General features: G+C 53.0%; 208 protein-coding genes, 5 tRNA genes, 3 rRNA genes and 1 pseudogene (1 of these 217 running past the window's edge). 84 read left to right on the forward strand and 133 right to left on the reverse strand.

The window, feature by feature from the left end:
- Positions 1-859 carry the end of a DUF3616 domain-containing protein gene (locus tag LVJ83_RS11315; protein WP_244784710.1) on the forward strand. The gene continues 1,079 nt to the left of window position 1, outside the view, so 859 of the gene's 1,938 nt are visible here — the last part of the coding sequence; its start codon lies off the left edge, out of view; it ends in the stop codon at positions 857-859.
- 215 nt (positions 860-1,074) lie between these two features.
- Here LVJ83_RS11315 and LVJ83_RS11320 read toward each other — a convergent pair whose 3' ends face one another.
- Entirely contained in the window at positions 1,075-2,133 is a 1,059-nt protein-coding gene (locus tag LVJ83_RS11320; protein WP_244784712.1) for an NADH:flavin oxidoreductase/NADH oxidase, read from the reverse strand.
- Between LVJ83_RS11320 and LVJ83_RS11325 the strand changes: the two genes are divergently transcribed.
- Together LVJ83_RS11325 and LVJ83_RS11330 are read left to right on the forward strand one after the other, a co-directional pair.
- Positions 2,132-2,431: a hypothetical protein gene (locus tag LVJ83_RS11325; protein ID WP_244784714.1), complete on the forward strand. Its 300-nt coding sequence runs from the start codon at positions 2,132-2,134 to the stop codon at positions 2,429-2,431. The two genes, LVJ83_RS11320 and LVJ83_RS11325, sit on opposite strands and share 2 nt — an antisense overlap.
- Positions 2,428-2,901 (forward strand): YchJ family protein, encoded by a 474-nt coding sequence (locus LVJ83_RS11330; RefSeq protein WP_244784716.1) that lies wholly within the window; start codon positions 2,428-2,430, stop codon positions 2,899-2,901. The genes LVJ83_RS11325 and LVJ83_RS11330 overlap by 4 nt, the downstream gene beginning before the upstream one ends.
- A 358-nt stretch (positions 2,902-3,259) precedes the next feature.
- On the opposite strand, the gene LVJ83_RS11335 is transcribed toward LVJ83_RS11330, so the two are convergent.
- Positions 3,260-4,048 carry an inositol monophosphatase family protein gene (locus tag LVJ83_RS11335; RefSeq protein WP_244784718.1) on the reverse strand — a complete coding sequence of 263 codons (789 nt, stop codon included), beginning with the start codon at positions 4,046-4,048 and terminating at the stop codon, positions 3,260-3,262.
- A 78-nt stretch (positions 4,049-4,126) separates the two neighbouring features.
- On the opposite strand from LVJ83_RS11335, the gene LVJ83_RS11340 reads away from it, so the two are divergent.
- The gene (locus LVJ83_RS11340) at positions 4,127-4,852 is read left to right on the forward strand and encodes a 16S rRNA (uracil(1498)-N(3))-methyltransferase (protein WP_244784720.1); all 726 of its coding nucleotides are present in this window, start codon (positions 4,127-4,129) and stop codon (positions 4,850-4,852) included.
- An 87-nt stretch (positions 4,853-4,939) separates the two neighbouring features.
- Here LVJ83_RS11340 and LVJ83_RS11345 read toward each other — a convergent pair whose 3' ends face one another.
- The 8 genes from LVJ83_RS11345 to LVJ83_RS11380 form a co-directional block, all read right to left on the reverse strand.
- On the reverse strand, positions 4,940-5,857 hold the full coding sequence (locus tag LVJ83_RS11345) for an IS3 family transposase (RefSeq protein ID WP_244787768.1): 918 nt from the start codon (positions 5,855-5,857) through the stop codon (positions 4,940-4,942).
- On the reverse strand, positions 5,746-6,096 hold the full coding sequence (locus LVJ83_RS11350; protein WP_244784454.1) for a helix-turn-helix domain-containing protein: 351 nt from the start codon (positions 6,094-6,096) through the stop codon (positions 5,746-5,748). The genes LVJ83_RS11345 and LVJ83_RS11350 overlap by 112 nt, the downstream gene beginning before the upstream one ends.
- A gap of 464 nt (positions 6,097-6,560) precedes the next feature.
- A complete protein-coding gene (locus tag LVJ83_RS11355) occupies positions 6,561-7,736 on the reverse strand; it encodes an MFS transporter (RefSeq protein WP_244784722.1) in 1,176 nt (391 codons plus the stop codon).
- 481 nt (positions 7,737-8,217) lie between these two features.
- Complete coding sequence (locus LVJ83_RS11360; protein WP_244784723.1) at positions 8,218-8,976, reverse strand: peptidyl-prolyl cis-trans isomerase; 759 nt, start codon at positions 8,974-8,976, stop codon at positions 8,218-8,220.
- A gap of 18 nt (positions 8,977-8,994) precedes the next feature.
- Entirely contained in the window at positions 8,995-9,873 is an 879-nt protein-coding gene (locus LVJ83_RS11365) for a peptidylprolyl isomerase (RefSeq protein ID WP_244787769.1), read from the reverse strand.
- 29 nt (positions 9,874-9,902) lie between these two features.
- Positions 9,903-10,172 carry a BolA family protein gene (locus LVJ83_RS11370; RefSeq protein WP_244784725.1) on the reverse strand — a complete coding sequence of 90 codons (270 nt, stop codon included), beginning with the start codon at positions 10,170-10,172 and terminating at the stop codon, positions 9,903-9,905.
- A complete protein-coding gene (locus LVJ83_RS11375) occupies positions 10,172-10,462 on the reverse strand; it encodes a YciI family protein (RefSeq protein ID WP_244784727.1) in 291 nt (96 codons plus the stop codon). The genes LVJ83_RS11370 and LVJ83_RS11375 overlap by 1 nt, the downstream gene beginning before the upstream one ends.
- Positions 10,463-10,466: 4 nt before the next feature.
- Entirely contained in the window at positions 10,467-11,000 is a 534-nt protein-coding gene (locus tag LVJ83_RS11380; RefSeq protein ID WP_244784729.1) for a septation protein A, read from the reverse strand.
- A 296-nt stretch (positions 11,001-11,296) separates the two neighbouring features.
- On the opposite strand from LVJ83_RS11380, the gene LVJ83_RS11385 reads away from it, so the two are divergent.
- From LVJ83_RS11385 to truA, 3 genes are all read left to right on the forward strand, one after another.
- Entirely contained in the window at positions 11,297-13,348 is a 2,052-nt protein-coding gene (locus tag LVJ83_RS11385; RefSeq protein ID WP_244784731.1) for a FimV/HubP family polar landmark protein, read from the forward strand.
- Between the two features lie 362 nt (positions 13,349-13,710).
- A complete protein-coding gene (locus LVJ83_RS11390; RefSeq protein WP_244784733.1) occupies positions 13,711-13,917 on the forward strand; it encodes a hypothetical protein in 207 nt (68 codons plus the stop codon).
- A 26-nt stretch (positions 13,918-13,943) separates the two neighbouring features.
- On the forward strand, positions 13,944-14,786 hold the full coding sequence (truA, locus tag LVJ83_RS11395) for a tRNA pseudouridine(38-40) synthase TruA (RefSeq protein WP_244784735.1): 843 nt from the start codon (positions 13,944-13,946) through the stop codon (positions 14,784-14,786).
- 21 nt (positions 14,787-14,807) lie between these two features.
- On the opposite strand, the gene LVJ83_RS11400 is transcribed toward truA, so the two are convergent.
- Positions 14,808-15,191, reverse strand: coding sequence for an MAPEG family protein (locus tag LVJ83_RS11400; RefSeq protein WP_244784737.1), 384 nt, complete (start codon positions 15,189-15,191; stop codon positions 14,808-14,810).
- A gap of 386 nt (positions 15,192-15,577) precedes the next feature.
- On the opposite strand from LVJ83_RS11400, the gene LVJ83_RS11405 reads away from it, so the two are divergent.
- Together LVJ83_RS11405 and LVJ83_RS11410 are read left to right on the forward strand one after the other, a co-directional pair.
- On the forward strand, positions 15,578-15,958 hold the full coding sequence (locus LVJ83_RS11405) for a rhodanese-like domain-containing protein (protein ID WP_244784739.1): 381 nt from the start codon (positions 15,578-15,580) through the stop codon (positions 15,956-15,958).
- A gap of 72 nt (positions 15,959-16,030) precedes the next feature.
- Positions 16,031-16,516 carry a DUF302 domain-containing protein gene (locus LVJ83_RS11410; protein ID WP_425316005.1) on the forward strand — a complete coding sequence of 162 codons (486 nt, stop codon included), beginning with the start codon at positions 16,031-16,033 and terminating at the stop codon, positions 16,514-16,516.
- A 391-nt stretch (positions 16,517-16,907) separates the two neighbouring features.
- Here the strand turns inward: LVJ83_RS11410 and ettA are convergent, their stop codons facing one another.
- From ettA to murI, 4 genes are all read right to left on the reverse strand, one after another.
- A complete protein-coding gene (gene ettA, locus LVJ83_RS11415; protein WP_244787771.1) occupies positions 16,908-18,584 on the reverse strand; it encodes an energy-dependent translational throttle protein EttA in 1,677 nt (558 codons plus the stop codon).
- A 361-nt stretch (positions 18,585-18,945) separates the two neighbouring features.
- The gene (locus LVJ83_RS11420; RefSeq protein WP_244784741.1) at positions 18,946-19,272 is read right to left on the reverse strand and encodes a hypothetical protein; all 327 of its coding nucleotides are present in this window, start codon (positions 19,270-19,272) and stop codon (positions 18,946-18,948) included.
- 497 nt (positions 19,273-19,769) lie between these two features.
- Entirely contained in the window at positions 19,770-19,997 is a 228-nt protein-coding gene (locus LVJ83_RS11425; protein WP_244784743.1) for a hypothetical protein, read from the reverse strand.
- 262 nt (positions 19,998-20,259) lie between these two features.
- On the reverse strand, positions 20,260-21,069 hold the full coding sequence (gene murI / locus LVJ83_RS11430; RefSeq protein ID WP_244787772.1) for a glutamate racemase: 810 nt from the start codon (positions 21,067-21,069) through the stop codon (positions 20,260-20,262).
- Between the two features lie 264 nt (positions 21,070-21,333).
- On the opposite strand from murI, the gene tsaE reads away from it, so the two are divergent.
- The gene (gene tsaE / locus LVJ83_RS11435; protein WP_244784744.1) at positions 21,334-21,801 is read left to right on the forward strand and encodes a tRNA (adenosine(37)-N6)-threonylcarbamoyltransferase complex ATPase subunit type 1 TsaE; all 468 of its coding nucleotides are present in this window, start codon (positions 21,334-21,336) and stop codon (positions 21,799-21,801) included.
- The gene (locus tag LVJ83_RS11440; RefSeq protein WP_244784746.1) at positions 21,789-23,078 is read left to right on the forward strand and encodes an N-acetylmuramoyl-L-alanine amidase; all 1,290 of its coding nucleotides are present in this window, start codon (positions 21,789-21,791) and stop codon (positions 23,076-23,078) included. Before tsaE ends, LVJ83_RS11440 begins: the two co-directional genes overlap by 13 nt.
- Positions 23,079-23,287: 209 nt before the next feature.
- Here the strand turns inward: LVJ83_RS11440 and LVJ83_RS11445 are convergent, their stop codons facing one another.
- Together LVJ83_RS11445 and LVJ83_RS11450 are read right to left on the reverse strand one after the other, a co-directional pair.
- Entirely contained in the window at positions 23,288-24,712 is a 1,425-nt protein-coding gene (locus tag LVJ83_RS11445; protein WP_244784748.1) for a DEAD/DEAH box helicase, read from the reverse strand.
- Positions 24,713-25,203: 491 nt separating this feature from the next.
- Entirely contained in the window at positions 25,204-25,989 is a 786-nt protein-coding gene (locus LVJ83_RS11450) for a FadR/GntR family transcriptional regulator (protein ID WP_244784750.1), read from the reverse strand.
- Positions 25,990-26,440: 451 nt separating this feature from the next.
- Between LVJ83_RS11450 and LVJ83_RS11455 the strand changes: the two genes are divergently transcribed.
- Positions 26,441-28,204 (forward strand): L-lactate permease, encoded by a 1,764-nt coding sequence (locus tag LVJ83_RS11455; protein ID WP_244784752.1) that lies wholly within the window; start codon positions 26,441-26,443, stop codon positions 28,202-28,204.
- 76 nt (positions 28,205-28,280) lie between these two features.
- Here LVJ83_RS11455 and LVJ83_RS11460 read toward each other — a convergent pair whose 3' ends face one another.
- Positions 28,281-28,469: a hypothetical protein gene (locus LVJ83_RS11460; RefSeq protein WP_244784754.1), complete on the reverse strand. Its 189-nt coding sequence runs from the start codon at positions 28,467-28,469 to the stop codon at positions 28,281-28,283.
- Between LVJ83_RS11460 and LVJ83_RS11465 the strand changes: the two genes are divergently transcribed.
- A complete protein-coding gene (locus tag LVJ83_RS11465; protein WP_244784756.1) occupies positions 28,468-28,716 on the forward strand; it encodes a hypothetical protein in 249 nt (82 codons plus the stop codon). The two genes, LVJ83_RS11460 and LVJ83_RS11465, sit on opposite strands and share 2 nt — an antisense overlap.
- A gap of 118 nt (positions 28,717-28,834) precedes the next feature.
- Here LVJ83_RS11465 and LVJ83_RS11470 read toward each other — a convergent pair whose 3' ends face one another.
- The 8 genes from LVJ83_RS11470 to LVJ83_RS11505 form a co-directional block, all read right to left on the reverse strand.
- On the reverse strand, positions 28,835-29,629 hold the full coding sequence (locus LVJ83_RS11470) for a 2-keto-3-deoxygluconate permease (RefSeq protein ID WP_244784758.1): 795 nt from the start codon (positions 29,627-29,629) through the stop codon (positions 28,835-28,837).
- Between the two features lie 99 nt (positions 29,630-29,728).
- The gene (locus LVJ83_RS11475; RefSeq protein ID WP_244784759.1) at positions 29,729-30,019 is read right to left on the reverse strand and encodes a 2-keto-3-deoxygluconate permease; all 291 of its coding nucleotides are present in this window, start codon (positions 30,017-30,019) and stop codon (positions 29,729-29,731) included.
- Positions 30,020-30,297: 278 nt separating this feature from the next.
- Positions 30,298-31,776 (reverse strand): 4-hydroxy-3-polyprenylbenzoate decarboxylase, encoded by a 1,479-nt coding sequence (ubiD, locus tag LVJ83_RS11480; RefSeq protein ID WP_244784762.1) that lies wholly within the window; start codon positions 31,774-31,776, stop codon positions 30,298-30,300.
- Between the two features lie 164 nt (positions 31,777-31,940).
- A complete protein-coding gene (locus LVJ83_RS11485; RefSeq protein WP_244784763.1) occupies positions 31,941-32,465 on the reverse strand; it encodes a thioredoxin family protein in 525 nt (174 codons plus the stop codon).
- A gap of 91 nt (positions 32,466-32,556) precedes the next feature.
- The gene (locus tag LVJ83_RS11490) at positions 32,557-33,549 is read right to left on the reverse strand and encodes an ornithine carbamoyltransferase (RefSeq protein ID WP_244784765.1); all 993 of its coding nucleotides are present in this window, start codon (positions 33,547-33,549) and stop codon (positions 32,557-32,559) included.
- A gap of 108 nt (positions 33,550-33,657) precedes the next feature.
- A complete protein-coding gene (dapE, locus tag LVJ83_RS11495; protein WP_244784767.1) occupies positions 33,658-34,788 on the reverse strand; it encodes a succinyl-diaminopimelate desuccinylase in 1,131 nt (376 codons plus the stop codon).
- Positions 34,789-34,913: 125 nt separating this feature from the next.
- Complete coding sequence (gene alr / locus LVJ83_RS11500) at positions 34,914-35,972, reverse strand: alanine racemase (RefSeq protein ID WP_244784769.1); 1,059 nt, start codon at positions 35,970-35,972, stop codon at positions 34,914-34,916.
- A gap of 394 nt (positions 35,973-36,366) precedes the next feature.
- Positions 36,367-37,623, reverse strand: a complete 1,257-nt coding sequence (locus LVJ83_RS11505; RefSeq protein WP_244784771.1) for a D-amino acid dehydrogenase — start codon at positions 37,621-37,623, stop codon at positions 36,367-36,369.
- Positions 37,624-37,756: 133 nt separating this feature from the next.
- On the opposite strand from LVJ83_RS11505, the gene LVJ83_RS11510 reads away from it, so the two are divergent.
- Complete coding sequence (locus LVJ83_RS11510) at positions 37,757-38,221, forward strand: Lrp/AsnC ligand binding domain-containing protein (RefSeq protein WP_280515238.1); 465 nt, start codon at positions 37,757-37,759, stop codon at positions 38,219-38,221.
- 20 nt (positions 38,222-38,241) lie between these two features.
- A complete protein-coding gene (locus tag LVJ83_RS11515) occupies positions 38,242-38,586 on the forward strand; it encodes a hypothetical protein (RefSeq protein ID WP_244784775.1) in 345 nt (114 codons plus the stop codon).
- Between the two features lie 525 nt (positions 38,587-39,111).
- On the opposite strand, the gene LVJ83_RS11520 is transcribed toward LVJ83_RS11515, so the two are convergent.
- The 4 genes from LVJ83_RS11520 to trpA form a co-directional block, all read right to left on the reverse strand.
- Positions 39,112-40,440 (reverse strand): DUF3482 domain-containing protein, encoded by a 1,329-nt coding sequence (locus LVJ83_RS11520; protein WP_244784777.1) that lies wholly within the window; start codon positions 40,438-40,440, stop codon positions 39,112-39,114.
- 424 nt (positions 40,441-40,864) lie between these two features.
- Entirely contained in the window at positions 40,865-42,211 is a 1,347-nt protein-coding gene (locus tag LVJ83_RS11525) for a DUF2868 domain-containing protein (RefSeq protein WP_244784779.1), read from the reverse strand.
- A 235-nt stretch (positions 42,212-42,446) separates the two neighbouring features.
- On the reverse strand, positions 42,447-43,319 hold the full coding sequence (accD, locus tag LVJ83_RS11530; RefSeq protein ID WP_244784780.1) for an acetyl-CoA carboxylase, carboxyltransferase subunit beta: 873 nt from the start codon (positions 43,317-43,319) through the stop codon (positions 42,447-42,449).
- Between the two features lie 89 nt (positions 43,320-43,408).
- A complete protein-coding gene (trpA, locus tag LVJ83_RS11535; RefSeq protein ID WP_244784782.1) occupies positions 43,409-44,194 on the reverse strand; it encodes a tryptophan synthase subunit alpha in 786 nt (261 codons plus the stop codon).
- 358 nt (positions 44,195-44,552) lie between these two features.
- Here trpA and LVJ83_RS11540 point away from each other — a divergent pair, with 358 nt between their 5' ends.
- On the forward strand, positions 44,553-46,010 hold the full coding sequence (locus LVJ83_RS11540) for a phospholipase D-like domain-containing protein (RefSeq protein WP_244784784.1): 1,458 nt from the start codon (positions 44,553-44,555) through the stop codon (positions 46,008-46,010).
- A 194-nt stretch (positions 46,011-46,204) separates the two neighbouring features.
- Here LVJ83_RS11540 and dcd read toward each other — a convergent pair whose 3' ends face one another.
- The 4 genes from dcd to LVJ83_RS11560 all read right to left on the reverse strand — a co-directional run bounded on the left by dcd (position 46,205) and on the right by LVJ83_RS11560 (position 49,797).
- Positions 46,205-46,771: a dCTP deaminase gene (dcd, locus tag LVJ83_RS11545; protein ID WP_244784785.1), complete on the reverse strand. Its 567-nt coding sequence runs from the start codon at positions 46,769-46,771 to the stop codon at positions 46,205-46,207.
- 221 nt (positions 46,772-46,992) lie between these two features.
- Entirely contained in the window at positions 46,993-47,892 is a 900-nt protein-coding gene (locus LVJ83_RS11550) for a recombination-associated protein RdgC (RefSeq protein ID WP_244784787.1), read from the reverse strand.
- Positions 47,893-48,026: 134 nt separating this feature from the next.
- Entirely contained in the window at positions 48,027-48,302 is a 276-nt protein-coding gene (locus tag LVJ83_RS11555; RefSeq protein WP_244784789.1) for a hypothetical protein, read from the reverse strand.
- Positions 48,303-48,339: 37 nt separating this feature from the next.
- Positions 48,340-49,797 carry a DUF3360 family protein gene (locus LVJ83_RS11560; protein WP_244787773.1) on the reverse strand — a complete coding sequence of 486 codons (1,458 nt, stop codon included), beginning with the start codon at positions 49,795-49,797 and terminating at the stop codon, positions 48,340-48,342.
- 394 nt (positions 49,798-50,191) lie between these two features.
- Between LVJ83_RS11560 and LVJ83_RS11565 the strand changes: the two genes are divergently transcribed.
- Positions 50,192-50,267: transfer RNA gene (locus LVJ83_RS11565), tRNA-Glu, on the forward strand.
- An 81-nt stretch (positions 50,268-50,348) separates the two neighbouring features.
- Here LVJ83_RS11565 and LVJ83_RS11570 read toward each other — a convergent pair.
- The 9 genes from LVJ83_RS11570 to lptF all read right to left on the reverse strand — a co-directional run bounded on the left by LVJ83_RS11570 (position 50,349) and on the right by lptF (position 60,288).
- A complete protein-coding gene (locus LVJ83_RS11570) occupies positions 50,349-50,753 on the reverse strand; it encodes a type II toxin-antitoxin system HicB family antitoxin (protein ID WP_244784791.1) in 405 nt (134 codons plus the stop codon).
- 169 nt (positions 50,754-50,922) lie between these two features.
- Positions 50,923-51,138, reverse strand: a complete 216-nt coding sequence (locus tag LVJ83_RS11575) for a type II toxin-antitoxin system HicA family toxin (RefSeq protein WP_342345089.1) — start codon at positions 51,136-51,138, stop codon at positions 50,923-50,925.
- A 300-nt stretch (positions 51,139-51,438) separates the two neighbouring features.
- Positions 51,439-51,687, reverse strand: a complete 249-nt coding sequence (locus LVJ83_RS11580) for a DUF1289 domain-containing protein (protein WP_244784795.1) — start codon at positions 51,685-51,687, stop codon at positions 51,439-51,441.
- Between the two features lie 125 nt (positions 51,688-51,812).
- Positions 51,813-53,858 (reverse strand): choline BCCT transporter BetT, encoded by a 2,046-nt coding sequence (gene betT / locus LVJ83_RS11585; protein WP_244784797.1) that lies wholly within the window; start codon positions 53,856-53,858, stop codon positions 51,813-51,815.
- Between the two features lie 45 nt (positions 53,859-53,903).
- Complete coding sequence (gene betA / locus LVJ83_RS11590; RefSeq protein ID WP_244784799.1) at positions 53,904-55,589, reverse strand: choline dehydrogenase; 1,686 nt, start codon at positions 55,587-55,589, stop codon at positions 53,904-53,906.
- Positions 55,590-55,604: 15 nt separating this feature from the next.
- Positions 55,605-56,096, reverse strand: a complete 492-nt coding sequence (locus LVJ83_RS11595; RefSeq protein ID WP_244784801.1) for a GNAT family N-acetyltransferase — start codon at positions 56,094-56,096, stop codon at positions 55,605-55,607.
- A gap of 130 nt (positions 56,097-56,226) precedes the next feature.
- Positions 56,227-57,690, reverse strand: coding sequence for a betaine-aldehyde dehydrogenase (gene betB, locus LVJ83_RS11600; RefSeq protein WP_244784803.1), 1,464 nt, complete (start codon positions 57,688-57,690; stop codon positions 56,227-56,229).
- A 388-nt stretch (positions 57,691-58,078) separates the two neighbouring features.
- Positions 58,079-59,179: an LPS export ABC transporter permease LptG gene (lptG, locus tag LVJ83_RS11605; protein ID WP_244784805.1), complete on the reverse strand. Its 1,101-nt coding sequence runs from the start codon at positions 59,177-59,179 to the stop codon at positions 58,079-58,081.
- Complete coding sequence (gene lptF, locus LVJ83_RS11610) at positions 59,176-60,288, reverse strand: LPS export ABC transporter permease LptF (RefSeq protein ID WP_244784807.1); 1,113 nt, start codon at positions 60,286-60,288, stop codon at positions 59,176-59,178. Before lptF ends, lptG begins: the two co-directional genes overlap by 4 nt.
- Before the next feature lie 153 nt (positions 60,289-60,441).
- On the opposite strand from lptF, the gene LVJ83_RS11615 reads away from it, so the two are divergent.
- A complete protein-coding gene (locus tag LVJ83_RS11615; RefSeq protein ID WP_342345073.1) occupies positions 60,442-61,866 on the forward strand; it encodes a leucyl aminopeptidase in 1,425 nt (474 codons plus the stop codon).
- Positions 61,867-62,193: 327 nt separating this feature from the next.
- On the opposite strand, the gene LVJ83_RS11620 is transcribed toward LVJ83_RS11615, so the two are convergent.
- Entirely contained in the window at positions 62,194-62,601 is a 408-nt protein-coding gene (locus LVJ83_RS11620) for a hypothetical protein (RefSeq protein ID WP_244784811.1), read from the reverse strand.
- On the opposite strand from LVJ83_RS11620, the gene LVJ83_RS11625 reads away from it, so the two are divergent.
- Entirely contained in the window at positions 62,588-63,028 is a 441-nt protein-coding gene (locus tag LVJ83_RS11625) for a DNA polymerase III subunit chi (protein ID WP_244784813.1), read from the forward strand. The two genes, LVJ83_RS11620 and LVJ83_RS11625, sit on opposite strands and share 14 nt — an antisense overlap.
- Before the next feature lie 281 nt (positions 63,029-63,309).
- Here the strand turns inward: LVJ83_RS11625 and trhP are convergent, their stop codons facing one another.
- The 3 genes from trhP to LVJ83_RS11640 form a co-directional block, all read right to left on the reverse strand.
- Entirely contained in the window at positions 63,310-64,665 is a 1,356-nt protein-coding gene (gene trhP, locus LVJ83_RS11630) for a prephenate-dependent tRNA uridine(34) hydroxylase TrhP (RefSeq protein ID WP_244784815.1), read from the reverse strand.
- Between the two features lie 201 nt (positions 64,666-64,866).
- Positions 64,867-65,886: a TraB/GumN family protein gene (locus LVJ83_RS11635; RefSeq protein ID WP_244784817.1), complete on the reverse strand. Its 1,020-nt coding sequence runs from the start codon at positions 65,884-65,886 to the stop codon at positions 64,867-64,869.
- Between the two features lie 171 nt (positions 65,887-66,057).
- Positions 66,058-66,447: a hypothetical protein gene (locus LVJ83_RS11640; RefSeq protein WP_244784819.1), complete on the reverse strand. Its 390-nt coding sequence runs from the start codon at positions 66,445-66,447 to the stop codon at positions 66,058-66,060.
- 720 nt (positions 66,448-67,167) lie between these two features.
- Here LVJ83_RS11640 and LVJ83_RS11645 point away from each other — a divergent pair.
- Complete coding sequence (locus LVJ83_RS11645; protein WP_244784820.1) at positions 67,168-67,314, forward strand: hypothetical protein; 147 nt, start codon at positions 67,168-67,170, stop codon at positions 67,312-67,314.
- A 909-nt stretch (positions 67,315-68,223) separates the two neighbouring features.
- Here LVJ83_RS11645 and rpmA read toward each other — a convergent pair.
- Entirely contained in the window at positions 68,224-68,496 is a 273-nt protein-coding gene (gene rpmA, locus LVJ83_RS11650; protein ID WP_244784822.1) for a 50S ribosomal protein L27, read from the reverse strand.
- Positions 68,497-68,522: 26 nt separating this feature from the next.
- The gene (gene rplU / locus LVJ83_RS11655) at positions 68,523-68,831 is read right to left on the reverse strand and encodes a 50S ribosomal protein L21 (RefSeq protein WP_095503237.1); all 309 of its coding nucleotides are present in this window, start codon (positions 68,829-68,831) and stop codon (positions 68,523-68,525) included.
- A 406-nt stretch (positions 68,832-69,237) separates the two neighbouring features.
- Here rplU and LVJ83_RS11660 point away from each other — a divergent pair, with 406 nt between their 5' ends.
- From LVJ83_RS11660 to LVJ83_RS11670, 3 genes and pseudogenes are all read left to right on the forward strand, one after another.
- Positions 69,238-70,212, forward strand: a complete 975-nt coding sequence (locus LVJ83_RS11660) for a polyprenyl synthetase family protein (RefSeq protein ID WP_244787774.1) — start codon at positions 69,238-69,240, stop codon at positions 70,210-70,212.
- 53 nt (positions 70,213-70,265) lie between these two features.
- Positions 70,266-70,340 (forward strand) — tRNA-Arg (locus LVJ83_RS11665).
- A gap of 38 nt (positions 70,341-70,378) precedes the next feature.
- A pseudogene (locus LVJ83_RS11670) lies at positions 70,379-70,585 on the forward strand (IS30 family transposase); the annotation flags it as partial.
- A gap of 430 nt (positions 70,586-71,015) precedes the next feature.
- Here LVJ83_RS11670 and LVJ83_RS11675 read toward each other — a convergent pair.
- From LVJ83_RS11675 to LVJ83_RS11700, 6 genes are all read right to left on the reverse strand, one after another.
- Positions 71,016-71,306 carry a ComEA family DNA-binding protein gene (locus LVJ83_RS11675; RefSeq protein ID WP_244784473.1) on the reverse strand — a complete coding sequence of 97 codons (291 nt, stop codon included), beginning with the start codon at positions 71,304-71,306 and terminating at the stop codon, positions 71,016-71,018.
- Positions 71,307-71,552: 246 nt separating this feature from the next.
- Positions 71,553-71,665, reverse strand: a 5S ribosomal RNA gene (gene rrf / locus LVJ83_RS11680).
- A 187-nt stretch (positions 71,666-71,852) separates the two neighbouring features.
- Positions 71,853-74,746 (reverse strand): 23S ribosomal RNA (locus LVJ83_RS11685).
- A 457-nt stretch (positions 74,747-75,203) separates the two neighbouring features.
- Positions 75,204-75,279, reverse strand: a tRNA-Ala gene (locus LVJ83_RS11690).
- A 29-nt stretch (positions 75,280-75,308) separates the two neighbouring features.
- Positions 75,309-75,385: transfer RNA gene (locus LVJ83_RS11695), tRNA-Ile, on the reverse strand.
- Between the two features lie 82 nt (positions 75,386-75,467).
- Positions 75,468-77,008: ribosomal RNA gene (locus tag LVJ83_RS11700) — 16S ribosomal RNA — on the reverse strand.
- The 16S, 23S and 5S rRNA genes sit together here with 2 tRNA genes alongside, the layout of an rRNA operon.
- Before the next feature lie 489 nt (positions 77,009-77,497).
- On the opposite strand from LVJ83_RS11700, the gene thrB reads away from it, so the two are divergent.
- From thrB to LVJ83_RS11715, 3 genes are all read left to right on the forward strand, one after another.
- Complete coding sequence (gene thrB, locus LVJ83_RS11705; protein WP_244784824.1) at positions 77,498-78,448, forward strand: homoserine kinase; 951 nt, start codon at positions 77,498-77,500, stop codon at positions 78,446-78,448.
- Positions 78,449-78,650: 202 nt separating this feature from the next.
- Entirely contained in the window at positions 78,651-79,475 is an 825-nt protein-coding gene (gene serB / locus LVJ83_RS11710; protein ID WP_244784826.1) for a phosphoserine phosphatase SerB, read from the forward strand.
- A gap of 50 nt (positions 79,476-79,525) precedes the next feature.
- Positions 79,526-80,062: a glutathione peroxidase gene (locus tag LVJ83_RS11715; protein WP_244784828.1), complete on the forward strand. Its 537-nt coding sequence runs from the start codon at positions 79,526-79,528 to the stop codon at positions 80,060-80,062.
- Between the two features lie 193 nt (positions 80,063-80,255).
- Here the strand turns inward: LVJ83_RS11715 and LVJ83_RS11720 are convergent, their stop codons facing one another.
- The 4 genes from LVJ83_RS11720 to pgaA all read right to left on the reverse strand — a co-directional run bounded on the left by LVJ83_RS11720 (position 80,256) and on the right by pgaA (position 86,404).
- Positions 80,256-80,552: a hypothetical protein gene (locus LVJ83_RS11720; RefSeq protein ID WP_244784830.1), complete on the reverse strand. Its 297-nt coding sequence runs from the start codon at positions 80,550-80,552 to the stop codon at positions 80,256-80,258.
- Between the two features lie 36 nt (positions 80,553-80,588).
- Complete coding sequence (gene pgaC, locus LVJ83_RS11725; protein WP_244784832.1) at positions 80,589-81,821, reverse strand: poly-beta-1,6-N-acetyl-D-glucosamine synthase; 1,233 nt, start codon at positions 81,819-81,821, stop codon at positions 80,589-80,591.
- A gap of 187 nt (positions 81,822-82,008) precedes the next feature.
- Positions 82,009-83,964 carry a poly-beta-1,6-N-acetyl-D-glucosamine N-deacetylase PgaB gene (gene pgaB, locus LVJ83_RS11730; RefSeq protein ID WP_244784833.1) on the reverse strand — a complete coding sequence of 652 codons (1,956 nt, stop codon included), beginning with the start codon at positions 83,962-83,964 and terminating at the stop codon, positions 82,009-82,011.
- A 16-nt stretch (positions 83,965-83,980) separates the two neighbouring features.
- On the reverse strand, positions 83,981-86,404 hold the full coding sequence (gene pgaA / locus LVJ83_RS11735; RefSeq protein WP_244784835.1) for a poly-beta-1,6 N-acetyl-D-glucosamine export porin PgaA: 2,424 nt from the start codon (positions 86,402-86,404) through the stop codon (positions 83,981-83,983).
- Between the two features lie 475 nt (positions 86,405-86,879).
- Here pgaA and moaC point away from each other — a divergent pair, with 475 nt between their 5' ends.
- From moaC to dtd, 3 genes are all read left to right on the forward strand, one after another.
- Positions 86,880-87,377, forward strand: coding sequence for a cyclic pyranopterin monophosphate synthase MoaC (gene moaC / locus LVJ83_RS11740; RefSeq protein WP_244784837.1), 498 nt, complete (start codon positions 86,880-86,882; stop codon positions 87,375-87,377).
- Between the two features lies 1 nt (position 87,378).
- Positions 87,379-88,128, forward strand: coding sequence for a HesA/MoeB/ThiF family protein (locus tag LVJ83_RS11745; RefSeq protein ID WP_244784839.1), 750 nt, complete (start codon positions 87,379-87,381; stop codon positions 88,126-88,128).
- A gap of 68 nt (positions 88,129-88,196) precedes the next feature.
- The gene (gene dtd, locus LVJ83_RS11750) at positions 88,197-88,658 is read left to right on the forward strand and encodes a D-aminoacyl-tRNA deacylase (RefSeq protein WP_244784841.1); all 462 of its coding nucleotides are present in this window, start codon (positions 88,197-88,199) and stop codon (positions 88,656-88,658) included.
- An 833-nt stretch (positions 88,659-89,491) separates the two neighbouring features.
- On the opposite strand, the gene tsaD is transcribed toward dtd, so the two are convergent.
- Positions 89,492-90,562, reverse strand: coding sequence for a tRNA (adenosine(37)-N6)-threonylcarbamoyltransferase complex transferase subunit TsaD (gene tsaD / locus LVJ83_RS11755; RefSeq protein ID WP_244784843.1), 1,071 nt, complete (start codon positions 90,560-90,562; stop codon positions 89,492-89,494).
- 142 nt (positions 90,563-90,704) lie between these two features.
- Between tsaD and queC the strand changes: the two genes are divergently transcribed.
- The 3 genes from queC to LVJ83_RS11770 all read left to right on the forward strand — a co-directional run bounded on the left by queC (position 90,705) and on the right by LVJ83_RS11770 (position 92,533).
- Positions 90,705-91,361 (forward strand): 7-cyano-7-deazaguanine synthase QueC, encoded by a 657-nt coding sequence (gene queC, locus LVJ83_RS11760; RefSeq protein ID WP_244784845.1) that lies wholly within the window; start codon positions 90,705-90,707, stop codon positions 91,359-91,361.
- A 105-nt stretch (positions 91,362-91,466) separates the two neighbouring features.
- Positions 91,467-91,889, forward strand: coding sequence for a 6-carboxytetrahydropterin synthase QueD (gene queD, locus LVJ83_RS11765; RefSeq protein WP_244784847.1), 423 nt, complete (start codon positions 91,467-91,469; stop codon positions 91,887-91,889).
- Between the two features lie 11 nt (positions 91,890-91,900).
- On the forward strand, positions 91,901-92,533 hold the full coding sequence (locus LVJ83_RS11770; RefSeq protein WP_244784848.1) for a 7-carboxy-7-deazaguanine synthase QueE: 633 nt from the start codon (positions 91,901-91,903) through the stop codon (positions 92,531-92,533).
- Positions 92,534-93,367: 834 nt separating this feature from the next.
- Here LVJ83_RS11770 and metF read toward each other — a convergent pair.
- Entirely contained in the window at positions 93,368-94,207 is an 840-nt protein-coding gene (metF, locus tag LVJ83_RS11775) for a methylenetetrahydrofolate reductase [NAD(P)H] (RefSeq protein WP_244784850.1), read from the reverse strand.
- 682 nt (positions 94,208-94,889) lie between these two features.
- Here metF and ubiB point away from each other — a divergent pair.
- From ubiB to LVJ83_RS11790, 3 genes are all read left to right on the forward strand, one after another.
- On the forward strand, positions 94,890-96,401 hold the full coding sequence (gene ubiB, locus LVJ83_RS11780) for a ubiquinone biosynthesis regulatory protein kinase UbiB (RefSeq protein ID WP_244784852.1): 1,512 nt from the start codon (positions 94,890-94,892) through the stop codon (positions 96,399-96,401).
- 203 nt (positions 96,402-96,604) lie between these two features.
- On the forward strand, positions 96,605-97,909 hold the full coding sequence (locus tag LVJ83_RS11785) for an MFS transporter (RefSeq protein ID WP_244784854.1): 1,305 nt from the start codon (positions 96,605-96,607) through the stop codon (positions 97,907-97,909).
- Between the two features lie 258 nt (positions 97,910-98,167).
- A complete protein-coding gene (locus LVJ83_RS11790; protein WP_244784856.1) occupies positions 98,168-98,530 on the forward strand; it encodes a hypothetical protein in 363 nt (120 codons plus the stop codon).
- Positions 98,531-98,582: 52 nt separating this feature from the next.
- Here LVJ83_RS11790 and LVJ83_RS11795 read toward each other — a convergent pair whose 3' ends face one another.
- The 18 genes from LVJ83_RS11795 to LVJ83_RS11880 all read right to left on the reverse strand — a co-directional run bounded on the left by LVJ83_RS11795 (position 98,583) and on the right by LVJ83_RS11880 (position 116,558).
- Entirely contained in the window at positions 98,583-99,341 is a 759-nt protein-coding gene (locus tag LVJ83_RS11795; RefSeq protein ID WP_244784858.1) for a sialate O-acetylesterase, read from the reverse strand.
- A 339-nt stretch (positions 99,342-99,680) separates the two neighbouring features.
- Positions 99,681-101,528, reverse strand: coding sequence for a lytic transglycosylase domain-containing protein (locus LVJ83_RS11800; RefSeq protein ID WP_244784860.1), 1,848 nt, complete (start codon positions 101,526-101,528; stop codon positions 99,681-99,683).
- A gap of 262 nt (positions 101,529-101,790) precedes the next feature.
- Complete coding sequence (locus LVJ83_RS11805; protein WP_244784862.1) at positions 101,791-103,248, reverse strand: TrkH family potassium uptake protein; 1,458 nt, start codon at positions 103,246-103,248, stop codon at positions 101,791-101,793.
- 341 nt (positions 103,249-103,589) lie between these two features.
- Positions 103,590-104,345, reverse strand: coding sequence for a phosphate ABC transporter ATP-binding protein PstB (gene pstB, locus LVJ83_RS11810; protein WP_244784864.1), 756 nt, complete (start codon positions 104,343-104,345; stop codon positions 103,590-103,592).
- Positions 104,346-104,396: 51 nt separating this feature from the next.
- Positions 104,397-105,248: a phosphate ABC transporter permease PstA gene (gene pstA / locus LVJ83_RS11815; protein WP_244784866.1), complete on the reverse strand. Its 852-nt coding sequence runs from the start codon at positions 105,246-105,248 to the stop codon at positions 104,397-104,399.
- A gap of 17 nt (positions 105,249-105,265) precedes the next feature.
- Positions 105,266-106,222 (reverse strand): phosphate ABC transporter permease subunit PstC, encoded by a 957-nt coding sequence (pstC, locus tag LVJ83_RS11820; RefSeq protein ID WP_244784868.1) that lies wholly within the window; start codon positions 106,220-106,222, stop codon positions 105,266-105,268.
- A gap of 114 nt (positions 106,223-106,336) precedes the next feature.
- Entirely contained in the window at positions 106,337-107,446 is a 1,110-nt protein-coding gene (gene pstS, locus LVJ83_RS11825) for a phosphate ABC transporter substrate-binding protein PstS (RefSeq protein ID WP_244784869.1), read from the reverse strand.
- A gap of 340 nt (positions 107,447-107,786) precedes the next feature.
- Positions 107,787-108,488 carry a phosphate signaling complex protein PhoU gene (gene phoU, locus LVJ83_RS11830; RefSeq protein ID WP_244784870.1) on the reverse strand — a complete coding sequence of 234 codons (702 nt, stop codon included), beginning with the start codon at positions 108,486-108,488 and terminating at the stop codon, positions 107,787-107,789.
- A gap of 647 nt (positions 108,489-109,135) precedes the next feature.
- Complete coding sequence (fic, locus tag LVJ83_RS11835; protein ID WP_244784871.1) at positions 109,136-110,257, reverse strand: protein adenylyltransferase Fic; 1,122 nt, start codon at positions 110,255-110,257, stop codon at positions 109,136-109,138.
- A gap of 797 nt (positions 110,258-111,054) precedes the next feature.
- Positions 111,055-111,378 (reverse strand): protein kinase family protein, encoded by a 324-nt coding sequence (locus tag LVJ83_RS11840; protein ID WP_244784872.1) that lies wholly within the window; start codon positions 111,376-111,378, stop codon positions 111,055-111,057.
- Between the two features lie 4 nt (positions 111,379-111,382).
- Positions 111,383-111,664: a hypothetical protein gene (locus LVJ83_RS11845; RefSeq protein ID WP_244784873.1), complete on the reverse strand. Its 282-nt coding sequence runs from the start codon at positions 111,662-111,664 to the stop codon at positions 111,383-111,385.
- Between the two features lie 139 nt (positions 111,665-111,803).
- Positions 111,804-113,591, reverse strand: coding sequence for a DUF927 domain-containing protein (locus tag LVJ83_RS11850; protein ID WP_342345074.1), 1,788 nt, complete (start codon positions 113,589-113,591; stop codon positions 111,804-111,806).
- A gap of 388 nt (positions 113,592-113,979) precedes the next feature.
- Positions 113,980-115,101 carry a DUF7146 domain-containing protein gene (locus LVJ83_RS11855; protein ID WP_244784874.1) on the reverse strand — a complete coding sequence of 374 codons (1,122 nt, stop codon included), beginning with the start codon at positions 115,099-115,101 and terminating at the stop codon, positions 113,980-113,982.
- Positions 115,091-115,426, reverse strand: a complete 336-nt coding sequence (locus tag LVJ83_RS11860) for a hypothetical protein (protein WP_244784875.1) — start codon at positions 115,424-115,426, stop codon at positions 115,091-115,093. Before LVJ83_RS11860 ends, LVJ83_RS11855 begins: the two co-directional genes overlap by 11 nt.
- Entirely contained in the window at positions 115,423-115,602 is a 180-nt protein-coding gene (locus tag LVJ83_RS11865) for a hypothetical protein (protein WP_244784876.1), read from the reverse strand. The genes LVJ83_RS11860 and LVJ83_RS11865 overlap by 4 nt, the downstream gene beginning before the upstream one ends.
- A gap of 13 nt (positions 115,603-115,615) precedes the next feature.
- On the reverse strand, positions 115,616-115,972 hold the full coding sequence (locus LVJ83_RS11870; protein ID WP_244784877.1) for a hypothetical protein: 357 nt from the start codon (positions 115,970-115,972) through the stop codon (positions 115,616-115,618).
- A 164-nt stretch (positions 115,973-116,136) separates the two neighbouring features.
- Positions 116,137-116,346 carry a hypothetical protein gene (locus LVJ83_RS11875; protein ID WP_244784878.1) on the reverse strand — a complete coding sequence of 70 codons (210 nt, stop codon included), beginning with the start codon at positions 116,344-116,346 and terminating at the stop codon, positions 116,137-116,139.
- A gap of 2 nt (positions 116,347-116,348) precedes the next feature.
- Positions 116,349-116,558 carry a hypothetical protein gene (locus LVJ83_RS11880; protein WP_244784879.1) on the reverse strand — a complete coding sequence of 70 codons (210 nt, stop codon included), beginning with the start codon at positions 116,556-116,558 and terminating at the stop codon, positions 116,349-116,351.
- Positions 116,559-116,719: 161 nt separating this feature from the next.
- On the opposite strand from LVJ83_RS11880, the gene LVJ83_RS11885 reads away from it, so the two are divergent.
- Positions 116,720-116,878: a hypothetical protein gene (locus LVJ83_RS11885; protein WP_244784880.1), complete on the forward strand. Its 159-nt coding sequence runs from the start codon at positions 116,720-116,722 to the stop codon at positions 116,876-116,878.
- A gap of 211 nt (positions 116,879-117,089) precedes the next feature.
- Here LVJ83_RS11885 and LVJ83_RS11890 read toward each other — a convergent pair whose 3' ends face one another.
- The 9 genes from LVJ83_RS11890 to tpiA form a co-directional block, all read right to left on the reverse strand.
- Positions 117,090-117,782 carry a KilA-N domain-containing protein gene (locus tag LVJ83_RS11890; protein ID WP_244784881.1) on the reverse strand — a complete coding sequence of 231 codons (693 nt, stop codon included), beginning with the start codon at positions 117,780-117,782 and terminating at the stop codon, positions 117,090-117,092.
- Positions 117,779-118,096 (reverse strand): helix-turn-helix domain-containing protein, encoded by a 318-nt coding sequence (locus LVJ83_RS11895; protein WP_244784882.1) that lies wholly within the window; start codon positions 118,094-118,096, stop codon positions 117,779-117,781. The genes LVJ83_RS11890 and LVJ83_RS11895 overlap by 4 nt, the downstream gene beginning before the upstream one ends.
- An 11-nt stretch (positions 118,097-118,107) precedes the next feature.
- Positions 118,108-118,317, reverse strand: coding sequence for a helix-turn-helix transcriptional regulator (locus LVJ83_RS11900; RefSeq protein WP_244784883.1), 210 nt, complete (start codon positions 118,315-118,317; stop codon positions 118,108-118,110).
- Between the two features lie 113 nt (positions 118,318-118,430).
- The gene (locus LVJ83_RS11905) at positions 118,431-119,306 is read right to left on the reverse strand and encodes a hypothetical protein (RefSeq protein WP_244784884.1); all 876 of its coding nucleotides are present in this window, start codon (positions 119,304-119,306) and stop codon (positions 118,431-118,433) included.
- A gap of 150 nt (positions 119,307-119,456) precedes the next feature.
- Complete coding sequence (locus LVJ83_RS11910; RefSeq protein ID WP_244784885.1) at positions 119,457-119,630, reverse strand: type II toxin-antitoxin system prevent-host-death family antitoxin; 174 nt, start codon at positions 119,628-119,630, stop codon at positions 119,457-119,459.
- A gap of 222 nt (positions 119,631-119,852) precedes the next feature.
- Positions 119,853-121,073, reverse strand: coding sequence for a tyrosine-type recombinase/integrase (locus LVJ83_RS11915; protein ID WP_244784886.1), 1,221 nt, complete (start codon positions 121,071-121,073; stop codon positions 119,853-119,855).
- 220 nt (positions 121,074-121,293) lie between these two features.
- Positions 121,294-121,379: transfer RNA gene (locus LVJ83_RS11920), tRNA-Leu, on the reverse strand.
- A gap of 33 nt (positions 121,380-121,412) precedes the next feature.
- Positions 121,413-121,772: a preprotein translocase subunit SecG gene (gene secG, locus LVJ83_RS11925; protein WP_244784887.1), complete on the reverse strand. Its 360-nt coding sequence runs from the start codon at positions 121,770-121,772 to the stop codon at positions 121,413-121,415.
- 5 nt (positions 121,773-121,777) lie between these two features.
- On the reverse strand, positions 121,778-122,533 hold the full coding sequence (tpiA, locus tag LVJ83_RS11930) for a triose-phosphate isomerase (RefSeq protein WP_244784888.1): 756 nt from the start codon (positions 122,531-122,533) through the stop codon (positions 121,778-121,780).
- A gap of 337 nt (positions 122,534-122,870) precedes the next feature.
- On the opposite strand from tpiA, the gene LVJ83_RS11935 reads away from it, so the two are divergent.
- The 3 genes from LVJ83_RS11935 (at position 122,871) to LVJ83_RS11945 (ending at position 124,808) form a co-directional block, all read left to right on the forward strand.
- Positions 122,871-123,368 (forward strand): GAF domain-containing protein, encoded by a 498-nt coding sequence (locus LVJ83_RS11935; RefSeq protein WP_244784889.1) that lies wholly within the window; start codon positions 122,871-122,873, stop codon positions 123,366-123,368.
- 173 nt (positions 123,369-123,541) lie between these two features.
- Positions 123,542-124,198 carry a protein-L-isoaspartate O-methyltransferase family protein gene (locus LVJ83_RS11940; protein ID WP_244784890.1) on the forward strand — a complete coding sequence of 219 codons (657 nt, stop codon included), beginning with the start codon at positions 123,542-123,544 and terminating at the stop codon, positions 124,196-124,198.
- A 286-nt stretch (positions 124,199-124,484) separates the two neighbouring features.
- Complete coding sequence (locus LVJ83_RS11945; protein ID WP_244784891.1) at positions 124,485-124,808, forward strand: rhodanese-like domain-containing protein; 324 nt, start codon at positions 124,485-124,487, stop codon at positions 124,806-124,808.
- Positions 124,809-125,090: 282 nt separating this feature from the next.
- On the opposite strand, the gene LVJ83_RS11950 is transcribed toward LVJ83_RS11945, so the two are convergent.
- From LVJ83_RS11950 to LVJ83_RS11965, 4 genes are all read right to left on the reverse strand, one after another.
- A complete protein-coding gene (locus LVJ83_RS11950) occupies positions 125,091-125,783 on the reverse strand; it encodes an LrgB family protein (protein WP_244784892.1) in 693 nt (230 codons plus the stop codon).
- Positions 125,783-126,121: a CidA/LrgA family protein gene (locus LVJ83_RS11955; protein WP_244784893.1), complete on the reverse strand. Its 339-nt coding sequence runs from the start codon at positions 126,119-126,121 to the stop codon at positions 125,783-125,785. The genes LVJ83_RS11950 and LVJ83_RS11955 overlap by 1 nt, the downstream gene beginning before the upstream one ends.
- Before the next feature lie 377 nt (positions 126,122-126,498).
- Entirely contained in the window at positions 126,499-126,726 is a 228-nt protein-coding gene (locus LVJ83_RS11960; RefSeq protein WP_244784894.1) for a hypothetical protein, read from the reverse strand.
- 9 nt (positions 126,727-126,735) lie between these two features.
- The gene (locus tag LVJ83_RS11965; RefSeq protein ID WP_425316006.1) at positions 126,736-127,284 is read right to left on the reverse strand and encodes a C40 family peptidase; all 549 of its coding nucleotides are present in this window, start codon (positions 127,282-127,284) and stop codon (positions 126,736-126,738) included.
- Positions 127,285-127,446: 162 nt separating this feature from the next.
- Between LVJ83_RS11965 and LVJ83_RS11970 the strand changes: the two genes are divergently transcribed.
- The 3 genes from LVJ83_RS11970 (at position 127,447) to ppk1 (ending at position 131,809) form a co-directional block, all read left to right on the forward strand.
- Complete coding sequence (locus LVJ83_RS11970; RefSeq protein ID WP_244784895.1) at positions 127,447-129,099, forward strand: ABC1 kinase family protein; 1,653 nt, start codon at positions 127,447-127,449, stop codon at positions 129,097-129,099.
- 127 nt (positions 129,100-129,226) lie between these two features.
- Positions 129,227-129,511, forward strand: coding sequence for a hypothetical protein (locus LVJ83_RS11975; RefSeq protein ID WP_244784896.1), 285 nt, complete (start codon positions 129,227-129,229; stop codon positions 129,509-129,511).
- Between the two features lie 84 nt (positions 129,512-129,595).
- Positions 129,596-131,809 (forward strand): polyphosphate kinase 1, encoded by a 2,214-nt coding sequence (gene ppk1, locus LVJ83_RS11980; protein ID WP_280515214.1) that lies wholly within the window; start codon positions 129,596-129,598, stop codon positions 131,807-131,809.
- Positions 131,810-132,014: 205 nt separating this feature from the next.
- Here the strand turns inward: ppk1 and LVJ83_RS11985 are convergent, their stop codons facing one another.
- From LVJ83_RS11985 to dapD, 3 genes are all read right to left on the reverse strand, one after another.
- Positions 132,015-132,269, reverse strand: coding sequence for a hypothetical protein (locus LVJ83_RS11985; protein WP_244784897.1), 255 nt, complete (start codon positions 132,267-132,269; stop codon positions 132,015-132,017).
- A gap of 86 nt (positions 132,270-132,355) precedes the next feature.
- Positions 132,356-132,568, reverse strand: coding sequence for a cold-shock protein (locus LVJ83_RS11990; protein ID WP_244784898.1), 213 nt, complete (start codon positions 132,566-132,568; stop codon positions 132,356-132,358).
- Between the two features lie 282 nt (positions 132,569-132,850).
- A complete protein-coding gene (gene dapD, locus LVJ83_RS11995; protein WP_244784899.1) occupies positions 132,851-133,672 on the reverse strand; it encodes a 2,3,4,5-tetrahydropyridine-2,6-dicarboxylate N-succinyltransferase in 822 nt (273 codons plus the stop codon).
- 266 nt (positions 133,673-133,938) lie between these two features.
- Here dapD and garD point away from each other — a divergent pair, with 266 nt between their 5' ends.
- Positions 133,939-135,498, forward strand: coding sequence for a galactarate dehydratase (gene garD / locus LVJ83_RS12000; RefSeq protein ID WP_244784900.1), 1,560 nt, complete (start codon positions 133,939-133,941; stop codon positions 135,496-135,498).
- Positions 135,499-135,800: 302 nt separating this feature from the next.
- On the opposite strand, the gene aat is transcribed toward garD, so the two are convergent.
- The gene (gene aat, locus LVJ83_RS12005; RefSeq protein WP_244784901.1) at positions 135,801-136,541 is read right to left on the reverse strand and encodes a leucyl/phenylalanyl-tRNA--protein transferase; all 741 of its coding nucleotides are present in this window, start codon (positions 136,539-136,541) and stop codon (positions 135,801-135,803) included.
- A 74-nt stretch (positions 136,542-136,615) separates the two neighbouring features.
- The gene (gene fur / locus LVJ83_RS12010; RefSeq protein WP_244787778.1) at positions 136,616-137,116 is read right to left on the reverse strand and encodes a ferric iron uptake transcriptional regulator; all 501 of its coding nucleotides are present in this window, start codon (positions 137,114-137,116) and stop codon (positions 136,616-136,618) included.
- A gap of 75 nt (positions 137,117-137,191) precedes the next feature.
- On the opposite strand from fur, the gene LVJ83_RS12015 reads away from it, so the two are divergent.
- On the forward strand, positions 137,192-137,626 hold the full coding sequence (locus LVJ83_RS12015; protein ID WP_244784902.1) for an outer membrane protein assembly factor BamE: 435 nt from the start codon (positions 137,192-137,194) through the stop codon (positions 137,624-137,626).
- Between the two features lie 18 nt (positions 137,627-137,644).
- On the forward strand, positions 137,645-138,457 hold the full coding sequence (dapB, locus tag LVJ83_RS12020; RefSeq protein WP_244784903.1) for a 4-hydroxy-tetrahydrodipicolinate reductase: 813 nt from the start codon (positions 137,645-137,647) through the stop codon (positions 138,455-138,457).
- Positions 138,458-138,777: 320 nt separating this feature from the next.
- Here dapB and mtgA read toward each other — a convergent pair whose 3' ends face one another.
- Both mtgA and aroE read right to left on the reverse strand, forming a co-directional pair.
- Entirely contained in the window at positions 138,778-139,464 is a 687-nt protein-coding gene (mtgA, locus tag LVJ83_RS12025; RefSeq protein WP_244784904.1) for a monofunctional biosynthetic peptidoglycan transglycosylase, read from the reverse strand.
- Positions 139,457-140,275: a shikimate dehydrogenase gene (aroE, locus tag LVJ83_RS12030; RefSeq protein ID WP_244784905.1), complete on the reverse strand. Its 819-nt coding sequence runs from the start codon at positions 140,273-140,275 to the stop codon at positions 139,457-139,459. Before aroE ends, mtgA begins: the two co-directional genes overlap by 8 nt.
- Positions 140,276-140,715: 440 nt before the next feature.
- Here aroE and glnA point away from each other — a divergent pair, with 440 nt between their 5' ends.
- From glnA to LVJ83_RS12060, 6 genes are all read left to right on the forward strand, one after another.
- A complete protein-coding gene (glnA, locus tag LVJ83_RS12035) occupies positions 140,716-142,134 on the forward strand; it encodes a type I glutamate--ammonia ligase (RefSeq protein WP_244784906.1) in 1,419 nt (472 codons plus the stop codon).
- 57 nt (positions 142,135-142,191) lie between these two features.
- On the forward strand, positions 142,192-142,389 hold the full coding sequence (locus tag LVJ83_RS12040; RefSeq protein ID WP_244784907.1) for a hypothetical protein: 198 nt from the start codon (positions 142,192-142,194) through the stop codon (positions 142,387-142,389).
- Between the two features lie 241 nt (positions 142,390-142,630).
- Entirely contained in the window at positions 142,631-143,845 is a 1,215-nt protein-coding gene (gltS, locus tag LVJ83_RS12045; protein ID WP_244784908.1) for a sodium/glutamate symporter, read from the forward strand.
- 58 nt (positions 143,846-143,903) lie between these two features.
- Complete coding sequence (locus LVJ83_RS12050; protein WP_342345075.1) at positions 143,904-144,968, forward strand: lysozyme inhibitor LprI family protein; 1,065 nt, start codon at positions 143,904-143,906, stop codon at positions 144,966-144,968.
- Between the two features lie 245 nt (positions 144,969-145,213).
- A complete protein-coding gene (locus tag LVJ83_RS12055) occupies positions 145,214-146,062 on the forward strand; it encodes an RnfABCDGE type electron transport complex subunit B (protein WP_244784909.1) in 849 nt (282 codons plus the stop codon).
- Positions 146,063-146,502: 440 nt separating this feature from the next.
- Complete coding sequence (locus tag LVJ83_RS12060; RefSeq protein ID WP_244784910.1) at positions 146,503-146,925, forward strand: META domain-containing protein; 423 nt, start codon at positions 146,503-146,505, stop codon at positions 146,923-146,925.
- A gap of 191 nt (positions 146,926-147,116) precedes the next feature.
- Here LVJ83_RS12060 and LVJ83_RS12065 read toward each other — a convergent pair whose 3' ends face one another.
- The gene (locus LVJ83_RS12065) at positions 147,117-147,920 is read right to left on the reverse strand and encodes a carbon-nitrogen hydrolase family protein (RefSeq protein WP_244784911.1); all 804 of its coding nucleotides are present in this window, start codon (positions 147,918-147,920) and stop codon (positions 147,117-147,119) included.
- Positions 147,921-148,014: 94 nt separating this feature from the next.
- Here LVJ83_RS12065 and LVJ83_RS12070 point away from each other — a divergent pair, with 94 nt between their 5' ends.
- The 10 genes from LVJ83_RS12070 to LVJ83_RS12115 all read left to right on the forward strand — a co-directional run bounded on the left by LVJ83_RS12070 (position 148,015) and on the right by LVJ83_RS12115 (position 159,360).
- On the forward strand, positions 148,015-148,335 hold the full coding sequence (locus LVJ83_RS12070) for a porin (protein WP_244784912.1): 321 nt from the start codon (positions 148,015-148,017) through the stop codon (positions 148,333-148,335).
- A gap of 504 nt (positions 148,336-148,839) precedes the next feature.
- Positions 148,840-149,475, forward strand: a complete 636-nt coding sequence (locus LVJ83_RS12075) for a TnsA endonuclease N-terminal domain-containing protein (protein ID WP_244784913.1) — start codon at positions 148,840-148,842, stop codon at positions 149,473-149,475.
- Positions 149,465-150,982 carry a transposase family protein gene (locus LVJ83_RS12080; protein WP_244784914.1) on the forward strand — a complete coding sequence of 506 codons (1,518 nt, stop codon included), beginning with the start codon at positions 149,465-149,467 and terminating at the stop codon, positions 150,980-150,982. Before LVJ83_RS12075 ends, LVJ83_RS12080 begins: the two co-directional genes overlap by 11 nt.
- Before the next feature lie 35 nt (positions 150,983-151,017).
- The gene (locus LVJ83_RS12085) at positions 151,018-151,380 is read left to right on the forward strand and encodes a hypothetical protein (protein ID WP_244784915.1); all 363 of its coding nucleotides are present in this window, start codon (positions 151,018-151,020) and stop codon (positions 151,378-151,380) included.
- Positions 151,380-152,375, forward strand: coding sequence for a TniB family NTP-binding protein (locus LVJ83_RS12090; RefSeq protein WP_244784916.1), 996 nt, complete (start codon positions 151,380-151,382; stop codon positions 152,373-152,375). Before LVJ83_RS12085 ends, LVJ83_RS12090 begins: the two co-directional genes overlap by 1 nt.
- Before the next feature lie 28 nt (positions 152,376-152,403).
- Positions 152,404-152,961, forward strand: a complete 558-nt coding sequence (locus LVJ83_RS12095) for a hypothetical protein (protein ID WP_244784917.1) — start codon at positions 152,404-152,406, stop codon at positions 152,959-152,961.
- 38 nt (positions 152,962-152,999) lie between these two features.
- Positions 153,000-154,457, forward strand: a complete 1,458-nt coding sequence (locus LVJ83_RS12100; RefSeq protein ID WP_244784918.1) for a TniQ family protein — start codon at positions 153,000-153,002, stop codon at positions 154,455-154,457.
- A 158-nt stretch (positions 154,458-154,615) separates the two neighbouring features.
- Positions 154,616-155,872, forward strand: a complete 1,257-nt coding sequence (locus LVJ83_RS12105) for a DNA cytosine methyltransferase (protein ID WP_244784919.1) — start codon at positions 154,616-154,618, stop codon at positions 155,870-155,872.
- Positions 155,872-157,974 (forward strand): ATP-binding protein, encoded by a 2,103-nt coding sequence (locus LVJ83_RS12110; RefSeq protein ID WP_244784920.1) that lies wholly within the window; start codon positions 155,872-155,874, stop codon positions 157,972-157,974. The genes LVJ83_RS12105 and LVJ83_RS12110 overlap by 1 nt, the downstream gene beginning before the upstream one ends.
- Before the next feature lie 18 nt (positions 157,975-157,992).
- Positions 157,993-159,360 (forward strand): hypothetical protein, encoded by a 1,368-nt coding sequence (locus LVJ83_RS12115; protein ID WP_244784921.1) that lies wholly within the window; start codon positions 157,993-157,995, stop codon positions 159,358-159,360.
- Between the two features lie 353 nt (positions 159,361-159,713).
- Here LVJ83_RS12115 and LVJ83_RS12120 read toward each other — a convergent pair.
- From LVJ83_RS12120 to rfaQ, 8 genes are all read right to left on the reverse strand, one after another.
- Positions 159,714-160,789, reverse strand: a protein-coding gene (locus LVJ83_RS12120; RefSeq protein ID WP_101494812.1) for an IS3 family transposase whose coding sequence is annotated in 2 segments (ribosomal slippage) — positions 159,714-160,537 and positions 160,537-160,789 — 1,077 coding nt in all. Because the reading frame shifts where the segments join, the coding sequence is not laid out codon by codon here.
- 123 nt (positions 160,790-160,912) lie between these two features.
- Positions 160,913-161,686: an IS21-like element ISAba8 family helper ATPase IstB gene (gene istB, locus LVJ83_RS12125; protein WP_001053379.1), complete on the reverse strand. Its 774-nt coding sequence runs from the start codon at positions 161,684-161,686 to the stop codon at positions 160,913-160,915.
- A complete protein-coding gene (gene istA / locus LVJ83_RS12130; RefSeq protein ID WP_244784922.1) occupies positions 161,686-162,705 on the reverse strand; it encodes an IS21-like element ISAba8 family transposase in 1,020 nt (339 codons plus the stop codon). The genes istB and istA overlap by 1 nt, the downstream gene beginning before the upstream one ends.
- 526 nt (positions 162,706-163,231) lie before the next feature.
- A complete protein-coding gene (gene oppF, locus LVJ83_RS12135; RefSeq protein WP_244784923.1) occupies positions 163,232-164,182 on the reverse strand; it encodes a murein tripeptide/oligopeptide ABC transporter ATP binding protein OppF in 951 nt (316 codons plus the stop codon).
- Positions 164,179-165,156, reverse strand: a complete 978-nt coding sequence (locus tag LVJ83_RS12140; RefSeq protein WP_244784924.1) for an oligopeptide/dipeptide ABC transporter ATP-binding protein — start codon at positions 165,154-165,156, stop codon at positions 164,179-164,181. The genes oppF and LVJ83_RS12140 overlap by 4 nt, the downstream gene beginning before the upstream one ends.
- 41 nt (positions 165,157-165,197) lie before the next feature.
- Positions 165,198-166,106 (reverse strand): oligopeptide ABC transporter permease OppC, encoded by a 909-nt coding sequence (oppC, locus tag LVJ83_RS12145; RefSeq protein WP_244784925.1) that lies wholly within the window; start codon positions 166,104-166,106, stop codon positions 165,198-165,200.
- Positions 166,107-166,194: 88 nt separating this feature from the next.
- Complete coding sequence (oppB, locus tag LVJ83_RS12150; protein WP_244784926.1) at positions 166,195-167,115, reverse strand: oligopeptide ABC transporter permease OppB; 921 nt, start codon at positions 167,113-167,115, stop codon at positions 166,195-166,197.
- Positions 167,116-167,125: 10 nt separating this feature from the next.
- Complete coding sequence (rfaQ, locus tag LVJ83_RS12155; protein ID WP_244784927.1) at positions 167,126-168,208, reverse strand: putative lipopolysaccharide heptosyltransferase III; 1,083 nt, start codon at positions 168,206-168,208, stop codon at positions 167,126-167,128.
- Positions 168,209-168,439: 231 nt separating this feature from the next.
- Here rfaQ and glnE point away from each other — a divergent pair, with 231 nt between their 5' ends.
- Entirely contained in the window at positions 168,440-171,133 is a 2,694-nt protein-coding gene (gene glnE / locus LVJ83_RS12160) for a bifunctional [glutamate--ammonia ligase]-adenylyl-L-tyrosine phosphorylase/[glutamate--ammonia-ligase] adenylyltransferase (RefSeq protein ID WP_244784928.1), read from the forward strand.
- A 355-nt stretch (positions 171,134-171,488) separates the two neighbouring features.
- Here the strand turns inward: glnE and LVJ83_RS12165 are convergent, their stop codons facing one another.
- The 3 genes from LVJ83_RS12165 to LVJ83_RS12175 form a co-directional block, all read right to left on the reverse strand.
- Positions 171,489-171,965, reverse strand: a complete 477-nt coding sequence (locus LVJ83_RS12165; RefSeq protein ID WP_244784929.1) for a hypothetical protein — start codon at positions 171,963-171,965, stop codon at positions 171,489-171,491.
- On the reverse strand, positions 171,887-172,228 hold the full coding sequence (locus LVJ83_RS12170; protein WP_244784930.1) for a hypothetical protein: 342 nt from the start codon (positions 172,226-172,228) through the stop codon (positions 171,887-171,889). Before LVJ83_RS12170 ends, LVJ83_RS12165 begins: the two co-directional genes overlap by 79 nt.
- Before the next feature lie 169 nt (positions 172,229-172,397).
- Positions 172,398-172,856 carry a hypothetical protein gene (locus LVJ83_RS12175; protein ID WP_244784931.1) on the reverse strand — a complete coding sequence of 153 codons (459 nt, stop codon included), beginning with the start codon at positions 172,854-172,856 and terminating at the stop codon, positions 172,398-172,400.
- Positions 172,857-173,577: 721 nt separating this feature from the next.
- Here LVJ83_RS12175 and coaD point away from each other — a divergent pair.
- Positions 173,578-174,096, forward strand: a complete 519-nt coding sequence (gene coaD / locus LVJ83_RS12180; protein ID WP_244784932.1) for a pantetheine-phosphate adenylyltransferase — start codon at positions 173,578-173,580, stop codon at positions 174,094-174,096.
- A gap of 95 nt (positions 174,097-174,191) precedes the next feature.
- Here coaD and gluQRS read toward each other — a convergent pair whose 3' ends face one another.
- Complete coding sequence (gluQRS, locus tag LVJ83_RS12185) at positions 174,192-175,088, reverse strand: tRNA glutamyl-Q(34) synthetase GluQRS (protein WP_244784933.1); 897 nt, start codon at positions 175,086-175,088, stop codon at positions 174,192-174,194.
- 220 nt (positions 175,089-175,308) lie between these two features.
- On the opposite strand from gluQRS, the gene tsaB reads away from it, so the two are divergent.
- From tsaB to LVJ83_RS12200, 3 genes are read left to right on the forward strand one after another with little or no spacing between them, the layout of a single operon-like run.
- Positions 175,309-175,989: a tRNA (adenosine(37)-N6)-threonylcarbamoyltransferase complex dimerization subunit type 1 TsaB gene (gene tsaB, locus LVJ83_RS12190; RefSeq protein WP_244784934.1), complete on the forward strand. Its 681-nt coding sequence runs from the start codon at positions 175,309-175,311 to the stop codon at positions 175,987-175,989.
- On the forward strand, positions 175,989-176,435 hold the full coding sequence (gene rimI, locus LVJ83_RS12195; protein WP_244784935.1) for a ribosomal protein S18-alanine N-acetyltransferase: 447 nt from the start codon (positions 175,989-175,991) through the stop codon (positions 176,433-176,435). Before tsaB ends, rimI begins: the two co-directional genes overlap by 1 nt.
- Positions 176,429-177,283 (forward strand): uracil-DNA glycosylase family protein, encoded by an 855-nt coding sequence (locus LVJ83_RS12200; protein ID WP_244784936.1) that lies wholly within the window; start codon positions 176,429-176,431, stop codon positions 177,281-177,283. Before rimI ends, LVJ83_RS12200 begins: the two co-directional genes overlap by 7 nt.
- A gap of 173 nt (positions 177,284-177,456) precedes the next feature.
- On the opposite strand, the gene LVJ83_RS12205 is transcribed toward LVJ83_RS12200, so the two are convergent.
- From LVJ83_RS12205 to groES, 10 genes are all read right to left on the reverse strand, one after another.
- The gene (locus LVJ83_RS12205; RefSeq protein WP_244784937.1) at positions 177,457-177,933 is read right to left on the reverse strand and encodes a ClpXP protease specificity-enhancing factor; all 477 of its coding nucleotides are present in this window, start codon (positions 177,931-177,933) and stop codon (positions 177,457-177,459) included.
- Between the two features lie 220 nt (positions 177,934-178,153).
- Entirely contained in the window at positions 178,154-178,759 is a 606-nt protein-coding gene (locus LVJ83_RS12210; protein ID WP_244784938.1) for a glutathione S-transferase N-terminal domain-containing protein, read from the reverse strand.
- Positions 178,760-178,916: 157 nt separating this feature from the next.
- The gene (locus tag LVJ83_RS12215) at positions 178,917-179,165 is read right to left on the reverse strand and encodes a hypothetical protein (protein WP_244784939.1); all 249 of its coding nucleotides are present in this window, start codon (positions 179,163-179,165) and stop codon (positions 178,917-178,919) included.
- Between the two features lie 11 nt (positions 179,166-179,176).
- Positions 179,177-179,965: a cytochrome c1 gene (locus LVJ83_RS12220; RefSeq protein WP_244784940.1), complete on the reverse strand. Its 789-nt coding sequence runs from the start codon at positions 179,963-179,965 to the stop codon at positions 179,177-179,179.
- 14 nt (positions 179,966-179,979) lie between these two features.
- Complete coding sequence (locus LVJ83_RS12225) at positions 179,980-181,329, reverse strand: cytochrome b (RefSeq protein WP_244784941.1); 1,350 nt, start codon at positions 181,327-181,329, stop codon at positions 179,980-179,982.
- A gap of 11 nt (positions 181,330-181,340) precedes the next feature.
- Complete coding sequence (petA, locus tag LVJ83_RS12230; protein ID WP_244784942.1) at positions 181,341-181,925, reverse strand: ubiquinol-cytochrome c reductase iron-sulfur subunit; 585 nt, start codon at positions 181,923-181,925, stop codon at positions 181,341-181,343.
- A 121-nt stretch (positions 181,926-182,046) separates the two neighbouring features.
- Positions 182,047-182,796, reverse strand: coding sequence for a Nif3-like dinuclear metal center hexameric protein (locus tag LVJ83_RS12235; protein ID WP_244784943.1), 750 nt, complete (start codon positions 182,794-182,796; stop codon positions 182,047-182,049).
- An 864-nt stretch (positions 182,797-183,660) separates the two neighbouring features.
- The gene (locus LVJ83_RS12240) at positions 183,661-185,640 is read right to left on the reverse strand and encodes a PhoX family protein (protein WP_244784944.1); all 1,980 of its coding nucleotides are present in this window, start codon (positions 185,638-185,640) and stop codon (positions 183,661-183,663) included.
- Positions 185,641-185,886: 246 nt separating this feature from the next.
- On the reverse strand, positions 185,887-187,530 hold the full coding sequence (gene groL / locus LVJ83_RS12245; protein ID WP_244784945.1) for a chaperonin GroEL: 1,644 nt from the start codon (positions 187,528-187,530) through the stop codon (positions 185,887-185,889).
- Between the two features lie 72 nt (positions 187,531-187,602).
- Positions 187,603-187,890 carry a co-chaperone GroES gene (gene groES, locus LVJ83_RS12250; RefSeq protein WP_244784946.1) on the reverse strand — a complete coding sequence of 96 codons (288 nt, stop codon included), beginning with the start codon at positions 187,888-187,890 and terminating at the stop codon, positions 187,603-187,605.
- A 564-nt stretch (positions 187,891-188,454) separates the two neighbouring features.
- Between groES and LVJ83_RS12255 the strand changes: the two genes are divergently transcribed.
- From LVJ83_RS12255 to ubiM, 16 genes are all read left to right on the forward strand, one after another.
- Positions 188,455-189,459 (forward strand): tripartite tricarboxylate transporter substrate binding protein, encoded by a 1,005-nt coding sequence (locus LVJ83_RS12255; RefSeq protein ID WP_244784947.1) that lies wholly within the window; start codon positions 188,455-188,457, stop codon positions 189,457-189,459.
- A gap of 146 nt (positions 189,460-189,605) precedes the next feature.
- Positions 189,606-190,049, forward strand: a complete 444-nt coding sequence (locus tag LVJ83_RS12260) for a tripartite tricarboxylate transporter TctB family protein (protein ID WP_244784948.1) — start codon at positions 189,606-189,608, stop codon at positions 190,047-190,049.
- A gap of 15 nt (positions 190,050-190,064) precedes the next feature.
- Positions 190,065-191,564: a tripartite tricarboxylate transporter permease gene (locus tag LVJ83_RS12265; protein WP_244784949.1), complete on the forward strand. Its 1,500-nt coding sequence runs from the start codon at positions 190,065-190,067 to the stop codon at positions 191,562-191,564.
- A 185-nt stretch (positions 191,565-191,749) separates the two neighbouring features.
- Positions 191,750-192,790: an AbrB family transcriptional regulator gene (locus LVJ83_RS12270; protein WP_244784950.1), complete on the forward strand. Its 1,041-nt coding sequence runs from the start codon at positions 191,750-191,752 to the stop codon at positions 192,788-192,790.
- 382 nt (positions 192,791-193,172) lie between these two features.
- Entirely contained in the window at positions 193,173-195,341 is a 2,169-nt protein-coding gene (locus LVJ83_RS12275) for a FepA family TonB-dependent siderophore receptor (RefSeq protein ID WP_244784951.1), read from the forward strand.
- Between the two features lie 94 nt (positions 195,342-195,435).
- Positions 195,436-196,398, forward strand: coding sequence for an alpha/beta hydrolase (locus LVJ83_RS12280; protein WP_244784952.1), 963 nt, complete (start codon positions 195,436-195,438; stop codon positions 196,396-196,398).
- Between the two features lie 10 nt (positions 196,399-196,408).
- On the forward strand, positions 196,409-197,101 hold the full coding sequence (locus LVJ83_RS12285) for a hypothetical protein (protein ID WP_244784953.1): 693 nt from the start codon (positions 196,409-196,411) through the stop codon (positions 197,099-197,101).
- Positions 197,102-197,412: 311 nt separating this feature from the next.
- Positions 197,413-198,363: an alpha/beta hydrolase gene (locus LVJ83_RS12290; protein ID WP_244784954.1), complete on the forward strand. Its 951-nt coding sequence runs from the start codon at positions 197,413-197,415 to the stop codon at positions 198,361-198,363.
- A gap of 200 nt (positions 198,364-198,563) precedes the next feature.
- Positions 198,564-199,379, forward strand: coding sequence for a siderophore-interacting protein (locus LVJ83_RS12295; protein WP_244784955.1), 816 nt, complete (start codon positions 198,564-198,566; stop codon positions 199,377-199,379).
- A 768-nt stretch (positions 199,380-200,147) separates the two neighbouring features.
- On the forward strand, positions 200,148-201,125 hold the full coding sequence (locus tag LVJ83_RS12300) for a siderophore ABC transporter substrate-binding protein (protein ID WP_244784956.1): 978 nt from the start codon (positions 200,148-200,150) through the stop codon (positions 201,123-201,125).
- A 944-nt stretch (positions 201,126-202,069) separates the two neighbouring features.
- On the forward strand, positions 202,070-203,038 hold the full coding sequence (locus tag LVJ83_RS12305; protein ID WP_244784957.1) for an ABC transporter permease: 969 nt from the start codon (positions 202,070-202,072) through the stop codon (positions 203,036-203,038).
- Positions 203,028-203,990 (forward strand): iron chelate uptake ABC transporter family permease subunit, encoded by a 963-nt coding sequence (locus LVJ83_RS12310; RefSeq protein ID WP_244784958.1) that lies wholly within the window; start codon positions 203,028-203,030, stop codon positions 203,988-203,990. The genes LVJ83_RS12305 and LVJ83_RS12310 overlap by 11 nt, the downstream gene beginning before the upstream one ends.
- Positions 203,987-204,745: an iron ABC transporter ATP-binding protein gene (locus tag LVJ83_RS12315; protein ID WP_244784959.1), complete on the forward strand. Its 759-nt coding sequence runs from the start codon at positions 203,987-203,989 to the stop codon at positions 204,743-204,745. Before LVJ83_RS12310 ends, LVJ83_RS12315 begins: the two co-directional genes overlap by 4 nt.
- A gap of 316 nt (positions 204,746-205,061) precedes the next feature.
- Positions 205,062-207,764 (forward strand): phosphoenolpyruvate carboxylase, encoded by a 2,703-nt coding sequence (gene ppc / locus LVJ83_RS12320; protein WP_244784960.1) that lies wholly within the window; start codon positions 205,062-205,064, stop codon positions 207,762-207,764.
- A 344-nt stretch (positions 207,765-208,108) separates the two neighbouring features.
- Positions 208,109-209,257 (forward strand): 5-methyltetrahydropteroyltriglutamate--homocysteine S-methyltransferase, encoded by a 1,149-nt coding sequence (locus LVJ83_RS12325; protein WP_244784961.1) that lies wholly within the window; start codon positions 208,109-208,111, stop codon positions 209,255-209,257.
- 361 nt (positions 209,258-209,618) lie between these two features.
- Complete coding sequence (ubiM, locus tag LVJ83_RS12330) at positions 209,619-210,803, forward strand: 5-demethoxyubiquinol-8 5-hydroxylase UbiM (RefSeq protein ID WP_244784962.1); 1,185 nt, start codon at positions 209,619-209,621, stop codon at positions 210,801-210,803.
- 1,189 nt (positions 210,804-211,992) lie between these two features.
- Here the strand turns inward: ubiM and LVJ83_RS12335 are convergent.
- Both LVJ83_RS12335 and LVJ83_RS12340 read right to left on the reverse strand, forming a co-directional pair.
- Positions 211,993-213,594 (reverse strand): isocitrate lyase, encoded by a 1,602-nt coding sequence (locus tag LVJ83_RS12335; protein WP_244784963.1) that lies wholly within the window; start codon positions 213,592-213,594, stop codon positions 211,993-211,995.
- An 820-nt stretch (positions 213,595-214,414) separates the two neighbouring features.
- Positions 214,415-215,284 (reverse strand): lipid A biosynthesis lauroyl acyltransferase, encoded by an 870-nt coding sequence (locus LVJ83_RS12340; RefSeq protein ID WP_244784964.1) that lies wholly within the window; start codon positions 215,282-215,284, stop codon positions 214,415-214,417.
- A 208-nt stretch (positions 215,285-215,492) separates the two neighbouring features.
- Here LVJ83_RS12340 and LVJ83_RS12345 point away from each other — a divergent pair, with 208 nt between their 5' ends.
- Positions 215,493-215,699 carry a hypothetical protein gene (locus LVJ83_RS12345; RefSeq protein WP_244784965.1) on the forward strand — a complete coding sequence of 69 codons (207 nt, stop codon included), beginning with the start codon at positions 215,493-215,495 and terminating at the stop codon, positions 215,697-215,699.
- A gap of 54 nt (positions 215,700-215,753) precedes the next feature.
- On the forward strand, positions 215,754-215,939 hold the full coding sequence (locus LVJ83_RS12350; RefSeq protein WP_244784966.1) for an HAD family hydrolase: 186 nt from the start codon (positions 215,754-215,756) through the stop codon (positions 215,937-215,939).
- A gap of 233 nt (positions 215,940-216,172) precedes the next feature.
- On the opposite strand, the gene LVJ83_RS12355 is transcribed toward LVJ83_RS12350, so the two are convergent.
- From LVJ83_RS12355 to LVJ83_RS12395, 9 genes are all read right to left on the reverse strand, one after another.
- A complete protein-coding gene (locus LVJ83_RS12355) occupies positions 216,173-217,129 on the reverse strand; it encodes a hypothetical protein (protein WP_244784967.1) in 957 nt (318 codons plus the stop codon).
- A gap of 135 nt (positions 217,130-217,264) precedes the next feature.
- The gene (gene carB / locus LVJ83_RS12360) at positions 217,265-220,477 is read right to left on the reverse strand and encodes a carbamoyl-phosphate synthase large subunit (protein WP_244784968.1); all 3,213 of its coding nucleotides are present in this window, start codon (positions 220,475-220,477) and stop codon (positions 217,265-217,267) included.
- Between the two features lie 73 nt (positions 220,478-220,550).
- On the reverse strand, positions 220,551-222,008 hold the full coding sequence (locus LVJ83_RS12365; protein ID WP_244784969.1) for an alpha/beta hydrolase: 1,458 nt from the start codon (positions 222,006-222,008) through the stop codon (positions 220,551-220,553).
- 1,160 nt (positions 222,009-223,168) lie between these two features.
- Entirely contained in the window at positions 223,169-223,552 is a 384-nt protein-coding gene (locus LVJ83_RS12370; protein WP_244784970.1) for an endonuclease domain-containing protein, read from the reverse strand.
- 13 nt (positions 223,553-223,565) lie between these two features.
- Entirely contained in the window at positions 223,566-224,408 is an 843-nt protein-coding gene (locus LVJ83_RS12375; protein WP_244784971.1) for a PhzF family phenazine biosynthesis protein, read from the reverse strand.
- Between the two features lie 19 nt (positions 224,409-224,427).
- On the reverse strand, positions 224,428-225,084 hold the full coding sequence (gene leuE, locus LVJ83_RS12380; RefSeq protein ID WP_244784972.1) for a leucine efflux protein LeuE: 657 nt from the start codon (positions 225,082-225,084) through the stop codon (positions 224,428-224,430).
- Positions 225,084-225,656, reverse strand: coding sequence for a hypothetical protein (locus LVJ83_RS12385; protein WP_244784973.1), 573 nt, complete (start codon positions 225,654-225,656; stop codon positions 225,084-225,086). The genes leuE and LVJ83_RS12385 overlap by 1 nt, the downstream gene beginning before the upstream one ends.
- A gap of 72 nt (positions 225,657-225,728) precedes the next feature.
- Complete coding sequence (gene carA / locus LVJ83_RS12390; RefSeq protein WP_244784974.1) at positions 225,729-226,859, reverse strand: glutamine-hydrolyzing carbamoyl-phosphate synthase small subunit; 1,131 nt, start codon at positions 226,857-226,859, stop codon at positions 225,729-225,731.
- A 323-nt stretch (positions 226,860-227,182) separates the two neighbouring features.
- Complete coding sequence (locus tag LVJ83_RS12395; protein ID WP_244784975.1) at positions 227,183-229,744, reverse strand: pilus assembly protein; 2,562 nt, start codon at positions 229,742-229,744, stop codon at positions 227,183-227,185.
- Positions 229,745-230,686 lie beyond the last annotated feature (942 nt).

Consider the following 230,686-nt stretch of genomic DNA (forward strand, 5'->3'; position numbering starts at 1 on the left):
ACAACTGCCCGACGGCCGCCTGCTGGTGGTGGAAGACGAATCTTCGCGCGCCTTCAGCCTGATGAAATTTGCCGAAGACGGCACGCTGTATGAAGACGAAGCCCTCGATGTGCGCCTGATTCGCGGCTTCAAGCGCAAGCTCAGCGATTTGGAAGGCTTGGCAAAAGACAACCAAGGCTATGTTTACGCCATCACTTCCCACTCGCGCAACAAAAAAGGCGAGCGCCGCCCCGACCGCGAACATATGCTGCGCTTCAAAATCGAAGGCAACGATGTGCGCGATGTACGCTATTTTTCAGGCCTTACCGATGCACTCGACAATGATCCCCGCCTGCGCAAGCTGATCCGCTCGAAAATCGATGCCGAAGTCGACTTTGAAAAAATCAACATCGAAGGCCTGCTCTACGACCGCAAACAAAACCGCCTACTGTTGGGCTTTCGCGAGCCGATGATCAACGAGCTTTCAATGATTATCGTGGTCGACAACCCTAAAGCGATGTTTGAAGAAAACGCCCGCCCACGCTTCAGCGAGGTGATTTTCCTCAACCTCAGCGGCGGCGGCATCCGCGCCTTGAGCTACGACCCGGTGCTGGATACCTATATGATTGTCAATGAAATCACCGGCCATGAAGACAACACCTATTCTCAATTGTGGACTTGGAACGGTAATCCGCACAGCGAGCCCGAGCCGATTGCCCTGCCCGACATCATCAACCTCAACAATGTCGAATCGATTGATTCCATTACCATCAACGGCGAATCGCGGCTGATGATTATGAGCGACGAAGGCAATGAAAAGAAACAGCGCCCCGCCAAATACATGATGCTGGACTACGATCAATTGCAGAGCAAACCATAAAACAACAGGCCGTCTGAAAACCATTTCAGACGGCCTGTTTTGTTTGATAGCTGCTAGGGTGTCCTGATGTGTCGTTTATGAGGGACTTTTTGTTCCTGAAAATGCAGATGCCAGGCAAAAAACGCAGCAAGATTGGGCATCTTGCGAGGCTTTTTAACGCAGCAGATGCGTTTTCAGGAGCAAAAAGCACCCTTAAATCGAATGGTCAGAACACGCTAACGATAGCCGCGCTGATACTGCGTCGGCACAAAATGCATCTCGCCGCTGTCGGCCTGCGGCTGATCGTATTCAGCATTCAGCAGCCAATGCGGGTCGCGCAGCAAGCCGCGCCCCACCGCTACCAAATCCACCCCATTGCCCAACACATAATCGGCCACGGCCGGATTTTCCAGCATGCCCACCGCGATAACCGGCAAACCTGTGGCCTGTTTGACTTTTTCAGCCAAAAACACCTGATAACCGGCCTGAAACAATGGCGTATGGTCAGGATGGAGCACGCCGTCGCCACCGCCGCTCACATCAAACACATCAGCACCGGCTGCCGCAAACCGCTCGGCCACTGCCACGCCGTAATCGCTGTCGAAACCGCCGGCGCCGTATTCCTGTGCAGAAATCCGCACGATCAGCGGCATTTCAGACGGCATCACAGCCTTAACGGCTCGGATCACCTGTTCGCCGAACAACATGCGGTCTTGGCCGTATTCATCGCTGCGCCGGTTGGATTTGGGCGAAAAAAACTGATGAATCAGATAGCCGTGCGCCGCATGCAGCTCGATGGCATCGAAACCTGCCGCCACCGCCCTTTCTGCGGCCGTCTGAAACTGACCGACGAGCGCTTCGATATCGGCCTTGCTCAATTCTCGCGGCGTGGCATAAACGGCACCGGCCACATCCGACTCGCCGAAACTAATGGCCGAGGGCGCCACCACATCATCACATTCGCGCGCCTTACGCCCGGCATGGCCGATTTGAATGGCGATTTTCGCACCTTGCGCATGCACCGAATCCACAATGCGCCGAAATGCATCACGCTGCGCATCGTTCCACAAACCCAAACAGCGCGGCGTAATGCGCCCGTTAGGGGCAACATTGGTCATTTCCACAATAATCAGCCCGACACCGCCAACGGCGCGGCTCGTATAATGCACGAAATGCCAATCGTTGGGCAGGCCGTTATCGGCGCTGTATTGGCACATCGGGCTCATCACAATGCGGTTGCGCAAAGGCAGCGTTTTTAAGGTGTAGGGTTGGAAAATATGTCTGAATTTGGCCATGCGCTTTCTCCTTGCATCCTATTTGCGGGCATTTAGTCATCCGGCAAGCATACGCCCACATCAGGCAAAAGCCCGCAGCGCCGCCGCCGGTTTAACGGTAAAACTTCGCTGTAAATTGTACGAGTATATTCGTACTTTATCAAGCGCTTTGATGCCCAGTCGAAACAGCAGCCCGCCGGCAGCAAGGCCAAGCAACGCCGCCTGTTTTTCAAATGAATCGGGATTTGCCGAACGCAACATTGCCACCCTGCCCGCCGCCGATTTAAAATGGCTTTTTGCCCGCCGCCCGCTGCCATGACCCCGACCACTGCCTGCCCCTGCCAATCCGGCCATGCCTATGCCGACTGTTGCGCCCCTTTCCACAACGGCAGCAACCGCCCGCTAAGCGCCGAACAACTGATGCGTTCGCGCTATTGCGCTTATGTTTTGCACCATACCGACTACATCATTGCCACCACCGTGCCCGCCCAACAGGCTTTGCTGAATCGGGCAGCCATACGGCAGTGGAGCGAATCGGCCGAATGGCTGGGGCTGGAAATATTACCGCACCCGCCTGCTGCTTCCAAAAACCATGCGCTGGTTGAATTTGAAGCCCGTTTTGCCGATGCCGGCACAATACAGAGCCATCACGAACTGTCTGCCTTCGTGCACATCGGCGGGCGCTGGTATTTTATCGACCCCACCGTGCCGCTGCCCGGCATGAAACAGCTCTGTTTTTGCGGTTCGGGCAAAAAATTCAAAGCCTGCTGCGGGCAGTTTTTCAGATAATGCCCATGCAAAAGCCATATAAAATCAAAAAAGGCCGTCTGAATGGTGCGGTAGCCTACCCAGCCATTCAGACGGCCTCACAGATTTGACGTCTGCGCTGCAAAAACCACAGACAAAAAAAACCATCCACGCCAAGGGAGAAGCATGAATGGTCAATACATTGCGGGAAAACGTCTTACTCACTACTTCGATTACTTCAAGGGAAAAGCAATCTCTGTCAGCGGTTCCCATTCTAGCCGTCTGAATTTTAAATGCGGTTAAGCTATGCAAGCATTCTATCAATTCGTTTCAATGATTGTTGTGCGGTTTCAGACGGCCTTTACCTACACGGATCTGACATGAAACCATGCAGACGGGTTTATTGATTATCACGTATCCATTTCAACCAGCGTGCAAACAAATCAGGACGCAGCCCCGCCACCACCGAGCGCTTGAACACATGTTCGCCGCTCCAGAATTCATCGCCTTCCAGTGTTGCCAGACAACCGCCCGCCTCTTCGAAAATCAGCGCGCCGGCGGCATAATCCCACAGTTTCTGACCGCCGTGCACATACACATCATAACGCCCCGAAGCCAGATAACACCAATCCAGCGTGCTGCTGCCGAGGCTGCGGATGCTGCCGAAAGGCGCCAATGTATTCAAACGGCTGGAAAGTTTGCCCGAGCGCAGATATTTGATTTCCACCCCCGCAATCGCTTCGTGCAGCCCTTTTTCGACACTGCGCAGCGGCAGCCGGCGGCCGTTCATAAACGCACCTTGCCCGCGGGCAGCATAAAAACATTCGTTGCTCACCGGGTTGAACACCACCCCCATCTGCGCGCGCCCGTGCTGCACATAAGCCGCCGACAAGGCAAAATGCGGCAGCCCGTTGATAAAATTATTGGTGCCGTCGATGGGGTCGACCACCCACAAGCCCTCATCGCTGTGCTGCCACAATTCAACCTGCCGTTGCGGCGTCATTTCTTCGCCCAACATCGGGCAATCGATAATCTCATGCAAGCCCGCATCAAACGCCGCTTGTGAAGCCAAATCGGCTTCAGTCAGCAGCGAGCCGTCAAACTTTCGGCTGACGGCTACATCGAGAAAACGCGGCATCACTTCGGTTTGCGCCACTTCACGCACCAGCGCTTGGAGCTTGTTTAACACTTTTTATCCTTAAAACTTGCTATTTGGGCGGGGAAAAGCCAATATTACCATTTTCCGCCCCCGATATCCTAACCCGCCATGCCCCGTTTTTACGTTTCCACCGAATTGAGCCCCGGCCGCACCCTCGAATTACCCGAAAACGTGGTCCGCCATCTGCATGTGTTGCGCTTGAAAAACCATGAAGCCATTGTTTTGTTTAACGGCAACGGCCATGCCTACCCCGCCCGTTTGACGGTGCTGGAAAAACGCCGTGCCTGCGCGGAAATCACCGCCGAAGAAACGCCGGCTGTCGAATCACCGCTGCACATCACGCTGATACAGGCGGTTTCCAGCGGCGAGCGCATGGATTTCACGCTGCAAAAAAGCGTGGAATTGGGCGTAGCCGAAATCCGGCCGGTGTTGAGCGGGCGCAGCATCGTACGCCTGAGCGGCGATCGTGCCGACAAACGGGTGGCGCGTTGGCAGGAAATCGTGCTATCGGCCTGCGAACAAAGCGGCCGCAATATTGTGCCGCCGGTGTTGCCGTTGGTGTCTTACTGTGAGGCGCTGGCAGCTTTGCCCGCCGCCGACGTGCGTTTGCTGATGAGCCTCAATCAGGCGCAAAGCCTGAAAGATATAGCCGCCGAGCCGCAAGCCGTTACCTTTATGGTCGGCCCAGAAGGCGGTTGGACGGCGGAAGAAGAAGCGCAGGCATTTGCCGCAGGCTTTCAGGCGGTTACTCTCGGCTCGCGCGTATTGCGCACGGAAACCGCCTCGCTGGCGGCGATTGCAGCCATGCAAACGCTGTGGGGCGATTTTGTTTGAGTATTGCCGGAAATGTTAAAGGCCGTCTGAAAAGTTGAACTGCCCCCCAAATCTTGGACATTTTCAAACCGCTGAATCAATCACGCTTCAAGCGGCGGTTGCAAACTGAGTTCTGTATGCCACAGGGCTCAGTTTTTTCAAATTCAAACTCAATCGCTCATAGTTGTAGTAGCGGATATAGTCATGTATTTCCGCCTCCAATTCCTCTATCGAAGCAAAAGTCCGGTTGTAGAAACATTCCGTCTTCAATATTGCGAAAAAACTCTCCATCGGCGCATTATCCCAGCAATTGCCTTTGCGCGACATGCTTTGGGTGATGCCTGCCTCTGCCAATTGCTCACGATACGCATGGCAACGATACAATACGCCCTGGTCGGAGTGCAGCATCGGTTTGCGTGCGCCCAGCTGCGCTACTGCCTGTGACAGCATGGTCGTTACCATTTCGCTGTTCGGGCGGCGCGACAGGTGATAGCTGCGGATTTCGCGGTTATACAAATCGAGTATCGGCGACAGATACAGCTTTTGACCGTCGCATTTGAATTCGGTGACATCGGTCAGCCATTTCTCGTCGGGTGTCTTGGCTTTAAAGTTGCGCTTCAACAGATTCTCGGATGTTTCGCCCATCGCCGGCGGGTGGTATTTCCGCTTAGCTCTGACGAGGGCTTTCAAATTCATTTTTTTCATCAGCCGCGCTGCTTTCTTGGTGTTCCATGACAGTGCGGCGGCAATGCGCCTTTGTCCGTAACAGCCTTTGTGCTGCTGGTAAACGGCGTATACTGCTTCCATATCTGCCTGATCTTTGTCGGGCTTTTGGTTGCTTTTTCTGCTGAAGTAGAAGCTGCTGTGTGACAGTTCGGCAGATTCGCAAAGATATTTTAGCGGGTGTTCTGTTTTTAATGCTTCGATGATGCGGGCTTTTTCTCGGTTGGGTTTGCGCTCTTCATCAGCGCATCGAGCTTTTTTAGATAGGCGTTCTCCGCTCTGAGGTAGGCGACTTCTTCTAATAGCTCTGCCTGTGTTTTTTCGGCATCGGGCTTGTCGGTAATAAAGGGGTTTTTGCGTTGTTTGGACATGGTGCTTTGGGGGTGCTCCAGCGCGTGGATGCCTGCTCGTTCGTAGGCGGCAATCCATCGGCGTAAGTGGGTTCGGGATATTTGAAGCTCGTCTGCGGTGCGTTGTTGGCTTCTGAGTGCATAATAACGCATCACGGCCTGATGTTTGAAGTGTAGGCTGTATTTGGACATAAGAAAACTGTACCTTTCATGGGTTGGTGGGGGTGTCCAACTTTTGGGGTACAGTTCAAGTTTTCAGACGGCCTTTAACATTTAACATTTAACATTTAACATTTTTCCAATCATTCAAAATCTTTATCTGACAATCACTTTACCCACTTCCGCCCGCCGGTACAGCCGGACAAAGCGGGGTTTTTGCAGAAAAACAGTCCGGCGGTTCCGAAACGGTTCAAAGAAAACAGCTTTACACGCTGCAACAATAAAACCAATCCCGCAACAAGTCCGCCTCATCAGGCAAGCTTGGCGCCAAGCCAAACCGGCAAGCGCGGCCGTTTTGCTGAGACAGAGTTAAGAAAAGGAAGTTCTGCGAAGCTAAAAAGAGATAGCCGCGCAGCCATAAAGCAAAAATGTGATGCGGTTCGATGATTTCACTTTATGGGCAACTGCATTCGAAGCGGTAAGCGCTTCATCATATTTCAGACGGCCTTCGCTTTATCTAGGCGGTACGATACAAACCAAATGGCCAGCCCGCCCAACGCCAGAGCGCTGCCGACCAAACCGGTGGATGTCCAACCGAAGCCGGCTTTAATCGCCAGCCCGCCGAGAAACGGCCCCAGCGCATTGGCCGCGTTAAACGCACTGTTGTTGAGCGCCCCGGCCATCGTTTGCGCGGTGGGGGCGACATCCATCAACCGCACCTGCATCAGCGTACCGATGGCGCCGCCCATGCCGATCAGCGTCACCAGCAGCGAAATTGTCCAAAAATGGTGAGCCGCCAACGGAAACAGCGCCAACGTTACCGCACTCCACACCAGCAGCCCGGCAATACACGGCATCAGTTTTGTGCCCACGGCAAAGCGCGGAATAATCAGATTGCCCAACGTCATGCCCACACCGAACAAGGCCAACACCAGCGGCACCACTTTTTCCGACACCTGTGTCACTTCCATCAAGGTCGAAGCCATATAGGTGTAAATCGCAAACATGCCGCCAAAGCCGATAGCACCAGTGAGCAGCGTCAGCCACACCTGCTTGTTGGTCAGAGCCTTGAGCTCGCGCACCGCGCTGGAGTCGCCGCCCTGCATAGCACTTTTGGGCAGAAACAGCGCCACACAAACCGTCGTGGCGGCCGCCAGCAGCGCCACAATGGCAAAACAGGCACGCCAGCCGATAGCCTGCCCGATCCAACTGATAACGGGCACGCCGATGGTGCAGGCCACGGTCAAGCCCACCATCATCATGCCCACGGCCTGTGCACGTTTGGCGGGCGACACCAGCGAAGCAGCCACCAACGCGCCCACGCTGAAATACGCGCCGTGCGGCAGCCCGCTTAAAAAACGCCACAACAGCAACGAAGAATAATTTTCCGCCATCGCCGTGGCCACATGGCCGAGCGCAAACACCCCCATCAACACCAGCAGCAACGTGCGCCGAGACACCCGCGCCGCCAGCACCGCAATCGTGGGCGCCCCCACGACCACGCCGAGTGCGTAAGCGCTGATTAAATGGCCGGCAGTCGGCTCGCTGATACCGAGCCCCGCAGCAATATAGGGAATCAGGCTCATGGTGGCGAATTCGGTGGTGCCGATGGCAAAGCCGCCGAGCGCCAATGCAAACAGCAACAGGCGCGGATGGGGAATGGTGTGTGTCATGATTTTTCTACTGGAAATGTAAACGGGAAAACGGCTGCGCGGTGGCAGCCGTAAAATGAAGCCAGATATTATAACAAACTGAATTGCTTAAGAAAAGGCCGTCTGAAAACTACATCGGGTTTCATACCGCCGCCGTTTGATTTCATCATGATATGAAGCACGAAGGTTTCCTGACCATTCAGAATAATACCCATCCACAAAAGTCAGCTAACAAGGCGGCGAGCTGAAGACAGTGCAGTGAGCACGGGGTTGGGTTGGCTTGGTGATTCGGCACCTTAGCGAAACCGCTCCGCTTTGAGCACAGGCGAGCCAACACCGTTAGCTTATTTTTGTGAATGGGCATGAGCGGTGCACGCAGCAAAGATTGCCCGGTATATGCCGAAGTATTGGTGAGGAAGCCGAAGAGGGCGCAGAAATAGGCCGTCTGAAAGGTCGGCAGATTTGCCCGACCCTTCAGACGGCCTATGACACTCCAAAAAAATTATCGGATACCGTTATCTTGCAACAGCTGTTCAATCTGCGCCTGCGCTTTTTGCTGCTTGGCCTGCTGGGTGAGCTGGCGTTTGACGGCATCGAAAGGCGGCGCTTCGGGGTTGCGCTCGGCGGCCGCCAGCTTAAACAGATAAAATTTTCCGTTCAGCGGCAGCGGATCGCGGGTGATTTGACCGCGGGTCATTTGGCCGGCAATTTGCGCCAGCTCCGGCGGCAGCTGCTGCGGTGAAACAAAATCGGTAAACTGCTGCTCGGGATTGGGATAGCGCTTCATCAGCTCGTCAAACGTCATGCCTTTGAGCAGCAGCTCTTGAGCGGCACGGGCAGCCTCTGGGCTGTCGAACTGCACCTGTTGCAGTTTGATGACGCGGGTTTGCTGATCATAAGCGGCGCGCACATCGGCTTCACTAACTTCGGCATTGCGTTCGAGATAAGCCGCGTATTGCGAGGCATAAAACTGTGCTTCCAGATTTTTCAGCTGGTTTTGCACCTCGGGGTCTTTATCCAAACCGGCTTTTAAAGCGGCATTTTTCAGCACTTCAAAGCTTTGCAGTTGGGTGGTAACCTCTTTGCGGATGGCGGCACCGTCCGGCCTGTGCGCGGCATGCGGATCAGCATCAGCCTGTTGCAGCACTTGCGCTACCATGCTGTCGATGCGGCCGCGCTCGATTTCGGGCGCCTGTGCAGCCACCGCAAAACCGGCCGCAGCCAAAGCGCAGGCGGCGATCAGGGTTTTGTATTTCATCATCAGTATCCTTTGGGCAGCTTATTTGGCCGGCTTGATGTCTGCTTTTTGGTAGAGGGCTTGAACGGCAGCATCCACTCGGGCGGCCTGCAAGTCTTGCAGCAATGCGGGCTTGGCTTCTTCAAAAGAAGGCACTTTTACCGCACGCTTGTCGTTGATGTAAAGCACGGCAAAAAGGCCGTTGTTGTCTTGCAGCGGCGCAGGCGTGTAAGCGCCTTTTTTCAAGTCTTTTACCGCCGCATAAATGGCCGGCGCGCCCTGTTCCAAATCTTTCAAACGCACATAGTTGGCCGGAATGCCGCCGTTTTGTTTGGCTTGCGGGTCGATGGTGTATTGGGCAGCCACGGTTTTGAAGCTTTTTCTGGCTTTCAAATCGGCAATGGCTTTATCGGCATCGGCTTTGCTGCGGGTAACGATTTCACCCATCTGCACTTCCTGGCTGCCTTTATAAAAATTGCTGAATTCATTGTAAGCGCTGCGGGCATCGCTGTCGCTTACCGGGTTTTTGCGCAACACATCGGCCATATAGGCCTGATTGAGCAGTTCGCGCTCATAAGCCGCCCATTCTTGTTTAAACATCGGCTGCTTGTCGGCGCCTTGTTGTTTGGCCGCATCGCGGGCTTGCGCCAGCGCCTGTTTGTATTCGTTGCTCTGATCCAGTTTCAGACGCTTGGCTTCCTGGCCGACCAGTGTCAGGCCGACTTGGCGTTGGAGCAGGTTTTGGCGCAAAGCCGGGCTGTTTTGCAGCTGGCCGTTGCTTTGGCTTTGCAGCATTTTAACTTGGTCGTCAATGGTTTTGCTGTCGATTTTGGTGCCGTTTACGGTAACCAGCGTTTGCGCCAGCAGGCTGCCGGAAAGGGTCAGCAGCATCAGGGCGGAGGCGAGGCGGGTTTTTTGCATCATATTTTGTCTCTTCTATCGGTTTAAGGTCAGTTGAAATATTCGTCGGGGGTGGCGGCTTTGATGCTCAAGGCATGAATCAGGCCGTCTGAAAACAAATCGTGCAGCGGTTCTTTAACCATGCGCTGGCGGTTGATGCGGCTGACACCGTCAAACAAGGCGCTGACCACCAACACGGCATAGTGGCCGCCGCCACGGTTGCCGGCATGACCGGCATGCAGGTGGCTTTCATCATGAAATTCAAAAATTTGCGGATTAAGCGCCTGCAAGCGGCTTTCGATTTCCTGCTGCATGTTCATTATTTGAATACGGCTTTAAAGGGTTTGATTAAAATTTCATCGTATACGCCCGCATCAACATAAGGGTCTTGCTCGGCCCACGCTTGAGCATCATCCAGCGAGGCGAATTGCGCGATAATCAGGCTGCCCGACACACGCTCGGGGTTTTCGGGCAGCGGATTGGGGCCGGCGGTCAGCAGGCGGCCCTCGGCTTGGAGGGCTTCGAGCCGCGCCAAATGCGCCGGGCGGGCGGCCATACGGGCTTCGTGCACTTCATCGGCATCTGTGGCCAGCAGCATATAATATTCCATGAGTTCAGTTCTCCTGCGGTAAATGGCGGCTCAGATACATGCCTTGGCCGAGAAAGAAAATAATCATCAAGGCGGTTGAGCCGAAAAGTTTGTAGTTTACCCATTGGGCTTCGGTTAATGTATAGGCAACGGCCAGGTTCACAAGCCCCATCACCAGCAAAAACACCACCCAGGCGGCGGTCAGCTTGCGCCAAATGCCGTCATCGAGCGCAAGCTCTTTGCCCATCATGGCTTTGAGACCGTTTTTATTCATCAGATGGCTCACCGCCAGTGCCAGCGCGCCAAACCAAAACAGCAGCGTGGGCTTCCACATGATAAAGCGGGCATCGCGCAACACAATGGTCGCGCCGCCGAATACCACAATCAGAATCAGGCCCACCCACTGCATGGTGTCGAGTTTTTTATATTTAAACCAGCTGAAAGCCGCCTGCAATACGCCGATAACCACCGCCACAGCGGTGGCCCAGACGATATTTTTGGTCAGCGAATAGGTAACGAAAAACAAGATGACGGCGATTAAGTCGCTTAAGATTTTCATATAACTTCGAATGATATATTCAAGAATCAAAACAAATGATAATCATACAGCCACCTATGCTTTTTTGCACCCTTTATCTCTTCTGAAGGCCGTCTGAAAAATAAGCTTAACCCGATTTTTCAAAATGAATATCCTTTCAAGGCCGATGCAACGTGGCTATAAAGTTGCAGCACCGGGCGTGTTTTTACATAAATTAGCAAGATGGCTTGGCAGAGTAAGCCATTCGAATATATGATGTAGGCTGCACCAAACAGCACGGCAGCCCGACTGCATATCCATCACAGGGGACTCAAGTTTTGAAAAATAACCGTCGAATCAAATTGATTGCCGCATCCGCAGCCTTAATCACCTCTTTTTCGGCCATGGCCGGCTTGGGCGGGCTGACCGTTCAATCTAATCTGGGCGAGCCTTTTTCGGGCACCGTTACCGTTACCGGAGAAGAAGCCAGAATTCTGTTGAGCGGCGGGCAGGTAACGCTTTCCGACAACAACTTGCGCAGCAGTGTGAGAAAATCCGGCGACAATGCAGTCGTTACCATCCGCTCCGGCCGGGCTGTTCAAGACCCTGTGTTGATTTTCCAATTGGGCGTGGGCGCGCAGGCGCGGCAATACACCGCCATTATTGATCCGCCGGGCTATGCCGCCAACACCGGCAGCCGTGCCGCCACGCCGTCTGCCCAAACTACCGAACGCCAAGCTGCGCGTGAACGGGTGGCTGCCGCCGTGGCCCGAAACAGCTCATCCGCCCAACCTGCCCGCCAGGCCGCCCAAACACCCGAACGCCGTGCCACGCCCGCCGCCCGCACCGCTTCGCGCCCCGCAGCAGCCGGCAGCGGCCGGCACACCGTGCGGCAGGGTGAAACACTCACCGCCATCGCCGCCCGCGTGCGCCCGAGCGGATTGAGCACTTACCAAACCGTGCAGGCATTGGTGGCAGCCAACCCCGAGCTGTTTCGCGAGCACGATGCCGATAAAATCTGGCCGGGCAATGTCTTGCATATTCCCTCTGCCGCCGAACTGCGCCGGCTGGCTCAAGCAGGCTCTGCTGTTGAAACCGTTGAAACACCCGCCGCACCGCCTTCAGACGGCATCACATCCGCACCGGCTTCAACACCGGCCGCTCCGGTAGAAACACCGGTTGCCGAACCGGCCTCTGCCATCATGGCGCCCGCTTCCGCACCGATAACCACTGAAGCGCCTGAAACCGCCTCAGAGCCGGCCATACTGCCCTCACCGCAAGCAACCGAAGCAGAAACCACCGAATCCTCCACAACCACCGAACCGAGCAGCGGCTTGTGGCGCTGGCTGTTGCTGGGCGGGTTGGGTTTGATTGCCTTGTGGATTTTATCCAAACTGCTGGGCAAAAAGCAGAAAACCATTGTGTTGAACGATGACGAAGATCAAGCGGAACAAGCCGATGCGGCATTTGACGATATTTATAAAAACAATACGGCCATCCGCACCGAACAGCCGGTGGCACGCCCAAACACCACGCCGCTGACCCGCGCCGAAACCACTGCCGCGGCAACAGCAGCCAAAACAGCGCCGTCTGAAGACGAACTGGAAATCGAAGATGATTTCGATGATGATATTTTCTTCACCGAAGTCAGCGAAGCACCGGTTAAAAGCGATGAAAATTTCAGCCTCGACTTAAATGAGATTGAGCGCCAGCAAAGCGGCATCCTCACCGGAGCAGTTACCCGCGATGCGCAAACCGAGCAGCGCAAAGATGCCGATTGGGACAAAATCGAATCTACCGACAGCGTTTACGAACCTGAACCGCAAAACCCTTACCGCCATGCGGCAGCCGAAATTGAAGCCGACACAGATACAGCAGTGCCGACTGCGGCGCCGGCGATAACCGAAACACTCGAAGAAAACCTTGCCGCCGAGCAGGATTTTGTGCCCGCCGAATTTGCCCCGCTTGATTTTGAAGCACCGGCTGCCGGCGAACACATTGATGCCAAGCCCGTAACGGTTGCAACCGAGCCCGCACCTGATGAACCCAAACCCGAGCCGCAATGGCTGGATACGGTGGCACGCGAAGGCGGCATTGAGTTTCAAGACCATGAAGACCTGTCTGCCGATCAAGCACCGGCCAACAGCACGGAAATCATCGAATGGGCAGAGCTTGATGTGCCCGATTCAACCACACGTGACAGCTCCGGCTTTATTTCCGAATCGGTCGGCATGACCGCGCCGCTGGAAGCCAAATACGAATTGGCAAAAATGTATGTGGAAATCGGCGATCCGGAAGCAGCCAAAGAAACCTTGTTGGAATTGCTGGAAGAATCAGACGGCGCCATTTTGGCCAAAGCAGAAGCCATGTTGCGCGAGCTGGAAAATTAAGCGCCGGCCGCCATTTGCCACACAGCAAGATTTCGGCAACCCGGCTTGCTTATCGTGTGAAACAGCGCTTCCATGAAGCCGCAATGCCCGCAAGATAGCCAATCTTGCGGGCATTTTTAATGCAGTAGCCGAGATGCCGTATCAGTTTGCCGACGGTGCCGATTATCTTATTTTCATAAAATCAGCCTGTTTTCATCAATCCGCCTTGCCAGCTTACTTTCGTATATTGGCAGCAAAGCAGCGGGCGAAAGACAGCGCTGGCGATATGACAAGGCAAGACAACCAAGCAGAATGATTAAGTTGAACGGCTACAGGTATTATTTCGCGATATAATGCTGCTAGGGTGTCCTGAAGTGTCGTTTATGGAGGGATTTTTGTTCCTGAAAATGCAGATGCCAGGCAAAAAACGCAGCAAGATTGGACATCTTGCGAGGCTTTTTAACGCAGCAGATGCATTTCCAGGGGCAAAATACACCTATAAATCGAATGGTCAGGACACCCTAAACCATCACATTTACAGCAAGCGGCAGCAATGCTGTTTCCAGCGATTGACCCGCAATACGGAATAAAACAATGACTGATTGGCATACACATCATGATCAGGCCGTCTGAAACGATAGAACACCGGCATGATGCACAACGCTGGGCATTAACGCTGGCTTATGACGGCAGCCTTTTCTACGGCTGGCAAAAGCAGGCCGACGGCACGGCTACCGTTCAGACGGCCTTAGAACAAGCGCTCAGCCAGATTGCCGGAACACAAATCCATACCATTGCCGCCGGACGCACCGACACCGGCGTACATGCCACCGCGCAAGTGGTGCATTTCGACACCACCGCAATACGCCCGCAACAAGCCTGGGTGCGCGGCGTGAACGCACTTTTACCCGCGGGCGTGGCCGTGTGCAACGCGCAACCCGTCGACAGCCGTTTCCATGCCCGCTTTGATGCTTTCGGCCGCCGCTACCGCTATGTATTACAAGTCTCAGCGGTGCGCTCGCCTCTGTTGTACGGCAGAGCGGGCTGGATTCACACACCGCTAGACATAAACGCCATGCAGCAGGCCGCGGCTTTGCTGGAAGGCGAACACGATTTTTCCAGCTTCAGAGCCGCCGCCTGCCAGGCCAAATCACCGCAAAAAACCTTATACCGCGCACAACTCGGCGGCCGGCCCGAGTTAATCACGCTGGATCTGCACGGCAATGCTTTTTTACATCACATGGTGCGCAACATCATGGGGGCTTTGGTTTATGTGGGCAACGGCCGCTTGAGCGTGGCCGGTTTTGCCGATTTGATGGAAGCCCGAAGCCGTCTGAAAGCACCGCCCACATTCATGCCCGACGGCCTTTATCTCACCGGCGTGGATTACCCGCCGCATTGGGGTGTTGCCACGCCGCCGCCGCCCGAATGGCTGTGGTCGGGCGGCAGCGCCCTATAGCAGAATCAATAAAACAGATAATCAGCAAGCCAACCCAAACAAAGCCATGATACAAATCAACCCCATGCCCCACAATGCGGAACGGATAGCCGGCATATCTTTGATATAGCAATAACTGTAGGCAAGGCGGCTGAAAACAAAACACAAAGCCCAAAAATTGACGCCCGCCTGCCCGGCATTGCCGGTAGCGTGGGCAATGATGACGGCCGCGGCAAACGGCGGAAAAATTTCATAGCCGTTTTTCTGCGCAGCATCCGCCCGCTCCGCCCTACCTTGCGCATGTGCCAAAAAACCACGCGGATGATGATTGTCGTGCCATTGGAAACCGCCGGCTTTTTTGGCATAAGCAGCGCAAATCCAAGGAATAAACATCGCGGCAAACACACACCAATAAGCAATAGTCATACCCAAATCCCTTTCCATAAAATCGGCAAGCAAGCCGATATCAAACGAAACCAGCCGATATCCGGCCGGCCAATCAGCCCTTGCCGGCTCAAAACCACTCATTTCCACATGCGCCAGCATATCAGAATCAGATTGAATGCCCACAACAAAAATAATCCAACACCGTTGGCTCGCCTTATCCGGAGAGAGTCGGTTTCGTTAAGGCGCTAAAGTGCCAAACCAACCCCATATTCACTATACCGCCTTCATCCGCCTTGTCTGCTTACTTTGGTAAATCGTTATAATTTTTTGTTTTTATACAAAATACCGCCCTAAAGCCTTGCCTTCACACACCGACAACTGCTAGACTGCCTACATTACCAACCTGTTTAAGCAAAGGCAACGCTATGCGCACATTACTCCGCACCGCCCTGATCACCACCATCCTGGCTCTGCCTGTCGGCGTTCAGGCCGCAGATGCCGCTCCCGCCATGCAAACGGCCAGCGCCGCCGGCACGCAAAGTCAGCGGACGAAAGGCGTTTGGATAGACGTGCGCTCGCCCGAAGAATTTAAAGAAGGCCATCTGAATGGCGCCGTCAACATCCCCGGCGACCAAATTCCCGCCCGCATCCGTGCCGTCAGCCCCGACAAAAGCGCTCCGGTAAACCTCTATTGCCGCAGCGGCCGCCGCGCCGAAGCTGTGTTGCAGACACTCAAGCAAATGGGCTACACCAACGTCACCAACCACGGCGGTTATCAGGATTTAGTCAATAAAGGCATCCGCTGATTTTTCAGGCCGTCTGAAGCACCACATTGATGCTTTCAGACGGCTTTTGATTTTACCCAAGGAGAAAATAAAATGATGTCACGCTACCTGCTTCCGCTTGCACTCACCGCCGCCCTCGGCCTATCAGCCTGCGGCCACATCCATCATGACCGACCCCACCCGAAAGCGCACGCGCCCATGCAAACCCACACCGTTATCAGCAAATACAGCTTCAACGACACCGTATCCCGCCTTGAAAACGCCGTTCAATCGCGCGGCATGACCGTATTTGCCGTAATCGACCACCAAGCCGCCGCGCAAAAAGACGGCCTGAATATGCAGCCCGCCAAAGTGATTATTTTCGGCACACCCAAAGCCGGCACTTCGCTGATGGTGAAAGACCCCGCCTTCGCGCTGCAACTGCCGCTGAAAGTATTGGTAACCGAAACCAACGGCCAAACGCAAGTAGTCTTTAACGACACCCGTGCACTGATTCGCGGCAGTAAAATCGAATACAGCGAAGTAGAAAACACACTGGCCAATGCAGGAAAACTGATTCGCAAAGTGGTTACAGAATAAATACTTCAAATATAATCAAGGCCGTCTGAAAGACTTTCGGCGAGCTTGTCTAACCATTCAGACGGCCTTTTGCATATTGTTGTTTTTTTATTGCTTCGGTTATACCCGTCTACCAAAGCAAGCTAACTAGGCGAACCCGCGCCGTTGGGTGATTTTGCGAATGAATATGACACCGATATTCTGCATCATGCGGCCCAAGCCGAAGCAACACAACAAACCGGCAAACCACTTCTGCATCCGTTCCATCCGATTCCTGACACCATAAAAACACAGGCCGTCTGAAAACAATCTTTCAGACGGCCTTTTAACCATCGATACCCATTCACAAAAATTACCCAATAGCGCGGGTTCGCCTGACAAGCTGGCTTTTTTGAACGGCTATTCTATAAGCTTAACGCGTAACCGGCTTGTAGCGAATCCGTTTCGGCTGTGCGCCCTCTTCGCCCAAACGGCGTTTTTTATCGGCTTCGTATTCCTGATAGTTGCCGTCGAAAAATACCCATTTCGAGTCGCCTTCCGCCGCCAGAATGTGGGTAGCGATGCGGTCGAGAAACCAGCGGTCGTGCGAAATCACCATCACGCTGCCGGCGAATTCGAGCAAGGCATCTTCGAGTGCACGCAGCGTTTCCACGTCCAAATCGTTAGACGGTTCGTCCAACAGCAACACATTGCCGCCGGCGAGCAGGGTTTTGGCCAAATGCAAGCGGCCGCGTTCGCCGCCGGAAAGGTTGCCGGCGATTTTGCTCTGGTCGCTGCCCTTGAAATTGAAGCGGCCGAGATAAGCGCGCGCCGGGATTTCAAACTGCCCTACCTGCAAAATGTCGCGGCCTTCGGCAATATTGTCAAACACGGTTTTGTCGTTTTTCAAACCGTCGCGGCTTTGATCAATCAGCGACATTTTCACGGTTTGGCCGATGGCCACTTCACCGCTGTCGGGCTGCTCTTTACCGGCAATCATTTTAAACAGCGTCGATTTACCGGCGCCGTTGGGGCCGATGATGCCGACAATCGCACCGGGCGGCACTTTGAAGCTCAAGTCGTCAATCAGCAGCTTGTCGCCAAACGATTTGCTCACATTGGCAAACTCAATCACTTCATTGCCCAAACGCTCGGCCACGGGGATAAAGATTTCCTGCGTTTCGTTGCGCTTTTGGTATTCGTAGTTGCTCATTTCTTCAAAGCGCGCCAAACGGGCTTTCGATTTGGCCTGACGGCCTTTGGCGTTTTGGCGCACCCATTCCAGCTCCTGCTTCATGGCCTTGATGCGGGCGGCTTCAGATTTTGATTCCTGCGCCAAACGTTGCTCTTTCTGCTCCAGCCAGGAAGAATAATTGCCTTTCCACGGAATGCCGTGGCCGCGGTCGAGCTCCAAAATCCATTCGGCAGCGTTATCCAAAAAATAACGGTCATGCGTTACCGCCACCACGGTGCCGGGAAAGCGCACCAGAAATTGCTCCAGCCACTCCACCGATTCGGCGTCTAAGTGGTTGGTCGGCTCGTCGAGCAGCAGCATATCAGGCTTGCTCAACAGCAGTTTGCACAAGGCCACGCGGCGTTTTTCGCCGCCGGAAAGATGACCGATTTTGGCATCCCAATCGGGCAGGCGCAGCGCATCGGCGGCGATTTCCAGCTCGTGTTCCGCACCGCCGCCGGTGCTCGAACCGGCCGCAATAATGGCTTCCAATTTGCCTTGTTCTTCGGCCAGCGCATCAAAATCGGCATCGGCTTCGGCATAAAGGGCATACACTTCTTCCAGCCGTTTTTGCGCGGCGGCCACTTCGCCCAAACCGCTTTCCACTTCTTCGCGCACGGTTTTTTCAGGATCAAGTTGCGGCTCTTGCGGCAGATAGCCGATATTGATGCCGCTCATCGGCACGGCTTCGCCTTCAAATTCTTTGTCCACACCCGCCATAATGCGCAACACGGTGGATTTGCCGGCGCCGTTCAAGCCCAAAAGGCCGATTTTGGCACCGGGAAAAAAGGAGAGGGAAATGTCTTTAATAATGGTTTTTTGCGGCGGCACCACTTTGCTCACGCGCAGCATGGAATAAACGTATTGGCTCATAATTTTCTCGTTGGGGGTTGCGATAGCGTTTCAGACGGCCTCAGGAAACAAACGTGTTTGCAGGCCGTCTGAAAATCAAAAACAATCGCCTTATTCTAACCGAAGGCACTTGAATCACCAAACGAATCAGGCCGTCTGAAAAAACTATATTTTCAGACGGCCTGATAATCAACCGATTAGATTCGGCAGTTTTAATCCTAAAAATTCATTTCTTTTTTAAAATAATTCGATTGATTTAAACAATGCAGTTATTTAATTGCCGTCTCTATACATTACGCCATGCCGCCGTGGGCGGAACCTATGCTGCTGTTTTCGGTTTGCAGAGGCGGTTTGTTTTCAGACGGCAATTCTTGGTTTGCCGATATTATTGGGATGCCGCGGCCTGCTGCGCTTGTTTTTCCTGCTCGCGTTTTTGCTGTTCGCGCTTTTGCTGTTCGCGCACCAGCCGTTTGCTCTCGCGGGTGCGGCGGCTTTTTTCCAAATGATCGGCAATTTTCTTGTTGATGCTGCGGGCGCCGGCCAATTGCAATGGCGCCTCTCCGGCAGGCTGCAACGTCATGGATGAAGTGTGGCGTTCAAACGTTTGAGCCCAATCAGTCGGCGCCGGCCTCTCGGGTGCCATCGCTGCTGCCGGCCAAGCCGTTAATGCTGCCGATAATGCGAAAGAAATCAAAAAAATCCGACGGTTCATGACGGCCTCCTTATGCGTTGAATACATTCATGTGTGTATACACAGTTTGCCTTTCTGCCTGCCGTTTGTACAGATACCGGCTTGGAAATTTTGCCGCAATCTGATTTTTCTCAAATTTGTTTGTGGCGTAAATGCCATATTATAAAGATGGCACACGTTATCTAGGGTGTCCTGACAATTCATATATCATCATCTTTTTTGTGCTAAAAGCACATCTGCTGCGTTAAAAAGCCTCGCAAGATGGCCAATCTTACTGCGTTTTTTGCCTGACCTCTGCACGTTCAGAAACAAAAATCCCCAAACGACGTATCAAGACACCCAGGCCGTCTGAAAACCATTTCAGACGGCCTGAATCAGGATATTTTACAGCCGTTATCCGTGCGTCAATGCAGGCGGATTTTGGGTAAACATTCAGCCTGGCCGATTAGGTGGTTTTTATATCCATTCAAAAAAACCTGCCCGAAGGCAGGTTTTTCAGAGCAGTTAATTTATCAGCCTTATCGGGCGCTGCCGGCAGGGGCTTGCCCGGCGGGCACTTGCACGCCTGAAGCATCAGCAGGGGCGGAAGCATCGGCTGTCGGTGCGCTGGCAGCGGTGGTGGTTACGGGTTGGGTGCTGATTACTTGTTCTTCAATTTGGTCGACCGGCGCTTGGGAAGCGGGGGCTGCCATGGCGGCGGCAGACAACAGAGCGGCAGATACCAATACGGCAAATTTTTTCATCATTCAATCCTCTTCTTCAGGTTTAACAAAACATCGTTGTTTGCATGGTGCGTATTACAAATCAAAATCACAACAGCACAGCCAACATGTTACTTTGAGAAACCAGATGCCATAAAAAGTTCAAATTTATTTTTTCTGCCCCCATCCTCTGCTTTTCAGACGGCCTGTCGAAACCGCAACCGCAGGACGTCTGAACAACCCTTCACAAAATCAGTCTACCGATCCTCCGATCCTCACTTTTGTAAATGGGCATGAAAACCCGGCATCAGCCCAACGACACCATTTCAATCTGCTCCATACTGCGGCCGAGAAAGCGCTCGCCGATGGTGCGGAAACGCAACGGGATATCGCTGACATAAAAACGGTAATCGGGCGCAGGGTTAGCGGCATTGAGCAAATCGGCCGCCGCCAGCGCTTGTGCGGCGGCTTCTGCGGTGGTAATGGCAGAATCGACCAAGGCCAGCCCCGGCGCTTCTTGGCGCAGCAGCGGCTTGAGCAGCGGATAGTGGGTGCAGCCCAATACCAGTGTGTCGATATCATCGGCCAGCAGCGGTTTCAAATATTCGCGGGCGGTCAGGCGGGTCACTTCGTGGTCAAGCCAGCCTTCTTCCACCAGCGGCACCAGCAGCGGGCAGGCCTGCGACTGCACACGGGCATCAGGGCGGCGGCTGTGTATGGCGCGCGCATAAGCATTGCTGTTGACCGTGGTGCTGGTGGCGATGATGCCGATGTGGCCGTTGCGCGTGGTTTGCAATGCCGCTTCGGCGCCGGCGGTAATCACATCCAATACCGGCATATTGCCCGCCATCGCGCGCACTTTCTGCCCCGCAACGGCGGCAATGGTGTTGCAGGCAATCACCAGCGCTTTCACTTCGTTTTGCAGTAAAAAATCCACGATCTGGGCGGTAAAGGTTTCGATGGTGGCGCGTGATTTCACGCCGTAGGGCACGCGGGCGGTGTCGCCGAAATAAATAATGTTTTCCATCGGCAGCCGCTCCATCAGCGCGCGCACATTGGTCAGCCCGCCTACCCCCGAATCGAATACGCCGATAGGGCGCTGTTTGATATTGCTCATCATGGTTTGATTTTTTATCCGTATGATGTTGAACACAAGCCCCGAACAACGGGCGCAATGGTGTGATTGTACACCCTTTCAGACGGCCTGAAGCAGGATTGCAAAGCCGCTTCAGCTGGCCGCAACATAAGGGCTGCAAACGGTTTCATCGCAAATTTCAACCGCTTTACACGTTATTTTAATGTAATTTATCAATTCGTAAGGTTTGCAAAGCGTTTGAATTACCGCATAATTAAAGTTTGCAATTTTCCATCAAGGTCACACATGAGCCGCAGCGCGCCGATTTCCCGTTTTCTGCCCGACGAAGCCGCCACCTTGGCGCTGGGCGGCAGCTGGGCGGCCTCGCTGGCTGCACCGCTGGTGGTGTATCTGCACGGAGATTTGGGCGCCGGCAAAACCACGTTTACACGCGGCCTGCTGCGCGGGCTCGGGCATAACGGTGCGGTTAAAAGCCCCACGTATGCGCTGGTGGAATCTTATCCGCTGGCCGCTTTTACCTTGCATCATTTCGATCTCTACCGTTTCAGCAGCCCCGAAGAATGGCAAGATGCCGGTTTGGATGATTTATTCGGCCGCAGCGTCTGCCTGATCGAATGGCCGCAGCTGGGCGGAGAATTTGTGCCCGCCGCCGACATCACCGTGCAACTGGAAAACGCCGAAGCCGGCAGAATGTGCACCTTAACCGCCCACACTCCACAAGGCCAGAAAAGTTTAGAAGCATGGTTAAATTAACCCGTCGCCAAATCGTCCGTCATGCCGCCGTCGGCCTGTTGTTCACCATTACCCCTGTGGCCGCCCTCGCCAAAGCCGCGCAGCAATTCGTGGCCGTGCGCATCTGGCCGGCCAACGCCTATACCCGCATCACGCTCGAAGCCGCGCAGGCCATGAAATACAAGCATTTCACACTCGACAACCCGGCGCGGCTGGTGGTCGACATCGAAGGCGCCACACTCAACAATGTGCTGCAAACCATCGCCGCCAAGGTGCAGCGCAACGACCCCTATATCGCCAATATCCGTGTCGGCCAAAACACCGCCACCACCGTGCGTGTGGTCATCGATTTGAAACAGGCGATTAACCCGCAAGTGTTTACACTGGCGCCGGTGGCCAATTTCCGCAACCGCCTGGTTATCGACCTCTACCCTTCGGCCGCCACCGCGCTCGCTGCCGAAGCCGACGACCCGCTGATGGCGCTGCTCAACGACTATTCCAAAGGCAAAATCCGCAGCGACGGCACCAGCAACAACGGCGCCGTGCCGCCGGTCAAAGAGCGTGCGCCGGCGATTGTCGACACCCCCTCGCCCTCACGCCCGCTGCACCGCAAACCGATTATCGTGCTCGACCCCGGCCACGGCGGTGAAGACCCGGGCGCCATCGGCCCCAGCGGCCTGCGCGAAAAAAATGTGGTGCTGGCCATCGCCCGCGAAACCAAAAAGCGCCTCGATGCCATGGGCTACAAAACCTATATGACCCGCAACGAAGATGTGTTTATTCCGTTGGGCGTGCGCGTGGCCAAAGCCCGCTCGCTCAAGGCCGACCTGTTTATTTCGATTCATGCCGACTCATTCACCAGCCCCAGCGCGCGCGGCACCGGCGTTTATGCCCTCAGCACCCGCGGCGCCACCAGCGCGGCCGCCCGCTTTTTGGAGCAAACCCAAAACAATGCCGACTTAATCGGCGGCGTGCAGAAAGTCGGCAATAAAAATGTAGACAGCACCTTATTTGACATGACCCAAACCGCCACCATCAAAGACAGCCTGGTGCTCGGCCGCAATGTATTGAATGAATTGGGCAAACTCAACAAACTGCACAAAGGCCATGTCGACCAGGCCAACTTTGCCGTGTTGCGTGCGCCCGATATTCCGTCTATTTTGGTGGAAACGGCCTTTTTATCCAACCCCACCGAAGAAAAACTGCTGGCCAGCAGCTCGTTCCGGCAACGCAGCGCCGCCGCCATTGCCAACGGTGTGAAAGCCTATCTGAGCAAAGCCGTGTTGGCGCGCCGATAACTCCATCATACCCATTTATAAAAGTCAGCTAACAAGGCGGCTCGCCTTGCCGTACTACCTTGCACAGTCTTCGGCGCGCCGCCTTGTTAGCTGACTTTTATAAATGGGTATCATAGCCTTTCATATTCATCGAGGCCGTCTGAAAAGCATTCAGACGGCCTCGGTTTTGATGATGACAGCAACGGCTGCTTTATTTTAAATACACAGCATCAGGCGCCGAAATTCGGTTGCAGCAATGCGCATTTCTGGCGCTCTCTGCGGCTGCGGCGCGAACGGCCGGCGATTTTGCCGCATGCGGCCGAAGCATCGTTGCGCTCAGCCTGCCGTTCGCTGCGGGGCTCCCGGTTTTCACGGTTATCGCGGTTTTCATGTTCGGGGCGGCTTTCGCGGCGGCTGCGTTCACGGGATGCGGGGGCGGCGGATGCAGGCATGGGGGCGGCTTCGGTTGCCGCAACTTCCGGCACAACGCCGCCTTCTTGCAGCCACCAGCGCGGCTCGAAACCTTCGATGCGCTCTACTTCGATATCGCTGTCAATCAAGGTTTTGATCGATTCAAACATTTTCTGTTCGTATTCGTCCATCAGCGAAATGGCCACGCCGTCGGCTCCTGCGCGGCCGGTGCGGCCGATGCGGTGCACATAATCTTCGGGCTGGGTGGGCAGCTCATAGTTGATAACGAACGGCAGCTCGGCAATATCCAAACCGCGGGCGGCCACATCGGTGGCCACCAGCACCCGCAGCTTGCCTTCTTTGAAAGCGCTCAAGGTTTCCAAGCGGGTTTGTTGCGATTTGTCGCCGTGGATGGCCTGTGCGGAAATATTGCGGCGCTGCAAATCGCGGTTGACCTGGTCAACGCTTTGCTTGGTTTTGCAAAACACAATTACCTGATTCATGTTCAAATCCACAATCAGGCGCTCGAGCAAATTGCGTTTGCGGGCGGTGTCTACCGCAATCACATGCTGTTCGACATTGGCGTTGGCGGCATTTTGGGCAGCCACTTCCACTTGCTCGGGGTTTTTCATAAAATCTTGCGCCAGCTTGCGGATGGGCGGTGCAAACGTGGCTGAAAACAGCAGCGTTTGGCGCTGTTTGGGCAGCATTTGCATGATGCTGCGGATGTCGTCGATAAAGCCCATATCCAGCATGCGGTCGGCTTCATCGAGCACCACGATTTCCACTTTGCTGAAATTGATGTTTTTCTGCTTAACATGGTCGAGCAGGCGGCCGACCGTGGCGACTACGATTTCGCTGCCGGCGCGCAGGGCTTTGGTTTGCGTGTCCATATTGACGCCGCCGAACAATACGGTGTGGCGCAGTGGCAGGTTTTTGATGTATGCCTGCACGTTGTGGTCGATTTGATCGGCCAGCTCGCGCGTGGGCGTGAGCACCAGCATGCGCACGGGGTGCATGGCGGGCGAGGTGCTGGGGGTGGCATAGCGCTTCAGGCGCTCCAGGCTGGGCAGCATAAAGGCGGCGGTTTTGCCGGTGCCGGTTTGGGCGGCGGCAAGCAAGTCGTGGCCGGCCAGCGCTTTAGGGATGGCGGCAGCCTGAATCGGGGTGGGCGTTTCATAGCCTTGTTCGGTCAGCGCATCAACAATTTCACTGCCGAGGCCGAGGGATGCAAACGGGTTCATAAGTTGTGTTCTTTCTTTTCAGACGGCCTGTGCTGATGATTAGAGGCCGCCTGAAACAGGGCAAGGTTCGGGCAGCACGGATTATCGGCGGCTGCCTGCTGATAATAGAAAAGGATGGTTATTATGCCATAAATCGGCGGGCTTTTCAGAAGCGGTTTGCGATTTGGACAGCGGTTTTGCCGCCGTGAAGAGGCCGTCTGAAACCCATTCGCAAAAGCCAGCCGCCGAGGCGGCGAACCGACAATAATACAACCGGCACAGCAAGGCAGGGCGGCGCTCTAGGGTGTCCTGACAATTCAGAATTATTCAGATTTTTTGCGATAAAAGTGCAGATGCCAAGCAAAAAACGCAGCAAGATTGGGCATCTTGCGAGGCTTTTTAACGCAGCAGATGTGCTTTTAGCACAAAAAAGATGATGATATATGACACATCAGGGCACCCCAGGGTGTCCTGATGTGTTGATTTATGCATACAAATACCAACCAAATGCGCTACCAATCGCCGGTGCGCTGCAAATCGTGTTGCGCCAATGTATCGGCGTGTTCGCTGCGGCTTTGGTATTCGCGGTCTTGGCGCAGGCTTTCGGCCACATAGCTCAAATGCCCTTCGGCAATTTGCGCGGCCTCGCGCGGCTGTTTGCGCTCAATCGCTTCAAATAAGGCGCGGTGGTGTTTAATCAGCGTGGGGCGCGGATCTTCGATTTGTTCGGTGTGCATGATGTAGCTGCGTGTTTGCCGGTAAAGCAGATTCAACAGGCCGCCTGAAAGCTGGGCAAACAAGATATTGTGGGCGGCCTCGGCAATGGCCTGATGAAAGCTCACATCGGCTTCAGCCTGCTGCTCGCGACTGCCGCTCTGATAAGCCTGTTCGAATTTTTGCAGCCAGAACCCAATCCGTTTCAAATCGGCATCGGTGCGCCGCTCTGCCGCCAATGCCGCCATACAGCCCTCCATGCTGCGGCTGAAATCAAACACATCGGTTTCCCAAGCCGGATGGTTGCCGAGCAGACTTTGCCAGCCCAACAGAAAATCCTGCTGCGGCTTGGCCGAAACATAATAGCCGTCGCCTTGGCGCGCTTCAAGCATGTCGCGCGCCACCAGCATTTTCAGCGCCGATCGCACCGATGGGCGCGACACGCCGAATGCTTCTGCCAGTTTGCGCTCCGGCGGCAACTTGCTGCCGACGGGATATTCTCCCGACACAATGCGTTCTTCCAATACCGCCAAAATCTGCTCACTGAGCTTTTGGGGTTTGATTAAAGGCTGTTGGTTCGCCATGATTCCGTTCTCTGTTGCAGGCTGCCGCTTGTTGCTTTGGCGCCAATTTTCATGCGCCTCCATGCCGGCAGCCGTTTAAAAATACTTTTTAATTGGCTTTATCAATTTACCAATTTTTCAATCAGTTTTTTCCTCATCACATCGGAAACACTACATGCCACTACTTTTTATCAGCATTTCAAGTGTAAAAAACACATTTCCATCAAGATAAAAATTATTTTGAAAAATAGTTTTATTACTTTAATAATCAACATAATGAAGCAACCATCCGCCCGACGCCGCAGCGCCCGCAGCCTATTGCTGCCGTTTTACCTGCCGGCGGCCTATTGACCTTCAATGTAACCTTTTGTAAAGTATATCACAATTGTTTTAATTGGTTATACCAATTTACCAAAAAGCCGGCAATTTTGCCGGCACCGTTTTTCACACAACAACATTAATCGGAGAGACTATGAGTATTCTCAACACCTTACTGGCCCTGGCACCGATTATCACCGTGTTTTTTCTGCTGGTGATTTTAAAGCTCTCGGCCAAAGTTTCAATGGCGGCCGCCTATGTGGTCACCGCCCTGCTGGCGCTGCTGTTCTGGCAGGCCTCGCCTGCCGTTGTGGCGGCGGCTACCGTTAACGGCATTATCGTGTCGCTGACCATTCTTTATATTGTGTTCGGCGCCATTCTGATGTTAAACACGCTGAAAGAAAGCGGTGCGATTCACTCTATCCGCCAAGGCTTTATGGATATTTCGCCCGACCGCCGCGTGCAGATGATTATTGTGGCCTGGCTGTTCGGCTCGCTGGTGGAAGGCTCTTCCGGCTTCGGCACCCCGTCTGCGGTGGGTGCGCCGCTGCTGCTGGCTTTGGGCTTTCCTGCCATGGCTTCGGTGATGTCGGTGTTGATTATCCAATCTACCCCGGTATCGTTCGGCGCCGTCGGCACACCGCTGTTGGTGGGCGTGTGGTCGGGCATCAGCAATAAAGAAGACGTTACCGCCGCCATCGCGCCGCAAACCGTCGAACAATATCTGTTGCAAATCACCGGCAATGTCGGCTTGCTGCATGCTTTGGTCGGCTTTCTGATTCCGCTTATTTTGTGCGGCATGCTCACCCGCTTTTACGGCGAGAAACGCTCGTTTGCCGAAGGCCTGAAAGCTTGGAAATTTGCTATTTTTGCCGGTATTGCCTTTACCGTGCCTTATTACCTGGTTGCCCGTTTTATGGGGCCGGAGTTCCCTTCGCTGGTGGGCGGCTTTATCGGCCTGCTGCTGGTGGTGCCGGCCGCCAAACGCGGCTGGTTTGTGCCGAAAGAAACCTTCGACTTTCCCCCGCGCGAGCGTTGGGAAAGCCGCTGGGCAGGCATTTTCGACGGCAAACACATGGATGACGACGACACCCCTTCTTTTTCTGTGTTTCGCGCATTCTCGCCCTATATCATCGTGATCGGGCTGCTGATTCTGACCCGCGTTATCCAGCCCTTGAAGGCCTTCTTAACCGGCGACATGACCACCATCACGCTGGCCAACCTCTTCGGCACACCGATTACCAGCAAAGTGCAATTCGGCTATTCGCCCGGCACCATTCTGATTTTGGTGGCCATTGCCTGTATTTTCATCTTCAAGATGGACATCAACCGCTTCAAGCGCGGCTGGGGTGATGCCGGCAAAACCCTGATTTCGGCCGCGCCCGCCCTCTTTTTGGCGGTGCCGATGGTGCAGGTGTTCATCAACTCGCAATCGGGCGATATGAGCGCCGCCGGCGCCCTGCCTGCCATGCCGATGGTATTGGCGCAAAGTGCGGCACATTGGTTTAGCGGTGTTTGGCCGAACATCTCACCCGCCATCGGCGCGCTGGGCGCATTTATCGCCGGCTCCAACACCATCAGCAATATGATGTTTTCCTACTTCCAATTTTCCACGGCACAGCAAATCGGCCTCAACACCGATCTGTCTTCCTTTGTCGTGGCGCTGCAAGCCATCGGCGGTGCCGCAGGCAATATGATTTCGGTGCACAACGTTGTGGCTGCCGCCGCCGTGGTGGGGCTGCTCAACCGTGAAGGCGAAATCATCCGCCAAACGCTGATTCCGATGAGCTACTATATTTTGCAGGCAGGCTTTATCGGCCAGGCGCTGATTACCGGCAACATCATCTGGTGGGGCGTGGCCATTGCCTTCCCGCTGATCTTCTTCGGCATCATGTCGCTAACCGGCAAAAAAGCCTGAGCACCACACCCCGCAAAGCCCGCCCTCGAGCGGGCTTTTTTGATATTTCGGCCTGCCCGGGCAATAAAAATGAAACTTAATCCGCAGCGGCCACTCTATCACCCATGCGCAGCACCATGCCGTGCATGATATCTATTCCTGTTGCAACCTGCCCAAGCCTGATTTGGGGCGGCAGCTTGCAACTGAAATCGCTATCCGCCGCCATGCGGCAGCTTTTCAGGCTGTCTGAAGAGCCTTCAACCCAATGAAGAAAGGTTTTAAACATGAAAAAATTACTGGCTACCGCCGCATTCGCTCTGATTCTGTCTGCCTGCGCCAACAGCAGCAAACACGAACACAAACATCCGCAGCCGCAACAAGGCGCCAATCCGGCCGTAGAGCAAGCGCTGCAAGAATGCCAACAAGCCGTAGGCGCCAGCCAAGACCGCGCCGCCTTCGATGCCTGCATGAAAGAAAAAGGTTTCGAGCGCCCGGCTCAAGCCGCACCGGCCGCACCGGCTCCCGCCCAATAAGCTGCCCGGCACACAAACAAAACCGCCCGACAAGGGCGGTTTTGTTGTGATATCCACTTGGGTGTGCCAAGAAAACCGTGCATACAGATACAGCAGAATCACTTGGTTGCCGACACCCTCAATCCGGCAAATCCGAATGGCGGCCCTGTAAATAACGTTCTTCATATTCGGGGCTGATGCCGCGCCGAAGCTGCCAACGGTTTACATAAGCCACTAAAAACGGGCTGACAAAGGCGGTCACCACCACCGCTGTGGCAATCTGTGCAGTGGCCGCATCCTGAATGCTTAAAAAACGGGGGTCAACCATGGCAATGGCGGCGGGGGTGGCAATCGCATTGCCCGCCACCGCCGATTCGCAGGCACCGGCCAAGATATTGCGGGCAGGGCGCGGACGTTTGCGCAAGGTATACCATGCATACAAAAACAGCATTGCCGCGCCGCCGGACAATAATACCGTCATCAAGCCCAACACAATCCCTACTGCGCCCGATGTGAACAATACCGAAAGATTAATGCCGGCGCCGATGGCAAAAGCCGCAAATGGAATAATCAACTTTTCGCCCGGTGCTAAAAACACACGCACCAAACGGCTGCTGTTGCCTAAAATAAAGCCCAAAATAATCGGGAAAACCGCTGCCAGCAATGCGATTAAAGGCAAATCGGCCAGCCCCGCCGTGCCCAATGCCACCATGGTCAGAAACGGGCCGTCGTTTAACGACAATATCGAAATTGCGCCGCGATCGGTTTTATTGCCAAACTGGCCGGCCAATGCCACATACAGCGAACCGTTTGAATTAGACATGGCCGCAATAACCGCCAGCGGCAACAAACCCCACAATGTGCCTTGCGGCATCAAAAATGCTATGCCCAAGCCTATTGCCACCGCTACCAGATATTTTGCCAATAACAACACTAGGGTGTCCTGACCATTCAGAATTATTCAGATTTTTTGTGATAAAAGCACAGATGCAAGGCAAAAAACGCAGCAAGATTGGGTATCTTGCGAGGCTTTTTAACGCAGCAGATGTGCTTTTAGCGCAAAAAAGATGATGATATATGAATTGTCAGGACACCCTAAACCCTTTTCTACCGCAGGCAGCGCCGCCCTGAGCCGGATTTGCGATCCGATGCACATAAAAAACAAGCCGATCAACACCGGCACGCCGTTTTTAAACAGCGCCGTGGTAAAACTGCCGATATTGAGTATCTGCGGGGCAAAAGTATTGATCAGCGCCCCGGCAAACAACGGCAAAATCATCAAAGCCCCGGGAATTTTACCCAGTTTGTACAAAAAATGATCCACCCTACCCTCCTCATGATTGTTGTGATACCCATTCACAAAAGTAAGCTAACAAGGCGGCGAGCCGAAGACAGTACAGCTAGTACGGCAAGGCGAGCCAACGCCGTTAGGTTATTTTGTGAATGGGTATGATGCAAGTGTGACAAGCGTAGGCGGATACTTGGCTATCTGTCTAATATGGAATAAATATACATTGATACCCATCAGGTATAGATTTTTCAGGATAATCAATAAGAAAGGCCGTCTGAAAATCTTTCAGACGGCCTGAGGCAAACGGCAACCTACAATCCCAATTGCTGCCACAAGGTATCTACTTTAGCCGCGGTGGCTGCGTCGCGCTCAATCACCCTGCCCCATTCGCGGTCGGTTTCGCCCGGCCATTTATTGGTGGCATCTAAGCCCATTTTTCCACCCAAGCCGCTGACCGGGCTGGCAAAATCGAGATAATCAATCGGTGTGTTTTCCACCAGCACGGTATCGCGCACCGGATCCATGCGGGTGGTAATCGCCCAAATCACTTCTTTCCAATCGCGGCAATCCACATCATCATCCACCACCACGATAAACTTGGTATACATAAACTGGCGCAAAAAGCTCCAGCAGCCCATCATCACCCGCTTGGCATGGCCGGCATACTGTTTTTTGATGCTGACCACCGCCATACGGTATGAACAACCTTCCGGCGGCAAATAAAAATCAATGATTTCGGGAAACTGCTTTTGCAGCAGCGGCACAAACACCTCATTCAGCGCCACGCCGAGCACGGCCGGTTCATCTGGCGGTTTGCCGGTGTAGGTGCTGTGGTAAATCGGGTTTTCGCGCATGGTGATGCGTTCAACCGTAAACACCGGAAAATAATCCTGCTCGTTATAGTAGCCGGTGTGGTCGCCATAAGGGCCTTCCAGCGCGGTTTCATCGGGATGAATCACCCCTTCGAGCACAATTTCCGCCCGTGCCGGCACGTGCAGATCGTTGCCGATACATTTCACCAACTCGGTGCGCGAGCCGCGCAGCAAACCGGCAAACTGGTATTCGCTCAAGGTGTCCGGCACCGGTGTTACCGCGCCCAAAATCGTGGCCGGGTCGCAGCCCAGCACCACTGCCACCGGATAAGGCACGCCGGGATGGGCTTTTTTATGCGCCTGAAAATCCAACGCACCGCCGCGATGAGCCAGCCAACGCATAATCAGCTTGTTTTTGCCGATAAGCTGCTGCCGGTAAATGCCCAGATTCTGGCGTTTTTTGTGCGGCCCGCGCGTAACCGTCAAGCCCCAGGTAACCAAGGGCGCAACGTCTTCCGGCCAGCAATGCTGAATCGGCAGTTTTTCCAAATCCACCTCATCGCCTTCCCATACAATTTGCTGGCACGGTGCTTTTTTAACCACATGCGGCGCCATGCTCCAAATATCTTTCAGCAGCGGCAGCTTGGCAAATGCATCTTTCAGGCCTTTCGGCGGCTCCGGCTCTTTCAGATAAGCCAGCGTTTTGCCGATTTCGCGCAATTGGGCAATGCTGTCTGCCCCCATGCCCATCGCCACCCGCTCGGGCGTGCCGAACAGATTGGCCAGCACCGGATAATCATAGCGGCTGCCGTCGGCGCGTACCGGATGTTCAAACAGCAACGCCGGCCCTTCGGCGCGCAATACGCGGTCGGCAATTTCCGTCATTTCCAAATACGGCGACACCGGCAAAGTAATGCGCTTGAGCTTGCCTTCCTGCTCCAGCTTTTGAACAAAATCACGCAAATCGTTATATTTCATCAATATTCTTTCAAGGCCGTCTGAACGTTTTTCAGACGGCCTGAGTTAATCGGCAAAAGATTATTATATAGAGAAACAACTTCATTTTCATCATACCGTGCCAACCGGGCAATTGAAATGATGAAATCATCATGTATGCCGCCGGCTGATTTCGCAAACAGGCATCACAGGCGGTTTTGCGCCAGCCATTTTTCCAAATCTTCGGCGCTGATGCCGCCGTTGTCTTCAAAATCAAGTTTGTTGATTTGGCGGCCGCGGCTGTATTTGGCCAGCACAGGGGTGCCGCTGAGGCGGTATTGCTGTTTGAAGGCTGCCCATGCGGCTTTGTCTTGATGCAGACGATGCACGTTGACAAAATAAATTTTGTCTTGCAGTTTGCGGCTTTGGATATAGCGCTTAAACATCGGCTCAAAAGCGTTGCAGTCGCCGCAGCTCGGGCGGCCGATATAGGCATAAAAGCTATCGCCCGCAGCCACTTTGGCTTTGAAGTTGTCTACCGTGAGGCTGTTGAGCTCGAAATAAATATCGGAATAGGTGTTTTCTAGGCGCTTGGTGTTTTCGGCGGAAAGCCGCACGGCGGTCTCGGCTTCGGCAAGGCGGTCGCGCAGGGTAGTGGTGTTATCGCGAGCGCTGTTGCAGGCGCTCAGGGCAAACAGGCAGATGAGGGTTGCGACGGTGCGGATGTTCATGTTGTGGTTTCCTGTTGAAATGACAAAAGGCCGTCTGAAAATATAACACTTTCAGACGGCCTCAATATCGGCAACTGCCCGATGTTTTGATTTAAGCCAACAAAGCCACCAACACGGCTTTGATGGTGTGCATGCGGTTTTCGGCCTGGTCGAACACAATCGAGGCTTCGCTTTCAAACACGTCTTCAGTCACTTCTACGCCATCGAGGCCGAAGGTTTGGTAAATCCACTCGCCCACCGTGGTTTCGCGGTTGTGAAAGGCGGGCAGGCAGTGCATGAATTTGACTTGCGGGTTGCCGGATGCGGCCATCAGCGCCGGGGTAACGCGGAAGGGGCGGAGCAGGTCGATGCGCTCCTGCCAGGCGGCTTCGGGCTCGCCCATGCTGACCCAAACATCGGTATGGATATAATCGGCACCGGCAACGGCTTGCTGCGGATTGTCGGTCAGCAACACGCGTGCGCCGCTGGTTTGGGCCAATTCGCGGGCTTTGGCAACCAGGTTTTCAGACGGCCACAAATGCTTGGGGGCGCCGATGCGCACATCCATGCCCAGCAGCGCGCCGATCAGCAGCAGCGAGTTGCCCATATTGGAGCGGGCGTCGCCCACATAGGCATAGGCGATTTCATGCAGGGGTTTGTCGCTGTGCTCGCGCATGGTGAGCACATCGGCCAGCATTTGGGTGGGGTGGAATTCGTTGGTGAGGCCGTTAAATACGGGCACGCCGGCGTATTCGGCCAGCTCTTCGACGATTTGCTGGCCGAAGCCGCGGTATTCGATGCCGTCATACATGCGGCCGAGCACGCGGGCGGTGTCTTTGATGCTTTCTTTATGGCCGATCTGGCTGCCGGTCGGCTCGAGGTAGGTAACGCCTGCGCCCTGATCCATGGCGGCCACTTCAAATGCGCAGCGGGTGCGGGTGGAGGTTTTCTCAAAAATCAGCGCAATATTTTTGCCTTTGAGCTGCTGCACTTCGCGGCCGGTTTTTTTGGCGGCTTTCAATTCTGCCGACAAATCGAGCAGATAGTGGATTTCGGCAGGGGTGAAATCCAGGAGCTTTAAAAAATGGCGGTTTTTCAGGTTCATGATGTTTCTGCTTTCTTGCTTGATTGAATCTGTTTTCAGACGGCCTGCGGCTTTTTCAAAATATTTCTCTCGCTTGAAAATATTGGTTTCGTTATTTCGGCGCCGGCCTCACAATAATTGCCGCATCATCTCTTCATAAATTGCTGAAAGCTTGGGAATATCTTCGAGCAACACGTTTTCGTTAATCTGGTGGATGCTCGCATTGCTCGGCCCCAATTCTATCAGCTCGGCGGCCACGGCTTTGATGAAGCGGCCGTCGGAAGTGCCGCCGCTGGTCGACAGTTGCGCCTCCACGCCGCACACCTGCCGAATCGCAGCTTGCGCCACTTCGGTGAGCCGGCCTGCGGAGGTAAGAAAGGGCTGGCCGGAACATTGCCATTCGATATCATAGGTAATGCCGTGTTTGTCGAGAATATCGTGCACGCGCTGTTTGAGGCCGATGTCGGTAGACTCGGTAGAAAAACGGAAGTTGAATTTCACGTTCAGCGCACCGGGAATCACGTTGGTGGCGCCGGTGCCGCCGTTGATATTGGAGACTTGAAAGCCGGTGGGCGGAAAATATTCGTTGCCGTTATCCCACTCGGTTGCCGCCAGCTCGGCCAGCGCAGGCGCGAATGTGTGCACCGGGTTGACGGCCAGATGCGGATAGGCGATATGGCCTTGCTTGCCCTTCACGGTGAGGTTGCCGGAAAGCGAACCGCGGCGGCCGTTTTTGATGGTGTCGCCAAGCGTATCGACAGCGGTCGGCTCGCCGACAATGCAGTAATCAATGGTTTCGCCGCGCGCTTTGAGTACATCAACCACTTTGGTGGTGCCGTCGTCTGCATCGCCTTCTTCATCAGAGGTAATCAGCAGCGCAATGCTGCCTTGGTGGTCGGGATGTGCGGCAATAAAGCGCTCGCAGGCGGTGACGAAACAGGCAATGCTGGTTTTCATATCTGCCGCGCCGCGCCCATACAAGCGCCCCTCGCGCTCGGTGGGCTCAAACGGCGGCGAATCCCATTTTTCCAAAGGGCCGCTGGGCACAACATCGGTATGGCCGGCAAAACACAACAACGGCGCTTCGCTGCCGCGCCGCGCCCAAATGTTTTTGGTGCGGCCGAAATGCAGGGTTTCGATGCTGAAGCCGATGTTTTGCAACCGTTCGGCAAGAATGGCTTGGCAGTTTTGATCGTCAGGGGTAACCGACGGCTCGGCAATTAATTGTTTGGCCAAGCTTAGGGATTGGGTTTCGCTCATGGGTATTCTTGTTTGGTCAATAAAATCGAGGCCGTCTGAATGGTTTGACCGGCTCACCATTCAGACGGCCTTGTTTGGCATTTCATGCTTATTTATAGCCTTAATTACTGCTTTTGCCAAGCATTTTAGTCAAAATATGTAAATTTAGCGCGTTTGACGTTACACAACAGCTCATAAGCAATCGTGCCGGCGGCGGCGGCCACTTCGTTGGTATTCACCGTGTCGCCCCACAGCTCGACTTCATCGCCGATGCCTTGTTGCGAAGCATCCAGCTCGATGGTAATCATGTCCATCGACACACGGCCGATGATGCGGCTGCGGCTGCCGCCGATAGCCACCGGCGTATCGGTGGCGGCGCGGCGCGGGTAGCCGTCGGCATAGCCGCAGGCAATCAGGCCGACGCGGGTAGATTTTTTGGTGTAAAACGCGGCACCGTAGCCGATGGGCGAATGCGGCTGCAATACGCGTTCGCCGAATACTCGGGTGCTCAGACGCATCACCGGGCGCAAACGCTCGTCGATACCGCCAAACGGGCTGATGCCATATAGCGCAATACCCGCCCTGCCCCAATCACGGCGGGCGGCCGGGCAAGCCAGCATGGCGGCAGAATTGGCCAAGCTCTCTTCGCCGGGCAGCCCCTCGCAGCCGAGGTCGAACGCTTCCAACTGCATTTCGGTCATGCCGCTGTCGGCTTCATCGGCGCTGGAAAAATGGCTGAATTTTACGATATTGCCCACGTTGCGGCTTTGCTTGAGCGCGGTATAGGCGGCGGCATAGTTGTGCGGAAAAAAGCCGCTGCGGTGCATGCCCGAATCCATTTTCAGCCATACATCCACCGGCTGCTGCCACCGATGGGCAATCAGGGCTTCGAGCTGCCACTGGCTGCCCACCGCCGGCCACAGCCGGTAACGCTCCACCAACGCATATTCGGCCGCATCAAACACCCCGGCCAGCAGCACAATCGGCTGGCTGATGCCGTGTTCGCGCAACTCAACCGCCTCTTCAATACAGGCCACGGCAAAGCCGTCGGCCATATCGGCCAGCGCATGCGCACACCGCACCGCGCCATGACCGTAGGCATTGGCTTTCACCACCGCCAACAGCTTGCCGCCATGGATTTGCTTGAGGGTTTGGTAATTGTGGCGCAGATGGTCGAGGCGGATTTGGGCATTGAGCGGTCGCATGGCTTTCCTTTGCAGCAAAAATTTGTGTATGTATGGCGGATTATAGGCCGATTGGCGGGCTTTTCAAATCATAGCCGTTTATAAAAAAACAACCTTTAGCCGTTCAACTTCATTTTGTAAACGTACACAGGCTTTCAGACGGCCTTAAGCGGTTCTTGAGGCCGTCTGAAAGCCTGAGCCGGCAAGTGGGTGGATTTTTACATGATGACAATACTGCCAAACCTGCACTCAAGCCTGATACCGATTTATAAAAGTAAGCCAACAAGGCGGCGGGCCGGAGGCCGTACACATACGGCAGCCGTTAGGTTATTTTTGCGAACAGATTATGACACAGCAATACAAGGCTGCCCTGATAGGTGAGGCCGTCTGAAAACAGGCTTTCAGACGGCCTTTTTCAGCGTATATAACGCGACAAAGCCAAATCATCATAACGAATTTCAGGCACGGCGCCGGCCGCTAAATCAGCTGCCAGCCTGCCCGAACCGAGCGACATGGTCCAGCCGAGCGTGCCGTGGCCGGTATTCATAAACAGATTTTCAAAGCGGGTGGCGCCGATAATCGGCGTGCTGTCGGGCGTCATCGGCCGCAGGCCGCTCCAGAATTCGGCTCTGCCCAAATCGCCGCCTTGCGGATACAAATCGTTGACCACCAATTCCAAAGTTTCGCGCCGCTTGGGGCTTAAATGGATATGATAGCCCGACAATTCAGCCATACCGCCTACACGGATGCGGTTGTCGAAGCGGGTCAGCGCCACTTTGTAGGTTTCATCGATAACGGTCGACACCGGCGCGGCGGCGCTATGAGTAATCGGAATGGTGAGCGAATAACCTTTCACCGGATATACCGGCAAATCCAGCCCCAATTCCGCCATTGCCGGGCGGCTGAAACTGCCCAAAGCGCAGACGTAGCGGTCGGCCTCAAATCGTTGGCCGCCCGCCCACACTGCGCTGATTTTGCCGCCGCTGTGTTCAAAACACTCGATGCTGCGGTTAAACTCAAACACCACGCCTTTTTCCACACATAAGGCGGCCAGATTGCGGGTAAACAAATGGCAGTCGCCGGTGCCGTCGTTGGGCAGATACAGCGCACCGGCCAGCTTGTGCGCAACGTCCGCCAACGCCGGCTCATATTGCGAAACGTCGGCCGGCTCCAGCAAGCGGTAAGGCACGCCGTATTCATCCAGCACCTGCATATCTTTTTGTGCCGCCGCCACTTCGTGATGGGTACGGAAAATCTGCAACGTGCCTTGATGGCGGCCTTCAAACGCCAACCCGGTTTGCGCTTCGAGGCGGCGGAACATTTCCCGGCTGTATTCCGATACCCGCACCATCCGTTCTTTGTTTAAGTGGTAGCTGGCAGGGTTGCAATTGGCCAGCATCTGCCGCAGCCAACGCAATTGAAACAAGCTGCCGTCGGGCTTGAAAATCAGCGGCGAATGCGGCCTCATCAGCCATTTGGCCGCTTTTTGGGGAATGCCCGGCGCCGCCCAAGGCGTGGTATAGCCGTAGGAAAGCTGGCCGGCATTGGCAAAGCTGGTTTCTACCGCCACCGAAGCGGCACGGTCAATCACGGTAACCCGGTGCCCTGCTTCGGCCAGATACCAGGCAGTTGAAACCCCCGCCACCCCGGCGCCCAATACAATAATCTCCATATTCTTCCTCTTGTTTTATTATTGATAGTGAAAGAACACAGTTTAATAAAATCCATATGGTTTTTTTCACTTTATTTTTATAAAAAATAATATTATTATCTTGAAAAATATCAGAATGAAAGTGATTAATCGGATGAAAAATCTCGACAAAACCGACCGTAAAATCTTAAAACTGCTGCAACAAAAAGCACGTATGCCGATGACCGAGCTGGCTGAAAAAGTGGGGCTTTCCACCACGCCGGTCACCGAACGGGTACGCCGTTTGGAGCGTGAAGGCATCATCAGCGGCTATCATGCCCGCCTCAACCCCCACGCGTTGGGGCAAAGCCTGCTGGTCTTCGTAGAAATCAAATTGCGCTCGAAATCCGGCAATATTTTTGAAGACTTCCGCCGCGAAGTGGCAATGATTCCGCAGATTATGGAATGCCATCTGGTATCGGGCGAATACGACTACTTGATTAAAGTGCGCCTGCCCGATATGTCGGCCTACCGCGACATGCTCGGCAATATTCTGCTGCAACTGCCCGCCGCCGCAGAAAGCCGCAGCTATGTGGTGATGGAAGAAGTGAAAGAAGAAATGCTGCTGGATTTGGGCTAGGGTGTCCTGACCATTCGTTTATGAGGGGATTTTTGTTCCTGAAAATGCAGATGCCAGGCAAAAAACGCAGCAAGATTGGACATCTTGCGAGGCTTTTTAACGCAGCAGATGCATTTTCAGGGGCAAAAAGCACCCGTAAATCGAATGGTCAGGATACCCTAGGGTGTCCTGACCATTCGTTTATGGAGGGATTTTTGTTCCTGAAAATGCAGATGCCAGGCAAAAAACGCAGTAAGATTGGATATCTTGCTGCGTTTCTCATCCTGCATCAGCACTTTTCTTACAAAAAGCTGAATCATTCTGGATACTCAGAAATACCTCGGCATAGATACGAGAGGCCATCTGAAAACGTTCAGACGGCCTGATATCAATTCGTCAAAATCATCTGCTTGTGTTGCCCGTGCCTTTAGAGGGCTTGTTCCCGCCAATACCCATTGACAAAAACAAGCTAACCAATCGGCGGGCCGAAGACAATACAACCAATAAGAAACCGGCAGACCCGACGCCTCAACACCTGAGTGAAACAGCGCCTCTTCGAGCCCGTCAGCTGGCTTTTGTGAATGGGAATAAGCTGATTTCGATGAATGCAGCGCTTGAAACAATACAACACTTTATTCAAGCAAAAAAAATGCACACATTCGTTGGAATGTGTGCCAAGTCTACAAAGGAGAAATAGAGGAGAAACTATTAACTGGTTACTCAAAACCAACTAATGAACGAATTATGCCAAAACCCAACATTTGCGTCAATATGTTTTTTCATTTTATTTCTTCTCAGTGTTGTTTTTGCAACTTTATTTGTAGTTTAGTTTCAAAACGAACATTTTTTGATGATTTTTTAATCTGCCGATAATCTTATGCCAACCATACCGGCCCGAATGCCCCCAGCAGTTATCCCAACCGTTTTATCAGCCCGGCCGCCGCTTCTGCGCGCTCACGGCGGCTTTGTTCGGGCTGATGGGTGTTGAGTGACGACCATTTATACTGGCTGCGGGCTTTGTTTAATTCAGCGGGCAGTTTGGCCGGCTGCCAAGGGGTTTGGCCGCTTTGCATTTGAATATCGGCCTGTGCGGCATGCCCGCGTTTTTGCAGGGCGCCGAGCAGGTCGAGGGCGCGGGCGGCTAAAAGGGTGAGGGTTTCGGGATCGATATGTAAGGTCTGCCTGCCGGAAAGTTTGTCGGAGATGGTCTGCATATTCGGCAACACACCGCCGAGTACGCCGCCGATGGCCGTGCCCAAACCGAGCGAGCCGCCGAGCGTCACCATGTCCACACCCAAGCCGATTAATGCCCCGGTGGCCGCGCCGGTGGTGGTGCGGATGCCGTATTCTTTTAATAATTCGCTGTCGAACGGGTCTTGGCGGAAGTCTTTCAACACCCATTCGCCACTGTCGATTTCGCTGTGGTAAAAGCGGTAGTGCTGAAACAACTGCTGTTGCAGCTGCCGCTCCAATTGGCGCACAGAAGCCTGCATGGTTTGCAGCACCGGCTCGGGGTTGTCGTCTTCATCGATTTCTTGCCGGTAGGCGGCCACATCCAAAAGAAAATGGGCAATATCGCGGCGGGCGCTGCTGTCTAAATTCTGCCATTCGCGCCGGCGCATGCCAATCAGGCGGTCGAGCATTTCACGTTCGGGCAGCATGGTGGCGAGATTTTCCCACAGGCGAATTTCTCCTTCAAAATCAAAGGCTACGGTATCGAATCCGCTGTAAACATGCAAGGTGCGCCGCGCCAGCATGGTGGTCCATTCGGTCAGGTCTTGACCGCCGATAAAGTTAAACACCGGCATCACCGGCTTGGCGCACCACGACAATACGGTCAATTCGTCTTTGTATTTGTTGAGCACCGGCTCGCGGGCATCTATCACATACAGCGCCATATCGCTTTGCAGCAGTTGGCGCAACACTTTGGCTTCCTGATTAAAATCGCCTTCGGCTTCAGGGCTGGCAAGAAATTGCTGCAAGCGCTCGATGCCGTCTGAACGGCCGGAAGTGTTGGCTTCCAACCAGTCGAGCACGCCGCCGGCATCTTCCAAACCGGGGGTATCATAAAGATACACCAGCGTTTGGCTGCCGTCGCCGATGGCCGCTTCTTCTACATGACGGGTGGTGGCGGCAGCGTTTTTCACTTCGCCGAATTGGCTGTCGCGCAACAAGGTGCGCAAGAGCGAAGTTTTACCGGTATTGGTATGGCCGACCACGGCCAGAGAAAGGGGTTTCATAAGTGTCCTTGTTGCTTTCAGACAATAATCAGGCCGTCTGAACGATTAGGCTGATTGTAATCGGGTTCTTCTTTCGCTAAGAACCATTTTCACGAATCAGATACAGCCTGCTTATTAAAGCCGGCTAAAATAACGGCTCGCCCAGTAGGCGTATCGGGATAAATTGGCAATACCATCATCAATTTCCACCGGCGCGGCAATCAATGTTGTTCAAAAAATACCTGTTAATTTAGGCGGTTGCTGATTGTCTAAAATCAATTGATTCCAAGAGGCAACGTTAAATTTGACGCATGCCGCCGGCGCTTCAACAAATCATCGAAATTGATGACGGCGGCCTGCTGTTGCCAATCTTCAATCGCGCGCAATCGGCGCTGAATGCCGCAGATTTTTTGCTTCGTTTGTGCATCACTATCTTTCCTGTTAGTCAGCCGTGCAGCATGCGTTGCGCTTGGCTGACACGCGGCGGGTCGAGCCAGGCCAATTGACGTTCGGTCAACGCGGCGTGCCATTGCGGCAAATAGTCTTGCAGGCCGTCTGAAATTTCTTTTTCGGCCAACAATTGCACCACCGCCCCACCCTGCGCCGCGCCGGCCAAAGCGGTAATCTGCCGCAATACGCCGCGGTCGGGCACTTGCTGTGCACGCACGCCGATTAAGAGTTGCGCGGGCTGCTGCGCCAAATCCTGTTTCAATGCCGCCACTGCATCGCGGCTGTCGGCCGTGCCTTTATCGAGCCATTGCTGGCCGAGTATGTGTTGGTGCCACAATTTATCCGGCCACGCGCCTTCGAGCATCAGCGCCCATTTGGGCAGGTGGTCGTCGAGGCGGATTTTCGGGGGCGCAACGGCTACGCTTTCACGGTAAATGTCGGCATCCACCACGCGGGTTTGCCATTGCTGGATAATTTGTTGGTAATAAGGTTTGTCGAGCGGCAACGGGCTTTGGCCGCGCCGCGACAAAATTTTACAGGCCAGCCAGGCACCGAAACGCGGCAGCAGGCCGTAGCAGATAATGCTGCCGATTAGCAATCCGCCCCATTGGCGGGCGCTTGTCGGGTCGTTGTTCAGACGGCTGCCCAACACGGCGCCGGCATCGGGCACGGGAAAACCGAGCTTGGCCGGCAGCCACGAAAGCGCTTGCACCAGGCTGACAAACGTGGCATCACTCAGCAAGGTGCTTTCCCAATTGAAGGTGTATTGGCGCACCATCAGCAGCAACACCACTGCGGCCAGCATGCCGGCCAGTGTGGCCAGCCACAGGCGGTGGCTGATCAGGCTGATTTGCCAGCGCATGGCGGGCTTCTGCCATTCATCGCTGTAGAGCCGCAAAATGGCCTGGTTGACCGGGTCTTTACCGCGTATCCACAAGCCGGGGTTGGCCCAAAAACCACTGCTTTTCGCGCGCGGCAGGCAAACAAACACCAGCCAGCCCAGCAGCATCACGGTATGCAGACCGAGCACGCTGGCGAGCACAAAAAAGAAATTCAAACCCGATTGCTGCATCAGTGTGACCGTGCCGGCAAAACCGCCGACCAGCCAAAACAGCGTAGCCGCCAGCAACAGCCAGCCGAATGTATGGCGCACACATGCCAATGCGTCTTGCAGCTTATGATCGCTGTCGATCATTTCGGCACGGCGGTTTAATTTGGTTTCGGCGCTGCCTTCGGCATGACGCAAGGCTTCGGTCAGCGGCTGCGGATCGGCGGTAAAAATATAGCCGCGCTCCTGCAACAGGCGCACCAGTTCGGTAAGTTGGCGGGGCGGATTAAGCATCTTGGAAAGATTAGGCCGTCTGAAAAACCTGATTTTAACACAAGCGGATTTTTGTTCGTCAAATGCGGCTGTCGGGCGGTTGAGGCCGTCTGAAACTCGGCAGTGCTTTTTTGAACGGTTATTTTGATGAATCAATATCACTATAGTGGAGCGGGCATTCGTTATTTTAGAATACGGCGGCACAAAACAAAGCCGTCTGAACAGTTTCAGACGGCTTTGTTTTAACGGCACAACATCAAGCGATATCGCTCACGGCATCCTGGCGGCGCAACAAGGTAATCAGGTTGCCGATGCGCTGTTTCATTTCGCGACGATCGACAATCTGGTCGATGGCGCCTTTTTCCAGCAAAAATTCGGCGCGCTGAAAACCTTCGGGCAGGGTTTCGCGCACAGTCTGCTCAATCACGCGCGGGCCGGCAAAGCCGATAAGGGCATTCGGTTCGGCCAACACCACATCGCCCAAAAAGGCAAAACTGGCCGACACACCGCCCATGGTCGGGTCGGTCAGCACAGAAATAAACGGCAGCCCTTTTTCGCTCAGCAGGTGCAGCGAGGCGCTGGTTTTGGTCATCTGCATCAATGAATTCAGGCCTTCCTGCATGCGTGCACCGCCGGATGCGGCCACGCAGATAAACGAGCAGCCCTCAGCAGCAGCACGGCGCACACCCTGCACAAAGCGCTCGCCCACCACCGAGCCCATCGAACCGCCGATAAAGCGGAATTCGAAAGCGGCCACCACCACCGGCAGGCCGTTGAGCGTGCCTTTCATCACCACCAGCGCATCATCTTCGCCGGTGAGCTTGCGGGCGGCGGAAAGGCGGTCGGGATATTTTTTGCTGTCTTTGAATTTGAGGATATCGATCGGCATCACCGCCGCACCGATTTCTTCACGCCCGTTTTCATCCAGCAGCAAGTTCAAACGTTCGCGGGCATTCAATGCGTTGTGGTGGTTGCATTTCGGGCAGACCTGGCTGTTTTGTTGCAGCTCGGTGGCATACAGCGTGGCGGAACAGGCGGGGCATTTGCTCCACAAGCCTTCGGGAATGGCCGACGAGCCTTTTTCTTCGCGCTTGATTTTCGGGGGTAAAATTTTATCTAACCAGCTCATGGGGTTGGCTCCTTCGATGTATGTTCAGACGGCCTGAAACACGTTCAAGCGGCCGCCGCTATCGGCAACGCTTGGTTTGCCGCAGGGCTTCAACGGATGGCGTCTTTCAATTCTTTGGCCAGCCGGCCGACAACCTCGGCTTCACGGCCGGCATGCTCTTCAATGGCTTGGACAATGCGGCTGCCGACAATCACGGCATCGGCCACAGCGGCAATTTTGCGCGCGCTCTCGGCATTGTGGATACCGAAGCCCACGCCGATGGGCACATTGATGTGTTTGCGTAAAAGCTCGATTTTACGCGAAACCGCTTCGGTGTCCAACTGCGCCGAACCGGTCACGCCTTTGAGCGACACATAATACACAAAACCGCTGGCCAAACCGGCAATGGTTTGAATGCGGTTTTCGGTGGTGGTGGGCGCGATCAGAAAAATGCAGTCGAGGCCGTTTTGCTTGAGCGCATCATGCAGCGGTGTGATGGTTTCGACAGGAGAATCAACAGTCAGCACACCATCTACCCCCGCTTCGGCGGCCGCTTCGGCAAACGCCTGATAACCCATTTTATGCACGGGGTTGAGATAGCCCATCAGTACCACCGGCGTGGTTTGATTGCTTTGGCGGAAGGCGCGCACCACATCTAAAACGTCTTTGAGCGACACATTGTTGGCCAGCGCCCGCTCGGCGGCACGCTGGATGGTAGGGCCGTCGGCCATCGGGTCGGAAAACGGCACGCCCAATTCGAGGATGTCGGCGCCGTTGTCTACCAGGCTGTGCATCAGGCTCAATGTGGTGGCGGTATCGGGGTCGCCCACCGTAATATAGGGAATCAAAGCTTTTGCGCCGTCAAGCGCTTGAAATGCGGATTGGATTCTGCTCATTGATATGCTCTTTATTATTTCAGACGGCCTCAAACACATGCTTGAGGCTGTCGGGCAGCCGTAGATTTATCAAAACAGGCAGTATAACATTGCTTACCGATGGCCTGAACGATAATTTACGCCCGCCCCAAAATACCCGGCTGCATTGCCGTGCCTGCTCATGCGCGCATACTGTTTACAGCCCGCTGCTTTACCGGCTTGCTGTTTTGAAAGGATATTGCCGAAACATGCGGCAACCCGCCCGGCAAAGGCCGTCTGAAACGATCGGAATATTTGCCGGCTGCGGCCGCCAAGCTGCCCTATCATACCGTTTGCCACCGTTACCCTGCAACCACTGCTTCCCCGCTATAATCATGCCATGAACACATCCACATCCACATCCACATCCACATCCACCACCCGCACCCGCAATGCACTGATCGAACAAATGATGCAGCGTGCATCCGGCGCGCCCGCCCGCAGCGGCAACCGCATTGATTTACTGCTCGACTGCACCGATAATTTTCCCGCTTGGGAAGCGGCTTTATTGTCGGCCCGCGAATTGATCTGCATCGAAATGTATATTTTTGCACCCGACGCATTCGGCACCCGTTTGCGCCAAATCCTGCTCGACAAACTGGCCGAAGGTGTGAAAGTGGCATTGGTTTACGATTGGATCGGCAGCCTCAACGCCCACCTCCGCGGCTTTTTCAAGCCTTTAACCGAAGCCGGCGCCGAAGTGCGCAGCTACAACCCTTTGGGCTGGGTGAGCGGCATCGGTATCTTGTCGCGCAACCACCGCAAATCATTTGTGATTGACGGTCACACCGCATTTGTGAGCGGTTTGTGCATTTCCGCCGCCTGGAAAGGCAAGCCCGAAAAAGGCATCGAAGCTTGGCGCGACACCGGCCTGAAGCTCGAAGGCCCGATTGTGCACGACATTTTGGCAGCCTTTGAAGACACGCTGGTTTCGCAAGGCGGCCAAATGCCGTTGTCCATGCCGTCTGAAAATCATATCCCGCCCGCAGGTAATGCCCGCGCCCGCCTGCTGGCCACCACACCGGCCAACATCAACACCATGCGGCTCGATTTAAACGTAATCGGCCTGGCCACACAAAATCTGTGGATTACCGATGCTTATTTCATGCCCACACGCATGTATGTGCAGGCGCTGATTAATGCTGCCAAAGCGGGCGTGGACGTGCGCATTCTGGTGCCGCGCACTTCCGACATCAAGTGGATCGGCACGGTTTCGCGCACGCAATACCGGCAGCTGCTCGAAGCCGGCGTGCGCGTGTTTGAATGGAACGGCACCATGATTCATGCCAAAAGCGCCATCATCGACGGCCAATGGGCGCGCGTGGGCAGCACCAATCTGAATCTTTCCAGCTGGTATGGCAACCGTGAGCTCGATGTATCGATTGAAGATGCCGATACTGTGCACCGGCTCGAGCATGTGTTTCTCGATGATTTAAACCACGCCACCGAAGTGATTCTCAACGAAAAAGCCCACGCCGAATTGAAAGAGCACCGCCAACGCATGTTCGGCGGCATCAAGCGCCTGCACAAAGGCCAGGCCAAAAGCGTGATGCGCCAGGCGCTGCAATTGAGCCATGCGCTCGACACCACCATGTCGGGCACGCGGCTGGTAGACGAATCAGAAGCTTGGTCTTACCTCACCATCGGCATCGCCATTCTGCTGCTGGCGGTGCTGATTTGGTTTGTGCCGCAAGTGATTACCTGGCCGCTGATGCTGGTATTGCTGATCGGCGGCGGCGGCACCTTTGTCCACGCCGTCAAGCAGCTTGCTGAGTTTAAACGCGGGCGGCACAAATAATACCCATGCAGAATCAAAATCCGATATAGGTGCAGAAAATGGCTCTATCTATAGCCGTTGATGGATGAGCAATTTTGAATATCCGCTCAAAAGGCCGTCTGAAAATATTTTTCAGACGGCCTTTGCTGTTTATCGATTCATGTAAACCACAAGAGGCTAGGGTATCCTAACCATTCAGGATGCCCTAGAAAACATCAGGTTTTCGGCAGCGTGACACCGGTTTGCCCCATGTATTTTCCGGCGCGGTCTTTATACGAAGTTTCGCATATTTCGTCGCTCTCAAAAAACAACACCTGCGCCACCCCTTCGCCGGCATAGATTTTGGCCGGCAGCGGCGTGGTGTTGGAAAACTCCAGCGTGACATACCCCTCCCATTCCGGCTCAAACGGAGTCACGTTTACAATAATGCCGCAGCGCGCGTAAGTGGATTTGCCCAAACACACGGTCAGCACGTTGCGCGGAATGCGGAAATATTCTACCGTGCGCGCCAATGCAAACGAATTGGGGGGGATGATGCAGCAGTCGTCTTCGACAGTAACGAAATTTTTCGGATCAAAATTTTTCGGGTCGACGATGGTGCTGTTGATGTTGGTGAAAATCTTGAATTCGTTGGCACAGCGGATGTCGTAACCATAGCTGGAGGTGCCGTAAGAGATGATTTTTTTGCCGTCGGCCTCTTTGACCTGATTCGGCTCAAACGGCTCGATCATGCCGTGCTCTTCGCTCATGCGGCGTATCCATTTGTCGGATTTGATGCTCATATCGGTTTCCCTGCACTCCTCCCGCGCGGCGGGAAAATAATCAATGTAAACAATATACCCGGGTGAAAAAACAATCCGGCTGCACCATGGCGCCTTGCCCTATGCCGGTGCGGCCTGCGGCCTGCCGTCTTTATTTTCTTGCTTTTTCGAAGGGGTATTATTCTATGTAACAGTAAAATCGGCAAGGGGCGCAATGCACGGCCCCTTGCTTTCAGACGGCCTTATTTCTGCCAGCCGCCCAGATACGACACCAGCTCGTCCAACATGCTGCTCAGGGCTTCGGTCATCAAAATCTGTGAGGCAAAGGTGAGGCTGGCGGCATCATCGCCGTGGCCTTCGGCTTCTTCCTGCAACACGTCCAGATATTGAATGCGTTTCAAAGTGAAATCCTGCGTGAGGATAAAGCTGATTTGGTCGCGCCAGGTCAGGCCGAGTTGGGTCACGGTTTTGCCGTTTTTCACATGCTGCACCACTTCATCGGCGGTCAGATCCTGCTTCGACACTTTCACAGTCGGCACCACATCGCCCACGCCTTTAAGCTCGCAATCACTGTCTAACTCGAAGCCGCCTTCTGCCGCGCCGCGCAACAGCCAGTCGGTCATCAGGCTGCCGGGCGACTGCTTGGTATCGGGCAGGCTCGCTTCCAAGCCGCCGAGCGCTTCGCGCAGCTTGGTGAGCAGGTTTTCCGCTTTGGCAGCCGCAGCGTTGTTAATCAGCAGGTAGCCGTGTTTGGTGTCAAAAATGGCTTGGCTGCGGCTGCTGCGGGTAAACGCACGCGGCAGCAAATCATCGGTAATTTGCTCTTTTAATTCTTGTTTTTCTTTACGGCCGACATTGCGCGCTTCGGCATTTTGAATTTCGGCCACGCGCTCTTCCAAAATATCGCGAATCACCCCCGCGGGCAGCACCTTCTCTTCTTTTTTCAAAGCAACGCGCCAAGTGTAGTCGGCGGGGAACACCGATTCGGGCGAAAATGACACCGGCGCGGCAAAGCCTTCGCTAAACCAGTCCAACCCCGTGCAGGGCGCGAATTCGGCTTCGGCAAGCTTGGCGGCCAGAGTATCGAGTTCGGGGAGTTTGCTGATATTGAGCGGATAAAAACTGATTTGCTTAAACCACATGGTGCATCCTTTTATCGTTTTATGTGTTCAAACCACCGCATTATACAGCAAACCGATTGCCGCTTAGCAAAGGCCGTCTGAACATTTCTGTTTCAGACGGCCTTTGCTAGGGTGTCCTGACAATTCATATATCATCATCTTTTTTGTGATAAAAGCACATCTGCTGCGTTAAAAAGCCTCGCAAGATGCCCAATCTTGCTACGTTTTTTGCCTTGCATCTGCACTTTTATCACAAAAAATCTGAGTAATTCTGAATTGTCAGGACACCCTAGGGTGTCCTGACCATTCGATTTACGGGTGCTTTTTGCCCCTGGAAACGCATCTGCTGCGTTAAAAAGCCTCGCAAGATGTCCAATCTTGCTGCGTTTTTTGCCTTGAATCTGCATTTCCAGAGACAAAAATCCCCTCATAAACGAATGGTCAGGACACCCTAAGCAGGAAATATGTTTACTGCCTAAACTGCTCCAATACCGCCGGAATGCCGGGGAACATACCCACCGCCGCCATAACCGCACACAACACCACAAAGCCGATCAGCGGGATAATCCAGCGCCCCATGCTGCCCAGCCCGGCGCTGCGCTCTTTACAGCCGATTAAGCCCAGATTGTCGAGCATCACCGTGAGCGACCAGCCGAACACCGGGTTCACCAGCGCTGAAGAAAACACCACAATCGCCGCCGACTGCGTGGTTTTGCCCGAGCGCGTCATTTCCATACCCGCTTCCAACAGCGGCACATACACCCCCACAATCAGCGCCACGCTCAACACCGGCTGCCAAATCGCCAAATCCATCGGGTAGCCCCACACACCGGCAATAATGCAAAACAGCGCCGTCAGCACCGCACCGGCCGGAATCGGCCGTTTGGCAATCGCAGCGGGCACGATATAAGTGCCCCACGAAGAAGTGAAGTTGGCCCCGCCCAACACCGAGCCGGCCACCTGGCGCGCCGAACAGCCGATCATGGTGTCGTCGATATTCATCTGCACTTTTTCGGTTTTCGGCGGATAGCTCAGCTTTTGAAACACTTGGTGTCCCAGAAAATCAGGCGACCACATCGCCACCGCCAGCACCGCAAACGGAAACACCGCTACAAACTCATTCAAGCCCGGCCAGCCCAACATCCAGCCGCTGTTTTCACCCCACCAATAAGCCGGGCTCATCGGCGGCAGGCCGGGAGCCGTTGAAAACGAAAACGGCGCCCCCAGCAGATAAGCCGTTCCCCCGGCCAACACACAGCCCAGCGGCACCGCCAGCCAGCGCTTCTGCCAATGCTCTAACAAGGCATACAGCAAAATCGTGCCGATAATCACCACAAACGCGATATAAGCCATATCAAAACCACCCGCCCAGGCAAACAGCCGCTGCACCTGCCCGGTGATACCGATAAAGCCCAAATAGAGCAGCAAGCCGCCGCACACGCCGTTACTGGTCAGCCTCGCCAGCAGGCTGCCGCCCTTGAGAATGCCGAGCAAAAAGCCGAATACGCCGATCAGCAAACCTAAAGCCAGTGGATGACCGCCCGCAGCCACAATAATCGGAATCAGCGGAATCAGCGGCCCGTGCGTGCCGGGCAGGTTGGCAGTGGGCAAAAAGAAGCCCGACAGCAACAGAATAAACAGCGATACAATCAGCAATTCATAGCGCACGTTTTCCAACACAAAACTTTCCGGCAAACCCAACGGCCCGGCAAAGGCGGCCGCCACCGCCCCCACCATCACCACCTTGCCGATGGTGGCGGCAAACGCCGGAATCATGTCTTCCCATTCAAAGCGGTAATCCCGAAACGGCAGATTGGCTTTCCAACGCTTGGGCTGCATGATTTGCAGCTCATGTTCCAAATAATCGCTGCGGCTCTCAAAGGCCGAACTGGGGCGGTGTAATTCAGCGTAACTTTTTTCTTGCATCTCGCTCAATTATGGTCTCCTTGCATAAAATCGATTGTTGTTATGATATTCTAAAGCGCCCCGCCCGATGATTGCCCGGCAACACAGCAGCCATCAGCAGCATTTTCAGCTGCCCGGCAGGTTTATTAAGTTATAAACTACAAAGCACTACACCAATTATAACCATGCTCCCCGCATTTACGCCCATCATAAAAAATGATGGATATCATCCAAACCACAAATCAAACAGGCAAATATTCTTAACAAATCAAAACATTCCGCAACACCGTCAGCGCCGGAATCTGTTTTCCATATTTTGAAAACCCCGCGCTAAGCCTGAAAGCTTTACCATCATGAAACCGCCGCCACATTGACAATCCCGCCCTGCCTACGGTATAGTTCGCCGTTCGGTTACGCGCCCATCGTCTAGAGGCCTAGGACACTGCCCTTTCACGGCGGCAACCGGGGTTCGAATCCCCGTGGGCGTGCCAGATATATAAAAAACGCTTTTCGTGCTTGCGAAAAGCGTTTTTTATTTATTTTGGCCTATTGAACATTTGGGATGAAAAACATTATCTCGCCTGGTTCAGCACTTGTTGTGCCGCTTTAGCCAAAAAGCCGGAACGGGTTTCGTGATGTGCAGCGGCATATTCGTCCACCCGCGCCAACAAATATTCCGGCCAACTCACGTTAAAACGGGTTTGTTTATTGCTCAAACGGCTTAAATCAACATCAACCAAAGCCCACAAAGCATCAGAATATTCATCAGATGCCTGTAAATCTTCGATATTGCTCGGAATCAGCGATTCGAATTCGCCATCTTCCAACAAGCCTTCAACGTGGAAAATCACTGCCTCTTGAGCGTTTTTCAATGCTTCCTCAACAGTTTCGCCTGAGGAGAAGCAGCCGGGTACATCGGGTATGGTTACGCCGAATACCGAGCCTTCATCCTTATGGATGGCAACCGGGATAAACATGATATTTACCTTATTTAATTTAATATACCTTAATTCAAAAATTTATAGCATAAATTTGCGGGCATTCTACATTTAACTTTGATTATTAAAACAAGCTACCGGATCCGTGAGATTATCCGGCTGTGCAATCGGCTCTGCGTGATGACAAAAAATGTAGCGGATTATCCCGCTACATTCTCAATCTCAAACCCGCCTTCCTCAAGATACTGCTGATTGTACCTTTCGGCAAATCCTTTTTAGGATGTGGCACTGTGACCCTGCCGCGCTTTTCGGGGTGCTTATACTGCCTGTGGCTCCCTTTGGTTGCAACCAGATACCAGCCATCGGATTCGAGTATGTCAATGACTTCATTACTGGTCATTTGCCACCTCTTGCGCCGATTCATTAAGCTAAAGAACACAGCATTGCTATTAAGTGTGTACTATTACGCACCAAAATAAACATGTCAAACATTTTGTGTATTTATATGTATAAAAACCGCCCTCTAAGGTGCGGCAAATCCAACCACTGGAGAACCACTTAAATCAGAATCACGGGCTGACCGGCAATCGTGATCGGCACTTCCGCCTCTTTGAGGGTAATGTCGTCTTCGGTTATTGTTTGATATTCTTATGATTTCAAATGATTTCAGCCGTCTGAAAAAAATGTTTCAGACGGCCTCAAACTGCACATACCTGCATCTCATTCAAAATTCAAAATCCATCTGATCGGGCAGCGGCAGCTGCGGCTGGTTGCGCTCCCACGCCAGCCGCTGGATTTTCACTCGCCGCAAACCAATCAGGCGCATCACCTGCTGTTTTTGCGCATCGGTCATACCCAGCCAATACAAACGCTCCTCGCGGCTGCGCAGGCAGCCTTTGCAATAGCCTTTGGCATTGGCTTCACACACGCCGATGCAGGGGCTGGGGATGTCGAAGAACTCAAGCTGTTCCATGTGATAAAGCGCTAAAGTTTTGGCAATGGGTTTATTGTGCGGTAAAACCGGCCAATATTTCAACCCGATATTCAAAAGGCCGTCTGAAAAATTTTTCAGACGACCTTTTGAATATTCACCGGCTATCAGCGTTCCAAATGCAGAAACTGCATATGCCGTTCATATTGGTTCAGAATGTCGATAATAATCTGCTCTTTGGTATAGCCGACAATATCGTAATCCTGACTGCCTTCGCTGAGAAACACTTCGGCGCGGTAGTATTTTTCCTGCTCCAGCGGCGAGGCCAGATTGCCGGCCTGGCTGAGTGCGAACACCGGTTTCACCGCCTCGACCAGCCGCACTTCATACAAGAAGTCGACCTCGTCGCCATGCAACACTTCCAGCTTCAAGCGGTGGTTTTCTTTGTCTTGCGTAAGGTGGGTGTCGATGCCTTTGTCTTGCAGCTCGTGCGCCACTTCCAGCATGGCCGGTTGCAGCGTTTTCACCATAAAGCGCAATGCGGTTTTGGCGCTGGGGAAATTCACTAAGCGGTTGAGGCGGTTGCGCCAGTTGCGGCCGTCTGCCAATACCATGGCTTTATCGATTTGGTTGGCCTTGCGCCTGTTGCCCTCTTGGCGCAGGCTTTTCCACATGGAAATCATGTAGATCACCAACACCAGCGAAAAAGGCAGCCCGGCCACCACACTCACCGACTGTAAGGAGCCGAAGCCGCCGGCAAACAGCAGGCCCAGCGTAATCAGGCCGGTGGCGGCGGCCCAGAAAAGCCGCATCCAAATCGGCGCATCGGCGCCGGAAGCCAGATTCTTACTGCTCAGATTGGCCAACACCAGCGCGCCCGAGTCGGCGGAGGTCACGAAGAAAATCAGGCCGATAACCACCGCCATCAGCGACCACAGCGAAGCATAGGGATAATGCTCAAACAAAGCAAACATGCCCATGGCCGGGTCGGCCAATGCGGTTTCGCCCAAAGCGGCCGCACCGTGGCTCACCAAATCAATGGCGCTGTTGCCGAAAATCGAAAACCAGGCAAAGATAAAGCCCAGCGGAATAAACATCACCCCGAGCACAAATTCGCGCAAGGTGCGCCCGCGTGAGATGCGGGCGATAAACAAGCCCACAAACGGCGCCCATGCCACCCACCAGGCCCAGAAGAAAATCGTCCAACCCGCTTTCCATTCGGCGCCGCTGTTGCCCTGATAGGCATACACATCAAAGGTTTTGCTGATGATGGTTTGGAAATAATCGCCGATATTTTGGGTAAACGCATTGAGCAGAAACACGGTCGGCCCCATCACCAGCAGCGCCAGCAGCAGAAAGGTCGCCCCCAGCATATTGATTTCCGACAACCGCCGCACGCCGCGCTCCACGCCCGACATGGCCGACAAAGCCGCTGCCGCCACCACCGCCACAATAATCACCGTTTGCACCAACTTGCTGGTTTCAATACCAAACACATGGCTCAAACCCGCATTGGCCTGCAACACGCCGATGCCGAGACTGGTGGCGATACCCAACAGCGTGCACACTACGCCGAAAATATCAACGCTGTGACCGAGCCAGCCGTCGGTACGCTTTTTGCCGAACACCGGCACCAGCGCCGAACGCAGAGCCAGCGGCAGGTTTTGACGGTAGGCAAAATAAGCCAGCGCCATGCCGATAAGGGCATAAATGCCCCAGCCGTGCAGCCCCCAGTGTAAAAACGCCTGCGCAATGGCCGCCCGCGCCGCTTCCGGTGTGGCACCGCTGCCGTCGGGCGGGCTCAAATAATGCGCCAGCGGCTCCGAGGCACCGAAAAACAGCAAATCGATACCGATACCTGCCGAAAACAACATCGCTGCCCAAGCCAGAAACGGGAAATCGGGCTTGTCGTGATCCTGCCCCAGCTTGATATCGCCGTAACGCGACAGCCCCACATACAGCGCGAAAATGCTGTAGGCGGCCACCACCAGCATGTAATACCAGCCAAAATGGTCGGACACCCAGCGCAAAGCGTTGCCGAGCACCGCCTCACTGGCTTGCGGAAAAAGAATGGTAAATAAAATCAATAAAATCGAAATCACCGATGAGGCGAGGAAAACGGTTTTGTTAACCGCAAGCTTTTGCTCTGCATTGCCTGTGTTGTCGGGTGCGCTGTGCATCAATACGCTCTCTTTCTTGTGGGTTTTTCTCAACAGGGTTTCAGACGGCCTGATATTGCTTAAAGGCCGTCTGAAAGCTCAAGCCCGCTTCGGCTCGCGGCGCACGGGCGTGCTGCCTGCCACATAATAATCGGCATCCGAAGGCGGCAGCGGTGTGCGGCAGCGGATTTGGTCGGCGATTTTTTCGGCCAGCATGATGGTGGTGGCGTTGAGGTTGCCGGTGATGATGTCGGGCATAATCGAGGCATCTACCACACGCAGGGCGCTGATGCCGTGCACGCGGCCTTGTGCGTCGACTACCGCATCATTCCCCTCGCCCATCGCGCAAGTGCAGGAAGGATGGTAGGCAGTTTCGGCGTGGTTGCGTACATATTCGTCCAGCTCGGCATCGCTTTGCAGGCTTTCAGACGGCGTAATCACTTTGCCGCGATAAGGATCAAGCGCGGGTTGGTTCATGATTTCGCGGGTAATGCGGATGGCGGCACGAAACTCTTCCCAATCCTGTTCGTGGCTCATGTAGTTGAACAAAATGCTCGGATGCTCGGCAGGGTTGCGCGATTTGAGCTTGATGCGGCCGCGGCTGAGCGAACGCATAGAGCCGACATGCGCCTGAAAGCTGTGCGATTTGCTGGCGTTGCGCCCGTCGTAGCGCACGGCAATCGGCAGAAAGTGATACTGGATATTCGGCCAGGCAAATTTTTCATCGCTGCGGATAAAACCGCCGCCTTCAAAATGATTGGTGGCGCCCAAGCCTGTGCCTTTAAACAACCATTCGGCGCCGATAGCGGGCTTGTTCCACCAATTTGTGGCCGGGGCGATGGATACGGGCTGCGTGCACTCATACTGCATATACAGCTCGAGATGGTCTTGCAGATTGTTGCCCACACCCGGCAAATCGAGGATTTCGCTCACGCCGGCTTCGGCCAGCCAGGCACCGGGGCCGATGCCGCTGCGTTGCAGAATCTGCGGCGAGGCAATCGCGCCGCCGCAGAGAATCACTTCTTGGCGCGCTTCGATGCTGTGCATTTGCTTTTGATGCTCAAAACGCACACCGCGCGCACGTTTGCCGTCAAATAAAATCACATCGGTGAGCGCACCGGTGGCAATGGTGAGCGTGTCGCGCTGTTTGGCGGTGTCGAGATAACCGCGGGCGGTGGAAGCGCGGCGGCCGTTGGGGGTAACGAAGCGGTCCATCGGGCCGAAGCCTTCCTGCTGATGGCCGTTGAGATCGTCGGTACGCGGATAACCGGCATCCACGCCGGCCTGTATCATCGCTTCAAACAGCGGGTTGGTGCCGGCTTTGGCGGTGGTCACGTCAATCGGGCCGCCGCTGCCGTGATAGGCGTTTTCACCGATATCGCGGTTTTCGGCTTTTTTGAAATACGGCAAACAATCGAGATAACGCCAGTTGGCCAAACCGGGTTTTTGCGCCCAATGGTCGAAATCGAGTGCGTTGCCGCGGATGTAGCACATGCCGTTAATCAGCGAAGAGCCGCCCAAACCCTTGCCGCGGCCGCAATCCATGATGCGGTTGTTCATATGCGGCTCGGGGTCGGTTTTGTAGCCCCAGTTATAAGTAGTGCCTTGCAGCGGCATCGCCAGCGCGGCGGGCATTTGGGTGCGGAAGTCGAGGCGGTAGTCGGGCAGGCCGGCTTCCAGCAGTAATACGGAAACGTCGGCATCTTCGGTCAGCCGTGCGGCCAACACATTGCCTGCGCTGCCGGCGCCGATGATGATGTAGTCGTAGGCGGGTTTGAATAGCATGGGTTATCCTTTTTTTTATTCGAGCGGGAGCATTAATATTTCTCCCGGCAAACCATCGAAATCTTTAAATTCACGATGAATAAAGCCTTGTTTGGTCAATATTTTACGAGAAGGAAGATTATCCGGGTCGATGACGGCATAAAGTTGCGGCAAACCGCTGCGGCGCGCTGTGCGGATTAGTTCGGCGGCAACAGCGCTGCCGATGCCTTTGCCCCAATATTGCGGCATGAGCATATAACCGATTTCAGCTTGCCCGACATCATCCGCCTGCACCACCAGCTTGGCCAGGCCGATAAAATCCTGCGTGTCGGCATCGGTAATTTTGAAATGGCCGTAAACGGGGTGCCGCCGGTTATCGGCCATTATTGCGGCAAAGTCGCGCTGCGCTTCTTCACCCACTATCGCCCGCTCAGTAATCATGGCCATCACTTGCTCATTACCCACCAAACGGCAGTAATCGTCAAAATCGTTTTCGGTAAATTTTTGCAGCTTGATAGCAACAGCCACAGGCTTTCCTCCGTTTGATGCAGACAGTAGCTGCACGATGGTTTCGAGTTAAATGCATGATGGTGGTCAGGGCATACCCGTTGGCATGGCGGTATTGCAGGCACAGCCTATGGCTGATTTTCAGACGGCCTTAAAACACCGACACAAAATCGCCCAATTCCACCTGCACCGATTTGGTTTGGGTGTAGTGCAGCAGCGTTTGCACGCCGTTTTCGCGGCCGATGCCGGATTGTTTGTAGCCGCCGACAGGCATTTGTGCGGGCGATTCGCCCCAGCTGTTAATCCAGCAGATACCGGCTTCGATTTGGCCGATGATGCGGTGGGCGCGTTTCAAATCGGGCGTCACCACACCGGCGGCAAGGCCGTATTCGGTGGCGTTGGCGCGCACGATGGCTTCTTCTTCGGTGGTGTAAGTGAGGATGCTCATCACCGGGCCGAAAATTTCTTCGCACACGATGGCCATATTGTCGAGGCAGTCGGTAAACACGGTAGGGGCAACATAAGCGCCTTCGTCAAACGGTTGCTGATGCAAACGGCTGCCGCCGGCCAGTAGGCGCGCGCCTTCGGCTTTGCCTTTTTCGATGTAAGCAAGCACTTTCTCCATATGCGGAAAGCTGGCCAGCGGACCGAAGTTGGTGTGGGTGTCGAGCGGGTCGCCGATTTGGATGCGCGCCACCCGCTCCAGCACCGCTGTTTCAAAGGCTTCTTTCATCTTGGCCGGCACAAACACGCGTGTGCCGTTAGTGCACACTTGCCCCGAGCTGTAAAAATTGGCCATCATGGCAATGTCGGCGGCCAGGTTTACATCGGCATCGGTGCAGATAATCAGCGGTGATTTGCCGCCCAATTCCATGGTGGTTTCTTTCAAGCTTGAGGCGGCGGCCTGTGCCATCACTTTTTTGCCGGTCGCCACGCCGCCGGTAAAGGATACTTTGGCGATGTCGGGGTGCTCGCTGAGTGCGCTGCCGACACGGTAATCGCCTTGCACCACATTAAACACGCCGTCGGGCAGCCCGGCTTCGGTGAAAATTTCCGCCAGCTTGAGTGCGCTCAAGGGCGTGATTTCGCTGGGCTTGAATACCATGGCATTGCCGGCCGCCAGCGCCGGAGCGGCTTTCCACATGGCGATTTGAATCGGATAATTCCACGCGCCGATGCCGGCCACCACGCCCAGCGGCTCTTGGCGGGTGTAAACAAAACTGGTATCGCGCAGCGGAATCTGGCGGCCTTCGAGTGCAGCGGACAAACCGGCGTAATATTCGATAACATCGGCACCGGTTACAATGTCTACGTATAAAGTTTCCGACAGCGGTTTGCCGGTGTCGAGCGTTTCCAGCCGTGCCAATTCATCATTGCGCTCGCGTAAAAGCGCCACGGCTTTGAGCAGGATGCGGCTGCGCTCTACCGCAGTCATCGCCGCCCACACTTTCTGAGCGGCACGGGCAGCCGCCACGGCGGTGTCGATTTCCTGAAGTGTGCTTTGCTGGATAGTGGCGAGGGTTTCACCGTTGGCAGGGTTGATGCTGACGAAAGTGTCGGCAGCAGAGTTGGCGGCAACATAGGCGCCGTTAATGTATGCAGTCTGCAAAGTCATGAGATTCCTTCTGATGATTTGTTACACGCTCGAGGGAAACATCACGCATCTTTTCAGACGGCCTGTACGGTTAAACAGCGCTCACAGGCCGTCTGAAAAAGATTTGTGATAAGAATGAATGAGTTAATTTACCTTAACACATTTAGACAACGGTGTCACATTCCAAAATCATAAACAGTCTTCTTCAAGATTCACAGCCATAGGCTTGCGCCAGCTACAGGGCATCACGCTTTATGAAATTTTATCGATGATAAACAAAAACTTATTCTCAGCTTACAAGAACCAGCCACGCGGCTTAAACAAACAATCGAGGCCGTCTGAAAATATTTCAGACGGCCTCGATTAGGTAGGGGCAAAACGCACCTGTAAATCGGATGGTCAGGACACCCTAGCGTTTTTCCTGCCTACGGATTAGATACACTCCCAACAGCCCGAACAACAAGGTCGGCAGCAGTGCGGCCACCACCGGCGGTACGCCGTAAAGCTGGCTGGTAAAGCCGAACAGGCGGCCGGCAAAATGGAAAGCCAACCCCAAGCAGATACCGAAAAACAATTTCAAGCCCATATTGCCGTGGCGAGTGGATTGCGGTGTAAACGCCAGCGCCACCAGCGCCATAATCATTGCGGCAACCGGATACATCAGCTTGCGCCACCAGGCGATTTCATATTGGCGGGTTTGCTGATTGTTGTCTTGCAGATGGCGGATATAGGTGGTGAGCGCCGACACCGACATTTGCTCGGGGTCAACCAGCAGCACATCCAACAAATTGCGTTGCAAGCCGATATCCCATTGCTTTTCTTTGTCAAATTCTGTCTGCACCAAATCAACATCCATCTGGCCGTCGCGCTGTTGCAGCCCGCTCAAACGGCTGCTGTGCACGTTTTGCAAGTGCCAGTTGCTGTCGGCATCAATCGTGGCCGATTCGGCAGCCACCGCCTCCACCAATTGCAGCGCTTCGTTATGCCGCCACGCCTTGATGCCCAGCAGTGTATGGTCGGGCAACATTTCGCGCACATTGATGATGGCATTGCCTTCTTTCAGCCACAAACCCTGGCTGCCGGTGCTGATTTTGCCGCTGAGGGCGCCGGCCTTGAGGTTTTCTGCGCGCTGGCTCAAAGAAGGTGCCAGCCACTCGCCCAATAAGGCGGTGGCCACGGCAAAAATCAGCCCGAATTGCAGCAGCACGGCAATCAGCTTTTGGGTGCTCATGCCGCTGGTTTTCATTACCGTCAATTCGCTGCCCGCAGCCAGTTGGCTCAAGGCAATCAAACCGCCGATCAACACGGCCAGCGGCATCAGCTCATAAGCATGGGCGGGCATCTGCATCAACACATACTGCATCATTTTCCAGCCTGTGTAGCTGCCTTCGCCCACATCGCCGATTTCGCTGATGATGTCGAAAAAGCTGTATAAGGCCAGCAGCGCCAGCAAGGCATACACCGTCATCACGGCCAGCTGGCGGATTAAATAGCGGTTTAGCAATTTCATTTGGCACCGCCTTTCATGCTATTTTTCAATGCCTGCCAAAACGGCTGTGCAGGCATACCGCGCACGCGCAGCAACACCACCGCAATCAGCAGCATCAAGATATGCATCGGCAGCATACCGATCCAGAAATTGAGCTTGCCGTCTTCTACCGCATTCCGTAAGAAGGTAAGGCCGTTTTGGTAAACCAGGTAAAGGCCGATGGCAATCAAAATATTGTAGGTGTGGCCGGTGCGCGGGTTGAAATAAGAAAGCGGCACCGCCAAGATGCTCAACAGCAACACGCTGATCGGCAACGACAAACGCCACATCAATTCAGCCTGATGCTGCGGATCGGCGCTGCCGAACAACTGCATGGTGGGAATGGTGCGGCGGTGTGAAATCGGATCAATGATTTTCGGCGTGGTGCTGATAATCAGGCTCAGGTTTTGAAACGACACCTGGTTGTAATCGGCCTGCCCGGGCGTGCCGCTGTAGCGGTAGCCCTGCTTTAATTCAAGCGTGCGCTTGTTGTCGTTTAGCGCAAAAGTGCCCTCTTTGGCAAACACGATGCTGTCGTTGCCTTTATCATCCTGTTCGCGTAAAAACAGGTTTTTCATGATGCCCGATTCGGTATCGAATGTTTCCACAAAATACACGCGCCCGTTGCTTTTGCCCAAGGTGCGGAATTCGCCCGCCTCCACCAGCGAGAGCTCTTGTTTTTGCTTTAAAATTTCAGCGTATTCGCGGCTGCGCAATTCGGCCCACGGCATCACCCAAAGCTGCATCAGCGCCACCAGCAGGGCAAACGGCACGGCAAACTGCAACACCGGCCGCACCCATTGCTTGAGCGCCAACCCGCACGAGAGCCACACCGACATCTCGCTGTCGCGCCAATAACGGGTGAGCACGGTCAGCGTGCTGATATAGGCGGTCAGCACCAGCAGCAACGGCGTCATGCCGATAATCCAGAAACCCACCAGCGCAGCCACGGCATCAATAGCCACGCGCCCGTCGGCAGCGCGCCCCAACAGGTTGATGGCCTGCGTCGACACCAAAATCGCCAGCAACACCACGAAAATACCGATGGCGGTGAACGAGAGTTCTTTAATAAAATTACGTTGATAAATCATAAATCGCCGATTGGTCTGCGCCCGTATGTTTCAGACGGCCTGAATGGAGTACAATCAAGCCGCATGTAAAGTTTCAGACGGCATTGCAAGGCGCTTATCTCAGGCCGTCTGAAAGATTATTCCGTCTAACCGGTTATCATCAGGAGAATGAACGTGGAATTTAGCACAAAAGCCGAAAAATTGCAGCCGCATCAAACCGGCGCGCTGTTATATGTATGCGCATCCGAAGGCCCCGATACCGCCGACGGCGGCAACCCCACCGCCGCCCTGCTCTACGCGGCGCTGGAACAAGCACAAACGTTTGCCGCCGCCCAAAGCGCCGACAACGGCAGTTTGAAAGCCGTTGCCGTGGTGCGCCTGCAAGATGTGCAGCGCGAAACCATCGAACAGGCCGCCAAAGAAGCCGCCGCCTGGGCGCAGAAGCAAGAAAATGTAAATGTGTGCCTGGCGCCGTTTTGCGAAACAGACTCGCCGCGCGTGGCTGAAATTTTCGCTGCGGCCTTCGGTGAAGCCGTTTACCGTTTTGACCGCTACAAAAAAGAAGCCAAGCCCGCCAAACTGCAAACAGCCGTATTTTATCATGCCGAACACAGCCAAGCGGTTCAAACCGCTCTGGATGTCGCCGCAGCGCAACTTTACGGCTGCAACATCGCCAAAGATCTCGGTAATGCCGCCCCCAACGAATGCACGCCCGAATTTCTGGCCGAAACCGCCAAAGCCGAAGCGGAAAAACTCGGCGCACAAGCCAAAATTCTCGATAAAGACTATATCAAAGACAACATGGGCGCGTTTTGGTCGGTGGCCAAAGGCAGCAAGCAAAAACCTTATCTGGTCGAACTGAGCCATTTCGGTGCAGCCGATAAAAACGAAGCGCCCATCGTGCTGGTGGGCAAAGGCATTACTTTCGACACCGGCGGCATTTCGCTCAAGCCCGGCCTCAATATGGACGAAATGAAATTCGACATGTGCGGCGCCGCTGCCGTTATCGGCACGTTCTGCGCTGCCGTGAAGCTGAAACTGCCCATCAACCTCATCGCCATCGTGCCCACCTGTGAAAACATGCCCTCCGGTGCCGCCAACAAGCCCGGCGACGTGGTCACCAGCATGAAGGGGCTCACCATCGAAGTGCTCAATACCGATGCCGAAGGCCGCCTGATTTTGTGCGACGCCCTCACCTATGCCGAACAGTTCAAACCGAAAGCCGTGATTGATGCCGCCACCCTCACCGGTGCCTGCATTATGGCGCTCGGCCACGATGTGAGCGGTCTGATGGGCAACGACCAAGCGCTTGTCGACAGCCTTTTGGCCGCTTCGCGCGAAACCAACGACAAAGCCTGGCAGCTGCCGCTGTTCGATACCTATAAAGAGCAGCTCAAATCGAATTTCGCCGATATTCCCAATATCGGCACCCCCGGCGCCGGCACCATTACCGCGGCCACATTCTTAGCCTATTTCACCGAAGATTACCCGTGGGCGCACCTCGACATTGCCGGCACCGCCTGGAAATCCGGCAAAGAAAAAGGCGCTACCGGCCGGCCGGTGCCGTTGTTGCTAAACTACTTGCGCAACGTCAGATAAAACACGAAAGCAGGCTCAAAGCCTGCTTTTTTTGCGCCATCATATTATCGGGCTGCATCTTATCGGGTTGCATCGCAGTTTGAAAAAACAAACCGACACGCTACCCGATTAAAGGCCGCCCACACATATATTGGCAACGCCATCAGATGGTTTGTCAAACGGGCATCCAAGCCGTCTGCATCGTTCATACCCATTCACAAAAGTAAGGCGGCGAGGTAAATACAATATAACGATAGAACCGGCAATTTCATAACTGCATTTTTTACATCAATCCGATTGTTTAAAAAAGAAATGAATAAAATATTTTTAGAATTAAAATGGTCGAATCTATAGTATGGCAAGGCGAGCCAACGCAGTTGGCTTATTTTTGTCAATGGTATCAGACGGCCCCAACCAAAAAAGGCCGATAAAGCATCCCCCCTTTGATTGGGATTTTACTTTCACCCTTACCCAACCCGCGCCCGTTACCCTGAATACCGCATAACCGATAATATCGAAGCACACGGCATCGCGGTGCGGCAACGCCAAGCTGCCGGCGTCGATAAAAATAAAAACCGCCAAGCCAAATACCAAGCCATTGGCAACAGCCTTTTTATTACCGCAGACGAAATATTTGATTACCGCAAACTGATGCGGGAAAACTGCCGCCGCCATGCCGCCGGCCGGCAGAAGTCTGAGGCGATTTACGCTATAATCGGGCTTTTCCGCCCCGGAAGCCAGTATGCCTAAAGCCACTTTTTACACCCACGTCGGCAACCCCGCCGCCTTTACCTGCCGCCTGGCCGGCCGCGCCGTGCAAAGTGGCAGCCGGGTGTTGGTATGGTCGGATGCCGAGGAAACGCTGGCGCGGCTTGACGCCGATTTATGGCGCTTTGATCCCGAAAGCTTTCTGCCCCACGAAATCTGGTATCCCGGCAGCCCCTTCCCACCACACACACCGCTGCTGTTGGCAGCAGGCACCCATCTGCCCGACATCGGCGAAGGCTGGGCCGTGCTCAACCTTTCCCCCGACTTTTGGAGCCAAGCCCCCACTTTACCCGCCCGCGTGCTCGAAATCGTCAGCGATAATCTGGAAGACTTGGCCGAAGCACGCGAACGCTTTAAGGCTTACCGGCAACACAGTTTCGAAATCGAACACCACAATATGCAGGGCAAAGCTTAGGGGGTTCTCCAGGCCGTCTGAAAACTGTGAAAGCAACCATTTTACCAGCTGATACAAATCAATACCGTTTCATAAAAAAACCTGACCGCATTGATCAGGGATGCTGTGTGGCTGCTGAATAGTGTCTCTCATTTCCGTATCCGGCAGAGCCTGCTGAAACCCTGCATGATGCGCAAACGGCTTCAACAGACCCGGCCCACGGCTTCAGAATATTTTGAAGATGTGCCCATTCACAAAAGCAAGCCCGCCCGCGGCAGCAAATCTGCCGCATCCAACGGGTATTACGGGTTCATCACCCGCGCCAGCAACGCTTTTTCCTTGCCCTGCATTTGCGGGATTTTCACTTCGATGCCGTTGCCGGGCGCCACTTCCACCGCTTCGCCTTTGCGCGTCATCGCTTCCAGCACCACAGTTTGGTTGCCGCTCGGGTGGATGATTTCCAGCGTGTCGCCCACGCTGAATTTGTTTTTCACTTCCACCGTTGCCCACCCTTCGCTGTCGATGTCGGTTATCTGGCCGACAAACTGGCTTTGTTTGGCCAGCGAATGGCCGGAAAGATAGTTTTGATAATCTTTGGTTTGATGGCGCTCCAAAAAACCGGGCGTGTAGCCGCGGTTGGCGAGGCCTTCCAGTTCCGCCAACAAGCCGTAATCGAACGGCCGCCCGGCCACGGCATCATCAATGGCTTTGCGGTAAGCCTGCGCCACACGGGCAACGTAATACACCGATTTGGTGCGCCCTTCCACTTTCAGGCTGTCGACGCCGATTTCGGCCAATTTGGCCACTTGCTCAATGGCGCGCAAGTCTTTGGAATTCATGATGTACGTGCCGTGCTCATCTTCCATAATCGGCATCAGCTCGCCGGGGCGGTTGGCTTCTTCAATCAGAAACACTTTATCGGCGGCAGGATGGCGGATTTGGCCGTTGATGCCTTCGAAAGCGGCATTGGCTTCTTCTTGCGCTTTATTGAAATCAAAGCCTTGCAGCAGTTTGGCATCGCCCATTTCATCGATGGCGGTGTCGTGTACTTTGTAATCCCAACGGCAGGCGTTGGTGCAGGTGCCTTGGTTGGGATCGCGGTGATTGAAATAGCCGGAAAGCAGGCAGCGGCCGGAATAAGCGATACACAAGGCGCCGTGCACAAACACTTCCAATTCGATATCGGGGCATTGTTGGCGGATTTCGGCGATTTCGTCCATGCTCAATTCGCGCGACAGAATAATGCGCTCAACACCGATTTTCTGCCAGAATTTCACACCCCACCAGTTGGTGGTGTTGGCTTGCACCGATAAATGAACCGGCACTTGCGGCCAGCGCTCGCGCACATTCATAATCAGGCCGGGGTCAGCCATAATCAGCGCATCGGGCTGCATGGCAATCAAAGGCTCCATATCGGCCATAAAGGTTTTCAGCTTGCTGTTGTGCGGCAGCGTATTAACGGTGAGAAAGAATTTTTTGCCGCGCGCGTGCGCTTCGCTGATGCCGGTTTCGAGTACTTCGAGTTTGGCAAATTCGTTATTGCGGGCGCGCAAAGAATAGCGGGGCGAACCGGCATATACGGCATCGGCGCCGTAATCAAAGGCGGCGCGCATGCGTTCGAGGCCGCCGGCGGGCAGAAGAAGCTCTGGGGATTTCATGTGTGTGCAAACCTGATAAATGTTTTCAGACGGCCTTTACCTCATGGAAAGGCCGTCTGAAAGAAAAGATGTAGCTGTTCAATGAATAATCATACCTTATGGCTTCGCCTTGCCATACTGCCCTCGGCTCCGCTGCTCCGTATGATGATGCCGTTGAACAACTCTAGAATGTTGAAATTATCCGCTTTTTTGATTGCGGGGTCAATTTTCCAACGATGTGCGAACAGATTCGGGCAACACCGGCGTAACCTGATAGCCGACCTGCCGCAAGCGCAAAATCAGTCCTTGTTCGCCAAACAGATGCGCCGCCCCCACCGCCACTAGTGTAGGTTTTTGCGGCAGAATCTCAATCAGCCGGGGCAGCCATTGCTGGTTGCGCTCAATCAGCAGTTTCTGATACATAAAATCATGCCAATACGCATGATCTTGTTTCGGCTGGTATTTTAACTGTGTTTGCGGATTGCTGATTTCCTGCCACAAAGCGCCGGCACGGCCGGCCTGATAATCTTCGACCAATTTTTTCTGTTCCGACAATACCGCCCGATGATGACGGATGAGCATATCCAGGCTGCGTTTGACGGTGTTTTCGGGAATGGCGTTAAAATAATGCAAAGGCTCTGACCGCTCCAACGCAATCACCGGTTTTTGCTGCTTTTGTGCCGCCTCAATCAATAAATTATCTACGCCGTATTGGTAAGAATAGCCTTTAGGCGAATACGCGGTCTGCAACATCGCCCACACCACCCACGGTTTATCATGGCGGCTGCCGCTGATGTCTATCGGATCATGCCCTTGCGCAGCCATACGGCTGAGCGCCCACACCCTGGCGCGACCGAGCGATTGGTTCAAAGTGCGCTTATCGCTCATCAATTGCATCATGCGCGCAGCTTCGGCGGCATGGCGCGGCTGGGCAAGCTCGTCGGCATTCGACTCCACCACCACTTGCGCCACCTTATCCAGCGCCTGTTGCGGCAAGGCGCCCAAACGGCTGCCCACTTTGCCCACATGCACAGTGCCGAGCAGATAAGCATCGGGGCGGCCGCTTTTGCTTACTTTCCATAAAAAAGTATCTGCTTCCGGTGCGCCGCGGGCAAAACTGACGGCCGTTGCCAACAATGTCAGCAAAAATAACAGGTATTTCGGCATGGCTTTCCCAAACTCACATTCAGACGGCCTCACAAACACAGATGAGGCCGTCTGAAACCTATTCACAAAATTCATCTGATGGCGTTGACACGCCTGAACTCAAAGAGAGTCGGTTGCGCTAAGCTGTTGAAGCGCCAAACCAGCAGCCCCCGCACCACCTGTATTGCCTCCGGCTTGCCGCCTTATTCACTGACTTTTGTCAATAGGTATGAAACCATTTATCACACACTTTTTATCCCAACACGGCTACCAGCGGTAAAAAGGCCGTCTGAACGGATAGTAAAAGTGATCCCAATAATCATCATAATAATAACGCATCTCGCGCAAGCGCTGTTGCGAAATATAGTTTTGCCAAGCCATTTTGTAACAGGCTTGAAACATCGGGTCGGCCACTTTATCAACATATTGCAACCTGAATGCCTGCCGTTGTTGTTCGGTTTGCCCCGGCGGCGGATCAAACTGCATGCGCATCAAATCAGCCGTTTCCCGGTCACACTGGCCGGCCAGCGCCACTTGCAGGTTTTGCTCATATTGCTTTTGCGCCGCCGCTCGCGCTGCTTTTTGTTCGGGCGTAGTGGCGCAGGCCGCCAGCAGCAAGGCTGCAGATAAGGTTAAGGCCGTCTGAAAAGTTTTCATTTCACGCTCCTTTGATAAGCCATGCAGCCAATTTACGCCACTTTGTATCCATGTTGCAAGCCCAAGACACTATGGCATGGCATCAAAATCAAACAACAGGCATACCGCCTTATAGCGGCATCCGCACTGCCCTGTCACCTCAGCACCCTAACCATTTTTTATGAGGTTTTTTTTGTTTCTGAAAATGCGGATGCCCGTCAAGAAACGCAACACAAGCAAACATCATCTCACGCGGTTTTTTAACACGACAGATGTGTTTTCAGAGGCGAAATACACCTGTCAATCCAATGATCAGAATTTACTTTTTGAATAAATATAGTGCCATTCCCCCGCAAAAAGCATCGCAGACAGACACATATATGCAACATTTTACGCCGTTTTCAACATCAATTTCAGACGAAAGGTGTAAATTTCAAACGAACGGCTTGACGATAACCTGCTTTATTTTCATACTATAAGCACAATTTCTGCACAGCAGAAATAAAGACGTGAATCGCTTCAATCTCTTATCACCAGGGTGTCTTGATGTGTCGCTTCCGCGAGGATTTTTACCCCCTGCAAATGCAGATTTATCTGATTTGGCACAGTACACCACAGCAGAGATGAAGCTGTTTCACCATACGGGATAAAAGCAGTATCGGGTTGTGATGCGCAAATGCAAATTTATCAGCCCGTCTGCAATAAAAAATAATGTGAAAACTTTCTGATTCGGAACTTACCATGATTGACCGCTTAATGCCCCTTTTCGCCATTATCGGCGTATTATCCAGCCTCGGCTACCTGAGCCTGATGGCGTGGGTGATGTATCGGAATCTGACCCGCAGCAAGAAAAAACCGCTTGCTGCACACAGAACCGAACACGCCTGATTCCACCACAAAACTACCAAGGCCGTCTGAAACACCGCGGGTGTTTCAGACGGCCTTGGTTGCTTTAAATCTAACATACTATTCACGCACTCTAAAACCTTTGTCACATTTCTGCTATGTCCATCACAAAAACAGCCCAATTGGCTCGCTTTGCCGTACCGGCACACTGTCTTCAACTCGCCGCCTTGTCAGCCTACTTTTTTGAGTGGGTGTGAAAGCAATACAAAACTTTTGATTAACGTTATTCCGACGCCGACAAAAATCCCCGTCTGATGTTCAAATATATGATCTGAAATGAATTTTACGCCCCAAACACAGATAACACAGCTTAAGCTCCAGCCAAATAAGCGCTACTTATCTCTACCTCTTCAGACTTACCTGCCCGCAATCAATGACATCCATTCGATAAAGAAGCTGATCCGGCAGGCAAGGCAGTATGGCAAGCTAGGGTATCCTGACCATTCATATATCATCATCTTTTTTGCGCTAAAAGCACATCTGCTGCGTTAAAAAGCCTCGCAAGATGTCCAATCTTGCTACGTTTTTTTGCCTGGCATCTGTACTTTTATCGCAAAAAATCTGAATAATTCTGAATGGTCAGGACACCCTAGTGGATGAGCTGCAATAACAGCATGCAGACAAATACAAGACAGATTGACTTCTGCACTACAGCACCAAAGCTAAGCCGCCCCCTTTATAATTCAGGCCAGCCGGCGCGATCGGGTTATTTTTATGAAAAGTCATTAATTGTCCGAGCAACCAATGCAGCACTTCAAGATCTTAACAAACCGCTTTTTAAACTTCAGATAAGGCAGCACAATTCATTTTTCTTTTGAATCTGCATATTCTCAAATTACATAATCAAAAACCCCGCCAAGGCGGGGTTTCAGATAAAACCAGACGAACAGATTATTCGTCGGCACCGGTATACGGACGTACACTAACGGTTTTACGGTTCAAAGCACCTTTGACTTTAAACTCAACATAACCATCTACTTTGGCGAACAAAGTATGGTCTTTGCCCATGCCTACGTTGTCACCGGCGTGAAAGCGGGTGCCGCGTTGGCGTACGATGATTGAACCGGCAGGAATCAGCTCGCTGCCATAGGCTTTTACGCCCAGGCGTTTGGCTTCTGAATCGCGACCGTTTTTAGAGCTACCACCAGCTTTTTTGGTTGCCATTTTACGTTACTCCTAAACTGTTTAAATTAAGCGATTGCCACGATTTCGATTTGGGTGAAATTTTGGCGGTGGCCTTGGCGTTTTTGATAGTGCTTGCGGCGACGCATTTTAAAAATGCGTACTTTCTCGCCACGGCCATGAGCAACCACTTTAGCAGTTACTTTTGCGCCTTCGATAAAAGGGGCACCTACTTTTACAGATTCGCCGTCAGCAATCATCAAAACTTCGTTCAGTTCGATTTGGCTGTCGAGTTCGGCTGGTATCTGTTCTACTTTCAATTTTTCGCCAACGGTAACTTTGTATTGTTTACCGCCGGTTTTTACGACCGCGTACATACTCAACTCCATGAGAATTTCAATTAACTATCCGCACACCATGCACGGAATCGGGTATTATATTTTCTTTTTCTAGCCCTGTCAAAGATTTATTCAATTAAATCAAATACCCTTCTGCAAAAACATTTAACCAAAGTCATCACTCACCCATACCGTACAAGCATATTTTTCACCGATAATCCATGCAATTACCTATCATTGCTGCTATAATTAGCAGCTGTATCACCTGCAAACAATGCTTTAGCGTCATCGGATATTGAACTTCCCAAACAGCTTTTCAAATCTAAACCGCTGCATGCAGGAAAAAATACGCGAAAATATTCAGCAGCCATTTCCACTGAAATCACTGCCCAATATTAAATACCGGCAACGCTCAAATACAAACCAACAACGAAGTCGAAAAGCCATGCTTGAAAACCTGCCTTATTTCCAACGCCATTTACCTGACGATCTTGCTAAAGTAAACGTTGTCATCAATCAGGCTGTGCAATCTGAAGTGGCTCTGATTTCACAAATCGGCACCTATATCATTAGTGCCGGCGGTAAACGCTTACGTCCTATTATTACGATATTGGCAGGAAAAGTGCTCGGTTATGATCAGCCGCAGCTTTATTCTCTGGCTGCGATGGTAGAATTTATCCACACCTCCACTTTATTGCATGATGACGTTGTCGATGAAAGTGATTTGCGCCGCGGACGCAAAACGGCCAATAATCTTTTTGGCAATGCTGCTGCGGTCTTAGTGGGAGACTTTCTGTATACCCGCGCCTTTCAGCTGATGGTTGGCTCCGGCAGTATGAAAATTCTTGAAGTGATGGCCGATGCTACCAATATTATTGCTGAAGGCGAAGTCATGCAGCTGATGAATATCGGCAATGTAGACATCTCCGAGCAAGAATATTTGCAAGTTATCCAATATAAGACTGCCAAATTATTCGAAGCAGCCGCACAAGTCGGCGCTATTTTAGCCGGCGCCACGCCCGAGCAAGAGCAAGCCCTAAAAGATTATGGCATGTATGTCGGCACAGCTTTTCAAATTATCGATGATGTTCTGGATTACTCGGGAGATACTGATGAAATCGGCAAGAATGTTGGTGATGACCTCGCCGAAGGCAAACCGACTCTGCCATTAATTTATCTGATGCAACAAGGCAGCCCAGAAGCCGCTAAAGATGTTCGTCATGCCCTGGAAAATGCAGATCGCAGTTATTTCACTAAAATCCACCAGCATGTTACCTTATCTGATGCATTACCTTATTCGATTAATGAAGCACGTAAAGCCGTTGAACAAGCACTTACCTGTCTAAGCATTTTACCGGACAATGAAATCACTCAAGCCATGCACCAACTGGCGCGAGAATCATTGGCCAGAGTTTCCTGAAACATCGAAATTTTTACAAACAACTAAATTCCCTACCTCCTTGCCCCACCAATCCCGCCGTAGTTCAACGGATAGAACGTATGCCTCCTAAGCGTAAAATACAGGTTCGATTCCTGTCGGCGGGGCCATTGCATTGGGTCAAAACTTATTTCGGCAGCCTATCTCTCATAAGGAAAAGGGCTGCAATGAAAACACCAACGGTCTTATCCGCCCATACTTTCCAAAGAAAACGGATTTCAGGTTGTTCAGTAAGCGCCAGATTAAGGCTGTTTAGGATGCATTGGATCATCGTTCGAGAAAAAAACTTAGCCATGAAACGCCCAGTGCTTTATTCTTGAGTGTTCAAACCTTTACTTCCAAGTGTTGCACTTGAAATGCAAACCTAAGGCCGTCTGAAACATTCAAACAACCTTAGTAAAGCCCCTTAATAACAGCAAACCGCAGCCAAAGCTCCCCGCAATAAGCAGATTGCTATCGAAGCCACTTCCTGATATTCCTGTCTAACCGTGTCCATTCTCCCAACAACAAACCATCAGCAGCTATCCGACATGCAGGCTGCAGCCCGATGCAGTAAAAGCCTTCAAGACACTTTCAGACGGCATCGTTCAAGCAACGGAGTCGGTTTAACCGCAGTTTGAATAAATGGTATCAAACGTATCGCAATCATTGAAACGAAATAAGCCAAGGTGCCGCGGCAGCAACCCGGCGGGCACCGCCGCCAACACCCGGTATTGTGCAGCCGCCATTCCCCCCTAAAGCAAAGGCCGCCCGAACGGGCAGCCTTCAAACAGCTAAACGCAGCATCACGGCTTCTTAAGCGCAGGCTTGGCCTTCTTCGCCGCCGCCCCCGATACCGAAGCCTCATCCTTCAGACGGTTGTAAATACCGTCTCCGATCCCCTTCACGTTCTTCAGCTCCTCCACACTTTTGAAGTTGCCATTGCGGCTGCGGTACTCTACAATCGCCGCCGCTTTCGAGGGGCCGATGCCCGGCAGGGCTTTGAGCTCTTCTTCCCCGGCGGTGTTGATGTTGACCGCCGCCAGCGAGAAGCCGGTGCTTATCAGCGCCAGTGCGCCCCAAATCAGTTTTTTCATATTGTTTTCCTTCGTAATGTTGTTCGGCCTTCACCGGCAGCCTCTGCTGCATGCCGGCATTTGTTTATGATAAGGGTATTTTTTGATGCGTTCAAATATTTTTACTGCATTAACGGTTATGTGCCCGAATATTGCGCCGGTTTGTCGCAATCGGGCAACAGCAAGAGGCTGTTGGGGCCGTCCACCCGCCAACCACCCACAGAATAAAGCCCCGATACGTTTCCGTATCGGGGCTCTTGAATGGGTGTCTGGCAGTGACCTACTTTCACATGGGTATCCACACTATCATCGGCGCTGAGTCGTTTCACGGTCCTGTTCGGGATGGGAAGGCGTGGGACCAACTCGCTATGGCCGCCAGACTTAAACTGTACAAATTGCTAAAGCCGTCGCAACATGGTCTCCCATCTTGCTTTATCAACATGAACCGAGGCGCGCTCTGGGCGCTGCGCCCGCTTCCAACAAGGGTAATGTGTATCGCATGTCCGTACTGCTGTACGGCTCATGACTTCAGTAAGCTTTATCATCATTCGAAGTTCTTCAAATGATAGAGTCAAGCCTCACGAGCAATTAGTATCGGTTAGCTTCACGCGTTGCCGCGCTTCCACACCCGACCTATCAACGTCCTGGTCTCGAACGACTCTTTAGGGTGGTTAAACCACCAGGGAAGTCTCATCTTCAGGCGAGTTTCGCGCTTAGATGCTTTCAGCGCTTATCTCTTCCGAACTTAGCTACCCGGCTATGCCACTGGCGTGACAACCGGTACACCAGAGGTTCGTCCACTCCGGTCCTCTCGTACTAGGAGCAGCCCCCGTCAAACTTCCAACGCCCACTGCAGATAGGGACCAAACTGTCTCACGACGTTTTAAACCCAGCTCACGTACCACTTTAAATGGCGAACAGCCATACCCTTGGGACCGACTACAGCCCCAGGATGTGATGAGCCGACATCGAGGTGCCAAACTCCGCCGTCGATATGAACTCTTGGGCGGAATCAGCCTGTTATCCCCGGAGTACCTTTTATCCGTTGAGCGATGGCCCTTCCATTCAGAACCACCGGATCACTATGTCCTGCTTTCGCACCTGCTCGACTTGTCGGTCTCGCAGTTAAGCTACCTTTTGCCATTGCACTATCAGCCCGATTTCCGACCGGACCTAGGTAACCTTCGAACTCCTCCGTTACTCTTTGGGAGGAGACCGCCCCAGTCAAACTGCCTACCATGCACGGTCCCCGATCCGGATAACGGACCTGGGTTAGAACCTCAAAGTCACCAGGGTGGTATTTCAAGGACGGCTCCACCAAGACTAGCGTCTCGGCTTCTAAGCCTCCCACCTATCCTACACAAGTGACTTCAAAGTCCAATGCAAAGCTACAGTAAAGGTTCACGGGGTCTTTCCGTCTAGCAGCGGGGAGATTGCATCTTCACAACCATTTCAACTTCGCTGAGTCTCAGGAGGAGACAGTGTGGCCATCGTTACGCCATTCGTGCGGGTCGGAACTTACCCGACAAGGAATTTCGCTACCTTAGGACCGTTATAGTTACGGCCGCCGTTTACTGGGGCTTCGATCCGATGCTCTCACATCTTCAATTAACCTTCCAGCACCGGGCAGGCGTCACACCCTATACGTCCACTTTCGTGTTAGCAGAGTGCTGTGTTTTTAATAAACAGTCGCAGCCACCGATTCTCTGCGACCCTCCAATGCTTACAGAGCTAGTCTTTCACATCAGAGGGCATACCTTCTCCCGAAGTTACGGTATCAATTTGCCGAGTTCCTTCTCCTGAGTTCTCTCAAGCGCCTTAGAATTCTCATCCTACCCACCTGTGTCGGTTTGCGGTACGGTTCTGATTTAGCTGAAGCTTAGTGGCTTTTCCTGGAAGCGTGGTATCTGTCACTTCGCATCCGTAGATGCTCGTTATCACTTCTCGGTGTTATGAAAGTCCGGATTTGCCTAAACTTTCCACCTACCGGCTTGAACGGCCTATTCCAACAGACCGCTGACATAACCTTCTCCGTCCCCACATCGCACTAAATCAAAGTACGGGAATATTAACCCGTTTCCCATCGACTACGCATTTCTGCCTCGCCTTAGGGGCCGACTCACCCTACGCCGATGAACGTTGCGTAGGAAACCTTGGGTTTTCGGCGAGCGGGCTTTTCACCCGCTTTATCGCTACTCATGTCAACATTCGCACTTCTGATACCTCCAGCAACCTTCTCAAGTCACCTTCTTCGGCCTACAGAACGCTCCCCTACCATGCTAATCTAAATTAGCATCCGCAGCTTCGGTTATAGATTTGAGCCCCGTTACATCTTCCGCGCAGGACGACTCGACCAGTGAGCTATTACGCTTTCTTTAAATGATGGCTGCTTCTAAGCCAACATCCTGGCTGTCTGGGCCTTCCCACTTCGTTTACCACTTAATCTATCATTTGGGACCTTAGCTGGCGGTCTGGGTTGTTTCCCTCTTGACAACGGACGTTAGCACCCGCTGTCTGTCTCCCGAGGAACCACTTGATGGTATTCTTAGTTTGCCATGGGTTGGTAAGTTGCAATAACCCCCTAGCCATAACAGTGCTTTACCCCCATCAGTGTCTTGCTCGAGGCACTACCTAAATAGTTTTCGGGGAGAACCAGCTATCTCCGAGTTTGTTTAGCCTTTCACCCCTATCCACAGCTCATCCCCGCATTTTGCAACATGCGTGGGTTCGGACCTCCAGTGCGTGTTACCGCACCTTCATCCTGGCCATGGATAGATCACTCGGTTTCGGGTCTACACCCAGCAACTCGTCGCCCTATTAAGACTCGGTTTCCCTACGCCTCCCCTATCCGGTTAAGCTCGCTACTGAATGTAAGTCGTTGACCCATTATACAAAAGGTACGCAGTCACACCTCTAGGGTGCTCCCACTGTTTGTATGCATCAGGTTTCAGGTTCTGTTTCACTCCCCTCCCGGGGTTCTTTTCGCCTTTCCCTCACGGTACTGGTTCACTATCGGTCGATGATGAGTATTTAGCCTTGGAGGATGGTCCCCCCATCTTCAAACAGGATTTCTCGTGTCCCGCCCTACTTGTCGTATACCTAGTACCATACTTGAAATTTCGAATACGGGGCTTTCACCCACTATGGCCAAGCTTCCCAGCTTGTTCTTCTATCTCAAGTATTATCGTATACAGGCTCCTCCGCTTTCGCTCGCCACTACTTGCGGAATCTCGGTTGATTTCTTTTCCTCCGGGTACTTAGATGGTTCAGTTCTCCGGGTTCGCTTCTCTCAAGCTATGTATTCACTTGAGGATACCGTACAGAATACGGTGGGTTTCCCCATTCGGACATCGCGGGATCTTTGCTTTATTGCCAGCTCCCCCGCGCTTTTCGCAGGCTTACACGTCCTTCTTCGCCTATCATCGCCAAGGCATCCACCTGATGCACTTATTCACTTGACTCTATCATTTCAAGAACCTCATTGACTTCGCCCAACCTCCCGTTGACTAGGGGACCGGACTTGAGGTGCCTACTTTGATAAAGCTTACTGCTTTGTTGTGTGATTCACTCTGCCTTTTGTGTTTCAGAGTGAATCCGATACAATCATCACCCAAATTTTTGTGCTCCGATTGCTGCTGGGCTGTCGCCGGATATACCGGCTCTGCTTTTGCTGAAACGCATTCCGTTGCAACGGTTTGCGCTTCCAATCGAAACAACATTGTCTTTGTTTGTTGATTTCGGCTTTCCAATTTGTTAAAGATCGATGCGTCTGCCGCCGCGGATTTTGCCCGGGCTTCAGAATAACTTCGCAAATCAAAATGAGCTGGCCATTATAACAGCCGCTTTCGCTCTGTCAATTAAAATAAGAAGCTGCCGCTTCTTTTTCCTTTTCCAACTCGCTTTGATTTGGGAAGCTTTTGGTGGAGGCAAACGGGATCGAACCGATGACCCCCTGCTTGCAAAGCAGGTGCTCTACCAACTGAGCTATGCCCCCAGTACCGGCCGTGCGGTGCTACTTCTGTTTGGTGGGTCTGGGAGGACTTGAACCTCCGACCCCACGCTTATCAAGCGTGTGCTCTAACCAGCTGAGCTACAAACCCAAGGCCTTTGCTTCTTTAATTCTGCATCTCTTCTACAGTTTACCGATAAGTGTGAATACGACAACGCCTCTTCTTTCTCTAGAAAGGAGGTGATCCAGCCGCAGGTTCCCCTACGGCTACCTTGTTACGACTTCACCCCAGTCATGAAGCATACCGTGTTAAGCGGGCTCCCGAAGGTTACCCTACCCAATTCTGGTATCCCCCACTCCCATGGTGTGACGGGCGGTGTGTACAAGACCCGGGAACGTATTCACCGCAGTATGCTGACCTGCGATTACTAGCGATTCCGACTTCATGCACTCGAGTTGCAGAGTGCAATCCGGACTACGATCGGTTTTCTGGGATTGGCTCCACCTCGCGGCTTGGCTACCCTCTGTACCGACCATTGTATGACGTGTGAAGCCCTGGTCATAAGGGCCATGAGGACTTGACGTCATCCCCACCTTCCTCCGGTTTGTCACCGGCAGTCTCATTAGAGTGCCCAACTTAATGATGGCAACTAATGACAAGGGTTGCGCTCGTTGCGGGACTTAACCCAACATCTCACGACACGAGCTGACGACAGCCATGCAGCACCTGTGTTACGGCTCCCGAAGGCACAACTCCGTCTCTGGAGTCTTCCGTACATGTCAAGACCAGGTAAGGTTCTTCGCGTTGCATCGAATTAATCCACATCATCCACCGCTTGTGCGGGTCCCCGTCAATTCCTTTGAGTTTTAATCTTGCGACCGTACTCCCCAGGCGGTCAATTTCACGCGTTAGCTACGCTACTAAGGCATCATGTACCCCAACAGCTAATTGACATCGTTTAGGGCGTGGACTACCAGGGTATCTAATCCTGTTTGCTACCCACGCTTTCGAGCATGAACGTCAGTGTTATCCCAGGGGGCTGCCTTCGCCATCGGTATTCCTCCACATCTCTACGCATTTCACTGCTACACGTGGAATTCTACCCCCCTCTGACACACTCTAGTTACCCAGTTCAAAACGCAGTTCCCAGGTTGAGCCCGGGGCTTTCACATCTTGCTTAAATAACCGTCTGCGCTCGCTTTACGCCCAGTAATTCCGATTAACGCTCGCACCCTACGTATTACCGCGGCTGCTGGCACGTAGTTAGCCGGTGCTTATTCTTCAGGTACCGTCATCACCACCGAGTATTAGCCGGCGGCTTTTCTTCCCTGACAAAAGTACTTTACAACCCGAAGGCCTTCTTCATACACGCGGCATGGCTGGATCAGGCTTGCGCCCATTGTCCAAAATTCCCCACTGCTGCCTCCCGTAGGAGTCTGGGCCGTGTCTCAGTCCCAGTGTGGCGGATCATCCTCTCAGACCCGCTACTGATCGTCGCCTTGGTGGGCTCTTACCCCACCAACTAGCTAATCAGACATCGGCCGCTCAAATAGCGCAAGGCCCTAAGGTCCCCTGCTTTCCTCCTCAGAGAATATGCGGTATTAGCCATCCTTTCGGACAGTTATCCCCCACTACTCGGTACGTTCCGATGCGTTACTCACCCGTTCGCCACTCGCCATCAAAAGAGCAAGCTCTTCTATGCTGCCGTCCGACTTGCATGTGTAAAGCATGCCGCCAGCGTTCAATCTGAGCCAGGATCAAACTCTTATGTTTAATCTCTAACTTTTTTTAACTTCTGGTCTGCTTCAAAGAAATAAACGAAGATATGTTAAAACATTTCTTGTCTATCTTTTTCAACAGTGTGAGGCGTCACCGCACTCACACTTATCGGTAATCTGTTTGTTAAAGAGCAAGAACGAAATTATACAACACCCAATCTTCTTGTCAACCGCAGAATCCAAAAACTTTATCAAAAAGCCTTCTCAATCCCACCGTCCGTGCTATAATTATCAGATCGTTTCGTCACCGCCGAAGCAGCGAAGAACCGAACTATACTCCCTCAACCAAACACCGTCAACCAAAATGCCGGAAGTTTTTTACCTAAAACCGGCATCGCCTTGTTTTAGATGCGCATTTTGTTTCAACGTTTTTCACATCGACTTGTTCACAAGTCAGTCTCACCCGGCTCTTCCCAACATAACTGTATCTCTATCGCCGCTGTTTTTGGTATCATAAGCACCAATATTTTCAATAGGCTCTGTTATGTCTGTCTACACCAGCGTTTCCGATGATGAAATGTGTCGTTTTCTCGAACAATATAACCTTGGCGAATTTATTGCGCTTCAGGGCATTGCTCAAGGCATTACCAATAGCAATTATTTTTTAACCACAACTACCGGGAAGTTTGTATTAACTGTATTTGAGGTTTTAAAGCAAGAAGAATTGCCTTTTTTTCTATTGCTCAAACAACACCTCAGTGAAAATGGTGTTGCCTGCCCTGCCCCCATCCCTAAAAAAGATGGTAGGCTGGATGCCACCCTTGCCGGTAAACCGGCCTGTTTGGTGACCTGCTTGAAAGGCGCCGACACCGGCTGGCCGACAGAGGCGCAATGTTTCCACACCGGAGCCATGTTGGCCAAAATGCATTTGGCCGGGCAATCGTTTCCTTTAAAGATGGAAAATCCCCGCTATACCCACTGGTGGCACAAGGCTTATCAGCAACTTTTGCCGGTGCTTGAAGGGCATGATGCGGTTTTGCTGGCGGATGAAATAAACTATTTGGACCAACACAAGGGCGATCATCTGCCCCGCGGCATTATTCATGCCGACTTATTTAAAGACAATGTATTGCTGGATGGCGAACAGGTGGCCGGCTTTATTGATTTTTACTACGCCTGCGAAGGCAACTTTATGTATGACTTGGCGATTGCCGTCAATGATTGGGCCAGAACAGCCGATAACCAGCTCAACGACACGTTAGAAGCGGCTTTGCTCAATGGCTATCAAAGCATACGTCCGCTAAATGATGCCGAGCAGGCTTATTACCCGACCGCGCTGCGTGCCGGATGTATTCGGTTCTGGGTATCCCGCCTGCTGGATTTTCACTTCCCGCAAGAAGGTGAAATGACTTTTATCAAAGACCCCAATGTTTTCCGCGATTTGCTGCTCAGCCTGAAAAACCCGCCGCAAAAAGAAGCAGCGGAGGCCGTCTGAAACTAAAACCGTTTTTGTGTTTTGATATCCGTTCAAAAACTAAGCGGATAGGGCGACCGGTCGACCGGGCGCTTACCGCTTTCTTAAGTTTAAACAAAATAGACAGCCAGCTTATTTTTTCAGACGGCCACGCCTATTCAGACGGCCTCAAGCATACCGGTTGCAGGTATAATCAGATTTATTTCCCACAAAGCCCGCCGCCATGCCCCAAGCCCTTATACTCCAACATCCTGATATCGCTTCGTGTGATTTGTCCGATTTTCCCGCGGTCGCACCCTATTCACCCACCGTTGTCCGCATCAGCGTGCCCGACAGCTTCACCCTGCCCGAAGCTGCTGCCGACATTTTGGCTGCACAGCAAATAGATTACGCCGTATTGCCCGATAGAGAATTTGCCGATTTGGGGCTGATTGTCAGCGATATGGATTCCACTTTGATCACCATCGAATGTGTGGATGAGATTGCCGCCGGTGTCGGGCTGAAAGCACAGGTAGCCGAGATTACCGAGCGTTCGATGCGCGGCGAACTGGATTTCGAACAATCGCTGCGTCAACGCGTTGCGCTGCTCAAAGGCCTGGATGAAAGCGTGTTGCAAACAGTTTACGACCAAGTGTTGCAACTTTCCCCCGGCGCAGAATTCCTGCTTGAAGCCTGCAAAAAACACCAAATCAAATTTATGCTGGTATCCGGCGGCTTTACCTTTTTCACTGAACGCCTGCAACGGCAGCTGGGGCTGGATTACGCCTACGCCAACATGCTGGAAACTGCCGACGGCAAGCTGACCGGCAGGCTATTGGGGCGTATTATCGATGCACAGGCCAAAGCCGATTTACTAATACAGCACCGGGAAATGCTGGGCTTGCGCCCCGAACAAGTGCTGGCCATGGGCGATGGTGCCAATGATATTCCGATGTTGCAGACCGCCGGCTTCGGCATCGCCTATCACGCCAAACCCAAAGCACAGGCGCATGCCGATGCCTGCATCCGCTTCGGCGGGCTGGAAGCGGTGCGCGGCTGGTTCAGATAACACCGCCCGATTCAGAAATATATTGCCCCTCTCGTTACCAAGGATAAACCATGACCAACCTCTATCAATTTACCCTGCCCGATGCACAAGGCAATGAAATCAGCCTGAGCGATTACCGAGGCAAAGTGTTGCTGATTGTCAACACTGCCACCCGCTGCGGCCTTACCCCGCAATATGAGCAATTACAACAACTGTATGCCCAATATGCACCGCAAGGTTTGGAAATTCTCGATTTTCCCTGCAACCAATTTCGAGAACAAGCACCCGAAAGCAGCGCAGAAATTGCGCAAAGCTGCCAACTGAAATTCGGCACCAAATTCACCATCTTCAGCAAAATCGACGTCAACGGCGCCCACGAACACCCGCTCTATACCTATCTGAAAGCGCAACAGCCTGAAGACAGCGGCGGCCAAAAATTTAAAGAATTTCTGCTCAAGCTCGCCTCTTTGGGCGAAAAGCGCGAAGGCAGCGACATCAAATGGAATTTCACCAAATTTCTGGTCAACCGCGACGGCGAAGTGGTCAAACGCTTTGCCCCCAGCGTATCGCCTGCCGAAATTGCCGACGATATTGAAGCCTTGCTGTAATACCCATTCACAAAAATAAGCTGACAAGGCGGCGAGCCGAAGACAGTACACACGTACGGCAAGGCGAGCCAACGCCGTTAGGTTATTTTTATGAACGGGTATAACCTGCCCGCTTATCTTTATTGAGTGAACATCATACAACAATTATCAGGCCGTCTGAAATTTCAGACGGCCTGATAATTGTTGCAGCGGTTTATCTTTTTTGATGCATCGACTTCACCCGCTGCTGCACCATAATCGACCACACAAACAGAAAATTCAACTGCAACAGCAAAAGCACGCTCACCGCTTCAAGCACATCGCCGAAGGTCCAACTGCCGGCAAACGGGCGGTCGAGCAGCACTTGGTATTTGTCACCCAAATGATACAGCGCATACAGCCACAAACTCCAGGTAACCATCATAATCAGCCAGCTTTTCACCGTAATCCGCCGGTTGCGGCTGCGCGCTTTATCAATCACCATCAGCTTGCGTAAAGATTCGTCTATCATATTGATTCCTTCATTGTCCGTCTGCTTGTTTGCCATCTATTGCACACCGCGGTCGGGGCTGACCCACACCGCTTTTTTGTTTTTGTTGCGGAAAACCGCTCTGGGCAGGCCGTGCACCAGGGTGAGACTGTTAATCAGCCAAAAAGCGTAGGGATACCAGATACAGCTGGTAAAATAGCGCCATAGCCCTTTTTCATAGCGGTTATCGATTGCAATGCTCACTGAAAACTGAATGGTAAACATCACCAGCGTCACCACGCTGGCCACTTCAAACGGGTGGAAATCAAATGTGCCGTAACGGATACCCTGATACAAGCCGATGGCCATAAAAGCAAACATCAAATATGCCCACGTCAGCGTTATCAGATATTCGAGATACAGCGGCCACAAGCGGAAATTGCGCAGCCGCCACACCTGAGCGGCATATTTCAAAATCACTTCCGCCCCACCCTGCGCCCAACGCAGGCGCTGTTTGTAGAGGCCGCGCAGCGTTTCGGGCATCAACACCCAACACAGCGCTCTCGGTTCATAAGCGATGTTGTAACCGCCGGTTTGAATTTTCCAGCTCACATCAATATCGTCAGTAATCATATTGGTGCTCCAGCCGCCCATTTTGGCGATAATCTCTTTGCGCAACCCCACAATCACGCCCGACACGGTAAACAACGTGCCCATAATGCTTTGCGAGCGCTTGATCAGGCCGATAATCGAGCTGAATTCAGCCACTTGCAGCTTGCCCAACACAGTGCTGCGGTTGCGCACCCGCGGATTGCCGGTAACGGCGCCGAGCATTGGGTTGGCTTCCAACGCCTGCACAATGTAATCAAGTGCGTAATAATCCAAAACCGCATCACCATCGATGCCGACCACATATTCCCCGTGTGCTTTGAGCAGGCCGTGGTTCATGGCTGCGGCTTTGCCGGAATTTTCCTGCGTGAGCGCAACGATTTTCTCATCGGCCAACTCCCAGCGGCGGATGATTTTCAACGTATTGTCGCGGCTGCCGTCGTTGATAAACACCAATTCGTAATTGGGGTAATTCAGCTTGAGCAGGTGTGGAATCGATTGGTCGAGATTGTCTTCTTCGTTGTAGCAGGGAATTAATACACTCACCATCGGCACACTGTTACGGCCGCTGTAGTCAAAATCCGGATCTTCGGCACGGTTTTCGAAAAAGATAAAATATAAAATACCCGACACCGTCCAATACACCGCCATCACGCCCGGATAAAGCATCACAAAAATGCCTAAATATTCATACCAACGCATAATCGTCCATGATTTTTTTTATTGGTTTCAGACGGCCTGGCAAAATCAGGCCGTCTGAATCTCTACCCATACCCGATAATTAGAAAGCCCTAGGGTGTCCGGACAATTCGATTTACGGGTGTTTTTTGCCTGGCATCTGCATTTTTCAGGAACAAAAATCCCCTCATAAACAAATTGTCCGGATACCCTAGCGCTTCATTGAAAAATAAGGATGCAGCACTTTACTGTCCGGGCGGTTGTTTAGAAAATCATCCGGGTAATAGCCGAAATTACGTATACCTTCTGCTTTCAGCAGCTGCATCCAGCCGGCCAGCTCTTCGCTGCGGACAGGCTCCTCGGTGCGCCAATTGCGAGCCTGCAATTCAAACACGGTTTTTTCCGGCGCCACACCGCTGCCCTTAACCGCCACCGTCAGTTTTTTCAACCATGCCTGCGCCTGCACCGGATTGAGCGGTTGCTCATGTTCCATATACGGCATGGCCATAATGGCGGTGTAATCATAAGCAGCGGCAAATTTCGACAGGCTTTGGGCAAACCATTTTTCCGCCTGCGGATCCATCACCACACCCGCATAAATATTGCGGGCGCTTTTCAGCATGTCGCTGCCGTTATAGCTGTAAGCCAACGCAGCCTGCTGCAATTGTTTGGAATACGCAATCAAATCATCGGTTTTTGCGCCCGCCTCGGCCAAAGTTTGCGTGGTTTGGCCGCCATTTGCCTCAAAATCGGTCAAGAAGCCGTCATCATGAAACAAAATGCCGTTAAAACGGCTGTGGAAAGCCAAATCCCGATACAGCGCAGCCACTTTTTCACGGTTGCCGGCATGATACGGCGACAGGCGCAGATAGTGTTTCGGGTCGGGGCGGCCGGTTTGATGGTGGGTGATGTATTCATGGCCGCCGCCGAAATCAAACGCCATCATCGGCATCCAGGCATACACCTCCACCCCCGCGCGCGTCATCAGCTGCCAAGCCACGCGGCTGAACAAATCGGCCTTAACCTTCAAATAGCGGTTGGGAAAATACAATGCCTCGGCCACACCATTGCCGTCGCTGTCGGCATAGGCTTGCAGATAAACCGTGCTGATGCCGTAATCGGCCATGCGCTGCACCAGTTTGTCGAGGTTGCGGTTGAGCTGCGCCGGATCCGGGTCATACACATAATCCAAATCCACATGCACCACACGCTGGATATCGCGTGCAAACATTTTGCCGTTCAGGTAGCTGTTGAGAAAATCCAAGCGGGTTTCCTGCGTGATCAGCTCGCGGCCCTGGCGGCTATCGCGGGCGGTGTTCAGCTTTTTGTCGTTGAGTGTCAAATCGCTCTCATAACCTTCTTCGCGGGCAATCTGCGCGGCAGTTTCGCTAAACTGCCCGTAAGGCCACACCATAACGCGCGGGCGCTGCCCTGTGTGGCGGGCAATCGAAGCGGCGGAGCGGCGGAAATCATCGCGCAACCGCGCCCGGTATTCGCTTTCGGTTTCGTAACGGCCGTTGCGGTAATGCCCCGACAACACCGCGGCAAACTGCGAACCGCCGGGGTTGCCTTGCAGGCTGCGGTGCAGATTGTGGGTGTGCGAGGCAATTTCGACCAAGCCGCTGTCGTGCATTTCTTTCACTTGCGCCCAGCTCACAAAATCGCGGCGCGGCAATTGCTGGCGGCCATAAGCGATGGTGCCGCCCTCGGGGGTATCGAGCCAGCCGGTCACCACGGCAAACACTGCGGGAAAGCGGTAGGCTTTCAGCAGCGGAAACACCAGCCGGTAAAAACTTTCATAACCATCGTCAAACGTCAGCAGCACCGGCTTTTCAGGCAATCTGCCCTGCCCTGCGCGCGCCGCCTGAATCTGTGCCCAACTCACCGGCGTATAACCGTTGCTTTGCAGCCAGTTGAAGTGGGCCACCAGTTTTTGCACGGTGATGGTTTGCGGAAAATATTGGCGCTGCAAATCGCCTTCAAACTGGTCGTCCCGGCGGCTGGCGGCTGCGGGGCGGGTTTCATCGACCACATCGTGGTAACACAGCGCGCCGTAACGGATTTCATGCGCCGGTTCGGCAAACGCCGTGCCCAGCCCGGCCGCCGCCACGGGCGTCCATGCCAACAGGGCGGATACGGCAGTAATCATCAGTGAGAAAAATTTCATGTTTCAGACGGCCTCTTTATTGGAAACGCACGTTCAGGCCGACGTTGCCGAAGTTTTGATATTCGGCATCGCCGTCGTAAATGGCTTTTTTGCGTCCGGCTTCATAAGAAAGCCCTACGCGCTTACCCAGGCTCCAGTCGTGGCCGTATTTCACCGTCCAGGTGTTTTCGGCACTTTGCCCGGCCTGCCAATAGCGGCCGGCTCCGGCGCCCAAACGTTGGGTCAGCCGCATGTTGTTGTCCAGCGGCAAGGCATACGACAAGCTCAAATCGCCGCTGGCGCTTTTGCTGCTGGCAGGGTTGTAGTAATAAGCGGAAGGCACATCATCGTTGCGGCTGTAATCCGCCCACAACGAGCCGCCGAGCTTCCAACGGTTGCGCTGCCACAAACTTTGCGACAGCCAGGCATAAGCGCTGCGGCGCAGATTGCCGTCGTCGAAATCCATCACGCCGGCGCCGAATCCTGCGCGGGTATCCGCCGAATGGGTGTAGTTGGCCGACAAGCTGTATTCGTCGGCATACACTTCCTGGCTCAAAGCTTTGGCCGGCGTGTTGGCGCTGTTGGCGGCGGCACGGGCGGCAAACGACCAATGCTGGTTGAGGCGGTAGCCCAAGCCGGCGCTGAAATAGGCTTTGTCGTTCAACTGCGTGCCCCGCCCGGCTTCAAAGCCGATACTGAACGGATAAAAACTCAGCTCGCCGCCCACCCCCACACGACCATACCGCAACTCATCGCCGTGATTGGGCACAAACCCGCTTTGCTGGGCAATATAAGCGCGGTGGCCGCTGCTGCTGCGCGGCGAATAAAGCGTGGCGCTTTGCGACCACTCATTGCCGCTGTCACGCGGCGAAGTGGCTTTAAAGAGGCCGCCTGAAACACTCAATTGCGCGGCCCGCGCCGCATCATAGCGCTGCCAAAACCCGGCATTATCGGGGTTATCGCGGCTGAGGCCTGCCGCCATCGCTTTCATGCCCGCCCAATTGCCGTTTTCCATCAAAATCGCGCCCCGGCTGGTGCGCACCCAGCCCCGGCTTTCTTCGGGCAGCCATTGTTCGGCTTCGGCAAACCATTGCTCGGCTTCATCATGGCGGCCATTCCATTGCGCCAGCTCGCCGCGCAAAATCATCGCCCACGGGTCGCCGGGATGCTCGGCCAGCCAATTGTCCATCATGCGGGTGGCGCCTTTGATGTTGCCGTTCCAGGCTTCCAAGCGGGCCTGCCAGAAATATTGCCGATCGTAATAAGGATTGTTGATTGACGATGTGCGGGTAAAATCCAAGGTTTGCTTGGCCACAGGTGTAAAGCCCGACAGATGCTTTTGCGCCTGCGTGTAAAGCCCCAAATCCGCATCGGCCTGCACCCGTTTTTCACTCAATTCCACGCCGACGGCACGGCCTTCGGCCTCGTGCTGCTGCGCCAATTGCTGATAAACACGGGCGGCCTTGCGCGGATTACCGGTGGCCGACAACGCCTGTGCATAAGCATCTTGCACATATTCGGGCTGTGCACCGTAGCGGCTTAACGTCCGGTAATCGGCCAACACCTGCTTGTCGTTGCCCGATGCCGCGCCGGCGGCCACACGGTCGCGCATGGCACGCAGATACAGCTCGCTGCCCGGCTCGCTCTGTGCGGCAATTTCACCGAAGCGCTCAAACGCTGCCACGGCTTGCGCGCGGTTGGCGCTTTCTCGCGCTGCCCTCAAGCGGCTTACCGATTCCGCATGTTGCAGCCACAGATGATCGGCGCGGGTAAAGTATTGCGGATACTGCGCCAGCAGCTCAGCTTGCAGCGGATAAGCCTGCAAACCCGCCGCCGCACGGTAAAGCTGCAACACCGTATCACGCCCGCCGGGGTTGTCGGCCAACTGCTGCTGCAACACGCCGATACGCTCGGCCAAGGGTTGCGAGCGGGTTTTCAGATAGGCTTCGGCGGCGCGGATGTCGGCATCATCGCCGAAATGCCGCCGGTAAGCATCGATATGCGTTTGCGCGGCGGCAAACTCTTGCGCATCCACCGCCGTCAGCGAGGCCCCCAACCAGCCGATTTTCTGTTGCGGCGCACGCACCTGCAAAGCCTGGTAAAGTGTGAGTGCGCGTACAAACTGCCGGTTGTCGCGGGCGGCTTTGGCCAGATTTTCCAATTCGTCGGCACGGTAATCGGCAGGCGCACACGCGGCACATACCGCCAGCGCATCGCTGCTGCGCCCCTGCCGCAGCAAGAGTGCGGTCAAGTCGGCACGCACACGGTCGTCACCGCTTTGCGCGTAAAGCTTTTGCAATGCCGCCACCGATTCCGACAACGCCGCCGCACTGCTGCGCGCATGTGCCGCCCAATGTTCCCGTTGCGCCTGAATGTCTTCGGCAAACGCCAAGGCAGGCGCAGCCAATGATGCCAACGCCGCCCATAACGGCAGCCGGCACGATATATATATGTTTCTCATAGCTGTCAGTTTTGATGAAAAATAACCGCCCGCAGCAATAGCAGAGGCCGTCTGAAAAAGATGAAACCCGCGCAATTGCAAACGTTGCGCAACAAGTGGAAGAGCATTATCAGCCCGTAGCAAAATTTACGGCCGGTATCAGAACCGCCGCCGTTAAAACCCCGGCAGCACTGTAATGTGATAGCAATTTTTATAGCTGTTTTACTTACTTCGCCATAATCTTAACCCTGTTATGCCATATTGTTAGGTTAATTACCCTAACGGCTTTTTAAGCAGACAAATGGGGAAAGCCAAACCTTTCCAACAATTCCGAACGCATTTTGCCTGCGGGTATGGCCCGCGCCGTGATACAACCGTTTGAAAAAATGCAGGCCGCCGGTTTGCCCGCCGGCAAAAATCTTTTAAAATAACGCACCTTAATCCATACACAAACACTTTCAGACGGCCTCAAAGTCTGCACATTATCGGAAACCCTATGAACCTGACCCATTTCAACGAAAACAACGAAGCCCACATGGTAGACATCGGCGACAAAACCCCCAGCATCCGCACCGCCACCGCCAGCGGCTTCATCAACATGAGCACGGCGGCCATGGCCGCCGTTACCGCCGGCACCGCCAAAAAAGGCGACGTATTGGGCATTGCCCGCATCGCCGCCATTCAAGGCACCAAGCAAACCGGCTTTCTGATTCCGCTCTGCCACCCCGTCAGCCTCACCCACGTGCGCGTGGATTTTGAACCCGATGTCGAGCTCAACCGCATCAAAGCCAGCGTTACCGCCAGCACCGAAGGCAAAACCGGCGTGGAAATGGAAGCGCTCACCGGCGTCAACATCGCCCTGCTCACCATCTACGATATGCTCAAAGCAGTCGACAAAGGCATGACCATGTCGCACATCCACCTCGAAGAAAAAAGCGGCGGCAAAAGCGGCGACTTTGTCTTCACAGACCACTACGAAAACATCCGCTATTAATATGGACGACCGCGACCTTCTGCGCTACAGCCGCCACCTGCTGTTAGATGAAATCGGCATCGAAGGCCAGCAAAAACTGCTGGCCGCCACCGCGCTGGTGGTCGGCTGCGGCGGCTTGGGCGCGGCGGCGCTGCCTTTCTTGGCCGCCGCCGGTGTCGGCCACCTCATCATCGCCGACGACGACTGCATCGACGATACCAACCTGCAACGCCAAACCGCATTCAGCGAAGCCGATATCGGCAGCAACAAAGCCGAAACCCTGAAAGGCCGTCTGAACGCCATCAACAGCCGTATTGACGTCACCGCATTAAACGAACGCCTCGATGAAGCGCGTTTGATTGAGCTGATGCGCCGCGCCGATATCGTTGTCGACTGCTGCGACAACTTCACCACCCGTCAGGCCGTCAACCGTGCCGCCGTCGCCACCCGCACCCCGCTGGTTTCCGGCGCCGCCGTGCGCTTTGAAGGCCAGATTGCCGTTTACCGCCCCGATCTGGCCGACAGCCCCTGCTACGCCTGCCTCTTCGACGGCGAGCAAGCCAGCGACGGCGCCTGCGCCGTATTCGGCGTTTTCTCGCCGCTGGTCGGCATCATCGGCACCACCCAAGCCGCCGAAGCGCTGAAACTGCTGATGCACATCGGCCGCCCCGCACACGGCACGTTGCTGGTTTACGATGCGCTGGCCAACGAATGGCAGCGCTTTCCGTTCGAACCAAACCCCGCATGCCGCGTGTGCGGCGGCGGCACATAAACATAGGCCGTCTGAAAGTTTGAAGCTTTCAGACGGCCTCTTGCGCCAAATTCACCACGAGTCAAACCATGCGCGCCGTTATCCAAAAAGTTACCCACGCCCACGTTGATATTCTCGAAGCAAACCGCCGCGAAACCGCCGGCCGAATCGGCCCCGGCCTGATGGTGCTGCTCGGTATTTCACACCACGACACCGAAGCCGATGCCCGCTATATTGCCGATAAAACCGCCCATTTGCGTATTTTTGAAGACGATGCCGGCAAGCTGAATTTATCGCTCAAAGACACCGGCGGCGGCGTGTTGCTGGTTTCACAATTCACCCTTTATGCCGATGCCCGCAACGGCCGCCGCCCCTCGTTTGCCGATGCCGCCCGCCCCGAACAGGCCGAAGCCCTATACGAAACCGTCGCCGGCCTGCTGCGCGGACACGGCCTCAACGTGGCCACCGGCCGCTTCCAAACCCATATGCAGGTTGATTTGTGCAACGACGGCCCGGTCACGCTGCTGCTGGATTCGCAAAAACTGTTTTAATCAAAAACTGTTTTCATAACGTGAGTTCGGCATAAGATAATCCATAAGATATACCGCTTTACCCCCACCCGCCGGGACTGGGAAGGGAACGGAGCCGCAATGCCTGCCCGCGTATGAATTAACGTTGATCAGCTTTCTGTCATCAATTGATTGAAATTTAACAATAGCCTTCTTGTGTGTTTTATTTTGATACCAACAGCAGCTTGCCACCAATCGGCCACTCTTTTTTGGAATTTTCTTATTCCGAACTCACGTTTCATAATGTCTGACCCGGGCACAACAAGCGGCAAGGCGGCAAGGCGCGCCAACAAAGTCGGATGATGATAGAAACGGCAATTGAATCACTGCATTTCCAAAATCCATCAAATTGTTTTAAAAGAGAAATTCATTAAATATTTTTCAAATCAAAATTGCCGAATCCATAATTGACCGGCGATATTTGTATTGCCTTCGGTTCGCTGCCTTGCTTGCTTTTGCACATGGATATACAGGCCGTCTGAAGCCCTCCGATATTCGCCAAATAACAAAGGCCGTCTGAATATTCAGACGGCCTCTGCCGATTCATCATGAATGACACCCATTGACAAAAATAACCTGCAAGCGTTGGTTCGCCTATGCTCGAAGAGAACCGGTTTTGCTAGGGTGCTGAAGCGCTAAGTCAACCGGCCTCCCATGCAACCTGTGCTACCTTCGGCTCACCGCCTTGTTATCGTGAAATGCATAAAAAGTGCTACGGCGTTGCTACGCCTTGTCGTACTGGCTGCACTGCTTCGACACGCCACCCGATTGGCTTGCTTTTACAAATAGGTATTCTCCTGCCGGCTCCGGCAGATTTACGCACCTTTCACAATCTCGGCCAGCGGCCAGCGCGGTTTCACACCGAATCCGCCCGCCTTTTGCACGCTTTGCAAATGCATGGCGCCGGCAAAAGCAATCATGGCGCCGTTGTCGGTGCAATATTCGAGCGGCGGAAAGAATACCTGCACCTGCTCCGCCGGCGGGCGCTTCCCGCCTTTTGCGGCAGGCGGGCGCACGCTCAACCCGCCCAATACTTCGCGCAATTTCCAGTTTGCCCCCACGCCGCCGGCCACCACCAATGTGCGGAAACCCGTGTCGAGCAGGGCTTTTTGCGCTTTCGCCGCCAACACCTCCACCACCGCATCTTGAAACGCGCGGCAAATATCGTTGCGGGTTTGTTCGGGGATATTATCGCTGCCGGTTTCATCGCGCACTTTTTGCACCGCCGTCAGCACGGCCGTTTTTAAGCCTGAAAAGCTCATCTGCAAATCAGGCGAATGCAGCATCGGGCGGGGAAAAACAAAAGCGCCGGGGGTGCCGAGCCTGGCCAGCTCAGACAATTTCGCGCCGCCCGGATAAGGCAGCCCGAGCAGCTTGGCGGTTTTATCGAATGCTTCGCCTGCCGCATCGTCGACACTTTCGCCGAGCAAGGTGTAATCCCCCACATCGCGTACCGCCATCAATTGGCTGTGGCCGCCGGAAACCAGCAAGGCCACAAAGGGAAATTCGGGGCGTTCGTCGGCCAGCAGCGGTGAGAGCAGATGGCCTTCGAGATGGTGCACGGGAATCACCGGTTTGCCCAAGGCAAATGCCAGCGCATTGGCAAAACTGGCGCCGGCCAACAGCGCGCCGCCCAAACCCGGCCCCTGCGTAAAGGCCACGGCATCAATATCGGCATAGCTTTTGCCCGCCGCTTGCAAGGCCGCCTCGGTTAGCGGCACCAGGCGGCGGATGTGGTCGCGGCTGGCCAGCTCGGGCACCACGCCGCCATATTCGGCATGCATGGCCATCTGCGTGTGCAACTCGTGCGCCAACAGGCCGCGCGCGCTGTCGTAAAGCGCCACGCCGGTTTCGTCGCATGAAGATTCGATTCCCAATACCAACATTGTTTGAGGCCGTCTGAAAAGTAAAGCGTGATATTTTAACGGATTTTTTAATAAATTTGGCTTATAATGCCGATTCTTTTTTGGGCGGTTCGCAACCATCCCGCCGAGAACAGATGTTCTGAACCAAAACTAGGATTACTCAATGACTACCGAAAAAGCCTTGGTCATCTTTTCAGGCGGCCAAGATTCCACCACCTGCCTGATTCAGGCGATTCAAACTTATGGCCGCGACAATGTTGAGGCCATCACGTTTCAATACGGCCAGCGCCATGCCGTCGAGCTGGAAAAAGCACGTTGGATTGCCGCAGATCTGCGCATCCGCCAAACCGTGCTCGACTTGAGCCTGATGCAGCAGATTACCCATAACGCGCTGATGGACGGCAACGCCGAAATCCAAACCGCTTCAAACGGCCTGCCAAACACTTTTGTCGACGGCCGCAACGCGCTGTTTCTGCTCTACGCCGCGATTTACGCCAAAAGCCAAGGCATCGCCCACATCATCACCGGCGTGTGTGAAACTGATTTTTCCGGCTATCCCGACTGCCGCGACGTGTTTGTGAAATCCATGAACGTTACCCTCAATCTGGCGATGGACTACGCTTTTCAAATCCACACCCCGCTGATGTATCTCACCAAAGCGCAAACTTGGGCGCTGGCCGACCATTTAGGCGCATTTGATTACATCCGCGAGCACACCCACACCTGCTATATGGGCGTGGACGGCGGCTGCGGCGAATGCCCCAGCTGCGTGTTGCGCGAACGCGGTCTGGCGCAATATCTGGCTACCACGGGCGGCTGAGTTTGCCGGATACCGCCTGACCAGAGCATCCCGACAACAGCAAAATATCACCGCACACACAAACAGGCCGTCTGAAACCTTTCAGACGGCCTCGGAACCTGAATCATGAAAATCACCAAAACCTTCTCGTTCGACATGGCACACATGCTCGACAACCACGACGGCAAGTGCAAAAACCTGCACGGCCATACCTACAAACTCGAAGTCGAAATCAGCGGCGATTTGATTATCGGCGGCGCCAAAGACGGCATGGTCATCGACTTTGCCGATTTGAAAAGCATCGTCAAAAAACTGGTGGTGGAGCCGTTTGACCACGCCTTTATCTACCACACCGAAAGCGGGCGCGAGCGCCAAATCGCCGCCATGCTCGAAGGCTGGGGTTTGAAAACCCTGCCGATGGCCAAGCGCACCACTGCGGAAAACATGGCGCAATATATGTTTGAGCTGCTGCGCCGCGAAGGCCGCTTAAATGTCTCGGCGCTGCGGTTGTGGGAAACCCCCACTTCTTATTGCGAATGCAGTTTGTGAGGCCGTCTGAAATGCAGCCGATTCACCCCGAAAACCCCGCATTCCGCATAGTCGAAATCTTTGAAAGCCTGCAAGGCGAAGGCTACAACACCGGCATGCCGGCGGTATTTATCCGCTTAGGCAAATGCAATCTGGCGTGCAGCTGGTGCGACACCGACTACCTAAAATTCGACATGATGCACCTGAGTGAGATTTTAGGCCGTCTGAAAAACCATACCGCCCGCAACATTATCATCACCGGCGGCGAACCGACCATACAGCCGCACCTGGATATTTTATTAAACGCCTTAAAAACACAAGGCTACCGCCTGTGCATCGAAACCAACGGCCTCAACCCCGCGCCGGCACAGATCGACTATGTCGCCACCAGCCCCAAAGCCTGTTATGCCGAAAAATACAACACGCAATGCATTGAAACGGCGGATGAAGTGCGGATTGTGGCCGATGGCGACGTGCTCGATTTCTGCACCCGGATGGCGCAAAAAATCCGTGCCAAACATTATTATTTGTCGCCGTGCGAAATCAACGGCGAGATGAATATCCACGACACCATCCGCCAAATCGGCCTGCTCAACGCCCGCCCCGATGCGCCGGTGCATTGGCAGCTGTCGGTACAGACACACAAATGGGCGGGCATTGAATAATACCCATTCATAAAAATAAGCCGACAAGACGGCAGGCCGAAGACAATACAGTTTTTTCCGTAGGCGGATGGGTTTCGTTCAACAGCGCCGCTTAAGCGTTTGCCGATATATGAAGGCCGTCTGAAAACAGTGAACGTGCCGTTTCAGACGGCCTTGTTTCAATTGAATTGCGGGTGGCGGCTGGCAATGCAGACGCAGCGTGCGCTCCGCCCGCACACTTTCTGCTTGAGTTATACCCATTCACAAAAGTCAGCCGATAAGGCAGTGCACCGCAGGCAGTATCATGAGTATGGGCTGGTTGATTTGGCGCTTAACCCATCCTCTTTGAGCACAGGCGGGCCAACACCATCCGGTGATTTTTATGAGTGGATATGATCAAATTTTGAGGCCGTCTGAAAACATTTGTTTTCAGACGGCCTCAAACTGCTAAGGTGTTCTAACCATTCATATATCATCATCTTTTTGTGATATTAAAGTGCAGATGCCCGGCAAAAACGCCGCAGATGCGTTTGCAGAAGCAAAACCCATCAATCAATCAATCGAATGGTCAGGATCTGCTAGTTGACTTGGCACTTCAGCGCCTTAGCGAAGCCGCTGCTCTTCGAGCGCAGGCAAGCCAACACCGTTAGGTGATTGTTGTGAATAATCCAAGCCAAAACGGCTGTCCACCCCGCCTCAACATGCTCCATCATAAAAAAGCGAGCCTTTTGGGCCCGCTAAACTTTTCTGTTGGGTACAACAAGAAAAGAAGGAAAACATTTCGCCGCGATGCTTTAGAGTATTATACCTAATCACCCTGTGCGGCGCAATGCTGTATTCATATTTATTGAAAAATTAATAACCTAAGCGCTGGCAAACAGTAGACACCAAACCAGCCTGATTCAATGTGTAAAAATGCAGGCTGGGCGCCCCTTCATGCAGCAGGCGCTCGCACATTTCCGTGACCACATCCAGCGCCAGCGCTTTGATGGCAGCGGTATCATCGGCATACGACTGCAATTTCAAACGCAGCCAGCGCGGAATTTCGGCACCACAGGTATCAGAAAAACGCGCCAGTTTGCTAAAGCTGGCAATCGGCATAATGCCCGGCACAATCGGAATATCCACACCGCGCCCGCGCACATCGTCAACAAAGCGGAAATACGCATCGGCGTTGTAAAAATATTGGGTAATGGCCGAATCGGCTCCGGCTTTGACTTTGCGCACAAAATTATTCAAATCGTCTTCAGCGCTGCGGGCTTGCGGATGATATTCGGGATAAGCCGCCACTTCCACATGAAAATCGTTACCGAATTCGGTTTTAATCAGCGCCACCAGCTCGTTGGCATAGCGCAGGCCGCTCATGCCCGAGCCGACGCCGGAAGGAATATCGCCGCGCAAAGCCACGATATGGCGCACACCCATTGCTTTATATTGTTGCAGCAAGGCTTTGATTTCTTGCGGCTGCATGCCCACGCACGGCAGATGCGGCGCCGCCGCCACGCCTTCGTTTAAGATATCGCCGATGGCCTGCAATGTGCCTTCTTTGGTCGAGCCGCCGGCACCTGATGTGCAGGAAAAAAATTCGGGATTATATTGGCTCAGCTGCTTGCGGGTAATCACCTGCTTGGCGCGCCCCTCGGGCGTGCGGGTGGGGAAAAATTCAAAGCTGAGTTTTTTTTGGCTTTCCGTCATGATGCAGCCCTTGTTGCCTGATTGATTTCAATCATGCTAGGTTAGCCCTCAAAGCATGATTAATCAAGCAAATCGGCCACATTCAGCGCTGAAAAATATTCGCTTCGGCATGAAAAAAATTCACACAAACAGGCAACGGCAATTCAATCGCAAACGAGCAACGGCTGCGCCTGCAACCACTTATTAACATATAAATTATATCATGGATATATGTCAGAATAATGCGCGGTTTTGTTATACCCACTCATAAAAGTAAGCCAACAAGGCGGCAAACCGGAGGCAGTACACGCAAATGGGCTGGTTGGCTTGGTGCTTCAACACCTTAAGACCCTAATGTGTCCGGACAATTCGATTTACGGGTGCTTTTTGCCCCTGAAAACGCATCTGCTGCGTTAAAAAGCCTCGCAAGATGTCCAATCTTGCTGCGTTTTTTGCCTGGCATCTGCATTTCCAGGAACAAAATCCCCCCATAAACGAATTGTCAGGACACCCTAGCGAAATAGGTTCTCTTCGAGCACAGGCACGCCAACGCTATCGGATTATTTTTGTAAATAGATATAAAAGGGTTTTATTGGCGCACCGCCGCCGCCATGCTTTATAATCAGCGCCATGATTTCTGCCTTGTCTGCCGGCTTTTTCAACCGATAATTCAGACGGCCACACCTTAAAATAAAGATATTCCATGAAATGGCTCAAACGCTCGTCCACCATCATTAAAACCGTTTACCGTTACGGCCTCACCGATATTGTTGCCGGCCATGTGCACCCCGAATGGTTGCGCACCCTGCTGCACAAGCTGCCGCAAAGCCGGCACGCCCATAACGAACCGCTGCCGGTACGCCTGCGTTTGGCGCTGGAAAGCCTGGGGCCGATTTTTGTCAAACTGGGTCAGGTGCTGTCGACCCGCCCCGACATCCTGCCGCCGGCATATGCACAAGAGCTGGCGCGGCTGCAAGATAAAGTGCCGCCGTTTCCGGGCTACTTGGCGCGTGAACAAATCGAAGCTTCGCTGGGGCGGCCGATTACAGAAATTTATGCCGCATTTGAAGCCGAACCGGTGGCCAGCGCCTCGGTGGCACAAGTGCACAAAGCACGCCTGCACAGCGGCGAAAATGTTGCCGTTAAAGTGTTGCGCCCCGATTTATTGCCGATAATCGAGCAGGATTTGGCGCTGATGCGCTTCGGTGCAAAATGGATCGAGCGCCTGTTTGCCGACGGCAAGCGCCTGAAGCCGCAAGAAGTGGTGGCCGAATTCGACAAATATCTGCACGACGAGCTGGATCTGATGAAAGAAGCCGCCAACGCCAGCCAGCTCGGCCGCCATTTTGCCGGCAGCGATATGCTGATTGTGCCGCAAGTCTATTTTGATTATTGCAGCCGCGATGTGCTGACCATCGAGTGGATGGACGGCACACCGATTTCCGACATCGCCACCCTGAAAGCCAAAGGCATCGATCTCAAAAAACTGGCCCGCTACGGCGTAGAAATTTTCTTCACCCAAGTCTTCGAACACGGTTTTTTTCATGCCGACATGCACCCGGGCAATATTCTGGTGGCCGACGACAACCGCTATATCGCACTTGATTTCGGCATTGTCGGCAGCCTCACCGATTACGACAAACGCTATCTGGCCATCAACTTTCTGGCTTTTTTCAACCGCGACTACCACCGCGTAGCCACCGCCCACATCGAATCGGGCTGGGTGCCGCCGGATACCCGTGCCGAAGAGCTGGAAGCGGCGGTGCGCGCGGTGTGCGAGCCGATTTTCAACAAACCGCTGTCGCAGATTTCATTCGGCCTGGTATTGATGCGCCTGTTTGAAACCAGCCGCCGCTTCAATGTCGAAATCCAACCGCAATTGGTGTTGCTGCAAAAAACCCTGCTCAACATCGAAGGCCTGGGGCGCCAGCTCGACCCCGAATTGGATTTGTGGGCCACCGCCAAGCCGTTTCTGGTCAGCTGGATGAACCGCCAAGTCGGCCCCAAAGCCTTGCTGCGCAACATCAAGGCCGAAGCGCCGGATTGGGCGCAAATGCTGCCGAGCCTGCCGCGCAAACTGAATATGCTGGTAGACGAAACCCGTCAGCAGGAAATGCGCGATGCGTATATTCATTTGGTTAAAACACAGCAGCGGCAAAACATCTGGCTGGCCGTGATTGCTGTGGCGCTGGTACTGATTTTATTATTCAAATAACGGTCTGTGGTTGATCAAAGGCCGTCTGAACAACGATTTCCCATTGTTTTCAGACGGCCTCAATCCTATCTGCCGCCATATTTATCCCACCCGTTCAGCCGATGAAGCAGATTCATGAAATGATGAAAAATTAGGCATTGCCCGCCCGGAATGATTTGATTATAGTGCACGCTCCGAAAATGCTGTACCCACAAGGAAAAACGATGGATTTACGCACCAAAATCAGCACCAGCCGCATGGGCGGCTACCAATGGCTGATTGTAATTTTATGCTTCCTGCTCAATGTGTTGGACGGCTTTGACGTGTTGGCACTGGCCTTCACGGCCGCCAGCATCCGCGAAGAATTCGGCCTGAGCGGCGCCGAAATCGGCACCCTGATGAGCGCCGGCCTGTTGGGCATGTCGGCAGGCTCGCTGCTGCTGGCACCGCAGGCCGACCGTTTCGGGCGGCGGCCGCTGCTGATTGTGGCCACCGCCTTATCAGCGCTGGGCATGGGCATGAGCGCGCTGGCCGACAGCACCGCATCACTGGGCTTGTGGCGCGTGGTAACCGGCCTCGGCGTAGGCGGTATTCTGGCCTGCACCAATGTGATTACCAGCGAATACTCGTCCAACAAATGGCGCGGCTTGGCCATCAGCGTCTATGCCGCAGGCTTCGGCATCGGCGCGGTGTTGGGCGGCATTTCGGCGGTATTTCTGCAAGAGCAATACGGTTGGCGGGCGGTGTTTGCCACCGGCGCCGCGCTAACGGCCTTGGTGGGCGTGGCTTTGCTGATATGGCTGCCCGAATCGGTGGATTTTCTGATGAGCAAGCGCCCGGCCGGCGCCAAAGCGCGCTTGAACCAAATCGCCGCCAAAATCGGCATGCCCGGCGATTGGGATATTCCCGCAACCGTGGCGCACAAGAAAAAAGCACCGGTTTTGCAGCTGTTTACCGAGCGCTACCGCCGCTCGACCCTGCTGATTTGGGCGGCTTTTGTCTGCATTATGTTCGGCTTTTATTTTGTCAGCTCCTGGACGCCGGCGCTACTTGAGCAGGCCGGCATGACCAAGGCGCAAAGCCAGACGGTGGGCATGATGCTGGCACTGGGCGGCACCGCAGGCTCGTTGTTATTCGGCGGCCTGACCAGCCGCTGGCCGGCGCGCTCGGTCTTGGTATTTTTCTGCGCCGCATCGGCAGCGGCAATCTGGCTGTTTGTCGGCCTCTCGGGCATACTGGCATTGGCCGTGTTGCTCGGCGTATTAGTGGGCGGCCTGATGAACGGCTGCATCACCGGCCTCTACACCATCAACCCCACTTTGTTTGATGCCGACGTACGCAGCACCGGCGTGGGCACCGGCATCGGCATCGGCCGCTTGGGTGCCATTGCTTCGCCGCTGATTGCGGGTATCTTGCTGGATGGCGGCTGGACAGGCGCACAGCTTTATGCCGGCGCAGCTTTTGTGGTGTTGCTGGCGGCGCTGGCGGTATGGCTGCTGGGTAAGCCGCGCAAGCTTGAGGCCGTCTGAACGGCTCCGATGCTCATTTCCTACCCATTTATCCACACAGATCCTGCACCCCGTATGCTTATTCCGCATGTTTATTCCGTTTGACCGCTGTCTGCATCGGGCAGGCAGTAGTTCGCCGGCTTTGTGCAAAAGCGCGTAAGCGATTGCCGTGCGACTGCGGCCTCAGGTAAAAACCGGTATAAGCAGTTGCCGCAACGGCGCGGCCTGCATACCATGCGCGGGTTGATATTATTCTTCCCCGTGAAAAGGAAATGCATCATGAAAAACCAGTCGACCGCCATTGTATTAACCGGCATTATGGCGCTGTTTTCCGGCAGCGCTTTTGCCGCTTCCATGCCCGGCGAAATTTATCAGCCGCGCGGTGCGGAGGTGATAAAAGCCGACCGTCAGGGCAACGGCGAATTTGAAGCCGAATTCCGCCTGCACGGCAACGATGTGCGCAAGCTGGCCCGGCAAGTGCGCAACCATGCCGAGCGCCACGGTTTCAAAGTGGTGGAATCAGAAATCAAGCGTGATGATGCCGATTTGAAATTCAAGCGCCGCAGCCAAGAATTAGATGTGTCTATCGAGCAGAAAGATCGCGGTGTGATTGAATATAAAGCCGATTTGGATCGCGATTGAGACCGATAAAAAATAAATCGAGGCCGTCTGAAAAATTTCAGACGGCCTCGATTTATTTTTGCTGTCGCCGCATCACTTCCTGCAAGCTGTGCAGCCACATATCCGCCACTTTTTCCTGCCCCGCCCGATTCAAGTGGCAGCGGTCGCGGCGGTATTGCATGCCTACCGGGTTAATGTCGGGACCGACAAAATAATGTTTCCGGTTATCGCGCCGGCCGATAGCATACTGCACGGCGACAACCTCCGGGTCAAACAAGTCGCCGCAGCGGGTATGGCGGGCAACAATCCAGGCCGGATCACTGCCGCTTTGTTTCAGACGGCCTTGAATAATATGGTGCAGGGTGTAAAAACGGCTGGCATAATCTTTCATCGGCGTGCCCACGTCTGAAGAGCCTTGCAGGAAAAACACATAATCAAATTTGATTTTCTGCTGCGCCGCCACATCCAGCGCGCGATACATCTTGCCGTTGACATAACTGCCCGGCGTGAGCCAGTTTTCGAGCGAAGTGCCGCCTTTGCCGATGGGCATAAAGGTAACGCTGTCGGCCAGCCCCGCCTGCAACATTTTGCGCCCCAGCGGCATCCACAGGCTGCCGCCGTCGCCGGAAGCCCACAGCAGCGGATCTTTGGCAGGCACGCGCCGCCCCTGCAAATCGATTTGATAGAGGTTTTTCACCGGCTCGCTGTAGCGGTGGCCGCCGCTGTTGGCCGACAGCGACTGCCCCACCACCAAAATGGTCAAGTCTTTGGCACCGGCATCCCAACCGGCCAGCAGCAACAGCGCGGCTGCGTATTTCGATAGTTTCTGCATTTTTTACCCATCTGCGATAACGATTGAAAGCGCCTGCTTGTCGATTGATGCCCATCCGCCAAAACAAGCTAACCGCATTGGCTCGCCATAGATTCTAAACTGTCTTCGGCTCGCTGCTTGGTTAACTTATTTTTGAAAACGGGTATTAGGGTGTCCTGACAATTCACCTATCATCATCTTTTTTGCGCTAAAAGCACCCGTAAATCGAATTGTCCGGACACCCCAGCCCCCGCCTTGCAGCAAATCTTTCGATCGCCGTCCATCAACATCAGGCCGTCTGAAAGCGCTTTCAGACGGCCTGCAATCACAGTTCAAAAGCCACAGTCAAACACCGCACCGTCAACGCCCGGGCACGGTGCCCATACGCTGTTTCAACGAAGTTTGCGGTTCGTTAAACAGGCTGGCGTAGTAAGTGGCGTTGGTCATCACTTTTTTCACATAATCGCGGGTTTCGTTAAACGGAATGGTTTCGGCATAGATGGCGCCTTCCAACGGCGTGGCGGCCTGCCAACGGCGGGCGCGGCCGGGGCCTGCGTTGTAGCCGGCGGTGGCCATGACTTCATCGTTGCTCAGGCGGCGTTTGGCGTCGCTCAAATACCAGGTGCCCATGAGGATGTTGCCGTCCATGCTGTGCAGCTCGGCCGGGTTCATGCCGATTTTGGCGGCGATTTCACGCGCGGTGGCGGGCATCACCTGCATCAGACCGGTGGCGCCCACGCTGGAACGCGCGCCGATCATAAAGCGGCTTTCCTGCCGGATCAGGCCGTATACCCAAGCCGGGTCGATGCCGGCTTGGGCGGCATAACGCTCGGTGATGTTGCGGAACGGTGAAATATAGCGCAGGTTGTAATTGAGCTTGTGGTCGGTGCGCTCGGCGCTGTTGATGGCCATTTCGTAAAATTGGTTGTCGAGCGCCAATTGCGCGGCGGCCAACAGCGTGTCTTCACCGGCGCCGCGGGTGGCGTAGCGCCATTCGGCCTGAGCTTGGCGGCGCATGTTCCAATCGCCGCTGTTTTGGCTGGCTTTAAAAAGGGTTAACGAGCGGTCGACAGCGCCGTCGCGGGCCAGTTTGGCCACATCACTTTTAGCCGCTTCGCCCACGTTGTTGCGGGTATTGATGCGGCGCCCCAGCTCTTCGGTGGCCAGCACGGCGTAGAAATTGCGGCCGCTGGCAGCCACTTCTTCATACAGGCTGCGCGCGCGCTCCCGGCTGCCTTGCGCGGCATAGCTGCGGGCCAGCCAGTAGCGCCAGTCGGGGCTGTTTTTGAGCTTGGCGGGCATATCGTTGATGATGCCGGCCAAATCGCTCCACCGTTGCAGGCGCAGAGCGGCGCGGGCATACCACTCAAACTGTTCGTTGGAAAGCTGGCTGCGGTCGGCACGATTATAGTGGTTCAAGGCAACCGCCATATTCTGATTCAATGCCTGCGCATGGCCGAGCACGCCCCAGGCAAAGCCGGCCTGCTCGCGGGTGAGGCTGCCCGACATGGCTTCAAGGCGGCTGGCGGCGGCGGGGGTAGATTTGGCGCTGCGCCCGATAACATTCAGCAGGCTGTATTCCTGCGCGCCGCGGCCGCCGCCGTCAACCGGGCTGCCGAGTGCAGCGGCCAAATTGCGGGCATCGGTCAGCTGGTTGTTGCTGATCAGGCCGCGCACCCGCCGCCAGGCATCGTTTTGATTCAGACGGCCTGATGCAGCGGCCGATTCGAGCAGGCTGTTGCAACCCGGCGGCAAACGGCTGATTTCTTTTACCAATTCATTCGCCAATGCGCTGCTGCCGCCGCTGCTGTAATCGGCATAGCACTGCACTTCTTGGGCGCGGGCGGCCTGATCGAGCTCGGCATACTGCTGCCGAAACTGCACCCAGCGGCCGCGCTTACCAAGGCTTTTGAGCCACTCGTTGCGCACGGTTTCGGCCATGGCGCTGCTGCCGGCCTGCGCCAGAAATTGAGCCGGCAAAATGTCGTCATCGCGTTTGACGGCATCAAGGGTGCTGCGGTAAAGGCTGTAATCGCTCAAAATTTTGGCGGGCGCTTCCACGGCGCGGCTGCCGGGCAAACTGATGCCGCCGGCCGGCTCCTGGCCGCGGTTGACCGGCTCGAGCAGCTGCTCTGAGGAAGAACAGGCGGCCAACACACAAGCGGCGGCGGCCATGGCGGTAAATTTGAAGGTGCGGATAAACGTCATGGTCTGGCTTTCTGGATGATCGTAACGGGTAAATCTGATGCGGCCGATGCTGTCGGGATGAACAGGGTATTTAGAGCTGATGATCTGCCGGCCGCTGTTAGAACGGAAGGCGGCGCCAACCTTGAATCGGTATCACGCCGGATGAGGCTATTCTAAAGTGATTTGGCCGAAGCGTTTGCGCATTCAACAAACATTTACATTATTTCAGACGGCCTGTGCATGATACAGGCCGTCTGAAACTGAAAATCCCTGCGGCATGCGCTTATTTTTTCCAATAAGCGGGGGTAAACAAGATAAACACGGTAAACACTTCCAAGCGCCCCACCAGCATGGCGGCGGTGCACAGCCATTTTTGAAAATCATTGAGCCCGGCATAATTGCCGGCCGGCCCCACTTCGCCCAAGCCGGGGCCGGCATTGGTGATGCAGGCGATGATGGCGGTAAAGGCCGACATAAAATCAAGGCCGGAAGCCATCATGATAAAGGTAAACATGATGATGGTCATGAAATACACAAACAAAAATGCCAACACCGTCAACGCTGTGCGCTCGGAAATGCTGCGGCCGTTTACCTTCACATTGCGCACGGCTTTCGGGTGCAGCAGCAGCATCATTTCGCGCAGGCTGAATTTAAACAACACGATGGCGCGCACGCTTTTGATGCCGCCGCCCACCGAGCCGGAGCTGGCCAATACGTTAGACAGGAAAAACATCCACAGCGAGGCCACCAGCGGCCACTTGGCAAAGTCGGCATTGGCATAGCCGCTGGCCAGGCCGATAGACACGAAATTGAAGCCGACAAAACGGAATGCATCCTGCAAAGTGGGGTAAAACTGCTTGTGCCACAGATAAAAGCTTACCACCGTGATGCTGACCGCCAACACTACCAACAACACGCGGCATTCTTCATCACGCCAATAAGGTTTCAGCGAGCGCTGGCGCAACACCTTGAAATGGCTGGCAAAACTGATGGCGCCCAACACGGTGGCCAGCATCAGCACGGCTTCGACGGCAACGGAATTAAAATAAGCGATGCTGTTGTCGTGGGTGGAAAATCCGCCTAAGGAAAAGGCCGACATGGCATGACACACCGCATCAAACCAGCTCATTCCCGCCCAGCGCAGCGCCAGGCAGGTTAATACGGTCATGGCCACATACAGCATCCACAACTTTTTGGCCACTTGCGAAATGCGCGGTGCCATCTTGCTGTCTTTATCGATACCGGGAATTTCGGCTTTAAAAAGCTGCGTGCCGCCGACACCGAGCATGGGCAGGATGGCCACCGCCAACACGATAATCCCCATGCCGCCGAGCCAGTTGAGCATATGCCGCCAAAAATTGATGGAAGGCGCCAGCGTATCGAGGCTGGTCATCACCGAAGCGCCGGTGGTGGTGAGCCCCGACATGGCCTCGAAAAATGCATCGGTGTAGCTCAAGTGCGGGAAATACAGATAAAACGGCATCGCTGCAATCGCCGCAAAGCCTATCCATAACATAAACACCAGCGTAAAGCCGTCACGCGTGCGCAGTTCGCGCTGGTATTGCCAGGTAACCAGCCACACCGACACCGATGAAATAATCGTTACCAGCGCCGTATGGCCGAACGCGGGCAAGGCATCATCGAGAAACAGGTAAGAAACCAACGTGGGCACCAGCAGCATAAACGAAAACAGCACGCCGAGCTTGGAAAGCACGTGGATAATGGGGATAACTTTATGCATGACAGCCCATTTCAGACGGCCTCATACATTCAAAGGCCGTCTGAACCTAAACGGTAAACGGTTTCAGACGGCCTGTGCGCTGCGCGGATTGCATCAGCTAAAGCCGTCTGATTTTTTGGTATTTTAACAAATTTTAATCGTATCCGCTGTTTTTGCTTGCATCGCCATCATCTCCCCAAATCTGCCCGTGAATCTTGGGCGGGCGGGCTTGCGGATCAGGGGCTTTTTATACCAAGATACCAAGCATGCCGGCGCAAAACAACGAGGCAAAGAAACCGCAAACAGTAAAGGCCGTCTGAAAACCAATCGCTTTCAGACGGCCTTGTCAGACAGCAAACCGGTCAGCCGAATTTGCCGGTAATATAGTCTTCGGTTTCTTTGCGCGCCGGTTTGGTAAACACTTGTTTGGTATCGCCGATTTCAATCATTTCACCCAAATACATATAGGCGGTAAAGTCCGACACCCGCGCGGCCTGCTGCATATTGTGGGTAACGATGGCGATGGTGTAGTCTTTTTTCAATTCGGTTACCAGCTCTTCGATATGCGCAGTGGAAATCGGGTCGAGGGCGGAGGTCGGCTCGTCGAGCAACACCACTTCGGGCTTGCTCGCCACCGCGCGGGCAATACACAAGCGCTGCTGCTGGCCGCCTGAAAGCGAATTGCCGCTCTGCTTGAGTTTGTCTTTAACCTCTTCCCACAGGGCGGCTTTTTTCAAAGCCCATTCCACACGGTCGTCCATTTCGCTTTTGTTGAGCTTTTCATACAGCTTCACGCCGAAGGTAACGTTGTCGTAAATCGACATCGGAAACGGGGTCGGCTTCTGAAACACCATGCCCACATTGGCGCGCAGCAGGTTCAAATCAACGTCTTTGCCGAGAATGTTTTTACCGTCGAGCAGCAATTCGCCCTCGGCACGCATGCCGGGATAAAGATCATACATGCGGTTGAAGGTGCGCAACAGGGTGGATTTGCCGCAACCGGAAGGGCCGATAAAAGCCGTAACCTTGTTGGCGGGGATATCCATGTTGATGTCTTTCAATGCCTGGAAAGAGCCGTAATAAAAATTGAAATTGCGTACGGCGATTTTGGTTTGCATGAGTTTTCCTTGAATATCAATATTGTGTATGGTTTCAGACGGCATCAATGTTTAATGTTTGCGGCTGCCGATAAAGCGCGCCAAAATATTGGCAAACAACACGGTCAGCGTAATCAGCAGCGCCGCCGCCCAAGCCAGCTCGTGCCAATCGTTATACGGGCTCATGGCAAACTGGTAAATCACATTGGGCAGGTTGGCAATCGGCTGATTCATGTTGGCGCTGAAAAACTGGTTGTTCAGCGCGGTAAACAACAGCGGCGCGGTTTCGCCCGACACGCGCGCAAACGCCAGCAATACACCGGTCAGCACGCCGGCTTTGGCCGCACGCAGCGTTACCATCATCACCAGCCGCCATTTCGGCGTGCCCAGCGCATAAGCCGCTTCGCGCAGGCTGTTGGGCACCAGCTTGAGCATGTTTTCAGTGGTGCGCACCACCACCGGAATCACCAGCAGCGACAAGGCAAACGAGCCGGCCCAGCCGGAAAAATGCCCTTGCCGCACCACCACCAGCTCATAAATAAACAAACCGATGACGATAGAGGGTGCCGAGAGCAGAATATCGTTCATAAAGCGCGTTGCCGAAGCCAGCTTGCTGCCCTGCCCGAATTCGGCCAGAAAAATGCCGCACAAAATGCCGATGGGCGTGCCGATAAGCAGGCCGAACACGGTAATCAGCAAGCTGCCCAAAATGGCGTTGCGCAAACCGCCTTCCATGCCCGGCGGCGGCGTGTCGAGCAGAAAAATGCTCGAACCCAAGCCGTTGAAGCCTTCGTAAAACAAGGTGTAAAAAATCCAGCCCAACCAAAACAGGCCGAAAGCCATCGTCAGCCAGGCCATGGCCAGATTAAACTTGCTGACCACACGGCGGCGGCGGTAAACCGCATTGTTCATACTGCTTTGCATAACGTTTTCCTTAAAGCTTAATGTGAGCGGCCTTCATTGCGCTGCATGCGCAACAGCATGATTTTGGAAATACACAACACCACAAAGGTAATCAAAAACAAAATCAAGCCCAAATACAGCAGTGACGACAAATGCAGCGGGTCGACCGCTTCGGCAAACTCATTGGCCAGCGCCGAAGTAATCGATACCCCCGAGTGATACAGGCTGGTGCTGATGTTGAAGGTGTTGCCGATCACAAACGTTACCGCCATGGTTTCGCCGAGCGCACGGCCGAGGCCGAGAATAATGCCGCCGACCACACCGGCTTTGGTATAGGGCAGCACCACATAGCGCACCACTTCCCAAGTGGTCGAGCCCAAACCGTAGGCCGATTCTTTGAGCATCGGCGGGGTCACTTCAAACACATCGCGCATCACCGAGGCGATAAACGGAATAATCATAATCGCCAGAATCAGGCCGGCGGCAAACATGCCGATGCCCATCGGCGCCCCTTGGAAAAGTGAGCCGATGATTGGCAAACCGCCGAAATATTTAATAAAGAAAGGCTGGATGTAGTCGGAAAAAAACGGGGCAAACACAAACAGGCCCCACATGCCGTAAATAATCGAGGGAATACCGGCCAGCAACTCCACCGCAATACCGAGCGGACGGCGCAACACGGCCGGGCACAGCTCGGTCAGAAACACGGCAATGCCGAAGCTGACCGGCACGGCAATCAGCAAAGCAATCGCGGAAGTGACCACGGTGCCGTAAATCGGTGCCAATGCGCCGTATTGGCTCTGCACCGTATCCCAATTGGAAGAAGTAAAAAAACCAAACCCAAATTCGCGCATACTGGGCAGCGCACCGATAATCAGCGAAATCAGAATGCCGCCCAAGCTCGCCAATACCAAAAAGGCAAAAAACCGGGTGGTGCCGACAAACAAGGTGTCAAGCAGCCGCTGCTGCTTGAGCTTTTGTTGCAGAGAGCTCATAAGCGTGTTCTTTATAAATGTTTTCAAGCAAGTGAATGATTGCCCCGTCAAACTTGAGGCCGTCTGAAACCATCCTTACCGCCGGATAGCTTTCAGACGGCCTGTTTTCAGCGTTTAGTAAACCGCCGCACCGTTTGCATCGGTTACCTGCTTCCACTCTTCGCGCACCAAATCTTTCACAGAAGCCGGCAGCGGCACATAATCAAGCTTGGCGGCCGCATCATCGCCGTTTTTGTAAGCCCAGTCGAAGAAGCTCAAAGCCGCTTTGGCTTTGGCCGCATCATCCGGTTTTTTATGCACCAAGATAAACGTGGCGGCAGCCAGCGGCCAGGCTTGCTCGGCAGGCTGGTTGGTCAGCACCAGGCTGAATCCGGGCACGCTCTTCCAATCAACATCAGCCGCGGCGGCAAAGGTTTCTTGCGAAGGCTGTACAAAATTGCCGGCGCTGTTTTGCAGCTGCACATGCGACATGGCATTTTGTTTGGCGTAGGCATATTCCACATAACCGATTGAGTTTTTCACACGGTTAACATAAGTGGAAACGCCCTCGTTGCCCTTGCCGGCCGCGCCCGAGCCCGAAGTCGGCCATTTCACCGTATTGGCCGCACCCACAGATTCCTGCCATTTCGGCGAAACCTGGCTCAAGTAAGTGGTGAAGATAAAGCTGGTGCCTGAGCCGTCGGAGCGGAATACAGTGGTAATCGGCTCATCCGGCAGGCTCAAGCCTTCATTCAAGGCCGCGATTTTCGGATCATTCCAGCGGGTGATGTTGCCCAAATAAATTTCGGCCAACACATCGCCGGTCAGCTTCAATTCGCCCGGTTTGATGCCTTCCACATTCACCACCGGCACCACACCGCCGATAACGGTCGGAAACTGAACCAAGCCTTCTTTTTCTAAATCTTCGGCTTTCATCGGCGAATCTGAGGCACCGAAATCAACGGTTTTGGCAGTAATCTGCTTCACACCGCCCGAAGAACCGATAGACTGGTAATTGATACGGCCGCCGGTTTCGCCTTGATAAGCCTGCGCCCATTGCACATAAATCGGCTGCGGAAACGATGCGCCCGCACCGGTAACATCCAGGCTCACCTGCTCGCCGGCGGCAGCAGAAGTTGCAGAAGCCGCCTCTTGCTGGGTGGCAGGTGCGCTGTTGTCCGAACCGCCACAGGCAGCAACGGCAAAAGCAGTAATCAAAGCAGCGGTCAGGGTACGAATTTGCATAATGTGCTCTCTCTTAAAAAAGATGTTTGGTTAACGCCGCCAGTTTAAGAAAGCATTGTTGCAAGCGTGTGACAATGGTTACAAAGCATTACAGTTTTACCATCAGATAAATATATGCAACTGATTTATATCAATTAAATTTAAAGCCACAATTAAAAAAAGATAACAAAAACCCGCACAAGATGACAAACCGAAGCCTACATCCAACACCTGTAACAACCGCAGCCATCATGCGGTTTACGCCATGACGGCACAGGCCGTCTGAAAACCACAAAAAAAGCAGCCCTTAGGCTGCCGAATCTGCTGACTTGAAACTTGCCGCCACCAAACAACTTCATCTTTATTCAGACAAATCCTGTTTGATTTTATCAATCGGCGTATGGCGCACATCAATACCGCGGGTGAGATACACCACATGCTCGGCAATGTTTTCCGCATGATCACCGATACGCTCCACCGCCTTGTTCATCATCATCACATCAATCCATGTGCTGATATTGCGCGGCTCTTCCATCATATTGGTTACCAGCGAGCGGGTTTGGTTGCGGTAATCCATATCCAGCTTGCGGTCACTTTCATGCAAATCCAGCACCGCGGTGGTATCCAGACGGGCAAACGCATCCAACGCACGGCTGATCATCGGCGCAGTCATCGAGGCAATGCGGTGGGTGTCATACAGCTCGGTGGCGGTAATACGGTTGTTTTGCAACAATTCATAAGCATTGAGTGCAATTTTTTTCAACTCGTCGCCGATACGCTCCAAATCCACAATCACCCGGCTCACCGCCAACACAAAACGCAAATCCCCCGCTGCCGGCTGGCGGCGGGCAATAATGGTTTGGCAAGCATCATCAATCGACACTTCCAAATCATTAATCACACTGTCGCCGTCGATTACCGCCGTCAACCCCGAAGCATCAGCATGAGCCAATGCGCACAACACTGACTGCAACTGCTGCTCAACCAGGCCGCCCATGCGCATCACCTCCGTGCGCACGCTTTCGAGCTCCTGATTAAAATGGGATGAAATATGTTCGGCCATCGCCTTCTCCTGAAAAAATCTAAATAACACCCACTCTGAATCAGACGACCGCCCGATTAACGGCCCGCAACAGACGGCATCCGCCCGGTGACAATCATCAGCCAGAATCGGCATGAATGCTTATCATGGCATAATAAAACAATTTGATGACAGAATCTTGACAACGCCCGCCCTCTTCACAAATTCGCCACAAAAGCAACCATCACCAACAGAGCTTGCAAATCTCATTGAATACAGCCACCAAAATCAAAGGCCGTCTGAAACTGAATATGCCCCCGTTTTTTGGTTTATTCAATTAGAGGGTATTTTATTGCATTAGACGATTGAAGCCATTTTAAAACGTACCTTGTCAGCCTGAAAGCCCTGCCCTGCTTGAATCTTGGTTTATGGCATTAGACGTAAAAAAACCGCCTGATTTTCAGACGGTTTTTCTTTTGATGGACAATGAGACTTGAATCAATCAATTATCCAATTGATTTAAAGCAGTATATTTTTCAACAATATTCCCAATACCCCCAAAAATACCCCCATTTTGCAAAAGTCACCCATTTTTCACCCTGTTTTTCTCTCACCTGCACAAATCAGCAAAGGCCGCCTGCATCATTTTTCAGACGGCCTTTGTTGATGGCGGCGGATTTCCTCAAGTATCAGATGGGATAGCGGGAAAATTCGTTATTGTTGCCGCTCAAGAGTTCCATTAGTTTGGGGTGTATAAACAGTTTATCCCTGCCTACTCTGATTTCATTCAATACGCCTGCTTCAATCAGTGACTGTAAGTAGCGTGATGCGGTTTGCCGCTTGGCGATGCCTGCATCTTCAAGGTTGGTAATACGGGTATAAGGTTGCTCAAACAGCAATGACACCAGCTCATGACTGTAAACGGTCGGCAAGGCTGTTTGAATATAAAGGCGGGTATGCTCTGCCAGCTTTTTAATCGCTTCGATTTTGGCAATCGTCCACTTGGCGGTGTCTTCTACTCCTGCAAGGATATACATAACCCACTCTTCCCAATTGCCTTTTTCGGTAACTTCCAGCAATAGGCGGTAATAGTCTGCCTTATGCTCAATGATATATCGGCTCAAGTATAGAATCGGTAAGCCAAGCAATTCTTTTTCAATCAACATCAAACTGTTCAAGATGCGGCCTGTGCGTCCGTTACCGTCTGGAAACGGGTGGATGGCCTCAAATTGGTAATGTGCGACGGCCATGATGATTAACGGGTCAAGATTCGGGTTGTCATGTATAAACCGCTCCCAATCGGCCAGCTTCTCACGGATAATCTGCTCTCCTTCAGGTGGGGTATAGATGATACGTCCGCTACCGTCAGCCCTTAAAGCCGTGCCTGTAATTTTCCGTATATCCATATCGCGCCCTTTGATTTCACTGCATACCAGTTGGGCGGTTTTGGTACATAAAGGCTTGTTGTCAAGCGACTGAACGCCTAGGAATAATGCGCTTCTGTATCGCATGGCCTCTTTGGTGGCGGGGTCTGCTGTTTGGCTTTCCGTCCGCATATACTGAAACAGCTTGTCAGTAGTTGTTACGATGTTTTCAATCTCTGAACTTGCCCTTGCTTCCATAATCGGTAAGGTGTTAATCAGCATTCCTTGATTGGGTATCAGTTCTGCCGCCTGTTTTAGCTCTGCTAAAGCAGCTCGGGCTTTGATACATTGCTTTAATACGCTCTTGGTTTCAATGTCTTCTTTCGGCGGTAAAGTCGGCAAGCCGTTGTACGGTTTATCTGCTCTCCAAGCGTCAAAGGTTGTCATGTTTATTAATCCGCAAAAAAATAAAGATATTTTCAGTATATGTTTATCGTGCGTACATATCAAGACAATATATTTATAAAACGGGATTTTTTAAACATATTGTGCCGGCGGATATTGCGGATAATGCCAGTTTCTTCACGGGCTGTATATCTGCTTTGATATAGAAATTATATCGGTATCGGTATCTTTATTGTATAAAACACAAGATTTAAGCCAAAACACCGTATAAGAATGCAAAAGTAGGTTGGTATGGTTGGTATGGTTGGTATGAATCGCTCAAACCCGCATGGATAAAGGCTTTCAGCATACCAACCTAGATATTTTTTGGTTGGTATGCGTTGGTATGATTCATTTTTAACTTTGTAACCTGTTGATTATAAAGCCATACCAACCATACCAACCCCATACCAACCTGTTTTTCCTTAGGTTGGTATGCTGAAACCCGCATGGATAAAGGCTTTCAAGGAATCATACCAACCATACCAACCTAAAAACGTTTTTCTCGCGCGTATGGCGTTTTTCAAATTCAACAATGGCTATGTTTTTTGCCTGATTGTTTCTTAATAGGAAATCATGGCCGTTTGTTTGACTGCATGGCCGTCTGAAAGTATGAATGGCCGGCTAGATGGAAAAGCGGCGATTATGGGTGTATTGGATGGCGGGTAAGGAATAAAGTCCGCTTCAATGGTAAAGCAGCTTAAACCGCTTATTTTCGGCCTTGGCTGCGGCCGATAAAAAACACCAACGGCGGGGCTGGTGTTTGTGTTTCGGCTGCTTGTCGGTTTGGCATACGTCGATTATGCAGCATTGCTGTTTTGGCTTTCGCGCTGTTTTAGTGTTTCGCGTATCAGCTCATTAGCCAGCATTTTTTGTTCGCTCTCGATAAAACGCGCCAAAATCTGCTTAATCAACGGCTGATAGCCTATGCCGTGAAAGGCAGCAATAGCTTTCAAATCGTCTATCATGCCCTGCTGCAAACGGATTGAAATAGGCTTTAAGCCTAGTGATTCGTCTAGGGCGTTCAAATCTATATCGGCGCGGCGGGCGTGTGCTTCGCTTGCTCCCAATTCTCGGCTCTCCCATTTTTCGGTGTCTTTGTGCATTTCGTCTTGGCTGTTCATGGCGTTAATCCTTGTATTTATCATAAATGCGTATTTCTTCACGGTTTGGCTCATACGCGGTTTTGATGATGGTGTTTGTGCCATCTTGAATAAAGACAATTTTTAATAAGCGGCCTTTATAGGTTTCGGCGATAAACCATAATGTAGGCGGCATGGTTTTGTTTTCGGCGCGCGTATCTTCCAATATGCCGCCGTCTCGGTTGGCAAAGGCTTCATGTATCTCCGCTTCACTAACTTTATGGCGCGTTACTATCTTGATTTGCACCGCTTCAGATATGCTTAACATGACTCCCCTTTCTGTATATACAAATCATAACGGGTTTATTTGTGCTTGTCCATTTGTTTAGACGGTATTAGACGGAATTAAACGATAAAAAACACCAGCGGCGGGGCTGGTGTTGTTTTTGGTGGTCGTTTGAAGTGACTTAGTCTTGGTTGGTGCTTTCGGGTGGCTCTATGCCCTCCAGCACATAAAAGCGGCCTTTACGGTATTTCTTTTGCTTCCAGCCTTTTTCAGGTTTCACCAGCCAGCCGATTTCATTCAATACGGCGCAAACTTTCTGTGTTTCGAAACTTTGGCAGATTTCGCTTTCAAACACGGCGGGAATAATCCAGTATTGCGGCTCGCCGTCTTGAGTAGCGGCTTCTTTGCGGTAGCCTGCATGATTGGTGTTGGTGTGGGGCTGTTGGTCGTTCCAGCCGATAAAGCGCAATGAATCGGCGTTTACCTGCATAAAATCGCCTGTCTGCTTGATAATGCGCATGTCTTCATGTTTGCCTGCCCCTGTGCGTGCCAGCCAAGCATCGAAGCATTGTTTTACACCTGCCATGCCTACCCCTGCGGCTAAGCTTGTTACGGGGGCGGCCAGCTCTAGGGCGGCGGCGGCAAGGGCGAAGCGTTTTGCTACTCTGCGGGCTTGGCCGCTCAATTCGGGCATGGTCTGCATAAAGGCGTTGATGCGTTCTTGTACTTTGGCGGGTGTGTCGGTGTTTATCTGGCGGATAAATGCGCAGCCTGCTGTACCGTGGTAATGGGCGGCAGCCTGTTGCAGATGCTCGCTCAATTCTGCTCCGCTGGCGTGGTGGTGCAGGGTGTCGTAAATGCCGTGCTTGGCAAAGGCGGGGATTGAGGGTAAACGGGCGGCTTGGCCTGCGTTCCATTCGGTATCATGCAAGCCCTGCATGATGCTGTCGGGGGTCTTTTCGCCTGTGGAAAGCAGCAATACGCGCCAGCGGCTTTGATGGCGGTTGCCTCCGTCTTTTGCACCTTGTGCTTTGTTGATGCCGTTCATGATGCCGTAAACGGTATTGCCGATTACGCGCGGGGCGGCTTGGTTGATTTCGTCCAACACCAACAGGCCATCGTTGCGGGCGGCGGCGGTGTTGGAAAAGGCCAGCCCTGTGCCTTGCCATGTCATCAGGGTTTCGGATGGATTGCCCCACACGCTCAAGGCAACACGGGCGGCGGTGGTTTTGCCGTCTGATGAATCGCCGTATAGATGGAAGCCGCCTGCTTCTGCGTTCAGCAGCGATAACAAGGGGGCGGCAAAAGCTGTGCCTAGGGCTAAGCATAGGCGGCTGTTGCCTGCTGCGTATTGCGCTATTTCGGCCTGCCATTGCTCAAGGCTGCCCGATTGTTGGTAGGCGGCGGCTTGGCTTTTGTCGCCGTGGTAGATGATTTTAGTGTCTTGATTACTTGGCTGGATGATTTCGCCGCTGGGCAAGATATACGCGCCATTATTCCAACCTGCTGTTTGGGTGATAATGTATTGTGTCTTGCTTCCTTGCTCTTGCAGATAGTCGGCCAGCCGCTCGCGCTTGGTGCGGCCTGAAAGAATGGTAATGCCCCATGCCTGCAAGCGCTGCCAGCCTTGGTTGGTGCCGATATCGGCGGCGGGGATGGCGGCGGTTTTGTTTTGGCGGGTGAGTTTATCGCGGTATTGAATCACGCGGTAATAGTTGCCGTCGGCATCTGCACCGCTGCCGACAAGGTCGATTGTGTCGGATAGGCGCAATGGGTCGGCTTCTGCGGTTTCGCCCTCTATGGTTTTTGTGCCAATGTAAAACACGCCTCTGCTGTCGCAAACATAGCGCGGCTTGATGGTAAACGGCTCAATGTCGGCTATGTTAATCAGCCCTGCGGCGGCAGCTTCGTTGGTGGCGGTTTTGATGCCGTCATGCAGTATTTCCGTTACTTGATTACTGTGCGGCAATGCTGATTCTTTGCCAAATATCAAGGCGTTTTCGGCCTGATTGCCGGTGTTTTTTGATATAATATCTGCACTTTTCATGCTATTGTTTCCTGGTGTTAAATAGTGTTTTGGGTGGGCCGTCTGAAATAATCAGGCGGCTTTTTTTTATCTGTTTGATCGGTTGTTTCGCTTTCTGCCAAGGCTTGCTGATATGCCTTGCTTTCAGCTTCTATCCGCTCTGCCAGTTGCTCCGTGCCGTCGCCCAAAGTTTCATAATCGGGCGGCAAGGCTGCAAGAAAATCGGTGATTCAATCGGTTTCGCGTTGCTGGTGTCGGGTCATGGCTGCTCTCCTGTTTTCAGACGGCTTCTATGGTTTTGATGCAAGCATTTGAGGCCGTCTGAAATTGATTAAATACTACTTTTTACTAAGTTTTCAGACGGTTTTAACTGCTGCCCGATTGCCCATGCGGGGCGCTTGCGCTTGTTCAGCTCGTCTAGTGCATCGCCTGTATCTTGCGGCTGCCACAATTTGACTTTGATGCCTTGTTTGATGGCTCGCACGGCTAAGCTGTGGGCGGCTTCGTAACCAATAGGGCGCGGTGTGTCATGGTCTGCCACAATCAGCAGCTCTTGCAGCCCATCAGGCAGCGTCAGCGCTTTCATGCCGCCTGCACTCAAACACGCCCACACGGGCAGGCAGAATAACTCGCGTGCGGCTAGGGCGCTTTCTATGCCCTCTGCCACACACAAGCGGCCTTGTTCATTCATCTGGTATAGCTGCACCGCTGCCCCTGTCAATGCGCCCTTGTAGCGGCTCTGCATCTTTTTGGCGGGTAGGCTTGCGCCTGTTTCGGGATGGTGGGTGTTCAGCTTGGTAAAGGTGGGCGTATGGTTGCCGTTTTCGCCATATGGTTTTATCCATGCGGGTTTGAGATAGGTTTGATGCAAGCCCTGTATTTCGCCGTCAAGATTGCAGATGGCGGCCAACATGGTGGGATGTGTGCCGATTTGCTGCGGTGTGCCGTCTGCAAGCTGTGTCCAGTAGGGCAATTCGGCATAGCGTAACATCTGTGGCAAGCCGTTCAGGGTCAAGCCCCTTCCCCGCAAATAAGCTGCTACGGGGTCTATTTCGCTCAAGGGCTGCGATTTGTTCCAAATTGATACCAACCTAGCCTGTTTGTCTTGAATGCGCTCTGCGGGCTTGTTTTCAGCCTTAATGAAGATTTGCGGAATCGGCGCGGCGGCGGTTAAGCCCAAAACGCCGGCAACGTGGTTCAGGGCGGTAGGAAAATCGCAATCCAAGAAGTGCATGACAAAGTGGAAGCCGTCACCGGCACCATTGCCGTAATGATTGCAAATAAACGAACCGCTACCGTCTCGGTCGTCAAAGCGGAAGCGGTCTTTACCGCCACATGCGGGGCATGGCCGGTGTTGGTTTGTCAGGCTTTCAGACGGCACACCAAGCGCGGTTAAAATACCGTGCCAGCGGTGTTGTGCTTCAGCCCTCACGGTGTCGGCGTTAAGCTTCATGGCGGCTACTCCCATTGTGGCCCGTTATCGCTTCCAAGCCGTCAAGAAAGGTTTCTTGTGCTTCAATCATGGCTTGCAGCGCTTGCAGCCGCTCGGTATGGGTGGCTACAGCCTGTTGTGCTTCGCGCAATACCTGCGGCGTGTTGCAGGCGGTGGCTGTTGTGCTCGTGATAGCGTTTAGCATGGCCTCCGCTCCGTCACGCTCTGCTTTGGCTTTCTGCAAAACAGCCTGAATGTTGTCCAATTGGTGGCGGGTGGCGCGTTTGATATGCGCGGCGCTCTGCTCAAGTAAGGTGGTGTGAATCAGTTTGTCGGTGTAGTTCATTTCGCTGCTCCTTTCGGTGTCGGATCATAAACCACGGCGGCCATCGGGTCGGCGGTATAGACTTGCTCCCATGTGGTGGCCTGCTCTGCTGCCATCGGCTCGGCCGTGGCGGGCTTGCAAGCATAGGCGGTCATCACAACAGCGGCGCTCAAAGCGGTGCGGATAGCGTATTTCATGGCGGTTATCCTTTCAGGCGCGTTGATCGGCGGTAAAGGCCAAATCAGCCAAATCATCGGCCAGCCTGCTTAAAATGTCTTGGCTCTCACCCAATAGCAGCGTTTGGGTTAAGCCGTGATATATTTCTACGCCTTGTAACTCTAAATCGTCTTTCGGCATCGCCGCCATTACTGCACCCATGCTGGTTTGAATATCGCTCAAGTGGCTTGATGCGCCCCGCATTAAATCGGCTAATGCCTCCGTATCGCGTTTGCCTAGCTGCTTAATCTGCGGCTCGGCCAGTTTGAACAGGTTATCCAGCAAGCTTCCAAGGCAGGTATAGCCTGCAACAGTGTTGATGGTTTTAGGGGTGCTGTTGTTGGTTTTCATAATATTTGCTCACTTTCCGGCGGTGCTGGTGTTGGTTTTCATGATTCCTCACTTTTGAGGTATTCAATAAAATCAATTGCTTACCAAAACACGCGCCAAATTGAAGATGTCATTTCTCCCTGCTGTAACGCATATCAGCAATAGCAAGGGGCGGTTATCGGGGGTTAGTTTGGCGTGTGGCCGTCTGAAAGCTGCCAGCCGTAACGACTGCAAAACAAACGCGCGGCCTGTAATGCGCTCTCACGTGTATCAGCAACGGCAATACGCTGCCAGCTCTGATTGTCAGGGCGCATGATTTCAACGGTGTAGCTGGTGTGTGGTTGGTCGGTATCCCATGTTTCGCGGCAAACACGATAAGCGGCGCTATGATTCATGGTTACACCTCCCCCGATACGATACGGCAAACACACCAGCGGCGGCCGGCCTGAATGATGTTGAAACGGTAAGGGCGGTTAATGCGTTGCAGGCGCTCGATATGGCGGCCTGCTTCGGCAAGGGTGTCAAAGCTGCGGATTTTTTGAGAAATAATCGGGCGCGTGAATGCGCTGCGGATAGGCTTTGCAGCCTGTGCTTGATGGTTTTGCATTTGAATGCTCTCTTTCTGTTTGGCTTAATCAAGCCGCTGCAACTTCTCACGGTTGCGGGGCGGCAAGCAAAGGGCAAAGGGTGAGAAACTGGCAAACAGAACCAGCAAGGCATAGCCTTACTTTGCCCCCGCTTACCATTGAAAGAGATAATGCAAGGGGAATGCAAGCGTACAAAATCCGCTTCAATCTTGTGAAGAATGGGGCGGCTGCTTGCCTGTTTGTTCAGCTTCTCACGGCTGAATCTGCTATTGAACAGATTGCCGTATTATTGACCTATTGCTTTCTGCTTCGCAAGCGCCAAATGCCTGCCAAAATTTAAAGGGTTGATTAAGCGGTGTTTTTTTGTTGGAAAATAGGCCGTCTGAATTTAATGGTGCTGATAAATTACTGAAAAATACTACCAAAAACACGATTATTGCGGTGTAGTAGGTGCGCTTGGTGCTGCCTGCCGTGCCTGCTTCTGCCCACGATAACATTATCAACGGTTACGCAATGATGCGCCTTATACTCAAACTGTTCTTGCTTTGGCGTCATACTGTTGCTCCTGTTGTTAAGGCCGCCTGAAAACGCTGCCGTATCGGTGCGGCCATATCGAACAACACGGCTTTTCTCTCTTGGTAGGGGCGGTTGTTTGCAATCAATACTGTGTTGCGTGCTTCAAGCTTTACCAACATGGATAACTGCTCTTTATCCAAGCTGTTGCGCTTAAGTGCCTTACGGCGGCCGCTTAATGCTTCATTGCACAATAACGCTTCATTGCTGTAATGATGGCTTTCTGTTGCCTTGCCTTCTGCCTCACGCTGTGCTTGCAAAACTTCGGCCATAATCTGAAAGCCTATCTTGCTTTCCTTACGCTCTGCTTGCCACACTTTGCCCCCGCTGATGATGTTTGCAATCTGCTCATCACACCAAACCGCAAAATCAACATCACACCAGCGGGCAAATACTATGGCTAGTTTCGGGTGTAACCATGTGCCGCCGTTATTGCCGCGCTTGCTTCTGATAAAACTGCTTTTTGTAATACGGGATTTTCCCGTATTTGAATTTTCCTGCTTTTCTTCTTCACGTTTGCATAAAGCGGCTATGTATCGCTCCGTTTCGGGCAGGCGTAACCATTCGTAAACCTGTTTTCCAAAATGCGCGGCAATTTCGGTAGCGTTGAACCATGCTTCACGATTGGCGGTAATTCCGCCGCCGTTATAGTTCAAAATAAGCAATTTCATGCTATTGCCCCTTTCTCTACTGCCAGCGTAAAAATGCCATGCTTCACGGTCTTGCCGTGCTTGTTAACGTGTGGCTGCATGGTGCAGATAATGGGATAACCGGCTGCCCGCAATTCACTGATTCGTGCCGGAAAGCCCATAATGCCCATTTGCGCCGCTTGGTAATGCGTGATGCTTTGGCCGCTCTGCAAAATAGCTAGGATTTCGCCACATTGAGATGCAGGGGAAAAGCGGTTATCATGGCGGGCGTGGTTGAGTCCGTCTGAAATGCTGGTGTTGGTGCCGGTGTTTGGGCGGCTGTTTTTTTGTTCCATAACGCCCCCCTTTATGCTCGATTGTTGGCGGCCAAATTACCGATATAGTCGCTGATTTCACTTTCCAGCCACGCGGTGCTGTTTTCCCCTACTTTAATCGGGCGGGGCAAGTCGGCGCGGTGATGGCGACTCTTTGGGTTGTTCCAGTTCCACCATGTGGAAACAGAAACGCCGAAAAGGTTGGCGCATTCTTTAGCGCGGATAAGTTTATTTGCTTGCATTGTGTTTTTTCCTATCGGGTTGTTATCCATAGGCAAAAGAATAGCCGCCCATCGGGGCGGCTTTAAGCCGGTAGCGTGTTGATTTCATGAAATAGCGTGCTGATTAGGGCAAATCAGCTTGCTGATTGGGTCTTCCTGAATTTATCTATCCATGAATCAACGGTCTTTGCTGATGGCGTATTTGGTGCGGGAATATCCCCTATTGCGATAAGGTCTAAAATCATCTTGTTCAACGCTGCCTTACCACCGCGCTGCTTTAGCAAATCTTGTTTTTCTGCTAGTAATTCGTTTACAGCCTTGATTGTCCCTGCTTTCTCATAAGGGCTTTGCTTGGCTAAACCTGCTTTTCTAGCCCTATTTGTGATTGTTTCTTTAGTTTGTTGAATTGCCAATCTTGCTTCCTGCTCTGCCTTAACAGCTTCGATAGCAGCATACTTTAATTTTCTTGATAACTTTTTTGTCCCTCTTACTCTCTTTGATTTATCTAATGCCTGCCTTTTCTTATGCTCAAAGTCCAATTGCTTTTTTAGCGTTTTATTCTGCAATATCAACCTGATATTTTCCATTTTTAACATAGTCAAACTATCATCTTTATTTGTATCTATTTGCTCCCTTAGCAAATCAATTTCTTGCTTGAGGCTAATATTTTCCCTTGCAAGCTCATCCCTTTTAGCCTTGTTCTGAAGATGCTTCTTTAGTTTTGTAGCTTCTGATAGCTCTTGTATTAATTTATCACGCAAACGCTTTATTCTTGCGTGCATTTCTTTAGATTCTCTCAAATATTTCCCTATCAATTGTGCATCATCGGGGCGCATCCTTTCTTCAAGCTCTCTGATAATAACTTCTTCCGCTTCCCATTCATTGAAAAAATCATCTTGATTAAAATCTTCAATACCTCTAGCGTCTTGTAAATCTTGAACATCAATAATGCTATAACTATTAGGATTTTGAAAATATTCTGATAAATCCTGTTCGTTCCAAGTGCTCATAAATCAATCCTTTTAATACCAAATAAAGCAATAAAGGTTTGTCATTGAATGAAATGTCCCATCAAAATCAAAACCACACCGGCAAGGCTGGGAAATGCCCTGTTTTCGCCGTTGGTAGTTAATCGCGGGCTAGGTGTGGCGGTAAACTTTTCAGACGGCCTTTTCCGTTTCCTGTGTTTGGCCGGTCAATTTCAGATATTCCGCATAAGTCATCAATACAAATTCAGGCTCGCCCCACTTGGTTACGATAACCGGCGCGGTTTGTGCTACCTGCTTCGCCTTTCCGCTGTGCCGGTTAAATTCACGGCTCGCCATGGTTTGCATGATGTTTTTTTCTTGCTTGGAACTAGGATAATGTACCTGCGCTTAATTATGCAATAGACGGCATTAAACGGCGTTGCACAATACAGGCAACAAAAAGCCCCGCCGCATTGTAAACGGGCAGGGCTGTATTTTTTCAGGCTGCAAACCGTATAAAATTCATCTTAGAACGATATAAAAAAAGAACGATATAAAAAAAACACCAGCGGCGGGGCTGGTGTGTTTTCAGACGGCCTTTGTTTCTCCGCCTGCTTCAAGCATGGCTAGTGCTTCCTGATAATGGCCGCGCAAAAAGTCGCTATACCATTGCATAAATTCGATACGCTCGGCCATATAGTCGGCTCGGTTGTAGGCTGCTCTAATCCTGTTTTCTTCAATGTGGGCTAACTGCCTTTCAATGGCATCACGGTTATAGCCCTGCTCATTCAGAATGCTGCTTGCTAGTGAGCGGAAACCGTGGGGCGTGGCAATGCCTTTGTAGCCTATACGCTCGATAATGCGGGTTAATGTAGCATCTGAAATAAATCCTTGTGCTTTGGTGCGGCTGGGGAATAAGTAGGGCGTGTGGCCTGTTTGGGCGTGTAGCTCTTGTAGCAGCGCTAACGTCCAATCTGCCAGCGGCACGGCATGGCCGCGTTTCATTTTCATTCTTTCGGCCGGAATGTTCCACACCTTATTTTCAAGGTCGATTTCTTGCCATTCTGCACCCCGCAATTCGGTGCTTCGTAAAAACACCAGCATGGTAAGCAGCATGGCTATGCGGTTTTTGTGGTCTATATCCGCTTGCAGCAATTTTTGATAAAAGGCGGGCAATTCTTCTCTTGGCAAGGCGGGCATATGCGTGGTTTCTTTTTTCTCAAAGTGGCCGCGCAATGGCAATGCTGGGTTTCGGTCGGTTAATTCCAGCTTGGCGGCATGTTGGTAAACCGCGCCTATCCATTGCCGTATCTTTTCCGCGCTCACACTCGCCCCGCGCTGGTGTATTTTTTCGATGACGGCTTTCACGTCTGCTACTTTGATTTCATCAATCGCCATCTTACCGATATGTGGGAAAACATCTTTTTCCATATCGGCCATAATACGGGCGGCGTGGTTTTGCTTCCAGCGGTGTAGATTTTCGGTATGCCATTGCCGTGCCAAATTCTCAAAGTTATTTAGCAAAGCTGCCTTACGCTCTTGTTTGGCCTGTTGCTTCATGGCGGCGGGGTCTTGGCTTTGTGCAATCATACGGCGGGCATTCTCGGCTGCTTCTCGCGCTTCCACTAAGGATATTTCGGGGTATTTACCGATTGAAAGCAATTTCTCTTTGCCGCTTATACGGTACTTCAACCGCCATAGCTTGCCGCCTGCCGGTGTGATTTGCAGATACAGGCCGCCACTATCAGCCAGTTTGTAGGCTTTATCAGCCGGCTTTGCATTCTTTATTTGGCGGTCGTTTAGTGGCATTTGGGGGTATTTTTTCAGGGGTATTTTTCAATACCCCCAAATATACCCCCAATTTATGCTTTATTCAATTAGACGGCATTAGATGATATTAGACAAGAGAAACAGGATAACCACACCAGTAAATCACGCCACAAGCCTTTATTCATCAGGATTTGCACGATGGGATTAAACGGCATTAGACGTAAAAAACCGCCTGATTTTCAGACGGTTTTTCTTTTGATGGTGCCGACAATGAGACTTGAACTCATACGACCTAGGGTCACTACCCCCTCAAGATAGCGTGTCTACCAATTCCACCATGTCGGCATAAACTTTAAATTGTGGCTGCTGCAAATTGTATTACTGTTGCGGTGAGGAACCGCTGTTTTGTGCCGGAATCTGCTCCAGCGGCTGTTGCTGCGTTTGTGCAGGCTGGCTTTGTTCTACCGTGCTGAAATCCAAGCCGTGGCTTTTTGCATTGGTATGGATATAAACCAGCGCCATGCAGCTTACAAAAAACAAGGTTGCGGCGATAGCCGTGCTTCTGCTCAGGAAGTTGGCGTTACCGCCGGAACCAAACACGCCTTGGGCGCTGCCGGTTCCCGAACCGAAGGTTGCGCCGGCATCCGCACCTTTGCCCTGCTGCATCAACACCAGCACGATAACGGCCAATGCGGCAAAGATGTTCACAATCCAAATAACGGTTTTAAAGGCTTCCATAATCTCTATGATTCTTGTGCGGCATTAATAATGGAGGTAAATGAATCATAAGATAATGATGCACCGCCGACCAAAGCGCCGTCTACGCAGGGCACGGCGAATATATCGGCTGCATTACCTGCATTCACACTTCCGCCATAAAGAACGCGGATTCTAACATCGCTTCCGCACAAAGACAATATCTGCTGATAAATAAATTCGTGCATTTCGGCGATTTGCTCAATGGTGGCGACTTTGCCCGTGCCGATGGCCCACACCGGCTCATAGGCAACGGCGATATTTTTTGTATTCAGCCCGGCCAAAATCGAGAGTTGGTGTGCGATGACCTCTTTGGCCTTATTCTCTTCCCGCTCTTGCAGGCTTTCGCCCACGCATAACAACGGTGTGAGGCCGACTGCCAACACGTTTTCCATTTTCTGGCGCTGGATTTCGTTTTTTTCACCGAAATACAGGCTGCGCTCAGAATGGCCGATGAGCACGATATCCACACCGATATCGGCCATCATCTCGGCCGACACTTCGCCCGTGTAGGCACCGTTGCCGGGAAAGCGGCTGACATCTTGCGAACAGGTAAGAATGCGGTTATTCAACACAATCTGCATGGCATTGTGCAGCTGCAACAGGTAAACAGTGGGGGCGGCCAGGCCGATGGTAACTTTGTCGGCAGCAGGCAAAATGCGGAAACGGTGCATTAATGCATTATTGTTTTGCAGACGGCCGTTCATTTTCCAATTGCCGATTACCCATTTTTGCGACCACATATGGCTGGTTCCTTTTTGATTTGCTGATTCAGGTGCCCACTCGCGCCTGCTGCCTTACATTTGTAATCAAGTGTAGCGGGTATTGTAATCAAGTGTAGCGGGTATCAAGTGTAGTAAATTATGAATAAATTAGCAATACTGATGCTGCGGCATCTGCCCGAAACAGGGGCCGGCCGTAACCGCCAAGCCCCGGTGCTTGACCGCAACCGCAACTGCCGCAACAATACCCATAGGCCGTCTGAAAACAAGCCAGAAAGGCGCATGCAGGCGCAATGCCCAAAAGCGACCGGCTTGATGGGCGTTTTGAATCATTTACTTTACCCTGTTTGATCCGACTATGCATACTCTTGATATCCGCCAAACCGACAAAGCCGCCCTCTATCGCGAAATACTGCCGCAAATCGAGCATTTGATTGCCGGCGAGCCTTCGCTGACGGCCAATCTGGCCAATATTGCCGCTGTATTGAAAACGGCGTTTGGTTGGCTGTGGGTCGGTTTTTATCTGCCCGAACACGACACCCGCCAGCTGGTGCTCGGCCCATTCCAAGGCCCGCCGGCGTGCACGCGTATTGCTTATGGCCGCGGCGTATGCGGCCAGGCTTGGGCATCCGCCAATACGCTGATGGTGCAAGATGTCGGCGCCCATCCCGACCACATTGCCTGCTCTGCATTATCGCAATCGGAAATTGTGGTGCCGGTATTTAACAGTAGCGGGCAGCTTTTCGCGCTGTTGGACGCAGATGCCGACACCATCGGTCGTTTTGACGCGACCGACGCGCAATATTTAGGCGAACTGGCCGCCATCATCGCCCGACACCACCAACAGGCCGTCTGATACCCATTCAAAAACAACCCGGCTGCCTTAAACCGCCCCACCGCCCGCCACCTGGCCGGCTTACTTTTCAGAATCGGCATGAATACTGTTAAATCGGCAGTAAAACCATTATAATCACGCGATAAGCCGTTTTATCCCACTCTATAACATAACCGTCAACTGCGGAGCACAGCATGAACTTCGAAAAAGCACGTTTCAATATGGTAGAACAGCAAATCCGTCCTTGGGATGTGCTGGACTTCGGTATTTTGGACGCATTGGGCGACATTCCGCGTGAAGCTTTTGTCAGCGATGCGCAAAAACCCTACGCTTATTCCGACAAAACCCTGCCGCTGCCCAATGGTGGCAGCATGCTGGAGCCGAAAATCGTGGCTCGCATGATTCAAGGTTTAGATTTGCAGCCTGCCGACAATGTGCTTGAAATCGGCACCGGCTCCGGCTATGCCGCGGCGCTGCTGTGTAAAATGGCTGCCAACGTTACCACCATCGACATTGATACTGCGCAACAACAGCGCGCCCAAGCCGTGCTCGACAGCCTCGGCTACCGCAACATCACCTACCAAACCGGCGACGGCCTCGCCGGCGAAGCCGTTGGCGCACCGTTTGACGCCATTTATATCGGCGGCGGCGTCAACAATGTGCCCGAAAATCTGCTGCAACAGCTGAAAAACGGCGGCCGCATGGTGGTGGTGGTCGGCGATGCACCGGTGCAACGCGCCCTCCGGTTTGTTCGCAACGGCGATACTTTTGTGGAAACCACACTGTTTGACACCCTGATTCCCAAACTTTCCAGCAAAACCGATGCCCCTACGGCCAAATTCAGTTTCTGATTGAAGCCGAAATATCCTGGAGCCTTAGGGTGCTCTGGCCATTCAGAATGATTCAGATTTTTTGTGATAAAAGTGCAGATGCCAGGCAAAAAACGCAGCAAGATCGGGCATCTTTCGAGGCTTTTTAACACAACAGATGTGCTTTTCGCGCAAAAAAGATGATGATATATGAATGGTCAGGATACCCTAGCATTCTCATTGCTATCCCTCAAACATCAAGGCCGTCTGAAACTTTGTCCAACCATATTTCAGACGGCCTTACCTTATTGACGAATGAGAACCACACATGAATATTCCCCAACTCTCACCGGCCGCATTACAGCAATGGCTGGCGGAAGGCCGACCGCTTACGTTGCTGGATGTACGCGAAGACGACGAAGTAGCCATCTGCGCCCTGAGCGGCCATGTCCACATTCCGATGAACCTGATTCCGCTGCGCCACAACGAGCTGCCCGACGACCAACCGATTGTGGTGTATTGCCACCACGGTATGCGCAGCCTCTACAGCGCCATGTATTTGGCCGATGCGGGGTTTGAAGAAGTCTACAACCTGCAAGGCGGAATTGACGCCTGGTCTGTCGAAATCGATACCGACATGCCGCGCTATTAAACCTGCCGAATCCGCCCGCTTAAATATGCAGGCTCTGCAAAAAACGCTTTAACCCATGCACAAAAATAATCTCACGGCATTGACTCGCCTTGTCAGCTTACTTTTGTGAATGGGTATGATAAAAACTTGAGGCCGTCTGAAAGCATGTGTTTTCAGACGGCCTCAAACCGCTAGAGTGTTCTGATGTGTCGTTTATAAAGGGATTTTTGCTCCTGGCATCTGTACTTTTAACACAAAAAATCTGAATCATTCTGAATGGTCAAAACACCCTATCCAACCCTATCAAATCCCCATCAGCGGAATCAGCAACGGCACCAGCGCCGCGGTAAGCACGCCGTTGAAAATCAGGCCTAAGCTGGCATAAGCGGCAAATTTGCGGCTGCGCTCCATGGCCGCACTGATGCCCATCGCATGAGAAGCCGCGCCGATGGAAATGCTTTGTGATGTGGGGGTGCGGATGGTGCTGGCATGCAGCAGCTTGAAACCGACCATCTGCCCCATCATGCCGGCCAAAATCACTGTGGCCGCGGTGATGGCGGGAATGCCGCCGATGGTGCGGGTAATCTCAATCGCAATCGGATTGGTTACCGACTTGGCCGCCAACGACAAAACCACTTCACGATCCGCGCCCATCCACTTGGCAATGTACACGCCGCTGACAATACCGGTAATGCTGCCCGCGCCTTGTGAGGCAATAATCGGCAACCATTGGCTGCAGATTTTTTCCCAGTTGAGATAAAGCGGCACCGCCAGCGACACCACCGCCGGCTTCAGCCAAAAATCAATCATCTGCCCGGCTTCATAATAAGTGGCATAGTCAATGCCAAACACTTTCAGATACACAATCATGCTGGTAGAGCTGAGTACCACCGGATTGCATAAAATACTGCCGGTGCGGGCGCGCACGATATTGGTCATCCAATAAACGGTTACCGTCAGAAACAGCAGCACCGCGGGATGGGAAAGCATGGCCATTACCAATACCTCCTCACCAGCTCATGCACTTTGCCGCTGACAAACAACACCAAAAACGTGCTCACGATGGTGGCAGTGAAAATCGATAAAAAATCGCGCCCCACCACATCCAGATAGCTCATCACGGCCACACAGGGCGGCACCAGAAACAGCGCCAGATTGCCCATCAACACATCCACCATCTGCTGCAACCAGGCGGTTTTCACCCAGCCCGCCTGCAAGGCGGCAAACAGCAGCCCCATGCCGATAATGCTGCCCGGCAGCTTGATGCCGGTAAAATACACCACGCCCTCGCCCAATGCGAGAAAGCCGAAAATAATACTCAACGCCCTAATCATGCCATTCCTCTTTCTTTTTTCCTGCATGCCGCCAAACCATCTCGGTGTTCCACATTCCGGCAGAAGGCCGGGTTGTTAAACTATGTAAATCATAACCGCACAAAGGCCATCTGAAAAGCCCGGCAGCGTTGTTTACACAATAAAAAAAGAATCCATGCGGATTCCGTTTGCCCATGCCCTACCGGCTAGAACATCCCGATCATTCATTTACAAGGGGATTTTTGCTTCTGAAAACGCAGCAGATGCGTTTTCAGAAGCAAAAATCCATAAATCGAATGTTCAGGACGCCCTAGGGTGTCCTGACAATTCAGAATGATTCAGATTTTTTGTGATAAAAGTACATCTGCTGCGTTAAAAAGATGATGATATATGACACATCATGACACCCTAGGCTTTTTATAAGGGTTCTCCAGCCCGTCAATCAGGCTGCGCAGGTAATCGCGCAACTGCGCTTCGCCACAGCCCATCAACAACGCATCTTCAAAGGCATCTTGGGCGGTTTGATAAAGCTCGCTCATGTTTTCAGTCATTACCTTGATTTTTTCGGTACACGACACGATTTGATCGTCGTCATCATACCATTTCGGCATTTCCGGCATGCTCATGCTGTTTCCTTACTGTAAAAACCGTGACGGGTCATTTTTTTGCACCCGTCGGGCAGTAACATATTTGCTGTTCCAATATTTATTGCTCAAGCTGGTAATCTCAATACTTTTGCCCGTTCGCGGCGCATGAATGAAACGGTTGTTGCCGATATACAGCCCCACATGCGAGATACGCCGCCCGGCGGTGTTGAAAAACACCATATCGCCGGGTTGCAGATTGCTGCGGCTCACCGCCACACCCATGCGTGCCTGCTCGGCAGACGTGCGCGGCAGGCTGATTTGCATGCTGCGGCGGAAAATATGCTGCATAAAGCCGCTGCAATCAAAGCCCGTGCTGGCCGAAGTACCGCCATAACGGTAAGCCACGCCCAAGAGCCCCATGGCACTGCCGATGAGGTTGTCGGCTTCATTGCGGCTGATTTCGCGGCCGCCGCCGGCATTGGCAAAGCCCTGGTTGTTGTTGATAAACTGTTCCAAATCATCTGCCCGCGCCATTCCGGCCGACAGCAGCATCCAAACCGAGGTCAAGATAACAAAAAATCGCTTCCAATCATTCATGCACATACATTCCGTTGATTCTGATGCCGTCTGAACGCGTTTCAGACGGCCTTTTCTTTATTTTCCGCCAAAGCAGGGGGTTCCGCCTTTTGCAGAAGCAGCGCCCGTTATGTGCTATGCTGTTCCTAATTCTTCTATAGGCGCACACAATACAGCAAAATCATGATGATTCCAACTCTACTGGCCATGCGCGATTTTTCACGGATGCGCGAAATCATCGCCATTCTTTCCAAACACGGCCTGGGCGAATTCGTCCAGCGCATCAAGCTGTCGCACAAAAGCGTAACCGGCGATATCGGCCCCTTGCCCGAAAGCCGCTATATGAGCACGCCGCGGCGTTTCCGGCGGGCATTTGAGGAGCTGGGGCCCACGTTTGTCAAACTCGGCCAAGTGCTCTCCACCCGCGTAGACATTTTCAACCCCGAATGGATAGAAGAATTCGAACAGCTGCAAAGTGATGTGGCGCCGATTGCCACCGCCGACATCCGCGCTCTGATTGAGGCACACCTGAGCCGCCCTTATCACGAAGTGTTCAAACACATCGACCCCAAGCCCATCGGCAGCGCTTCCATCGCCCAAGTGCACCGCGCAGAGCTGGCCGACGGCACCGTGGTGGCGGTTAAAATCAAGCGCCCCGACATCGAGCCAACCATACAGGCTGATTTACGCATTTTAACCCACCTGGCCAACCTGATCGAATCGGAAATCCCCGAAACACGCCGTTACCAGCCGGTGCAGATGGTGCAATATTTCGCCCGCAGTCTGGCCAAAGAAACCGATTTATCGGTAGAGCTGCGCTATATGCAGCGCTTTGAGGCCACTTTTGCCGGCCACGAATACATTCATATTCCCAAAGTTTACCAAGAATATTCCAATCGTCATATCCTGGTGCAAGAATTTATCGGCGACAAGTTGCTCAAAAACCTCACCCCCGCCACGCTGGCCGCCGATACCCGCCGCACCCTGGCCAACCGCATTACCGACACCTTGTTTACCATGATACTCAAACAAGGCTTTTTCCATGCCGACCCCCATCCGGGCAATATTTTCGTCAACGATGCCGGCCGCATCACCTTGATCGACTTCGGCCTTGTCGGCCACCTCAGCAGCACCCGCCGCCGCGAAATCATCGACTTAATCAACGCACTCACCCACCGCGACCAATTCACCATGCAATACGTATTGAGCAACTGGGCGCAGGGCGAATTACCCGATGAAAACCTGCTCGGCGCCGATGTGCTCGAAATGCTGCTCAACTACGAACACACGCCCATGCGCGATTTGCGCATCAGCCAAGTTATCAACGACATCACCCAAATCATGCGCCAACACGGCCTCACCCTGCCCGGCGATCTGGTGATGCTGTTCAAATCGCTGATTACACTCGAAGGCGTGGTCAAGCGGCTCGACGGCAGTGCCGAATTGCTGGAACAGGCCAAGCCCATTGTTGCCGAAGTATTCAAAGAGCGCGCCTCGCCCGAACACGTGATGCGCAAAAGCAAAATGCACATGCAAACGCTGCTGCAAGCTGTTGACGAGCTGCCGCAAAACCTGTTCCGGCTCAGCCGCCGCATTCAAAAAGGCCAAATCAGCATCGGCCTCAATCTGAAGCAGGCCGACCACATCATCCACCAAATCGACAAAGCCACCAACCGCCTGACCATGGGCATTGTGACCGCCGCGCTGATTATCGGCTCGTCAATTGTGATGAGCATCGACACCGGCTCTAAATTCATCGGCTTTATCGGCTACCTGCTCGCCTTTGCCAACAGCCTGTGGATTATCTGGTCGATTTGGCGTTCGGGCAAACACTAGGGTGTCCTGATGTGCCATATACCATCATCTTTTTTGCACTAAAAGCACATCTGCTGCGGTTTCAAGAGCAAAATACACCCTTAAACCGAATGGTCAGGACACCCTAGGGTGTCCTGACCATTTGTTTATGAGGAGATTTTTGCCCCTGAAAATGCAGATGTCAGGCAAAAAACGCAGCAAGATTGGACATCTTGCGAGGCTTTTTAACGCAGCAGATGCGTTTTCAGGGGCAAAATACACCCGTAAATCGAATTGTCCGGACACCCTAGGGTGTCCGGACAATTCAGAATTATTCAGATTTTTTGTGATAAAAGTGCAGATGCAAGGCAAAAAACGTAGCAAGATTGGGCACCTTGCGAGGCTTTTTAACGCAGCAGATGTGCTTTTATCACAAAAAGATGATGATATATGAATTGTCAGGACACCCTAGGCCGTCTGAACAAACAAGTTGTCACAAACAACCCGGCCGCGCCCGCTGTCTGGCAGGCTGCGCGACATGCGAAACCGCTCGGCCACACTTTTAAAAATGAAGCGCAAAGTTTCAGACAGCCTGCCGTTCCATATGATGATTAAGTTGAACGGCTATATCAATCTGTCACAAAAAACCGCTATACTTAAGCGTTTGCAAAACCAACACAATCAGGGATCAACCATGCCGGAACAAAACCGCCTGCTCTGCCGCGAGCTGGGTCTGCTCGCCTTCAACCGCCGCGTATTGGCGCAAGCTCAAGATGCCCGAGTGCCGCTGTTGGAGCGCCTGCGCTTTTTATGCATCGTATCCTCCAACCTCGATGAATTTTTCGAAGTGCGCATGGCCTGGCTCAAACGCGAACACAAACTGCGCCCCACCACCTTGCTCGACAACGGCAAAACGCCGTCTGAAACCATCGCATCAGTGTCGGCCGAAGCACACAAAATCATTCAAGAGCAATACGCCCTGTTTAACGACGAGCTGCAACCAGCGCTGGGCAAAGAAGGCATCCACTTCTACCGCCGCCGCAACTGGACACCCGCACAACGCGCCTGGATTGAAAACTATTTCGACCGCGAGCTGTTGCCGATTCTTACCCCCATCGGCCTCGACCCTTCGCATCCCTTTCCCCGCCCGCTCAACAAATCGCTCAACTTCGCGGTAGAGCTGGAAGGCAAAGATGCATTCGGCCGCGCCTCAGGCATGGCGATTGTGCAGGCGCCGCGCATCTTGCCGCGCGTATTGCAGCTGCCCGCCCCCTTGTGCGACGGCGACAACGGCTTTGTCTTTTTATCCTCCATTCTGCACGAATACGTTTACAAACTCTTCACCGGCATGGAAGTCAAAGGCTGCCACCAATTCCGTCTCACCCGCGACAGCGACCTCACGGTTGACGAAGAAGACTTAAAAAACCTGCGCGCCGCCATTCAAAGCGAGTTGCACGACCGCGAATACGGCGACGGCGTACGCCTGGAAGTGGCCGATACCTGCCCCGAACACATCAGCGATTTTCTGCTCAGCCACTTCAAGCTCGCCCGCAACGAGCTGTATCAGGTTAAAGGCCCCGTCAACCTGGTGCGCCTGATGGCCGTGCCCGACATGGTGGCCCGCCCCGATTTGAAATTCAAGCCCTATACCGCCGGCATACCGAAACGCCTGCGCAAAGGCAACTCGATTCTTGCTGCTGCGCGCGACAAAGATATCTTGCTGCACCACCCCTACCAATCGTTTGACCCGGTGGTGCAATTTATCCGCGAAGCCTCCACCGACCCCGCCGTTGTCGCCATCAAAATGACCATCTACCGCACCGGCAGCAACTCCGAGCTGGTACGGGCGCTGATGAAAGCCGCCTTGGCGGGCAAACAGGTTACCGTGGTGGTCGAACTGATGGCGCGCTTTGATGAAGCCAACAACGTCAACTGGGCGCAACAGCTTGAAAATGCCGGCGCCCACGTGGTATACGGCGTGTTCGGCTACAAAATCCACGCCAAAATGATGCTGGTTTTACGTCGGGAAGAAGGCCAGCTCAAACGCTATGCCCACCTGGGTACCGGCAACTACCACCAAGGCACCTCGCGCATCTACACCGATTTCGGCCTGATTACTGCCGATGAGCAAATCACCGCCGACGTCAACACGCTGTTTCTCGAAATCACCGGCCTCGGCCAGCCCATGCACCTGAACAAGATTTACCAAAGCCCGTTTACCCTGCACAAAATGATTATCGACAACATCGGACGCGAAGCCGAACACGCCAAAGCCGGCAAAAAAGCCCGCATTATGGCGAAAATGAATTCCCTTATCGAGCCCAGCGTGATTGAAGCACTGTATGCCGCCAGCGCCGCCGGTGTGGAAATCGATTTAATCGTGCGCGGCATGTGTGCCTTACGCCCCCAAGTGCCGGGCTTATCAGACAACATCCGCGTGCGCTCGATTATCGGCCGCCAGCTCGAACATTCCCGCATTTACTATTTTTACAACCAAGGCGAAGAGCCCACCTATATTTCCAGCGCCGACTGGATGGGGCGCAATTTCTTCCGCCGCATCGAAACCTGCACCCCCGTCGAACAGCCCGAGCTGAAAGCCCGCGTAATCCGCGAAGGCCTCACCCTCGCCCTTGCCGACAACCGCCAGGCCTGGCAGATGCAGCCCGACGGCAGCTACCTGCGCCTGCATGCGGCTGAAGGCGAAGCCGAAGTCAGCCTGCAAGAAGACCTGTGGGCAGAATTCGGCACTTAAACATCAGCAGCGCCGGCCATTTGGTTTTCAAGCGCCGCAACGATGTAAAAAAAACGAGCCGTCTGAATTTTATCGGACGGCTCGGGTGTTATACTCATGCCCATTCACAAAAATAACCTGACTGCGTCGACTCACCTTGTTGGCTTACTTTTTTGAATGGGTATGATTCTGCACACCAGCAAAGGCCGTCTGAAAACATTTCCTTTCAGACGGCCTTTGCATGCGCAGGGTTTTTGTGGGCATCGTTCACGCGATGCGCTATGTGGGTCAGATGCTCGAATCCGATATGTTTCAGACGGCCAAAATCATTGGCAATCACAAAAACATCGAACCATTTGTCGGCTATCAGTATCCGCCCCACCCCTGCTGTATAGCCGTTCAACTTATGCTCATTCACAAAAGCAACCCAACCGCCCAATGCAAAACACCCGCAAACTTGCGGGTGTTTTGTGGTCAGCATCAATCAGCTTTCAGCATCTGCCGGGGCTTTTTTCTGCTGTTGCAGCATATAGAAAATGCGGCTGCGTCGTTGTCCGGCGCGCATCATCAAACTGCTTTTACGTTCAGCGCCTGCGGGCCTTTGGGGCCGTCACCGGGCGTGTAGCTTACACGCTGGTTTTCTTGCAGGGTTTTGAAACCGTCTGATTCAATGGCTGAGAAATGAACAAACAAATCTTTACCGCCGGCTTCTGGTGTGATGAAACCGAAACCTTTGCCTTCGTTAAACCATTTTACTGCGCCGAATTGTTGGATACTCATAATGTATTTCCTTAAAAATTTTTGAAGATAGCTAGGACTAAAGCCAGATACTGATAAACTACGGAAACACATAATGAGAAACTGAATCAGAATGCCATATGGGCTGCGGAGAGCAACAGAAACTTATATACTTCGAACTAACTTGAATGCAGTATGGGCGCGATTAGCGGCCAGGTCAAGCTTATTTTGATTTATTACACAAACCGGCGTTATGTTAAATTCAGGCCGTCTGAAACGCCCACTGACGTTTCAGACGGCCTGAGCTTTTACAGCTTTCTGCTTTTATACGCCGCGCAACAATTCATTGACGCTGGTTTTGGCACGGGTTTGCGCATCCACTTTTTTCACAATCACCGCGCAATAGAGGCTGTGGCTGCCGTCTTTTGCAGGCAGGCTGCCCGACACCACTACCGAACCGGCAGGCACGCGCCCGTAGTGGATTTCGCCGGTTTCGCGATCATAGATTTTGGTAGATTGGCCGATATACACGCCCATCGAAATCACGCTGCCTTCTTCCACAATCACACCCTCAACGATTTCCGAACGCGCGCCGATAAAGCAGTTGTCTTCAATAATGGTGGGCGCAGCCTGCAAAGGCTCCAGCACGCCGCCGATGCCCACACCGCCGCTCAAATGCACGTTTTTACCGATTTGGGCGCACGAGCCGACTGTGGCCCAAGTGTCGACCATCGCACCTTCGTCCACATATGCGCCGATGTTGACATAAGAGGGCATCAACACCACGTTTTTGGCCACAAAGCTGCCGCGGCGTGCCACAGCCCCGGGCACGGCACGGAAACCGGCGGCTTTGAATTCTTCTTCGCTCCAACCGGCAAATTTGGTCGGTACTTTATCGAAATACTGATTAACGCCGTCGTTTTGCACTTCATTGTCGGCAATGCGGAACGACAACAATACGGCTTTTTTCGCCCACTCGTTCACCTTCCACTCGCCCACGCCCAAACGCTCGGCCACACGCACTTGGCCGGCATCCAATTGACGCAGAGTTTCCAACACCGCCTCTTTGACTTCGGGGCTGACGGTTGAAGGGGTAATCTCGGCGCGGTTTTCAAACGCCGTTTCGATGATGTTTTGCAATGACATGATAATCCTTTGAAATATCGGTTGGATAAGGCGGCATAAATGCGCAAATGCGTTATTTTACCCCAACTCAACGGCATTGCGGGCAAGTTAGCCTATTTTTATCAACCGTATTGCCTCCGCCGCGCCCACCGGAGCGCCCTCACCTTTTTCACAAATATCCCATTGTTTCCGCAACAAAATTATGGCTTTTGCACAATGACACCGCGAGCCGCCGCCCGTATGATGGTCACAATCACCCGACAAGCGTTCTTTTCAGGAGCCTGACCATGAACCCGACCCCAAACCAAACACCTTTATATATCAAGGTGCACGACAGCGACAATGTTGCCATTATCGTCAACAGCGGCGGCCTCAAAAAAGGGGCGGCCTTTTCAGACGGCCTCAACTTAATCGAAGATATTCCGCAAGGCCACAAAGTGGCGCTGACAGACATTGCCGAAAACGGCGAAATCGTGCGCTATGGCGAAATCATCGGCTACGCGCTTAAAAACATTCCGCAAGGCAGTTGGATAGACGAATCGTTGGTTATCTTGCCCGAAGCGCCGCCGCTGGCCAGCCTTCCGCTGGCCACCCGCCCGGCCCCGCCATTCGAACCGCTTGAGGGCTACACTTTTAAAGGTTACCGCAACCAAGACGGCAGCGTCGGCACCAAAAACCTGCTCGGCATCACCACCAGCGTGCATTGTGTGGCCGGCGTGGTGGATTATGTGGTTAAAATCATCGAACAGAAACTGTTGCCCAAATATCCGAATGTCGACGGCGTGGTCGGCCTCAACCACCTTTATGGCTGCGGTGTGGCGATTAATGCGCCGGCAGCGGTCGTGCCCATCCGCACCATTCACAATATCGCGCTGAACCCGAATTTCGGCGGCGAAATCATGGTGGTCGGCCTGGGCTGTGAAAAGCTGCAACCCGCCCGCCTGCTGGAAGGCACGCCCGACACCATTCCGATCCACACCGAATCAGCATCGGTTACCAGCCTGCAAGACGAACAATTTCACGGCTTTGAAGCGATGGTGGCTTCGATTCTGCAAACCGCCGAACAGCATTTGGCCAAACTCAATGCCCGCCAACGCGAAACCTGCCCTGCTGCCGAGCTGGTGGTCGGTATGCAATGCGGCGGCAGCGATGCTTTTTCAGGGGTAACCGCCAACCCTGCCGTGGGCTATGCTTCTGATTTACTGGTGCGCTGCGGTGCCACGGTGATGTTTTCGGAAGTAACCGAAGTGCGCGATGCCATCCATCTGCTCACGCCCCGTGCTGCCACGCCCGAAGTCGGCAAGCGCCTGCTGGAAGAAATGCAGTGGTATGACGACTATCTAAATGCCGGCCAAACCGACCGCAGCGCCAACCCCTCCCCGGGCAATAAAAAAGGCGGCTTGGCCAATGTAGTGGAAAAAGCGCTCGGCTCAATCGCCAAATCCGGCTCCGGTGCGATTGTGGAAGTGCTCTCCCCCGGCCAGCGCCCGACCCGCCGCGGCCTCATTTATGCCGCCACGCCCGCCAGCGATTTTGTGTGCGGCACCCAACAGCTCGCCTCAGGCATCACCGTGCAAGTCTTTACCACCGGGCGCGGCACTCCCTACGGGCTAGCGGCGGTACCGGTGATTAAAGTGGCCACCCGCACCGATTTGGCCGAGCGCTGGTTCGACTTGATGGACATCAACGCCGGCCGCATCGCCACCGGCGAGGCTTCCATCGAAGATATCGGCTGGGAAATTTTCCACTATATCCTCGACGCGGCCAGCGGCAAAAAAGTGCCGTGGTCCGACCGCTGGGGCCTGCACAATGCGCTATCGGTATTCAACCCGGCACCGGTTACCTGATACCCGCTCACAAAAACCACCTAACGGCGTTGGCTTGCCTGCGCTCGAAGAGAATTGGTTTTGCTAAGGTGCCGAAGCCTCCAGTCGACCAACCTGCACTGTCTCCGACTCGCCGCCTTGCTCGCTTACTTTTGTAAACGGGCATGATTTGCTCATCATAACGAAAGGCCGTCTGAAACGTTTTTCAGACGGCCTTTCGTTATCCTGTAAAAATCAATAGCGCCCTGTGCAAAATTTCTGTTGCAGCAGATAAAGCGGCAACCCGGAAATAACACAACAAAATGGTGCATGCAAAAACCTGCCTACAGCGCTGACAAATTAATGCGATTAAAACCAATCAGTTCGCGGGGAATCGAATGCCGCAGCGTTTGAGCGGTCAATGTTTGCAAGGCCGTCTGAAAGGTATCAAACGGCATGCTTTCCGAGCCGAAACGCGCTAAGTGTTCGGTATTCATCTGACAATCGATAAGCGCCACACCGCAATCCGCCAAATAAGGCACGGCAGTGGCAAAAGCGATTTTAGAAGCCTCACTTTGCCGGGCAAACATCGATTCGCCGTAAAACACGCTGCCGATTTGTACGCCATACAGGCCGCCGGCCAAGTTCAGACGGCCTTCGGCATCGGGATACCAGCATTCAAACGAATGGGCATAACCAAGCCGGTGCAACTGCCTGTAGGCCTGCTGCATTTCGCGGGTAATCCAAGTGCCGTGCTGGCCGGGGCGCGGAGCCTCGGCGCAGGCGGCAATCACAGCATCAAAGCGGTAATTCGAGGTTACGGCATAGGGTTTGTTGCGCAGGCTTTTTTGCAGCGAGCGGCCGATGTGCAGCTTGTGCGGATACAGCACGGTGCGCGGAGCAATCACCCACCAGCATATCGGCTGGCCGTCTGAATACCACGGAAAAATGCCTTGCGGATAGGCGGCAAGCAGCCGCTCGGGGCTTAAATTGCCGCCGACAGCCACCAATCCTTCACGCAGCACAACGGCTTCTCCCGCATCGGGAAAAGCCGTACTGTTTGGGTCGAGCAGCGGAATATCCACAATAGCACCGAGCCTTTAAACATGCTTTTCAGACGGCCTGAGCTTTCACGCAGGCCGTCTGAAACCGATATCGGTCAGCGTTTGTCTTTTTTCTGACAATCGCCGCACACGCCATACATATATAAAGCGTGGTCTACAATGCGGTAGCCGTTTTCTTCTGCGATTTTGTCTTGCAGCTTTTCAATTTCATCATTATGAAATTCGGTCACCTTGCCGCATTTCACACAGACGATATGATCATGATGGCCGCCGGTATTCAGCTCGTAAACCGCTTTGCCGGTTTCGAAATGGTGGCGTAGCAAAATGCCGGCCTGCTCAAACTGAGTCAGCACGCGGTAGATGGTGGCCACGCCGATTTCGATGCCTTCTTCCAGCAAAATGCGGTAAACGTCTTCCGCACTCAAATGCTCTTCGGCATGCTCTTCAAACAAATCCAAGATTTTCAAACGCGGGCCGGTTACTTTCAGACCGCTGTCTTTTAATTGGGCGATATTGCTTTCCATAAGTTCTTTCCATACCCGTGTGGTGTAATTATCGCTATAATACGCATTTTTAGCAGCTTTGCCCACTATCAGATGATAAAGGTTTTCAATTGCCCGAACCTTTCTGGCATACTGATAACTAAGTAACCATCAACGAAAGGTAAAACCGTGAACAAATCCCTATGTTTCGCCCTGGCAGCCCTGCTGGGGTTGGCCGCCTGCTCGGCCGAACGCGTGTCTCATTTTCCCTCTTACAAACTGAAAGTGGTGCAAGGCAACGAGCTGGATCCGCGCGCCGTAGTTGCGCTGCAACCGGGCATGAGCCGCGATCAGGTGCAACTTTTGCTCGGCACACCGCTGCTGCGTGACCCCTTCCATGCCAACCGCTGGGACTACACCTTCAACACCGCCCGCAACGGCATATTGGCAGACCAACGCACCCTGACCCTTTATTTTGACAACGACCAACTCGCCCGCGCAGAAGGCAATGCCATCCAATATGCAGTCGAGCAAGTACAGGCCGAACAAGCCGCCGCCGCGCAGAACGCCGCCGCCCAATACCAACCGGTGCAGCCGCAAACCGCCCCTGCCGCCAACCCTTAATCCGAATCAGGAAACCACATGAGCCAATTGAAAATAGCCATCGCCGGCGCCAACGGCCGCATGGGGCGCGTATTGATTGAAGCCGTCGCACAACATCCCGATACCGTATTGAGCGGCGCCATCGAACACGCCGGCTCAGACGCCCTCGGCCTCGATGCCGGTTTTGCCCTCGGCCTCAAAACCGGCATTGCCATCAGCAGCGATGTAGATGCCGTTTTGGCCGCCAGCGATATACTCATCGACTTTACCCGTCCCGAACCGACACTGCGCCATCTGCAAAAATGTGCCGCTGCCGGCGTGAAGATGATTATCGGCACCACCGGTTTTGACGAAGCGGGCAAAGCCGCCATTCAAGCAGCATCCAAACAAACCGCCATCGTGTTTGCCGCCAACTTCAGCGTGGGCGTCAACCTTACCTTCCATATTCTCGACACCGTTGCTCGCGTGCTCAACGAAGGCTACGACATCGAAATCATCGAAGCCCACCACCGCCACAAAGTCGACGCCCCCAGCGGCACCGCCCTGCGCATGGGCGAAGTGATTGCCGACGCCCTCGGCCGCGACCTCAAACAATGCGCTGTCTACGGCCGCGAAGGCCACACCGGCGCGCGCGACCCGCAAACTATCGGCTTTGCCACCGTGCGCGCAGGCGATATTGTCGGCGACCACACCGCCTTATTCGCCACCGACGGCGAACGCGTGGAAATCACCCACAAAGCCAGCAGCCGCATGACTTTCGCCGCCGGAGCCGTGCGCGCCGCCGTGTGGCTGCGCGGCCACGATCAAGGCTTGTTCGATATGCAGGATGTATTGGGCTTGAAAAACCGCTGAATGCATTTGCAATAAAACCAAGGCCGTCTGAAACCCGATTTTTCAGACGGCCTTATCTTACCTTATCTTAAAATGAGCGCTCGGGATAAGCCGTAGGATAGTGCGGATGAACGGCTAACCACCCGTTTGCGGCATATCTTCGCATAACTGCTTCATTGAGTTACCCCCAACAAACCATCATTCCCGTGTCTGCCGTTTTCAAAACACAAACGAGGCAATACACCAGTATTTTCCCACCCCAAACCCACGTTATCTTAAATTGATACCTTTTACGCCTTTCAAAATCACTTTGTTCGGGCGCCAAAGTGACCGCCCTGCTTTCATTCCGCATCCGGCAATGCCGCCGAACCCATGCGCCGCAAGATGATATTGGTTTTATTGCGCAAGCCCCGGTCGCGCGGGTGGGCTGCGTAATACAGCGGTCGCGGCACCCGTGCGGCAAGTTGGGCAGCCTGCTGGCGGCTGAGGTTGTTGGCAGCCTTTTTATAAAAATGCTGCGCAGCTGCTTCGGCACCAAACACGCCCGGCGCCCATTCGATCACATTCAGATACAGCGCAAAAATACGGTCTTTATCGGTAGTGGCTTCCAGCATCGCGGTAATCGCCGCTTCTTCGGCCTTGCGGATATAGCTGCGGCTGTCGTTGAGAAACAGGTTTTTGGCCAACTGCTGGCTGATGGTGGAGCCGCCCGCGCGCACTTTGCCGCTTTTTTGATTGCGCTTGATGGCATTTTGAATACCGCTCCAATCAAAACCGCCGTGTTCGGCAAAATTGGCATCTTCTGAGGCAATCAGCGCTTTTTTCAGATTGGTGGAAATATTTTGATACGGCACCCAACGGTAATCCAGCGCCACCGTTTTACGGGCATCGCGAAATTCGCTCATGCGCATGCCCATAAATGCACTTTGGTGCGGCGCCACGGCACGGTAGGTAATAATGTTGCCATACACATACGCATTAAATAGGATAAACGCGGCAAAAGGCAGCGCCAACAGCCATTTAAGCATGATTTTCCCTCATATAGCGGGTAGTGGCGGCAATATCGGGAGCAAAACCGCGCCACAGCGTATAGGCTGCCGCGGCTTGACCCACCAGCATACCGAGGCCGTCTGAACAACACTGTGCACCGGCCTGCCGGGCAAAATTCAAAAAGCCCTCGGCAGCCGCGCCGTAAACCATATCGTAAGCCAGCTCGCATGCGCCGAATACTGCCGGCGCAACGGCAGGCACATTGCCGCTGAGGCCGCCTGAAGTGCCGTTGATGATAATATCGAAATAATGCGCCGGCAAATCAGCCATCGCCATCACACGCACGCCGAACTGCGCGGCCAGTGCATCAGCTTTTGCGGCGGTGCGGTTGCTCAATACCACTTCAGCGGGCTGCTCCGCCAGCAGCGGCTGCAACACGCCGCGCACCGCACCGCCGGCGCCGATTAACAGAATTTTTTTACCCGTCGCCGTGATGCCTTGGGCTTCAACAATATCATTAACCATGCCGATGCCGTCTGTATTGTCGCCGCGGAAACGGCCATCGGGCAGCGGAATAATAGTGTTGACCGCGCCGGCTGTTTGCGCACGCTCGGAATGCTCGTCAACCCAATCATAAGCCTCAGTTTTAAACGGCACGGTTACATTCGCGCCCCGCCCGCCGGCTGCAAAAAAACGGCCGGCCGCCGCTGCAAAACCGTCGGGTTCGGCCAAAATACGCTCATATTCGATTTCTGCCTGCTCCTGCCCGGCAAAATGCTGATGAATCTGCGGAGACTTGCTGTGTGCAATCGGATTGCCGAACACGGCATAGCGCGGCTTGTGGTTCATGCTGTTCTCACGGTATCGGTGTATGCAGCATTATATCGCTTCTGATTACATCGTGATGCTGTTTTTACCGCACAATTGCCATACCGCCTCTCCGGCAGGGTTTCCCGCAAATCCGCACCGTTTCCCGGCCATGCCCGCCAAAAAATTTTCAGAATAAATTGTTGACAATTCCAAGCAGCGAATTTATATTGTCATCACACAATTTAACCATTGCATGACGGCAGCTTTCATATCAGGCCGTCTGAAAAACCCGCTGCGGCAATATGGCGTTTGTCTGCACTTAGCTGTGCCCCGGCGCCTCGGCAAGCAGCCCGGCTGCTGTTTTTACACGGCCGCCCGTGTTTTTACCCGCCGGTTGTGGCACAATCAATCCGCATCCGGCGCAAGATTTTTATGATGCCTTTTTATCGTTACACTCTCTAACAATCAGGAGCCTCGCCATGTCAGTAAAAGATGTTGTCAAATTAATCGAAGAAAACGAAGTGCGCTTCGTTGATTTGCGTTTCACCGATACCAAAGGTAAGCAGCAACACGTTTCCGTGCCCGCCCGCGTATTGCTGGAAGACCCGGAAGAATGGTTTGAAAACGGCCAGGCTTTCGACGGCTCGTCTATCGCCGGCTGGAAAGGCATCCAAGCGTCAGACATGACTCTGAAACCCGATGCCGACACGGCCTATATCGACCCTTTCTACGATGATGCCACCGTGGTGATTACCTGCGACGTTATCGACCCCGCCAACGGCCAAGGCTACGACCGCGACCCGCGCTCCATCGCCAAACGCGCCGAAGCCTATCTGAAATCTTCAGGCTTGGGCGACACCGCCTTTTTCGGCCCCGAACCGGAATTTTTCGTATTCGACGGCATCGAATGGGAAACCTCTATGCAGGGCACCCGCTACAAAATCCACTCTGAAGAAGCGGCCTGGTCAAGCGGCGAATCTTACGACGGCCAAAACACCGGCCACCGCCCGGTAGTTAAAGGCGGCTATTTCCCGGTTGCACCGGTAGATTCCGGCCAAGACCTGCGCTCTGCCTGTGTCAACATTCTCGAAGAAATCGGCATTCCCGTAGAAGTGCACCACCACGAAGTGGCCACCGCCGGTCAAATGGAAATCGGCACCAAATTCAGCACCCTGACCAAGCGCGCCGACTGGACTCAAGATTTGAAATACGTGATTCAAAACGTGGCGCACAACTTCGGCAAAACCGCCACCTTCATGCCCAAACCCATCATGGGCGACAACGGCTCGGGCATGCACGTGCACCAATCTATCTGGAAAGACGGCCAAAACCTGTTTGCCGGCGACGGCTATGCCGGCCTGTCTGAAATCGCACTCTACTACATCGGCGGCATCATCAAACACGCCAAAGCCCTGAATGCGATTACCAACCCGTCGACCAATTCTTACAAACGCCTGGTGCCGCACTTTGAAGCCCCCACCAAACTGGCTTACTCGGCCAAAAACCGTTCGGCTTCCATCCGCATTCCGCACGTGGCCAGCAGCAAAGCCCGCCGCATCGAAGCGCGCTTCCCCGATCCGATGGCCAACCCCTACCTGTGCTTTGCCGCGCTTTTGATGGCCGGTTTGGACGGCATCCAAAACAAAATCCACCCGGGCGACCCGGCCGACAAAAACCTGTATGACCTGCCGCCGGAAGAAGATGCTTTGGTGCCGACCGTATGCGCATCTTTGGAAGAAGCACTGGAATCACTCAAAGCCGATCACGAATTCCTGACCCGCGGCGGCGTGTTCAGCCAAGACTGGATTGAAAGCTACATCGCCTTCAAAGAAGAAGACGTGAAGCGCCTGCGTATGGCACCGCATCCGCTGGAATTTGAAATGTATTACTCGCTGTAATTTTACGAGCGTGTTATACGTCAAGCCCGAATACCAGGGTGTCCTGACTATTCGTTTATGAGGGGATTTTTGTTACTGAAAATGCAGATGCAAGGCAAAAAACACAGCAAGATTGGACATCTTGCGAGGCTTTTTAACGCAGCAGATGCGTTTTCAGGGGCAAAATACACCCTTAAATCGAATTGTCAGGACCCTAAACCGTTCGGGCTTTTCTGCTTTCCTATCCCTTCAAAAAAGCAGGATATTTTGCCATAAACAGATTTGCCTGAATTTCAGGCCGTCTGAATAAAAACTCACAATATAATCTTGATTTCAAAAGAATACCAATCACACATTCCAACAATGCCACGTATCGATAAAACCGCTACGGCCATCCGCTTATTTTGACAATCTTTAACACTTCGCCTACTATCTGATGTTTTTTGCTTTCAGACGGCCTCACACCGAAAAAGCAAGCTATTGATTATCGAAACAATATTGCAAGAAAGAAAAACGTATGGAATGGGAATTTAACAGTTATTACACCCTGATTGCCGCTACCGTTGTTTTATTGGTCGGCAAGCTGATGGTCAACCGCATCAAATTTCTGCAAAACTTCAACATCCCCGAGCCGGTGGCCGGCGGCTTGTTGGCGGCAGTGATTTTGTTCGGCCTGCACTATTTTTACGGTGCCAGCTTCAAATTCGAAAAACCGCTGCAAGATGCATTTATGCTGATGTTTTTCACCTCAATCGGCCTGAGCGCCGACTTTTCGCGGCTGCGGGCGGGCGGTATGCCGCTGATTATCTTTTTGATATTGGTGAGCGTGTTTATCGTGGTGCAGAACGGCATCGGCGTCGGCATGGCCACGGCCATGGGGCTGGATCCGCTCATCGGCCTGATGACGGGTTCGGTGACACTGACCGGCGGTCACGGCACGGCCGGCGCCTGGGGGTCGGTGTTTGAAAACCAATACGGTGTAACCGGCGCTACCGGCTTGGGGATGGCGGCCGCCACCTTCGGTTTGGTGGTCGGCGGCCTGATCGGCGGCCCCGTTGCCCGCCGCCTGGTCAACAAGATGCACCGTCCCCGCCTGGATGTAGGCGGTGCACGCGCCACTCATGCAGACGGCGGCGAAATCATTGATGATCCGTTTGAAGTACGCGACCAACCGCGCCTGATTACCGCTTCTTCAGCCATTGAAACGCTGGCGATGTTTGCCGTGTGTCTGTCGTTTGCCGAAATCATGAATACTTATGTCGGCGTTTTGCCCAAATTCGTGTGGGCGCTCGGCGCCGGCGTGATTTTGCGCAACGTGCTGGTATTGGTCTTCAAATTCAATATGTTCGACCGCGCCATCGATGTATTCGGCAATGCCTCGCTGTCGTTGTTTTTGGCCATGGCGCTGCTAAACCTGAAACTGTGGGAGCTCAGCGGCCTGGCCGGCCCGGTGGTGGCGATTTTGGCCGTGCAAACGCTGGTAATGGCGCTGTTTGCCTATTTCATCACCTTCCGCGTGATGGGCAAAAACTACGATGCTGCCGTTTTGTCGGCCGGCCATTGCGGCTTCGGCATGGGCGCCACGCCTACCGCTGTGGCCAATATGCAGTCGGTTACCGAACACTTCGGCCCTTCGCATAAAGCCTTTTTGATTGTGCCGATGGTAGGCGCGTTTTTCATCGACCTGGTAAACGTTGCCATTTTGAAAATCTTCATCAGCATCCTGCATTAAAACGTAAGCCGAACCAAAAAGCGCCCGCCACGTCTTACCCGTTGCAGGCGCTTTTGTTATGATGCCGTCTGAACCCTATTTTCACAAAGGCGAAATCATGTATAAAAAACTGCTGACCTTCTCGCTGATTGCCGCCGCCCTGAGCGCTTGCGGCGACGACAAACCCCAACCGCCCGCACTGGTGTGCAATGATCCGGCCGTATTGCAAAGCGTGCGCGGCAACGTGCAGGAAATCATCAAACAAGAAGCCCGGGCATTTGCCCAAAACGATGCCCGCCAATTTGTGGATGCCGACAAAATCATCGCCGCCGGCAGCGAATTGCTGATCACACTAGATAACCCCGCGCAAGAAACCCGCAACGGCACCAACGTATGCAGCGCCAATCTGCGCATTCAGATTCCCGCTGCCATTCTCAGCACCGCCCAAACCAACAGCCCGCTGATTTACGGCGACCAAACCATCAACCAAATTATCCAGCAGCGCACCACCGGCAGCACCCTCACTTATGACGGCGCCGGTGTTTTCAGCCGCACCTTAGGCTATACCCCAACAACTTCAGACGGCCAAACCGTGATTAATTATGCAGACAACAGCCTGACCGGCACCGCCCAAGCCGTATCGGCCGCCCTGTTGCCCTACGGCGTGAAAAGCATACTGATCGTCAACGGCCAAGCCCTCAGCCTCGAAGACGCCCTGCGCCTGCGCCACCAGCCCTTTGCCGAACCGCCCGTTGCCACGCCTGCAGACATCCTCGACAACAATGCCGCCAGCGCAGTGTTCGGCCAAGCTGCACCGGCCGAAGCCTCTCCCCCCGAAGTACTCAGCCCCGTCGCCCCCAACAACGACGAAGTGCTGTTTTCCGCCAACGAGCTGGAGCAGGCCAAAAACAACAACCGCGCTGCCGACGAGGAAATCAACCGCCTGTGGGAACGCATGGACAAAACCGTGCAGCAGCGCTTGTTGAATGAACAACGCAGCTGGATTCAAAGCAAAAACAACAGCTGCCGCCAAGCCGCCGCCCAGGCCAACAGCACCTTGCAGGCCGAATACCTGCAACTGCAATGCGACACCCGCATGACCCGCGAACGCAGCCAATATCTGCGCGGCTACACCATCAACTGACCGTCTGCCGTCTGATACCCGTTCGCAAAAACCACCTAACGGCGTTGGCCCGCCTGGTTAGCTTATTTTTGTGAACGGGCATGAACAGCCTGTTTGGGCATTCAAAACCCTTCCAGAAACCACAGGCCGTCTGAAACCCATCATCTTTCAGACGGCCTGCATCTTTCAGACGGCCTGCATCACAAACAAAACACAATCAATCTGTTACAATATCTCTTTTCGATTTCAAACCGTTTTCCAACCGCATGAACCCCACCGCCGAAGCCATCAACCGCCTGCTGCCGCAAACCCAATGCCGGGAATGCGGCTATTTGGGCTGCGCACCCTACGCCGAAGCCCTGGCCGCAGCAGAAGCCGCCGTCAACCTGTGCGCCCCCGGCGGTGAAGAAGTGATGCACGACCTGGCCGCCCTGCTCGACCGAGTGCCGCTCGCCCCGGCCAAAACCACAGCCCATGCGCTGGCATGGATAGACGAAGCCGTCTGCATCGGCTGCACCGCCTGCATCCGCGCCTGCCCCACCGATGCCATCATGGGCGCATCCAAACTGATGCACAGCGTGATTCAAAGCGAATGCACCGGCTGCGGCTTATGCGTTGCCCCCTGCCCGGTCGACTGCATCCATATGCAGCCCGTGCAAGCCGATTACCTGCCGCAGGCGCGCTTTTTATCCGATCATCCGCAAGCGCGTTTTGCCGCCGCCGGCCACGCTCTGGAGCGTTTCCAATGGCAGCAAACCCGCAAAACACGCGATGCTGCCGAGCGCAAAGCCTATCTGGCCGAACGCGAAGCCGCCGCCAAAGCCCGGCTTTGCCCGCAGCCCGAACACAACAGCGCCCGGGCGGATACCCCTTTCAACCCCGCCGACCTGATTGCCAAAGCCATGGCGCGCGCGCAAGCCCAGCAAGCCCAACGCATCGTACCGGCCAACCGCGAAGCCTACCAGGCGCAGCAAATCGAAGAAGCCAAAGCACGCGCCACCTACCGCCGCGCCCAACGCGACCTCAAATACGGCAACGATGCCGAAAAAACCGCCGCCCTCGAATGGCTGCGTGCCTACAAAGCCGAGCAGGAAGCCAAACAACAGCAACCATAAAACCTAGGTGTCCTGCCGTATCGATTTATGGGGAGATTTTGTGCCTGAAAATGCAGATGCCAGACAAAACGCAGTAAGATTGAACATCTTCCAAGGCTTGTTAACGCAGCAGATGCGTTTTCAGGAGCAAGATACGCCCATAAATCAACACAGCAGGATACCCTAATCTGAAACTTTTACCCGCCGCACCAATCTTATCCATTGATAAAAACAGACCGCCGAAACAGCGGGTTGAGGCAACACAACAGCGTGATACGATGCCAGTGAGACCCACTCACCAAAGCAAGCCGACAAGGCAGCGCACTGAAGACAGCACAGTGATCATTGCAAAGCGGGCCAACGCCGTCAGCTTATTGTTGTGAATGGGCATCAAACGGCCACAGATATCATCATTGCCATCAGGTTTTCAGACGGCCTGCCAACCCCCACAAGGAAACATCATGAAATTTACTGCCCCTCTGCTTTTACTGCTCCTAACCGCCTGTGTTGCGCCGGTGGTGATTCCCGTTCCCGCCCAACCCGCCCGCGTACAGCAACTTTACGGCCAATGGCAGATTACCGGGCTGGCCGGCCAAACCATTCGAGACAGCCGGGCAGTTTTCTCGGTTGACAGCGCCAACCCGCAGTTTTCCGCCCAAACCGACTGCAACCAAGTATTCGGCCGCTACAGCCTGGATGCCGGCAAACAAGCACTGAGCTTCAGCAACATCGCCGCCACCCGCATGGCTTGCGCACAAGACGACATCGAGCGCACCGTAGTGCAAGTGCTGCCAAACGTGCGCCGATACCGTATCGAAAACGGCAGCCTCAACATGCTGGATGCGCAAGGCAAGGTGCTCTTGCAAGGCAAACGCTTGAAATAACGGCTTATACCCATTCACAAAAATAAGCTAACGGCGTTGGCTCCCCTTGTCGTACTCCCCGTACTGTCTTCGGCTCGCCGCCTTGTCCGCTTACTGTTGTGAACGGGCATTATCGGCAAGCGCTGTATCTGCAATACACAAAGGCCGCCTGAAACCTATAACGTTTCAGACGGCCTTTATTGCCGCAGCCCCTACAAAAGCCGGTGCCCCAATGCCGGCAAACGGGTACGCACGCTGCTCAATCTGGCCGGATCCAATTTGGCCGCCACCACCCCTTCGCCTTCGGGCAACACCGCCAACACCTCGCCCCACGGGTCGATAATCATGCTGTGGCCGAAAGTGCGGCGGCCGCTTTCATGCTCGCCGCCTTGCGCCGCAGCCAGCACATAACACTGGTTTTCCACCGCCCGCGCCCGCAGCAGCAATTCCCAATGCGCCTTGCCGGTAGTGTAGGTAAACGCAGCAGGCAGCAGCAATACGTCAAACGGCACCTGCGCACGGAAAAACTCGGGAAAGCGCACATCGTAACACACCCCCGCTGCCACACCGGTGCCCTCCACCGCCCAACGCGGCACCGCCGCACCCGGCGCAATCGTATCCGCCTCGGCATAGCGCTCACCCAAACCGGAATAGCCGAACAAATGCATTTTGTCATACATCGCAACCGCCTCGCCGTCACGACCGTAAACCAGCATCGTATTCAATACCTTGCCCGCCTCCGGGCTCTGCAACGGCACGGTGCCGCCAAACAGCACCACACCGCATTCGCGTGCCGCCTCACTCATGGCCGTCTGAAATATTCCCGCACCCAAAGGCTCGGCAAACGCCAGTTTGTCGGTATCTTTCGCACCCATTATCGGCCAATATTCGGGCAGCAACACCCAATCCGCCCCGCCCGCCGCCGCTTCCCGTACCCATCGGCGCATGGCGGCCAGATTTTCTTCGGGGCGGGTAGACGACACCATCTGTATCACCGCAGCATTTATGCTCTGCATCGGCTTCTCCTGAGTTTTGCGTTTTTTAAGATTTCTTCACGGCCAATCTGCTAAACTGACCGTATATTTCCATTTATCCTACAAGAAAACCGCCATGAACAAAACCGCTTTACTGCTGCTTGCCGTTTTTCCCGCTTTGGCGCTGGCCGATGTCAACCTCTACGGCAACATCCGCAGCGGCCTTACCGTGTCGCAAACCGAAATCGGCGGCCGCAAAACCAGCAATGCCTCGGTAGACGACCTCGGCAGCTATATCGGCCTGCGCGGCACACATCCGATCGGCGGCAGCAGCAACGTGATTTGGCAGTTTCAAGACGATGTACCGGTAGGCCGCAGCGATTCTTTGCGCCAGCATTTCCGCCAACGCAAAAACAGCAGCGCCGAGAGCGGCTGGTATGTGGGCGTGTCGGATTAATCATCTATTACCTCTATGCACCCGCTCCCCAAAGCAACCAAACGGCAGCATCCCGCTTATATCACATTGGGCATAGGCATCTTCGGTCAGCCGCTCTGCCGGCCTATTTTTGAATAACTGTCTTTTAAAAACATTCTAAAACCTGAGTGGCTGAGCCTGTCGGCACCGCCCAACCGAAACAAACCCATTATATCCATTCACAAAAATAACCTAATGGCGTCGGCTCGCCGCCTGCTTCGCTTACTTTTGTGAATAACGACAACAATCAGGCCGTCTGAAAACTTTTCAGACGGCCTGATTGTTGTCATACAAATCATGATATGCGCACAGAAGCGTTCTCACCCGCACGCAGCCAACAGGCCACGGCATGCTTGTCGTCCCCCTTCATTGGCTGTAGATTGTAGGATAAGTTTATAAAATTGTAGGAATAGTCTATAAATTATGTAGGATAAACTTATAAAAAAGCTTATAATTTGAACAAGGAAGTTCAGGATGAGCTAGAAAATGAATAGCCCTGCGCGCAAAATTCAGAAATCTGCTGTTAAGAATATTGTTCGTTTTCCTTCAATAAAAGCGAATGATGGAAAGACAATTCTTGTTGAATCCATCTTAGAGTCGAAATATTGTCTTCATTTAGAGTTCGACGCTGAGGTAGAGACATATTTCCCGCAACCTCGAAAATTTGAAGTTTCTGATAATGATGGAGAATGTAATATTTATACACCTGATTTTGAAGTTATTTATACTTCTGGTGTTAGGAAATATGTGGAGGTCAAACCCTCTGAAAATGCTCAAACTGAGCACTATCAATTTCTCTTTTCTCGCTTTTCCAACTTCTTGCAGGGTACTAATACAGACTTCTTGATAGTGAGTGAAATTGAGATCTATCAACAGCCATTACTATCAAACTATGAAAAGCTTTATCAATATAAAAAGCGCCCTTTATTAAAAATGAAGAATCTTCAGCAGTGTGCCGAAGATATTAATGATTCGATGCCATTAGCACAGTTAGTGCATAGACTTGGTGACCGAGCACACTTGAGAGAAATATATTCATGGATTGCGCTAGGATATTTGCGATTTGATATGCGCTCTGAGCCACTGAGTATGACAACAGAGGTGAAATTCGATGTCTGCTGAGTTATGGGAACAAGGTGTAATCATTGAGTTTAACAAGGGTATTCCTTGTCATCGTGCTATGGTTCGGTCTGTAGGAAAAGCAGAAGTCGTTTTAGTAGATATTGAGAATGGAGCCGTATCTAGATTGAGTCGAGAAGAACTAGGTACAGTTTACGCTTCAGGAGGTATTAAATTTCTTGCGGAATCGCGAGATTTTGGGGATATTAAGTTTATTGATCTTTCAGAAGCTGAACAGCGTGAAACCAATAGAAAATATAAATATATCAAAAGGCTTAAAGAAAATGGCATTAGTAAAATTACTGAGAAAAGTGCCAGAAATACGATAGAGGAAGTCGCTTTAGAATTAGGTGAGAAAGCACCACATTGGCAATCAGTAAGAAGTTGGTACGCTAGTTTTGTCGAGGCAGGTCTAAAGATACAAGGTCTTTATCCTAAGCATCGATTTAAAGGGCATAGAAATCCTAAGATTGATGCTAAAGTTGTTGAAATTATTGAATATTGTGCAAAGCGATATTATACACTCAGCCAGTCGTCAATGGCTTCAGTGGTTCGTAATGTTGAAGCTAAAATTATGTCACACAATTTAGATCATCCTGATGCACCGCTTCAGAAGCCAACATATCATACTGTTCAGAACCGTGTGTTAAGTGGGCTTTACCAAACTAAGAGAAAAGGGCGATATGGTGCTCGAGTTTTGCAGGCGGAGCTTGCTAAAGCATTAAGTGGGATAACTACTACTAGAGTCTTAGAGCGTGTTGAGCTTGATCATACAGAGTTGGATATTCATGTTCTACATGATGACTATAAGACTTTACTTGGCCGACCTAATATCACTGCTTTGATAGATCATTATTCTGGAATGTTACTTGGATTCCAAATTTCTTTTGAAGCACCCTCATATGCCTCAGTTTGTTTGGCTTGTTTGAATGCATTCTTACCGAAAAATGACTTTATGAACGAGTTGAAATTGGACGGTGCTTGGCCTGCCCATGGAATTCCTTCGACGCTTGTAACAGACAATGCTAATGAGTTTTGGGGTAAGAAATTTATTGCAGTTGCGGATGAAATAGGGACAGTTTTTCAGTATTGTCCGATTCGTAAAGGTAACTATAAAAGTCGTATTGAACGTTTTTTCGGTATAGTCAATGCACTGGTACTTGATGATCTGCCTGGTGTGGTTAGAAAAATTGGTAAATCTGGTGATGGCTATGACGCAAGGCAAGAAGCTGCGCTCACATTTTCAGAGTTTAAACGCTATTTTGTGAAGTGGGTGACAGAAGAGTATCACCATACACCTCTAGAAGACTCAGATTTAACACCTTATGAAATTTGGGCTAGCTCGGAGGAGTGCTTTCCAGTGCCAGTAGAAGATAAAATGGAGTTGACTACTATTTTACTGGCTACTGCCACACGTACGCTGAATAAAAGTGGTATCGAAATTTTTTCGATGAACTATGACTCAAGTCTTCTTAAAGACTTATTAGAAGAGATGGGCCTGGAGAAATAACTATAAAATACAATCCTTTTGATATTGGTTATATCTTGGTGCTAGACAAGATTAACAAGGTCTATTTAAAAGTAGATTGCCTGAAATATTCTTATGCTTCCAATCTTTCTGAGTTTGAACATAATAAGATTCGAGCTGCTGCAAGAGCTGCTCGACAATCAAAATTTGATAACCTGAATCTCCAAAAAGCTAAAATTCAACTTGCTAAAGAGCGTGAAGAATATCATGCAAGAAATGTTCGAAGAAGTAAGCAAGTAACAACATCTAAAGCCGCAAGATCTGATAAAACGGGTGTCCCTAATATCAGCCTTGTGGTGGACAATTCACATCGTACGATGAAAGTTGATTTTGAGGATGATGGGGATAATCTCAGCTTAAATGGATGGAGTCTGGGCTAATGAAAACTACTTTCGAGGATCGTCCATTCATTAAAAGTCCATTTCTTACAAAAATGGTGAATCTATTTGATTCTTTGCGCAATAAAAAGAAAAAATATGGTGTTGCTTCTTGCATGTTGGTAACTGGAGAATCTGGAAGTGGGAAATCTGAGTTAGCAAAATATTATGCAAAAAATAATCCGAAAATAGAGCAAGTGGAGCGGACACATATCCCTGTTTTACACTACGAATTAAGATCGGTTTCTACACCAGAAGAATTCCTAAGATCGTTGTTGGTCACTATTGGCGATCCACAGTGCGGACGAGGTGCGAGAAACAAAGGTGAACTTTATGAGCGATTGATTACATTGCTTAAGGTGGTTGGCATAGAGTTGCTGATCCTTGATGAAATTCAGGTGATCATTGAACGTCGCAGTGCAAAGGTTGTTACAGGAATTGCAGATTTATTTAAAGACTTAATCAATGATACAGAAATACCGATTATTTTTATGGGAATGCCTTGGAGTAGATATCTCGTTGAATCAAATCAGCAATTAGCACGTCGAATATCATACCGTTACACTATTCCACCTTTTAAGATTAGCAGTAACGAAGATCGTGATGATTATAGAAGGCTCTTGATGTGCCTATCAGAGGCATATGGACTTTCTAAAAGGATTAAATTGGAAGAAATGACAATGTCGCTAAGGTGTTTTAGTGCAACGAGTGGAAATCTAGCAGCTACGGCTAATCTTGTTCGTGATGCTAGGATGATGTCTGAAATGGAAGACATGAAAGTAGATAAGGATTTGTTTGCTGAGGTTCTTAGCAGTTATGGTATTGATGAGCGAAATAATGCTTTTTTACTACCGATTGACAAGTTGGTGTTGAGAGAACTCATCGTTCATTCAGACTGGCATTTTGGGTATAGGGCAAATAAAAACGCAATCATCGATGCTGAATATGTTGAGTTTGGCGTATCAAAAGGCAATAAAGTGTTTTGTTTGGCAGGGTAAATGATAATTTATTTCAAGGTAAAGCATTGTGTTACTTGATCGATCACGACCAAATGATCAGCAAACATTTGATGATTATTTGAATGATTTAGGAAAGAAAAATGGTTTTTCGGATATTAAAGCTTTTAAAAAATTTCTAGTAAATTCTTCTAAAAAGTGGTATAGCACCTATTCTGTTAATAATTTGGATAGATATAGGGCTATTTCTGGGCTATTTCTTGAGCTTGGTATTGATCAAAAAGAAGTATCAGATATTATGCAGATACAATGTTTTAAGTGTCTTGATCGATACCCAGAGATATGGTCATGGAATAAGATAGCTGAGTACGAATGCGTAGGGCCAGAAGCTTACACCAGTAAAACATGTGAGCCATTACAGCAAGTATTTAAAACTAAAAATAAAGAAGAATATTGCGGTTTAATAAAGTGTTCTATGAGTAAGCTCGGACTAAGTACTTCACCACTACCAGATGGGTTCTATTTTGCGGATCTGGCTTCAAAAGAAGAACTAATGAAACGTTTCCGAAACTATAGTGGGATGAAAGAGCTTTCCATAGATAGGCTGATAGCATTAAGATCTCAGTAACTATTAGATATTTTATTATCGATTGTGAGATCATTGAGATGCTTCTCGCCAGACCTAGCATCGAACCAAATGAATGCTTAGTTAGTTATTTGATTCGAATATCAGAGAAAAATGGCTTTAAGCACATAGGTCATTTGCTGCGTCACGCTGGTTTGGCTTGGAAAAATAATCGTGTACCAGTTCATCAGATTTTAACTGGTGAGTTTGATCTCAATGTGTATTTATTGCAGCTTGGGTTAGCAACTTGCTCCTCTAAAATTGAGCCAATATCTCACTCTTTTCAAAATGTTATTGATACGCCCTATCTAATTGTTAAATATCCAAAAGTATGTCCAGATTGTATTGAAGAATTTGGATTCTGTAGATTTGAATGGAGCTTATTGCCATACCTTGCTTGTGTTCGACATGGGAAATTATTGATAGATACGCACTCTGGTACTGGCAAACGACTGAATTGGTATCGTAGGTATTTAAATAAGTTTGATGATACTGATGTTATCAATTCATTAAGTGATGTTGCTCCGTCTGAGGCAATCAAACTCAGTCAATATATTGAAGTACTGTTACAAGGAGGAAATGGAATTTCTTGCCCTAAAATTCTGCAAGGTTTGGAGCTCCGAGAATCTCTTAGCTTAATTCATTTTATTGCTCATTATAGATCAAGGTTATTGGGTGGTTCGTTTCAACCTCTTTCAATGATGAATAGTGAGCTTGCTCAACATTATCAGTATGTATGGGCAATGCTTGAGAATTGGCCAGATGCCTACTACAAATTTCTCAACCAATATCTTGAGCATCCGATGAGCAAGAAAGGTGTTGGTGGCCTACATAAACATTTTAGGGATTTATATGAGTCTCTACATCGTCAGAGTGAAAACAAGGGGATTGCTCGGATAAAATTTGAATTTGACCATTACATAGAGAATTATTGGCCTAGTGTCTTAGAGTCGAAGCGTATAACACGCATCCAGTTCACTACCCGACAACGAAATGTTGTTTCCAGAAAGGAAGCTGCCAAAATTCTTAATTGCCATCCAGATAGAGTAGATAAATTAGTACAACAACAAAAGCTTACACCTCGTGTTTTTGAAGGGAAAAAGCACTATTCCCGTGAACAGGTTGAGGGTCTTGCAATACAGGTATCCTCAAATTGGACGATGGATGAGGCGTGTGAGGCATTACAGCTCACAAGATATCAGCTAAAGCAGTTGTTAGATGCTGGTATATTACATACGCTTCAGCGCCCAGATATGTTTAACCGAGATTGGATCGTTGATAAAGTACAATGCCAAGAGCTGATAGCAAGTTTGTGCCAGAAGGCACGGAAGAACATTCCAGCTTCGGGAGTATTATCAATGACAAGTATGCAGCGCAGAGGCTACTCAATAGTTCGATTAGTTCTAGCTATGCAAACTGGGCAGATTGAATTTGGACAACTCTACGTTGTTGATCATCCTTTAAGTTTTAAGCAATTTACAGATTTTGCTTTCAAATAGTATTTGGGACCACTAAAGATCGATCGTAAGAACCGATAGATTTTGAATAGGAACCGTTGGGGTGCTAGGGTTTTAGCCTTTTAAATGAGTTACTATATTTTTGCTAAATCTTAAGTTTCCTGGTATCCTGGCACTTATTTATTTTCTATTGATGTATTATGTCTAGCACTTTAAAATTTCTTGATTTATTCGCTGGTGCTGGCGGCTTGTCAGAGGGGTTTATTCGTGCGGGATTCAAACCAATTGCCCACGTTGAAGCAGATGCCTCAGCATGCTTTACGCTAAAAACGCGCCAAGCTTTTCATTGGTTAAAAAACAATAATTCGATAGATTTATATTCAAAATATTTAAAAAATGAGATTACTCGAAATGAGCTGTATAGTGCTGTTCCAATAAGTGAAATCGACTCTGTTATCAACGAATTTATTGGTCCAGATACTCTAGATAATATTTTTCAAAAAGTAGATGAACAATTAGGTAAATCCAAATTAGATTTAATTATTGGGGGACCACCTTGCCAAGCCTATTCTCTTATTGGTAGGGCACGTGGAAATATGGATGATGATCCCAGAAATCATTTATACAAATACTATGCTGAGTTTTTGAAAAGATATAAACCTAAATATTTTGTCTTTGAAAATGTGCTGGGACTTTTGACTGCAACAAACCCTAATGGTGAACTCTACTTTGATAAGATGAGAGCCCTGTTTGTCGAAATAGGTTATACAATTGAGTATAGAGTACTATCTGCAAATGAATATGGTGTTCTACAAAATCGTAAACGCATTATTTTGGTAGGCAAACGAGGTCATCGCAGTAAGAAATCTTTTTATCCTGAACCTGAACAATGGCTGCCACAAGCTAATGTGTGGGATCTATTTAAAGATCTCCCTCAAATACCTGCTGGTGGAGGTCAAACTAGGCCAGTAGAGCCGATTAGTAAGCCGTCAGAATGGCTTGAACAAGCTCAAATTTATTCAAATCTTCCTCTAACTTGGCATGAAGCTCGTCCACATTCTAAACAAGATTTAGAAATTTATCAGTATGCTGTCAATTTATGGAATAGTGAGAAAAGACGATTACATTATGATGATTTACCTGAATATTTAAAAAGTCATAAAGGTAGAAATTCCTTTGTCGATCGCTTTAAAGTAGTTGCTGGTAATTTAGCTGCCTGCCATACTGTTGTTGCACATATATCTAAAGATGGACATCATTATATTCATCCAGATATTGAGCAAAATCGGTCGATTACACCTAGAGAAGCCGCTAGAATTCAAAGTTTTCCTGACGACTACTATTTTGAAAATGTATCAGGTAAGCCTGCACGTACTAGTGCTTTTAAACAAATTGGTAATGCTGTACCTGTTTTACTTGCGCAAAAAATTGCAGAAAAATTATTAAAGGATTGGTAATGACTGAAAATTATATTACTTCCGAAGATTTGGCATTTCGCCCACGAGCACGCTTATTGCAAATGTTAGGTGATCAACTAATCGGTTCTTCTCGCCTAGCAATTTTTGAGCTTGTGAAAAATGCTTATGATGCTGATGCCGATACTGTCTTAATTACATTAGATAAAATCAACACCCCAAGTGCAAAAATCATTGTTGAAGATAATGGTGAGGGGATGTCAGCTGATATTATTAAAAATATTTGGCTTGTCCCTGCTCATGATCATAAGGAACAGCAAAAAAAAGAAAAAAGACGAACCAAAGCTGGTCGTTTACCTTTAGGGGAGAAAGGTTTAGGAAGATTCGCAGTACATAAATTAGGAAATGAAATTCAATTAATCACCAGATCTGAAAACTCTGATGAATGTGTTCTTCACATTAACTGGCAAGATTTAATTGATAAACCTTTTCTAGAAGATACCCGTGTAGAAGTAATTACAAGAACACCTATAGTCTTTACGGGAGAAAATACAGGTACTCAAATTACTATAAGTAATTTGAGAGAACAAAGCTGGTCTCGTGGCGATGTAAGAAAACTTTTACGCCAAATTACTTCGATCTCTACACCTTTTAATGAAAAGCGAAGCGACAAGTTTGAAACATTACTTGAAGTTAAAGGACATCCTGACTGGACTGAAGGTGTTTCAGATATTGATAAATTAAAGGAAAGAGCTCCTTGGCATATCTCATTTTCAATCGTCAATGGTTTACTATCTTTAAACTATAATTTTATTGGTGTTCCTGGAATCAAAGTAGAGCCTCGTCAAGAATTATTAGAAAATGAGAAACTTTTATTACCATCAAATGTGAAAAAAAACAAAGTTGTTGTGGAGCCTGAGGACTTACGTGGAATTGGTGATATAAGCGGTGAATTTTTTATCTATGATCGCGATAAACTAGTTATATCTAAGTTTGGAGAGCAGCAACTTGTTGAAAGCTTCCTAAATGAAAATGGCGGTATTCGTGTATATCGAGATAACATACGAGTTTATAACTATGGTGAACCTGGTGATGATTGGCTCGGTTTAGATTTGCGACGAGTCAATGTACCTGGTAGGCATATTAGTCGTAATATCATTGTTGGATCTCTAGATCTTAGTGTTGAAGATAGTTTTGATCTTCAAGAGAAAACTAATCGAGAAGGCTTTATTGAAAATGAGACGTACGAAAGATTCCAACAAATTGTATTAAGTGTACTAACTATTGTTGAGACAGAGCGCCAAAAAGATAAAGAACGTATAAGACAAGTAACTGAAACTGGTAAAAATATAGAAGAGAAAAAAATTGAAAAGCCATTAACTGAGCTCAGAAAACTGGCAAAGAAACATAATTTAACTGAGGAATTAGAACCATTAATTGAGAAAACTGAGAAAAATTATAATGAAATGCGTGAAGTAATGCTTACTTCAGGTTTTAATAATATGGGACTAGCTATTGTTTTTCATGAAGTTGAACATGGCGTTAGATCTTTATATCGGACTATTGAGCATAGCGAAGATATTAATTTAATTAAAGATCATGCCTATGAACTTGTGAAAATTTTAGATAGTTTCTCTGACTTGTTGAGAAAAGGTGATAATAAACCTGCGAGCTTAAAGAACTTAATTCGTCGTGCAAGAGATATTGCCTCAATTCGATTCCGAGCTCATAAAATTCAATTTGTTTGTCCATTCCTTGAAGAAAATATTCCTGATATTGAACAAAAGTATATTTTTAAAATATTAATTGGTTGTTTAAATAATATTTTTGATAATTCAATATACTGGCTTCAGGCGCGTTGGCCTGAAGATACTCTTGGGCAAAGAAAAATTTATATAGATGTACGTAGAGACTTTTATGGTAAAACAGCAATTATTGTTGCTGATAATGGCCCAGGTTTCCAAGATGAGCAAGAACAGTTAGTAAAACCTTTCTTTACAAGAAGGCCTAATGGTATGGGAATTGGCCTATATTATGTAAATTTAGCAATGGAAGTAAATAAGGGGCGCTTAGTGATTCTTGATGATCAAGATGATGTACCAAATGAGTTTGATGGTGCAGCTATGGCTTTAGTTTTTGATTAATTTTAGGTTAGATTAATAATGTTAACACCTCCTCGCTTCGTTGTTTTAGATGATAAAAAAGAGCACTTAGGACCAATTATTGAAACATTTAAGCTTATTGGCTCCTCATGTATTGGTGTTCAATATAATGAAGAGGATGAATCTCATCTATGTCAAGACTATTACAAAGGTGTGAGAGGACTATTTATAGATTTAAATTTATCAGGTAGAAGCTCCATTGGTCATAATACTCATTATGCTGAAATTATAAGAATTTTAGAGTCTGTCATCTCAAGTGAAAATGGACCTTTTATTATGATCTTGTGGACAGATAATCCTCAAGAATGTAGTAATTTAATTCAATATATAGAAGAACGCTTAGATCCTGAAAAGAAATATTGTAAGCCTTTACTTATTAAGCCTCTTTCTAAAACTCAATATATTGATAAAAATAGCAATATCAAGGTAGATACTAGTGAAAACTTAAAGGATGAAATTAAAGGTTTTTTCTCTTCTGTTCCTCAAATAGCAGCACTGTTTGATTGGGAATCAAAAGTCTTGGAGGCTGTAAATCAAACTTTAATTGAATTAATAAATTTAGTTCCAAATGATAAAAGAAATTTCAATGATTATCCATCCGAGATAGATAAAGTACTCAGTTGTATTGCTAGAGAAACTGTTGGAAAAGGTCATGTTGCAACTGATCCTAAAAAAGCACTTAATTTGGCTATTTATCCTATTTTGGTTGATAAAATATTAAATAACACCCCTGATCAAGCAAATATTCAGCTTTGGAATAATGCTATTACACAAGTAGGATCTGCTTCAATCGCTGATGAAAAAGCTGTTGGGAAATTCAACAAGATGCTTCATTTAGCGGTAACTGGACATGAGTCAATGAGTCCTTATGATTGGGGAGCTGTAGTTGAAATACCTTCTGAGATTTTCAATGACGAATTTTGCTTAGGACACTTTGGATATAATCAAAATTACCTTATTAAAAACACATTTTGTTTTAATAGCACAGAAAAGCTTAGGCCTATTCTAATACGTTTAGGAGCATCGTGTGATTATGCACAAAATAAGCAAGGACCTATTCCATATATTTTTGGATTCGTTGTTGAAGCAGAAAAATACCATGAAAGAGAAAGGGACTTTTTAGATCCAGATAAAAAATTTATAAGTAAAAAACTCTCTGACTGGGTATCACCACTATTTAGTTATAGAGATGAAGATCCAGCATTTTATATAGTTTTAAATCTTCAATTAGTAATTTCTAAAGTTAAAGGACAGCTTGATAGTTATCAGACCCTATACAGGCTTCGAGAACAATTGCTGAATCAAGTTATTGTAAGAGCAACTACTTTTGCTTCTAGACCAGGCATTAATGAACTATATGTAAGATAATAGAATGGTTAAGGCAATAAATCTGATATCGAAATATTCAATGTATTGGATAGCTCATAGATTTTTTCAAGTGTAGGATTCACTTCATCTGAGGGTGTTCTAAATTGTGATTCTATATCGTGAGATGAAAAATGTATTTATTTTTGGATTGTGAATTTAATGGCTGGCATGATCAAGGTACAGGGGAGTTGATTTCATTAGGTTTAGTGTCTGCCGACGGCAAATATGAGTTTTATGAAGTGGTGAGCTGTAAGAATCCTAGTCCTTTTGTTGAACAACATGTCCTGCTGTCAACGGCATTCTAAAATTGACCCGGTAATCCTCCCATAAATAACCGAAGTTAAAAGTAGAGGTTAAGCAGCCATTAGAGGTGGCTTTCCTTTGTTAGCTTGATGTGGTCTTTCATGGTTGTAATGCCACAACCAGTTTGTTGCATAATCTTGTACTTCATCCAAAGTATCAAATAAATGCTTGCTCAGCCAACTATAACGTATGGTCCGATTATAGCGTTCAATATATGCATTCTGCTGTGGCTTACCCGGTTGAATATATTCAATACGAATACCATGCTCAGTAGCCCAGCGCACAAATTCGTGACTGATAAATTCGGGACCATTATCGCATCGGATCACTAACGGTTTTTCTCTCCACTCCAGCAATTGATTCAACGTACGAATAACCCTGATTGTGGGCAATGAGAACCCTGCTTCAATGGCTAGGCCTTCGCGGCGGTAATCATCAATCACATTCAATAATCGAAACTTGCGACCATCGGAAAGCTGATCATGCATAAAATCTAATGACCAAACCTGATTTTCTCGGATTGGTTCTTTCAATGGTTCAGGCGCATGCCGTTTTAGTCTTCTTCTCGGTTTAATACGCAGATTCAGTGCCAACTCACAGTAAATGCGGTAAACCCGCTTGTGATTCCAGCAGCAACTCTCAACATGCCGTAAATACGAGAAGCACAAACCAAAGCCCCAGTCGGAATTTTCCTCAGTGAGTTCAATGAGCTGTTCAGCAATGAGTGCATTGTCATCGCTGAGTTTGGCTTGATAGCGGTAGCAGGTTTCACTAATGCCAAATGCTTTACAAGCCAAACGAATACTAATGGCATGCTGGGCAACTGCCTGTTGTGCCATCTTACGCCGGCAAGATGGCTTTACCACTTTTTTGCCATCGCTTCCTGGATGATTTCGGCCTTTAATCGCTCTTCCGCATACATCTTTTTAAGTCTGGTATTTTCGGCTTCTAGCTCTTTCAGTCGAGCCATTAATGATGTATCCATACCACCATATTTGGCACGCCATTTATAAAAGGTAGCATTACTCATGCCGTGTTCACGGCAAAGGGTCGCTACAGGTGTGCCAGATTCTGCCTGTTTCAAGATGGACATGATCTGACTGTCAGTAAATTTAGATGTTTTCATGCAGAATCTCCTGCTCGTATCTTAAGAGAAAACTCTACTTTTAGATCCTATTATTTTTAGGGGGGATTACCACCCCTTTTACCTTACAAATGGCAAAGTAAAATTGACCCCTTTGATCTCGTATTAAGTTTCAACCTGGGGTTGAATCCCAATTCTTTTTTTATCCTTCAAACGATAACTCTCACCCGATATTTGTACCACATGACAGTGATGTAATAGCCGATCTAACATCGCAGCGGTCAACGTGACATCATCCGCAAATGACTTAGACCATTGGCTAAAGGGTAAGTTACTCGTCAATATCGTACTGCCTTTTTCATAACGCTTGGCAATCACGTTAAAGAACAGATTCGCTTCTTCACGTCCAAATGGTAAATAACCAATTTCATCGATAATCAGTAACTTGGGTCCCAGTACCGCACGCTGCATATAGGTTTTCAATTTACCTTGCTGATAGGCTGTACTCAGTTGCAGCATTAAATCCGCTGCGGTAATGAACTTGATCTTAATGTTGTTCATGATGGCCTTATAGCCTAATGCCATAGATAAATGCGTTTTTCCTACTCCGCTAGCCCCCAGAAACACCACATTTTCTGCTCTAGCAATAAAGCTCAGATTGAACAGTTCAATCACCTGTGATTTAGGGGCCCCTAGGGCATAATTAAAATCATAGTCTTCCAGGGTTTTGACTTGAGGCAGGCCTGAGAGTTTCATCAGTACCTGCTGACTGCGCTGTTGCCTGGCAGCATATTCATGCGTCAAGATCGCTTCAACAAAGTCGGCATAACTTCCATCCTGACCTAATGTTTGTTGTGCATGATGTGACCATTGTGATGCGATGGCAGGCAGATTGAGCTTTTGGCAAAGCTGCTCTATGCGGTCGTATTGCAGATTCATCAGGAAACTCCCAGCAACTGGTCATATACAGATAAGGGATGCTGCAAACTCTCGTAGGGCATGACATGCTGTGCTGCTGCAACAGGTACAGTGCTGGAACCTGTATCTGATTGCGGTAATGGCGTAAATTTTTGCTGCTCCTGTTGCAGTCGAACAGCCGGTTTTTCTTGCGTGGTGGCATGAATCCGCTGATTGGCGGTTTCATGCAGCCACCGGCCAATGTGGGCATTGGCGACATCAACATCTAACAGTAAACCCGAAGTCTTCAGGCTTGCTTTCAATGGCACAATAAAGCTTGATTTGAGGTATCCATTAAAGCGTTCAACTTTGCCTTTGGTCTGTGCACGGTAGGGCTTACATACGCGAGGACGAAAGCTGTACTTCTTGGCGCAGTCGAGCAGTTTGGGGTTCCATTTATGCTGCCCCTCCTGATAGGCATTCCGTTCAATCATGATCGTTTTAGCGTTATCAAACAGGATTTCCTGAGGTACTCCTGCAAAGAACTGAAATGCATTTTCTAGACCATCGATCCATGCATCCGTACGTTCATGATCATAAAATTTCACGAAAGTCGCTCTGGAATACCCTAATGTTGCGACAAAGGCTTTTAAAGTCGTGTTGTTGCGTCGAATCGTAGTGAAATCCACCTGCATTTGTTGGCCAGGTTGGGTTTCAAAACGAATGATCGGTTCCAGTTTGGCAACTGGTTTTAATGTTGCAAGATATTCCCTCAAGATCCTGATCTTTCCTGGATATCCCAACCCTAAAATTTCCTGGTAGAGCACAACAGCAGGAATCCATTCAGGATGAGCTGCGTTTACACGTTGGAGTAAATAGGGTTTATATGGGTCAAGGATACTTATTCTAGGCTGTATACGCTGATACTGAGGTGTGGTGTTTTGCCGTAAATATTTACGTACGGTATTTCTGGACACCCCCAGTTCACGAGTAATAGCTTTAATAGATTTACCTTGCTGATGAAGTATTTGGATTGTCACTGCTTGCTCCAAAGTTAACATGTTGAGCAGTCCAAAATGACCGCTATATTAACCAAGGGGGTCAGTTTTTAAATGCCATTAGGGGGTCATTTTTACACTGCCGCTAACACTGCCAATTTTAGGACAATCAGCTATTCCTGTATGGGAGTTAGTTAATAAGCTATGTAGCTTTTTATGGGAAGTGAATAACCAAGAAGATGAGGATATCACTATAGTAGCTGACTATCCTTCAGATATAGAGTTATTCAACCGTATTTTGCTCTTAGGCCAAGGGCAGTGTATCAATGTGCCTGTATTAGGTTTCCTACTCGATTTGTCGCTTACTACAAAGAATTCTGCGATTCCTCATAATGCATTGGCTGATGCTAGAGCTTTGAGTAAAGATTATGCATTGAAGTACGCTCATAAGATCACAAAGTGAGTGAGCTTTGAATTTAGCCCCGCCTGACTAAAGGTGGCTTTTTATAATCTTATCCTACAATTTAATTTATAGACTTATGCTTCAAAAGGCTTAGTTTAGCGGGGCCTAGGCCATTTTTTTATAAAGTTATCCTACAACTGACATTGGCGGTGCAGTTTCGGCACAAACCGCCTTAGCTTCGGGGCAGCGGGTGCGGAACACACAGCCCGACGGCGGATTGAGCGGGCTGGGCAAATCGCCGGGCAGCAGTTGGATCACTTTACGGCGCTCGGCCTGCGGATCAGGCAGCGGCACAGCGCTCATCAGGGCGCGGGTGTAGGGGTGGGCCGGCGCGCCATACACCGCGTCTTTATCGCCAAGCTCCGCCGCCCTGCCCAAATACATCACCAACACACGGTCGGCAATGTGCTTGACCACCGCCAGATCATGGGCGATAAAAATCAGCGCCAAACCCATTTCGCGCTGCATCTGCTTGAGCAGATTCACCACCTGCGCCTGTATCGACACATCCAGCGCCGACACCGGCTCATCGCAAATCAGCAATTTCGGTTCGACCACCAGCGCCCGCGCAATGCCGATACGCTGGCACTGGCCGCCTGAAAACTCGTGCGGATAACGATTGATCAAATTCGGCAACAGGCCTACTTTGGCCATAATACGGCGCACGCGCTGCGCAGTTTCGGCCTTGCCCAAGCCCGGATAAAACGTGCGCAGCGGCTCGGCGATAATGTCGCCCACGGTCATGCGCGGATTCAGTGAGGCCAGCGGGTCTTGAAAAATCATTTGCATCTCGCGCCGGGTCAGCCGCAGGGCGCGGGGCGGCATTCCGATCAGTTCTTGTCCCTGCCAGCGTATGCTGCCCGCCTGTGCTTTCACCAAGCCGATAAGCGCACGCGCCAGTGTAGATTTGCCGCAGCCCGATTCGCCGACAATGCCCAAGGTTTCGCCTGCGCGCAATTGAAACGACACCCCGCCGACCGCCTGCAACAAGGCCGGCGGCTGCCAAAACCAGGCGCCTTCACGCTTCACCGGAAAATGCACCGCCACATTGTCTACCGCCAACAACACCGCGCTCATGCCGCCACCTCCGCGGCCGGCCGCCAGCAAGCACGGCGGTGGCCGTTTGCCGCCGTTTCTGCGGCAGGCATTTTATCCGCACAACACGCCAGCACATCTTGGCAACGCGGCGCAAACGGGCAGCCCGGCGGCAGGCCTGCAAGATTGGGCGGATTGCCTGCAATCGTCGCCAAATCCCCCGCCGGTGCATCCAAGCGCGGCACGGCGCCCAGCAGCCCCACGGTGTAAGGGTGGGACGGCCGGTAGAAAATATCGTCGACCGCGCCGTATTCCATCGCCTGCGCAGCATACATCACCAGCACCTTGTCGCACACGCCTGCCACCACGCCCAAATCGTGGGTAATCATGATGATGCTGGTGCCGAAATCGCGTTTCAATTCATTCAGCAAAGCCATCATCTGCGCCTGCACGGTCACATCCAGCGCGGTGGTCGGCTCATCGGCAATCAGCAGTTTGGGGCGGCACAACAACGCCATCGCCATCATTACCCGCTGGCGCATACCGCCTGAAAATTCGTGCGGATACATCTGCATGCGCTTGCCGGCCTCGGGCATTTTCACCGCCTCCAGCATGCGCACCGCTTCGGCACGTGCCGCTGCCTTGCTCATGCCTTGATGACGCACCAGCACTTCGGCCAATTGCGCGCCCACTTTCATATACGGATTGAGCGCCGTCATCGGGTCTTGAAAAATCATGGCGATTTCCCGCGCACGGATTTGATTCAGACGGCCTTCATCCAGATTGAGAATTTCACGCCCGCCGAATTTTACCGAACCTTGCGCCCGCCCGTTTTTCGCCAGCAAGCCCATGATGGCAAACGCGGTTTGCGATTTGCCCGAACCCGATTCGCCGACAATGCCCAAAGTATCGCCCGCGGCCAAGTCGAAGCTCAGCGAGCGCACGGCGCTGACCGTGCCCTCTTCAGTGTGGAAATCAACTTGCAGATTGCAAACCTGCAACAGAGGAGTGTTCATAAGCTGTTCTTATCTTAAATGGCGGCTTTCAGACGGCCTGTTTAACGGTCTTTCGGATCCAGCGCATCCCGCAGGCCGTCGCCGATAAAATTGAAGCAAAACAATGTTACCACCAAAAACGCCGCCGGAATCAAAAGCTGCCACGGCGCCACCTGCATGGTTTGCGCGCCCTCTTGCAACAACGCGCCCCAACTGGTCATCGGCTCCTGCACGCCCAGCCCCAAAAAGCTTAAAAACGATTCAAACAAAATCATGCCCGGCACCAGCAGCGAAGCGTATACCACCACCACGCCGAGCACATTAGGCACAATATGGCGCAACACAATCGCCGTTGCCGACACACCGCCCACCTCGGCCGCCTCAACAAATTCCCGCCGCTTCAGGCTCAACGTTTGCCCGCGCACAATCCGCGCCACATCCAGCCACGACACCAAGCCGATGGCCACAAAAATAAACACCAGGTTGCGGCCGAAAAACGTAACCAGCAAAATCACAAAAAACATAAACGGAAACGCATTCAGAATTTCCAGAAACCGCATCATCAGCACATCGGTTTTGCCGCCGAAAAAACCCGACACCGCACCGTAAACCGTGCCGAACAACACCGCCACCAACGCCCCCGCCAGCCCCACCAGCAACGACACGCGCGCCCCCACCGCCACCCGCACCAGCAAATCACGGCCGAGCGAATCGGTGCCGAAATAATGGCCGCCGCCCCACGAAGGCGGCGCCTGCATTGCGCCCCAATCGGTAAAATCATAAGCATAAGGCGACAGCAGCGGCACCAACAGCGCAAACGCCGCCACCAGCAGCAACACCGCCACGCTGCCCGCCGCCGCACGGTTGCGCCGGAAACGCCGCCCGGCATCCTGCCACAGGCTGCGGCCGGCCACTTCTTGCACATCTGCCAGAGTTTGCAGCGCCGCTGTTTGGTTTTTAGTCAGTTTCATTATTTGTTCTTGTGTGGATTACTTGTGGTAAAACATCCTGCCAAAGGCCGTCTGAAAGGCCGCGCTTCCTTTCAGACGGCCGCCGATATCAATACCGTATTTTCGGGTCGATTAAGGCATAAATAATGTCGGCCAATGCATTAAACGCAATGGTAAGCACACCCACCAAAATCGTGAGGCTGAGCACCATGCCGTAATCGCGGTTGAGCGCGCCGTTGACAAACAATTGGCCGATACCGGGCAGACCGAAAATGGTTTCAATCACAATCGAGCCGGTGATAATGCCCACAAATGCCGGCCCCAAATACGACACCACCGGCAGCATCGCCGGGCGCAGCGCATGGCGCAACACAATCTGCCGCATCGGCAGCCCTTTAGCGCGGGCCGTGCGGATAAACGGGCTGTTCATCACTTCAATCATCGAGCCGCGCATAATGCGGGCAATGCCCGACACATAAGCCAGAGCCAGCGCGGTAACCGGCAACACCAGATTCGGCAGTGCGCCGCCGCTCCAGCCGCCGGCCGGCAGCCATTTCAGCCACACGGCAAACACCAGCACCAGCAGCGGCGCCTTGACAAAACCGGGAATCACCACGCCCGTCATCGCCACGCCCATGGTAAGATAATCTGCCCAGGTGTTTTGCTTCAAAGCCGCCCACACGCCCAGCGCCACGCCCGCCAGCAGCGCCAGCACAAAAGCATACAGGCCGATTTCAAGCGACACCGGCAAAGCCTGCGCCAACAATTCGTTGACTGTGTAATCTTTATATTTGAACGAAGGGCCGAAATCGCCGTGTGCCAATTGTTGCAGATAGGCAAAATATTGCTGATGCAGCGGCGCATCCAGTTGGTATTTGGCTTCGATGTTTGCCAACACTGCCGGCGGCAGGTTGCGCTCGCCGGTAAACGGGCTGCCCGGCGCCAGCCTCATCATAAAAAACGACACCGTTACCAACACCAGCAACGTGGGGATGGCTTCAAGCAGGCGGCGCACAATAAATTTCAGCATAACCATTCTTTCAGACGGCCTTTGGATACAGCTTTTGCGCAACCGCCTGCCACACCGCCTCAACCGGAATGGCGCTCAACAAGCGGGTCGGGTCATCGGTATTGATGCTGTCGGGGTGCGGCAGCGGGCCGTAATCGCCCGCCCAAATCACGGTGGCCTGATCAGAATAAGGCCGCCAGCGGCTGACCCAACTGGGGCCGAACAGCGCAACCTGCGGTTTATCAAGCGCAGCGGCCATATGCATGGGCACCGAGTCGACCCCGATAAACAGCTTCGCCTCATCAATCGCCGCCGCCAGCTCGCGCAGATTCAAGCAGCCAGACAACAGCCACACTTTGGCCGTTGCAGAGGTTTTCAGACGGCCGGCAATCTCTTCGAGCATGGCTTGCTCCCGCTCATCGGGAGCGGCGGTGAGCACGATATTTTCGCCGTGATCGAGCAGTTTCTGCAGCAAGGCCGCGGTTTTGTCGTTGTCCCAACATTTGAAAAACCAGCGCGAACCGGGGTGCATCAGCACATAATCTTCATCACGCCGCCCGCGTTCGGCCAACTTGGCGCGCAGGCTGTTGCGGTGGGCGTCGGCAATATCCATACGCACTTTCGGCACGATGCCGGCAGGCAGCGCCAACGGATCAAGTGCGGCCAGATGGTGCGCCACAATATGGTGTTCGTGCCCCAGCTCGGCCGCCAGGCTGCTGTGCGCCCAACGCCACAAGGCATTGTTGCGATTGCCCAGGCCGATGCCGGCACTGCGCCTGCCGCACAGCTTGGCCGCCAGCGCCGCCCGCCATTGGCCGGAAAGGTTGATTACCCAATCGTAGTGCTGCGCACGCAAATTGCGGAACAAGGCATATTCGTGGTGCAGATGCCGGCCTGCGCCCTGCTTTTTCCACTGCCTGTCGATACAGAATATCCGCCGCAGTTGCAGATTATCGCTGATCACATCGGCGGTGGCGGCATAGACCAGCATATCGATTTCGCAATCGGGATAGGCCTGCTTGAGCGCATCGGCCACCGGCGTGGCCAGCAATACATCGCCGTGGTGTTGCAGCTTGATAATCAAAATCCGCTTGGGCGGCAAAAGGGTTTGCATAAATAAAACCGCGTCTGCTTTCAGACGGCCTCAACAATAATGCAAAGATTGTAAGTTCAGCATGGGGCAACGTCAATGCAAGCCGGGCTGCGGGCTATCGTGGCCGTCTGAACGGCGGTCAGGCCGGCATACTCGGCGCGGCGGCACACACAGGCCAAAATCGTCATGACTGATACGGAAGTTCCTTGATATAGTATCGGCATTGTGTGTTTATTTTGTTGGAAAGCCGTTATGACCGCCACCGATACCGCCCGCCGCCATTCCCATTACCTCGCCCGCCAGCTCGACAACGGCAGGCTCAAGCCCGAAATCCTTCAGCCCTTGGTGGCCAAAGTGCTGCAAAACGAAGATTTTATGCAGTTTGCCGATTGGCAGGGCTTTCAGACGGCCTTTGACGAAGCGGCACTGGCATGCGCATTGCGCGAATTGCGCCGTTATGTGATGGCGCAAATCATCATCCGCGACCTCAGCCGCCGCAGCGATTTGGCCGAAGTGACCCGCACCATCACCCTGTTTGCCGACTTTGCCATCAACACCGCGCTGGATTTCGCCTACGCCTATTATCAAGACCTATACGGCACGCCCATCGGCCGCTACAGCGGCCGGCCGCAGCATTTGAGCGTGGTGGCCATGGGCAAAATGGGCGGTTATGAGCTGAATGTATCGTCCGATATCGACCTGATTTTCATCTACCCCGAAAGCGGCGACACCGACGGCAAGCGCGAACGCACCAATCAGGAATTTTTCACCAAAGTCGGCCAAAAGCTGATTGCGCTCTTAAACGACATCACTGCCGACGGCCAAGTGTTCCGTGTCGACATGCGCCTGCGCCCCGACGGCGACGCCGGCCCGCTGGTGCTCAACGAAACCGCGCTGGAGCAATACCTGATTACCCAAGGCCGCGAATGGGAACGCTACGCCTGGTGCAAAGGCCGCGTGGTCACACCCTATGCCAACGATATCGCCGCCCTGGTGCGCCCGTTTGTGTTCCGCAAATACCTCGATTTCAACGCCTACGAAGCCATGCGCGGCCTGCACCGCCAAATCCGCCAGGAAGTGACCCGCAAAGGCATGGCCGACAATGTCAAGCTCGGCGCCGGCGGCATTCGCGAAATAGAATTTATCGCACAGATTTTCCAACTGATACGCGGCGGCCAGATACGCGCGCTGCAATTGAAAGGCACGCAGGAAACGCTGTTGCAACTGCAAGCGCTCGACATCCTCGACAGCGATACCGTTACCACCCTGCTCAGTGCCTACCGCTTTTTGCGCGATGTCGAACACCGCCTGCAATATTGGGACGACCAGCAAACGCAAACCCTGCCCGACAACCCCGAGCAGCAGCAATTATTGGCCGAAAGCATGGGCTTTAGCGATTACGCCGCCTTTTCAGACGGCCTCAACACGCAGCGCCGGCAAGTGAATACCATCTTCAACCAAATCCTCACCGACCCCGACGGGCAAAACCACACCTTAGACGACTGCTGGCACTGCGTATGGCAGGAAAACCCCGATGAAGAAGCCCGTTTCGACCAGCTCGCCGCCCAAGGCTTCAATGCCGGCGTGATTGCCAAACGGCTCGACCAGATGCGCGCCGGCCACAAATACCGCCAACTCTCACACACCGCCCAACCGCGTTTCGATGCCATCGTGCCGCTGCTGGTGCAAGCCGCCGCCAAACAGCCCGAACCGACCAACACCTTGTTGCGCCTGCTCGACTTTCTCGAAAACATCAGCCGCCGCTCCGCCTACCTCGCCCTCTTACACGAACGCCCGCAGGCGCTCGACCAACTGGCCGGGCTGATGAGCCAAAGCGCCTGGGTGGCTTCCTATCTGATGCAGCACCCGATTCTGCTTGATGAACTACTCAGTGCACAATTGATGGAAACCGATCACGATTGGGCAAAATTGGCAGCAGAGCTTTCAGACGGCCTCAACAACACCAAAGGCGACACCGAAGCGCAAATGGATATATTGCGCCATTTCCAACACAGCCAGGTTTTCCGCCTCGCCGTGCAGGATCTGGCCGGCTTGTGGACGGTGGAAGCCTTGTCCGACCAACTCTCCGCGCTGGCCGACACCATTCTCGCCGCCGCCATTCCCTGCGTATGGGCCGACACCCCCAAAACCCACACAAACACCCCCAATATCGGCATCATCGGCTACGGCAAGCTCGGCGGCAAAGAGCTGGGCTACACCTCCGATTTAGACCTGGTGTATGTGTATGACGACCCCCACCCCGACGCGCCCGACCTCTACGGCCGCTTTGCCCGCCGCCTCACCAACTGGCTCGGCGCCGCCACCGGCGCAGGCTCGCTTTACGATGTCGACCTGCGCCTGCGCCCCAACGGCGATTCCGGCTTCCTCGCCTGCTCGGTGGCCGCTTTTGAAAAATACCAACGCGAAAGCGCCTGGACCTGGGAACACCAATCACTCACCCGCGCCCGCTTCATCACAGGCTTGGCCGAAGTCGGCCGCGCCTTCGATGCCGTGCGCACCGAAATCCTCACCCGCCCCCGCGATTTAACCGCACTCGCCCAAGAAATCATCGCCATGCGCGAAAAAATGTTCCCCACCCATCCGCCGAAAGAGAGCGACGTCAAATACGCCCGCGGCGGCGTAGTAGACGTGGAATTCATCATCCAATACCTGATTCTCGCCCACGCCCGCGAGCTGCCGCAACTGCTCGACAACTACGGCAATATCGCCCTGCTCAACATCGCCGCCGAAGCCGGGCTCATCGACAAACAACACGCCGAAACCGCCCGCGATGCCTACCGTTTCTACCGCCAGCAGCAACACAACACCAAATTGCGCGATGCGGATAAAGTAGAGATTAACGAAGAAGTGATGGGCTATTACCAAAGCGTACGCGAATTATGGGCACAGGTATTTGGAGAAGCCGTGCGGTTTGAAGCACGTTGAAACAGAAAAAGGCCGTCTGAACGGTGGGCAGATTCGCCAACCATTCAGACGGCCTTTTTATAACCGTTCAGCTATCGTGGTATATCGTGGTATATCGTGGTATAAAGAAAGAAGCGATACAAGGCAGCAAGCCGCAGCCAGGGTGTTCTGACCATTCAGAATGATTCAGATTTTTTGTGAATTTTTTGTGATAAAAGCACAGATACCTCTACTGCATTCGCTGTACACAGACAACACCGGCCAACCACAAACCGAACATACGCCAACGCACAATAAAATTTAAAACAACCCGGCAAAATGAAGCAAACCTGCGGTTTGCCGCTCTCTCCCCAACCCTCCCCCACAGGGGAGGGAGCTAAGTGGCTGAAGCGGTAAGATTGGCGGGAAAATAACGCCGACCAAAATGCGTAACGGTAAAAACACACAACGGCAAAAAACGCGTAACGGCAAACACAACAGCAACCGAATTCCCTCTCCCGCGGGAGAGGGTTAGGGAGAGGGCACAAGCCGTAAGGCTTGAATAACGGTCAGGCCGTCTGAAAATGATGGAGGAAGGTGGAATGATGCAAACCTGCGGTTTGCCGCCCTCTCCCCAACCCTCCCCCGCAGGGGAGGGAGTCAGGTTGCTGAAGCGGTAAGGTTGGCGGAAAAACAAACGCCGACCCAAACGCACAACGGCAAAAACACACAACGGCAAAAAACGCGTAACGGCAAACACAACAGCAACCGAATTCCCTCTCCCGCGGGAGAGGGTTAGGGAGAGGGCACAAGCCGTAAGGCTTGAATAACGGTCAGGCCGTCTGAAATGATGACGGAATGCACAATAAAGCAAACCTGCGGTTTGCCGCCCTCTCCCCAACCCTCCCCCACAGGGGAGGGAGTCAGGTTGCTGAAGCGGTAAGGTTGGCGGAAAAACAAACGCCGACCCAAACGCACAACGGCAAAAACACACAACGGCAAAAAACGCGTAACGGTAAACACAACAGCAACCGAATTCCCTCTCCCGCGGGAGAGGGTTAGGGAGAGGGCACAAGCCGTAAGGCTTGAATAACGGTCAGGCCGTCTGAAATGATGACGGAATGCACAATAAAGCAAACCTGCGGTTTGCCGCCCTCTCCCCAACCCTCCCCCACAGGGGAGGGAGCCAGGTGGCTGAAGCGGTAAGGTTGGCGATAAAAACAAACGCCGACCAAAATGCGCAACGGCAAAAAACGCGTAACAGCAAGCACAACAGCAACCGAGTTCCCTCTCCCGTGGGAGAGGGTTAGGGAGAGGGCACAAGCCGTAAGGCTTGCATAACGGTCAGGCCGTCTGAAATGATGACGGAATGCACAATAAAGCAAACCTGCGGTTTGCCGCCCTCTCCCCAACCCTCCCCCGCAGGGGAGGGAGTCAGGTTGCTGAAGCGGTAAGGTTGGCGGAAAAACAAACGCCGACCCAAACGCACAACGGCAAAAACACACAACAGCAAAAAACGCGTAACGGCAAACACAACAGCAACCGAATTCCCTCTCCCGCGGGAGAGGGTTAGAGAGAAGGCACAAGCCGCAAAGCTTGAATAACGGTCAGGCCGTCTGAAAATGATGATGACGGAATACGCAATAAAGCAAACCTGCGGTTTGCCGCCCTCTCCCCAACCCTCCCCCACAGGGGAGGGAGCCAGGTTGCTGAAGCGGTAAGGTTGGCGGAAAAAACAAACGCCGGCCAAAACGTGCAACGGCAAAAACGCACAACGGCAAACACAACAGCAACCGAGTTCCCTCTCCCGTGGGAGAGGGTTAGGGAGAGGGCACAAGCCGCAAGGCTTGCATAACGGTCAGGCCGTCTGAAAATGATGATGACAGAATACGCGATAAAGCAAACCTGCGGTTTGCCGCCCTCTCCCCAGCCCTCCCCCACAGGGGAGGGAGCCAGGTTGCTGAAACGGTAAGGTTAGCGGAAAAACAAACGCCGGGAAAAAACACCGCAACGGCAAACACAACAGCAACCGAATTCCCTCTCCCGTGGGAGAGGGTTAGGGAGAGGGCACAAGCCGTAAGGCTTGAATAACGGTCAGGCCGTCTGAAATGATGACGGAATGCACAATAAAGCAAACCTGCGGTTTGCCGCCCTCTCCCCAACCCTCCCCCACAGGGGAGGGAGCCAGGTGGCTGAAGCGGTAAGATTAGCGGAAAAAACAAACGCCGGGAAAAAACACCGCAACGGCAAACACAACAGCAACCGGGTTCCCTCTCCCGTGGGAGAGGGTTAGGGAGAGGGCACAAGCCGCAAGGCTTGAATAACAGTCAGGCCGTCTGAAAAAATTTTCAGCCGGCTCAATAATAATACACACATTACCGCCGGCATTCAGCGCTTGGCAGCTGCCCTGCCGGCTTTTTTCTTTTTGACATCCCCGCCGCAGCCGTTTATGCTGCGGTTTCAACAAACGCTCTTCCTCTGCACCCATGAACCCACAACCCCGCCGTGCCGTGTATGCCGGCAGCTTTGATCCGCCCACCAACGGCCACTTATGGATGATACGCGAAGCTCAAGCCATGTTTGACGAGCTGATTGTCGCCATCGGCATCAACCCCGACAAGCAAAGCACCTACAGCGTTGCCGAACGCGTGGCCATGCTCGAAGCCATCACCGATATTTTCCCCAACGTGCGCGTGACCACGTTTGAAAACCGCTTTCTGGTCAACTACGCCCACGGCATCGAGGCGCAATTTATCGTGCGCGGCATCCGCACCGCTTCGGATTATGAATACGAGCGCTCGATGCGCTACATCAACAGCGATTTGCGCCCGTCTATTTCCACCGTTTTCCTGATGCCGCCGCGCGAATTTGCCGAAGTGTCGTCTACCATGGTCAAAGGCATGGTCGGCCCCAAAGGCTGGCGGCACATGGTGCGCCGCTACCTGCCGCAGCCGGTGTATGACAAAATTTTGCACGACCATGAAAACAGCGAAGATGAGGGCTAAAATTTCAGGCCGTCTGAACCATGATTCAAACGGCCTGAAATATTGGTCATCCCCATTCCCATCATTTTCATACCTAAGACGGCAACGGCCGGCACCTATTCCGTAATAATCGCCGTTTTCGGCACGTTCGCCATCGCCCAATGCGCCGCGGCCCAGTCCAGCAAATCACGCGGCTTGTTTACTGTGGGTGCGGGCGGCAGATTCAGATAGCCCATCACTTGCCGCAGCAATTGCTCTTTTGCACCCAAATCCAACGCCGGCGCCAGTGTCTGCTTCGACCATTTCTGCCCTGCCGCATTCACCAGCAGCGGCAGGTGTGCATATTGCGGCTGGGCATAACCCAGGCAGCGTTGCAGCCGGATCTGACGCGGCGCCGACACCAGCAGATCCTGCCCGCGCACAATATGCGTGATGCCCTGTGCTGCATCATCAACCACCACCGCCAGCTGATACGCCCAAAACCCGTCTGCCCGCAACAACACAAAATCGCCGATGTCGCGCGCTAAATTTTGTGCATAACGACCGACCACACGGTCATCAAAGGCAATGGTTTCATCTGCCGTGCGCAAACGCCAGGCCGGCGCCTTGTGTAAAGGCCGCTGCGGGTCGAGCCGCGCACAATGACCGTTATACACAAAACCATCCGCCCCCGCCCGCGCGGCCGCCTGCCAATCTTTGCGGCTGCAATCGCAGGGATAAACCAAGCCCATGACTTTCAGACGGCCTAATGCTTGTGCATACACATCATGGCGGCGGCTCTGATACAGCAGTTCGCCATCCCATTCAAAACCGAATGCTTCCAAGGTGCGCAAAATATCGTCTGCCGCGCCGGCCATTTCGCGCGGCGGGTCAAGGTTTTCCATCCGTACCAGCCACCGCCCGCCATGCGACTTGGCATCAGCATACGAAGCCACCGCAGTCAGCAGCGAACCGATGTGCAGCAGGCCGGTGGGGCTGGGGGCGAAGCGGCCGGTGTAATTTGCTGTATTCATTCATCAATACTTTTTCAGACGGCCTCAATCCGATATTGGTTTGGGCAGATACGACCGCGGTTTTATTCTTGCCTAAAGCCGCACAAATGCCGGAACACATCATCAGCGCCTTTCTGCTTTTGCCATGGCTTACCGAGAAACGATTCTACCCGATTTCAGGCCGCCTGAAACCTTTCTGCAAATGCTATAATACAGGCTGTTTATTGACAACTATGCCACCATGCAGCCCGATTTTTCCCGCCCCATTCTCGCCATCGACACCTCTACCGGCTATCTCTCGCTGGCTTTGCGTTCAGACGGCCAAACTCTGTTGCAGCATACCGAAGCGGGCAACAAGCAGTCTGATTTGATTCTGCCGCACATCGGCGGGTTGCTGGCTGAAGCCGGCCTCACCGCGGCGGATGTGGGCGCGGTGGTGTACGCACAAGGGCCGGGCACGTTTACCGGCCTGCGCATCGGCATCGGCGTGGCACAAGGCTTGGCGGCGCCGTTCGATCTGCCGCTGATCGGCGTGCCGTGTTTGGATGCGGTGGCTTATCAAATCGAAGCCGCGTGTGTTTTGGCGGCGGCCGATGCCCGTATGGGCGAGGTATTTTACGCCTGGTTCGACACCGTAAACCACCGCCGCCTGAGCGATTACCAAGTCGGCAGCGCTGCGGCAATTACACTGCCGCCGGATACGGATGCCGCCGCCGTGCGCGGCGCGGGCAATGCGTTTTCGCTGGCCGATGCGCCGCCCTTCAGCGGTATCGCCGACATGCCGACAGCCGCCGCTTATCTCGATTTGGCGCAAACGGGGCGCTATGCCGCCACCGATGCGGCGCAGGCAGGGCTTTTATATGTGCGTAATAAAATCGCGCTCACGGCCCAAGAGCAGGCAGCGCGCAAGGCAGGCATGTGATGATTGTCCGCACCGCGCGCCCTGAAGACTGTGCGGCACTGGCGGCGCTGGATGCGCAGTGCAACCCGTCGCCGTGGTCGGCAGCGCAGTTTCAGACGGCCTTAAACAACCGCCACAGTTGCGTGATCATCATGGAAACAGCGGCGCAAACACCGGCCGGCTTTGCCGTATGGCAGACTTTGTTTGATGAATCGGAGCTGCATCTGATTGCCACCGCACCGGCGCAGCGCAGGCAGGGTGTGGCGGCGCAATTATTGGCCGAATGGTTTCAGACGGCCTTATCAACCGGTGTGCGGCGCTGTTTTTTGGAGGTTCGCGCTTCTAACCTGGCCGCACAAGCGCTTTACCGCAAACATGGTTTCAGCGAATGCGGCCGCCGTCGCGATTATTATCCGCTGCCCGAAGGCGGGCGCGAAGATGCGGTATGGATGGAGAAAATATGTTAAGCAGCCGTTATCTGCACTTGCACGAAGCTTTGGGGCTGGGGCCGATGTGGCTGAACCGAAGTGCAAAAGTGTTGCCCGCAGCCACGGCGCACAGCCTGCCCCGCGAAATGCCTGCCCCAGCGGCTGCCGCTTCGGCAAGCCATGCTGCTGCGGCCGCACCGGTAATTTCCGAGGCCGCACAAAATGCCCGCCTGGCCGCAATGGCGGCGGTTGGCGGCCAGACCGGAAACCCGGTGCCTGTGGCAAAAAACCCACCGCCCGCCGATAACAGGCCGTCTGAAAAAACCGTTTCCACACCAAGCCGCCCGACAGATAATCTTGAAAGGCCGTCTGAAAAAAACACGCCGGCGCCCAACGCTCCACAGATGCCGTCTGAAACCCAACCTGACGATTGGAAACAAACCCTGGCCGGCACCATCAACCCGGCACAATTGATGGTTGCCAGCATCTGCCCGGCGCCGGAAGACAATGCCTCCGGACAGCTGTTTAGCGGCAGCGTCGGCCGGCTGCTGGATAATATGCTGGCCGCCATCGGATTAACGCCCGATGATGCCCATAAAACCAGCTGGGTAAAAGACGCACCCGCATTCAGCCCCAACCCCGCCCACGAACACATCACCGCAGAGCTGCCGCGCATGTCAGCAGAGCTGGCGCTGTCGCAAGCCAAAGCCGTTTTACTGCTGGGGCAGGTGTTTGAAAAGCCGGAGCAGGCCGACACCATTGCCCGGCTGTGCGGCAACACCCCATATTTCATTATCCCCCACCCCGCCCGCCTGCTGCGGCAGCCGCAACTCAAAGCCCAAGCGTGGGCAACGTTAAAACAATTGCGGCAGGTGCTGGAAAGCTGAGCGGCGCTATCTTGCCAAGCTGTTGAATGCACGGGTATGCATAAGGGAACATACCCGACCGTCAAATGGTCAGCATGCCCCAACCACATTCATAAAAAAATAAGCCGACCACGCGCAATAACGCAGTCGGCTTATTTTTTTGAACTTGAACCGGTTATGGTTCCGAAAATATATTACTTAATCAGTTTCAATCCTTTTTTCGGTTTCGGTTTATCTTCCGCCACCTCTTTTTTCTTACCCTGGCCACCCGGCTCGGCCAACGGCTGCTCCGGCTGTGGCTCGGGCGGAGTGTCGAGCAAATGCAGCGGCGCTTCGCCTTTTTTTTCGCTTTCGGTTTGATAGGCCTCTACTTCAAAACCCATCCCTTCGCCGCTTTCCCGTGCAAACAGGCTGATTACATGGCCGACGGGAATCCAGATTTCATGGCTCACGCCGCTGAAGCGTGCGGAGAAACTGATCCACTCGTTGTCGATAATCAGATTATGGCTGGCACTCGGGGCAATGTTGAGCACGATTTCGTTATCCCGCACATATTGCATCGGCACACGGGTATGCTCGTTGACCCATGCGACAATATGCGGCGTCTGGTCGTTATCCAGACACCATTCGTATAACCCGCGCAAGATATAGGGTTTGGTACTGGCACTCATCGGCAGATCCTTTCGGGTTAAAAGCACCCATAAATCGAATGGTCAGAATGTCCGAGGGGCTCCTGCCCATGCTGCATGATTTAAATTTTTTGTAATCAAGCAAGCGCAGATACAAGGCAAAAAACGCAGCAAGGTTGGACATCTTGCGAGGCTTTTTAACGCAGCAGATGCGGCGTTTGCAAGGGCAAAATACACCCTTAAATCGAATGGTCAGGACATCCTAGCGGCGCATGGCTTTTTCAGCAGGCGTCAGGGCTTCGATAAAGGCTTCCCGCTGAAAAATACGTTCGGCGTATTTCAACAGCGGTGCGGCGGTTTTGCCCAACTTGATATCGTAATGATCCAAACGCCACAACAACGGTGAAAGCGCCACATCAATCATTGAGAAATCATCACCGAGAATGTATTTGTTTTTAGCAAATGCAGGCGCCAACATGGTGAGGCCTTGACCGATGGCTTCGCGGGCTTTGCTTTGCTCTTTGCTGCTGGCCTCGGCATTTTCCAGCACCTGCACATGGCTGAACAATTCTTTTTCCATGCGGTAAAGCACCAACCGCCCACGGCCGCGCATCACCGGATCGCCCGGCATCAATTGCGGGTGGGGAAAGCGCTCGTCGATATATTCGTTGATGATGTTGGATTCGTGCAAAATCAAATCACGCTCCACCAGCACAGGCACCTGATTATAGGGATTCATGATGGCCAAATCTTCGGGCTTGTTGAAGATATCCACATCTTTAATTTCAAAATCCATGCCTTTTTCAAACAAAACAAAACGGCAACGCTGGCTGAACGGGCAAGTGATGCCTGAATATAATGTCATCATAAATTTCTGCTCCTGCAAAATCCACACCGCGCTTTCAGACGGCCTGAATGTGTTTGAAAATGGGTTTATTATAACCTTTTGTATATTTTTTATCCAGAAAATCAATTTAAATACATGATTTTATTATTAATTTTTCAAATTTTTGCGAAAATAATATTCATGTAAAACCGCATGCCGGCAAGGCGATGAACCGAAGGCTATTGGTCATATGCGACTGATCTAATCGGCGCTTCAACACCTTATCAAAACCCACCCACGTCGGGCTCAGGCAAACCAACGCTGTCAGCTTATTTTTGTGAATGGCTATAGCGCCGCCAGATTGCTTTTGAACCGGCATCGCCGCCCGTCTGAACCGAATATCAACAAAAAAGGCAAAACCCGAAACAGGTTTTGCCTTTTGAATCAAGCAGCAATGCTTTAATGCACGTCTTTCCAATACTCTTTTTTCAAGAAGTAAGCCAGCGGCAGCATCACGGCAAACAGGAAAATCAGCGCAATATAACCCATGCGTTTGCGTTGCATCTGCGCAGGCTCGCCCATGTAAACCAGATAGTTCACCAAATCGCGGGCATAATCGTCATACTCTTTTTCGATGACGTTGCCGTTGGGCAGGCGGCGGCTGTGCAGGCCGGTGGATTCCCAATACAGCTTGGGCGCCAGATTACCGTGTTCGTCTTTTTCCCATACCGGCTGGCCGTCTTTATCCAATTCAACCGCCCTCACGCCTTGCTGTTCCCACAAGGGATGCGGCATGCCGACTTTGTCAAACACAGTGTTGTTCCAGCCTGTGGGCCGGGTCGGGTCTTTATAGAAACCGCGCATGTAGGCATACAGGTAATCGGCACCGCGCGAGCGGGCAATCAAGGTCAGATCCGGCGGGGCTGCGCCAAACCATTTGGTCGCATCTGCCGGCGTCATGGCCGCCTGCATCACATCACCTACTTTGTCGGTGGTGAACATCAGGTTTTTCTTGATTTCGTCTTCAGTCAGGCCGATATCCTGCAAGCGGTTGAAGCGCATACCGGTCGCAGAGTGGCACGACAGACAATAGTTGGTAAAAATCTGCGCGCCGCGTTGCAAACTTACCTGATCGCCCAAATCGATATCCACTTTTTCATACTCGGCATGGCCGCCCGCAGCCAGCGCCGCGCTCATCGGTGCTGCCAGCAATAAGGCAGCAAACCAGTTTTTGAATGTATTTTTCATCTTCACTGCCCTCATCAAATGTTGGTTGCAAACAGGTAGGCACCCACGAAAGCAATGGCCACGTAAACGAAGAACATCACTTTCTGCTTGCGTGTGCTCATGGTTACCCGCTCAGGCACAGCGCGGTCTTTATCCATTTTGGTATAAAACGGCATACCCAGGAAAAAGGCGAAGTAGATGAAGCTCAAAATCTGAGCCACTACGGTGCGCAGGTTGGTGGCGGGCAATGCACCCAAAATACCCAAACCGATGAAGGAAATCACAAACAATACCAGCATGGTTTTGAAAATCGGGCCGCGGTAACGCACCGATTTTACCGGCGAACGGTCCAGCCACGGCAGCAGGGCAATCAGCACGACAGCCGCACCCATACCGAGCACACCCCAAACCTGGGTGCCGAAGAACGACGGAATGGCGCGCAAAATGGCGTAGAACGGTGTGAAATACCATACCGGCGCGATGTGCGCAGGCGTTTTCATCGCATTGGCGGGGTCGAAGTTTGGCGCTTCGAGGAAGTAGCCGCCGCCTTCCGGTGCGAAGAACATAATCGCGCAGAACACAATCAGAAACACCACCACGCCCAGAATGTCTTTCACGGTGTAGTAAGGATGGAACGGGATGCCGTCGAGCGGAATGCCGTTTTCATCTTTCAGTTTTTTGATTTCCACACCGTCGGGGTTGTTGGAGCCGACTTCATGCAGGGCAATCAAGTGCGCCACCACCAGGCCGACCAACACCAGCGGCACGGCAATCACGTGCAGGGCGAAGAAGCGGTTGAGCGTGGCATCAGACACGTTGAAGTCGCCGCGAATCCACACCGACAAATCAGGGCCGATTACGGGGATGGCGGAGAACAGATTGATAATCACCTGTGCGCCCCAAAACGACATCTGACCCCACGGCAGCAGATAGCCCATAAAGGCTTCGGCCATCAGCGCCAGGAAAATCAGCGAGCCGAACACCCACACCAACTCGCGCGGCTTTTTGAACGAACCGTAAATCAGGCCGCGGAACATGTGCAGATAGACCACCACGAAAAACATCGAAGCGCCGGTGGAGTGCATATAACGGATAATCCAGCCGCCCGACACGTCGCGCATGATGTATTCCACCGCGGTGAAAGCCGCCGGCAGATGGTAGGCATTGGCATTGCCGTCGGGCTTGTAGTTCATGGTCAGGAAGATGCCGCTGACGATTTGAATCACCAGCACCAGCATGGCCAGCGAGCCGAAGAAATACCAGAAGTTGAAGTTTTTGGGCGCGTAATACTCGGTTACGTGCTCTTTCATCATTTTAGACAAAGGGAAACGTGCGTCTACCCAGCCTAACAATGATTTGTTTTCATTATTGGTTTGGTTTGCCATGATGAGTCCCTTTATTTGTCGTCACCCACCAAAACGGTGGTGTCGGTCAGGTATTTGTAAGGCGGAATAACCAGGTTGGTCGGTGCAGGCACGCCTTTATACACGCGGCCGGCCAGGTCGAATTTAGAGCCGTGACAGGGGCAGAAAAAACCGCCTTTCCAGCCTGCGCCCAAATCGGCAGGCGCCACATCGGGGCGGAACGTCGGCGAGCAGCCCAAGTGGGTGCAGATGCCGATGGCCACAAAGATATTGTCTTTGATGGAGCGCAATTCGTTTTTGCAATATTCGGGCTGATGATCCACTTCCGATTTCGGGTCGGCCATTTCGCCGTCTAGCGAGGGAATGCTTTTCTGCTGCTCTTCTGTGCGGTTTAACACCCAAACCGGTTTGCCCTGCCATTCAACGGTCATCAGCTGGCCTGCTTCGATTTTGCTGACATCCACTTCAACGGGGGCGCCGGCGGCTTTGGCTTTTTCCGAAGGGAACCAGCTGGCCACAAACGGCGTTGCCACGCCTAAAGCTGCCACACCGCCCGCACCGGCAGTTGCCAGAGTGAGGAAGCGGCGGCGGCCTTGATTGATTTCTTTATTATCCATTATTCAGTCATCCTAACGATTGGAAATACCGAGCCATTAAACCCTTTAATTCTACCTGATTTTATAGGGATACTTAAAGCATTATTTAAAATAAGGTAAAGTTTTGCGGCATTTTTTGATTTTATGCAGGATTTTGTTCGTCAAAAAATTGCACCTCTATGCCGAATTCATGCGCGGCGGCGACGCCCAAAGCCTGAATGCCGTAGCGCTCTGTCGCATGGTGGCCGGCGCTGATAAAGGCAACTGCGGTTTCGTTGGCCAGATGGTATTGGGCTTCGGAAATCTCACCGGTCACAAACGCATCGACACCTTCGTCAATGGCCGTCTGAAAAAAGCTTTGCGCCCCACCGGTGCACCAGGCGATTTTTTTGATTTCAACAGCATCATCACCTACGATAACCGGCGCTCTGCCTAATTTGTGCAGCAGCTCACCCGCCCAATAGGATAAGGTTTCTACTTGCTCCGGCCGGCCGATATTGAGCAGATTCTGTTCGCCGCACTGATAGTCGCTCTGCCAGCCCATGATTTTGGCCAATCGGGCGTTGTTGCCCAATTCGGGGTGTGCATCGAGCGGCAGATGGTAGCCGGCCAGATTGATTTGGTGTTGCAGCAATGTTGCAATACGCTGTTTTTTCCAACCGGTGATGGTGACCGGCTCGCTTTTCCAAAACATGCCGTGGTGTACCAACAGCATATCTGCGCCCTGCTTGGCGGCATAGTCAATAGCGGCACGGCTGGCGGTAACGGCGGTGATGATTTTGCGCACTTCGTTTCCACCCTCAACTTGCAGGCCGTTGGGGGCATAGTCTTTAAACAGGTGGGTTTGCAGGGTGTGGTCGCACCATTCGATAATTTGGCGGCGTGTGGTCATGGTTTTCCTTTCTAAATACCCCTTCACAAAAGTAAGCCAACAAGACGGCAAGCCGAAGACCGTACAATGAGTACGGGGCTGGTTGACTTGGCGCTTCAGCGCATTAGGGTGTCCTGATGTGTCATATATCATCATCTTTTTTTTGCGCTAAAAGCACATCTGCTGCGTGAAAAAGCCTCGCGAGATGCCCAAATCTTGCTGCGTTTTTTGCCCGGCATCTGCACTTTTATCGCAAAAAATCTGAATCATTCTGAATGATCAGGACACCCTAGCTAAACCGGTTGTCTTCGAGCTCAGGAGCGCCAGCGCGGTTAGCTTATTTTGGCGAATGGGTGTAAATGCGTTCAGACGGCCTTTCTTCATCACATCATCAGCGGATAAACAAGCGCTCTGCAACGTTTCATAACGTGCGTTCGGTAGTAAGATAATCCATGAGATATAAAATCCTTCACGGCTTTGCCCCCTTCCCCATTGAGACGGACGAGGAAACAGAGTGCTGCAACACCAATCGGATGCTGACGGATAAAACTTGATGTCTGCAACCCGACAGCTGGGTTATTATCTGACCCGTATAAAAATACTGCGTCGTCATGCCGGCCTGTGCTATACCCTATCTTTGCTCAGCCTTCTGCCGGCTATTGATTTGAATTTAACGATGGCCTGCTTGCGGTTCGTTGTTTGCATGAAAAACAGTAACCTACTGCCAATCGGCTGCTCTTTCTGGCATTTCTTATCCCGAACCCGCGCTATATAACTTAGGCCGTCTGAAATGTAATCGTGTGTATTCTAACCGAATCCGGCACGTCACAATGCCAAAGGCCGTCTGAAAGTTTCAGACGGCCTGATTTACATCAATAATTTTTATCAGCTGCCGATCACGCCGCCGTCGTTTTTGGTAATCACCACAGTTGCGGCACGCGGACGGCCTGCTGCCGGGCCGTCCGGCCAGCTGGAAATCGCGGTCGGCTTGGCCGGGTCGCTGTCGCCTGCCGCCGGCTCGCCCGGGTGCTGGATGTTGATAAACATGGTTTTGTTATCCGGCGTGAACGCAATACCGGTTACTTCGCTGCCGTTGGGGCCGGTGAGGAAGCGGCGGTATTCGTTACTGCCGGGGATGGTGGCCACCATTTGGTTGTTGCCCATGCCGGCGTATTCTTTCAAATTAACGGTGGATGCAGACACATCGGTTTGAATCCACAATACGCCGCGGCTGTCGAACGCCAGGCCGTCGGGGCTGCCGAAATCATCGCCGTTGATATTGCCTCGGTGTTCGGCTTTATGAGATTGGCTGTTGCCGGCCAACACCAGAATATCCCACTTGAAAGCGGTTCGGGTGCCGTCGCCGCCGGCTTCCTGCCAATGGATGATGTGGCCGAAGCGGTTGTCGGCGCGCGGGTTGGCGGCATCGGTGCCGGGTTTGCCTTCAGCGCCGCGCTGGTTGTTGTTGGTGAGCGTGCAATAAATGCTGCCGGCCACAAACGGGTCGGCGGTAATCCATTCGGGGCGGTCCATCTTGGTGGCGCCCACCCGGTCGGCGGCCATGCGGGTTTTGACCAACACTTCGCCCTGGTCGGCAAAGCCGTTGGCGGCGGTCAGGCCGTTTTGGCCGTGCACCAGCGGCAGCCAGTCGCCCGAGCCGTCTTCATTAAAACGGGCCACATACAGCGTGCCCTCTTCGAGCAGACGCATATTGGCAGCGCGGTTGTTGGGCTGATATTTGTTTTTTGATACAAATTTGTAGATGTATTCGAAACGTTGGTCGTCGCCCATATACACTGCCAATCGGCCGTCGGGGGTAACGGTTACTTTTGCGCCTTCGTGTTTGAAACGGCCGAGCGAAGTGTGTTTGCGCGGGGTGGATTTAGGATCGAAGGGGTCGATTTCCACCACCCAGCCGAAGCGGTTCGGCTCGTTGGGGTTTTTACTGCTGTCGAAACGTTCGTCTACCCGGCTCCACAGATAGCCGTCTTCTTCTTTGCCGATGCCGTAGCGCTTTTCCAAGGGCGTGATATTGCCGCTCGAATTGGTAAAAATATCGCTCCAGTTTTCTTCGCAAGTCAGGTAAGTGCCCCAGGGCGTGTAGCCGTTGGCGCAGTTTTGCATGGTGCCGAGTATGCGCTCGCCGCGCGAATCGGCACGGGTTTTCATCAAATCATGGCCGCGTGCGGGGCCGGTAACGCCCATCGGCGTATTGGCGGTGATGCGGCGGGCATAGCGCGAGGGGCGCACCACCTGCCAGCCGTTGCCGCTTTTTTGCACTTCCACCACCGACACACCCATGGCATTTTGGCCTTTGCGGGCTTTGTTCAAATCCCAATTGGCGGCACCGTCTTTAAACAGCAGGCCGTTGTCGACATATTCGTGGTTCATTGCCAGCAGGCCGCGGTTGCTGTTGTCGGAGCCCAGCGGCAGCGAGAAAAACGCCATACCGTCGTGATGCATGCCTGCTTGCAGCGCCTGCTCCTGCGTGGTGTTGGAGGCATCGGTTTTAAAGGCGGGCATGCGGCCGGGAATGCCGACAGGGTCGCCCCATTTGTAAAAAGCACGGGCGGTATAGCCTTCCGGCACAATCACTTTGTCTTCACTGGAAAACGGCACCGGCTTGAAACCCAAACTGCGGGTGCGCTGCATATTGCTTTCCAACACCGCCGCCTGAGCATTTTGGCTGCCGAACAAGCCCAACGGCAAAGCTGCGGCCACACCCAGCGCGCCGCTGCTTTGCAACATGCTGCGACGCGACAAATGCACATTCATCACTTTGGAGAAAACCGCATTATCGCTTTCATTGCTGACATCATCAGCATGGCTGTTTTTAATCAAATGATTTTTCAATGGTTTGCCCATGATTTGGTTCCTGATATATTTTTATGGATAAAAGCGCTGATGGTGGATAGCAAAGCGCCGATGTAAACGGGCTCAGCATAATGATTTCAAATGACACTTTGATGTCGCCAAAATGACGGTTATGTGACAGAGGCCGTCTGAATACTTTCAGACGGCCTCTGTCATGCCTGCCGGCAGCATAAAAAACCCCGCAAGGCAACAAGCTTGCGGGGTTTTGAACGATAACGCAGCAGCGTTCAGACGGCCTTACATCATACCGCCCATGCCGCCCATTCCACCCATGCCGCCCATATCAGGCATGGCCGGTTTGTCTTCCGGGATTTCGGCAATCATGCAGTCGGTGGTCAGCATCAGGCCGGCAATCGACGCGGCGTGTTGCAGCGCAGAGCGGGTTACTTTGGCCGGGTCGAGTACGCCCATTTCAATCATGTCGCCGTATTCGCCGCTGCCTGCATTGAAGCCGAAGTTGCCTTGGCCTTCCAACACTTTGTTTACCACCACACTCGGTTCGCCGCCGGCATTGGCCACGATTTGGCGCAGCGGCTCTTCAACAGCACGCAACACGATTTTCACACCGGCTTCTTGGTCGGCATTGGAAGCCTCTACGCTGCTCAAAGAAGAACGGGCACGCAACAGTGCCACGCCGCCGCCGGCCACCACGCCTTCTTCAACGGCGGCACGGGTTGCGTGCAGCGCGTCTTCCACGCGGTCTTTCTTCTCTTTCATTTCCACTTCGGTGGCAGCGCCGACTTTGATTACGGCCACACCGCCGGCCAGTTTGGCCACGCGCTCTTGCAGTTTTTCTTTGTCGTATTCGCTGGTAGCGGTTTCGATTTGCTGGCGGATTTCGCCCACACGCGCCTCAATCAGCGCCGCATCACCGAAGCCGTCGATAATGATGGTGTTTTCTTTACCGATTTCGATGCGTTTGGCCTGACCCAAATCTTCCAGAGTGGCTTTTTCGAGCGACAAGCCGACTTCTTCGGCAATCACGGTGCCGCCGGTGAGGATGGCGATATCTTGCAGCATGGCTTTGCGGCGGTCGCCGAAGCCCGGTGCTTTCACCGCCACGGTTTTCAGGATGCCGCGGATGTTGTTCACCACCAAAGTGGCCAGCGCTTCGCCTTCCACGTCTTCAGCGATGATCAAGAGCGGGCGGCTGGATTTGGCCACTTGCTCCAACACCGGCAGCAGGTCGCGGATGTTGCTGATTTTTTTGTCAAACAGCAATACAAACGGATTGTCCAAAGCGGCAATTTGTTTTTCGGCATCGCTGATGAAGTAAGGCGACAGGTAACCGCGGTCAAACTGCATGCCTTCTACCACGTCCAACTCGTTTTCCAGCGATTTGCCGTCTTCCACGGTAATCACGCCTTCTTTGCCCACTTTTTCCATTGCTTCGGCGATAATCGCGCCGATTTGCTCATCGGAGTTGGCCGAAATCGAGCCGACTTGGGCAATTTCTTTAGAGGTATCGCATTGTTTGGAAATGTTTTTCAACTCGGCTACCAAAGCGGTTACCGCTTTGTCGATACCACGCTTCAGGTCGGTGGGGTTCATGCCGGCGGTCACGTATTTCATGCCTTCGGCCACAATCGCTTGTGCCAATACGGTGGCGGTGGTGGTGCCGTCGCCGGCCACATCGTTGGTTTTAGAGGCCACTTCTTTCACCATTTGCGCACCCATGTTTTCGAATTTGTCTTTCAATTCGATTTCTTTGGCTACAGATACGCCGTCTTTGGTGATGTGCGGGCCGCCGAACGCGCGGTCAAGCACCACATTGCGGCCTTTCGGGCCCAAGGTTACTTTAACGGCATCTGCCAGGGTGTTGACGCCTTTAACCATTTTTTGGCGCACTTCATTGCCAAACTGTACATCTTTTGCTGCCATGTTTGATTCTCCAAAATAATTGATTAGGTATATTCGATCAAGCCGTCTGAACGTTTTCAGACGGCATCAACATTATTCTACGATGCCGAAAATATCTTCTTCGCGCATCACCAGCAGCTCTTCGCCGTCGGCTTTCACCGATTGGCCGCTGTATTTGCCGAAAATCACCTTGTCGCCGACTTTAACATCCAACGCGCGGCGTTGGCCGTCGTCGCCGACTTTGCCCGCGCCCACGGCCACCACTTCACCCATATCGGGTTTTTCAGCGGCGGCGCCCGGCAAAACGATGCCAGAGGCGGTTTTTTCTTCAGCTTCCAAGCGTTTTACGACTACACGGTCGTGCAGGGGACGAATGGTCATGTGTATGCTCCGAGTAAAATAAACAAAACAAATACCTGCAAGCAGGCGTTGTTGATAGCGGCTGTTTTTGCAACAATGCACCAAACCAGCCATCGTGAAAGATGTGGAGCAACATAAGGCTGGAAATTTCAAATTCAAGCCCTGCTGCTTATTATTTTTTCAAAACGCTATCAAATTCTTGGCATATCGAATATCAAACCGCGCAAACTCTATCTATTAAAAATGAATAATCCGGCAGGCCGTCTGAAGCATACGGCAGTTTTACAGCAAAAACTCTAATCATTACCCTTTTTAACCATTAGCAGAAAACCTTCCTTAACATTCGGCAAGCAGCATCAAGCATTAAAAAATATTTGAAAACAAACAAAAAATATCATCTGACACGCATTCGCAAAGCCCGCTCGGTTTCATACTGCCCGCCGTTGCCCCATTCCAACAAAAAATACATATATTAATGTTTATTGACAAACAAGCACGATTGTTTATACATTCGCACTACATTTGATTACAAAATGTGACCACATCCGACTAATAATTTATCTTAAATTTATCTTGGAGAAACTTATGCACATCACACCCTCAACATGGAAATGGGCGGCGGGCGCATTGGCTGTTTTGGCGCTGGCAGGCTGCAATAAAGGCGGCAGCGAAGAAGCCGGCGCGCCCAAGCGCCCCGAATGCATCGCGCCGGCCAAGCCCGGCGGCGGCTTCGACCTCACCTGCAAGCTGGCGCAATCCGGCCTGAAAGACACTGATTTGCTGAAAGCCCCCATGCGCGTCACCTATATGCCCGGCGGCGTCGGGGCGGTGGCCTACAATAAAATCGTCGCCAACGACCCGGCCAATAACGATGCCATCGTGGCCTTTTCCACCGGCTCTTTGCTAAACCTGGCACAAGGCAAATTCGGTCAATACACTGAAAAAGACGTGCGCTGGCTCTCTGCCGTGGGTACCGACTACGGTATGGTCGCCGTCAATGCCGAATCGCCCTACCAAACGCTGGCTGATCTGATGGCAGCCCTGAAAGCCGACCCGAAAAAAATCAGCTTTGGCGCAGGCGGCAGCGTGGGCGGCCAAGACTGGTTGCAAACCGCCATGCTGGCCAAGGCCGGCGGCATCAATCCGAAAGACATGACTTATGTGGCGCTCGAGGGCGGCGGCGAAGCAGTGACCGCGGTGTTGGGTAACCATATCCAAGCGGTCAGCGCCGGTATTGCCGAAATGGGGCCGCATGTCGAGTCGGGCAAAGTACGCGTATTGGCGGTGTTTGCCAACGAGCGCCTGCCGGGCAAGCTGGCGGATATTCCGACTGCCAAAGAGCAGGGTTATGATGTGGAATGGCCGGTTATCCGCGGCTATTACATGGGGCCGAAAGTCAGCGATGAATCGTATACCTGGTGGAAAAACCGCTTCGACCAAATGCTGGCCGATCCGAAATTTGCCGAACTGCGCAGCCAACGCGACCTGCTGCCGTTTGCCATGACCGGCGCCGAGCTGGAGCAATACGTGCTCAAGCAAACCGAAGCCATGCGCAGCCTCTCTCAAGAATTTGATTTGCTCAACAAATAACAATAAAGCATCACAGATTGGCTGGCGGGCAAGCCCCGGCAGCCAATCGGCAACCATACGCCGGAGCCGCCGGCATTTCGTCCGCAGGCAGATGTTTAGCGTTGCCAGCGAAATACCGCCGCCCCACACAAACAAGGAGCTTTCTCATGAACATCGAACGCTGGTTCAGCGGCCTGTTGGCGCTGGCCGCCATCGGCCTGCTCACGCTGGCCTGGGGCTATACCGCACCCATTGCCTACGACCCCATCGGCCCGCGCCCTTATCCGATGCTGGTTTTATCACTGTTGGCGCTGGCCTGTATTTATCTGGTTTTGCGCCCGAGCACACTCACCGGCGCCCTCAATCTCGGCTACACCCCCGCCATCTTGAAAAACATCGGCCTGTGTATTTTGTGTCTGCTGGCTTATGCGCTGTTGTTCGAGCTGATCGGTTTTCCGGCCGCCACCGCGCTGATGGCATTTTGCATCGGCAAACTTTTCGGCGGCAGCACCCGTGCCTGCATCATTTCGGGCATCTGCCTGGGCGCTCTGTTGTATACACTGTTTGATGTGCTGCTGGATGTGCCGCTGCCTTTGGGCTTTTTCGGCTGAACGGAAGGATAAATCATGGATACTTTGCAATACCTGATGGACGGCTTCCAGGTTGCCCTGCTGCCGAAAAACTTATTGATTGCGCTGATTGGCGCCTTTATCGGCACCATCGTCGGCCTGTTGCCCGGTTTGGGGCCGATTAACGGCGTTGCCTTATTGCTGCCGTTTGCCTTTGCGCTCGGGTTGCCGCCCGAAAGTGCGCTGATTCTGCTGGCGGCGGTATATTTGGGCTGCGAATACGGCGGCCGCATTTCGGCAATTCTGATTAACGTGCCCGGCGATGCGGCGGCGATTATGTCGACACTCGACGGCTATCCGCTGGCCAAACAAGGTAAGGCCGGGATTGCCTTATCGTTGTCGGCGGCCAGCTCGTTTATCGGCAGCATAATCGCCACCCTCGGCGTGGTGCTGTTTGCCCCGCTGCTGGCCGATTGGGCGATTGCTTTCGGCCCGGCGGAATATTTCGTGTTGATGGTGTTTGCCATCACCTGTTTGAGCGGCCTGGTGAGCGACCAGCCGGTAAAAACCATGGTGGCGGCACTGATCGGCTTGGGTCTGGCCACAGTAGGCATGGATTCGGTGACCGGCGTATACCGCTTCACGTTTGATTCGGTTAATTTAAGCGACGGCATCCAGTTTACAACCATTGTTATCGGCTTTTTCAGCATCAGCGAAATCCTAATCATGCTGGAGCACACCGCCGCCGGCCAAAAAATTCTCTCACAAGGCCAACGCAGCCTGTTTAACCTGAAAGAATTTCTGTTCAGCTTCGGCGCTATTGTCCGCTCCGGCATCACCGGCTTTATCGTCGGTATTCTGCCCGGCGCCGGCGCCACCATTGCCAGCGCCATGACCTATACCACCGAACGCAAAATTGCCGGTGAAAACGGCAACTTCGGCAAAGGCGATTTGCGCGGTATTGCCGCGCCCGAAGCCGCCAACAATGCCTCGGCCTGCGGCTCGTTTATTCCCATGCTCACATTGGGTGTGCCCGGCTCCGGCACCACCGCGGTGATGCTGGGTGCGCTCACGCTCTACAACATCACCCCCGGCCCGCAGCTTTTCAGCGAGCAGCCCGACATTGTATGGGGCTTGATTGCTTCGCTGTTTATCGGCAATGTGATTTTGCTGGCGCTGAATATTCCGCTGGTCGGCTTTTTTGCCAAGCTGCTCAACGTGCCCAACTATATTCTGATTCCGGCCATTGCCACCGTGAGTTTTGTCGGCGTGTATGCCATCCACAGCACCACCTTCGATCTGATTCTGATGGTCGGCTTGGGCGTGTTCGGCTATATGCTGCGCAAATTGAATTTTCCGCTCTCGGCGCTGATTTTGGGCTATGTTTTAGGCGAATTGATGGAATCCAGCCTGCGCCGCGCGCTGTCGATTTCTCAAGGCGATTTGGGTATTTTGTTCCACGGCCCGATTGTTGTCTCTTTATGGGTGTTGAGCGGGCTGATGGTGCTGCTGCCGGTTATCCGCCTGCTGCGCCGCAAGAAAAAAACGGCCGTCTGAAACCGCAAAACAGCTGCCCGGTGCGGCTGTTTTCTTGAGAACAGCTTGCTACAGATGGCCATATCGGCTATGGCATAGCCGGTCGAATGATGATAGTTTCATACTGACATTCAAGGCCGTCTGAACATTCAGACGGCCTTGATATAGTGTTAACAACCATCCACCTTTTCCGACGACAACCCGACATGCATACATCCCGCCGCCTGATTTCCGGCTTTCTCACCGCCCTGGCCGGCGCACAACTGGCGCTGTGGCTGCACCTGCCGCTGCCCTGGCTGTTGGGGCCGCTGCTGCTTACCGCTGCATGTTCATCACGCGGCTGGCCGGTCGACAGCCACCCTATATTCCGTAATGCCGGCCAATGGTGTATCGGCACTTCGCTGGGATTATATTTCACCCCCGCCATGCTCGGCGTGGTAGCGGCCAATATTCCCGCGATTAGTGCCGCAGTGGTATTTGCCGTTCTGCTCGGCGGTTGCGGTGCCGCTGCCTACTGCCGCTTCGGCGGCGTTGATTTCAAAACCGCCTGGTTTGCCTCGGCCATCGGCGGCGCCAGTGAAATGGCCAATCTGGCGGCACACCATCAGGCGCAGGTTGATAAAGTGGTGTCTGCACACAGCCTGCGCGTTTTATTGGTGGTGCTGATTATCCCGTTTGCCTATCAGTTTGCCGGCATTCACGGCTTGGACGACGGCGCCGCATTCGGCAAAAATCCACACATCGATTACGGCGGTTTTTTGGCACTCATCGGCTGGACCGCCTTATTCGGCTGGGCATTCAAACAGTTGGGCTGGATTAACCCGTGGGTGTTCGGCCCCTTGCTGGCCGCCATCATCCTCACCGCACAAAATATCCATTTATCGGCCATCCCCACCCCGTTGCAATATCTGGGACAACTGTTTATCGGCTGGTCGCTCGGTTGCAAATTCACCCCCGGCTTTTTCCGCCGTGCGCCGCGCTTTTTAACCGCCGTAGCGCTGGTTACCCTGATCGGGCTGCTGCTGACCACGCTGGCAGCCTGGTGTGTGAGCCACGCCTCCGGCCTGCATTACCCGACCGTTTTACTGGGCATGTCGCCCGGCGGTATCGCCGAGATGACCATCACCGCCAAAGCGTTACAGCTCGGCGTGCCGCTGGTCACCGTATTCCACGTATGCCGCATGGTCTGCGTTTTGCTCAGCACCGGCACACTTTACCGGCTGCTGGCGAAACACATAAACAGCTAGGGTATTCTGACCATTCGTTTATAAGGGGATTTTTGTTCCTGGAAATGCAGATGCCAGGCAAAAAACGCAGCAAGATTGGACATCTTGCGAGGCTTTTTAACGCAGCAGATGCGTTTTCAGGGGCAAAATACACCCATAAATCGAATGGTCAGGACACCCTAGGGTGTCCTGATGCATCGTCTGTTTTTTAAACCACAGGCCGTCTGAACATTTTCTTTCAGACGGTTTTTTCTATTTTCAGACGGCCTTTTTCACAACATCAAATCAATATCGATATACATTTCAAATTAACTATTGATAACAATTTTTGTTTAATATATTATTAGCCAATCTTAACTGTAAAAACAGAATCTTTACAAACCCACACCCACCCGGAGTTGCCATGTCTGCACACACCCCGCCCCTGTTCCGCCTTTCCCTGCTCTCATTCAGCCTGCTCAGCGGCTTTACCTATGCCGCCGACAACACTGCCGAGCTGGACACCGTTTATGTCACCGCTGAGCGCCAGTTGCAGCAATCGCTGGGGGTGTCGAAAATCAGCGCTGAAGATTTGGAAAAGCAGCCTGCGGTTAACGATATTTCCGATATCGTGCGCACCATGCCCGGCGTCAACCTTACCGGCAACACCGCCACCGGCCAGCGCGGCAACAAACGCCAGATTGATTTGCGCGGCATGGGCCCGGAAAACACGCTGATTCTGGTAGACGGCCGCCCTGTTACCTCGCGCAATTCCGAGCGCATCAGCATGCGCGGCGAGCGCAACACCCGTGGCGACAGCAACTGGGTGCCGGTGGAAGCGATTGAATCGATTGAAGTGATTCGCGGCCCGGCGGCCGCCCGCTACGGCTCCGGCGCCATGGGGGGGGTAGTAAACATCGTTACTAAAAAAATCACCAATGAATTTGAAGGCTCGGTCAATTACTACACCAACCAGCCGCAAGATAGCGATGAAGGCGCCACCAACCGCGTGGGCTTCAACGTGAGCGGCCCGATTGTAAAAGATGTGCTCTCGTTCCGCCTCTACGGCAGCTTGAACAAAACCGATGCCGATTCGCCCGATATCAATGCCGCCGCCGGCAATGCCAACGCCGCGGGTGTAGAAGGTGTGCGCAACAAAGATATTGCCGGCCGTCTGCACTGGAAACTCAGCCCCTCGCAAAGCCTCACCTTCGATGCCGGCTTCAGCCGCCAAGGCAATATCTATAACGGCGACACCCAAAACAGCTTCACCCACCCCTCGAATGCCGCCTTAATCGAACGCCTCAAAGGCAGCGAAACCGCCCGCCTCTACCGCAGCAACTTCGCGCTGACCCACACCGGCGGCTGGGATTGGGGCGACACCAAATCTTGGATCAGCTACGACCGCACCACCAACAGCCGCCTGCCCGAAGCGCTGGCCGGCGGCCCGGAAGGCAGCTACAACGGCGACACCTTTACCGACAGCGATTTGAAAAACCTGCGCCTGAGCAGCGAAGCCTATATTCCGTTTGACTGGGGCGTGCCGCACGTATTGACCGTGGGTGCCGAATTCACCGACAGCCGTCTGAAAGATGCCTCATCCAACCGTCAGGGCTTTACCGACCAAGGCAACACCGACGTGTTCAACGGCATTTCCGCCACCCGCGGCAGCGATGCCTCACAACGCGAATGGGCGGTATATGCCGAAGACAACATCAGCATCACCCCGCGCACCCATCTGATTCCCAGCCTGCGCTTCGACCACCACAGCAAATCCGGCGGCAATGTGAGCGGCGGCCTCAATTTCTCGCAACAGCTCGGCGAACACTGGCTGGTAAAAGGCGGCATCGCCCGTGCCTACAAAGCGCCCAACCTCTACCAAACCGACCCCAACTTCATTCTCTACACCCGCGGCAACGGCTGCCCCATCGGCACTGAAGGACGCTGCTACTACATGGGCAATGCCGACCTGAAACCGGAAACCAGTTGGAACAAAGAAATCGGCGCCGAATTCAATAAAAACGGCTGGCAGGCTTCCGCCACTTATTTCCATAACAACTACCGCAACAAAATCGTCATCGGCGACGTGTTGATTGCCCAAAGCGATCTCGGCAACGCCCTTTATCAATGGAGCAACACTCCCAAAGCCACCATTGCAGGCATTGAGGGCAACCTGGTGGTGCCGCTGCACGACAAGCTGAAATGGAGCAACAACTTCACCTATATGCAAAAATCGGAAGACTACCAAGGCAACCCGCTGTCGCTGACACCCAAGTTTACCCTCAACAGCATGCTGGCGTGGACACCCACCGAAAAACTTGATGCCAACCTCACCTTCACCCAATACGGCCGCATCAAACCGCGCACCGTAGTGATTAACCGCACCGAAAACACCAACGGCCTGAGCAGCAACGAAGTGGGCAGCTACGGCTTGTGGGGCATCAACGCGGGCTACAAATTCAACAAACACGTAAACGGCCGCTTGGGCGTGAGCAATATTTTCGACAAGAAAATCTACCGCACCGCCGACGGCGCGCAAACTTTCAACCAACACGGCCGCGCCTTTTACGGCAGCCTGAAAGTCGGTTTTTAAGCCTTGAGGCCGTCTGAAAATATCATCAAAATATTTCAGACGGCCTTTTATTCTAACTGCACGCCAACCCATTACTTCAACAGGTTTATTGCCGATGCAAACACGCTTATCCGCCCTCGCGCTCTGCGCCCTGCTGACCGCAGCCTGCGCCGCGCCGACCGCAATCCCGGCACCCGCCAACACACCCTCAAAACGCACCCGCGCCATGACCACACCCCCAATCCCCCTACCCGAGCAAACCCGCGTATTCAAAGACATCATCTACAAAAACGTAAACGGCACCGATTTAAAGCTCGACCTTTATCTGCCCGCACAAGCCGATAAGCCCACCCCGCTGATTGTGTGGGTGCACGGCGGCGCATGGATGCGCGGCGACAAAGCCGATTTTCCACCCCGCAACAGCCGCCTGGCTGCCGCCTTACTCAGCGAAGGCTACGCGCTGGCCTCGGTTTCCTACCGCCTCAGCGGTCAAGCCGCGTTTCCCGCACCGATTCAAGACCTCAACGATGCCCTCGCCTATTTATGGGCGCATGCCGGCCAATACGGCTTTGACCGCGACAACATCGCCATAGCCGGCCGCTCTGCCGGCGCGCATTTGGCCTTGCTCGCCGCCACCGCCAACGCACAATTACCGGCAGATTTTATCAGCAGCAGCCAAGCGCCTTTCCACATTCGCGCCGCCGTTGGTTTTTTCGGTATTTATGACCTGCCGCTGATGGGCGAGCAGAAAAACAGCACCGCCGCATCGCCCGAATCCCGCCTATTGGGCGGCACACCCGCCGCTTTGCCGCAAACCGCCCGTGCCGCCTCGCCCGTTTCTTATGTCGGCCCGCACACGCCGCCCGTTATCCTGCTGCACGGCACCGATGACCGCCAAGCGCCCGTTGATCAAAGCCGGGTTTTGCAACAGCGGCTGAATCAATCCGGCATTGCCAACGAAATCATCATTGTCGAAGGCGCGCGCCACGGCGACCCTGTGTTTGACACCGAACCTTATGTTGCCCAAGTGGTGGATTTCTTCCAACGCCATCTGAAACCATCCCCCCAACCCCGATAAAGGAAACCCCATGAAAACAACCGCCGCACTGCTCATCACCGCCGCCCTCGGCTTCTCTGCGCCCGCCATGGCCGCAGGCTTCGCCCATCAGCAAGACATCAGCTATGCCGGGCAAACCCTCAAAGTAGCCGACACCTCCGCCCGCCTGCTCGGCAATGCCCAAGGCAATGCGCCCGAACTGGTGGCCGATATTAACGACGGCTTGGGCAAAACCAAAACGCCCGGCTATAAAATCCAGATTATGAGCCGCAGCTACTCGCTCGCCGCCGACGCCCGCCCGGCACGCGAAGGCCAAGGCTGGAGCAACAACCGCGCCATCCACCGCGGCGTGAAACTGCTCATCGGCATCCCCGTCAGCAACGGCCAGGCCGATTTGGCCAACGCCAAACTGCTGGGGCTGGCCTTAATCAGCGATGCCGCCGTGCCCGATACCTTTAAAGCCGAAGACAAAATCCGCCCGCGCGGCAAACAATTGGTAACCAAAGAAGCCAAAATCAGCCGCCCCACCCTGCAACTGACTGAATTGCAACTGCCCGACTTTGCCGGCGGCGAGCGCAGCGGCGGCGGGGTAAAACTGCATGCCGCCGCACAAGTAGACGGCAAACCGCTGAACGTCACCGTAAACAGCACCTTCCGCGAATTTGAAGTGGCCAAACCCGATGCCGCCCGCGGTTTCGGCGCCGATGCGCGGGTTGTAAAATAAGGTTGAACCGCCCGGGCGGCTGCTTGCCGAATAAAACGGCGGTGCGCTGAACCCTGAAACACAGCATCGGCCGTCTGAAAAAGCAGGCCGGATACCAACCGTCTGCCCGGCAACCGAACATTAAAACAGATAGCGGAGCCTGTCGAAGCCGCAAACGGCCGACAGGCGCAGCTTCAATAAACTTACCCATTCATCAAAATAACCGGCATCGGCTCAAAGCGGAGCAGTTGTCTTGGCTCCGCCCTGCCTTATTAGCTGACTTTTGTGAATCGGTATAAACCCCGCAACCGCCTTTCAGACGGCCTTAATCTATGCTGAGAATCATTGTTTGCATGACCGCCCTGCTGCTGGCTGCCCACAGCCACAGCGCCACGCCGCCCGACATGAGCCGCAAAGCCGATTTTTCAGTGTTTGCCGCGCCCGATAGCGGCTACCACTTTACAACGCTGGATTTTCCCGCCGCCAACCGCATGCCGCCACATCGTGTGTATGTGGGCATTCCTGCTGCCGCACCGCCCGCCGGCGGCTTCCCCGCCTTGTTTGCGCTCGACGGCAACGCCCTGCCCGAATTGCTCGATGCCGCCCGCCTGCGCCGCTTGGCTGCCGAATCGCCGCCGGTGTTGGTGTTAATCGGCTATGCCAACGATTTGCGTTTTGACGGTGCCGCCCGCGCCTACGACTACACCCCGCCCGATACCGGCGGACAGCCGCTCACCGATGATTTCGACCCCGCACGCCGCAACGGCGGTGCCGCCGCATTTTTACAGCTTATCCACACACAAATCCGCCCCGCCGTTGCCGACCTGGCGCCGCTTAACCCGCAGCGGCAAACGCTGTGGGGGCATTCCTACGGCGGCCTGTTTGTGCTCTACACGCTGTTGCAGCAGCCCGATGCGTTTACGCAATACATCGCCGCCGACCCTTCTTTATGGTGGCAGCGCGGCCTGTTTTTAAAACAAGCCGAGCAAGCGTTCAGACGGCCTCTCAGCTTTCCGCCGCACACACAATTATGGCTGCACCAAAGCGGTTTGAAAGAAGCCAAAACCGCACGCAACCCGCAACAACAGCAGCGCATCGCCGCCCGCGACCGTGCCATAGCTGCCGTGCCGCCCGATGCTGCAAAAACGCTGGCCGCCCAACTGGCGCAACAACCCGGCCTGACCGTGCATTATCAGAATCACCCGCAGCACAGCCACGGCAGCCTGCTGGCCGCTTCGTTTCAGACGGCCTTAACACTTGCCGCCGAAGCTAAACCGCAGTAGGCTGAATCCGCAACCGGGCTGCCCGAGCGTTTGCCGCTGCTGTTGTTTTTTTTCAACACAACAGAGGTCTTGGCAACTCTCTGCCGAAACATCAGCCCATGCAACACCGCCCACAAAACCGGCACAAGCCGTATCAACAGCCCGGCTGCATGCCGCCCCACCACCACTTATCTGTGGGCACCGCCCACGCTGGAGCCCCTATGACCCCGTCCCCACCCAAACGCGCGCGCCTGATTCGGGTGCAAAGCTGGCACGATCTCAGCCCCAACCTGCGCCGTATTGTTTTTCACAGCCCCGAGCTGGCCGATTATCCGTTTGAATGCAACGGCGCCCACATCAAGATTTTTCTGCCGCAACCCGGCCAAAGCGAGCCGGTAATGCCGGAAATCACCCCGCACGGCCCGCGCTGGCCAAACAAAGCCAGCGCGCCCTACAAACGCTCCTACACCTTGAGCGCTTACGACCGCGAAGCCTGCACGCTGGCGATTGATTTTGTGTTGCACGGCGACAACGGCCCCGCATCGGCGTTTGCCGAACAGGTGCAAAGCGGTCAAACCATCGGCGTATCACCGCCCGCCGGCAAGCGCGGCCTGCTCGAAGCCGCACCCTGCTGCCTATTGGCGGGAGACTTGAGCGCCCTGCCCGCCATCACCGCCATGCTGGCCGACATGGCCGCCGACACACAAGGCTGCGTGTTGCTGTGGCTGCCCGAAAGCGCCGACCTGCCCGCAAGCTTGCCCAAACCCGCCGGCGTGGAAATCAAACTGTTTACCGATGCCGATGCCGACCCGATGGGCAAGCTGGTGCGCAGCGCCGAAGCCTGGCAGCCCTGCGGCAGCGATGCCCGCGTGTGGTTTGCCGGCGAAGCCGAAATGGTGGCCGCGCTGCGCCCGATTGCGCGGGTGAAATGGCAGCTCCCCGCCGGCCAATGCTACGCCGTGCCGTTTTGGCGGCGCGGTGAAGATGAAGAGCAATACCACCGGCAACGGCATGATTTTATGGACAGCGATGCCTAGGGTATTTTGACAATTCGTTTATAAGGGGATTTTTGTTCCTGAACATGCAGATGCCAGGCAAAAAAGGCAGCAAGATTGGATATCTTGCGAGGCTTTTTAACGCAGCAGATGCGTTTTCAGGAGCCAAAAGCACCCATCAATCGAATGGTCAGGAAACCCTAAGGTATCCTATAGATTCGGCAATTTTAATTCTAAAAATATTTTGTTAATTTCTTTTTAAAACAATTAGATTGATTTAAAAAAATCAGTTATTTACTTGCCGCTTCTATAAGCGCCGCAGCCATACACAAACGCCTGCTTTTCAGACGGCCTGCAGCTGTTGCAAAACTTCTGCCGGATACGCCGGCACAAAAAACGCATCACGCATTCCAAACCACAGCAACAGTGCTCATCGCCATACAATGCCATGCAGACATTTTGCAACAGCTGCAGGCCGTCTGAAAAAAATGCGGCAATCTTGCACAAGCGCTCAAAAACAGCCTAACCGCCGCGCCGCCCCACCCGCTGATTGTTCAAACACCGTGACCGTATGATATTTACTGGCATTTATAGCGGTTTTGTGTCAAAATGAAAGATAACTATTATCACTACATAACTCAGGCCGTCTGAAGCCTTGTTTGCTGAAGTTTCAGACGGCCTAGGGTGTTCTGACCATTCGTTTATTAAAGAGATTTTTGCTCTTGAAAAGGCAGCTGCGTTTTCAGGGCAAATATCCGGCAATCACATGTTCAGAAACCCTCATCACTCTCATCTTTTTGGAGCAACTGCATGACTTTACGTTTGACCGCCTTGGCGCTGTGCTGCGCCGCCGCCCTGAGCGCCTGTTCGCAACAAAACCACACTTCTGAAGCCGCCGCATCGGCCGTATCCGCCGCGGTAAGTGCTTCCGACACCCAAGCCGCTGCCGGCAATGTCGCCATCGAAACCGCACGCGGTGAAGCCACTGTGCCGGCCAAGCCCGAACGTGTGGCTGTATACGACTGGGGCATGCTCGACACGCTCACCAAGCTGGGCGTGCCCGTGGGCGCCACCACCGATGTAGTGCGTTTGGACTACCTCAAAGACGTGGCCGCAAAAGCCGCTCATGTCGGCACCTTGTTTGAGCCGAACTATGAAGCGCTCAACGCCTTTCAGCCGCAATTAATCGTTACCGGCTCGCGCACCGCACCGGCGTTCGACCAGCTCGGCAAACTCGCGCCCACCATCGAAATGACGGCCGATACCACCAATATGCGTGCCAGCACCGAAGCACGCATTGATGCGTTTGCCAAAATTTTCGGCAAAGAAACCGAAGCGGCCGCGCTGAAAAAAGAAATCGATGATGCCTTTACCGCCGCCAAAACCGCGGCCGCAGGCAAAGGCAACGGTTTGGTGATTATCGTCAACGGCGGCAAAGTTTCCGCCTTCGGCCCCGATTCGCGCTTCGGCTGGATTCACAAAGAAGTGGGCGTGCCCACGGTTGACCCCGATATCAAAGAAGGTTCGCACGGCCAACCCGCTTCGTTTGAATACATCAAACAACGCAACCCCGACTGGCTGTTTGTGCTCGACCGCGGCGCAGCCATCGGCCAGGAGGGCGAATCGGCCAAAGATGTGTTGAACAATCCGCTGATTGCCGAAACCACAGCGTGGAAAAAAGGCCAAGTGGTGTATCTGATTCCCGAAAACTATCTGGCCGCCGGCGGTGCGCAACAACTGCTCAATGCCACCGCGCAAGTACGCGAAGCATTTGAAGCGGCGAAATAACAGCTGGAGCCGCAATACACAGAACGCCCGCACACGGGCTTCTGTGTGTTGTCGCTTTCAGACGGCCTGATTCATTGAAATAATATGTCAGGAAACAGGCAAACCTTGCGGCTTGCTGCCCTCTCCCTAGCCCTCTCCCACGGGAGAGGGAACGGGTTACTGAAATCTGAAAGCTTCGCAGATGGTATTTAAACCACTGTAGCTTACTTGAGATAAACAAACGAAAATGGTTGAAGCTGCACAACCTTTTCAGACGGCCAGCCACCGCATTCCCTCTCCCGTGGGAGAGGGAATGGGTTACCGAAATCTGAAAGCTTCGCAGATGGTATTTAAACCACTACAGTTTACTTGAGATAAACGAACGAAAATGGTTGAAGCTGCACAACCTTTTCAGACGACCAGCCACCGCATCCCCTCTCCCGTGGGAGAGGGTTAGGGAGAGGGCTGCAAACCGTAGGTTTGCTTACCCGCGCCAACCCGAATACTCATAATGAGCCTGTGCAGACAGAGAGGCGCCAGAATAGTTGGAGATTGAGCCGGCATCAGCGCAAACCAATAAAACCCATGCGCTGAAACACCACCTGAAAGCCGCACAACCTTTTCAGATGGCCTGATTCATTGAAATAACATGTCAGGCAACAAGCAAACCTTGCGGCTTGCCGCCCTCTCCCTAGCCCTCTCCCACGGGAGAGGGAACGGGTTACTGAAATCTGAAAGCTTCGCAGATGGTATTTAAACCACTACAGCTTACTTGAGATAAGCAAACGAAAATGGTTGAAGCCGCACAACCTTTTCAGACGGCCTGCCACCGCATTCCCTCTCCCGTGGGAGAGGGCTAGGGAGAGGGCAGCAAACCGCAAGGTTTGCTTGCCCATGCAAAAGACAACACAACCCATCAGGCCGTCTGAAACACCGAAAATAAAAAACCGAAGAAACGAATGTTTATGCAACATAAAGCCCGTATGCTCAACTTAGGCAGCCTTGCTGCGCTGATGCTGCTGTTTGTCGTCAGCCTGTCGGTGGGGGTGGCCGATTTCAGTTGGCAGAATCTTCTGAATATGTCCGACCAATGGCAGCTCTTGCTCATCAGCCGCCTGCCGCGCACGTTTGCGATTGTGCTTACCGGTGCTTCGCTGGCGGTGGCCGGTATGATTTTGCAGATTTTGATGAAAAACCGCTTTATCGAGCCTTCTATGGTGGGCGCTACCCAAAGCGCGGCGCTGGGGCTGCTGGTGATGACGCTGCTGTTCCCCGCTGCGACGCTGATGTTGAAAATGTCGGCGGCGGCGGCGGCGGCGCTGTTGGGCATGCTGCTGTTTATGCTGCTTATCCGCCGCCTGCCGCCCACGGCGCAGCTGATGGTGCCGCTGGTGGGGATTATTTTCGGCAGCATTATCGAATCGGCCACCACGTTTATCGCTTATGAAACCGAAACGCTGCAATTGCTGGGCATCTGGCAGCAAGGTGATTTTTCGGGGGTGTTGCTGGGGCGTTATGAATTATTGTGGCTGGCCGGCGCGCTGGCGCTGGCGGCTTATTTTATCGCCGACCAGCTTACCATTCTCGGCCTCGGTGAAACGGTGAGCGTGAATCTGGGCTTGAACCGCAAAACGATTTTGTGGGCCGGGCTGCTGATTGTGGCGCTGATTACTTCGCTGGTGGTGGTAACGGTGGGCGGCATTCCGTTTATCGGCCTGGTGGTGCCCAATATCGCCAGCCGCCTGATGGGCGACAAGCTGCGCCAAAGCCTGCCGGCGGTGGCCTTGCTCGGAGCGGCGCTGGTGCTGTTGTGCGACATTATCGGCCGCGTTATCCGCTTTCCGTTTGAAATTCCGGTGGCCACTGTTTTCGGCGTGGTCGGCACGGTGCTGTTTTTATGGTTATTGATGAGGAAAAACGCCCATGCCGTCTGAAAAACGCAACCTGCTGCTGGCCGCGCTGCTGCTCATCGCCGCCTGCACGCTGTTTATGACTCTGAACGCCCACGGCAACTGGGGTTTTGTGCTGCCCCTGCGCGCCACCAAGCTGCTGGCGATTCTGCTGGTGGCCTACGCCATCGGCATTTCGACGCTGCTGTTCCAAACCCTGACCAACAATCCGATTCTCACGCCTTCACTGTTGGGTTTCGACACTCTGTATGTGTTTCTGCAAACGCTGCTGGTGCTGATATTCGGCAGCATCGGCTATGTGCAGCTCGACAGCAACTGGAAATTCGGCGCCGAATTGCTGATTATGCTCGGCGGCTCGCTGCTGCTGTTTCAAGTATTGCTGCGCGAGGGCGGCCGCGATTTGGCGCGCATGATTTTAATCGGTGTGATTTTCGGCATTTTCTTCCGCAGCATCACCAGCCTGATGCAGCGGCTGATCGACCCGGAAGAATTTGCGGTGGTGCAGTCGGTGTCATACGCTTCGTTTAATTCATTCAACCAAAACCTGCTGCTGCCCTCGCTGATGGTGGTGTTGGCCAGTATGTTTTTTATCTGGCGCGAACGCCACCGCCTCGATGTGCACATGCTCGGGCGCGATCAAACCATCAACCTGGGCATTCCCTACCAACGCAATATCTTGTGGATTCTGGTTTGGGTTGCCGTGCTCGTGGCCACCGCCACCGCGCTGGTGGGGCCGTTCGGCTACCCGGTCAGCTTCTTCGGGCTGCTGGTCTGCGCCCTGGCCAACCACTTCGCCGCCACACTGCACCACAGCATCCGCCTGCCGATGTCGTTTCTGATTGCCGCGCTGCTGCTGGTGGGCGGCCAAACCCTGTTTGAGCATGTATTGGGCATGCAGGCGGTGTTGAGCGTGGTGGTCGAATTTGCCGGCGGTTTAGTGTTCCTGTATTTGATTCTGCGGAAAAAACAAGCATGATTACCATTGAAAACGTCAGCCACCAAATCGGCGGCCATCCCATTTTAAACAACATCAACCTCGAAATTCCGGCCGGCGGCATCACCGCCCTGATCGGCCCCAACGGCGCCGGTAAATCTACCCTGCTCTCGCTGATGGCGCGGCTGCAACCGCTCTCGCAAGGCAGCATCTGCTACAACGGCCACGACATCCGCCACACACCCACCGCCGAAATGGCACGCATCATGTCGATACTCACACAGGAAAACGGCCTGCAAAGCCGCATTTCCGTGCGCGATTTATTGATGTTCGGCCGCTACCCCTACCATCAGGGCCGCCCAAAAGCCGTCGATCACGAAATCGTGGCCAACGCCCTGCATGAATTCCAGCTTGAATCATTTGCCGCACGCTATCTCACCGAGCTCTCCGGCGGCCAGCGCCAACGCGCCATGATTGCGATGGTGTTTTGCCAAAGCACCGACTATGTGCTCTTGGATGAGCCGCTGAATAATCTCGACATGTATTACGCCCGCAACCTGATGCAGCTGTTGCGCCGCCTCACCCACGAACACCGGCGCACCACGGTGGTGGTATTGCACGACATCAACCAGGCCGCCGCCTACGCCGATCACATCATCGCCATGCAAAACGGCGAGGTCAGCTTTGCCGGCGCGCCCGACGAAGTGTTTACCCCCGCCAACATCAAAACCCTGTTCGGCATGGATGTGGCGGTGTTGGATTATGAAGGCAAAAAGCTGGTGGTGCACCACGTGTAAACCCATGCACACAAACAAGCTGACCGCGTTGGCCGCCTTGTTTGCTTACTTTTGTGCATGGGGTAATCACGCCGTTAAAAGCCAAAGGCCGTCTGAAACTAAATTTCAGACGGCCTTTGGCTTTACATAAAAACACACAACACCCTAATGTTTCATCTTTTCATAATCAGCTGTTTATTATTCAAAATAAAATCAAAATCTAGATTTATATCAAGCTACATACAACTACATTGTCATCACTTATGGCTTCTCATTCAGGCTTGCTATACAATCGGTTGTACTTTAATTTCATTTCGAATCCGCAAACGAGAACGCCATGCAGCTTTATATCCTCAATAATCCCAAAGATGCGCCTTTGGCCGCCGATGCCGAATTTCTCACCGAAGCGCTGTTCAACCTGCTACAAAAAGAAACCAGCGAAGCGGTGTTAAACGCCGTGAAGATACTGCCCACCTCGGCCGACAGCAGCAAAATCATCGAAACGCTGCTGCCCGAGCTGGATGAAACGCAAACTCAAAACCTGATTCTCGCCTGCGGCCTGTTTGCGCAAATGCTCAACATCGCCGAAGACATTCACCACGAGCGCCGCCGTCAGATTCATGAACATGCCGGCCACAGCGCCGCTGCGGGCAGCCTCGCCGAAACCGTGCGCAAACTGCAAGCACGCAACATCGGCACAAACGAAGTACAACAACAGCTCGACCGCACCCACATCGCCGCCGTGCTCACCGCCCACCCCACCGAAGTGCAGCGCCAGGCCACGCTTAATTTCCACCGCCGCATCCGCGCACTGCTGCCGCAACGAGAACATTGCGCCACAGAAGAAGCGCTGGCCGAATTGCGCCGCGAAGTGGAAGCCACGCTGCTGGCACTGTGGCAAACCAGCGAAACCCGTCATTTTAAAATTACCGTGAAAGATGAAATCAACAACGGCGTATCGATTTTCCCGCTCAGCTTTTTCCAAGCACTGCCCAAACTCTACCGCAGCATCGAGCACCAGTTTCAGACGGCCTGGCCGGATATCGAAGTGCCCGACATCCTGCAAGTGGGCGGCTGGATCGGCGGCGACCGCGACGGCAACCCTTTTGTTTCTGCCGAAACCCTGCGCCATGCGTTTACCCGCCATGCCGACACCGTGTTTCACTATTACCGCAAGCAATTGGGCGAGCTGTATCAGGATTTGCCGCTTTCCATCCGCCGCGTAAACGTGAACGAAGATGTGCTGCACCTCGCCGCCCAGTCTCCCGACACCGAAATCGCCCATGAAGAAGAGCCTTACCGCCGCGCCACCGCCTATATCATGGCACGCCTGATCGGCAAAGGCCGCCAAATCGGCCTCACGCTCGGCTGCCGCTTCGGCCTGCTTGAGCCTTATCCCGATGCCGAAAGCTTTATCGCCGATCTGAAAACCATGCAGCAATCACTGCGCGACAACGGCAGCGGGGCGCTGGCGCAAGCACGCCTGGCCGACATCATCCGCACCGCATCGGTGTTCGGCTTTTTCCTGATGCCGCTCGATTTGCGCCAACACGGCGGCAAACATGCCGAAGTGGTGGCCGAATTGTTTCAACAGGCCGGCCTCGAAGATTATTCCGCCCTTTCCGAACCGCAAAAACAGGCCGCCCTGCTGCGCGAACTACAAAACCGGCGCCCGCTCTACAACCGCTATATCCACTACAGCGATGCCGCCGAACACGAGCTGGCCATATTCAACGAAGCGCGCAAAATCAAAGACGAATTGGGCGAAAACGCCATCAGCCAAAGCATCATTTCCAATGCCGAAAATGCCAGCGACCTGTTGGCGTTGGCGCTGCTGCTGAAAGAAAGCGGCCTGCTGGTCTGGGAAAACGGCAAGCCCAAAAGCCGCCTGAACATTGTGCCGCTGTTTGAAACCATCGAAGCGCTGGAAAACGCCTGCCCGGTGATGGAAACCATGTTTTCCCTGCCCTGGTATCGTGACTTGCTCGCCGGCCGCGACAACATTCAGGAAATCATGCTCGGCTATTCCGATTCCAACAAAGACGGCGGCTACGTCAGCAGCTCATGGGGGCTGTATCAGGCCGAATCGGGGCTGGTGGCGCTGTTCAAACGCCACAATGTGCGCATGCGTCTGTTTCACGGCCGCGGCGGCAGCGTCGGTCGCGGCGGCGGCCCCTCTTATCAGGCCATCATCGCCCAACCCGCCGGCAGCGTGGCCGGGCAGATCCGCATCACCGAGCAAGGCGAAGTGATTACCGCCAAATATGCCGATGCCGGCAACGCCCGCCGCAATCTGGAAACACTGGTAGCGGCCACGCTGGAAGCCAGCCTGCTGGCCGAACAGCAAGACCCCGACCCCGCGCTGATGCAGGCGCTGTCCGACAGCGCGTTTGCCCATTACCGCAAGCTGATTACCCACCCCGATTTCATCGACTATTTCCTGCAAACCAGCCCGATTCAGGAAATCGCCACCCTCAACCTCGGCAGCCGCCCCGCCAGCCGCAAAACGCTGGCGCGGATTCAAGATTTGCGCGCCATTCCGTGGGTATTTTCCTGGATGCAAAACCGGCTGATGCTGCCGGCCTGGTATGGTTTCGGCAGTGCGGTAGAAACCTTGTGCGCCGATGACAAAGGCCGTCTGAAAGCCTTACAGACTCATGCGCAAAATAACCCCTTCTTCCAAGCCATGCTGTCGAATATGGAGCAGGTAATGGCGAAAACCGACCTCACCCTGGCCGAACACTATGCCGGCCTGAGCGAATCGCCCGAACAAGCCGCTGAGATTTTCAACATGATAAAAGCAGAATACCTGAAAAGCCGCAGCGCCCTGCTCAATATTCTGCAAACCGAAGAATTGCTCAGCAACAACCGCACCCTCGCCCGCTCGCTGGCTTTGCGCATTCCCTACCTCAACGCGCTGGGCAGCCTGCAAGTGGCGCTGCTCAAGGCCTTGCGCAAAGATCCGGAAAACCCGCATCTGCTGCAAATGGTGCACCTCACCATTAACGGCGTGGCACAAGGTTTGCGCAATACCGGTTAAGGTGTCCTGCCCATTCGCTTATGAGGGGATTTTTGCCTGTAGAAATGCAGATGCAAGGCAAAAAACGCAGCAGATGTGTTTTCAGGAGCAAAATACACCCGCAAATCGAATGATTAGGATGCCCCAATACTGCTCCGACAAGCAAACGAGGCCGTCTGAACGCTTTCAGACGGCCTTTTTTCAGATCACAACCATTCCGATTATCTTAATATTTCAAAATCTTAGCAGGCCAAACCTGCTTTACACACAAGCAGCGCAACACCGCAGAAGAATTAAGTTAGACAACGATATCTGCTATACTTGCGCCGACAACAAAACCCGCAAATCATGATAAGGATAACGCCATGAGCCAGCTGTTCCCCCATGCCCGACCACGCACCCGCGCGCCCTACCGCTTTGACATTGTCGGCAGCTTCCTGCGCCCCCAAACGCTCAAGCAAGCCCGCCGCCAATGCGCCTGCGGCGAATGCAGCGCTGACGAGCTGCACAGCGTGGAAAACGCTGAAATCCGCAAATTGATCGACAACCAAAAACAAGTCGGCCTGCCCGCGGTAACCGACGGCGAATTCCGCCGCACGTGGTGGCATCTCGACTTTTTGTTTGAGCTTATCGGCGTAGAGCTGGAAGACACCGAAACCTATTCCACCCAGTTTAAAGCCCACATGCACCGCCCGGTTACCCTCAAAATCATCGATAAAATCGAATGGCCGAGCGTGCACCCCTTCCTCGAACACTACCGCGCCCTGCACGCCGAAGCCGACGGCTATCCGGTGAAATTCACCATTCCCTCGCCCAGCATGCTGCACCTGATTACCTGCGTGCGCACCCCCAATCCGCAGTTAATCGAGCGTTATACCGGCCAAAACGACGTATTGCTGGCCGACATCACCGCTGCCTATATTCAAGCGGTCAAAGCATTCTATGATTTGGGCTGCCGCAACCTGCAACTGGACGACACCTCTTGGGGCGAATTCTGCTCCGAAGAAAAACGCGCCCTCTATGCCTCGCAAGGCATTGATGTCGACCAAACCGCCCGCGATTATGTGAAAATGCTCAACGACATCCGTGCCGCCGCCCCCGCCGACATGGCCATCACCATGCACATCTGCCGCGGCAACTTCCGCTCTACCTGGTTTTCCAGCGGCGGCTACGAGCCTGTTGCCGAAATCCTGTTCGGCGGCTGCCATGTCGACGGTTTTTACCTCGAATACGACAGCGACCGCGCCGGCGACTTCAAACCGCTGCGCTTTATTAAAGACCAGCAAGTGGTATTGGGTCTGGTTACCTCCAAATCAGGCGAATTGGAAGATAAAAACGAAATCATCGCGCGCATTCAAGAAGCCACGCAATATGTCGACATCAACCAACTCTGCCTCAGCCCGCAATGCGGCTTTGCATCCACCGAAGAGGGCAATGTGCTGAGCGAAGAAGAACAATGGCAGAAACTGGCCTTTATCCGCGACATCGCCGAAGAAGTTTGGGGCGGCGCCTGAAAATAGTATTGTCAGGCCGTCTGAAAGCATTTTCTTTCAGACGGCCTTTGCATGCGCCGAGTTTTCGTGAGCAGAACCCACGCGATACCCTATAGGCCGGCTGCTTGAACCCGACATTTTTCAGATGGCTAAAATGATTTGGAATAATAGCCTATCAAACTGACTATTCATAAGTCATCATCTTTTTTGCGCCCAAAGCACATCTGCTGCGTTTGCAGGGGCAAAAAGCACCCATAAATCGAATGGTCAGGATACCCTAGGATTTGACTTACATTAAACCCATGAAATAAAGTTGCACATCATCAGCATGTTTCGTTTATGCTGATAGCCATTTGATGCACCAAATTCCGAAAGACGGTTTATGAATCTACACAGCGATATCATCATCGTCGGCGCCGGCCCCGCCGGGCTGAGCTTTGCCGCCGAATTGGCCGGCAGTGGCCTTTCCGTGACCCTTATCGAAAAGCACCCGCTCGCCACTCTGCAAAACCCGCCCTACGACGGCCGCGAAATCGCGCTGACCCACGTTTCGCGCGAAACCATGCAGCGGCTGGGTATATGGCAGCGCATTCCCGCCGATGAAATCTACCCCCTTCGCGATGCCAAAGTGCTCAACGGCCAATCGTCTTACCAGCTGCACTTTCCGCCGCCCACCCAAGCGCTGGGCGGCCCGGCCGACTGCCTCGGATTTTTGGTGTCTAACCACAACATCCGCAAAGCCGCCTATGAAGCTGTGGCCGAATTGGATAATGTTACCCTGCTGTGCGACACCGGAGTGGCCGCCGCACAAACCGATCTGCAACAAGCCTGCGTAACCCTAGACAACGGCAACACCCTCAACGCCCGCCTGCTGATTGCCGCCGACAGCCGTTTCTCGCAAACCCGCCGCCAACTCGGCATTGCCTGCGACATGCACGATTACAGCCGCACCATGTTTGTCTGCCGCATGAAGCACACCCTCTCCAACCGGCACACTGCCTACGAATGCTTCCACTATGGCCGCACCATCGCCCTCTTGCCACTGGAAGAACATCTCACCAACACTGTAATCACCGTCGACAGCGACAAAGCCGCCGAAATCGAAGCCATGAGCCCCGAAGCACTGGCCGCCAGCGTGCAGCAGCAGCTTGAAGGCCGCCTCGGCGAAATGGAACTCGTCAGCAGCATCCACGCCTATCCGCTGGTGGGCATGATTGCCGCGCGCTTCTACGGCACCCGCTGCGCACTGGTCGGCGATGCTGCCGTGGGCATGCACCCGGTGACCGCCCACGGCTTCAACCTCGGCCTCGCCAGCGCCGATATTCTGGCCAAACTGGTGCTGGAAGCCGAACGCAACGGCAAAGACATCGGCGCACAAAGCCTGCTGTCGCAATACGACACCAAACACATGCTGCATGCCAAACCGCTCTACCACGGCACCAATATGTTGCTCAAACTCTTCACCGACGAAACCCCGCCCGCCAAACTGCTGCGCAACGTGGTGCTGCGCGTGAGCAACAACCTGCCGCCGCTGAAAAAACTGATTACCAAACAACTGACCGGCTAAGGTGTTCCGGCCATCCGATTCTCTAGGGTATCCTAGGGTGTCCGGACAATTTGTTTATGAGGAGATTTTTGCCCCTGAAAATGCAGATGCCAGGCAAAAAACGCAGCAAGATTGGACATCTTGCGAGGCTTTTTAACGCAGCAGATGCGTTTTCAGGGGCAAAAAGCACCCGTAAATCGAATTGTTCGGACACCCTAGCCATACAGCCAATAAAGGCCGTCTGAAACACAAATTTTCAGACGGCCTTTAACTGATTACACTCGGCCACAAAGCAAACGTAGTCACTGTATTTGCACCCCCATCGGGCAAAAATACAGTGACTACAGGGGGTGTATCGCATGGGTTCTACTCACCAAACCCTGCGCATGCAAAGGCCGTCTGAAAACATTTTCTTTCAGACGGCCTTATATATTCAAGCCCTAAACAAGGGGCATTTCTCACGGTATCTTGAGCCAATCAGTAGCTCGCATCCCATCGTAAGGCTGATAGCCTCTTTAACTTAAAGTTGTAGGGGCTTTAATTATGCCAAACGAAATCGAACAAATCTTTTCAATCTCAACAAAATTCAAACGGGTGGAAGTCAGAAAACATTCGATCTTACCGTTATCGAGAGAAGTCATTTTCCATAAAAATAACCGCCTTGCTTGTTTGCAGAATAATGCCTATTCACAAAAGTCAGCTAACCAGGCGGCGGGTCGAAGACAGCAAAGCTAGGGTCCTGACCATTCAGAATGATTCAGATTTGATGTGCTAAAAGTACAGATGCCAGGCAAAAAATGCAGCAAGATTGGGCAGCTTGCGAGGTTTTTTAACGCAGCAGATACGTTTTCAGGGGCAAAATACACCTATAAATCAAATGGTCAGGATACCCTAATACGAAGCCGGTTAGCTTGGTGCTTCAGCGCCTTAGCGAAACCTGCTCTTTGGGCACAGGCGAGTCAACGCGGTTAGATTACTTTTGTGAACGGAATTTCTTTTGTGAACGGCATACGCAGCGGGCGCAAAAAAAGGGGCAACCCCGAAGGATTGCCCTAAATACCTCAAATCAGAGATTTACGCTTCACAAACAATACAGGCTTGCGCCTGTCTTTATCCACACGGCTCAACTCCATGCAGATAAAGGCGGTAAGGTTTCAGACGGCCTTATTATGAAGGCGGAAGCGTTGCGGCCGTCTGAAACCGTGTCGGGTTAATGGTTGAACTGGTTCATAGTATTGTCTTTACCGCTCGCTTTGAGCGCGGCTTCACCGGCAAAGTATTCTTTGTGGTTGTCGCCAATATCCGAACCGGCCATGTTTTGGTGTTTCACGCAAGCGATGCCGTTGCGGATTTCTTCACGCTGCACGTTTTTCACGTAAGCCAGCATGCCTTGGTCGGCAAAGTAGCCTTTGGCCAGCGTGTCGGTAGACAAGGCCGCGGTGTGGTAAGTCGGCAGGGTGATGAGGTGGTGGAAAATACCGGCTTCGCGTGAGGCATCGGCCTGGAAGGTGCGGATTTTCTCATCGGCCTCTTTGGCCAAATCACTGTTGTCGTAATCCACGCTCATCAGCTTGGCACGGTCATAAGCGGATACGTCTTTACCGGCTTCGCTCCAGGCATCAAACACTTGCTGGCGGAAGTTGAGCGTCCAGTTGAACGACGGGCTGTTGTTGTACACCAGCTTGGCATTCGGAATCACTTCGCGCACACGGTTAATCATTTCGGCAATCTGGCCGACGTGCGGTTTTTCGGTTTCAATCCACAGCAAATCTGCGCCGTTTTGCAGCGAGGTGATGCAGTCGAGCACCACGCGGTCAACGCCGGTGTCTTTCTTGAACTGGAACAGATTGCTCGGCAGACGCACCGGTTTGATGGTTTTGCCATTGGTGTTCACAATCACATCGCCCGGTTTCACTTGGCTGATGTCGGTGATTTCTTCGCCGTCGAGGAAGGCATTGTATTGGTCGCCCAAATCGCCCGGCTCGGTAGAGTAGGCAATCTGCTTGGTCAGACCGGCGCCCAAAGAGTCGGTGCGCGCCACGATTACGCCGTCATCCACGCCCAATTCGAGGAATGCATAGCGCACGGCGTTGATTTTGGCCAGAAAATCCACATGCGGCACGGTAACTTTGCCGTCTTGGTGGCCGCATTGTTTTTCATCAGACACTTGGTTTTCGATTTGGATACAGCACGCACCCGCTTCAATCATTTTTTTCGCCAGCAGGTAAGTAGCTTCCGCATTACCGAAACCGGCATCAATATCGGCAATAATCGGCACCACGTGGGTTTCGAAATTATCGATTTGGCTTTGGATTTCTTTGACTTTGGCTTCGTCGCCGGCTTCATTAGCGGCATCCAGCGCGGTAAACAGCAAGTCTAATTCGCGCGCATCGGCTTGGCGCAAAAAGGTGTAGAGTTCTTCAATCAAATCCGACACGCTGGTTTTTTCGTGCATCGATTGGTCGGGCAAGGGCCCGAATTGCGAGCGCAGGCCGGCAACCATCCAACCTGAAAGATACAGGTAGCGCTTATCGGTGGTTTTTTGGTGTTTTTTAATCGAAATCAGCTTTTGCTGGCCGATAAAACCATGCCAGCAGCCCAGTGATTGGGTGTATTTTGCGGAATCGGCATCGTATTCGGCCATATCTTTGCGCATGATGGCGGCAGTGTATTTGGCGATATCGAGGCCGGTTTTGAAGCGGTTTTGCAAGCGCATACGGGCAACATATTCCGGCGTGATGTCGTGCCAAGTGCTGCCGGCCTGCTGTTTCAATTCACTTGCGGCTTTAATCTCGTCTTGATAATTAGACATAAAGTTCTACTCCTTTGTTCTCGCTTGATTTTTGGATGGCCGGCCACGTATGTAATTCTTTGTAACCCGGTGTAGTCGAAATGTACCCGCTTTTTGCCCGTTTGCCAAGCCCCGCCGACAAAGTTTCTGATTTACTTAGAGATTCACAAAACCTGATAGCATATTAATTTTTGGAATTTTCATATGATTCGCTCTTAAATGATAGGATTTCATTGCGGCAATCTGCCCGTTTTCAGCATTTATGATTCAAACAGCTGTTTTAAAAAAACTCTACCCATGCCAAAGGAAAATAATAAGCCATTGAAAAATAAATTGATTTATTTTTAATTAATGATTTTAGATTCTTCTTCGAAAAATGCTTTGTTTTCCTTGCCCGACCGGCTTGCAGCACTGCAATCACCGCCTTTTTCGCCCAAACAAATCCTAAACCATTGTTACAAAAATATATTATTACTCAAAAATTTCAACGTAACTGTATGTAATAAGCGACATAAAGGCTGCAACAAACGGGGAGCAGAAAACCATACGCATGTGCGGCAAGGCAAAATCATGCCCTTGCATTTTCTTAACAAAATTTACCGATACTCTTGAATATACCCGCCGGATACGTTCAGACGGCCTTGAATCGCTTCAAGGCCGTCTGAAAAAATCGCCATACGGTAACCACTCTCTAAAACCAGCTGACACAACGGGCAGCGGAAAGCAGCACTGATTCAATCATCTTTTACAATCATACGATTAACCTCAATCAGCACGTCAAACAAAGCAAGCGTCGGGCTGCTTTTTGAATGAGCCATGATCTCCAACTCCTGCAAACTGCTCAATAAAACCCGGCTTCGCCCTCCGGCCGTGTTTTAAAACGTTTGTGCAGCCAGAAATACTGCTCGGGGTGCTCGCGCACACGCGCTTCGATAAAATCGTTCATGCGCCGGGTGTCGTCTTCAACACTGGCGGTGGGGAAGTTTTCCCAAGCGGGATAAAAGCGCAACGTTACCGTATTATCGGCTTCGCGGATGGGAATCGCCGGAATCACTTTGGCGCCGGTCATGGCGGCAATGCGGCTCAGGCCGGCAATGGTGGCGGTGGGAATGCCGAAAAAATCAACAAATATCGAATCATTGCGGCCGAAATCCTGATCAGGCAGATAAAGAAACGGCGCATCGCTCTTGCGCAAATGCTTGATAATCGCGCGCAGCCCTTCGTTGCGGCCAATCAGAAACACATTATGATAGCGGTGCCGGCCTTTTAAAATCTGCTCATCCATGGCGCGGTTTTTTTGGTGCGAATACATGCTCACCAGCGGCACATCCTGATTGAGCGTATAAACCGCCATTTCAAAAGCAGTGAAATGCGGATACAGTAAAATCACTTTTTCGCCCGCCGCCAGCGCTGCATCGAGATAATGTTTATCCTGATAGCGCACCAGCTTTTTCAAGCGCGCCGCATCGGCATACCAATACAGGCCGTATTCGCACAAGAGCTTGGCCATATGCTGAAAATGCCGCTGCAACACTGCCTTGCGCCGCGCCTCATCCCATTCGGGATAACACAGGCGCAGATTAATCTGCCCCACTTTGCGGCGCGGCACCACCGCATAATAAGCCAGCCGGCCGATTGCATCGGCCAACTTGTGAATCAGCGCAAACGGCAGCAGCTGAATCAGGTAAAGCATCAAAAAAGCAAATTTCATCGCCACTTTTCAGACGGCCTCATGCAGCCGCTGCCTTTATCAAATCGCCCAAACCTGCCCTCACCCGTGCGGGCAGCCGTTCAGGCCTCCAATCATACCGGCGTTGCCGCCGATATACCGTATACGCATTATAAATGACTCAAGGCCGTCTGAAAAACCCACCTGCCCGACGGTGCATTTTTCATACCCGTTCACAAAGGTAAGCCATTTGTGCTCAGCACTTTTACCCAAATCATCAACCCTGCCACCGTTGGGCATTCAAACCGGCTACGGCGCGTTTATATCGCTTGCGCATTTGCTGTGGTTTGCCTTTGTCGCCACCGTCTTGTCCAGCCCCGCCGTCCGCAGCCGTTTGTTGCAGCAACAGCAAACCGTCAACCGCATGATCGGTGTGTTGCTGATGGGGTTGGGGTGATGTTGATGCTTGCATCGGCGGGTTAATTCATATGTTTTTTTAGATTGTGAAGGGGTGCTTTACCCAGAACTTTGGGCAATCTATGCCCGCGCCTTCCAATTGCCCGAGTTGGCCAAAACCACTCGAGAAGAACCTGATTACCACAAGTTGGTGCGTATGCGTATTGCTCTGCTACAAGCCCATAGCATCCGTCTGAACGACTTGGCGGCCGTTTCAGCCACCCTCCAGCCGTTGCCGTAGGCTGATGATGGCGATGGTGGGATGTGCGATGAAGCAAACCTGTGGTTTGCCGCCCTCTCCCCAGCCCTCCCCCACAGGAGGGAGTCAAGCGGCTGAAGCGGTAAGATTGGCGATAAACGCCGACCAAAATGCGCAACGGCAAAAACGCGTAACGGCAAAAACAACAGCAACCGATTTCCCTCTCCCGTGGGAGAGGGTTAGGGAGGGCACAAGCCGCAAGGCTTGCATAACGGTCAGGCCGTCTGAAAATGATGATGACGAAATACGCGATAAAGCAAACCTGCGGTTTGCCGCCCTCTCCCCAGCCCTCCCCCGCAGGGGAGGGAGTCAAGCGGCTGAAGCGGTAAGATTGGCGGAAAAACAAACGTCGACCAAAATGCACAACGGCAAAAACATGCAACGGTAAACACAACAGCAACCGAGTTCCCTCTCCCGCGGGAGAGGGTTAGGGAGAGGGCACAAGCCGTGAGGCTTGCATAACGGTCAGGCCGTCTGAAAATGATGATGACGGAATACGAGATGAAGCAAACCTGCGGTTTGCCGCCCTCTCCCCAGCCCTCCCCCGCAGGGGAGGGAGTCAAGCGGCTGAAGCGGTAAGATTGGCGATAAACGCCGACCAAAATGCGCAACGGCAAAAACGCGTAACGGCAAAAACAACAGCAACCGAATTCCCTCTCCCGTGGGAGAGGGTTAGGGAGGGGGCACAAGCCGCAAGGCTTGAATAATAGTGAGGCCGTCTGAAAATGATGATGGCGGAAGGCGCAATGAAGCAAACCTGCGGTTTGCCGCCCTCTCCCCAACCCTCCCCCACAGGGGAGGGAGCCAGGTTGCTGAAACGGTAAGGTTGGCGGGAAAATAACGCCGGCCAAAATGCGCAACGGCAAAAACACACAACGGTAAAAAAAACGCGTAACGGCAAACACAACAGTAACCGAATTCCCTCTCCCGTGGGAGAGGGTTAGGGAGAGGGCACAAGCCGCAAGGCTTGAATAATGGTCAGGCCGTCTGAAAATGATGATGACGGAATACGCGATGAAGCAAACCTGCGGTTTGCCGCCCTCTCCCCAGCCCTCCCCCGCAGGGGAGGGAGTCAGGTTGCTGAAGCGGTAAGGTTGGCGGGAAAATAACGCCAGCCAAAATGCGCAACGGCAAAAACATGCAACGGTAAAAACACGCGTAACGGCAAACACAACCGCAACCGAATTCCCTCTCCCGTGGGAGAGGGTTAGGGAGAGGGCACAAGCCGCAAGGCTTGCATAACGGTCAGGCCGTCTGAAACCCTTTTTTCAGACGGCCTGCTGCTTTCACTTCAAACTACCCAAACATCACTTCTTCAAACGCCCGTGCAATTCCTGCACGCTGTACACGCCCAGGTTGTTGAGGCTTTTGGCGCCTTCGCTGAGCGCCTCGCCGCCGGCGATGGTGGTGTATTGCGGCACACGCTGGGTAAGCGAGGTGCGGCGGATGCTGTGGCTGTCTTTCACGCCTTGCGGGTCGCTGCTGACGGTGTTGATCACCACGGCGATATCGCCGTTTTTGATGGCATCGACGATGTGCGGGCGGCCTTCGAGCACTTTGTTGACCACTTCCACGCCTTCCACGCCGTGTTCTTGCAGATATGCAGCAGTGCCGCGGGTGGCGATAAGGCTGTAGCCGAGCTGCTGGAAGTTTTTGGCGGTTTTCAGCACCATCGGTTTGTCTTCATCGCGCACGGCGAGGAAAACTTTGCCGCTTTCGGGCAGGCGTTCGCCGGCGCCCAGTTGTGCTTTCAAATAGGCTTCGGAGAAGGTGGCGCCCACGCCCATCACTTCGCCGGTGGAGCGCATTTCGGGGCCGAGAATGGTGTCTACGCCGGGGAATTTGATAAACGGGAACACGGCTTCTTTAACGGCGTAAAAATCAGGAATCACTTCTTTTTCAATGCCTTGTGATTTCAAACTGATACCGGCCATGGCGCGTGCGCCCACTTTGGCCAGCGGCATGCCGGTGGCTTTTGACACAAACGGTGCGGTGCGTGAGGCACGCGGGTTGACTTCGAGCACATACACCACGCCGTCTTGTACGGCAAACTGCACGTTCATCAGGCCGACCACGTTTAAGGCGTAGGCCATAGCTTTGGTTTGACGGCGGATTTCGTCTTGCACCTCTTCGCTGAGCGAGTATGGCGGCAGCGAGCAGCCGGAATCGCCCGAGTGGATGCCGGCTTGCTCAACGTGTTGCATGATGCCGCCAATCACCACCTCTTGGCCGTCTGAAACGCAGTCGACATCAACTTCGATGGCGTTGTTGAGGAAGAAATCGAGCAACACGGGGCTGTCGTTCGACACTTGCACGGCTTCGCGCATATAGGTTTTCAGCTCGTCGGCCGAATGCACCACCTGCATGGCGCGGCCGCCCAACACGTAGGAGGGGCGCACCACCAGCGGATAGCCGATTTCTTCGGCCAACACCAGCGCTTCATCTTCGGCGCGGGCGGTGCGGTTGGGCGGCTGGCGCAGGCCGAGATCGTTGAGCACTTTTTGGAAGCGTTCGCGGTCTTCGGCGGCATCAATCGAATCGGCGGAGGTGCCGATAATGTTGACGCCGTTGGCCACCAAATCGTTGGCCAGCTTGAGCGGGGTTTGGCCGCCGTAATGCACAATCACGCCCCACGGGTTTTCGGTGCGCACGATTTCAAGCACGTCTTCCAGCGTGAGCGGCTCGAAATAGAGGCGGTCGGAGGTGTCGAAGTCGGTGGAAACGGTTTCGGGGTTGCAGTTGACCATAATGGTTTCAAAACCCGATTCGCGCAGCGCCAAGGCGGCGTGTACGCAGCAATAGTCAAACTCGATGCCTTGGCCGATGCGGTTGGGACCGCCGCCGAGAATCATCACTTTTTTGTTTTCAGACGGCCTCGCTTCGCATTCTTCTTCATAAGTGGAATAGAGATAGGCGGTGTCAGACTGAAACTCGGCCGCGCAGGTATCCACGCGTTTGTAAACCGGGTGCAGTTTCAAGCCGTAGCGGTGCTCGCGTACGGCTTTTTCGCTGATATTCAGCAATTGCGCCAGGCGTTTGTCGGAAAAACCTTTGCGTTTCAGACGGCGTAATGCAGCATAGTCCAAATCGCTTAGTTGGCCGTCTGAAACTTTTTGCTCTTCTTGCACCAAGTCTTCGATTTGGGCGAGGAACCAAGGGTCGATGGCGCAGATGTCGAACACTTCTTCTTTGCTGAAACCGGCGCGGAAGGCATCGGCCACATACAGCATGCGGTCGGGGCCGGGATTGGCCAGCTCGCTGCGGATGGTGGATTTATCGGCAGTTTTCGGGTTGAAGCCGCACAAACCGGTTTCCAGGCCGCGCAGGGCTTTTTGCATCGACTCTTGAATGGTGCGTCCCATCGCCATCACCTCGCCCACCGATTTCATTTGGGTGGTGAGGCGGTCGTCGGCAGTAGGGAATTTTTCAAACGCAAAACGCGGAATTTTGGTAACCACATAGTCGATACTCGGCTCAAACGAAGCCGGCGTGCGGCCGCCGGTGATATCGTTTTGCAGCTCATTGAGGGTGTAGCCCACCGCCAGTTTGGCCGCCACTTTGGCAATCGGGAAGCCGGTGGCTTTGGAAGCCAGTGCAGAAGAGCGGCTCACGCGCGGATTCATCTCAATCACAATCATCTCGCCGTTGGCCGGATTGATGGCAAACTGCACATTCGAGCCGCCGGTATCGACGCCGATTTCACGCAACACCGCCAGGCTGGCGTTACGCATGATTTGGTATTCTTTGTCGGTAAGCGTTTGCGCCGGGGCAACGGTAATCGAGTCGCCGGTGTGCACGCCCATCGGGTCGAAGTTTTCAATCGAGCAGATGATGATGCAGTTGTCGTTGCGGTCGCGCACCACTTCCATCTCATACTCTTTCCAGCCCAACACCGATTGTTCAATCAGCAGCTCGTGTGTGGGCGATGCATCAAAACCGCGCTCGCAAATCGCCAGAAATTCGTCTTTATTGTAGGCAATGCCACCGCCCGAGCCGCCCATCGTAAACGAGGGGCGGATCAGTGTGGGAAAGCCCACTTCCGTCTGCGCCGCCAGCGATTGTTCCATGGTGTGGCAAACAAACGATTTCGGCGTAGAGAGGCCGATTTTGTCCATCGCCTCTTTAAAACGGCCGCGGTCTTCCGCTTTGTCGATGGCATCTTCAGTTGCGCCGATCAGCTCGACATCGTATTTCGCCAACACGCCGTGTTTGGCCAAATCCAGCGCACAGTTGAGCGCCGTTTGGCCGCCCATGGTCGGCAAAATCGCATCGGGGCGCTCTTTGGCGATAATCTTCTCAACCGTTTGCCACATAATCGGCTCGATATAGGTCACATCGGCCATGTCGGGGTCGGTCATAATCGTGGCGGGATTGGAGTTCACCAAAATCACTTTATAACCTTCCTCACGCAAAGCCTTACAGGCCTGCGCGCCGGAATAGTCGAATTCACAGGCTTGGCCGATTACAATCGGGCCGGCGCCGATGATTAAGATGGATTTTAGGTCGGTACGTTTGGGCATGGTTTTTCTCGCTCAGGTTTATTTTCAATAGAGTCTGTATGCCGTCTGAACAAAGCTTCAGACGGCCTGTTGTTTATTCACTGCCGCACAGCTGCGTTTGCTTAAACGCCGCCGGATGGCGCAAATAAGCAGCCACTTGTTTATCAACACACGCGCTCAAGCCTTGCAAGGCCAGCGTGTGGCCGTTGCCGTTGCGGGTGAGCAGGTGGCTGTTAAAGGCTTTTGCCATCTTTTCGGCATTGCGGTAAGGCGTGGTGCCGTCGTGGGTTTGCGCCACAAACAGCAGTTTCGGCAGCTTGCTGTCGGGTTGGGGCGTGTGTGCCGTATCGGTGCCGGGATGCGGCCAATACGAGCACGGCTCCAACAATGCTTCATCGCTTTTCACACGATAGTTGTCGAAACGCGAAGCCGCATCGATTTGGCGCAAACGCTGCAATTCTTGCTGCCTCGGCAGTTGCAAGGCGGCATCGGCACAGTTGATGACGGTGAGCGCGTCTTCATCGCCGGCCGGTTCTGCACGGTATTTCAAGCGGTTGTAGCCGCCGCTGCGGCCTTGCTGCAAACCAATGAGGGCTTGCGCCAAATCCGGCCAGTCTTCCTGCCACAGCATATTGTCGCCCATCAGGCCGATGAGTGCATCGGCATCAATGGTTTCGCCTTTTTGATCGCGCAACGGCGCCTGATCAAGGCGCGCCAACAAAGTATGCAGGCGGCTGACGGCCTGATCGGGCGCGGCTGCCAGCGGGCAATGGCGCCGGTTTTCCGCACACCATTCGGCAAAGCGCTCAAAAGTTTGCTGATAGCCCTGCTCCTGCGCCATACGTTGGGCGGTAAAGTCTTCTGCCAAGTCTACCACGCCGTCGAGCACGGCGGCGCGCAGATGAGCGGGATAGCGCTCGGCATACAGCGCCGCCACTTTGGTGCCGTAGGAATAGCCGATCAGATTCAACTTGGATACCGCCAAAGCGCGGCGGATAGATTCAACATCTTCCACGGCTTCACGGGTGCTCAAATATTTCAGGGTATCTGCACCCGTGCCTTTTACGCAGGCATCTACAAAAGCCTTACCATCATCGGCCGGCGCGCCTTCGGGCAGCGGGCAGGCGATGGCCGGCACAGACGGAGCCACGCCGCGCGGTGCATAGCCGATTAAATCGTATTCGCGCAGCAAATGCCGTGTGGCCGCGCTTGCTGCCACATTCGGGTTGATGCCCGATTCCCCGGGCCCGCCGGCAATAAACACAATGCTGCCTTTGGCTGCTTTGGCAGGCAGACGGGTAAGCGCCAGCTTTACCTCGCGGGCAGGCGCGGCGGCATCGTCTGCCTGATAAGACAGCGGCACACCCAGCCATGCACATTGCAGACTCGGCTCGGCGGGATTGTCGGCAGTAAACCAGCTTTTGAATTCAGCCCGATGACAGCTTTGCCATGACGGCACAGCAGGCTCGGCATACGCGCTTACCGGCAAAACGGCCAGCAAAACAGCCGATAAGGCACAATAACTGCGCTTGATTTTATTTTTTATATGCATGTTTGTCTTTAATTGAATGCCCACTGCTTTAATGAATATCCGCTGCTTGAAAGCCACCTGAAAACAACGCCGCACTTCACACAATCGCAAGCCTTGCGGCTTGCTGCCCTCTCCCTAACCCTCTCCCACGGGAGAGGGAATTGGGTTACTGTTGAGTTGGCAATAGCAGGTTTGGGCAAACGTTGTTTTCTTCCGCTATCTTCAACGTTACTGCCATCTACTCCCTCCCCTCGTGGGGGAGGGCCGGGGAGAGGGCTTGCCCACGCTTCAGCACCTTTAAATGAAGAGCTACCAATGTTTGGCCTTTATTTTTCAGACGGCCTTTGCGCTTTCCTGATGCCCGCCTGAAATCAATCTTGCCGGGTTTCCCCCGCATGCAAGCCTTGCGGCTTGCTGCCCTCTCCCTAACCCTCTCCCACGGGAGAGGGAATTGAGTTTCTGTCGGGATGGCGGCGGCAGGTTTGGGCAAACGTTGTTTTTTCCTGCAATCTTTCAACACTACGGCCATCTACTCCCTCCCCCCGTGGGGGAGGGCTGGGGAGAGGGCTTGGTCGGGGTCAAGTAATTTACCGCATCTTCACCCCATATTTTCAGACGGCCTTTGTTATTTTCTGATCTGTCTGAAATCAATCTTGCCGGGTTTCCCCCCGCATGCAAGCCTTGCGGCTTGCTGCCCTCTCCCTAACCCTCTCCCACGGGAGAGGGAATCAAGTTGCTGTTGAATTAGCAATAGCAGGTTTGGGCAAACGTTGTTTTTCCCGCCATCTTCAACGCTACTGCAACCTGCTCCCTCCCCCACGGGGGAGGGCTGGGGAGAGGGCTTGCCCACGCTTCAGCACCTTTAAATTGAAGAGCTACCAATGTTTGGCCTTTATTTTTCAGACGGCCTTTGCGCTTTCCTGATGCCCGCCCGAAATCAATCTTGCCGGGTTTCCCCCCGCATGCAAGCCTTGCGGCTTGCTGCCCTCTCCCTAACCCTCTCCCACGGGAGAGGGAATCAGGTTACTGTCAGGTTAAAGATGGCCGGTTTAAGCAAACGTTGTTTTTCCTGCCATCTTCCAACACTACGGCCATCTACTCCCTCCCCCGCGGGGGAGGGCCGGGGAGAGGGCTTGCCCACGCTTCAGCACCTTTAAATGAAGAGCTGCCAAGGTTTGGTCTTATTTTTCAGGCGGCCTTGCCAACGCCTGCAATACGCTTAAAATTTGCGCCAATACATCATCCGTTTGCCGCAAAATTTCATCGTTCCAAAACCGCAACACGGTAAAACCCAAACCATGCAAATACTGGCTTCGCTCTTCATCATATTCGGCCTGTTCGGCATGTTGGCCGCCATCGGCTTCTACAATCAGCTTGGGGGTTACGCATACAAAATCTACGATATAACGGCCCATCGGCTGTTGGCGGCGGAATTTATAGCCGTTCAGACGGCCTGCTCTCAGATAATGCCACAGGCGTTGCTCGGCGTCGGTCATTTCCCGCCGCATGACTTTCGCATGATTGAGCAGTTCGGCATTGTTGTTGGCCAACAGTTTTTCCGACATGGTTTTGCTCCGCTCACGGCAACCTAAACGCGCCCTCGCCCACGTTCACCACGCGCCCGCCTACCCCAATATTTTCATCGGCATCCACACGCAAATACAGGCGGTTGGGGCGGCCCATCTCATCGCCCTGATGAATCGTGCGCTCAAGCGGACTTTGGCCGTGCAAGGCATAATAGGCGCCGAGGTTGGCGGCGGCAGAACCGGTGCCGCTGTCTTCCACCAATGCGCCGTTTTGCTCAAAAAACATGCGCGAATAAACGATATCACCCTGTTCGCACCACAGATAAATCATCACATGGGTTTCAGACGGCGCATAAATACTGCGCAATGCCGCCAAATCCACACGAATGTTTTTCAACGCGGTCACATCAAATACCTGCAACAGAATCTGCGCGACGCCGCTGTTCAAACGAAAAGCTTGAGCAGCGGTTTTATCAGCCGGAATACCGGTAATTTCAAACAGCTTGCCGCTCGGCAACGCCATCGATTCACCTTGATAGCCCTGAATCTGCAATGCCATCAGGCCGTCTGAACCCTGCATCAGCACAGCTTTTGCACGCGTGTTCAACACAAATTTTTCGGGCAGCCCCTGCTGCTGTTGCAACACCGCCGCCACACCGACCAACGGGTGCCCCGCCAGCGGTAATTCATAGCCGGGCGTAAAAATGCGCACATCCGCTGCCGCGCCGTTGCTGCCGGCAAAGGCAAACACGGTTTCGCTCAGGTTAAACTGGCGGGCGATTTGCTGCATTTCATCATCATTCAAGCCTACCGCATCGGGAAATACCGCCAACGGATTGCCGCCGAAATGGCTTTCGGCAAACACGTTCACAATTTTAAATGCATATTCGCGCATGATTTCCTTTCAGACGGCCTCAAACCGCCGCTGTCCACAGTTTTACGGCAAAGCCGACAAACATCGCACCCACCGTGCCCATACCCAGCGCCGAAGCTTGTTGATGCCGTCTGAACGCACGGGTGAGGCGCAAACCGGCAAATATCAGCATACTCAGATAGGCAAAGCTGATGATTTGCAGAATCACCGACAGCGCCAGAAAGGTCAGCCCCGGCTGCGGATAGGCAGGGTCGGCAAATTGCACGAAAAACGATAGGAAAAACAATATCGCTTTCGGATTGGTCAAGCTCAGCAGCAGCGCGCGTTTGAAAATATGACGCGGCATTTGGGCAGGATTTTCAAACGGCGTTTCGCTTTCAGACGGCCTCATGCGCGCCTGCCATTTTTTTGCCGCACCGCGCAGCAGGTTCCAGCCGATATAAGCCAAATACAAACCGCCCACCAGCTTCAACGCATGAAACAATTCCGGCACCGCTTTGAGCAAGGCGCCCGCACCCAGCACCGTGGCCAGCATCAGCACGCTGTCGCCGAGCAGAATCCCGGCCACCGAGCGGTAAGCGGCTTTTACACCATGCTGCCCAGCCACCGCCAAACAATACATGGAATTGGGGCCGGGCAGCAGAATAACGGCAATGGTGCCGATGATGTAGGTCGGTAAATCGGTGATGCCGAACATTATGCAGCTTTCAATACTAAACGCTCTGCCCGCTTCGGCAGTACAAACATCAAATGCTTGATGAAATCTTGCACGTTCGAATCACTTGCTTGCTGCTGCTCCAGTTTCGGCGGCGAAAAATAACGTACCACAAGAAATTCGCGCAAAATATCCCGATTTCGTTCATCTGCCAAATAATCCGCCAGTGCATCATCAATCGAAGCAGAATGCACCGCTTTCTTCAGCTGTTTGATATATCTCATTTGGTCTTTTTGCTGCGCCAATAAGCGATGCGGTTCATTGATATTTAAAAACCAAAATGGCTCGGTTTGCATATGGTAAAACGGCAGAGCAAAACGGGCATGATGTCTCGTGTGCACATATTCTTGCCATACCTGATAAAACATTGCTTCTAATTCATCGCTAATTTCAATCTCGCAACCCCTTATACTGCCGTGCTCAAACAAGCGGATGATGCTTAAAAGCAAAATAGGCTTATGTGGTGCAACACCCAATATTCGGTGCTTGGCACAGTTCAAACGATCAAAACATTCTAAATAATACGATAAGCTTTGTGTGAATGCATGAGACATCTAAAATGCTCCGGATAGCAATCTTTTTACAGGCATGATTTGAGTGCCAAGTGCACACGCTTTCAGACGGCCTCAAACGCCCTTGGCCGCTTTCATATTGTCGATAAATTTATCAAACAAGTAAGCCACATCATGCGGGCCGGGGCTGGCTTCGGGGTGGCCTTGGAATGAAAACGCAGCCTGTCCGGTCAGTTCGATACCTTGCAGCGAGCCGTCAAACAGCGATTGATGCGTGATGCGCACATGCTCGGGCAGGCTGGCGGCATCGACTTCAAAGCCGTGGTTTTGGCTGGTAATCATCACTTTGCCGCTGTCCAAGTCTTGCACCGGATGGTTGGCGCCGTGGTGGCCGAAGGGCATTTTTCGGGTTTGGCCGCCCACTGCCAAGCCGAGCAATTGGTGGCCGAGGCAGATGCCGAACAGCGGTTTTTTGCTTGCCAATAATTTTTGCACGGCGGCAATGGCGTAATCACACGGTTCGGGGTCGCCCGGGCCGTTCGACAAAAATACGCCGTCAGGATTGAGCGCCAGCACATCTTCAGCAGGTGTTTGCGCAGGCACCACGGTGAGGCGGCAGCCGCGTTCGGCGAGCATACGCAAGATATTGGTTTTGACGCCGAAATCGTAAGCCACCACATGGTATTGTTTGGCCGGATTGCCGAAACCTTCGCCCAATTTCCATTCGCCTTCGTTCCATTCGTAGGCTTGAGCGCACGTTACTTCTTTAGCCAAATCCTTGCCCACCATGCTGCCGAATTCGGCAATCAGCGCTTGGGCTTTGGCTTCGGTGGCATCTTCGCCCACCAAAATCGCGCCCGCTTGTGCGCCTTTGTCGCGCAGGATGCGGGTGAGGCGGCGGGTGTCGATATCGGCAATCGCCACGGTTTGGTTGCGCACCAGATATTCTTGCAAACTTTCATCGGCACGGAAGTTGCTGTGCAAAAGCGGCAGGTCGCGGATAATCAGGCCGGCGGCATACACGGCGCGGCTTTCCACATCTTCGCCGTTGGTGCCGGTGTTGCCGATGTGCGGATAAGTGAGGGTAACGATTTGTTTGGCGTATGAAGGGTCGGTCAGGATCTCCTGATAGCCGGTCATCGAAGTATTGAAAACCACCTCGCCCGAAGTGGTGCCGTGATAGCCGACCGAAGTGCCGTGAAACACGCTGCCGTCTGCCAACACAAGAATGGCGTTTGTTGTCATGATGGATGTCCTGTTTGCCTGATAATCATTGATTGTATGCTTGAATCAGGCCGTCTGAAAGCGGTTTGATGCCTATGCATGAAAGTAAGCGCAATCAGCTGATTTTGATGCATGGGTATGATGCAGAGGTTTCAGACGGCCTGTAAATATTTGGCTAAAAAAAAACACGCCCCGCAGCTTGCAAACAAGCTGTGTTACGTGCTTTTTGGAGCATGGCGCGCATGCCTCAGAAGCAATGCATTTTAATCGAAAAGCGCCTGAGGCTCAAGAAGAGAATCGCAATGCGGGATGATTTCCGGCGCCGGGCAGTGAAAACAGGTGTTTTAAAAAATCTCACGCCATGAAATGCGCCTGATCGAGGGCGAAGCCGGGCAATACATCTCCAACACCGAAGCACCGCTTTGACTGCTGGCCACCCCCACTTGCGCCGTATCACGCGTGCAGCCGGGCGGAATCACGGGGTTGCTGTTGAAACGATAAGAAGCGCCGGAGCGGGAGCCGCCGAACACGCCTTGGTCAAAAGTATTGCTGCTATACAGTTTCGGTGCGGAAAGGCTGCCGCCGTAATACATGCCGATCATGTCTTGATCATCTTTCAAAAACCGCAACCCGGGCGCACGTCCGCCGGTTTCTGCGTTAACCGCCATCAGGAAGCCCGACGCAGCGGTGGCGGCCGGCGCGGTGCAACTGGGTGTGTTGCTGCTGACAACGGGCTTGAAGATGCGGGTGGTAAACAACACCGAGCCGCCGCGGCTTTTTGTGCCGCCCACTTCGGGCATGGTGACCACGCGCTCGCCTTCCAAAGTGCCGTTATCGGTGAGTGCCATATACCAACCTTTATGGGCGCTGTAATCAAATGCCTGCAAATCGGTAAACCAACGGCGTTCGCCGGATTGCCGGTAGCTGCGCGCCAGTAAGGCGGTGCTGGCGGGTGTGAGCGGATAAAGCCCTGATTGGCTTGCCGGCAAATCGCCGCCGATATCGGCCTGATCGGTGAGCGGGTCTTGAATGCCGTAAAAGTGCTGCAAGCCGGTATCATGCAAATCACTGCTGTAAAGCTCGCTGCCGGTGCCGAACAGCACGGTAACGCGGCCATTGAGGGTGCTGCGGTAAACATTCGGCTGCGCGGTTACCGGCTGGCTGCTGCTGCCTTTAAAGATAATTTCCGCATTCCATCTGCTTTGTTCGGCGCGGAAATCAAAACGGTAAACATTACCGTTTTGATCGCCCGCATAAGCGACATCCCACAAGCCGTCGCCGTCGATATCCAATCCGGTGGGCGAAGTCAGCCCTTTGGGGGTGGCGGTGCTGATATTGTCTGCCAGGCCGGCCACGCTGATTCGGCGCAACAAAGCCCCTTGCGGCGCGGTGGTCGGGTTCAAATAACGGCCCGAAGCATCAGCGCCGGCATTAATGCCCAAGCTGTCGAGCACAAACACCGACGGCACCGGGTAATTGCCTTCCGCATCGGCGGCCGGATCAAAGCCGCTGCCCAATAGGGTGACATAGCGGATATCTGATTGATATTGTGCGGCTTTTGCAGCCACGCTGCCTGCCAGCGCCACGCGTCCGTTGAAGGGCAGCCCGAAGGTATGGCCGATGATGCCGTCTACCCCTGCTTTGGCTGCACCGATTTGCGCCGAGGAGGTATCCCACAGCGGCACATTGGCCGTCTGATTGCCGCCATCCAGGCCGACCAGGCTGTTATTGCTGTCAACCCCGGCAATATTCAACGCATAAGCCGCCCTGCCGCCCTGCCCTAACGTGCCGGTCAGATACACACGGCTGCGGTTGTCGGCAGCAAAGGTTTCATGCCAACTGATGGGGCCGTTGACCAGATTTTGATGGGTGTTTGGGTTTTGGGCGCCATAGCCTTCCGCCGCCGTAAGTTGCAGGCGCTCGTTGATGGTTTTGTTTTCCTGATTGCGCGCAAGGCCGGGAATATATTGGAAAACATCGGTATACGCATCATTGGCGATGCCGGTTTTACGGTAAATGTGAGCCATGCCGTCATTCGAGCCGACCGCCAGAAATTCCTGATTGGAGGCACCATAATCATAACCGCTTTTGCTGGCCAACCCCAAGGCGGTCAGGCTGCTGCCCAACACATCGCCCAGATAGCGATCAGCCTCAGGCGAGCGCACACGGTAGCCGGTAGCGGCATCATCAGCGCGGCGGGTCAGCCAGTTTGCCAAGCGCTGCCATTGCGTTGCTTCCGCATTTGCGGGCAGTGAAAACACCCGGTTATTCAATGCGGTATTGCTGTCCGCCAAACGTTGCGCGCCGTTATCGGTGCTGATCACGGCAACTGAGTTGGCCGGTGCATAGTTGGCAAGCGTGTAGCTGTCGGGATTAATCACATTATTTTCGCCCACGGCATAAAAGCGCAGCTGGCTCGACCAATTGGCCGTGTTCAACGACAGCGTTTGGGCGGAGGTAATCTGATTATCGGCACGGCTGATTTCGGGGGCGGCGGATGAAAAGTCTGCGACAGCGGTAGAAACATTATTCACAATATCCCGGATTGCCGCCGTCAAATTCGTAACACTGCTTCTATCACCGCTTACATAATGATAAGTGCCACCACCTTTTTCAGCAGCATAGCTCATCATCGGGATGTGCTCACCGAAACCAATGGTGTGTGTTGTGATGGTTTGATTTTTGAAATTTTTATCATCAAACTCACCGTTTTCTTTGTCGCGCCCCTTGCCATAACCCAGATTCATGTCTTTGGTAATCAAATCCTGATTATGCGCGATATCGGTAAAGTGCGACATGCCCAACTCCGTATACATGGCGCAGGTGTTATTTTCAGAGCAGGTATAAATCTCGTTTTGTTCACGCTCACCTGTAAACAAGCTGGATGAAGCATCTCCAAACGGCATGCCCGATTTTCCTGTGCCGAATATACCCAAGCCACTATTATTGCCAGATTCATCTGCTGCGATACCCAAAGGCCTGTAACCATTGTCATTAATTGTAATTATCCTAGTAAGTGTCCAACCATTGGTGTAGGTGCCCCGCCAAGTGCGCCGGTAAATACTATTAACCGGGTAGCTTTGTTTTGGGTACCAATCAGGATACCAATCAGTGGTATTAGGCTGGCCGTCTGAAATAAAAATAATGAAGTTTTTTTGGCAACGGTATTCAATCGGGCTTTTATAAGCCACACCCACAGACTGTCCGCTGGCACCTGCATAAGCGGTGTTCATGCCGCGGAAATAACGAGTCAGTTCGTAAAAAGCTGATGTCGAGGGTGTGCCTGTATTGAAGTTCAGGCTGTCAATGGCCGAAACCAGATCGCTGTAGCTGGTATTGGAATCAATTGCCTGAACCGGAAAACGAATGGCTGCACCTGCAAAAGGTCCCGAATTTGAATTAACCATGCGCCCACCAAAACTCGCTAGGCCCCAGCGCAACTTCCGGCTTTCTTCACTTTTAATAACATCCTTTGCAGCCCTTTGTGCCACCGCTGCCTTGGTTAGCCCCCCGGGTAGATTTTCGGCCATACTTCCGGAGTTATCAATAAACAACAATACGTTAGGTGGAACAGAACTCTGCCCACCAGTCAAAGCAAGCGGCACAGTTGGATACGCGACCGCCCAGACTGTCGGCGCGACCAGCAGCAGACCGAAGATGGCGCAGATAGGTTTCAATCTAAATTGATGGGGTATTTTTTTCAGTTTCATAAGCCGTCGGCCTGTTATGTGTTGGTTCAACTGGATGCGGCTTGCTGCCGCTGATTTATTATTCAAATTCGAGACTACCGCATATTATGCCATTGCTTGCACTGATGCGATAATGTCATTTACATTTTTAGGTTCTAT

The sequence above is a fragment of the Uruburuella testudinis genome, assembly GCF_022870865.1.
GTDB classification, from domain to species: Bacteria; Pseudomonadota; Gammaproteobacteria; order Burkholderiales; family Neisseriaceae; genus Neisseria; species Neisseria testudinis.

Coding starts and splice junctions, on each gene's coding strand:
- LVJ83_RS11325 (WP_244784714.1), top strand. CDS start 2,132: ATGCGCTTTCTCCTTGCATCCTATTTGCGGGCATTTAGTCATCCGGCA.
- LVJ83_RS11320 (WP_244784712.1), bottom strand. CDS start 2,133: ATGGCCAAATTCAGACATATTTTCCAACCCTACACCTTAAAAACGCTG.
- LVJ83_RS11330 (WP_244784716.1), top strand. CDS start 2,428: ATGACCCCGACCACTGCCTGCCCCTGCCAATCCGGCCATGCCTATGCC.
- LVJ83_RS11340 (WP_244784720.1), top strand. CDS start 4,127: ATGCCCCGTTTTTACGTTTCCACCGAATTGAGCCCCGGCCGCACCCTC.
- LVJ83_RS11350 (WP_244784454.1), bottom strand. CDS start 6,096: ATGTCCAAATACAGCCTACACTTCAAACATCAGGCCGTGATGCGTTAT.
- LVJ83_RS11355 (WP_244784722.1), bottom strand. CDS start 7,736: ATGACACACACCATTCCCCATCCGCGCCTGTTGCTGTTTGCATTGGCG.
- LVJ83_RS11360 (WP_244784723.1), bottom strand. CDS start 8,976: ATGATGAAATACAAAACCCTGATCGCCGCCTGCGCTTTGGCTGCGGCC.
- LVJ83_RS11365 (WP_244787769.1), bottom strand. CDS start 9,873: ATGCAAAAAACCCGCCTCGCCTCCGCCCTGATGCTGCTGACCCTTTCC.
- LVJ83_RS11370 (WP_244784725.1), bottom strand. CDS start 10,172: ATGAACATGCAGCAGGAAATCGAAAGCCGCTTGCAGGCGCTTAATCCG.
- LVJ83_RS11375 (WP_244784727.1), bottom strand. CDS start 10,462: ATGGAATATTATATGCTGCTGGCCACAGATGCCGATGAAGTGCACGAA.
- LVJ83_RS11380 (WP_244784729.1), bottom strand. CDS start 11,000: ATGAAAATCTTAAGCGACTTAATCGCCGTCATCTTGTTTTTCGTTACC.
- LVJ83_RS11390 (WP_244784733.1), top strand. CDS start 13,711: ATGGAGGGATTTTTGTTCCTGAAAATGCAGATGCCAGGCAAAAAACGC.
- truA (WP_244784735.1), top strand. CDS start 13,944: ATGATCAGGCCGTCTGAAACGATAGAACACCGGCATGATGCACAACGC.
- LVJ83_RS11400 (WP_244784737.1), bottom strand. CDS start 15,191: ATGACTATTGCTTATTGGTGTGTGTTTGCCGCGATGTTTATTCCTTGG.
- LVJ83_RS11405 (WP_244784739.1), top strand. CDS start 15,578: ATGCGCACATTACTCCGCACCGCCCTGATCACCACCATCCTGGCTCTG.
- LVJ83_RS11410 (WP_425316005.1), top strand. CDS start 16,031: ATGATGTCACGCTACCTGCTTCCGCTTGCACTCACCGCCGCCCTCGGC.
- LVJ83_RS11420 (WP_244784741.1), bottom strand. CDS start 19,272: ATGAACCGTCGGATTTTTTTGATTTCTTTCGCATTATCGGCAGCATTA.
- LVJ83_RS11425 (WP_244784743.1), bottom strand. CDS start 19,997: ATGATGAAAAAATTTGCCGTATTGGTATCTGCCGCTCTGTTGTCTGCC.
- murI (WP_244787772.1), bottom strand. CDS start 21,069: ATGAGCAATATCAAACAGCGCCCTATCGGCGTATTCGATTCGGGGGTA.
- tsaE (WP_244784744.1), top strand. CDS start 21,334: ATGAGCCGCAGCGCGCCGATTTCCCGTTTTCTGCCCGACGAAGCCGCC.
- LVJ83_RS11440 (WP_244784746.1), top strand. CDS start 21,789: ATGGTTAAATTAACCCGTCGCCAAATCGTCCGTCATGCCGCCGTCGGC.
- LVJ83_RS11445 (WP_244784748.1), bottom strand. CDS start 24,712: ATGAACCCGTTTGCATCCCTCGGCCTCGGCAGTGAAATTGTTGATGCG.
- LVJ83_RS11450 (WP_244784750.1), bottom strand. CDS start 25,989: ATGGCGAACCAACAGCCTTTAATCAAACCCCAAAAGCTCAGTGAGCAG.
- LVJ83_RS11455 (WP_244784752.1), top strand. CDS start 26,441: ATGAGTATTCTCAACACCTTACTGGCCCTGGCACCGATTATCACCGTG.
- LVJ83_RS11465 (WP_244784756.1), top strand. CDS start 28,468: ATGAAAAAATTACTGGCTACCGCCGCATTCGCTCTGATTCTGTCTGCC.
- LVJ83_RS11460 (WP_244784754.1), bottom strand. CDS start 28,469: ATGTTTAAAACCTTTCTTCATTGGGTTGAAGGCTCTTCAGACAGCCTG.
- ubiD (WP_244784762.1), bottom strand. CDS start 31,776: ATGAAATATAACGATTTGCGTGATTTTGTTCAAAAGCTGGAGCAGGAA.
- LVJ83_RS11485 (WP_244784763.1), bottom strand. CDS start 32,465: ATGAACATCCGCACCGTCGCAACCCTCATCTGCCTGTTTGCCCTGAGC.
- LVJ83_RS11490 (WP_244784765.1), bottom strand. CDS start 33,549: ATGAACCTGAAAAACCGCCATTTTTTAAAGCTCCTGGATTTCACCCCT.
- dapE (WP_244784767.1), bottom strand. CDS start 34,788: ATGAGCGAAACCCAATCCCTAAGCTTGGCCAAACAATTAATTGCCGAG.
- alr (WP_244784769.1), bottom strand. CDS start 35,972: ATGCGACCGCTCAATGCCCAAATCCGCCTCGACCATCTGCGCCACAAT.
- LVJ83_RS11505 (WP_244784771.1), bottom strand. CDS start 37,623: ATGGAGATTATTGTATTGGGCGCCGGGGTGGCGGGGGTTTCAACTGCC.
- LVJ83_RS11510 (WP_280515238.1), top strand. CDS start 37,757: ATGAAAAATCTCGACAAAACCGACCGTAAAATCTTAAAACTGCTGCAA.
- LVJ83_RS11515 (WP_244784775.1), top strand. CDS start 38,242: ATGAGGGGATTTTTGTTCCTGAAAATGCAGATGCCAGGCAAAAAACGC.
- LVJ83_RS11520 (WP_244784777.1), bottom strand. CDS start 40,440: ATGAAACCCCTTTCTCTGGCCGTGGTCGGCCATACCAATACCGGTAAA.
- LVJ83_RS11525 (WP_244784779.1), bottom strand. CDS start 42,211: ATGCTTAATCCGCCCCGCCAACTTACCGAACTGGTGCGCCTGTTGCAG.
- accD (WP_244784780.1), bottom strand. CDS start 43,319: ATGAGCTGGTTAGATAAAATTTTACCCCCGAAAATCAAGCGCGAAGAA.
- trpA (WP_244784782.1), bottom strand. CDS start 44,194: ATGAGCAGAATCCAATCCGCATTTCAAGCGCTTGACGGCGCAAAAGCT.
- LVJ83_RS11540 (WP_244784784.1), top strand. CDS start 44,553: ATGAACACATCCACATCCACATCCACATCCACATCCACCACCCGCACC.
- dcd (WP_244784785.1), bottom strand. CDS start 46,771: ATGAGCATCAAATCCGACAAATGGATACGCCGCATGAGCGAAGAGCAC.
- LVJ83_RS11550 (WP_244784787.1), bottom strand. CDS start 47,892: ATGTGGTTTAAGCAAATCAGTTTTTATCCGCTCAATATCAGCAAACTC.
- LVJ83_RS11555 (WP_244784789.1), bottom strand. CDS start 48,302: ATGAGGGGATTTTTGTCTCTGGAAATGCAGATTCAAGGCAAAAAACGC.
- LVJ83_RS11560 (WP_244787773.1), bottom strand. CDS start 49,797: ATGCAAGAAAAAAGTTACGCTGAATTACACCGCCCCAGTTCGGCCTTT.
- LVJ83_RS11570 (WP_244784791.1), bottom strand. CDS start 50,753: ATGTTTATCCCGGTTGCCATCCATAAGGATGAAGGCTCGGTATTCGGC.
- LVJ83_RS11575 (WP_342345089.1), bottom strand. CDS start 51,138: ATGAATCGGCGCAAGAGGTGGCAAATGACCAGTAATGAAGTCATTGAC.
- LVJ83_RS11580 (WP_244784795.1), bottom strand. CDS start 51,687: ATGGAACAGCTTGAGTTCTTCGACATCCCCAGCCCCTGCATCGGCGTG.
- betA (WP_244784799.1), bottom strand. CDS start 55,589: ATGCTATTCAAACCCGCCTACGACTACATCATCATCGGCGCCGGCAGC.
- betB (WP_244784803.1), bottom strand. CDS start 57,690: ATGACTTTGCAGACTGCATACATTAACGGCGCCTATGTTGCCGCCAAC.
- lptG (WP_244784805.1), bottom strand. CDS start 59,179: ATGAAATTGCTAAACCGCTATTTAATCCGCCAGCTGGCCGTGATGACG.
- lptF (WP_244784807.1), bottom strand. CDS start 60,288: ATGATTTATCAACGTAATTTTATTAAAGAACTCTCGTTCACCGCCATC.
- LVJ83_RS11625 (WP_244784813.1), top strand. CDS start 62,588: ATGCCTAAAGCCACTTTTTACACCCACGTCGGCAACCCCGCCGCCTTT.
- trhP (WP_244784815.1), bottom strand. CDS start 64,665: ATGAAATCCCCAGAGCTTCTTCTGCCCGCCGGCGGCCTCGAACGCATG.
- LVJ83_RS11635 (WP_244784817.1), bottom strand. CDS start 65,886: ATGAATTTTGTGAATAGGTTTCAGACGGCCTCATCTGTGTTTGTGAGG.
- LVJ83_RS11640 (WP_244784819.1), bottom strand. CDS start 66,447: ATGAAAACTTTTCAGACGGCCTTAACCTTATCTGCAGCCTTGCTGCTG.
- LVJ83_RS11645 (WP_244784820.1), top strand. CDS start 67,168: ATGATTGACCGCTTAATGCCCCTTTTCGCCATTATCGGCGTATTATCC.
- rpmA (WP_244784822.1), bottom strand. CDS start 68,496: ATGGCAACCAAAAAAGCTGGTGGTAGCTCTAAAAACGGTCGCGATTCA.
- rplU (WP_095503237.1), bottom strand. CDS start 68,831: ATGTACGCGGTCGTAAAAACCGGCGGTAAACAATACAAAGTTACCGTT.
- LVJ83_RS11660 (WP_244787774.1), top strand. CDS start 69,238: ATGCTTGAAAACCTGCCTTATTTCCAACGCCATTTACCTGACGATCTT.
- LVJ83_RS11675 (WP_244784473.1), bottom strand. CDS start 71,306: ATGAAAAAACTGATTTGGGGCGCACTGGCGCTGATAAGCACCGGCTTC.
- thrB (WP_244784824.1), top strand. CDS start 77,498: ATGTCTGTCTACACCAGCGTTTCCGATGATGAAATGTGTCGTTTTCTC.
- serB (WP_244784826.1), top strand. CDS start 78,651: ATGCCCCAAGCCCTTATACTCCAACATCCTGATATCGCTTCGTGTGAT.
- LVJ83_RS11715 (WP_244784828.1), top strand. CDS start 79,526: ATGACCAACCTCTATCAATTTACCCTGCCCGATGCACAAGGCAATGAA.
- LVJ83_RS11720 (WP_244784830.1), bottom strand. CDS start 80,552: ATGATAGACGAATCTTTACGCAAGCTGATGGTGATTGATAAAGCGCGC.
- pgaC (WP_244784832.1), bottom strand. CDS start 81,821: ATGCGTTGGTATGAATATTTAGGCATTTTTGTGATGCTTTATCCGGGC.
- pgaB (WP_244784833.1), bottom strand. CDS start 83,964: ATGAAATTTTTCTCACTGATGATTACTGCCGTATCCGCCCTGTTGGCA.
- pgaA (WP_244784835.1), bottom strand. CDS start 86,404: ATGAGAAACATATATATATCGTGCCGGCTGCCGTTATGGGCGGCGTTG.
- moaC (WP_244784837.1), top strand. CDS start 86,880: ATGAACCTGACCCATTTCAACGAAAACAACGAAGCCCACATGGTAGAC.
- LVJ83_RS11745 (WP_244784839.1), top strand. CDS start 87,379: ATGGACGACCGCGACCTTCTGCGCTACAGCCGCCACCTGCTGTTAGAT.
- dtd (WP_244784841.1), top strand. CDS start 88,197: ATGCGCGCCGTTATCCAAAAAGTTACCCACGCCCACGTTGATATTCTC.
- tsaD (WP_244784843.1), bottom strand. CDS start 90,562: ATGTTGGTATTGGGAATCGAATCTTCATGCGACGAAACCGGCGTGGCG.
- queC (WP_244784845.1), top strand. CDS start 90,705: ATGACTACCGAAAAAGCCTTGGTCATCTTTTCAGGCGGCCAAGATTCC.
- queD (WP_244784847.1), top strand. CDS start 91,467: ATGAAAATCACCAAAACCTTCTCGTTCGACATGGCACACATGCTCGAC.
- LVJ83_RS11770 (WP_244784848.1), top strand. CDS start 91,901: ATGCAGCCGATTCACCCCGAAAACCCCGCATTCCGCATAGTCGAAATC.
- metF (WP_244784850.1), bottom strand. CDS start 94,207: ATGACGGAAAGCCAAAAAAAACTCAGCTTTGAATTTTTCCCCACCCGC.
- ubiB (WP_244784852.1), top strand. CDS start 94,890: ATGAAATGGCTCAAACGCTCGTCCACCATCATTAAAACCGTTTACCGT.
- LVJ83_RS11785 (WP_244784854.1), top strand. CDS start 96,605: ATGGATTTACGCACCAAAATCAGCACCAGCCGCATGGGCGGCTACCAA.
- LVJ83_RS11790 (WP_244784856.1), top strand. CDS start 98,168: ATGAAAAACCAGTCGACCGCCATTGTATTAACCGGCATTATGGCGCTG.
- LVJ83_RS11795 (WP_244784858.1), bottom strand. CDS start 99,341: ATGCAGAAACTATCGAAATACGCAGCCGCGCTGTTGCTGCTGGCCGGT.
- LVJ83_RS11800 (WP_244784860.1), bottom strand. CDS start 101,528: ATGACGTTTATCCGCACCTTCAAATTTACCGCCATGGCCGCCGCCGCT.
- LVJ83_RS11805 (WP_244784862.1), bottom strand. CDS start 103,248: ATGCATAAAGTTATCCCCATTATCCACGTGCTTTCCAAGCTCGGCGTG.
- pstB (WP_244784864.1), bottom strand. CDS start 104,345: ATGCAAACCAAAATCGCCGTACGCAATTTCAATTTTTATTACGGCTCT.
- pstA (WP_244784866.1), bottom strand. CDS start 105,248: ATGCAAAGCAGTATGAACAATGCGGTTTACCGCCGCCGCCGTGTGGTC.
- pstC (WP_244784868.1), bottom strand. CDS start 106,222: ATGAGCTCTCTGCAACAAAAGCTCAAGCAGCAGCGGCTGCTTGACACC.
- pstS (WP_244784869.1), bottom strand. CDS start 107,446: ATGCAAATTCGTACCCTGACCGCTGCTTTGATTACTGCTTTTGCCGTT.
- phoU (WP_244784870.1), bottom strand. CDS start 108,488: ATGGCCGAACATATTTCATCCCATTTTAATCAGGAGCTCGAAAGCGTG.
- fic (WP_244784871.1), bottom strand. CDS start 110,257: ATGACAACCTTTGACGCTTGGAGAGCAGATAAACCGTACAACGGCTTG.
- LVJ83_RS11840 (WP_244784872.1), bottom strand. CDS start 111,378: ATGAACAGCCAAGACGAAATGCACAAAGACACCGAAAAATGGGAGAGC.
- LVJ83_RS11845 (WP_244784873.1), bottom strand. CDS start 111,664: ATGTTAAGCATATCTGAAGCGGTGCAAATCAAGATAGTAACGCGCCAT.
- LVJ83_RS11855 (WP_244784874.1), bottom strand. CDS start 115,101: ATGAAGCTTAACGCCGACACCGTGAGGGCTGAAGCACAACACCGCTGG.
- LVJ83_RS11860 (WP_244784875.1), bottom strand. CDS start 115,426: ATGAACTACACCGACAAACTGATTCACACCACCTTACTTGAGCAGAGC.
- LVJ83_RS11865 (WP_244784876.1), bottom strand. CDS start 115,602: ATGAAATACGCTATCCGCACCGCTTTGAGCGCCGCTGTTGTGATGACC.
- LVJ83_RS11870 (WP_244784877.1), bottom strand. CDS start 115,972: ATGAAAACCAACAACAGCACCCCTAAAACCATCAACACTGTTGCAGGC.
- LVJ83_RS11875 (WP_244784878.1), bottom strand. CDS start 116,346: ATGAATCATAGCGCCGCTTATCGTGTTTGCCGCGAAACATGGGATACC.
- LVJ83_RS11880 (WP_244784879.1), bottom strand. CDS start 116,558: ATGCAAAACCATCAAGCACAGGCTGCAAAGCCTATCCGCAGCGCATTC.
- LVJ83_RS11885 (WP_244784880.1), top strand. CDS start 116,720: ATGCAAGCGTACAAAATCCGCTTCAATCTTGTGAAGAATGGGGCGGCT.
- LVJ83_RS11890 (WP_244784881.1), bottom strand. CDS start 117,782: ATGAAATTGCTTATTTTGAACTATAACGGCGGCGGAATTACCGCCAAT.
- LVJ83_RS11895 (WP_244784882.1), bottom strand. CDS start 118,096: ATGGAACAAAAAAACAGCCGCCCAAACACCGGCACCAACACCAGCATT.
- LVJ83_RS11900 (WP_244784883.1), bottom strand. CDS start 118,317: ATGCAAGCAAATAAACTTATCCGCGCTAAAGAATGCGCCAACCTTTTC.
- LVJ83_RS11905 (WP_244784884.1), bottom strand. CDS start 119,306: ATGAGCACTTGGAACGAACAGGATTTATCAGAATATTTTCAAAATCCT.
- LVJ83_RS11910 (WP_244784885.1), bottom strand. CDS start 119,630: ATGCAAACCATGGCGAGCCGTGAATTTAACCGGCACAGCGGAAAGGCG.
- LVJ83_RS11915 (WP_244784886.1), bottom strand. CDS start 121,073: ATGCCACTAAACGACCGCCAAATAAAGAATGCAAAGCCGGCTGATAAA.
- secG (WP_244784887.1), bottom strand. CDS start 121,772: ATGGAAGCCTTTAAAACCGTTATTTGGATTGTGAACATCTTTGCCGCA.
- tpiA (WP_244784888.1), bottom strand. CDS start 122,533: ATGTGGTCGCAAAAATGGGTAATCGGCAATTGGAAAATGAACGGCCGT.
- LVJ83_RS11935 (WP_244784889.1), top strand. CDS start 122,871: ATGCATACTCTTGATATCCGCCAAACCGACAAAGCCGCCCTCTATCGC.
- LVJ83_RS11940 (WP_244784890.1), top strand. CDS start 123,542: ATGAACTTCGAAAAAGCACGTTTCAATATGGTAGAACAGCAAATCCGT.
- LVJ83_RS11945 (WP_244784891.1), top strand. CDS start 124,485: ATGAATATTCCCCAACTCTCACCGGCCGCATTACAGCAATGGCTGGCG.
- LVJ83_RS11950 (WP_244784892.1), bottom strand. CDS start 125,783: ATGGCCATGCTTTCCCATCCCGCGGTGCTGCTGTTTCTGACGGTAACC.
- LVJ83_RS11955 (WP_244784893.1), bottom strand. CDS start 126,121: ATGATTAGGGCGTTGAGTATTATTTTCGGCTTTCTCGCATTGGGCGAG.
- LVJ83_RS11960 (WP_244784894.1), bottom strand. CDS start 126,726: ATGAGCATGCCGGAAATGCCGAAATGGTATGATGACGACGATCAAATC.
- LVJ83_RS11965 (WP_425316006.1), bottom strand. CDS start 127,284: ATGAATGATTGGAAGCGATTTTTTGTTATCTTGACCTCGGTTTGGATG.
- LVJ83_RS11970 (WP_244784895.1), top strand. CDS start 127,447: ATGATGATTCCAACTCTACTGGCCATGCGCGATTTTTCACGGATGCGC.
- LVJ83_RS11975 (WP_244784896.1), top strand. CDS start 129,227: ATGAGGAGATTTTTGCCCCTGAAAATGCAGATGTCAGGCAAAAAACGC.
- ppk1 (WP_280515214.1), top strand. CDS start 129,596: ATGCGAAACCGCTCGGCCACACTTTTAAAAATGAAGCGCAAAGTTTCA.
- LVJ83_RS11985 (WP_244784897.1), bottom strand. CDS start 132,269: ATGCTGACCACAAAACACCCGCAAGTTTGCGGGTGTTTTGCATTGGGC.
- LVJ83_RS11990 (WP_244784898.1), bottom strand. CDS start 132,568: ATGAGTATCCAACAATTCGGCGCAGTAAAATGGTTTAACGAAGGCAAA.
- dapD (WP_244784899.1), bottom strand. CDS start 133,672: ATGTCATTGCAAAACATCATCGAAACGGCGTTTGAAAACCGCGCCGAG.
- garD (WP_244784900.1), top strand. CDS start 133,939: ATGAACCCGACCCCAAACCAAACACCTTTATATATCAAGGTGCACGAC.
- dapB (WP_244784903.1), top strand. CDS start 137,645: ATGAGCCAATTGAAAATAGCCATCGCCGGCGCCAACGGCCGCATGGGG.
- mtgA (WP_244784904.1), bottom strand. CDS start 139,464: ATGCTTAAATGGCTGTTGGCGCTGCCTTTTGCCGCGTTTATCCTATTT.
- aroE (WP_244784905.1), bottom strand. CDS start 140,275: ATGAACCACAAGCCGCGCTATGCCGTGTTCGGCAATCCGATTGCACAC.
- glnA (WP_244784906.1), top strand. CDS start 140,716: ATGTCAGTAAAAGATGTTGTCAAATTAATCGAAGAAAACGAAGTGCGC.
- LVJ83_RS12040 (WP_244784907.1), top strand. CDS start 142,192: ATGAGGGGATTTTTGTTACTGAAAATGCAGATGCAAGGCAAAAAACAC.
- gltS (WP_244784908.1), top strand. CDS start 142,631: ATGGAATGGGAATTTAACAGTTATTACACCCTGATTGCCGCTACCGTT.
- LVJ83_RS12050 (WP_342345075.1), top strand. CDS start 143,904: ATGATGCCGTCTGAACCCTATTTTCACAAAGGCGAAATCATGTATAAA.
- LVJ83_RS12055 (WP_244784909.1), top strand. CDS start 145,214: ATGAACCCCACCGCCGAAGCCATCAACCGCCTGCTGCCGCAAACCCAA.
- LVJ83_RS12060 (WP_244784910.1), top strand. CDS start 146,503: ATGAAATTTACTGCCCCTCTGCTTTTACTGCTCCTAACCGCCTGTGTT.
- LVJ83_RS12065 (WP_244784911.1), bottom strand. CDS start 147,920: ATGCAGAGCATAAATGCTGCGGTGATACAGATGGTGTCGTCTACCCGC.
- LVJ83_RS12070 (WP_244784912.1), top strand. CDS start 148,015: ATGAACAAAACCGCTTTACTGCTGCTTGCCGTTTTTCCCGCTTTGGCG.
- LVJ83_RS12075 (WP_244784913.1), top strand. CDS start 148,840: ATGAATAGCCCTGCGCGCAAAATTCAGAAATCTGCTGTTAAGAATATT.
- LVJ83_RS12080 (WP_244784914.1), top strand. CDS start 149,465: ATGTCTGCTGAGTTATGGGAACAAGGTGTAATCATTGAGTTTAACAAG.
- LVJ83_RS12090 (WP_244784916.1), top strand. CDS start 151,380: ATGAAAACTACTTTCGAGGATCGTCCATTCATTAAAAGTCCATTTCTT.
- LVJ83_RS12100 (WP_244784918.1), top strand. CDS start 153,000: ATGCTTCTCGCCAGACCTAGCATCGAACCAAATGAATGCTTAGTTAGT.
- LVJ83_RS12105 (WP_244784919.1), top strand. CDS start 154,616: ATGTCTAGCACTTTAAAATTTCTTGATTTATTCGCTGGTGCTGGCGGC.
- LVJ83_RS12110 (WP_244784920.1), top strand. CDS start 155,872: ATGACTGAAAATTATATTACTTCCGAAGATTTGGCATTTCGCCCACGA.
- LVJ83_RS12115 (WP_244784921.1), top strand. CDS start 157,993: ATGTTAACACCTCCTCGCTTCGTTGTTTTAGATGATAAAAAAGAGCAC.
- istB (WP_001053379.1), bottom strand. CDS start 161,686: ATGAATCTGCAATACGACCGCATAGAGCAGCTTTGCCAAAAGCTCAAT.
- istA (WP_244784922.1), bottom strand. CDS start 162,705: ATGTTAACTTTGGAGCAAGCAGTGACAATCCAAATACTTCATCAGCAA.
- oppF (WP_244784923.1), bottom strand. CDS start 164,182: ATGAGCGCGGTGTTGTTGGCGGTAGACAATGTGGCGGTGCATTTTCCG.
- LVJ83_RS12140 (WP_244784924.1), bottom strand. CDS start 165,156: ATGAACACTCCTCTGTTGCAGGTTTGCAATCTGCAAGTTGATTTCCAC.
- oppC (WP_244784925.1), bottom strand. CDS start 166,106: ATGAAACTGACTAAAAACCAAACAGCGGCGCTGCAAACTCTGGCAGAT.
- oppB (WP_244784926.1), bottom strand. CDS start 167,115: ATGCTGAAATTTATTGTGCGCCGCCTGCTTGAAGCCATCCCCACGTTG.
- rfaQ (WP_244784927.1), bottom strand. CDS start 168,208: ATGCAAACCCTTTTGCCGCCCAAGCGGATTTTGATTATCAAGCTGCAA.
- glnE (WP_244784928.1), top strand. CDS start 168,440: ATGACCGCCACCGATACCGCCCGCCGCCATTCCCATTACCTCGCCCGC.
- coaD (WP_244784932.1), top strand. CDS start 173,578: ATGAACCCACAACCCCGCCGTGCCGTGTATGCCGGCAGCTTTGATCCG.
- gluQRS (WP_244784933.1), bottom strand. CDS start 175,088: ATGAATACAGCAAATTACACCGGCCGCTTCGCCCCCAGCCCCACCGGC.
- tsaB (WP_244784934.1), top strand. CDS start 175,309: ATGCAGCCCGATTTTTCCCGCCCCATTCTCGCCATCGACACCTCTACC.
- rimI (WP_244784935.1), top strand. CDS start 175,989: ATGATTGTCCGCACCGCGCGCCCTGAAGACTGTGCGGCACTGGCGGCG.
- LVJ83_RS12200 (WP_244784936.1), top strand. CDS start 176,429: ATGTTAAGCAGCCGTTATCTGCACTTGCACGAAGCTTTGGGGCTGGGG.
- LVJ83_RS12205 (WP_244784937.1), bottom strand. CDS start 177,933: ATGAGTGCCAGTACCAAACCCTATATCTTGCGCGGGTTATACGAATGG.
- LVJ83_RS12210 (WP_244784938.1), bottom strand. CDS start 178,759: ATGATGACATTATATTCAGGCATCACTTGCCCGTTCAGCCAGCGTTGC.
- LVJ83_RS12220 (WP_244784940.1), bottom strand. CDS start 179,965: ATGAAAAATACATTCAAAAACTGGTTTGCTGCCTTATTGCTGGCAGCA.
- LVJ83_RS12225 (WP_244784941.1), bottom strand. CDS start 181,329: ATGGCAAACCAAACCAATAATGAAAACAAATCATTGTTAGGCTGGGTA.
- petA (WP_244784942.1), bottom strand. CDS start 181,925: ATGGATAATAAAGAAATCAATCAAGGCCGCCGCCGCTTCCTCACTCTG.
- LVJ83_RS12235 (WP_244784943.1), bottom strand. CDS start 182,796: ATGACCACACGCCGCCAAATTATCGAATGGTGCGACCACACCCTGCAA.
- LVJ83_RS12240 (WP_244784944.1), bottom strand. CDS start 185,640: ATGGGCAAACCATTGAAAAATCATTTGATTAAAAACAGCCATGCTGAT.
- groL (WP_244784945.1), bottom strand. CDS start 187,530: ATGGCAGCAAAAGATGTACAGTTTGGCAATGAAGTGCGCCAAAAAATG.
- groES (WP_244784946.1), bottom strand. CDS start 187,890: ATGACCATTCGTCCCCTGCACGACCGTGTAGTCGTAAAACGCTTGGAA.
- LVJ83_RS12255 (WP_244784947.1), top strand. CDS start 188,455: ATGCACATCACACCCTCAACATGGAAATGGGCGGCGGGCGCATTGGCT.
- LVJ83_RS12260 (WP_244784948.1), top strand. CDS start 189,606: ATGAACATCGAACGCTGGTTCAGCGGCCTGTTGGCGCTGGCCGCCATC.
- LVJ83_RS12265 (WP_244784949.1), top strand. CDS start 190,065: ATGGATACTTTGCAATACCTGATGGACGGCTTCCAGGTTGCCCTGCTG.
- LVJ83_RS12270 (WP_244784950.1), top strand. CDS start 191,750: ATGCATACATCCCGCCGCCTGATTTCCGGCTTTCTCACCGCCCTGGCC.
- LVJ83_RS12275 (WP_244784951.1), top strand. CDS start 193,173: ATGTCTGCACACACCCCGCCCCTGTTCCGCCTTTCCCTGCTCTCATTC.
- LVJ83_RS12280 (WP_244784952.1), top strand. CDS start 195,436: ATGCAAACACGCTTATCCGCCCTCGCGCTCTGCGCCCTGCTGACCGCA.
- LVJ83_RS12285 (WP_244784953.1), top strand. CDS start 196,409: ATGAAAACAACCGCCGCACTGCTCATCACCGCCGCCCTCGGCTTCTCT.
- LVJ83_RS12290 (WP_244784954.1), top strand. CDS start 197,413: ATGCTGAGAATCATTGTTTGCATGACCGCCCTGCTGCTGGCTGCCCAC.
- LVJ83_RS12295 (WP_244784955.1), top strand. CDS start 198,564: ATGACCCCGTCCCCACCCAAACGCGCGCGCCTGATTCGGGTGCAAAGC.
- LVJ83_RS12300 (WP_244784956.1), top strand. CDS start 200,148: ATGACTTTACGTTTGACCGCCTTGGCGCTGTGCTGCGCCGCCGCCCTG.
- LVJ83_RS12305 (WP_244784957.1), top strand. CDS start 202,070: ATGCAACATAAAGCCCGTATGCTCAACTTAGGCAGCCTTGCTGCGCTG.
- LVJ83_RS12310 (WP_244784958.1), top strand. CDS start 203,028: ATGCCGTCTGAAAAACGCAACCTGCTGCTGGCCGCGCTGCTGCTCATC.
- LVJ83_RS12315 (WP_244784959.1), top strand. CDS start 203,987: ATGATTACCATTGAAAACGTCAGCCACCAAATCGGCGGCCATCCCATT.
- ppc (WP_244784960.1), top strand. CDS start 205,062: ATGCAGCTTTATATCCTCAATAATCCCAAAGATGCGCCTTTGGCCGCC.
- LVJ83_RS12325 (WP_244784961.1), top strand. CDS start 208,109: ATGAGCCAGCTGTTCCCCCATGCCCGACCACGCACCCGCGCGCCCTAC.
- ubiM (WP_244784962.1), top strand. CDS start 209,619: ATGAATCTACACAGCGATATCATCATCGTCGGCGCCGGCCCCGCCGGG.
- LVJ83_RS12335 (WP_244784963.1), bottom strand. CDS start 213,594: ATGTCTAATTATCAAGACGAGATTAAAGCCGCAAGTGAATTGAAACAG.
- LVJ83_RS12340 (WP_244784964.1), bottom strand. CDS start 215,284: ATGAAATTTGCTTTTTTGATGCTTTACCTGATTCAGCTGCTGCCGTTT.
- carB (WP_244784968.1), bottom strand. CDS start 220,477: ATGCCCAAACGTACCGACCTAAAATCCATCTTAATCATCGGCGCCGGC.
- LVJ83_RS12365 (WP_244784969.1), bottom strand. CDS start 222,008: ATGCATATAAAAAATAAAATCAAGCGCAGTTATTGTGCCTTATCGGCT.
- LVJ83_RS12370 (WP_244784970.1), bottom strand. CDS start 223,552: ATGTCGGAAAAACTGTTGGCCAACAACAATGCCGAACTGCTCAATCAT.
- LVJ83_RS12375 (WP_244784971.1), bottom strand. CDS start 224,408: ATGCGCGAATATGCATTTAAAATTGTGAACGTGTTTGCCGAAAGCCAT.
- leuE (WP_244784972.1), bottom strand. CDS start 225,084: ATGTTCGGCATCACCGATTTACCGACCTACATCATCGGCACCATTGCC.
- LVJ83_RS12385 (WP_244784973.1), bottom strand. CDS start 225,656: ATGTCTCATGCATTCACACAAAGCTTATCGTATTATTTAGAATGTTTT.
- carA (WP_244784974.1), bottom strand. CDS start 226,859: ATGACAACAAACGCCATTCTTGTGTTGGCAGACGGCAGCGTGTTTCAC.
- LVJ83_RS12395 (WP_244784975.1), bottom strand. CDS start 229,744: ATGCCGTTTGGAGATGCTTCATCCAGCTTGTTTACAGGTGAGCGTGAA.